Source organism: Saccharopolyspora gregorii, from assembly GCF_024734405.1.
GTDB classification, from domain to species: Bacteria; Actinomycetota; Actinomycetes; order Mycobacteriales; family Pseudonocardiaceae; genus Saccharopolyspora_C; species Saccharopolyspora_C gregorii.
Genome location: NZ_CP059556.1, coordinates 1950797 through 2179749 on the forward strand (window position 1 = coordinate 1950797; position 228953 = coordinate 2179749).

The following is a 228953-nucleotide window of genomic DNA, read 5'->3' on the forward strand; positions in this document are numbered from 1 at the left end:
GAGCACACCCGCGGCACGCTGCTGATCCGGCTCAACCAGCTCGTCGCGGGCCGCGCGGGCGTCAGCCCCGACCTGATCACCGCGCTCGCCCAGGCGGTCCGCACCGGAGCGCTGCCGCTGGTGCACCGGCTCGGCGCCATCGGCACCGGCGACCTCGCACCGCTCGCCGAGATCGCGCTCGCCCTCGCCGGAGAACGCCCCTGGCTGTCCGGGCGGGTCGAGCCGGTGGAGATCGCGGCGGGCGACGCGCTCGCGTTCATGAGCAGCAACGCCGCCACCCTCGCCGAAGCGACCCTCGCCACCCTCGACCTGGAGCGGCTCACCCGCGCCAGCCACGTCGTCGCCGCCCTCACCTACGTCGCCCTCGACGGCAACCCGGAGGCGTACGCGACGCCGGTGCACGAAGCCCGCCCGCACGCCGGGCAGGTCGGTTGCGCCGCCCAGATGCGGCGGCTGCTCGGGCTGGACAGCACTCCGAAACCGGGCAGGCGCATCCAGGACCCGTTCGGGCTGCGCGCCTACCCGCAGGTGCAGGGCGCCGCCGTGGACGCGGTGCACTACCTGCGGGACGTGCTCGCCATCGAGATCAACGCGGGCACCGAGAACCCGATGATCTCGGTGGTGCACCGCGACGCCTACCACCACGCGCACTTCCACACCGCCTACGTCGCCTCCGCGCTCGACTGGGTGCGGGCGACGGTGCACCAGGTGGCGGAGCTCTCCGCCGCGCGCCTCGGCGACCTGGTCGAGCCGGAGTTCACCGGGCTGCGCCCGTTCCTCGCCGCCGGCCCCACCGGCAGCTCCGGGGTGATGATCCTCGAATACGTGGCGCACGACGCGCTCGCGGAGCTGCGCCACGCCGCGCTGCCCGCCACCCTCGGCACCGCCGTCGTCTCCCGCGGGCTCGAAGACCACGCCAGCTTCTCCACCCAGGCCGCGCGCGCCACCACCGCTGCCGCCGCCGCGTACCGGCGGCTGCTGGCCTGCGAGCTCGTCGCCGCGGTGCGGGCGCTGCGGATGCGCGAGGCCGACCTGGTGGACGTGCCGGTGCGGGACGCGTTCCGGCTCGCCGCCGACACCCTCGACCCGCGGGTGGAGGACCGGCCGCTCACCGAGGACATCAGCAAGGCCGGGGACCTCCTCGACGAGCTCGTCCGCATCTGACGGACCAGGCCGACGGGGATCCGGCCGCACCGCGCCGGAACCCGAGGCCACCGCGCCGCCCGCCCACCGGTGAACCGGCGGCCGAACGGGTGTGCGCACCGGGATGTGTAGCCGCGCGCTGAACGGGTACGCGCCGGTGGAAGGCAACGTCCACCGGAAGGAGATGACGTCGTGGGTGACGAGGACAAGGCCCAGCACAAGGCGGAAGAGCTCAAGGGCCAGGCCAAGGAGAAGGCCGGTGACGTCACCGGCAACGAGCAGTGGCAGGCCGAAGGCAAGGCCGACCAGGCCAAGGGCGGTTTCAAGCAGGCCGTGGAGAAGGTGAAGGACGCCGTGAAGGGGCGCTGAACCAGAACTCCGTCCCGCCAGGTGGCGGACCGCCACCGCCACCCGGCGGCCGACCCCCGCGAGGAGGTACCGCGACCAGTGGCTGATCCGAAGAACGTCGCCGAGCACATCGTCGAACGCCTCGGCGCCTGGGGAGCGCGCCGCTTCTACGGCTACCCGGGCGACGGGATCGGCGGGGTGATCGCCGCGCTGCGCACCGCTCCCGGCACCGAGTTCATCCAGGTCCGGCACGAGGAGACGGCGGGGTTCGCGGCCTGCGCGGACGTGAAGTACGGCGGCAGCGAGCTGGGCTGCTGCGCCGTGACGAGCGGCCCGGGCGCGGTGCACGCGCTCAACGGGCTCTACGACGCGAAGCTCGACCACCAGCCCGTGGTGGCGCTGCTCGGGCACACCGCGAGCACCGCGCTCGGCGGCGGCTACTACCAGGAGATCGACCTGACGAACCTGTTCAAGGACGTCGCGGGCGACTTCTGCGAGCAGCTGGTGGAACCCAGCCAGGTCCGCCACCTCGTCGACCGCGCGTGCCGCACCGCGCTGGCCCACCGGACGGTGACGGCGCTGGTGCTGCCGAGCGACCTGCTGGAGCGGGAAGCGGTGCCGGAGCCGCCCGCCGAGCACGGCTACTACCGGACCTCCGCGGTGCCGAGCACCCCGGTCGGGGCCGCCGGCCCCCGGGGCATCGCGCAGGCCGCAGACGTGCTCAACGCGGGGGAGAAGGTCGCGATCCTCGCGGGAGCGGGCGCGCACGGGGCCACCGACGCGCTCACCGCGGTCGCCGACCGGCTCGGCGCCGGGGCCGCGAAGGCGTTGCTGGGCAAGACCGTCCTGGACGACGCGCTGCCGTGGGTCACGGGACCCATCGGGCTGCTCGGTTCGACCGCGAGCTGGCACCTGATGCGCGAGTGCGACACCCTGCTGATCGTCGGCTCGAACATGCCCTACACCGAGTTCTACCCGGCGCCGAAGCAGGCGCGGGCCGTGCAGATCGACGTGGACGGCGCCCGCTGCGGCCTCCGCTACGAGACCGAGGTGAACCTCGTCGGCGACGCCCGCGCGACCCTGGAGGCGCTGCTGCCGCAGCTCGACGAGCGCGCCGACGGCACGTGGCGCGAGCACATCGGGAAGTGGACGCGGCGCTGGGAGTCCTACAGCGAGAAGCGCGCCGACGCGGACACCAGCGGGCTCAACCCGGAGCTGGTGGTGCGGGAGCTGTCCCGGCGGCTGCCCGGCGACGTGATGGTCGCCGCGGACTGCGGCACCGCCACCAGCTGGTACGCCCGCGACCTGGAGATGCGGCCCGGCATGCTCGGCAGCCTCTCCGGCACCCTGCTGTCGATGGGCGGCGGGCTGCCCTACGCGCTCGCGGCGAAGTTCGCCCACCCCGAGCGGCCGGTGGTCGCGCTCGTCGGGGACGGGGCGATGCAGATGAACGGGGTCAACGAGCTGATCACGGTGGCGAAGTACTGGCGGGAGTGGGCGGATCCGCGGTTCACCGTGCTGGTGCTCGCCAACGACGACCTGTCCTACGTGACCTGGGAGACCAGGGCCATGCTCGGCGACAAGCCCTACCCGGAGGCCCAGCACCTGCCGGAGGTGCCGTACGCGAGGTGGGCCGAGCTGCTCGGCCTGTCCGGGCACGAGCTGGCCGACGCCGACCAGGCCGGACCGGTGTGGGACGCGGCGCTGCACGCCGACCGGCCCGCCGTCGTGGACGCCCGGGTCGACCCGGCGGTGCCGCTCGTGCCGCCGCACGTGACGGTGTCGCAGGCGCTGAACACGGCCCGCTCGCAGGTGAAGGGCGACCCGGACGCGCTGCGGATCATCGCCGACGGGGTGCGCGAGACGATCGGCGCGAAGGCCAGGTCCGTGCTCAGCGCGCCCCTCGACTGACCCGGTCGTGCTCGCGCCGCGACGGCACGAGCACGGCGATCAGCCCGCCGCACGTCAGCAGCAGCGCCCCGGTCAGCCCGGCCAGCAGCAGCCGCCGGTCCTGGTCGGCGCGTTGCACCTCCCGCTGGTCGTCGTAGCTGTTGAGCGTGCTGCCCGCGCTGGAGACGAGCCGGCACACCTGGTCCGGGCCCATGATCTGCGCACCGCACCGGACCGGGCCGCCACCGGTGGTGGCCAGCACCGCGCCCCCGCTGACCAGCAGCACGACGAGCACCGCGATCCCCGCTCGCGCCAACGCCCCCATCGCGCTCTCCCTCCGCCGGATGTCCAGTGTGGTCCCGGCGACGGGGCGGTGGGCAGGCGGGCGCGGTGGGCGCGGTCGTTTCCGCTGGTCGACCGGGGATGTCGATTTTCCGGTCCGGATCCGGACCCCGGCTCGCGGGCGCGGACCGCGCGCGTTCGGCCGCGCGGCGGCGCCGGGGTCTCCGGGCCGAGATCTCCCGGGTCGGTGCGCCGCCCTCAGCCGTCCGGGATGAGGCGCTTGCCGAGGTCGACCACCTCGTACGGCGCGTAGCCGAGCCGTTCGTAGAAGTCCACGACGCCGGTGTTGTCCGGGCGGACCTGCAGCTGCACCTTCGGGCAGCCCAGCGCCGCCAGCGCGGCCTCCGCCCGCTCGACCAGCGCGCGCCCCAGCCCGGTGCCGCGCTGCTCATCGGCGACCGCCAGGTAGTGGATCCAGCCGCGGTGCCCGTCGTAGCCGGCCATCGCGGTGCCGACCACGCCGCCGGACCCGTCCTCGGCGACGAAGAACATCTCCGGTTGCACGGTCCGCTTGCGCCGCACGTCGGCCCACGGGTCGTTCCACGGGCGGGTCAGGCCCGCCGACTTCCACAACGCCACCACCGCTTCGGTGTCACCCTCGGCGAACGTCCTGATCCGCACGGTTCCCGCTCCTCCCACGACCTTCCGGACCCGCGCACGGTACGCGGTGGCCGGCGCTGCGGATTCTCCCGCGGGTCAGGAGGTGCGCGGCAGGGCGAGGTCGGCGGCGGCCGGGGCCGAGCAGGTGGCCTCCGGGGCGTAGCGGTGCAGCAGCTCCAGCCCGATCCGCGCGCGGCGCACCCGCTCGCGGCCCAGCGCGACGGCGGTCGGCGTCAGGTGCGTGCCGCTCGGGTAGATGTTCGGCGCGTTGCGCAGGCCGAACTTCAGGTGCACGGGTGCGGCGACCCGCACGATCTCGGCGATCTCGAAGTGCCGCACGAACCCGCCGAGGTCGTCGGGGGCCTCCACGTACACGTCCAGCGGCAGCGCGGTGGCGGCCCGGATGTCGGCGAGCTGCTGGAGGTCGAGGTCGGTGGGCACGTTGTAGCTGTCCGCGCCGAGCTGTTCGGCGATCCGCACCGAAGCCGGGTTCGACAGCCCCATCTGAACGCTGATCTTGAACCGCAGGTCCGCGGGCAGCGCGCCGGATTCGCGCATCCGGGACGCGGTGGCCAGCACGCCGAGGTCGGTGATCAGCACGCTGCGGACGCCGGCTTCGGCGGTGCGGCGGACGTCCTCCAGCGCGTGCACCAGCCCTTCGGTGCCGCGGGCCTGCGCGGCGACCGGGCCGCCGCCGCTCGCGGTGGCCAGGGCGCCGGTGCCCCAGGCGGCGACGGGGCGGGCGAACAGGCTCAGCTCCACCGACGCGGCGGCCGCGGTCCGGGACATCGTGCCGAGTTCGACCGCGGTGAGCAGCATGCCGCCGCTGCCCTGGGAGATCCGGTGCACCGGCACCTCGCGCGCCCGGGCTTCGTCCAGCACGGCGTCGAGCACCTCGGGACCTTCGGTGCTGGGGATCTCCACCCGGTACTGCGCGCCGTCGGGGAAGCGCTTCCCGCTGGCCGGTAGCTGCGGACCGCCGCCGGGAAGCCCTTGCGCCACCAGGAATTCGCGTGTCTCCCGCACCGGCCGCTCCGTTCGACATGTCGGACAACGTTCGGCAACGGTAGGTTCGGCGCGCGGAGCCGGTCAATCCGCCGCGGGTAGGATGGCCCGCCGCTGGGGCGGAACGCGGAGGAGCGAACCGATGGCACGAGCGGTACCGGCGGTGGGGCGAGCGTTCGACGTCCTGGAGCTGTTCCTGGCCGAGGCGGAACTGAGCGCGCCCGAGATCACCGCGGCGCTGGGCCTGCCGCGCACCACGGTGCACGAGCTGCTCGGCACCCTCGTCGAGCGCGGCTACCTGGTGGCGGCGGGGGAGGGCGGCACCCGGTTCCGGCTCGGGGTGCGGACGTTCCAGCTCGGCTCGGCCTACGCGGAACGCCTCGACCTGGCCCGCGAGGGCCGGCTCGCGGCGCAGGAGGCGGCGCTGCGCTGCGGGGAGACGGTGCACGTCGCGGTCCTCGACGGCACCGAGGTGCTGTACGTCGCGAAGGTGGACAGCACGCACCCGGTGCGGATGGTCTCGGCGGTGGGGCGGCGGCTGCCCGCGCACTGCACGGCGGTCGGCAAGGTGCTGCTGGCGGCGCTGCCGAAGCGGCGCTTCGCGGAGTTGTACGCGGGGCGGCGGCTGGTGGCGCTGACCGCGCGCAGCACGACCTCCCGGCGGGAACTGCGCCGCGAGCTGGACGTGGTCGCCGCGACCGGGATCGCGCGGGAGCACTGCGAGTCGAACGAGGCGGTGGCCTGCGTCGCCGCGCCGGTGCGGGACTCCTCGGGTGCGGTGGTCGCGGCGATGAGCGCCTCGGTGCCGACGCCGCGCTGGGACGACGCGGCGGACCGCGCGCTGACCGGGATCATCCGGGAGGGGGCGGCGGAGCTGTCCCGGCGCCTCGGCCACGCGGGCTGACGCACCCCGGGAACTAAGACAATCAACTGACTTAGTTGTAGGGTGGGTGGCGCCCGAACAGCCCCACCCGCAGGAGTTTGCGCATGACCACCGCGGAACCCACGTCCTTCCCGTTCAGCCGACCGGAACGGCTGGACCCGGAACCGCTGTTCCAGGAGCTGCGCGAGCGGCCGCTGCTGCGCGTCCGCCTGCCCTACGGCGAACCGGCCTGGCTCGCTAGCCGCTACGAGGACGTCAAGGTCGTCCTCGGCGACCCGCGGTTCAGCCGCGCGGCGAGCGTCGGGCGCGACGAGCCGCGGATGCGCCCGCACCAGGGCTCCAGCGGCAACATCCTCAGCATGGACCCGCCCGAGCACAGCAGGCTGCGCCGGCTGGTGATGAAGGCGTTCACCCAGCGGCGCGTCGAACAGCTGCGCCCCCGCGTCCAGGAGATCGCCGACGGGTTCGTCGACGCGATGCTCGCCGCCGGGCCGCCCGCCGACCTGGTGGCGGACTTCGCGCTGCCGCTGCCGATCACCGTGATCTGCGAACTGCTCGGCGTGCCCTACGCGGACCGCGGGGACTTCCGGCAGTGGTCCGACGCGTTCCTGTCCACCACCAAGTTCACCCCCGGCGAGGTCGCCGAGGCCATCGGCGCGATGCGGGAGTACGTGGCGGGCCTGATCGCGGAGCGCAGGCGGGACGAGCACGGCCGCGACGACCTGCTCAGCGCCCTCGTCGCCGCCCGCGACGAGCAGGACCGGCTGTCCGAGGACGAGATGCTCTCGCTGGCCGAGGCGATCCTCGTCGCCGGGCACGAGACCACCGCCTCGCAGATCCCGAACTTCGTGCACGTGCTGCTGGAGCACCCCGACGAGCTGGCGCGGCTGCGCGCCGAGCCGGACCTGGTGCCGCGCGCGGTGGAGGAGCTGCTGCGCTTCGTGCCGCTCGGCAACGGGGCGGGCATCGCGCGCTACGCGCTGGAGGACGTCGAGCTGGGCGGGGTGCTGGTGCGCGCCGGGGAACCGGTGCTGCCCGCGACGGCCTCGGCGAACCGGGACGCGGCGGTCTACCGGAACCCCGAGCAGCTCGACCTGGCGCGGGCGGAAGCCTCGCACGTGGGCTTCGGGCACGGCCCGCACCACTGCCTCGGCGCCCCGCTGGCCCGGATGGAGCTGCAGGTCGCGCTGGACGTGCTGCTGCGGCGGCTGCCCGGGCTGCGGGTGACCGACGAGGCGGCGATCGAGTGGAAGGACGGCCTGTCCACCCGCGGACCGTCGGCGATGCCGATCAGCTGGGACGCGGGCTGACCGCTAGCCGGCCAGGTGGTCCCGGAGCAGGGCGTGCCGGAACTGGTAGACCGGGCCGTGCCTGCGCAGCACGCCGCGTTCGTGGGCATCGGTCAGGAACGTGATCGTCCGCCACGGCAGCCGCCCGCGCAGCGGCAACCAGATGCGGCCGAACACGACCCACTCGCCCCAGGCGCTCAACGCGAGCACCGCCCCGAGGCCACCGCCGGCGCCGCCCAGCACGCCGAAGTTGATCGTGCTGAACGTGCTCCAGGTCAGCGGCAGGCCCCACAGCCCGCCGCCGAGCAGCTCCACCACCAGGAAACCGCTGCACCCGACGCACATCCCGAACGCCGGGCCGAACAGCAGCAGCTGCACCAGCGCGGTGCGGCGGTTGGCGGCCAGCAGCGCCTCGGGGCTGGCCGCCGCGCCGATGTCGAGGGGCGCGTCGAAGATCGCCGCGAGGAACAGCACGAGCCCGGCGCCGATGCCGAACATCGCCGCGAACAGCAGCCCGTCCACCAGGGCGCTGAGCAGCACCGGGGCCTCGGGGGTGGACCAGGCGCGCAGCAGCCCGGGCACGAACCCGCAGCAGAACCCGAACACCGTGCCCAGCAGCAGCGCCACCGCGGCCCTGGTGGCGATCGTGCGGAACGAGCGGGAATCCGGCCTGCGCGGTCCGCGCCGGAACCGGAAGCGCACGTGGGAGGGCTCGATCGCGGCCCGCCGGAAGACGAACCGGGCGCCGTGCGCGAGACCGAACCCGGGTCCGGCCATCGTCCCGTTGAGGAACCCGTTCGCGGCGCCCGCCACCAGGCTCGCCGGCACGCCGTTGCCCCCGGCCACGAACAGCGCCGAGTGCCCGAGGAACACCACCACTCCCACCACCGCGCCGGTGACCAGCGCGACCACCAGCATCCGGGTGCGCCGGGGCAGGTCGTCGGCGATCTTCCACCAGGCGAGGTCCTGGGCGGGACCGGGCGATCTCGGCCGGGAGCGGGGGCGCAGGTCGCGCCGCACGAGGTGCGTGGCGAGGTGCCGGAACCAGGGCTGCACCTGCTCCTGCGTCCACGGCCACCGCATCTCGATCGGCCGGGTGTCGGCGAGCTCGTCGTCGTAGACGGTGGGGACGTACTTCTGCAGCAGGTGGTGCTTCAACCGCTCCTGCGTCGGGAACCGGTCCCGGTCGAGCAGTTCCGCCGGGCGGGCGTCGTCCTCCCGGTACGCGGTGCGGGCCAGCGAGGCCATCAGCGGGTTCCGCAGCACCTGCAGCAGGTCGCGGGACGCCGCGCCGTCCGGATCAGCCGGTGAGCCCCGCAGCACCGAACGCCAGCGGCGTCCCGCCTCGACCCCGCCGCGCGCCAGGTGCTCGATCAGGTCGGCCTCGTCGAGTTCGACGAGCCGGATCGCGGCGGACCGCTTCACCGGGCCGGTCTCGTCCACCAGGGCGGCGTACTCCGCTTCGCGGCTGGTCATCAGCAACGGCCCCTCGTGCCTGCTGATCGCGCGCAGCCCGGTGCCGCGCCGGGGTTCGGCGATCTCGTCGAAACCGTCGAGCACGGGCAGGACCAGCTCGGAATCGACCAGGTCGGCGGCCGTCCGCCTGCCACCCGGCTGCGGGTAGTCGTGCGCGAGCCGCTCGATCAGCCAGTTCCGGAGGCCGATCGCGCTCGGGTCCCAGGCCCCGAGGTCGAAGCGGACCGGCACCGGGCCGCCGGCCCACCGGCCGCCCCGCTGCCGCTGCGCCAGCACCCGCAGCACGAAGTCGACGGTGAGCACCGTCTTCCCGGACCCGGCGGGCCCCAGCACCACGAGCCGTCCCCACGGCAGCGCGCCGTAGGTCAGCAGGATCCCGTTCGCCTCCTCGTCGAACACGCCGGAGAGGTCGATCGGGGCGTCCGCCCGGTCGCCGCGCCAGTGGCCGCTCAGCCGGTCCGGTGCCGCCTCCCACCGCACCGGCAGCGCCTCGTGCTCGCGCAGCACCCGCGCCTCCTCCCGCTTCCAGCGGGTGCGCACCTCCCGCGCGAGCACGCGCAGCGGCTCGTCGAGCGCGGTGCGCCCGGCGTTCCCGATCAGGTCGCCGTGCAGGACCCCGCCCTGGACCACGGAGTGCACCTGGGCACCCGGTGCGATGTTGACGGCGTTGCGCACTTCAGGTGGGCAGGAGCGCTCGTCAGAACCCGACATCCCCACGACCTCCCCGGAGGGCGGCCCCGCCCGCCCCGGAAGGACAAGGTCCCACAACTCGGGGCCGCTGAACACGGCCGCGCTGCGACCGGATCACCCGAAAACTCCTTGGCATATGCCGAAAAAGGCGGAAGTTCGCGCACTGGTGCGGAATGTTGCCGCCGCGATCACCCGACTGGCCGCTGGAACCCGGTGCCCGGCCTTGGTTCGCTCAGCACGGCACCCGTCAGGGGAGGCGGGTCGACCTCATCCGGGGGAACCTGATGCGAACCGAACACCGGACCGGGCCGCGCCGCTGGGCCGCCGCGCTGATCGCCCTCACCGCCACCGCCGGGCTGACCGGACCGGCGGCGATCGCCGAACCCGCACCGCCGCACTTCGCCGACGGGCACGGGATCACCGTCGTCGGGCAGCCGGAATGGCACAGCGCGCGGACGTTCACCATCACCGTGCGCACCGACCAGGTGCCGGAGCACCCGGTGCTGCCGGGCCAGGTCTCCGGCGAGCACGTCGTCATGGTGACGCTGCCCGACGGCTACGACGGCACCACCCGCTACCCGGTGCACTACACGCTGCACGGCTCGCCGGAGTACCCGAACGCCGTGCAGAACATGGAGATCACCGAGGAGGCCACCGCGGGCGTCCCGCTGATCACCGTGGAGCCCAACGGCGGCGGACGGGGCTGGTACACCAACTGGGTGGCGCCGGGGAACTCCGGCGTGCAGAACTGGGAGACCTTCCACCTCGACCAGCTGATCCCGCTGATCGACGACAACCTCGCCACCATCGCCACCCGCGAGGGGCGCGCGATCTCCGGGCATTCGATGGGCGGCTTCGGCGCGTTCCACTACGCCGAGCACCGGCCGGACCTGTTCCGCTACGTCGGCAGCTTCTCCGGAGACCTCGACCTGGTGAACCCGGAGATGCGCGCCGCCGTCACCGCCTCGGCGTTGTGGGACGGCGCGGGCACGCCGCTCGACCCGCCGGACGCGATCTTCGGGTCGCCGGTGTGGCCGAACGACGGCATCTGGAACGCGCAGAGCCCCGCGCAGCACGTCGAAGCCCTGCGCGGCATGGGCGTCGCGATCTACGCGGGCAACGGCGGGAACCTGCTGGACGATCCGGTCCTGGCCATCGCCGAGAACCGGGTGCGGGAGACCGCCGTCGTCACCGCGGCGAACCTCGCGGCGGCCGGCATCCCGCACGACTTCCTCGACTACGGCGACGGCAGCGGCTGGGGCGAGGGCTGCAACGGCAAGCACGCCCAGCGCGCCTGCCTCCAGGCCGACCACGAGCACTACGTGGGCTTGATCATGAACGTCCTGCGGCACCCCTAGCCCCAGGTGAGTGGCCCGTTCGCCCACGGAGGACGGGCGGGTGGGCCACTCACCCCGGCGAACTCACACCAGGAAGTGGAACAGCGGGCTGTCCGGCGGGACCTGCTGGATGCGGTGCGGGATCGCTTCCATCCGCTTGAGGATCGGGTCCAGGTTCTCGGGGGCGCCGAGTTCGAGCCCGACCAGGGCGGGGCCGGTCTCCCGGTTGTTGCGCTTGACGTACTCGAACAGCGCGATGTCGTCGTCCGGGCCGAGCACGTCGTCGAGGAACCGGCGCAGCGCACCGGGTTCCTGCGGGAACTCGACGAGGAAGTAGTGCTTGCGCCCCTCGAACACCAGCGCCCGCTCCACGATCTCCGCGTACCGGCTCACGTCGTTGTTGCCGCCGGAGATCAGCGACACCACCGTCGAGCCCGGCGCCAGCCCGAGGTCCTGGGCGAGCGCGGCGGGGGACAGCGCGCCCGCGGGCTCGCTGATGATGCCGTCCGACTGGTACAGGTCGAGGATCTCGACGCAGATCTGCCCTTCCGGCACCGCCACCAGGTCCGGCGGGTCCAGCGCGGCGATGGCGTGCGGGTTGCGGCCGACGACGCGCACCGCGGCGCCGTCCACGAACGGATCCAGATCGTCCACGGGGGACGGTTCGCCGCGGTCGAGCGCGAGCGCCATGCTCGCCGCGCCCTGCGGTTCCGCGCCGATCACCCGAACCTGCGGGTGGTTCTCCCGCAGCCAGGTGAGGGTTCCGGCGAGCAGCCCGCCGCCGCCGACGGGCACCACCACCGCGTCCGGGGCCTTGCCGAGCTGCTGGACGACCTCGCGGATCACGGTGCCTTGCCCGGCGATGGTGCGCGGGTCGTCGAACGCGGGGATGAGCGTCATGCCGCTGTCGGCGGCGTCGGCGCGGGCCGCGGCGTCGGCGTCGTCGTAGGTGTCGCCGAGCACGATGACCTCGACGTGGCTGCCGCCGAAGCGCGCCACCCGCTGCCGCTTCTGCCGCGGCGTGGTGCGCGGCAGGTACACGCGGGCGGCGACGCCGAGCGACTCGCAGGCGAACGCCACGCCCTGCGCGTGGTTGCCCGCGCTGGCGCACACGACGCCGCGCTCGCGCTGCTCCGCGGAGAGCTGGCTGATGAAGTTGTACGCCCCGCGCACCTTGTAGGACCGCACCGGCGTGAGGTCCTCCCGCTTGAGCCGCACGTCGAGCCCGTGCCGGGTGGAGAGCCGTTCGTTGTGCTGCAGCGGGGTCGGGGGGATCGTCGTGCTGAACCGCTGGGCCGCGGCGTCCACGTCCGCGGCGCGCACCGGGCTTGGCGACACGTCGTCGACCTCCTGTCGGGTGTTTCGGTGTTGGGGCACGGGAACGAGCATGGTCCTGCCGTTCGGGCGGCCCGGCGGCGGGGGTGGGCCCGTGCGACCGGTCCCCGCCGGTTCGGTGACGCTGCGCACAGGATCTGCCGCGCACCTCACCCGATGTGGACCTCGTCCGATGCGGACGGTCGTCATTGGTGACCCTGCGCGTCGATCTCCCACTGCATGGGAATGCTGAGCCGGACTCGCGTTTCACCAGGTGGACGCGGTAGGGCGTGGCGCGGCCGCCCGTCGTGCCCGCTTCGTCCGGTCTGGCCGGTTCCGGCGTCGCCGCGTCGAGCCAGGGCGGTCGAGCCGCGCCCGCAGCGGCGGACGGCACGCCCGGAACCCGTTGCGGTACCGCCGAACGCGCGGTCCACCGACGAGAAAACCGGGAAATTCAAAGGGGATCGGACCGCGTCGCGGCGCCCTACGATGATCCCGACGTCCCGGCCGCGTCCGCCGCGCGGGCGGGAACTGCGGCGACGCCAGGAGGAATCGATGATCAGGACGTTCCCGCGCCGGACGTGGTGGGCCGCGGTGACCGCGGCCGCGGCCCTGCTGCTCGTCCCCGCGACCGCCGGAGCCGACGACGCCGGCGGCAAGGGCGTCAGCGTCAACCCCGGCGACGGGGTGGACGCGGCGCTGCGCGACGTCGGCGCCGACTGGTTCTACGGCTGGGCCGCCGACCCGCAGGGCGTCACCGCACCCGACGGCGCCGAGTTCGTGCCGATGATCTGGGGCGCCGACTCGGTGAACCCGCAGGACCTGGACGCGGCGAAGGAGTCCGGGTCGACGCTGCTCACCTTCAACGAACCGGACTTCGACGAGCAGGCCGGAATGACCGTCGAGCAGGCCCTCGACCTGTGGCCGCAGCTGGAGGAGACCGGGATGCGGCTGAGCGCGCCCGCCGTCGCCACCGGTGCCGACCAGGACGACGGCTGGCTCGACCGGTTCCTGCGCGGCGCCGAGGAGCGCGGGCTGCGCGTCGACTTCATCCCGCTGCACTGGTACGGCGGCGACTTCTCGCCGCAGGCCACCGATCAGCTCCGCGACTACGTGCAGGCCGTCCACGACCGCTACGGGAAACCGGTGTGGGTCACCGAGTACGCGCTCATCGACTTCTCCGGGGACGCTCCGCGCTACCCGGACGAGCAGCAGCAGGCGGACTTCGTGCGCGACTCCGCCGCCATGCTGGACGGACTGCCGTTCGTGGAGCGCTACGCCTGGTTCACCCTCTCCACCGGGACCAGCCCCACCGGCCTCTACGACGGTGCCGAACCCAACGCCGCCGGCACCGCCTACCGCGACGCCCCCTGACCGCTCGCCCGGCCGGGCAGGACCAGGACGAGCGCCAGGCCGGTGACCAGGCCGAGGCTGCCCATGCTCAGCACCTGGTCGAGCAGGCCGTACATGTGCAGCATCGTGCTGTGGAAGCCGAAGTGCAGCGCGTTGAACACCAGCCACGCCGCACCGGCGGCCCGGGTGAGCACCACGTCGTCGACCCGCCGCAGCGCCGCACCGCTGAGCGTCGCCAGCGCCAGGAACATCGCGCCGGTGTCCCGCGCCAGGTGCTCGTTGTACGGGCCCAGCCGCGGCAGCCAGTCCAGGCCGAAACCCGGGAACGAGGCGTGCCAGGACTCCGGCGCGACGAAGGCCCAGAACCCGGTGCTCGCCCCCACCAGCAGCAGCACCACGAGGCATGCGCGGTCGACTCGGGTTTTCACGGGTGCGATACCTCCTGCGGGGGTGGCGGATGGGGCGGTCACCGGTCGGCGAGGGCGTCGAAAGCGCGGCGCACGTGCCGCACCAGGTCGAGCCGCAGCGTCTCCTCCAGGGTGAGCCAGCGGTGCTCGTCGTGCTCTTCCGGCGCGGTGACCACCTCCGCCTCGGGATCCGCTTCGGTGCCGAGGAAGGTGACGGTGTGGTAGCAGATCGGCCTGCCGCGCGTGTCGGCGTTGCTGAACCGGGCCAGCTCATCGGTGGCTCGGACGACCAGCCCGGCTTCCTCGGCGGCTTCGCGTTCGGCCGCGGCGCGCAGGTCCTCGCCCGGTTCGACGGTGCCACCGGGCAGGTCCCACCGGCCACCGAGGTAGCGGTCCGCGCCGCGCTTGAGCACCAGGTAGCGCCCCGCGCGTGCCACCAGCACGTGCGCGACCCAGCGGTGGTCGTCGAACCGGAGTCCGTCGTCGTCCAGCGTCATCCCTCGTCTCCCGGTGCTGCCTCGGGTGCGGATCGAGCTTCGCATGCCGGGCGCGGCAGGATGGGGGCATGGTCGAGCAGAGTCTCTGGATGCAGAAGGTCGCCGCGGACCCCGGGCACTCGGACTGGTACGTCGAGCGGATGCGCGGGCTCGCCCGGGCGGGTGATGACCTGGCGGGCGAAGCCAGGCTGGTGGACGCGATGGTGCCGCGCGGCGCGCGCGTCCTCGACGCGGGCTGCGGGCCGGGCCGGGTCGGTGCCGCGCTGGCGGCCGCCGGGCACCGGGTTGTCGGCGTCGACGTGGATCCGACGTTGATCGCGGCTGCCGAGCAGGACCACCCGGGGCCGCGCTGGCTCGTCGCGGACCTCGCCGAGCTGGACCTGCCCGCGCGGGGGATCGACGAGCCGTTCGACGCGATCGTGTGCGCCGGGAACGTGCTCGCGTTCCTCGCCCCCGCCACCCGCCGCGAGGTGCTGCGCCGCTTCCGCGCGCACCTGGCGCCGGAGGGCCGGGTGGCCGCCGGGTTCGGCGCGGGCCGCGGGTACGAGTTCGACGAGTTCTTCGCCGACGTGGCCGCCGCCGGCCTGGAGGTGGACCTGGCGCTGTCCACCTGGGACGTGCGACCGTTCACACCGGACTCGCAGTTCGTGGTGGCCCTGCTGCGCCGCTGAACCCCGATTCGGCCGAACGCCGGGGCCGGATGGGTAGAACTGCTCATGCGGCAGGGTCCGCCACGCCGGGATAGTGAAGATCGAAGCACTTGATCCACTTCTCTGGGAGGCTCACCCCATGCACGGCCCACGGCGCACCCCGGCCACCGCAGCCCTCCACCGGTACCTGTTCAACCCGGCGGGGCTGGGCTACTTGGCGCTGGTCGCGGTGGTGTGGGCGTGGATCGCGCTGGACGTGCTGCTGTTCGACCACACCGACAACAGCCTCGTCGGCATGTGGGGATTCCTGGTCACCGCACCGACATCGCTGGTGTTCGTGCAGCTGTCCGGGCCGGCGCTGTGGGGTGGTGTGCTGCTCGCCGCCGTGCTGCAGGCCCTGCTGCTCGGCGTCACCTACGCCGGAGTCCCGGTGAAGCGGACCCGCACCCGCAAGCGCCGCACCCGGACCACCGCGAAGACCAAGACCGCTGCGAAGGCGAAGACCACCCCGAAGCGCCGCCCCCAACCCACCAGGCGAACCCCTGCCCCCCGAGCCCGAGCCGTCACCGGAGCCCGCTAGTCCACTGTGGACTCGGTGCTGCCGTGGCCGGGTCGTGTTCGGCTTCGGTGACGGGGGGCGAGCGGCCGCACCGATGGTCATCCGCGCGTGGACCGCAGCATCGAGGGGCCGGTCCCGGGTGCGGATCGCCCGCGAAGCAGAGCGCCGGTCCTGCGTCGCTGCCGCCCCGATCGGTTCGGAACCGCGCGTTTCACCCCTCGTCCAGGTCGAGAGCCAGCTGCTCGGGGTTGTCCGGCAAGCCGTGCGGATTCTCCAGATCGCGGATGAACCCTTCGTCCCCCTCGAACTCGATCAGCGGCCGGAAGTGGTCGCGGACCTTCGCGGGGATGTCGTTGTCGACGATGATGAGCTGCACGTTTTCGAACCGTCCACCTGCATGCCTCCGGCGTTCCTCGAAGTAGTCGCTGATCCTCGTGTACATCCGCGTGACCAGGTCCTGATCGGGGTCGCTCGGCCCCATGTTCTTCTGCGGTGAGTCCAGGACCAGCAAAGTGGGGAGTTGGGACCGCATCGGATCTTCCAGGGCGTGCATCAGCAACGCCAGGCTGTAGGCGACGGACACAGCGGTGCGCGAGCCGCCGCCCCGTTGGCCGAAACCCTGCTCGTCGACCATCGGCAGCAGCGTCTCCGGGTGGAGCCGGGCGCGTCCGGTGGACCAGGGCAGGTCGAACGAGTCCACGATGCGGCGGAACAGGTCGTCGATGTGCTGGAGGACGTCCTCCGGCTTGGTCAGCTCCGCCTCGGCCCGGTCGAGTTCACCGCAGGTCAGCTCATGCTGGTGTTCGAGCTCCTCGATTTCGCGCTGCTGTCGCACGAGCCGTTCGTGCGGCTCCCGAACCCGTTCCAGCGCCGTGATCCGCGCGCGCAGGGATTCCAGTTCCGCGGTGGCGGCAGCGATCGCGTCGACGTGCGGGGCGATCGCGTCGGAGACGTCCCCGTCGAACGCGGTTCGGGCATCCGCGTGCTGCTGCCGGGCGTGGTCGACGGCAGCACGAGCCCGGTCCAACTCCTTCTGATGCCCGTCGAGCGGTCCGGCGGCCCGCTGCCGCCGCTGCCGCAGCCGCTGTGCTTCCGCTGCTCGCGCCGCATCCGGGAGCGGTTCGGTGCACAGGCTGCACCGTCCCGGGGGAACCACGCGTGAGCTGAGATCCCCGCCGCAGGCGGTGCACGTGTCGTAGCGCAGCAGTGGCAGCGCCCGGCCTCGCTCGTCCGGGACGGTGGGGTCCTTCGCCAGCTCTGCCAGGGAAGCGTCCAGGTGGGCGAGTTCGCGAAGCGTCGCATCGCGCTGCCGCAGTGCGCGGTCCAGGTCGTCCTCGCTGGACGACAGCCGCTTTCGCGCGTGCTCCAGCCGGTTCCGCAAGTGGTCGGCGAACCGGGTGGCTGCTTTGGCTTGCTTGCGCAGCTCGTGGAGCCGCCGTGCGGCCTGCGCTTCTCCCGCCCGGAGCCGGGTCAGATCGGCGTCGAGTGCCACGGACTCGGTCGCAGGTGACTCATCGAGGAAGGCCCGGATCCGCGCGACGTCCCGCCGACGGCTCTCGACCAGGTTGCGCAGCTCGCTCGTGCGAGTGCGCAGCCGTTCCGACTTCTCACTGGTCAAGCCCAGTAGCAGTGCGGCCACGACGCGCCGAGCCGCGTCCTCGGACCGCGGACGGATGACGAACCGTTCGCTGTCGTCCTGCCGGATGTGCAGGTACGGAAGCAGATCGTGGGCGAAGGAGAGCCGCCTGTCCCTGGCGAGTCGCACCGACGCGAAGGCGTCGTCGAGCCCCAGCCGGGCGAGCAACCAGTCCGACAACTCCTGCTGGTCGCCTTGCCGCCGGACCGGCAGGGACGCGATCCGTCCACCGGCCGGCGTCAGCACGTCGACAGCGTTCGGTTTGCGGCGTGATCGGTGGAGGACGACGTCCTCGTCCCCGATCCGTACCCGAGCCCGGACCGAGACCAGCCGTTTGTGAACCGCGCCCCGGAACTGCACCTCCCGGCCGAAGACGTAGTCGATGCAGTCGACCATAGAAGTCTTCCCGCGGTCGATCGGGCCGACGATCGCGACCAGCCGCCCCGACAGGTCGTAGGGTTCCTGCCAGCCCCGGCCGTCCTCGACCGCGAGCGACTCGATCCGCAACGTCGCGCCCATCCGGTTCCTCCTCGCCTCGTGCCGGCCTCGGCTTGCACCATGGCGTGGGCCCCATTGGGGAGGGGAGCGGAACGCTGGGGGTTCACCCCGTCGCGCCCGCAAGATCACCCAGGAAGATCATCGGTGCGCGCATCGTCGTCAGCCGTCCGGATTCCGGCGTTGCAGGAGCATGTGCTGGGCGAGGCGGGCGAGTTCGCGGGTGGCGGGGGAGAGGGTGGTGTCCTGCCTGCGCACCAGCGCCACCGTGTCGTGCAGCGGTTCGCGGAAGCCGGTGGTGTGCAGGGCGCGCGGGAACCCGGCCCCGCCTGCGACGGCGCCGGCGACGATGGTGTCCCCTATGCCGCGTTCGACCAGCGCCAGCGCGGATTCGACGTGCTCGACCTCGATCCGCGGTTCCAGCTTCACCCCGGCGAGCTGGGCGCGGTCGGCGAGCTGGCGGCGGGTCGGGTCGCTCCAGCCGTAGTGCGCGTCGTAGAGGATCAGGCTGGCGCGCGCGACGTCCTCGATGCCCACCGGTTCCGCGGCGCGCGCCGGATCGGCGGTGACGTAGCGGACCTCGTCGCGCAGCAGCGGCGTCACCTCCAGGCCCTCGTCGTCGATGGGCAGCACCACCAGCCCGGCCTCCACCGTTCCGGCGGCGACGGCGGCGGCGACCTCCACCGAGTTCAGGCCGATCAGCCGGATTCGCACGTCGGGGTGGTCGTCGTGGAAGCGCTGCGCCAGGTCGGACAGCAGGTAGTAGCCGGCGTTGCGCAGCAGGCCGAAGGTGGCGACGCCGCCGTGCAGCGAGCGCACCGAGCGCAGCGCCTGCGCGCCCTCGTCGGCGGCGACCGCGGCCCGCTCCGCGTGCGGTAGCAGCGCCTCGCCCGCCGCGGTGAGCACCAGGCGGCGCGCGCCGCGGGTGAACAACCGGGTGGCGTGCTCGTCCTCCAGCTTGCGGATCAGCTCCGACACCGAGGCCTGCGCGATGCCCATGGTGGCCGCGGCGGTGGTGAACGAGCCGGTCCGGGCGGCGAGCAGGAACGCCCGCAACTGCTTCAACGTCACAGGGAAACCCTATGCCAGGCGCAGGGAATTCTCACCTTGTCCTGTGCTTCGCGCGTTCGTAGGGTTCGCGCCATGCGCTTCGCACCTTCCCTGCTCACAGAGCTCGGCGGCTCCTGCCGCCGCCTCAAGACCCCCGCGCACGACGGCCCCGCGGCCCAACGCGAACCGGCGGTGGTGCAGCGGGTCTCCGAGATGCTCGCCGCGATCGAACGCGACGGGATGGACGCCGTGCTGCGCTACGCCCGCGAACTCGACGGCTGGACCGCCGCCGACGTGGAGCTCGACGCCGCCGCCATCGCGAGCAGCGGGGACCGGCTCACCCCGGCCCACCGGGAGGCGCTGGAGCTCGGCGCCGAGCGGACCGCCGCGTTCGCCCGCGCGCAGCGCGACCACCTGCGGGACTTCGAGACCGAACTCGCCCCCGGCCTGATCACCGGGCACCGGTACGTGCCGGTGCAGCGGGTCGGCGCCTACCTGCCGGCGGGGCGCTTCCCGCTCACGGCGGGCGCGTTCATGACCGTCGGCGTGCCCAAGGTCGCCGGTGTCGAGACCGTGCTGGCCTGCACGCCGCCCGGGCGCGACGGCACCTCGGACCCGGCGGTGCTCTACTCCGCGCACCTAGCGGGCGCCGACCGCGTGTACGTGCTCGGCGGGGTGCAGGCGCTGGCCGCGATGGCGTTCGGGCTGCTCGGCGAACGCCCGGTGGACGTGCTGGTCGGCGCGGGCAACGCGTTCGTCGCCGAGGCGAAGCGGCAGCTGTTCGGCACCGTCGGCATCGACCTGCTCGCCGGGCCCTCCGAGGTGGCGGTGCTCGCCGACGACACCGCCGACCCGGAACTGGTCGCCGCGGACCTGCTCGGCCAGGCCGAGCACGGGGTGAACTCGCCCGCCGCCCTGATCACCACCTCCGAACGGCTCGGCCGGGAGGTCATCGCCGAGGTGGAGCGGCAGCTCGCCACCCTGTCCACCGCCGAGATCGCCGGGCCCGCCTGGCGCGACCACGGCTCGGTGACCTGGGCCGCGGACGCCGAGACCGCCATCGCGCTGATGGACGACCTCGCGCCCGAACACCTCGAAGTGATCACCGCCGACGACGACCGCTACCACCGGGAACTGCGCAACTACGGTTCGATCTTCCTCGGGCCGTGGAGCACCGTCGCCTACTCGGACAAGGGCATGGCAGGCACCAACCACGTGCTGCCCACGGCGGGCGGGGCCAAGCACAGCGCGGGACTCTCGGTGTCGAGGTTCCTGAAGCCGCTGACCTACCAGCGCGTCGCCGAGGAGGCGACCCCGCTGCTGGCCGACGCCGTGGACGTGATCTCCGAGTACGAGCGGATGGCCGCGCACCGCGCCACCGCCACGATCCGCACCGATCGCTACGAGAAGGGACAGCGCTAGATGAGCGGCAAGTCCGACGAGCAGAACCCGAAGGCCGCCCCGCAGCGGGAGGACCGGCGCGGAGCTCCCGAGGGCACCATGCACCCGCCCGCGCGGACCATGCCGACCGACCACGCCATCCGCGTGGACTCCGGGCACGGCGCGGACGAACCGCTGCGCGTGCCGGGGGAGCGCAGGCAGCCGATGCGCGGGTTCGAGGACACCTACACCGACATCGTCGACTACATCGTGCGGATCACCCACCGCATCTGGGAGGACCAGGACGTCGGGTACATCTACGACACCTACAGCCCCGGTTGCCGGCTGCACGGCGACAACGGCTACTCCTACGGCGTGGAACAGCTCGTCGACGGCACCATGCAGTCGATCAACGCGTTCCCGGACTGCAGGCACTACGCCGACGACGTGATCTGGGCGGGCGACGAGGACCAGGGCTTCGTCACCTCGCACCGCGCCATCAACATCGGCCACCACACCGGGCCGTGGCGCTGGGGCCCGCCGACCGGGCGCAAGCTCGACACGTGGGTGATGGCGAACTGCGTGGTGCGGGAGAACGAGATCTACGAGGAGTGGGTCCTCTACAACACGGCCGCCAAGCTGCAGCAGCTCGGCGTGAACGTCGTCGAAGCGGCCCGCACCTACGGCAACGAGGGCGGCATCGCCCCGCTCACCGCGCGCCAGTTCAGCGAGCCGCAGCGGCTCGTCGGCGGCCGCAAGCCGGAGGCGCTGCCGCTGCCCACCGACGGGTTCGACGTGGAGCGGACGGTGCGGGCGCTGTTCCACAACGTCTACAACCGGCGCGACCTGAGCACGTTCGACCGGGTGTACGCGGACGCGGTGCGCTGGCACGGCACCACGAACCGCACCGGGAGCAACCGCTCCGACGTGCGCGGCATGGCGCGGGCGCTGCTGGCCACGTTCCCGGACCTCGGGGTCGCGGTGGACGAGGTGTACTGGATGGGCAACGAGGCCGACGGCTTCAGCGTCTCCGTCCGCTGGTCGGGCGTGGGCACGCACCGCGGCTACGGCCTCTACGGCGCCCCGACCGGTCGCCGGGCGCAGTTGTGGGGGATGTCCCAGCTGTACTTCTCGGGCGGGCGCATCGTGGAGGAGTGGTCGCTGTTCAACGAGTTCGACGTGCTCGCGCAGCTGCTGGCGGACGTGCCGCCCGCCGAGCTCGGATGAGCCGCCCGTGACCCGGGTGCACTGCGCCCAGCTGGCCCCGCGCGTGGCCGACCTGCCGCACAACCGCGAGTTGTCGGCGTCGGCCGTGCGCGGGGCCGCCGCGCGTGGCGCCGACGTGATCGTGCTGCCGGAACTGGTGACGTCCGGCTACCGGCTGAGCTCGGTGGCCGAAGCGGCGTCGGTGGCGGTCACCCCCGACGACCCGCTGTTCGCGGAATGGGGCCGCGCCGCCCCGGATTCGGTGGTGGTGGGCGGGTTCTGCGAACGCGGCGCGGGCGGGGAGCTGCACAACAGCGCGGCGGTGCTCGACCGCGGGGAGCTCGTCGCCGCGTACCGCAAGACCCACCTGTGGGACGAGGAGAAGCTGCTGTTCACCCCCGGTTCGGCAGCACCGCCGGTGCTGGACACCAGCCGGGGCCGCATCGGCGTGCTGATCTGCTACGACCTCGAATTCCCCGAGCTGACGCGGAAACTCGCGCTGGAGGGCGCGGACCTGCTGGCGGTGCCGACGAACTGGCCGCTGGTCCCGCGCCCGGCGGGGGAGCGGCCTCCGGAGGTCGTCATCGCGATGGCGGCGGCGCGGGTCAACGGCGTCGCCATCGCCTGCTGCGACCGCGCCGGGACCGAACGCGGCACCCGCTGGACCGAGGGCTCCGCCGTCATCGACCACGAGGGCTGGGTGCGCGCCGAAGCGGACGAGTCCGGCTGCGCCGAAGCCGACCTCGACCTGGCGGCGTCCCGCACCAAGCGGCGCACCGCCCACGCCGACCTGTTCGCCGACCGCAGACCCGAGCTGTACTGAGCGCGCATCGAACGGTCCGCCCGAGCCGCCCGCCCGGGTGGGCCGTTCAGCGCGCGCCGCGCGCAGGGGGAGCGGATCCGAGCCGGTCGAGCGAGCCGGTCGCCTGGTGCCGGCGAGTCGTTCACCTCGTGCTGCGCGCAGGCGAACGGCCCGACTGTCCGATGTGGCCAGTCGGGCTGTTCGGCCGGATCACAGCTCGCGGAAGGTGGTCAGCAGGATGTGCGCGAGGTTGTAGACGACGAAGTCGGCGTCCTCGACGGCACCGGCCCCCGCGCTGGAGACGATGCTCATCACCGCGGCACCGGCCGCCCGCGCCTGCCGGTGCACCTCGGCCTTCGCCCGCCCCACGGCGGCGTCCCCGGGCGGAACTCCGAGCGACACGGCCAGATCGGCCGGACCGACCCACACCGCGTCGACACCGTCCACCGCCGCGATCTCCGCGGCGCGCTCGACGCCCGGCCCGGTCTCCACCATCGCGATCACCAGCACGTCCTGCGCGGCCGCCAGGTGCTCCGCCGCCGAGACGGCGCCGAACCGGCCCGCCCGGCTGTAGGTCGCGAACCCGCGGTCCCCGCGCGGCGGGTAGTGCGCCGAGCGCACCACGTCCTCCGCCTCCCGCGCGGATTCCACGTGCGGCACCACGATCCCCTCGGCACCGAGGTCGAGGATCCGCAGCACCTGGTTCGGATCGGCCCGCCCCACCCGCACCAGCACCGGCAGGCCGTGCGCCTGCGCGAGCGCGAGGTGCTGCTGCAGCGCCACCAGATCGTCCGGCCCGTGCTCGCAGTCGACGAGCACGTAGTCCAGCTCGGCGACCCCGGACAGCTCCACGAGCATCTCGGCGGGCAGCCGCAGGATTCCGCCGCGCAGGCGCTCGCCCGCGCGCAACCTCGCCTTCAGCTTCACCGGCCCACCATCCCCGCCGAGAGGTCCACGTCCGCGGCGCACAGCCCCGGCATCCGCAGCATCGCCACCAACGCCGCGCCCACCTCGTCCTCGGTGACCATCCGGCCGAGCGCGGCGCGCGAGACGAACTCCGCCTCGGCCTGCTCGACGGTGGTCCCGGTCCGCTCGGCCTCCAGCCAGAAGTTGCGCGCCATCCGCGGCCCGTCCACCGGGCCGGGCGACAGCGAGTTCACCGCCACCCCGAGCGGCCCGACCTCGGCCGCGAGCGTGGTGGTCAACCCGAGCACCGCCATCTTCGAGGCGCAGTACGGAGTTCTGCGGGCCAGCGGCCGCTTCCCGGACACCGAGGCCACGTTGACGACGTCGCCCGCCCCGCGCGCGGTCATCGCGGGCAGGAACGCGCGGCACACCAGGTACGTGCCGCGCACGTTCGCGGCGAACACCTCGTCCCACTCGGGTGGCTCGATCTCGGTCAGCGGGGCGACCGGGCCGGCGATCCCGGCGTTGTTCACCAGGATCGAGACCTGCTCGTCGGCCAGCAGTTCCGCCAGCGCCGCCACCGAATCCGGGTCGGCGACGTCGCAGGTCTCCGCCCGGCCCGCGCCCGGCAGCCCGGCCACCGTCTCCGCCAGCGACTCGCGGGTGCGGCCGACCGCGATCACCCGGGCGCCCGCCGCGGACAGCGCCCGGCACATCGCCCGGCCCAGCCCGTTGCCGCCGCCGGTGACCAGCGCGGTGCGGCCCGCGAGCTCAGGCGCGGGCACGGTCGGCCCATTCCGGGGTCGCGTCGCCGAACTTCGCGGCCCGCACGTCGCCGGAGCGGGCGTGGCCCTCGAACAGCTCGACGCGAGCCGCGCGCCCGCACACCTCGCCGAGCCGCGCGCTCGACGCCGGATCGGTCACCTCCTGGTAGGTCACCGTCTTCAGGTACTTCCCGACCCACAGACCGCCGGTGTAGCGGGCGGCGCCCTTGGTGGGCAGCACGTGGTTGGTGCCGATCACCTTGTCGCCGTAGGACACGCAGGTGCCCTCGCCGAGGAACAGCGCGCCGTAGTCGCGCATCCGCTCCAGCGCCAGCCGCGGCCGCTCGGTCAGCACCTCGACGTGCTCGGCGGCGTAGGTGTCGGCCAGTGCGAAGGCCTCGTCGATCGAGCCGACCACCACGACCTCGCCGTGGTCGCGCCAGGCGGGACCGGCGAAGTCCGCCGTCGGCATCCCGGGCAGCAGTGCCTCCACGTGCCCGAGCACCTCGACGGCCAGCTCCCGCGAGGTGGTGATCAGCACCGCCGGGGAGTCCGGCCCGTGTTCGGCCTGCGAGAGCAGGTCCACCGCCACCACGAACGGATCGGCGTGCTCGTCGGCGATGACCAGGATCTCCGTCGGCCCGGCGAACAGGTCGATGCCAACCTCGCCGAACAGCTGCCGCTTCGCCTCCGCCACGTACGCGTTGCCCGGCCCGGCCAGCAGGTCCACCGAGCTCACCGATGCGGTGCCGGTGGCCATCGCTGCCACCGCCTGCACCCCGCCGAGCAGGTGGATCTCGTCCGCACCCGCCAGGTGCATCGCGGCGACCGTCGCGGCCGGGACCTCGCCGCGGATCGGCGGGGTGCAGGCGACGACCCGCGGCACGCCCGCCACCTTCGCGGTCACGATCGTCATGTGCGCGGAGGCGGTCAGCGGGTAGCGCCCGCCGGGCACGTACGCGCCGACCGCGCCGATCGGCACGTGCCGGTGGCCCAGCCGCACGCCGGGCAGCGTCTCCACCTCGATGTCGTGCAGCGATTCCCGCTGGTGCCGGGCGAAACCGCGCACCTGCTCCTGCACGAACCGGATGTCGTCGAGCACCTGGGCCGGCACGGACGCGACGATCCGCTCGACCTCCTCGGGGGCGAGGCGGAACGACTCCGGGCTCCAGCCGTCGAAGCGCTCCGAGTACTCGCGCACCGCGGCGTCACCGCGGGTGCGGACGTCCTCGATGATCGCGCGGACCCGCTCCCGCAAGGCGGAGTCGTCGGTGGCCGCCTGCTTCGGCGCCGGCTGCTTCAACACTTCGGGCAACGTCGTTCTCCTCGTTCATGGCTCGGCACCGCCGCAGCAGCCGGTTCAGCAGCTCGGCGGTGACCTCGGGGGCTTCGATCGGCAGCAGGTGCCCGGCTCCGGGCACCTCGTGCAGTTCGGCGTCGGGCAGCCGCGCGGCGATCGCGCGGTGGAACTCCGGCGGGCACAGCGCATCCGCCGTCCCGCACGCCACCAGTGCCGGAGCGGTGATGGCGGACAGCACCTCGTGCGCGTCGGTGCGGGTGGCCTGCGCGGCGAGCTGGGTGAGGAACCGGCGCGGGCCGATCCGCGCGGCCATCTCGCGGAACGCGCGGGCGAACTCAGGTGGTGGCTGCGGTTCCGCGAACATCGCGGGCAGGATCTCGTCGACCACCACGGGGAACCCGCCCGCCTGCGCGCGCTGCGCCTGCCGCCACCACGCCTGGTGCTGCTCCGGCCGGGGGGCCGCCGCGTTGGTGGCCAGCGCGGCGAACCCGGCGATCCGCTCCGGCGCCAGCCGCGCCACCTCGAACCCGATGATCGCGCCCAGGCTCAGGCCGGCCAGCACGAACGGGCCATCCACAATGGACAGCACCTGCTCGGCCATGCCGGTGATGCTCGGCGCATCCGGTTGCGCGTGCAGCACCGTCGAGTCCACCGCGGACTCGACCGCGGACCACAGCCCGGCGTCGCAGAGCATGCCGGGCAGCAGCACCACCTGCTCAGCCACGGGACCGCGGCACCAGCGCGTACGGGGCCACGTAACCGTTGTGGTCGATCGAGTACCCGGCGTCCGCGGCGGCCTTGACGACCTCCTCGTCCCAGTCCAGGCGCACCCGCCCGTCCCCGGAATTGATCACGACGAGCTTGCCGGTGTCCTCGCCGACGTTGCGGATGCTGCGCCACGCGCCCGGCGGGACCGACAGCATGTCCCACTCGCCGAGCTCCACCACGACCGGCTCGTGGTCGTTGACGGTGACCTCCCAGCGGCCTTCCTTGACCAGGAGCACCTGCGTCTCCTCGATGCGGTGCCCGGGCACGCCGGCGCCCGGTTCCGCGCGCAGCCACGCGATGTTGTGGCCGTGCGGGTTGTGGATCCGCGGCTCCTGGTCGAGGTCCTCGGTCATGCCGAAGCCGACCACCAGCGCCAGTTCCGCGCCGCCACCGGTCACGTGCGAGCCGAGGAACGGCGTGGAACACCACTCCAGGTCCTCCTGCGTCACCACGCGGCGCCGCATCTTCTCGACGGAGAAGGAGCGCAGCCGCGCGATGTCGGACTCCGCCATCGGGCGCACCAGCTCCACGTCCTCCGGCGGCTCGTCCCCGGCGACCGCGTCGATGAGCCTGCCGTCCTCGGTGAGGTGCAGGCCGTACCCGGCGGCGTCCCGCAGCACGGTCGGGCCCCAGATGATGCCGCCGGTGTCGTCGTGGCCCAGCGAGGTGAACAGCCAGCCGTCATCCGGGCCGATGTTGGTGAAGCCGCGGAAGATCCAGGTGGGGATGGAGGCGATGTCGCCCTCCCGCAGCACCAGCTCGCCCTCGTTCCCGTCGGCGCCCCAGCGCAGCAGGAACTCGCCGCGGAAGCACAGGAACACCTCGGCGGTGAAGTGCAGGTGCAGGTTGTTGGTGACGTCGTGCGGCATCGCGGCCGCGCCGATGTTGTAGCCGTGCGGTTCCCGGAGGTTGATGACCTGCTCGGAGTTCTGCGACACCCCCGGCCCGATCATCGCGTAGTTCTCCTTGCGCTCCGATCCGGGCGTGCGGCAGTCGATGAACGCCTGGTCGCACGACACGAAATCGGTGCGCCGGATGGTCCTGCGCGCGATCTCCGCTTCGTTCACCCGTACCTGCTGCATCCGTGCACCTCCGCGGTTGTGACTACGTATGCATTAGAGCACCGGGCCCCGTGGTGGTCAATGGTCCGCGGTGCGGTCCCGCGTGCTGGATCCATCCGGATCTCGCGGGGAGGGCCCGGCTAGAATCCGTATACCGGGAGGTCGAATGTCGATCACGAGTCATGACGTCGCGAGGTTCGCCGGGGTGTCCCAGGCGACCGTCTCGCGCGCGCTGCGCGGCGACCCGCGGGTGTCGGCGGCGACGCGGGAACGCGTCCGGCACGCGGCGGACGCGCTCAACTACGTGCCGAGCGCGGCCGGACGCAGCCTCTCCACGCACACCACCCGCCGGATCGGCGTGCTGGTCAGCGACCTGGCCAACCCGTTCTACCCGTACCTCGTCGGCCCGCTGCACGACGAGCTGGAGCAGCGCGGCTACCGGATGATGCTGCTGACCGAGCGCTCCGACGAAGCGCTCGCCGCCGAGCAGCTGCTCGACCACTCCATCGACGGCGCTGTGCTCACCACCGCCACCAGCGGCTCCGGGCTGCCGGACGCGTTGCGGCGCAAGCAGGTCCCGTTCGTGTTCCTCAACCGGGTGGACGGGCGCGACGGCGACTCGGCGGTCGTCGACAACGAGCTCGGCGGCAGGCTCGTCGCCGACGAACTGGCCGCGCTCGGGCACACCCGCGTCGCCCTGCTCGGCGGCGTCACCGCGACCAGCACCGGACGCGAGCGCGAGCAGGGCTTCGTCGCCGGGCTCGCCGACGCGGGCATCGCGCTGCCCGCGAGCAGGATCCGGCGCGGTCCCTACGACTTCGACACCGGCTATCACGGGCTCCCCGAACTGCTGGCCGCCGACCCGGATCTCACCGCCGTGTTCTGCGGCAACGACGTGGTGGCGATCGGTGCGTACAACGCGGCGCTGCGCGCGGGCCTGCGCATCCCCGAGGACCTCACGCTGATCGGCTTCGACGACCTGCCGATGGCGTCCTGGGAGGCGTTCACGCTCACCACCGTCCGCTACGACCTGCCGAAGATGGCGCGCGCCGCGGCCCGCCTGCTCGTCGAACGCCTCGCCGGGGACGTGCGCGAAACCGCCCGCCAGGTCGCCTTCCAGCCGGAACTGGTGCGCCGGGGCACTCACGCCCCGCCCCGGTGACCGAACGGCCCGCCGGACGTCGCCGGCGGGCCGCGCACCATCGGGTTCCGGTCAGGCGAACTTGTTCGCGCTGAGCTCCGAGCGGTAGGTCTCCTTCATGAACACCGTGATCACGACCAGCGCCAGCACGGCGGCCACCGCCAAGTACGCCCAGACCGCGTAGATCGTGCCGAACCGGTTCACCAGCAGCGCCGCGACGAACGGCGTCACGCCCATGAACACCGAGAACGAGCTGTTGTAGGCGATGGCGCTCGCGCTGAACCGGGTGCGGGTGGCGAACAGCTCCGCCGAACAGGTCGTCACGATCCCGGTCAGGAAGAACTCCGGGATGATGTAGACGAGCTGGCTGCCGACCGCCGCGCCGAAACCGCCCAGCTCGCCGATCGCGAAGGCCAGCGGCACCAGCGCGATGCAGCAGATCGCGCCGCTGATCAGCATGGGCTTGCGGCCGATCCGGTCGGACAGCTTCCCGGCCAGCGGCAGCAGCGGCATCAGCACCGCCACCGAGATCAGGTTCGACAGCAGCGCCTGTGAACGGCTCAGCCCGAGCTCGCTGACCAGGTACTCCGGGTAGTAGGTCACCCAGGTGTAGGACAGGATCGCCAGCATGATCGAGGCGCCGCAGAACACCAGGATCGCCTGCCACTGCTCGCGGAGCGCCTCGCGGACCGGGGACCGCACGATGTCGGTGCCGCCGTTGGTCTCGCGCAGGAACTCCGGGGTCTCCTCGATGCGGCTGCGCAGCCACAGGCCGACCAGCGACAGCGGCAGCACCGCGAGGAACGGGAGCCGCCAGCCCCACGACTCCAGCTGCGGCTGCTCGAACAGGGTGCTGACCAGCGCGGCGACGCCGGCGCCGCAGAGGATGCCGAGGAAGCAGCTGTTCGAGGCGTAGGAGGTGTAGTAGGCCCGCTGGTTCGGCTTCGCCCACTCCACGATGAACGCGACGGCGCCCACGTACTCGCCGCCGGAGATCATGCCCTGGAAGGTCCGGATCACCACGAGCAGCAGCGGGGCCAGGAAGCCCACCTGCTGGTAGGTCGGCAGCGCGCCGATCAGCGCGGTGGACACGCCCATCATGATGATCGTCCACAGCAGCGCCTTCTTGCGCCCGACCCGGTCGCCCCAGCGGCCGACGAGCGTGCCGCCGAGCGGGCGGAACACGCAGGCCACGGCGAGCACCGCGTAGGTGCTCAGCACCGCGCCCGCGCCGCCGCCACCGGGGAAGAACGACGAGGCCAGCATCGGGGCCATGTAGCCGTAGAGCCCGTAGTCGAACTGCTCGACGAAGTTCCCGACTCCGCCGGCGTACACCGCGCGGCGGATCTGCTGCTTCGTCGCCCGCTCCGGTTTCGCGGCGGTGGGAGCGGGTGCTCCCGGCGTTCCGATGGACATCGGCATCTCCCAGTGGTTCGCGCCCCGTTGCGCGGTCATGCATACGTATGAAGGTTGTCGGAGGCTAGCTCTCGCCCCACGGGGCGTCAAGAATCGCGCGGTGCGGCAGGAGGTTCCGCGCGGCCGGTGCACCGCGGCGGAGAGCAGCCTGAACCGGCCCACCGCCCGGCCGCAAGACCTCGGCCGACCCCGGCGCGGGGTGGTTCGCCGCACCGGCGGCCCGGTGGGCGACCCGGTCGCGCGGGCCGCCCACCCGCGGGTCAGCCCGCCAGGTCGAACACGCCGTAGCCGAACCCGGGCACCACGACCTCGTCACCGTCCACCCGGGCTCCGCCGTCCTCGACGATCCGCGCCCCGGCGAGCCGAGCGTCCGGCACGGCCGCCGCCGCGGGCTCCCGCCGCGGGTTCGTGGTGACCAGGAACCGGTCGCCGCGCAGGTAGGTCAGCGGATAGCCGTCCGCGAGCACCCGCACGTCCGCCCGCGTCCCCAGCTCCGGGTACCGCTTGCGCAGCGCCAGCAGCCGCCGCACCAGGTTCAGCAGCGAACCGGGATCGTCGCGCTGCCCCGCGACCGTCGGCCGCTGCGGATCCGGGTCGATCGGGAGGTACAGCTGCTCGGCGGGGGCGGTGGAGAACCCGGCGTTCGGGCCGCCGTCCCACTGCATCGGCGTCCGGTTGCGCTGCCGTCCGGCGCTGCCCTCGACCTCGGGGAGGCCGTCGACCATCCGCATGCCGATCTCCTCCCCGTAGTACAGCGCGGGGACGATCGGCCAGGTCAGCAGGAACGCGAACGCGGCGGGCAGCTCCTGCGGGGTCCGCACGCCGTCGTTGAGCCGGTTCGCGCTGTCGTGGTTGGCCGTCGGCAGCATGATCCGCCCGCGCCCGATCCGCTCGGTCGCTTCGGTCCACGCGTCGATGAACACCTTCGGGCTGCCCGTTCCCGCCGCGCCGAAGTACGGGTTCTCGTGCCACAGCGACTTCCACGGCGCGCCGTCGCCGGGGCCGTTGACCGGCAGGTAGAAGTCGGCGTCGAACCCGGCGGGCACCGAGGTCTCCGGATCGCCCCACTCGGAGATGAGCACCGCGTCCGGGTGCCGCCGCGCCACCCGCGCCCGCAGGTCGCCCCACAGCCGGCCGGTCTCGACCCACCCCGGGTCGTCCTTGACCAGCGTGGCCGCGAGGTCGCAGCGGAACCCGGCGATGCCCAGCCGAAGCCAGTGATCCATCACCTGGAAGATCTCATCGCGGTTGCGCCGCGGCCCGTCGGCGTCCACCGCCTGGCGCCACGGCTCGGCCGGGTCCATCCGCGCGTAGCCGTAGTTGATCGCGGGCTGCGTGTCGTAGTAGTTCTTGCGGAACGCGCCCGCCCGCGGGCCGGGGGAGGCCACGAAGTCCTCCGGCAGCGAGCCGTCCTCCGGCAGCTGTTCCGGCGACGCCCAGATGTAGCGGTGGTCGGTGTCGTCGCGCAGCGAGCCGAGGAACCAGGGGTGCTGGTCCGAGGTGTGCCCCGCGACGAGGTCGAACAGCACCCGCATGCCGCGCCGCCGCGCCTCCTCCACTAACAGCACCACGTCTTGCTCGTCGCCGTAGCGCGGGTGCACGCCGGTGTAGTCGGCGATGTCGTACCCGGCGTCGGTGAGCGGTGACGGGAACACCGGGTTCACCCAGATCGCGTCGACGCCGAGCCATTCCAGGTGGTCGAGGTGCGCCACGATCCCGCGGAGGTCGCCGACGCCCGATCCGTCGCCGTCCGCGAAGCTCTGCGGGTACAGCTGGTACAGCACGGACTCCGCCAGCCACGGCGGAGTCCCGGTGGTCCCACCCGCCGCCCGCGCCGCGGCGGGCGCGAACGCCGCTCCGGTCACCACGGCCCCGGCTCCGAGCACGAACGATCGCCTGCTGAACCTCATCAGGCACGCCCCTTTCCTTGACTACGTATGCAGGAACATCAACGTACGCACCGGTGCGCCGCGGGGGAACGCCTCCGGCGCATTCCCGCCGCGAGCCGGGGCTTCCGGGCGCCCGCGGCGCGCGCCGGGTTTCCGGGCAGACCTGCTGCCTCGGCGTCCTCCGTCGCGCGTTTTCGCGATCCCGCGCGGGAGCGCGCTGCTTGACTGGCGACACCAGACCGAACGGACGGCGACGTCCGGCGGTCGACCGGGGGAACGCAGGCTGACGAGGAGGGGCGTTGCGCCAGCGCTGGACACATCTCGACGACACCGCGGCGGAAGGCGGCAAGGTCCCCGCCCTCGGCAAGGAGTACTGGCCGCGGGAGGAGGTGCCCGCTCCGGGCGAGGTGTAGCACCGAACCGTCCGGGTCGAGTCGGACGGGCCGGTCGCGCCGTGCGCCGGCGCGAGCGGTTGCCGGTGGTGGCAGCGGTCCGGCGCGCCGTGGCCGCGCAGCACCGGAGCCGCGTGACCCGCAACAGACCGCGCGAGCCGGAGAGGGGGCGCGTTGAAGACCGTGAGCGATGAGGTGCGCACCGGCGGTCCCGGGGGCGGGGCGGCGGAACTGGGTGCAGCGGAATTCCTGGAGCTGCTGGCCGACCAGGCGACCGCGGTCGCACTGGTCCAGGCGAAGTGGGTGGAGGCGGTGCGCGCCGTTCCACCCCCGCCGGACCTCGGCCCGCTCGCCGCCGAGGCGCGGACGGCGTCGCTGGACCTCGTCCGGCGCGACCTGTGGTTCCGCGCCGAAACCGTCCGCGAGACCTGGTTCACCCAGTACGCGCAGTGGGTGAGCTGGTGGGTGGACACCGCCCAACTCGCCCTGCAGTCCGCGGCCGGTCGCCGACACGTGTTACCCGAGCGGGTGGTCGCACTACGACCGCCACCGGCCTACCTGGGCGGACTCGGTGCCGGCGCGCGCGCCCCGGAGCTCCGGCTGCGGTACTGGGGCGCCGACTGGTCCCGGAACTCGCTGCCCCGGTTGCTGGAGGCCGGGGAACTGGAAGAGCTGCTGGCGCTGGCGGACGTCGAGCGGTCGGAGGAGGTCCGGGCCGCCCACCTCGCGCTGCTGTCCGCCCGGAGCGCAGGCGACCTCGCCCTGCACCAGGAGGAGGCGAGGGTGCTCGACCCGGCCGCCATCGACCGGAACTGGGACCTCTACGGCCTCCGCCACCAGTTCGCGTGCGAGTTCGCCCAAAGCGTCCTCGACCACCTCCGAAACCCGGCCCCCGCCTGACCCCGCGGTCCGGCGGCCACGGGCCAGGAGCGGAACAGTCGGGCCGAGCCGGTGATCCCGCGCCGGTCGGCGCGGCGCCGCCGGACCTCGCCGCGGCCCGCCGATTCTGGGCGGCTCACTTGTCCGCGGGTGGAGAACACGCGGGCACGACCGAGTGCACGGCCGGCCGCCGGAGCGCCGAGCTGCGGGTGACCGCCCGTGCGGAACGACGCGATCACGGCGGACGCTATTCCGCGGCGAGCAGCCACAGCCAGGTCGACGGTGCGCCGAACGGCTCGCGGCGCTGAACCCGCAGTCCCGCCGCCGCGAAGGCGTCTTCGTAGGCGCGGCGGCTCGCGATCGGTGTGTCCATGAAGGCGTGCACCAGCTCGAACTCGACGGAGAAGATCGGCAGCGTGCTGGGCGAGGTACCCCAGTCCTGGCTGACGGTGTCGCCGACCAGGAACCACTTGGCGTCGGGGAACACCTTGCGCAGCATCCGCATCGTTCCTGCCGGGTCACCGCTGCTCTCGAACAGGTCGTGCATCATGAGGAAGCTCGTGACCAGCTCGACGCCGGGGAACGTCCGCTCGTCGAGGACGTCGAGGACGTCGGCGCACACGACTTCCACGCGGTGTCCCAGTCCCGCGTCGGCGACGCGTTTGACCGCCTTTTCGCAGGCTCCCCGGCTGGTGTCGATTCCGAGCCCGGTGCGGGCCTCGTTCGATCCGCACAGCCGGATCAACCGGGAGGCATCACCGCACCCGAGGTCCGCGACGGTGCCGAAATCGACGTCCGCGACGACCTCGTGCTCGGTGCGCAGCATGAGTTCTTCGCCGACCAGACCGGAGCCGACGGCGACCTTCCCGCCATCGCGGTCGACGTCCGTGCCGAAGGTGGCCCGGCCCGTGGCCAGGTCGGAGAGGTGGAGCAGCACGTCGCTGTACCCGCCGATTCCCCAGGTGAAGAAACCCCGGTGACGCGCCAGCACCCGTCCGGCGTCGGTCAGCGCGACCGTGCTCGCGGTCCCCGGATCCGACGGAGTGACAGCGGAACTCACCTCGACGTAGCCGAGCAGCGCGGCGGCGCGCAGGAGCGCGAGCAGCTTCGACGGCTCCGCTCCGGTCAGCGGGGGGAGAGCGTCGAACGGTCGCGCACCGTCCTGGAGGTGCTGCCAGACGTTCAGCTCGGTCAGGGCGAAGACCACGTTGGCGCCCACGTAGCCGTTGAACAGCGCCGCCGGTTCGATCACGGGTCCGGTGGCCACCTGGATGCGGCCCTTCGGAGCGCCGAGTCCGGTGTTCAACTCGTCGTGCACTTCGGAGTCTTCGAGGATGGTGGCCAGCGCAGCGCAGAACCGGTCCATCTGCTCCGTCGTACCGACGGTGACCCGCAGGTGGGCGGGCAGACCGAACATGCTCAGGTCCCGGACCAGGATGTCGTGGTCCTGCTTCAGCCGCGCGGCGATCTCAGCGCTGTTGCCGGACGGCTTGACGAGCACGAAGTTCGTGGCAGAAGGCTGGAACGCCACGCCCATCTCGGTCAGGCGCGCGCAGAAGTGCTCCCGCGCCGCGACCGTCTTCCGCCGTACCTCGTCGACGTAGTCGCGGGACTCCAGCGCCGCGGCCCCGGCCTGCTGGACGATTCGATTGACGCTGAACGGCAGCGGCTCCCGGGTCCGGCGGATGCGCTCGACCAGGTCCGCCGGACCGAGCGCACACCCGAGTCGCAGGGATGCCAGCCCCCACGCCTTGGAGAACGTGCGGAGCACCAGCAGACGACGACCGGCGCGGACCGCGCTGATCGCGTATTCGTGGTCCGGCCCCGCGAACTCCATGTACGCCTCGTCGAACACCGGGATCACGCCGGCGGCCTCGGCGGCCGTGAGGATCCGCTCGACGTCGGAGGGTTCGAGCACCGTTCCCGCCGGGTTGTGCGGGTTGCAGACGAACACCAGCGTGGGCGCTCCTGCCTCCGGCGCGGCCATCGCCTGCACCACGGCGTCGACCGGCACCCGGTAGTCGTCCAACGGCAGGCTGTGGACGCGGGCGCCGACCACGCGCGCGGAGGAGACGTATCCGGGGAACGTCGAATCGGTGACCAGAACCGCGTCGTCGGAGCCGAGGAAGGTCATCGAGGTCAGCAGCACGAGTTCGTCGGCTCCGTTGCCCACGACCACCATGTCGGACTTCAGGCCGTGGTACTCGGCGACCCGTTCGCGCAGTTCCGCGCAGTCGCTGTCCGGATAGGACGTGCAGGCGTTGTCGAGTTCCTCGGTCGCCGCGCCGAGCGCGGCGGGTGGTGGCGGATAGGCGCTCTCGTTGCAGTGCAGCCTGAGAACTCCGTCCTGTCGTGCCACTCGTGAGGACCCGGTCTCGGTCGGCATCCGGCCCATGTGTACCCCTTCACGTGCGGATGAGTAGTTCCGGTGATTTCGTCCTCACTGGACAGTCGCGAGGGCGGAGTCGACGGCGGCCGGTGTCAGAACTCGACACCGGGGGACTGGAACGCGGGTCCGAGCACGGTGTCGCCGTCCCCGGACGGCATGTCGTGGAGCTTCTTGGCCTGCACCTGGAGCTGGTACATCAGCCCGACGGAGTCGTCGAGTTCGTCGGGATGGCCGTTGAACACGCGGTGCAACGCGGTGAGCATGTTCGTGTAGGACTCGTCGCAGGCCACCGATTCGCGCCTGCCGGGGGAGTCGGCCGGGAGGCGGTAGGTGTCCGCGTCGTCCACGACCGGATGGACCCCGGCCGGGTCGAAGGGCACCTCGGCTCCCTCGAACACCCACGCACCGCGCTCGTTCCGGATGAGTCGGCGTCCCTCCACGATCTCCTGGAAGCGGTAGTAGTGGCCGAACTCGTCGGGGTCGAGGACGCCGTCACCGTCGAGGTCGTGCGGGCTCCCCTCGCCCTCCTCGATGATCTGGTAGATGGCCAGCAGCGCGGAGCGCTTGTCGGTGACCTTGTAGAGCGTGCCCGGCGCGTCCGGCCAACTCACCTGGCGGGCGGGATCACCGGTGAACAGCGACCCGCCGTCGTCGAGTTCGCAGATCGCCCGCGCGATCTGGTTGTAGAACCAACCGATCGTCTGCGGTGTGTACTCGGCTCGGTTGAACCAGTCCTCCAGAGCCCGCATGGCGCCGTCGTCGGCCTCCAGCACGGAGCCGGAACGGTCCAGCCGCACGCTGTCCGGTGCGATGACGGAACCGCGGAACAGTGCACCGTCCACAGTGGGGTGATCCGGCTGCTCGATCGCCATGAACACGTCCTTGACGTGCTCGCGGGACAGCTTGCGCAGCCGTACGGTCAGATCGGGCAGCACCGGACCGGGAAGCTTGCCAGGATAGGTCGGGACCAAGCCGGGCCTGCCGATCTGCGGTGCCCCGCCCACGGCGTTGAGCAGGTTGCAGACCTGGGCCATGTGCTGCATCTCCTCGATGACCACCCCACGGATCGTCTCGGCGATCCGCACGTTGTGGCCTGCCTTGATCGAGAGCAGCGCCGCGAGGTACGGCGGCACCGTGGCCTGCTCGACCAAGACGGCCTGCTGTAGCACGGCACGCAGTTCTTCGGGACTGCCGATCTCCATCACCGGGGGAGCGGGCTCGGTCCGCAGCCACTTCACGATCATGTCTCGCTTTCCTGGTGAGAGGTCTCGGGTGACGGGCATGTGGTTCGGCGATTCCAGCGGGGCCAGCATCGTGCGGCGGATGTAGGTCCCGTGCCGCGTGACGTGGTGGTAGTTGCCCAGGTCGAAGAGGTCGTGCATGACCGGGTAGAGGTTGGCGTACCGCTGGAAGATCGGCCGCACGTCGCGGTTCCAGGTGGGGCGCTCCGGGCCGGTGTAGCGGTCGAACACCCGCACGCTGAGATGGCCCGACGGCGCGTCCGGTCGTGCGGCGAACCGGTAGGGGATGCGCACGGTGAGCCCGTCGAGCATCGGGCGGGGATGGCCGGGGTCCCGGCCGGTGAGGGTGATGCGCGCACGCCCCTGCTCGTCGGTCGTCACGCTGCGCGGAAACTCCACGACGTCGGACTCTTCGCCGGTACCGAGCGCGATGTCGGTGTGGGCGGCAGGTTGCCCGAAGCGAAACGCGCGGAAGTCGACGGTCGCGGTGTCGTGCCCCTCCTCGGGGTGGAGCCGGAAGACGTACTTGTCGGCGTGGAGCGTCCCGCCGTCGTGGGGCTCGGCGAGCAGCACCTTCGGCGGTCGTGCGTCGTCCACCACTGCCAGCCGTCGACCGGCCACCGCCTCGTGCTGACCGGCGGCGGGCCGAGCGGTGACGATGGCGGCAGTGCGTTCGTAGAAGCCCTGGTCGATGCCGTCGAGCGGAGCGAGCACCTCCGGCGTGCCGTTCTCGTCGAGCGCGGCGAGGCTCAGCGCCGGGAGCTCGACGAGAGGCCCACCGCGTGTCGACGCCCTGATGCTGTTGCCCAGGTCCACGAAAACGATTCCCGAACCGTCCACTCTGCACGGCGCATGGTGGAACGGCGCGCCTTCGACGGGACTCAGGACACGGGCGCCTGCCCAGTGCTTCGGCTGCCCGCTCCGATAGGGCCCGATCGATCCCACCATGCGGCCGTAGGTGAGGTCGTCGCTCCACTCCTCGATCCCGTCCTCGACACCGTCCATGTTGAACTTGATCGAGAGCGTTCCGTCGTCGGTGGTGTCCCGGATCTCGCGCAGGATGGCCGATTCGAGCGGGTCCGCCCACTCCAGGTTGGTCAGCACCGAGTGGTACACCGCCGCCGGGTCGCCGCGGCCGGACGGCAGCGTCGCCCGCATCCACATCTCGTCCATAGCCGCTACGGCGTAGTCGGCTTTCAGGAGTTGGCCGCCCGCCGCGTCCAGGAGTCGCATCCGCAATCCGTAGATCTCGGAGACCAGCTGGTTCTCCGGGTCGAGATCGACGAACTTCCCGTTGGCGCGGAGGTCGTCGTCCCGCACCGTTCCTTCGAGAGCGGGGTCGTCGGCCTTCGACGTCAGGGTGCGGCCGTCGGCGTAGCAGGCGCTGGTGATGCGCAGGTCGTGCAACCGCAGCGCGTTGGATCCGCCAGGGTTCCACAACCCGTTGACGTCCGGGAGCTTCATCCGCCAGTGGAAGCGCGGTTCGAACAGGTCGTTGTCGAAGTACGGCTGGGCGTTGTTCACCGTGGCGGCGTCGGACTGGAACGTACCCGCGAAGTTCAGCCGCGGGTGTCCGAGGTAGGTCACGGTGATCCTCCCACTGTCCGGTCGAGCGTCTGGCTTTCGTCGTGCAGCGGCCCGGCCGGATGCGCTCTGGGCCGCGAGGGACGTCGAGATGTCCCTGCCAACGACACGATCGGGACCTTCCGGCACCGGTGCAAGGCCCTGAAGCCAGGAATCCGTCCCGAGACGGCGCTTTCACCCTGGACTTAACCGTCCATCGTGGACGATGCGTCGAAGCGTGGGCGTCATGTGCCGAACTCGACCGGCAGTTCCTTGGCGAACCGGAAGTTGATGCTGTCGAGCCAGTCCAGGTCGTCGGTCCGCAGCCTGAGTTCGGTCGTCCGCTCCAGCAGGACGCGCAGCGCGATCTCGATTTCGGCGAGCGCGAGCGAGGCCCCGAGGCAGTAGTGGATGCCGTGTCCGAACGACAGGTGGTCGGTCGCTTTGCGGGTGATGTCGAGACGATCCGGGTCGTCGTAGCGGCGTGGGTCGCGGTTGCCCGCCCCGAGGACCAGGGTGACGGACTGGCCCTGCTCGACGTGCTGGTCGCCGACCTCCATGCCTTCCAGCGCGACACGGGTGGTGAACTGCACCGAGCTGTCGTACCGCATCAACTCGTGGACCGCGACCTGGCAGAGGTCGGGATCGGCCCGGAGCCGGGCGAGCTGATCGGGGTGGCGCAGCAGCGCCAGGACCGCGTTGCCGATGAGGTGGGTCGTGGTGGCCTGTCCGGCGTCGATGAGCAGCAGGAAGTTGGCGAAGACCTCGTCGTCGGTGTAGGTCTCGCGTTCGAGCTGTCCGGCGATCACCTGGCTGAAGAGGTCGTCGGCGGTACCCGCACGTCGCTTCGCGGCCTGCTCGTCGAAGGCGGCCCGCAGGGAGTTCACCCGGGGGACTTCCGCGCAGGACTGGGTGAAGAACTCGTGCAGCAGACCTTGCCAGTTCTCCAGCAGCGGGGTGGCGTGGCCGGGCACTCCGGCCAGGTGTGCGATCACGTTCCGGGACAGCGGCTCGGAGAAGTCGCCGATGACGTCCATGTGCCCCTGGTCGAGCACCGCGTCCACGAGTTCCGCCGCGCGCTCGGTGATCAGCGGGCGCATCTCCCGGATGAACCTCGGGGTCAGACCCGGTTTGATGATGCGGCGCAGGCGGGTGTGCTCCGGCGGCTCGTTGAACAGCATCATGTCCGACAGCGCGCCGGCGAGCGGCTCCACATCGGAGCGGACCGATGCCGGGAGCTGGGCGTGGAAGTCTTCGATGCGCGCACCGGAGAGCCGGTCGTCCTTGGAAAGCTGCGCGATCTCGGCGTGACCGAGGACGATCCAGCTCCGCATCCAGTCGTCCCACTGGACCGGGCCGTCCTCGCGCATCGCGTGGTACAGCGCGTAGGGATCAGCTGCCCAGTCCGGCTGGTAGAGGCTGAGCAGGCTGAGCTTGCTCGAGGGAGCCATGCGCGTGAGGTCCTTCCCGCATCGGCAGCGAAGCGTCGTCGCGCGGATTCCCCGGAAAGGCGCGGGTGAGCGTGCTGCGCTGTGCGGCGAGTGTGTCAGCGGAGGTGCACCGGGACAACGGTTTCGGGTCGCTCAGGGGCATCCGTTAAGCGCCGGCGAAATCAGTCCTGTGTGGACTGCGGAGCGCACGCCGGCTGGGCGCTGTTCACCTGCCTCCGGACCCCGACGCGCAGGTTCCCTCCCGCTGGTACGGGAGGGAACCGGGCGGGGCGGGTCAGTCGGACCCGATCGCCTCCAGCATGTTGGTGCGTGCCGCCCGGTGGGCGGGCCATAGCGAGGCCAGCACACCGACGATGACGATCCCGACCAGGGCGAGCAGGATCAGCGTCCACGGGAGCGTCGCCCGGGACAGCGCCTGCCCGAGCATCGCGTGCTGCATCACCGTCCCGGTACCGACTCCGACACCGACCCCGAGGATGCCGCCGAACAGGGAGATCACGATGCTCTCCACCCTGATCGTACGGCGGACGAGGGCGCGGCCGGCTCCGACCGCGCGGGTCACGCCGATCTCGCGGGACCGCTCCATCACCGAGAGCGCGAGCGTGTTGACGACGCCGAAGACGGCGATCACGATCGCGACGCCGAACATCGCGTACATGACCAGCAGGCCGTACCGGAACTCCTCCACCCGGTCGGCGATCACCCCGTCCCGATCGGTGATCGAGATCTCGGGACGGTCCTGGAAGGCGGTCGCGATGGCCTCGCGCGCGGCCTGCGGGTCGGGGCCGCCGGCGTAGACCGTCGTGACGTGGTCGCGCAGGTGCGGCGGTGCCAGGGCCTGGTCGAAGAAGATGCTCGCCTGTGCTTCGGTGGCGTCGTAGACGCCGACCACCGCGGTCTTCACCGGCGTTCCCTCGACGACCAGCTCGAGCGGGTCGCCGACCTCGAGGCCGAGCATGTTCGCCTCGTTCTGCGCGATGATCGCACCGCGCGACACGTCGTCGGTCCCTTCGGTGATCTTCGGGGTGAGCACCTCGCCCAGCCCCTCGCGGTCGATCGCGGAGACGATGCGCTCGCTCGTGCCACCCTCGTGCCGGATTTCGGCGAAGGTGTCCCTGCTGGCGAGGACGGTGGAGACGGCGGGCAGCGACCTGAGTTCCCCGACCACGCCGGGGCCGAGGGTGGCGGCGCCACCGGCGGCCGGTTCCAGCACCGTCGAGGTCACCGGGATGTTCAGCCGGATCGAGGCCGTCACCATCGTGGCCAGACTGGAGCTGAGCGTCGCGAAGGCGCACACGAGCCCGAGCCCGACCATCAGGGTGGTCGCGGTGGCGGCCGTACGCCGGGGGTCGCGGGCCGCGTTGCGCATCCCGAGCCGTGTCGCCGGGCCTCCCCAGCCCTGCGACCAGGTGGCGAGAGGGCGCAGCGCGCCGGCCGCGACCGGAGTCAGCAGCAGTACCCCGCCCGTGCACAGCACGGCACCGCCGATCGCGATCATCCGTTCGAGGGTGCCGAGACCGGGAGACGCGGTGGCCACGATCGCGACCAGGCCCGCGACCACGCAGATCCCGCCGGCGATGGACTGGCGGGTGTGCGGGCCTTTCGACGTCACCGCGTCGTTGCGCAGGGCGGCCATCGGGGAGACCGCCGCCGCGCGCCGGGCGGCACCGTAAGCCGCCGCGACGGTCACCAGGACCGCCACCAGGTAGCCCGACCCGACGCCGAGCAGCGGAACTCCGTAGCGGACCACGTCGCCCTCGGGCTGCATGAACCGGAACACGATCAGGCCGAGCCCGATCCCGAGCACCGTGCCGATCGTCGCCCCGACGCACGCGAGCGCGGTCGCCTCGACCACCACGCTCGACCGGACCTGCCTGCGATGGGCACCTACCGCGCGGAGCAGCGCGAACTGCCTCGTTCGCTGGGTGACCAGGAGGCTGAAGGTGTTGGTGATGACGAACATGCCGACCAACAGCGCGATCGCCGCGAAGGGCAGCAGTTGCGCGAGTGTGTCCGACGCCGTCTTGTCCGCGGCCTGCTCGGCGTTCGTGACCAGCTCGGCACCGGTGGACACGCTGTACTCATCGGTGGCGTGCCCGGCTCCGATGGTCTGCTCGGCGGCCTGGCGCAGCGTGCTGGGTTCGGTTCCGGGGGTGCCCGTGAGTTCGATGCGGTCGAAGCGGTCTCCGACGAGCGACGCCGCGGTCGCCCCGTCGTAGGCGATGGACGGGACGTGCTCGGAGCGGCCCGCGGCATCGGGCCCCAGCGCGGAGTACTGGAAGAGCCCGACGACGACGGGTTCGTCGATGCGGCCGTCGCCGAGCACGATCCGGGCACGATCACCCAGGGCGAGCCGTGCCTCGCCGGCGCGCGACTCGGCGAGGGCCACCTCACCCGGACGCTGCGGCCCTCGCCCGTCAACGAGGGTGAACCGGCCGGTCTCGTCCCAGTTCGTGCCCGCCAGGTCCGTGCCCGTCGAGACCAGCTTGCCGTCGGTGCCCACCACACCCGCACGTCCGGCGATCACGCCGTGCGCCTCGGCGACGCCGTTCGGGGCCGCCAACGCGTCGCGGTCGGCGAGCGTCAGATCCGGGTCCTGGGACGCGGTCTGCACCGACACGTCGACCCCACCCCGGGCGGTCTGCCCGGCGAGCGTCTTGGCCAGGGAGTCGGAGACGACGAAGCTCGCGACGACGAACGCGACGCCGAGCGCGATCGCGACCAAGGTCATGGCCAGGCGGCCCCGGTGTGCGCGGAGATCGCGCAGCATTGCTCGCAGCATCAGAGACCGACCTTCTCCAGGGACTTCATCTTGTCCAGCACGCCTTCGGCGGTCGGTGCGTACATCTCGTCCACCAGGCGGCCGTCGGCGAGGAACAACACCCGGTCCGCGTAGGTAGCGGCCATCGGCTCGTGGGTCACCATGACCACGGTGCGGTCGAAGTCGTCCACGCTGCGGCGGAGGAACGACAGGATGTCCGACGACGACCTGGAGTCGAGCGCACCGGTCGGTTCGTCGGCGAACACCACGTCCGGCTGGGTGATGAGGGCACGGGCGCATGCCACTCGCTGTTGCTGGCCGCCGGAGAGTTCGCTCGGCCGGTGGCTGAGCCGGTCCCGCAAGCCGATCGCCTCGATGATCGATTCGGCCACCTGCGGGTCGGGCTTGCGCCCGGCGAGGTCCAGCGGGAGCGTGATGTTCTCCCAGGCGGTCAGCGTGGGGAGCAGGTTGAACGCCTGGAACACGAACCCGATCCGGTCCCGGCGCAGCTCGGTGAGGGCGACGTCGTCGAGGCCGGTCAGGGCGGTGCCGCCGACGAAGACCTCACCGTCGCTGGGGGCGTCGAGTCCCGCGACGCAGTGCATCAGCGTCGACTTGCCCGACCCGGACGGTCCCATGATGGCGGTGAACTGCTCGCTGCGGAACTCGACGTCGACGCTGTCGAGAGCCACGACGCGCGCCTCGGCATGGCCGTACACCTTGGTCAATCCGGCTGCACGGACGGCAGCGGTCGTTTGAGTCATCCGCACAGCGTCGTGCCCGGGAGAGTTCGCTGCCGTCGGCCGATCGGATAGACGATCTGCAACTAAAGTCGCGCCTCGAAAGGGGACGTCGAACGGCCGTTACGCTCGGCGCGTGGACCCCAAGGCGCGCTCGGAATCCCAGCAGCTCGATGCGAAGGACCGGTCGTGGTCGACGGCCGACCGCGTGCTCGCCGTGGCGGTGTGCCTTGCGGTGTTCGTCGCGACCTTCCTCCCCGCCGGAGCTCTGGTAGCCGAACCGGCCGCGTTCACCTCGATTCCGGGCCTCGCCCTGACCCTGCTGATCGCCACCCTCTCGGCGGTCGTGACCTGGCTGGCGCCTCGCTGGTCGTGGCCGTTGTACGCACTCGCGTTCGGTACTTGGTTGATCGCCTCGCTCTGGCCGTTGCTCTGCGTCGCGTCGTTCCGGGCGGCGTTGCGCCTGCGCTCGTTCGTCCTCGCGACCTACGCGGTCGCGGCGACGGCAGCGGTCATGGCGCCCACTCTCGTGCGCGTGGGGCGGCCGGACGTCGGGTGGGACTCGGTCCAGAGTTCCTTCGGCGGGGTGGCCCTGTTCGTCGTGCTGCCGTTGTTCATCGGACTGTGGGTGAAAGCGCGACGGCAGGTCGTCGAGGGGCTGCGGGAACGCACCCAGCAGCTTCTGCGGTCGCAGGAGGCCCGCGCGGAGCAAGCCCGCGCGCAGGAGCGCTCTCGCATCGCCCGCGAGATGCACGACGTGGTGGCGCACCGGGTGTCGCTGATGGTGCTCCACGCGGGCGCGATCGAGGCGAACTCGCCGAACGAACTGCTGGCGGACGAGGCCGCGCTGATCCGCCGCACCGGCCGGGAGGCGCTGGGGCAGCTCCGCGAGGTGCTCGGCGTGCTGCGACTCCACCCGTCGGAGGTCCAGCTGCAGCCGCAGGCCACCGTGGCGGACATCGAGGATCTGGTGGAACGGTCTCGCTCCGCCGGCCTCGACGTTCGCTATCGGTGTGAAGGCACGCCTGTGGCGTTGCCCGCGATGGTCGACCACACCGCCTACCGGCTCGCGCAAGAAGCGCTCACCAACGTGCACAAGCACGCCGGAACCGCCAGGACCGAGGTGACGGTGCGGTACCTGACGTCCGCGGTGGAGGTCGGTGTCAGCAACGCGGCTCCGGAACGGGTATCGGAGGGGCTGCCGGGCAGCGGTCTCGGACTGGTCGGCCTGCACGAGCGGGTGGGACTGCTGCACGGCACGCTCACCACCGGGCCGACCCCGGACGGCGGGTTCTCCGTCCAGGCGACGTTGCCGACCACTCCGGTGGAGTCCGGCGGGTCCACTCGGGGATCGGAGTGATGAGCCGCCGTACCGATCACCCACCCGCCCGGCCGGCGGGGTCACGCCGGTAGCGCCCCGGATCCCCGGCACCGTCGACCATGCGGCGATGCGAGCGGCACTGTCCGATGTGGTCGAACGCCACGAGTCGTTGAGAACGGTCTTCAGGGAAGACGAGGAGGGGCCGTTCCAGGTCGTGCTGGCACCAGAGTCGGTACGACTCGGTTGCACCACGGTCGAGGTGCCCGAGAGCGACTTGCGAGGCGAACTCGTCTCGGACGGGCAGGTCAGATTCGATCTCGCGATCGACATTCCCGTGCGCCCCACTCCTTTCGTCGTGCATTCCGACGACAAGCCGAATGACGTGACCGAGCATGTGTTGTTGTTGGTGCATCACGTGGTGTCGGATGGTTGGTCGCTCTCGCGCAGCGGATCGCGCAGCGCGGCGTAGGTGCTGCCGTTGATCCGGGTCTCGCCGGAAGTCGGCCGGTCCAAGCCGAGGATCATCCGCATGGTGGTCGACTTGCCGGCCCCGTTCGGGCCGAGGAACCCGGTGACCTGCCCTGGACTTACCTCGAAGGTCAGGTCTTGGACAGCGGTCGTGCTCCCGTAACGCTTCGTCACGTCGTGCACCGTGATCATGGAATCTCCGTGCTGTGTCGTCGGATCGGACAGGGCTGGGCGAGCGGATGGCGTCAGGTGGAGGGATCGGATTCGTGGCGTGGTACACGGCGGTCAGGGCGTGGATGGGATGATGACGAGGTGACCTCGCCGCGTACGTGACGGGATACCCTCGGTGTTCGGACGCGGGGCGAAGTGGCTGAGGGGGTTGCGTGATTCGGGTCCTGCTCGTCGACGACGAGACGCTGGTGCGTACCGGCCTGCGCTTGATCCTCAATCCGGCCGAGGACGTCGAGGTGGTCGGCGAGGCCGGTGACGGCAGGGAAGCCGTGGACGCCGTCGCCAGGCACCGGCCGGACGTCGTGCTCATGGACGTCCGCATGCCGACCATGGACGGACTCGCCGCGTCGGAGGAACTCCAGCGCCGCGCCGATCCGCCCAAGATCATCATGCTCACGACCTTCGCCCTGGACGACTACGTGCACCGGGCCCTGCGGGCGGGCGCGGTCGGATTCCTGCTCAAGGACACCGAGCCGCGGGACCTGCTCGGTGCGGTGCGCACCGTCGCGGCCGGGAGCGCGATGCTCTCGCCCACGGTGACCAAGAGGCTGCTGACGACCTTCGCCGAAACCGAGCAGTCGGAGGTCGAGAAGTTCCGCCGGCGGCTGGACGTGCTCACGGCCCGTGAACACGACGTGATCCGCGCTGTGGCACGAGGGCTGTCGAACGCCGAGATCGCCCGGGAGCTGTTCATGAGCGAGGCGACCGTGAAGGCGCACGTGAGCCGGTCGCTGTCCAAGCTCGGCTTCCGCAACCGGGTCCAAGCGGCGATCCTGGTGCACGACGCGGGTTTGGACTGATTTCACCGGGAGGACGTCACCGGGTCGGAGTTCTCGGGTTCCGCCTCGTCCGACTCGGGGCGGCGGCGCCGGTAGAGCCACCGTCCTGCCTCGACCAGGACCGTGACCGACAGGGCGAGTCCCAAGCCGAACAGCAGACCCAGGATCGGGTTGCGCTCGAAGGCGATGCCGCCCGAGTAGCCGATCAGTCCTGAGTAGACACCCCAGCTCACGCCCGCGAGCAGGTCGAAGCAGGTGAAGCGGTACAGCGGATAACCGACCATCCCGGCGGTCAGCGTGGTGACGGTGCGGCCGCCGGGGATGTACCGGGCGATGACGAGGATCAACCCGCCGCGCTCCGCGAGAGTGCTGCTGGCCCAGTCGAACGCGGCTCGGCGTCGAGGGGCGGTCCGGAGGTGCCTGAGCAGCTTGGCCCCGGCGAACCGCCCGACGAAGTACGAGACGTGGTCGCCGAGAACGGCACCCGCAGCCGACACGGCGATGACCAGGGCGAGGTTCGTCGTCCCGTTCGCGGCGAACACGCCGGCCGTGATGACGAGGCTTTCGCTGGGTACCACGGGGAAGAAGCCGTCGATCGCCGAGAAGGAGAACAAGGCGACGTACCACCACGGCGAGGCGAGGAGCGTGGTCAGGACGTCGAGTACCGCTTCCTTCATGCGGCGCTCGATGTCGTGGTGCCGACGTCACGACGGGCGCGACCGTTCATGATGGGAAACCTTCCGGTGGTCCAACGTGTTTCCCGAAGTCTGCGGAGGACGGGTCGCCGACGCATTAGCCGAAAGGATCCTGTTGACCCCTACTTTGGAAACGTCGCGGGACATCATCGTGTACGTCACCGGGTGATGTGCAGGCGCGAGCCGTCGTGTGCTCTCCGCCGCTCCGGTTCAGCACTCCCCACGTCGACGCGCGACTCGGATCCGCCACGTGCGGCGTGCAGCCGGACTCGGCGCGTTCGTGCTCGCCGTCGCGGGCGTGCTTCTCGATCTGCGGCGTGCCGTCGCCGCGGGTGCGGCCGCAGTTCGCTGTAGGAGCTCTCCAGCATCCGCGCACTGATCTTGTTGACCGCTGTCCCGCCGAGCGCGGGGAGGATGGTGCGCCGGAGGTAGCCCTCTGGTGCGTCGGAGGTAGCCCTCGTACGTGTGGCGCGTGCTCTCTTCCAGTTCGCTGGCGCGCAGCCACTCGCTCAGTGCGTAGGACAGCGCGGCGGTCGACGGCGCCGAGTTCTGCTCGTTGACCTGGTTGAGCAACTTCGTCAGGACCTTCTCGGCGCGCTCGCGCGCGGCGTCGTTCGTGCCCTTGATCGTCTCGCGCAGGTAGACCCGCTTGCCGGTGACCGGTTCGACGCCCGCGCGCGACCACCCGGAAGCCAGCAGCTCGCGCCTGGACCGCGCTCGCGGGACTTCGAGCGCGCAGCAATACGGCCTTGAGCATGCTCGCCCAAGGCCACACCCAGCGGACCAGACCATGATCCAGATCTTCGGTTGTTTCCGCTGGTGAGCGGTGGTGCCCCCGGTCAGAGTCGAACTGACACTGTACGGATTTTGAGTGGTTCCACTGAACCAGCTTTCACCAGCGGAAACACCCTGGCAAATGCCCGCGTGTCCGTAAATGGCACGTGGGGAGCCCATTTCGCCGGCCACTCGAAGGCCTGACCGGTCCCCGGCCACCGAGCCGGGGACCGCTTCGCCAGCTCCGGCTACCTACCGACGGCGCGGGCGAACGAACCCCACCATTCCCCCGGCGGAACGTCCATCGCAGCGGCGGCGAGTGCCTTGCCCGTCGCGGTGCTCACGGCTTCAGCACTGGAGCGCACCCACTCATCGAGCTCGGTGTAGCCCTCCCGCTGGTACTCCCGGGCTTGCAGCAGGCATTCGAGCTTGTCCGCGTCCCGGCTGCACCGGGATTCCGGCGTTGCCTCAGCGGTTTTGGCGGACTCGTGTTCGTCCACCGCGGACACGATCCGGTCTCGGAGGTCCGCGGGCAAGTCCGCTACCTGGTCGCTGACGATGTCGTGCGGGCTGGCCGTGCTCACGTACTTCTTCCCGACGCTCGGGACATCGCCGATGCGAGTCTCGGGCAGATCGTGGAAAAGACCGAGTGTCGCGGCGCGCTCCGGATTCGCCCCCTCACACGCCGCGATGACGTACGCGAGCACGGCCACCCGGTACGAGTGCTCTGCCACGCTTTCGCCATTGCGGACTCCCCCGAGCAGCCAGCCGGTGCGCGGGGTGTGCTTGAGGTGCCCAGCTTCGTGGGCGAACGCGATGATCTCGGCGAACCGCTGGTCAGGCATGGGTGCTCCTCAAGGCGTAGGAGAGCTGATCGAGTTTTCGTAGGGAATCACGGGCGAAGTCGTGCGCCGCCGTCGCCCGGTCGATCGCGTCGAGCACTCGTCGCCGATGATCAGGGCGATCCAGCCCGCGGCGGAACGGGATCAGGGCGTTCAGTGCGTGCGCGCACAGATCCCGGTACGGGGCGTTCTCCAGCCCGTCCAGGAGGGAATTGAGCAGCAGCTCGCCTGACCAGGGTTGGTCATCGGCGAGCATGTCGGCATCGCTGGTCCAGGGCTCGGGGATCTCGCCTACCCAGTAGGCCCAGTACGCCAGGTTGGCCTTCACCGCAGCCTCCGTGCCGAGCCCGTGCTCGATGAACCTTGACAGGGGTTCCAGGTCGCCCGCAGCGGCCGAGCTGATCGCCCGCGACCTGGTGACCGCCCACTCCGGCGACCATTCGCGAATGTCCCGAGCCGCCCGCACGTCTTCGGCCCGCATCTGCGCGACCCAGTCCGCCGACTTCGCGTGCTCGGCGACGAGGTATTGCGCTTGCCTGCGGAGCATCGCTCCTTCGACTCCTCGATCGGCCCGGCTCGCGACGGTGCGCAGGGCGGTGGCGAGCTGATCCCGTTCACCCTTCGCGACGTCCAAGCGGGCTTTCGTCCCAGCGAGCTGGCGGGGCGGAACACCCGTCATCGGCCACGTGAGCAGTTCGGTCTGCAGCCGAGTGGGCACTACGAGCGCGAGTGGGTGGGTAGCTGGGTCTTCGCTGCCGATCTCGGACAAGATCTCGTCCGCCTGCATGGCCTCGGAGAGAACCGTCAGGCGTGCCGACGTGACCGTCGATAGCTGGAGCACGCGGCGGAGCTTCCCAAAGCGCGCCATCGGCAGGTTGATCAGCGGCCGCCTACCGGACTCCCACCCCTGCACCGTCGCCAGCGACACCTGCATGGCCTCCGCAAGACCTTGCTGGGTCAACCTCACCTCGCCTCGAATGGCGGCCAGAACAGCCCCGGCGACCCTGCCTGCGACGGGGGACTCACTGGCAGTCAGACCTGTATCGCCACTCTGCCCGCGCAGCTCCTCCACCCCCTTCGAGACTCGTACTCGCAGTCAGTCCACATCGCGCTGACCTGCACATACCTTTTTCTCATGCGCACCACACCGGTTCAGCGATCTTCCAACCGACTGACCACCTCGGCGAGCGTGGCCTCAAGCGCGGACACCCGCTCTTCGAGGGTCGGCTCGACGCTCTCGGGGTTGCCCCGCGCAATCGCCGCGATCTTGCCTGACGGCCAGCCCAGCGCGTTGGAAATCGCCATGAGCGTCTTGGGGTTGCGCTCCCGCCGTTTGCCGTTCGCGAGTTCCTGGACGGTCGATAGACCGACATCCGCCTTGTCTGCGACGTCCCGCTGCCGCAGGCCGAGTTGCTTCATGCGCTCCGAGACTGCCTTGCCAACCGCGGTCCAGTCCAAGTCCTGATCCATACACCCCTCGCTTGAAATCGGGCCTGTTTCAGGAGTGTAGCCAAGCGCGAGGCACGAGGGAAACCTGACGACAGGTCTGTTTTGCGCTTGACATCAGTCTTGTTTCAAGTCCAGTATCAACTCACCCGGTGCTCAGGCACCCCGACAGAGGAGAGATTCATGCACGACATCGGTTCAACCGCAGCGAACAAGCCCGGAGCGAAGCAGCTGATGCAGCAGGTAGACCCCGAGTACTTCTCGCTGAAGGTGCGTCAGGCGTTCGGTGAGCACGACGTCGAGCCGGACCCGTATCCGGTGGACTTCCTGGAGGGTCTGTCCGGTCCGAGCCCGGAGGATCTGCTGCTGGCCGGGCACGGTGAGCTGTCGGAGCACCCGGACGTGGCGGAGGCCGACGAGCGGGTGTTGGCGGCTGAGATCGCGGTGCTGGACGCGGAGGACGCGGGACGGTCGGACGAGCTGGCGCAGCGGCGGCTCGACAAGGCCCGTTCGCAGCGCCGGTCGGTGCTGGTGCGGTTGCAGAAGAAGCGCACCGCCGTCCACACCCACCGTTCGCAGACGCGTCCGGCTCAGGTGCTGCCGCTGCGTCCGTTCCGGGTGGTCCGGGGTGGTGAGGCGGCATGAGCGCGGCGGTGGATGTGGCGCTGCTGCCGATCCGGATGGGGTGGCGGCTGGTGAAGTTGCTGCTGTTGCCGGTGCTGTTCGGTGCCGGGTCGCTCGGCCTGGTGGCGATGGGGCTGGGCTGGATGCTCGGAGTCACGGCGCTGTGCGCGTTGTGGGGGCTGGTCATGGGCCGGTTGTGGTGGTTGCAGGTCGTCGGTGAGTTGCGCTCGCTGGGCCGCGGCACGGTGCGCATCAGCACCGGGGGCACCGGCCGGGGCAAAGGGGCGCGGCGATGATCCGCAAATCGGGCCTGTTCCTGGTGATGCTCGGTGCGCTGGCGCTCTCGTTTGCCGGGCAGAAGGACGCGGTGGCCCCGCTGCTGGGTGAGCATCTGGCGGTGGTGTTCGCTTCGACGAACGACCTGGCGACCCTGCTGGCGCTCAACGAGGTCACGACTGCCAGGAGCGCGAAGATCCGCCGGTGGGCGTGGTCGGTGCTGCTGCTGGCAGGTGGTTCCGGGCTCGGGTTGAACACGTGGGACGCACTGCGGGGCGGGGAGCTGCCGGACCCTGCGGCGGTGGCGGTCGGCGCGGGACCGGTAGTGCTGGCGTGGCTGCTGTCGCACCTGATGGCCTTGGTGCTCACCGAGCGGCGGGAAGCGGACGCGGCCAGCACTGAGGATGCTTCCCAGCAGGTCTCCGAGCCTGTCCCGGCCGTTCCTGCTGAGCCCGTGGATCAAGCGACCAGCCCGGCACTCGGCCAGCCCGAGCAGGAAGCGCCGGTGAGCGACCAGACAGCCGCTTCCGTGGCTGCTCAGCCCGTCGAGCTGTCCTCGTCCACCGAGGCGGCGGGGATTGGTGCCGGGTCGGAGCGGGAAGCGGCTCCCGCGGAGGCGGGAAGCACCGCGGAAGCGGCTGCCGCGAGTGGGGGTGTGGCGCTGCCGATCGAGCTGATCGACCGGGCCGAGCGCCTGGATCGCAAGCGTCGCGCCGAGACCGGCGGGAAGCGCGGCTTGCCGTATCGGGAAGCGCCCCGGCGGCTCGGGGTCCGGTACGAGACCGCGCGTGCGGCGCTGATCGCCGCACGGGCCCGGATGGCCACCGAGTCCACCGAGATCGCCGCCTGAGCACCGGCTCGGCGGAGTGTCCGAAGTAGTCACGCAAGAGAAGGGTTTTCCCTGATGAGCAAGGAAATCTTGGGTTCGCCGGAGTTCGTGTCCTCGTCGTCGATCCGCCAGTACTGCGAGAACGCGCGGCGGTTGTTCCACCCGCTGTACCACGAGCTGCACGTCTCGGCCGAGGAGTTGGAAGCGGCGCTGCGGTACGTGAAGACGGCCGACCCGAAGTTCGGCGGGATGGACTCGCGGGTGCGGTCGAAGCTGGTGGCCCGTCAGCTCAAGCAGGCTGCGGCGGCGATCGAGGTCGCGTCGAAGTCGACGGTGGCGACCTACATGTCCTTCCTCAAGCACTACTCGCCGGAGGTGTCCGCGGCCCGGGAGAAGCAGCGGGCGCGGCGCTTCGAGTTCGACGAGTGACCGGGTGAGACGACGTTCGGCGACCGAGAAGGCCACCGGGAGAGGAGAAGACGATGGCTGGCAAGAGCAACCGCAACGGTGACCTTCAGGTCTCCGAGCAGATGCAGGGGCTCGGCTACTACACCCCGAAGAAGCATTGGCCGTCGCGGCTGGCGCCGTACGCGCCGGAGTGGGCCGGGTACGCGGCGGTGTGGCCGGTGACCTACGGCGTGCACGAGTGGCTGGCGACCGACCCGGCCGTGGCGCCGTGGGCGTCGGCGGGGCTGTCGCTGCTGGGCGTGGGGCTCACTGCGGTGACCTGGCAGTGCGCTCGTGCCCGTGCGGCATTGACGCGGAAGTTCGCCACCGCCACCAGCGGGATCACCGCCGCCTGGATGACCGCGGGCACGATCGCCGGTCCGGGCGAAACGCCGCTGCTGGAGCTGTGGGCCGTCGGCGGTGCCGGTGTGGCGCTGTCGTGGTCGATCTACAAGGCCCTCAAGCGCGGCGGCGACGGCGAAGAGGGTGAGAACGGGCTGTTCGAGCAGGTCAAGTTGGCGGGGGTGAAGCCCGCGGCCACGCAGGTGGAGCCCAACCGGGTCACCACCCGCTTGCAGCTTCCCCGGGGAGAGATGGAGGTGAGCGAGGTGCAGAAGGCCACCGGCCGGATCGCCAGCTTGTTCGGGCTCGGCAAGGGTGCGGTGCGGGTGACCGAGAATCCTGACGACTCCTCGCAGGCGACGATGACGATCGTGCCGCGCGACGTGCTCAAGAACCCGTCGCCGTGGCCGGGTCCGTCCGCGCCGGGCGGCTCGATCATGGAGCCGATCCGGGTCGGCCTCTACGAGGACACCGAACCGCAGGTCATCCTGTTTCCCGGTGACAAGAGCGAGGGCCGCAACGCCACGCACTACGGCGTGCAGGGCATGAACGGCTCCGGGAAATCCCACGGTGCCAAGGAAGCCTGGACCGACATCCTCACCCGCCGCGACGCCGGGCTGATCGTGATGGACCCGTCCAAGGGGGAGCAGACGGTTGGCTTCCTCGGCGACGCCCCGTACCAGGTGGTGACCGGGGAGAAGGCCTGCAAGAAGGCGGTCAAGCGCTTGCCCGGCCTGATCACCGATCGTGCCTCGCAGCTCGGGCAGTGGGGCTACGACCAGTGGGTGCCCGCCGCGTTCGAGCAGCACGGGCTGCCCTACCTGGTGGTGTGGATCGAGGAGTCCCCGCGGGTGCTCGACGACGCCAAGACCGTGATCCGGATCGCGCAGGAAGCCCGCTCGGCCGGGATCAGCCTGGTGCTGTCGTTGCAGAAGGCGACCTTCCGCAACATGCCGACCGACGTGCGCTCCCAGCTCGGCGGGGTGTGGTGCTTCGGGGTCAACGACATCGAAGACGCCGGGTACCTGCTCTCCGAGGACACCATCGAGGGCGGAGCGCGCCCGGACCGGTGGAAGAACCGCCGGCCGGGGTGCAACTACCTCGAAGGACCCGGCATCGACGAAGCCCGCTACACCACCCCGGGCCGGACCCACGACCACACCGACGACCAGCTTCGCGCGGCGATCGACGCCCATGCCGGCATCCGGCCCGCGATGCACTCGATCGACGCCCGCCACCTCGACCTGACTGCCCCGGCCACCGACCAGCCCACGATGGTCGCCGGCGCTGACGGCGTGGAGCCGACTCCCGACTTCGAGTCCCTGGACAACCTGGACCCGTCCGACGCCGCCGACTTCGACGACGAACCGATCGCCCTCCCCGAACTCGCCGACCCCGAGCTAACCGTCGACGACGAGCACGAACTGCCCGCCGACACCACGACCCTGGACTTCCCCGGAGGCCGTCCGACGCGCAAGGAAGCCGTGGCGCTGCTGCGCAGCCACATCGAGCAGATGGCCGCCGCGGGCCGCACCCAGCTCACCGTCCGGGACTTCCCGGACCCCGAGGCCACCTACGGCCGCGGCCGTTCGTGGGTCTCCGGAGAACTCGACAAGCTCACCGGCACCCTCCTGCACCGGGTCGGCAAGGACGGCCGCGCCGACATCTACCGGCTCGCCACCCCGCACGAGGACACCGACACGCCTCACGCAGCGTGACAGGCGGCTGTGTCTGACGTCAGACGTCAGGCACAGGCCCGCACTCCCGCCCAACGTGCGAGCGCGCGCGTGCGCGCGCGAAATCCCCTTAGTTGATCTTGATTGACGTCAGATCCGTGACCCCGCGCGCCCATTTGTCAATACAGAGAGTAATCGGAATCGAAGGGATGGAACCGATGAAGACCGAGTACATCGCCGCCACTGCCGACAGGACGAAGATCGCCGCCCGGGTCACCGACGCCAAGACGAGCGTCAGCGCAGAGCTGCAGCGCGGCGACGCTAAAGCCTCCTACCTGCTCGGGTTGTTCGGCGCGGTGCTGGCCGGCGTCGTCGCCCTGATGCGCAGCGAGGTCTCCACCGCCGCGATGGTGCTGCTGACGATGGCCGCGATCCCCACCGCCGCCGCGGTCGTGCTGCTGCTGTGGGTGCTGCGTCCGAACCTCAACGGCCAGGGCTGCCGATCCGGGTTCCTGCGCTGGGCCGCGTTCCTGCAAGACCCCGCGGCCCTGGCCAACGACTTCGACCGGCCCCGCCGCGCCAACGACGAAGCCCACCACCTCGCCGTGCTCTCCGTGCTGGCCATCACCAAGTACCAGCGCATCGCCATCGCCATCTACTGCCTGCTCACCGGCCTGACGCTCACCGCGCTCGCCCTCATCGCCGCCTGACCACGCCTGAGCTGAACGAGAGGGACACCCGCTATGGCCACGGTTACCGACGACGACATCGCCTTCGCCGTACTGGCCGCCGCTGTGCACGAAGCCGGGCACGCCGTGCTCCACACAGTCGCCGGAATGCAGGTCACAGCCCTGCACGTGTGGCACCACGGCGGCAACGTCACCAGCGGCCGAGTGGACATCGCCGAAGCCGAGATCGACGACGACCAGGTCGACGGCTACCTGACCGCCGTCGCCGCCGGCGGCGAAGCCGAAGCGCTGTGGCTCTCCGAGCAGAGCGGCCAGAGGCTCGGCCGCTCCCGCCGCCAGGTCTACGCCTCGTGCGGGAGCGACCGGCTCAACTACCGCCAGGTCCACCGCCATACGCCCGGCAGCCTCACCGAAACCGCCGCCCGAACCCGGGCGCACACCCTGCTCATCCGCCACTGGGACCGGGTCGAGCGCCTCGCCGTTCGGCTCGCCGACTCCCGCCACCTCACCCGCACCGCGCTCTGACCCCGTACGAGAGGACACCGCACATGGCCGCCTTGATCACCACCATGCACGACCTGATCACCGCCACGAAGGCGCTCAAGGCCGCTCGCCACGCGCCTGCCTCGCCGCAGGAGGCGAAGGAGGCGTTTCGCGACTCGATCGACGTCGGAATCAACCTCAACCGCTTCGCGGACACGCTGCACAAGCGCGTCGACCGGGTGCTCGACGACCCGGAGGTGGAGATGACCTCGCAGCAGCGTGACGCCTACCAGGACCTCCGCGAGCAGCTCCACCAGCTGGTGAGAGGTTGCATCTACCTGACCGGCGGGTTCTACCGCGTCGACAAGGCACTGCACCAGCTCAGCGCCACGACGCAGCGCAGCGGCCACCGCTTCTGAACGACCAGATCTGGCCGTCCTCCATCCGTCAATTTCTCCACCGTTGCAAGGAGAACCCGCGATGTCTCGTCACGAGCTCCCCGCCCGTAGCCCCGAGTACGACGTGATCGTCGGCTGGGACGCGCCCCTGTCGACCTTCTTCGGGCTCGTCCTCGACGCCGAAGGCACCCCGGTCGTGGACCGCGGCGACTTGACCGACCGCATCGCCACGCCCGGCGTGGTCCTCGACGCCGTCCGCGACTACGCGGTCATCCCGCCCGGCCTCGAACACGAGCTGCTGGCCACGGCCCGCGACGACGGCCACATCACCACCTGAGGCTTTGTCCCCCACGTAGCGGTGCGGCCCCGCCATCGCCCTGAGAAAGCGCCGGGGCCGCCCCTACCCCCTCACCAGGAGGTACCTGCCATGTTCGCAGAACTCGCCCTGATGGCTACCGCCACCGGTGGCACCGCCGCCGCGGCCTACGCCCACCGCCTGCACCACCAGCTGCACACCGACCCGCTCACGAAGCTCGGAAACCGCGCCGCGCTCAACCGCGTGTTCCGGCGGGTGCAGCGCCGCGCCGGACGCGGCGGGCTCGCCGGACTGCTGCTGCTCGACGTCGACCGGTTCAAGCTGATCAACGACACCCACGGCCACCGCACCGGCGACACCGTGCTCACCGCGATCGCCGCCGACCTCGCCGACGCGTGCAGGCCCGGTGAAGTGCCGATCCGGCTGCACGGCGACGAATTCGCCGTGCTGCTGACGAACCTGGACGAGGTCCGCGACGCCGAACTCCGCGCCCGCGAGCTGCGCCGCCACCTCACCGCCACCCACGTGATCGACGGGCTGCCGCTGGCGGTGTCGGTCTCCATCGGCGCAGCCGTCGACACCGCCCGCACCAGCAGCCTGCCCGCGCTGCTCGGGCACGCCGACACCCGCATGTACAGCGACAAGCGCCACGCACGCGTGACCACCCTGCCCACCATCCCCGTCGTGCCCGCGCGGCAGCGGGACCTGCCCAAGGAGGCCGCGTGAGCACCCAGACGACGCAGCTTCGCGCGTGGGCGTTGTGCCTGGCCGAACTCGGCTGGCACGTCTTCCCCCTCCAGCCGGGCCGGAAGGTCCCCGCCCTGCACGGGTTGAAGTCCTGTCCTCGCACCGGCCTCTGCGCTGAGCAGCACCAGGGGTGGGAACAGCGAGCCACGACCGACCCGGACCGCATTGCTCGCTGCTGGGCCGAGACCCCGTACAACGTCGGCCTCGCCACGGGACGATCCGGGCTCTTGGTCGTCGACTGCGACCAGCCCGGGCACGCACACCGGATGCCTGACGGCTGGAACACGCTGGGGATCACCACCGGCGCGGGCGTGCTCGCCAGCCTCATACGCCGCTCCGGCGAACCCTGGCCGGAGACCTACACCGTGGCCACCCCCTCCGGCGGGACACACCACTACTTCCGTGCTCCCGCCGGATTCCGCAACACCGCGGGCACGCTCGGGCCGCTCGTCGACACCCGCGCCGGTGGCGGCTACGTCGTCGCGCCCGGTTCGATCACCCCGGAAGGGTTCTACAACCTGCTCGACGACACCACACCGGCCGATCCGCCGGTGTGGTTGCGCCGGGCCGCCGCTCCGCGTCCGTCTCCGGCGCTCTCAGCGCCCCGTGAGATCGCCCCTGGCCGCCTGTCCGGGTACGTGGCAGCAGCGCTTCGGGCTGAGACCGCGCGAGTCGCAGCGGCGGAGTCAGGGCGTCAGAACCGCACCCTCTACGAAGCCGCGCTCGCGCTCGGCCGCCTGGTCGCCGGAGGCGCAGTCGACGACGCCACAGTGCGCACCGCCCTGCACCTCGCCATGTCCCGGCTGCCTCTGACGAGACCCCACGAGCCGTGGACCGCTGAGCAGATCGACGCCACCGTCGACTCCGCCTTCCGCGCCGCCGCCCACAACCCCCGCACGCTCACCCAGCGAGGCACCGCCGCATGAGCACACCACAGCCCCAAAGCCCCGGTATCGGACGCATCCAGCGCCCGGACCATCCCGCCCGCACCGGAGAGGAGGAACCCGTGACCACCCACCTGCACGCCGTCCCCGACACCGCAGGCCAGCACGCCGCGCGGTGGGAGGATGCGCCGATCCCGCTGGACAGCGTGCGTGATCTGCCCGCGTTCCCGGTCGACGCGCTGCCCGGCTGGCTGGCCGACATGGTCGGTGCGGTCGCCGAGTTCACCCAGACCCCGGCGGACCTGGCCGGAAGCGTCGCGCTCGCGGCGATGTCGACCGCGATCGGCGGCCGCGCCTCGATCCGTATCCGCCGCGGCTACAGCGAGCCCGCGAACCTGTTCCTGATCGCCGCCCTGCCACCCGGCGCCCGCAAGTCCGAGGTGTTCCGGGTCATGACCGCCCCGGTCTACGCCGTCGAGCAGCACCTCATCGAGCAGGCCATGCCCAAGATCGAAGCCGCCCAGCTCGCCAAGCGCATCGCCGAACGCGAAGCCCGCGACGCTGAAGAGAAAGCCGCCAGCGACGACCCGTCCTCGGTCGACGACGCCACCGACGCCGCACTCCGCGCACAGAGCCTGTCGGTGCCGCCGAAGCCGAAGTTGGCGGTCAACAACATCACCCCGGAAAAGGCCACCGCCCGCCTGATCGAGCAGGGCGGCAGACTCGCCGTTCTCGCCCCGGAAGGCGGCATCATCTCGATCGTCGGCGGGCGCTACTCCGGCACCCCGAACTTCGACGTGTTCCTGTCCGGGCACGCCGGAGAACCCCTCGACGTCGAGCGCCAAGGCCGCGACGAAATCCGCGTCGCCGCCGCGCACCTCACGCTCGGGCTGGTCGTGCAGCCGATCGTGCTCAAGAACCTCGCAGGCATCACCGACGCCCGCGACAAAGGGCTTCTCGGCCGGTTCCTGTACTCGCTGCCGAGATCCACGCTCGGGTTCCGCGAAACCCGCGCCGCCGCCCCGATCCCGGACGAGGTCGCCACCGCCTACGACACCCGCGTGCGCACCCTGGTCCACCACTACGCGGGCCTGTCCAAGCCGGTGCCGTTCGTGTTCAGCAGCGACGCGAACGAGGCCATGTACGAACTCCAAGCGGAGATCGAACCGCACCTGCGCCCCGGAGCGGCCTACGGGCACATGACCGACTGGGCCGGGAAATACCCCGGCGCCGTCGCCCGCCTGGCCGGGAACCTCCACGCCGCCCGCCACCTCGACACCGCGGGCGAGCACGAAATCACCGCCGCAACCTTCGCCGCGGCCCGGCGGCTCGGCGAGTACTTCCTCGCCCACGCCCTGGCCACCTACGACCACATGGGCACCGACGCCACCCTCGACGACGCCCGCACCATCCTCGCCTGGATCGAACGCACCCGGCCCACCTGCTTCACCCGCCGGGACATCCTCAACAACCACCGCCGCCACTTCGGCACCGCCGCCGCGATCGACCCCGCCCTGAGCGTCCTCGAAGACCGCGGCCACATCGCGCGCGTCGACCCACCCGCCCGCACCGGACCCGGCCGCAAACCGAGCCCGACCTACTGGCCCCACCCCACCTACCGCGCCCCCGACGACCGCCCCTGACCCCGTACGCAGAATCCGCACAATCCGCAAAAACCCGTTCCCGCAGGTCACAGAACTACAGGCGCGTACGCAAAATGTACGCAGAATGTACGCAGAAATCTTCCCAGCTCAGACACAGTCCACTGCGGACATAAGCCGCTGACCTGCACATATTTTTGCAGTCATTTTGCGTACATTCTGCGTACACCCACCAAGATCACTACACAGGGTCTTGACCAGCAGAAACGATCCCCGCGGCTTAATTCTGCGTATTTTGCGGATTCTGCGTACACCCCTCCACCCCTCACCCCCCGGGAGACACCCATGTCCGAACGCCGCTACCGCACCAGCCTCGACTGCTACGACCCGAACGCCGACCGCCACCCCCTCCCGACCTACCCCTGGGGCGAGGCGCCCGAGCACCTGTTCACCCGCCGCCAACTCCGCGAAGCCGGACTTTGCCCCGGCCGACAACCCGCCGTCGCCCAAATGCTCCGACCACGACAGCGCCGACCGACCGACCCACTCCGCGCCTGGCTCTACGACGGACACCACGCCACCGAGAAACGCACCCCCACCCTTGCCCAGCACCGCGCCATCCGAGCGATGAACCGCGCCCACCGCATCTGCGACACCTGCGACCGCGACGTCGGCTACCGCATCCCCAAAACCCCACCACTCCACGGCGAATGCCTCGACTGCCACGACACCCGTACCCAACCGGCCGCGGCCTGAACGGGAGGAACCATGCCCACTCGACGAAGCGGCACCTGGATGACCGTCCCCGAGTTCTGCACCGAGATGGCCATCTCCCGATCGACCTTCGACGACTGGCGCGCCAAAGGACGAAGCCCGAAATGCATCCGGCTTCCCAATGGCTCCCTGCGCATCAAGCGCACCGACTTCGACACCTGGCTCAACACCCTGGAGGCCGACGCCGCATGACCGAGACCAGCTACAGCGTCCACATCTGGCGAATCACCGCCCGCAAGAACGCTCAGGGCAAGATCACGAGCTACCGGGTCCGATGGCGTGTCGGCACACACGAACACCACGAATCGTTCAAAGGGAAGACGCTCGCGAGCAGCTTCCACGCCCAGCTCGTGACCGCGGCGAGCAGAGGAGAGGCGTTCCTCGTCGACGCACCGGGGCTTCCGGTGTCGATGGCCCGGAAGTCTGCGAACCAGATGAGCTGGTTCGAATTCTCGCAGCAGTATGTCGATCTCAAGTGGACCCGCGCGGCGGCGAAGTCGAGGGCGGGCATCGCGGACACCTTGGCGACGGTGACCCCGGTGCTACTGACGAGCGACCGCGGCAAGCCAGACGACCAGGTGTTGCGCCGGACGTTGACGCGATGGCTGTTCAACACCAAGCAACGCGACGACGCGAAGCCGGTGGAGATCGCTCGGGCATTGCGCTGGTTGGAGGCCAACACCGTCGCGATGTCGAAGTTGGACGACCCGGCGCTGATGCGGCGCGTGCTGGAGCAACTGGCCCGGCGCATGGACGGGAAACCCGCCGGTGCCAAGACGTTCGCGCGCAAGCGTGCGGTCTTCCACAACGCGCTTGAGTACGCCGTCGAGCTCGGGGTGTTGCAGAACAACGTGCTTCCGCGGATCAAGTGGACACCGCCGAAGGAGGTGAAAGCGATCGACAAGCGCGTCGTGATCAACCCGCGTCAGGCGCGGCAGCTGCTGGCGAAGGTAGGAGAACAGCGAGTCGACGGGCAGCCGCGCCGGTCGGCTGGACCGGGGTTGGTGGCGTTCTTCGGGGTCATGTACTACTCGGCGCTGCGCCCGGAAGAAGCCGCGATGCTGCGCAAGTCAGATCTGCGCCTCCCGGGCAGTGGTTGGGGCGAGCTGCTGGTATCGCAGACTGCGCCGACCGCGGGCGGGGCGTGGACGGACTCCGGGCAGCGGCGCGACCGGCGCCACCTCAAGCAGCGTGGGGCCGGAGAGGTGCGGCCGGTTCCGTGCCCGCCTGAACTGACCGAGCTGCTGCACGAACACCTGGCGCGGTTCGGCACGACCGCAGACGGACGGCTGTTCCGCAGCTTGACGGGCGGCGACCTCGCTGAGTCGACCGCGGCCAGGGTGTGGGACAAAGCACGGCAGAAGGTGTTCACCGCCGAGGAGTACGCCTCAGTGCTGGCTCGTCGCCCGTACGACTTGCGGCACGCGTGCGTGTCGACGTGGCTCGGCAGCGGGGTGCCGTCGACTCAGGTGGCCGAGTGGGCTGGGCATTCGGTCGCCGTACTACACCAGGTCTACGCGAAGGTGCTCGCCGGGCAGGAGGACAGTGCCCGGCGCCGCATCGAGGAAGCCCTGAGCTTCGGTATGCAGCAGGGGCGGCCGTGTCCGTGAATCGTCCGTAGCTAGACGCAGACAGCCGTAGCAGCCGGGGACAACCGCACATCAGGCCCGCATGGCCTCTCGCGCAAAACACCTGGTGAAAGGCCTTGCGGGCCTGGTCAGGCTTGGTGCCCCCGGTCAGAGTCGAACTGACACTGTACGGATTTTGAGTCCGCCGCCTCTGCCGATTGGGCTACGGGGGCCGAGCGGGCCGAAGTTTACCGGACCGGTGATCACTGCGCGGCGGCGGGGCGGTCCGGGCGGGCGTCTTCAACTGCCCTGTCCGCTGGTGCCGACGCCTCAGGGGTGCCGTTCGGTTCGCCTGGCCGGCAGCCCGCCCGCCATGTGGGCGTCGCGCCGATGTGACCTGCCGGAAACGGGTGTCGGGATGGTCACCCTCCCTGGTCATCTCAGCTGGAGGGCCCGGCCGGTAAGCTGGTTTTTCCCGGTGCGGCACCGCACTGGACCGTGTCAGAACTACCCCAGGAGGACCCGGTGACCACGCCGGCTGCCGAGGACCCAAGCGAGGCCAAGCCCGTCGAACGTCGCGTGCTCGTGGCAGAGGACGAGGCGCTGATCAGGCTCGACCTGGTGGAGATGCTCAAAGAAGAGGGGTACCAGGTCGTCGGTGAGGCCGGGGACGGGCAAGAGGCCGTGCGGCTGGCCGAGGAGCTGCGGCCCGATCTGGTGATCCTGGACATCAAGATGCCGAAGATGGACGGCATCGAAGCGGCGTCGAACATCGCGGGCGAGCGCATCGCGCCCGTGGTGATCTTGACCGCGTTCAGCCAGCGCGACCTGGTGGAGCGGGCGCGCGACGCGGGGGCGATGGCCTACCTGGTCAAGCCGTTCGCGAAGCGCGACCTGGTGCCCGCGGTCGAGCTGGCGGTGTCCCGCTTCACCGAGGTGCAGGCGCTGGAGGCCGAGGTCGCCGACCTCAGCGAGCGCCTCGAGGCGCGCAAAACGATCGAGCGCGCCAAGGGCCTGCTGATGAGCAAGCACAACCTCTCCGAACCCGAGTCGTTCCGCTGGTTGCAGCGGACCGCGATGGACCGCCGGACCACGATGAAGGCCGTGGCCCAGGCGGTGCTCGAGAACCTGGAGTGACTCAGCCCGCGGGCTGATCGCGGATGACGCAGGTCAGGCGTGCCGTGCAGGTGCGCCTGCCCTGCTCATCGGTGATGACGATCTCGTAGGTCGCCGTGCTGCGGCCCCGGTGCAACGGGGTGGCGACACCGGTGACGACGCCTTCCGTGGCCGAGCGGTGGTGCGTGCAGGACAGCTCCAGCCCCACCGCGATCCGGCCTTCTCCCGCGTGCAGCGCCGAGGCGATGGAACCGACCGATTCGGCCAGCACCGCGTTCGCGCCCCCGTGCAGCAGTCCGTAGGGCTGCTTGTTGCCCTCGACCGGCATCGTCGCGACTACACGTTCGGGTGAGTATTCGAGGTATTCGATGCCCATCCGGTGCTGCAACTGGCCCGGTTCCGGGTTCAGCACCAGCGCCATCGAGTCGTTCGCGGGCTGCTCGTTCTCGGTCGCCGTCACGGTCCACCCCTCCTCGTGCCTCGCCGCACGCGCTGTCGGTGGCTCAGCCTAGACTCCCGCGACGTGATGGCTTCCGAAGACCGACGTCTGCTGTTGATCGACGGCCATTCCATGGCCTACCGAGCGTTCTACGCCCTGCCGAAGGAGAACTTCCAGACCGGCACGGGCCAGCACACGAATGCGGTCTACGGCTTCACCTCGATGCTGATCAACCTGCTGCGCGACGAGCAGCCGACCCACTTCGCGGTCGCGTTCGACGTGTCCCGCAAGACCTTCCGCAGCGAGAAGTTCGCCGACTACAAGGCGAACCGCAGCGCCAGTCCCGACGAGTTCAAGGGCCAGGTCAGCCTGATCCAGGACGTGCTGGGCGCGCTGTCGGTGCCGGTGCTGAGCAAGGACAACTACGAGGCCGACGACGTCATCGCCACCCTCACCACCCAGGCCACCGGCGAAGGCTTCTCGGTGGCCATCTGCACCGGCGACCGCGACGCGCTCCAGCTGGTGACCGACCGGGTCACGGTGCTGTACCCGACGAAGGGCGTTTCCGAGCTCACCCGGTTCACGCCGCAGGCCGTCGAGGACAAGTACGGCCTCTCGCCCGAGCAGTACCCGGACTTCGCGGCGCTGCGCGGCGACCCGTCGGACAACCTGCCGAAGATCCCGGGCGTCGGCGAGAAGACCGTCACGAAGTGGATCCAGCAGTTCGGTTCGCTGGCGGGGCTCATCGACCGCGCCGACGAGGTGAAGGGCAAGGCGGGCGAGGCGCTGCGGACCAACCTCGCGTCCGTGCAGCTGAACCGGGAGCTGACCCAGCTGGAGCACGACGTGCCGCTCGGGGTCACCCCGGACGACCTGGTGCTGGCCCAGTGGGACCGGGACGCGGTGCACAAGCTGTTCGACGACCTGGAGTTCCGGGTGCTGCGGGAGCGGCTGTTCAGCACGCTGTCCGCCGCCGAACCCGAGGTGGAGGACGGTTTCGAGGTCTCCGGCGGCGCGCTGGACACCGGTGAGCTCGCCGGGTGGCTCGACCGGCACGCCCGGGACGGCCGCCGCGTCGGGCTCGCGTTCAGCGGCACCTGGACGACCGGCGCCGGTGACCTGGCCGGCATCGCGTTGGCCGACGCCGACGGCGCCGGGGCCTTCGTGGACGTGACCGAGCTCAACGCGGACGACGACAAGGCGCTGGGGGAGTGGCTGGCCGACCCGGCGCTGCCGAAGGCCGCGCACGACGTGAAGGGCCCGCTGCACGCGCTGCGCGGCCGCGGCTGGACGCTCGCCGGGCTGACCAGCGACACCGCGCTCGCCGCCTACCTGGTGCGCCCCGGCCAGCGGTCCTTCGACCTGCCGGACCTGGTGGTGCGCTACCTGCAGCGGGAGCTGCGCGCCGAGGACGAGGGCGGCGACGGCCAGCTGTCGCTGCTCGCCGACGAGGAGCAGGACAAGGCCGACGCCGCCAACGCCGAGCTCGTGAAGGCCCGCGCGGTCGGTGAGCTCGCGGACGCGCTGGACGCCGAGCTGGGGCGCATCGACAGCCGCGGCCTGCTCACCGACCTGGAGCTGCCGCTGCTGGCCGTCATCGACGAGCTGGAGGCCGCGGGCATCGCCGTGGACGCCGACCTGCTCGACGAGCTCGGCGCGCACTTCGCGGGCCGGGTCAAGCAGGCAGCGCAGGAGGCCTACGACGTCATCGGCAAGGAGATCAACCTCGGGTCGCCGAAGCAGTTGCAGGTGGTGCTGTTCGACGAGCTGGGCATGCCGAAGACGAAGCGCACCAAGACCGGCTACACCACCGACGCCGACGCGCTGCAGGGCCTGTTCGAGAAGACGCAGCACCCGTTCCTGCAGCACCTGCTGGAGCACCGCGACGCGACCCGGCTCAAGACCACGGTGGAGGGCCTGGTGAAGTCCGTCGCCGACGACGGGCGCATCCACACCACGCTGAACCAGACCATCGCCGCCACCGGCCGGTTGTCCTCGACGGACCCGAACCTGCAGAACATCCCGATCCGCACCGAGGAGGGGCGCCGGATCCGCGAGGTGTTCGTGGTCGGCTCCGGGTACTCGGAGCTGCTGACCGCCGACTACAGCCAGATCGAGATGCGCATCATGGCGCACCTGTCCGGCGACGAAGGGCTCATCGAGGCGTTCCGCTCCGGTGAGGACCTGCACAACTTCGTGGCCTCGCAGGCGTTCGGGGTGCCGATCGGCGAGGTGGACCAGGAGCTGCGGCGCCGGGTGAAGGCCATGTCCTACGGGCTGGCGTACGGGCTGTCCGCGTTCGGGCTGGCCCAGCAGCTGCGGATCTCCGCGGAAGAGGCGAAGGCGCAGATGGACGCCTACTTCGCCCGCTTCGGCCGGGTGCGGGACTACCTGCACGAGGTGGTGTCGCAGGCGCGGGAGGACGGCTACACCTCGACGATCCTCGGCCGCCGCCGCTACCTGCCGGACCTGCTCAGCGACAACCGGCAGCGCCGCGAGATGGCGGAGCGGATGGCGTTGAACGCGCCCATCCAGGGCAGCGCCGCCGACATCATCAAGGTGGCGATGCTGGGCGTGCACCGCTCCCTCGCCGAGGCGGGGCTGCGGTCGCGGATGCTGCTGCAGGTGCACGACGAACTGATCATCGAACTGGTCGACGGGGAACGCGCCGAGGTGGAGCGGATCGTGCGGGAGCAGATGGGCTCGGCCTACCCGCTGGAGGTACCGCTGGAAGTGTCGGTGGGCGCGGGCCGTTCCTGGGACTCGGCCGCACACTGAATGCACGGCGGGAGGCGTCGGCCGTCGCGCGGCGGGCGACGCCCTCACCGTTGGCATATGCCGGTGGCATGGTCTCCGAGCTGCGGAGATTGCGGCTCGGTCACGAAACGATCATTCTCCGGCGCCGCGGGCGTCTCAGTCACTGAGATGGCCGGAACGTGAACGAGGCGGGCCCCTGTTGGACCTTTCGGGTGACAGCCGGGATAGCCTGCCTACTTCGCGGAACAGCGGATGCCGACGAGCCGGCGCGCGGCGCGCACGGCGGACCCGGGGCGGAGTTCCCGGAGGAGGAAAATGATCAACATCGACAGAGTGGACCACTTGGTGCTCACCGTGGCCGATGTCGATCGGGCGGCAGAGTTCTACGAGCGCATCCTCGGGATGCGCACGGTGACCTTCCCCGGTGACCGGCGTGCGGTGAGCTTCGGTCAGCAGACCATCAAGCTGCACGCCGCCAGCGAGCTGGTCGAGCCCACCGCGACGCACCCGGTGCCCGGCTCGGCCAACCTCTGCTTCGTCACCGAGCAGCCCATCAGCGAAGTGCAGGAGCACCTGCGGGCCAACGACGTGCGCATCGAGGAGGGCCCGGTCGGGCGCACCGGAACATCCGGCCCGATCACCTCGCTGTACCTGCGCGACCCCGACGGCAACCTGATCGAGATCGCCCGGTACGACGAAGAAGCCGAGGCCGCTTCCGGCGCGGAGTGAGCACCCGGAACGAGGAGGGGCCGTCGAGCGCACTGCTCGACGGCCCCTCCGCTCACCCTCGGGTCACAACGACAGCTCCGGCTTCAGCCGGCCGGGCGTCCACACCCGCTGCCGCCAGGCGGCGATCGTGCTCAGCAGCAGCCCCGCCACCAGGTAGGCGATCAGCACCAGCGCGGACGTGCCCGCGGCCTCCAGGCCCGGCCCGCCGTAGAGCAGGTGCCGCAGCGCGGTGACCACGTAGCTCAGCGGCAGCACCTGGTGCAGCGGGTGCAGCGGCGCCGGGATCGTCTGCCACGGGAACGTGCCGCCCGCGGTGACCAGCTGCAGCACCAGCACGATCAGCGCGATGAACTTGCCCTTCGGCCCGAACGCCGCGTTCAGGGCGTGCACCACGGCGGTGAACGCGAACGAGGTCAGCACCAGGAACCCGAGCGTCAGCCACGGGTGCGCCGGGCTCACCCCGACGCCGAACACCACGACCAGGTACAGCAGCACGGCCTGCGCGATGCCCACGATCCCGGCGGGCAGCCACCCGCCGACCGCGATCTTCCACGGCGCCACCCCGGAGGCCAGCGCGCGCTGGGACAGCGGCCGCATGATCAGGAACAGCACGAACCCGCCGATCCACAGCGCGAGCCCCATGAAGAACGGGGCGAGCCCCGCGCCGTAGGTGGCGGCCTTGACCTGCGCGTCGTTGTTCACCGCCACCGGATCGCCGATGGTGCGCGCGGTGTCCTCCCTGGTGGCGTCGTCCAGGTCGGGGATGTCCTGCGCGCCCTTGCCGAGCTCGTCGGCCAGGGTGTGCGATCCGTCGACGAGCTGCCCGGAACCGTCGGCGAGCTGGTGCGAGCCGTCGGCGAGCCGGTCGGCGCCGTCGGTGAGCTGCTCGGTGCCGGTGACGGCCTGCTGCTCGCCCTGGTGCAGCTGCCGGGCGCCGGAGTCGAGTTCGCCGACGCCGCCGACGAGGGTGCCCGCGCCGTCGTTGAGCTGGCCGATGGCACCGGTCAGCGCGGGCGTGGAGTCGGCGAGCTTCCGGTTCCCGTCGGCGACCTGCCGCGATCCGTCGGCGAGCTGGTCGATCTGCCCGATCTGGGCCTGCACCTTGTCGTTGGCGTCGGTGATGGGCTGGTTCAGCTCGTCGAGGTGGGCGAGCACGCGCTGCACGGTCTGCTCGTCGGCGCCGGTGGCGCGCAGCTGCTCGGCGATGCGGCTCTTGGTCTGCTCCAGGTCGTCGACGAAGCCCTGCGAGACGTCGCCGAGCCTGCCCGCGGTGTCGGCGAGCTTCTCGTTGCCCTGGGCGACCTGCTCGGCGCCGTCGGCGAGCTTCGCGGACTGCTCGGGCAGCGGTGCGGTGCGCTCCTGCAGCTGCTGGAGTCCGCCGCGCAGCTGCTGGGCGCCGTCAGCGAGCCGCCCGGTCCCGTCGGCGAGCCTGCCGGAGCCGTCCAGCAGCTGCCGCTGCCCGTCGAGCAGCTGGTGCGCGCCGGAGGACAGCTGCCCGGTGCCTTCCTCCGCGGTGCCGAGCCCGTCCTGCAGCCGCCCGGCGCCGTCGGCGAGCTTCCCCGCGCCGTCGGCGGCCTCCAGCGTCTTGTCGTGCACCGTGCCGTAGCCGAGCAGCAGCTGGTCGGCGGCTTCGGTGCCCGCGTCGGCGGCGACGGCCTTGCGCACCTCGCCTGCGACCTTGTCGGCGATCGTGGAGATCAAGTAGTTGTTGGTGTCGTTGGTGACCAGCCGCAGCTGCGCCTGCCGGGGTTCGAAGTCGCCGGGCGACATCAGCGCCGCGGAGAAGTCGCGCGGCACGACGAGCGCGAACGTGTAGCGGCCCTGGGCGACGCCCTGCTCGGCGTCCTCGGCGCCGGTGCGCTGCCAGTCGAAGGAGCCGGAGTCCTCCAGCTCGTCGTAGACCTTGTCCCCGGCGTCGAGCCTGCTGCCGTCCTCCCGGGTGGCGCCCGCGTCGTCGATGACGACGGCCGCGGGCACGTCGCCGAGCCGGTTGTACGGGTCCCAGTTCGCGTACAGGTACATCGCCCCGTACAGCAGCGGAACCAGCGTGATGGCGACCAGCGCGAGCCGCGGCAGCTTGCCGGAGGTGAGCCTGCGCAGTTCGGTCAGGGCGAGGCGGAACGTGGTCATCGGGCACCTTCTTCGGCGCGGTTGTCCGCGCCCACTCGGGCATGGGGGACGGCGAGCCGGTCGGCGGTGTGCGGGGAGCAGAGCACGACGACCGCGCGCTGCCTGCGGGCCTCCCGCTTCGCCAGCTCGTACCAGGAGCGGGGGTCGCCGCCGTGCCGGTCGGGCGTGTCGAGGACCAGCGCGTCGGTGGTCTTCGCCGCGCACGCCAGGTCGACGAGCAGCCGGGTCCGCTCGGCGGCGGGCAGGTTCTCCACCCGGGTGCCCGCGTGCTCGGTGAGGTCGTGGGCGGCGAGCCAGGTCCGGACGGCGGACCGGCCGGAGCGGCGGCCCGCGATGCTGAGGCCTTCGGCGACGGCGGTGCTCACGGGCACGCTCGGTTCGGGCTCGGTGATCTCCGGTCCGTCGACGATCGCGACCCGGCGGCGCAGCGCCCTCGGGTCGTCGGCACCGTCGACGAGGACGCGGCCGCGGCTCGGCTTGAGCCGGCCGGACAGGGCGAGGGCCAGGGCGGTGTGGCCGGAGTGGGGTTCTCCGGTGACCACCAGCAGGTCTCCGCTGTTCACGTGCAGCGAGGTGGGGGCGAGCAGCGTGCTGTGCGCCCCGGTGACCTCGACTGCGTCAGCGACGATCTCCACGCGTCGTCTCGACTCCTTCACAGCGGTGGGGGTCAGCGCAGCGCCGTTGCCGGGCGCACCTCCCACATCGTCCACAGCGGCCGGTAGCCCTGGCGGGGCCAGAACACCGACGACAGCGGGTTGGGCGGGTTGTAGTGCAGGAAGCTGCCGACGACCCCGGCGCGGGCGAACTCCGCGTGCGCTTCGGCCATCAACTGCTGTCCCACGCCGCCGCCGCGGGCCCGTTCGTGCACCGACACGCAGTTCACGTAGGCCCACCGGCCGGATCTGAGCCGGTGGCCGCCGGAGTGGCGGTCGGGGTCGATCCAGCCGCATTCGGCGAGTGCGACCGGTGCGCCGTCCTGTTCGGCCAGCCACACCGGGTCGCCTCCGGGTCCGCTTCCGGCGGCGAGCCGCAGGCGCGCTGCGTTGCGCTTGAGCTCGGCCGTCCGGGGGCGGTGCACCGATGCGCCGACGAGGGCGGCGTAGGCGTGCTCGGCGAGAGCGAGCTCGACCACGGCGTCCAGGTCGGCCGGTTCGGCGCGGCGCACCTTTACGGTACCAGACAGTTTCGTATCTAGTGCGGCAGGCGGGGCGGGCGGTCGGATCGCCAGGCAGGACAGCGGGACGAAGCCGTGGTCCAGCAGCGCGCGCGACGCCTCCGCGTCCCGGCTCGGCCAGGTCACCACGCACGACGAGTCCTCGGCCGGGGCCCCGTGCGCGGCCAAGCGGCTCCGCCACTCCGCCAGGAGGGCGGCCATCCCCGCGCCCGGGTGCCCGCCGAGCAGCGGGAACAGCTCGAACGAATCGGTGGCCTGCCACAGGCTCTGCGCCGACCCCGGCGGGTTCCGGGTGTGCGCGACCAGCCCGGCGACCGCCGTCCCGTCCGGCAGCCGCGCCAGCAGCGGATCGCCCTTCGGCAGCAGGTACCGCCCCGGTAGCCGGTGGTCCAGCGCGGCGAACCGCGCGCACTGCCGGTCGAGCAGGTCCTGCGCGTCACCCATGTGCGCCGCCACCCCTTCGCCTAGCCGCCGGGCGACCAGGATTCTGGCAGCCCGCGACGATCACCGCGCCCGAACGGCGCGACGGGGGCGTGTCGCCCGCGGAGATCAGGCCAGTTCGCAGCAGAAGATCGACGTACCGGGGAAGAGCTTCCCGCGCAGGCTGCTCCACTGCCCCCAGGTGTGCGTGGCGCCGGCGGGCCACTCCGGCTCCACGACGTCGAGCAGCCGCAGGCCCGCCGCGTTCAGCTCCCGCACGTAGTCGCCGAGCGTCCGGTGGTGCTCCACGTACGTGGCGCGCCCGTCCCCGTCGATCTCCACGTAGGGCGTCCGGTCGAAGTAGGACTGCGCGACGGTGAGCCCGCCCGGCCCCGGATCGTCCGGGAAGATCCAGCGCATCGGGTGCGTCACCGCGAACACCCAGCGCCCGCCCGGGCGCACCACGCGCGCGACCTCGCGGAAGACCGCGCCGACGTCGGCGACGAACGGCACGCCGCCGAACGCCGAGCAGGCCAGGTCGAAGCTGTCCGCGGCGAAGGGCAGCGCGTCGGCGCTGGCCTGGACGAGGGGCACCTCGATGCCGCTGTCGGCGGCGCCGCGCCGCGCGTGCCGCAGCATCCCGGCGGAGATGTCCAGCGCCACCGGGTGCGCGCCCTGCGCGGCCAGCCAGCGCGAGCAGGGGGCGGAACCCGCCCCGACCTCCAGCACCCGCTCGCCCGCGACGTCGCCGAGCAGCCGGGCGTCGGCCTCCCGGACCCGCTCGGGGCACCACACGAAGTCGCTGGTGCCCAGGAACTCGCCGTGCTCGGCCTGGTAGTCGTCGGCGTCCGCGTCCCACCACAGCCGGCTCGCCCGCCGGGACTCGGCCGCGTCGGCAGTGCGCTTGCTCACACCCGCGGTGCCCAGCGCCAGCTCCGCGGAGGCGTGCGCGGAACCGCCGTCCGGCTGGTCTTCCGTCGCCGGATCGAGTGAAATTTCGGGGGTGGCCGAATCGTCGTGCGGCATGAGAAGTCCTGTGGTTCGGTGTTTCGCCGACAAGTGGTTTGCTCCGCGATCGCGCGAACGCGTACGATACCGCCCGCGCCGTGGGTCTTAACGCGTCCGTGCATTCAGGCTGGGGAAAGACGCCCGGGACCGGCTCCGCCGGTCGGCTCCGCCGACCGCCGCTGCCGGAGCCGAGCTTCCCGGCAGGTTGCGTGCCCCGATCGGGATTAACGACGGGGGGTCCGGCGTTCGACTGTGGAGCGGTTCCGCCGGGTCCGAGGACGTGGCGGGCCGCACCGGCCGGGGAAGCAGCGGGTGACCGCTCGAACCCGATCCGGGAGTCGAACACCGCCGGGCCGAGAGCGGACGGACCTGTTCCGCCGGTTCCGCCCGCAGAGGTGTCGGTCCCGGGGGCTAAGATCCAAGGTGCAACCCCCAGCGGGTCGTGCGCGGATGCGTGCTGGTAGGTCTGCCAGCCCGGTCCGCCACCGCCGAGGCGGGGGACAACCGCAGGCAACCGACAAACTATCCGTACCGGAGCAACCCACCTGATGTCCACCGACACCACCACCGTTCCGACCACCGCCGCCACCAAGCCGCAGGTCGCGGTCAACGACGTCGGGACGGAGGAGGACTTCCTCGCCGCCGTCGACCTAACCATCAAGTACTTCAACGACGGCGACATCGTTGAGGGCACCATCGTCAAGGTCGACCGCGACGAGGTGCTGCTTGACATCGGTTACAAGACCGAGGGCGTCATCCCGTCCCGGGAGCTGTCCATCAAGCACGATGTCGACCCGGCTGAGGTCGTCACCGTCGGCGACTTCGTCGAGGCCCTGGTCCTCCAGAAGGAGGACAAGGAAGGCCGGCTGATCCTGTCCAAGAAGCGCGCCCAGTACGAGCGCGCCTGGGGCACCATCGAGGAGCTCAAGGACAAGGACGAGCCCGTCAAGGGCACCGTCATCGAGGTCGTCAAGGGCGGCCTCATCCTCGACATCGGCCTGCGCGGCTTCCTGCCCGCGTCGCTGGTCGAGATGCGCCGCGTCCGCGACCTGCAGCCCTACGTCGGCCGCGAGCTCGAGGCGAAGATCATCGAGCTGGACAAGAACCGCAACAACGTGGTCCTGTCCCGCCGCGCCTGGCTGGAGCAGACCCAGTCCGAGGTCCGCAGCGAGTTCCTCAACCAGCTGCAGAACGGCCAGGTCCGCAAGGGCGTCGTCTCCTCGATCGTCAACTTCGGTGCGTTCGTGGACCTCGGTGGCGTCGACGGCCTGGTGCACGTCTCCGAGCTGTCCTGGAAGCACATCGACCACCCGAGCGAGGTCGTCGAGGTCGGCCAGGAGGTCACGGTCGAGGTCCTCAACGTCGAGATGGACCGCGAGCGCGTCTCGCTGTCGCTGAAGGCGACGCAGGAAGACCCGTGGCGCCAGTTCGCCCGCACCCACGCGATCGGCCAGATCGTGCCGGGCAAGGTCACCAAGCTGGTGCCGTTCGGTGCGTTCGTCCGGGTCGACGAGGGCATCGAGGGCCTGGTGCACATCTCCGAGCTGGCCGAGCGCCACGTGGAGATCCCGGAGCAGGTCGTCCAGGTCGGCGACGACGTGATGATCAAGGTCATCGACATCGACCTCGAGCGTCGCCGGATCTCGCTGTCGCTGAAGCAGGCCAACGAGGGCTTCACGCCGGACTCCGAGTTCGACCCCACCCAGTACGGGATGGCCGCCGAGTACGACAACAACGGCGACTACATCTACCCGGAGGGCTTCGACCCGGAGACCCAGGAGTGGCAGGAAGGCTACGAGACCCAGCGCGAGGAGTGGGAGCGCCAGTACGCCGACGCGCTGTCCCGCTACGAGCAGCACATGAAGCAGGTCGCGAAGGCCGCCGAGGCCGACGCCGAGGCCGCTGCCGCGGGTGCTTCCGGTGCGGGTTCCGAGCAGGGCGGCGGGAACTACTCGTCCTCCGGCTCGTCCGAGCAGCAGGACGACGCGGGCTCCCTGGCCAGCGACGCCCAGCTGGCCGCGCTGCGGGAGAAGCTCTCCGGCGGTGCGTGATCTGACGGTCTCCGTCTGATCCGGAACGGATGGGCACGACGGCCCCGCACCTGTTCGCAGGTGCGGGGCCGTCGCACGTCCGGGGGCTGGCAGGATGAAGCGCATGTTGCGCGTGGGCCTCAGCGGCGGGATCGGGTCGGGCAAGTCGACGGTGGCGGCGCGGCTCGTGGAGCTGGGCGCGGTGCTGATCGACGCGGACCGGCTGGCCCGCGAGGTCGTCGAACCGGGCAGCCCGGGGCTGGCGGAACTGGTCGAGCGGTTCGGGCCGCAGATCCGCACCGCGGACGGCGCGCTGGACCGCCCCGCGCTGGCCCGCGTCGCGTTCGCCGACGAGCAGGCCCGCGCCGACCTCAACGCCATCACCCACCCGAAGATCGGCGAGCTCACCGCGCAGCGCATGGCGCAGGCCCCGGCGGACGCGGTCGTGGTGCACGACGTCCCGCTGCTGGTGGAGAACGACTACGCGGCGAACTACCACCTGGTGATCATCGTGGACGCTCCGGAGGAGGAGCGGGTGCGGCGGCTGACCGGGCGCGGCCTCGACGCGGCGGACGCGCGAGCGCGGATCCGCGCGCAGGCCACCGACGAGCAGCGCCGGGAGGCCGCCGATGTGTGGCTGGACAACACGGGCCCGGTCGAGGACCTGATCGCCGAGGTGGACCGGCTGTGGTTCGACCGGTTGGTGCCCTACGAGCGCGGGGTGCGCGAACGGCAGCGGCCGCCGCGGAAGCCGCCGGTGCTCGCCGAACCCGACCCGGAGTGGCCGCGCACCGCGCGCCGGCTCGGCGCCCGGGTGCTGCGCGCGGCGGGTGCGGCCGGGCTGCGGATCGACCACGTCGGTTCGACCTCGGTGCCCGGGTTCCCGGCGAAGGACGTCATCGACCTGCAGCTGTCGGTGCGGTCGCTGGCCGAGGCCGATGCGATCGCGGAGGCGCTGGCCGACGCCGGTTTCCCGGCCGACGACGGGATCCAGCGGGACAACCCGCACCCCTTCGACCCGGAGCCGGAGCACTGGCTCAAGCGCTACCACAACTCGGCGGACCCGGGACGTCCGGTGAACTTGCACGTGCGGGTGCACGGCGGGCCGGGTTGGCGGGTGGCGCTGCTGCTGCGGGACTGGTTGCGGGCGGAGCCGGAGGCGCGCGCGGACTACCTGGCCGTGAAGCGCGAGCTCGCGGCCCGCCACGACACCCCCGAGGCCTACGCGGCGGCCAAGGAACCGTGGTTCCCCGCAGCACTTCCGAAAGCCCAGGAATGGGCGGACCGAACCAACTGGACCCCACCCCAGGACTGAAACCAGATCTTCCTCCTGTCAGCGGCGTAGCCGCTGAGCGGCGACCCAGCACGCAACGGAACCACCAGCGGGTTCTCAGCGGTTCCCTCGCGAGGACAGCGTTTTCTCCTGTGGCGGAGCCACCGGTGAAAACGATCCCGCAGCGAGGGAACCGCTGAGGTTCCGCCACCCACCCCGATAGCAAGAAGACCACGAAAAGCAACTCACCAGAGTTCGAAGATGCCTCGGTGGGCGAGCCACTGGTTGATGTCCCGGTGCCTGCTGATCTCCTCGAAGGTCCGGTGCACGGTGCGCAGCGCGTAGTCGGCTTCGCTGAGCCGAATCATGCCGGCGGAGATGGCGGTGGCGAACTCCTCGGCCTGCACGATGCGCGCGGAGCCGTGGTCCGGGACCTGCAGGCCGAGCAGCAGATCGGTCACCGTCCACGATCGGGTGTCGCGTTCGACGTGGACGACGGTGAGCATGCTCGGTTCCCGCCGGGAGTGCCTGCGCCGGGACCGGCGGCGGGTGAGCCGCAGGCCGAGGTCCGGCATCAGCCAGGTGACCTCGCCTTCGTGCGCGGGATCCTCGGGCGTCGCGCATTCGAGGGAGAGCCCCCAGTGCTCGACCTGGCATCGATCCAAGGGCACGACGGCGCCCGAAGAATGCGAACGCTGCGCAGCGAACAGATCGATGGTGTCCACCAGCTGAGGAGTGATTACGGCGCCCACGACTTCAGACAGTAGCGCCGTTTTCGAGGCCCGCGATCGTCAGCACCGTTCTTTAACATAACTTTCCCGTCCTCGTCGGATATCGATTCGGCCCGTGCGCGGGCCATCACCGATTCGGCGGTACGAGCGATGGCCGGGCCACGGGATCGTGGGTGGATTGCCCGGACCAGGACAGCTCGATGCCGAGTTCCCGCATCCAGTCGTCCAGCCGGTTCCCGTGCCTGGCGAGCCCTTCCAACGCGGTGCAGGCGGCGCGCATGGCTCGTTCCGCGGTCCGCTCGTCGAGCAGTTCCGACCGCACGGCCAGCAGGAACTCGTCGACGTCGATCAACTGCGCTTCGCGGCCGTCGGCGACGAGCAGGTCGAGGTAGTGGTCCTCGGAGCGCCACCACCGCGGTCCGGGTTCGATGCGGGCGACGTCCACGTAGTAGTCCCAGCCGTCCGCGCGGCCCGGGTGGTGTTCCCAGCGGGTGATGCGGAGGTCGTGCTCGGGCAGCAACCAGGATTGCAGCGCCCGCAGTTTCGGGTGGGCGGGCATTCCGCGGCGGAGGTAGAGGCCGAACGGTTCGAGCCGGTATTCGTCTACGTCCCGGACGATGCTCTTGGGATCGGTGTTGGTCCCCGCTTCGACGTCGAACAGTTCGACCTTCGGCGGGTGCACGGGCAGTCCGAGGCGCTCTGCGATCTCGCGTTGCGTGGTCACCCCGCCACTGTAGGTCGGGTCCGGGGTGTGGCGGCAGGGTTGAAATCCGGGGCGGGAGGTGGTGCGCGCCTCGGCCGGCGGCACGGTGTCGGTGGGGGCTCGTACCCTCGGGGACGTGGCTTTCGCGACTGAGTACCCGACCCCGGCCGACACCACCTTCCGGCCGGTCAGCGACATCCCGCGCACCGGTGGCCGCTTCCGCATGGTCAGCGACTACGACCCGTCCGGCGACCAGCCGGCGGCGATCGACGACCTGGAACGGCGGATCAAGGCCAGCGAGGCGAACGTGGTGCTGCTGGGCGCGACGGGTACCGGCAAGTCGGCGACCACGGCGTGGCTCATCGAGCGGTTGCAGCGGCCCACGCTGGTGCTGGAGCCGAACAAGACGCTCGCGGCGCAGATGGCGAACGAGATGCGGGAGTTCTTCCCGGACAACGCCGTCGAGTACTTCGTCAGCTACTACGACTACTACCAGCCGGAGGCGTACGTCCCGCAGACCGACACCTACATCGAGAAGGACTCGTCGATCAACGAGGACGTGGAGCGGCTGCGGCACTCGGCGACCTCGAACCTGCTGAGCAGGCGGGACTGCGTGGTCGTGTCCTCGGTGTCGTGCATCTACGGCCTGGGCACGCCGCAGTCGTACCTGGACCGGTCGATCCCGCTGGAGGTCGGCGGGGAGATCGACCGGGACATGCTGCTGCGCGCGCTGGTGGACGTGCAGTACACCCGCAACGACATCGCGTTCGCGCGCGGCACGTTCCGGGTGCGTGGCGACACGGTCGAGGTGATCCCGGCGTACGAGGAGCTGGCGGTGCGCGTCGAGCTGTTCGGCGACGAGATCGAACGGCTCTACTACCTGCACCCGCTGACCGGCGAGATCGTCCGCGAGGTCGACGAGGTGCGGATCTTCCCGGCGACCCACTACGTGGCGGGGCCGGAGCGGATGGAGAAGGCGATCCGCGGCATCGAGGGCGAGTTGGAGGAGCAGCTGGCGAAGCTGGAGAAGCAGAACAAGCTGCTCGAAGCCCAGCGGCTGCGGATGCGCACCCAGTACGACGTCGAGATGATGCGCCAGGTCGGCTTCTGCTCCGGCATCGAGAACTACTCGCGGCACATCGACGGCCGCGAGGCGGGCACGGCGCCCGCGACGCTGCTGGACTACTTCCCGGACGACTTCCTGCTGGTCATCGACGAGTCGCACCAGACGGTGCCGCAGGTCGGCGGCATGTACGAGGGCGACATGTCCCGCAAGCGCACCCTGGTCGAGCACGGCTTCCGGCTGCCCAGCGCGATGGACAACCGGCCGTTGACCTGGGAGGAGTTCGCCGACCGCATCGGGCAGACGGTGTACCTGTCGGCGACGCCCGGCCCGTACGAGATGGGGCGGGCCGGTGGCGAGTTCGTCGAGCAGGTGATCCGCCCGACCGGACTGGTCGACCCGGAGGTGGTGGTGAAGCCGACCGAGGGCCAGATCGACGACCTGGTCGGCGAGATCCGGGACCGCGCCGAGCGCGACGAGCGGGTGCTGGTCACGACGCTGACGAAGAAGATGGCCGAGGACCTCACCGACTACTTCCTGGAGCTCGGCGTGCGGGTGCGCTACCTGCACTCGGAGGTGGACACGCTGCGGCGGGTGGAGCTGCTGCGGCAGCTGCGGCTCGGCGAGTTCGACGTGCTGGTCGGCATCAACCTGCTGCGGGAGGGCCTGGACCTGCCGGAGGTGTCGCTGGTGGCGATCCTGGACGCCGACAAGGAGGGCTTCCTGCGCTCCGGGACGAGCCTGGTGCAGACGATCGGGCGCGCGGCGCGCAACGTCTCCGGCCAGGTGCACATGTACGCGGACAAGATCACCGATTCGATGCAGCACGCCATCGACGAGACGAACCGGCGCCGCGCCAAGCAGATCGCCTACAACACCGAGCGCGGCATCGATCCGCAGCCGCTGCGCAAGAAGATCGCCGACATCCTGGACCGCGTCTACACCGAGTCGGAGGACACCGAGGAGTCGGTGGCGGTCGGCGGTTCCGGCCGCAACTCCTCGCGCGGCAAGAAGCCCAGCGGTGAGGCGGTGGCCTCGTCCGGGGTGCTGGAGGGCCGCGACACGAGCTCGATGCCGCGGGCGGAGCTGGCGGACCTGGTGCAGCAGCTCAACGACCAGATGATGAACGCGGCGCGGGAGCTGCAGTTCGAGTTGGCCGCGCGGCTGCGGGACGAGATCCACGACCTGAAGAAGGAGCTGCGCGGCATGGACGCCGCGGGGATCAAGTAGGACCCGCCGCCCGCGCCGGAGCGGGCGGGGTCAGGGCAAGCGGCGATCCGTCGCCGAGCCCTTGGCCGTCGGTGGTGTCCGGCGGCGCGCGTTCGCAGCGGGCTCGTCGTGGAACAGGGCGGCTCCGACCGGGGATCGGCGCGGGCGCTCGGCATCGTGACGTGTCGTTCGAGGGGGAAGTGGCGCTCCGCGGCGGCGCGGAACGCCGGTTCGACGGGGCTGTCATATCGACTGGTTCGCCGGCCAGGGACACCGGGGATGAGAGCGTCGCTGCGCTCGCTTTCGGCGCTTTCGTCCGGCGGGTCGTTCTCGTCGTTCGTGTTCGTGGAATATGACCGTCGTGAATGTGCGCGCATTCGGCGGCGGCAATTTCCGATCTTGATGACGTTGTAGATCTTTCCCCTTCGGGGTGGTCGAATTGTGCGCGCGGGCGGGTTCTCGCTGCTCCGCCGGTGGTCCGGGTGACTGCGCATTGGCCCGATCGGGTTTCACCGCCCGGCGGTATCGTCTTTCCGATAAAAGAGCGTTGACCGCTCGGTCCGGATCTTTGTAATCTCCTTTTCTCGCTCTTCCGGGTGCGGTGGGGAATTGACCGGGGGAGTCGTGCAGCGCGGATCGGGGGATCTCATGGTGCGGCACGCGAGCGGATCGTTGTGCGGACGCGAGCGGGAACTGCGGTTGGTCCGGGAATTCCTGGTGCGCCCGGAACGCGGCGGCATCCCGGTGAGCCGGCCGGTTCCCGTCCTCGTCTTCTGCGGTACCAGCGGTACCGGGAAGACGGCGCTGCTCGACGAGCTCGCGGCCCGGATGGACGGCAACGTGCCGTGCGCCCGGCTGGACTGCGCGCGGATCGACGGTGCACCGGTGCCGCGGGTGCTGGCGGACCTCGCCGCTCAGCTGAGCAGGCCCTGCAAGGGCTACGGGATGCTGGAGTTCCCCCGATTCATCGCGGGGCACCTCGCGCTCGGGCCGCGCTTGGACCCCACCAGCCGGCCCGCGGCGCGCAGGCAGGTCGAGGAGTCGCTGGCCACCTACCCGAAGATCAGCGATCCGCCGGGATTCCTGGCCTCGCTCGCCGGCGGGACGGCCGCCGCGGTGGGCGGGAACCTGCCGGACCTGGTGCTGACCGGCATCAACGCGCTGCGGCGCGCCCGGTGGCAGTGGGGCGACGAACGGGCCTGGTACGGGCACCAGGACCGGGGCTTGGACCGCGATCCGGTGGACGTGCTGGTCGACCTCAACCGCAAGGCCCGCGCGGACGGGCCGGACGTCGCGCAGGAAGTGGGCGAAGTGCTGTGGGCCGCGTTCCTGGCGGACCTGCGGGACGGGTTCCGCAGCGGGTGGACGGCCGATCGCCGCATGCTGAACTGCGCCGTGCTGCTCGACGATGCGGACGCCGCACCGGAACTGCTGCGGGGACTGGAAGCCGCGCGCCGGCGGCGCGGGACGGCCGCGGCCGAGGACCCGGATCCGCTGACCGCGGTGGCCACCGCGCACGTCGACCCGCTCGCGCGCGGCGGGCCGGTACCGATCGACGGCGCGGGCTACGCCGACCACCTCGCGCGCTCGGCGCAGCACCGCAGGCACGGTTCGTACCCGGTGCTGCTCGGCGACCTCAGCGCGGACGCGGTCGCCGACATGGCGGCGCCGCTGAGCCCGGTGCTGGACAACTTCCGGCGCGCGGTCGCGATGCTGCACGGCTTCGCGCACGGGCACGCGCGCACCACCCGGATGCTGCTGGACGCCATCGCGGAGCAGGGCGCGGACCCGGCCGACCTGCACGGGTTGCTCGTGGGGCCGCTGCCTGCCGGGGCCGGTGCGGACCGGGTGGAGTCCCTCGCGCTGAAGGCGTTCCTGCGCGGCGTTCCGCTGACCGGCCTGGAAGATCTGATCACCTGCTCCGCGGCGCGGAACTTCGCGGAGGGGCAGCTGCTGGCGGAGTACCGGCCGATGCTGGCCTCGGCGGACCCGCGGCCGGTGGTGCTCGAAGCGGCGTGGTGGCCGTGCTCCGTCGACGCGGACCAGGTGATGGTCCCGGTGCTGCGCAGGCTGCTGCTGCGCAGGCTCGCCGCCCGCGGCCCGGGCGAGCGCGCCGATTGGGAGTCGGTGCACCGCTGGCTGCGCAGCCGCTGCGAGCAGGATCAGGACCTGGCCGGGGAGTTGCACTTCGCCTTGGCTCTCGGCGAGGTCGAGCAGGTGACGCGGCGGCTCGCGGACCAGCTGGACCAGCTGGACGCCGTGGCTTGGCTGGCCCTCCTGGGATCGGTGTGCTCGGCGCCCAGCCGGAGCACGAGCGCGCAAGCCCCCGGCGAGCGCGTCCGCGACCTGACCAGGTGGGTCACGCCGCGCGACCTGCCGGTGGCCCCGCTGGCCCGGCTCGTCGCCGCGAAGTGGGTGGCGGCCGACCCGCTCGGCGGCGCCCGCAAGCACGAGCTGAACAGCGAGATCGCAGTCGACCTCGACGACGTCGCGCCGTACGCGCGCGACGGCCTCCCGGTGCTGCGGGCCGAGGCGGACAGGTACCGGTGAACACCGGGGTGCAGGAGGAGCTGTGAACGCGGTGCTGGATACGAGCTTCACCCGGCCGCCGTCGCACCGGGAGTCCACCCGACGGCGGTGGTGGCGCCGGCTGGCCGCGCTCCTGGCGGCCGCGTTGGTGTGCGGCGTGGTGGTGGCGGTCTACCAGAACGGGTGGCGAGCGGTGTCGTACGCGCACTGCGGCTCGGGCGACTGGGTGGGCCCGGCCGAGCTGCGCGCGGCCGGCGTCCCCGAGGACGAGGCGGGCGCCGCGGAGTGCATGGGCGTGTCGGCGTCGTCGAACTTCGGCGTCGACGCGCTGAGCCTGGTGATGACCAGGATCGACCGGCAGAACCGGGAGGCCGCGGCCGACCCGAACCGCGCCACGGTGACGGTGGGGGTCCTGACGCCGGTGCCGAAGCAAGCCTTCGGGGCCGCGTCCGAAGACCAGGTGCGCGACCTGCTCGAAGGCGCGGCCCAAGCGCAGCAGGACGTCAACGACGACCCCAAGGGCCCTGCCCTGCAGGTCGTGGTCGCCAACGAGGGATCCGGCGAGCAGGGGTGGGCGCCGGTCGTCGATCAGCTGAAGCGGCGCACCGCGGCGGAGTCCCCGCTGGTCGCGGTCACCGGGCTCGGGGTGAGCACCAAGGAGACCCTGCTGGGGGCGCACTCGCTCGCGGACGCCGAGATCCCGATGGTGGGCGCGGTGCTCACCGCCAACGGGTTGAACGCGCGCGGGGTGGTGGAGGGGTTCGACGCCGGGGAGGACGTGCCGAGCGGTCGGATCGACGGGTTCTTCCTCGTCAGCCCGAACAACCGGCGGGAGGCGGAAGCGCTGGCGGACCAGCTCGCGGACGAGCGGGGGACGTCGTCCTACCAGCTGGTCAAGGATCTCAACCGGGACGACTTCTACACGGTCGGCCTGGCGAACGCCCTGCAGGACGCGTTCAGGGACGGGGTGGACCGGTTCCCGATCACGTTCGCCGGGGACGCCGGCGAGGGCGAGATCGCGTTCTCGTTGGAGGATGCGGCCAAGCGCGCGTGCTCGAACAAGGGTGACGCGGTGCTGTACGGGGGGCGGTCCTCGCAACTGCTGCCGTTCCTGAAGCAGCTGGCGGCGGACTGCCCGCGCCACACCACGGTGATCACCGGTTCGGACGCCGCGAGTCTGGACCCGGCGGACGTGCCCGCCGACGTCCGGGTGGTCTACGCGGCGCTGGCCGACCCGGATGCGCTCGGGTCACCTGGGTTCAACCCGCAGGCCGCGAAGCGGTTCGGCGAGTTCCGGGAGAGGTTCGCCGACCCGGCACGTCTCGCCAACGGCTGGGCGATCATGGAGTACGACGCGATGAAGGTCGCGGCCGCGGGCATCGCGGAGGCCGTCCAGGGCGATCAGCAGGCGGTCCCGACGCCGAACTCGGTGCGCGGGCGGATCGGCGGCCACATCAGCCCGAACTACCAGATCGACGGCGCGGGTGATTCCTTCTACTTCGACGAGGACACCGGTGAGCCGCGCGGCCGGGCGATCCAGATCGTGGAGATCGAGGACCAGAAACGAACACCCGTGCGCAACTACCCGGGCTGACCCGAGTCGCACGCGAACGCCCGGGGCCGCAGCCCCGGGCGCCGCGCCGCACCACCTCACGCGAAGGCGCTGAGCCCGGTGATGGACTTGCCGACGATGAGGGTGTTCATCTCCCGGCTGCCCTCGAAGGAGTAGACTGCTTCGGCGTCGGCGAAGAACTTCGCGACCTCGTAGTCGAGGACGATGCCGTTGCCGCCGAACAGCTCCCGCGCCCAGGCGACGACCTCGCGCATCCGGGTGGTGGTGAACGCCTTGGCCAGCGCGGCCTGCTCGGCGCCCGCCTGGCCCTGCTCGGTGAGCTGGTTGAGCCGGACCACCATGCCGAACATGGCGGTGATGTTGCCGAGCATCTTCACCAGCAGGTCCTGGATCATCTGGAACCCGCCGATGGGCTTGCCGAACTGCTCGCGGCTCACCGCGTACTCGCGGGCGAGCTCGTAGGCGCGCATCGCCAGCCCGAGCGCCTGCCAGGCGACGCCGCCGCGGGTGCGGGCGAGGACCTTCGCGGTGTCCCGGAAGCTGTTGATGTTCTGCAGCCGGTCGGCCTCCGGCACCCGCGCGTCCGCGAAGACGATGTCGGCGTTCTGCACGGTGCGCAGCGCGATCTTGCCTTCGATCTTGGTGGCGGTGACGCCGGGTGTGTCCTTGCCGACGACGAAGCCCTTCACCTGGCCGTCGGCCTCGTCGCGGGCCCACACCACGATGAGGTCGGCGAAGGTGCCGTTGCCGATCCAGCGCTTGGCGCCGTTGAGCACCCACTCGTCGCCTTCGCGCCGCGCGGTGGTGCGCATGCCGCCCGCGACGTCGGAGCCGCCCTCGGGTTCGGTGAGCGCGAACGCGCCGATCTTGCGCATGGCGACCATGTCCGGCATCCAGCGGTCCCGCTGCTCTTGGTCGCCGCCGCCCTGGATGCTGCCCATCGCGAGTCCGGTGTGGACACCGGAGAACACGGCCAGCGACGGGTCGATGCGGTTGAGCTCGATGCTGAGGAAACCGGGGAACAGGGAGCTGCGCTCCTTGCCGTCGCCGTGCTCGGGGTACTGGTAACCGGCGAGGCCGAGCTTGGCGAACTTCTCGATGGCCTCGAACGGGAATTCCGCCTTGTCCCAGGCCGGGTTGGCCAGCGGGGCGATCTCGCGCTGCAAGTAATCGCGGATCTCGGCGAGTTCGGCGCGCTCGGAGTCGCTGAGCAGCTCGGCGTAGCCGAAGAAGTCCGGGTCGGTGCTGATCTTCTTGGGCATCGTGGCCCTCTCTCTGCGAGTGGCGGGGCGGCGTGCGCCCCGGCCGGTCAGTTCTGTTCCGCGCCGTCCGCTTCCGCGGCCAGCGCGGCGTTGATGGCGTTGTGCTTGCGGTCGCGGGTTTCGGAGCGCTCCAGGTAGGCGTGCGGGCCGGATCCGTAGGCGGATTCGATCTGGCCGACGAGCTCCTCGACGGCGGCGGGCGTCAGCTCGGGGCGTCCCAGCCCCTTCCACTGCTCGGCCATCCGCAGCCCGAGGTGGCCCATCATGTGCCGGATCCCGCCGGGACCGCCGCCGAGGTGGAAGCTTTCGAACGGGCCGATCGTGGCGTAGCGGCCGCCGAGCGACGCCTTCATCACGGTGTCCAGTTCGGACGCCGAGACGACGCCGTCCAGCACCAGGCTGATGGCCTCCTGCATGATCGCGCCCTGCAACCGGTTCGCGGCGAAGCCGGGGACCTCCTTGTGCAACCGCACTGGGGTCTTGCCGAGCTCGCGGTAGAACTCGACCGTCGCCCGCACCACGTCCTCGCCGGTGCGCTCGCCCGGCACCACCTCGACCAGCGGCACCACGTGCGGCGGGTTGAACGGGTGCGCGATGAGCACCCGCGCCGCCACCTCGGCGGGCAGCTGCTCGGCGATGTCGGTGGCCACGATGCCGGAGCTCGACGAGGCCAGCACCGCGCAGGAGGGGGCGTGCTCGGCGATCTCGGCGAACAGCTCCTGCTTGAAGTCCAGCCGCTCCGGGCCGTTCTCCTGCACCAGGTCGACGTCCCGCACCGCCTCCGGCATCGAGGACGTCACCTCGATGCGGGTCAGCAGGTCGGCGGCCGCAGCGCCCGGGATGCCCGCGGCGATCGACGGCATGGCCTCGCCGAGCACCGCCGCCAGGTCCTCGCGCGGGTCGGTCAGCCGCACCCGCATGCCGCGGGCGGCGAACAGCGCGGCCCAGGACAGGCCGATGGTGCCCGCGCCGACCACCGCGACCGACTTCCCCCGGAGGTCGTTGCTCGTCATGGGATTTCGCTCCTTCACTCGGCGAGGTAATCGTGGACCGGGGTCGCGGCGCCGAGCGTCAGGTCGGTGACGACGTGGCTGGCGGAGACGACCTCGCGCACCGGCAGGTCCGCCAGCGGCGCCAGCACGTGCTCGAACAGCTGGAGCCGGGCCGGGCCGGTGTGGGCTTCCTTGACGGTGATGTCGGTGATCTGCGAGCGGATCAGCTCGCACACCCGGGGTTCCCGCCCGTAGCCGGGGACGATCTTGAGCATGAACGAGGGCACCGTGATCTCGGCCTTCGCCCGCTCCAGGTCCATCGGGTGGTGCTTGTAGCCCATGGTCGCGGTGGCGACCCGCTGCGTGCCGTAGTCCAGGGTGCCCACCAGCGCCCCCTGGTCGGGGAACAGCGCGGGCGAGCCCAGCACCTTCGGGTAGGCGCTGGCCTCGCGGCCGGCGGCGGTGGCGGCGAAGTTGTCCAGGTACATGGCGTGCAGGTACTCGCCGCGCTCGGCGCCGAGGCGCACCGGGATCGCCTGGCCGCACTCCACGTACGGGCCGAACGAGGTGACCTCGCCCATCTTCATGATCTCGAACCGCACCAGCGGCTCATCGATCTCCAGCGGCTCCGGCACCACGGCGCGCAGCGCCTCCGGGTCGGTCCGGTACACGACGTTGAGGTATTCGCGGTCGGTGAACCGGGGGACCGCCGCGGCGTAGGCGGGCGCGGTGAGCGGAGTGGTGGGGCTCTGCAGGATCTGCTCGCGGTTCAACGACCGGTCTCCTTCGTGCACGGGTGGTGGAGGTGGAATTCCCCGGTGGGTGCTGCGGCAAAGCTCACCGATGGTCGAGCTCGCGCAGCACCTCGTCGGTGTGCTGGCCGGGCAGCGGCGCGTGGCTGCGGATCGAGGCGGGGGTGGCCGAGAAGTTCACCGGCACCCCGATGGCCCGGTAGGCGCCTTCGCTGGGGTGCTCGGCCAGGTCGAGCAGGTGGCCGCCGCGGACGTAGTCGTCGGCTGCCGCGTCGTCGAGCTTGAGCACCGGCCCGACCGGGATGCTGTGCTTGGTGCACACGTCGATCCACTCGGCGGTGGTCAGGTTCGGGGTGACCGACTCGATCATCTCGGCGAGCGCCTCGCCGTCGCTGATGGCGTCCAGGATCTCGCCGTTGACCCGCGGGTCCTCCGCGAGGTCGGAGCGCCCGGCCGCGTGGAACAGGTCGCGGCAGTTCTGCGGGCTGTAGGGGATGATCATCGCGTGGCCGTCCTTGGTGGGACGGGCCCGGTGCCCCTTGTTCATCGAGGGGGCGAACCCGGTGGGGCCCATCGGCGGCTCGAACGCGGCGCCCTGCAGATGCTCGACCAGGTTGAACGCGAGCAGCGTGTCGGCCATCGGCACCTCGACCAGCTGACCCTCGCCGGTGGCGCGCTGGTGGTGCAGCGCGGCGAGCGCGGTGTAGACGATGGTCAGCGCCGCGACCTTGTCGGCGAAGATGCTGGGCAGCACGACGGGGGCACCGATGTCCCCGGACCGCGCGGCGAGGTCCAGCAGCCCGGACGCGGCCTGCACGGTCTCGTCGTAGGCGGCGAGGTCGGCGCGGTCGGAGTCGGGGCGGAAGCCCTGCGCGTGCGCGTAGATGAGGTGCGGGAACTCCTCGGCGAGGCTCTGGTGGTCCATGCCGAGCCTGCGCAGCGCACCGATCCGCATGTTGGTGATGAGGATGTCCGCGCCGCCGATGAGCTCCAGCGCCGTGGCGTGGTCGGCCTCGTCCTTCAGGTTCAGCGCCACGCTGCGCTTGTTGCGGTTGACGTTGAGGTTCAGCGGTGTCATGCCCGGGGTGCGGTGCAGGGTGCCGTTGCGGACGGTGTCCTTCGGCGACTCGATCTTGATGACGTCGGCGCCGAGGTCGCCGAGAATCTGGGCCGCGTACGGGCCCATCACCACGGTGGCCATGTCGATGACCCGGACACCTGCCAGCGGGCCGGTCCGGCCCGAGGTGGCGGGTGCGTCGGCGGGGGCTGTCATGGCTGCGGACTTCCTCTCGCGCGGTTTCATTAGCTTCACTAACGACGCTACGAGCGGGTTCCGGGAGGGGCAATCGATCGGTGCGCCCGATCGGAGAACAACGGCGTGACCGCGGCGGTCACGCCATTGCGGGGCGCTGACCAGCGGTTTCGCCGGAGCGGTCCGCCCGTGCGGTCCCGCCGGACGATCCGCTGTCGGTGGTGGCGACCACAATGATCGGCACACCGCTCGAACCGAGGAGGCGCAGTGCTGACCACGCCGGGATTCCCCGCCGGAACGCTGGACGACGAGGGCTGTCCGGTCTGGACGACCTCGCTGTACGGGCCCGACCACCTGATGTTCTACCTGGTGCGGGACCTCGAACCCGCCGCCGCGCTGGAAGTGCTCGGCGCCGACCCGGCACGTGCCGTGCCCTGCGCGCTCCCCGCCGAAGCCTCGGCCGGACTCGACGCCCGCTCGCTGCCCGCCACCGTGCTCGACTCCGAAGCGGAGACCGTGCTGCTGGCCGGGCGGGTGCGCGGCTGGACCTTCGTCATGGACGACGCGAACACCACCGAAGACCTCGGCGACGACCCCGCCGCGGCGCTCTCCGCCGCGGCGGGCGGACCGGCGGTGTCGCTGCACATCGACATCAACGCCCTCAACCGGCTCCGCTACGCCGAGGACGGGGTGCCGGTGTTCGAGACCGACTTCGACAACGTGGAGAGCGACGTGGCCGAACTGCCCGCCGGCGCGCCCGCGGTCGTGCGCGCCGCGATCGACGCCGCCGGGAACCTCGACGAGCTCATCGAGGACGACGAGGACGACCCGGACCGCCGCGACCACGCGTTCCTCGACCGCCTGGCCTGCGCCTTGGCCGGAGCGAACTGGACCTACGACGAACTGCGCGCAGCGGACTTGATCGCTGTTGAGCTGGACTGACCGTTGCTCGGGGGTGGGGTGGCGGAACCTCAGCCGTTCCCTCGCTGCGGGATCGTTCTCACCGGTGGCTCCACAGGAGAAAACGCTGTCCTCGCGGGAAACGGCTGAGAACCCGCGGGTGGTCCTGTTGCTCGGGTGGTCGCCGGCTCAGCGGCTTCGCCGCTGACAGGAAAGCGATGCGGGGCCGTCCCGCCGGGGTGGCTCCAGCTCCCCGGTCACGAGAGGGCTTCGACGGCTCCTGCTACCAGGTCTGCGAGTTCGCCGCCCGGTTCGGCGCGGTCCGCGCGCCAGATCAGCCCGGTCGCCAGCACCGGGTCGATGTCCGCGAACGGGAGCACCACCACCCGGTCGTGCTCCCACGGGCGGCCCATCTGGTTCTGCGGGTCGAGCATCGAGATCGCGAACGCGCCGCCGTTCGCCACGAACTCGCCGGTGCCCGAGTAGTCCCTGGTGCTCAGCGTGGTGCGGCGGTGGATGCCCGCCGCCGCCAGCTGCACCTCCAGCTGGTCGAAGTACGTCGGGGACAGGCCCGAACCGGGCCGGGCGTAGACGTGGCCGGTCAGCTCGGCGAGCGACACCGACTCGCGGCCCGCGAACTCGGCGGCGGGCAGCACCGCGCCCAGCGGCTCCCGCATCACCTCCCGCACCTCCACGCCCTCCGCGTGCGCGGGCAGGTGCACCAGGGCCAGCTCCAGCTCGCGGCGCCGCACCTGGTCCACCAGGTCCAGGCTGCCGCCCGGCCAGCGCCGCACCTCGCAGCCCGCCGTGCGGTCGAACTCGCGCAGCCGGTCCCGCAACCGCGGGTGCAGGCCCGGCGGCACGCCCACGTGCACGATGCGCTGCTGCGTCCCCAATTCCTGGCGCAGCCGCCCCGGGATGTCGTCGAACCGGGTCAGCACCTCGGTGGCCAGCGGCAGCAGCGCGCTGCCCGCGGGAGTCAGGTTCACGCTGTGCGAATCGCGGTCGAACAGCCGCACGCCCAGCTCGCGCTCCAGGTCCCGGACCCGCCTGCTCAGCGGCGACACCGCCATGTGCAGCTGGCGCGCCGCCTTCGAGAAGCTCAGGTTCTCGGCGACGGCCGCGAAGTAGCGCAGGTGGAACACCTCCATGCGTCGCAGCCTATTACCCCGTTCGGCCACGCCCCGCGCCGCCCGATCAGCTGGTGATGTCCTTGCGCCGGAAGCTCCAGTGCGCCAGCAGCACGAACACCGCCGCGTACACCAGCGACGAGCACGCCCCGTTGGCCATGCCCGTCCAATCGACCTCCTCGGCCAGCAGGTCCCCCCACGCGTACGCGTAGTGCGTTGGCAGGAACGAACGCAGCCCGCCCAGCGCCGAGATCTGGTCCAGGATCTGCGACAGGATCGAGGCCAGCACCGCGCCGCCCACCGCGCCCAACGGCGCATCGGTGTTCACGCTCAACCACAGCGCCACCCCCGCGACCCAGCTCAGCTGCACCGCCAGGTACAGCACCGCCAGCACCACGGTCAGCAGGCCCACCGGGAACGGCAGCACGCTCCCGCTCGGCGTCACCAGCTCCCCGGTGCCGTACCAGAACACGCCCGCCGCCAGCGCCACCGCGGGCAGCAGCGCGATCCCCAGCAGCGACAGCACCGCCGCCACCACCGCCTTCTGCCGCAGCAGCCGCCCGCGCGGCACCGGAGCGGCCAGCAGGTAGCGCAGGCTCGACCAGGAGGCCTCGCTGGCCACCGTGTCGCCGAAGAACAACGCCACCACCACGACCAGCAGGAACCCCGCCGAGGAGGACATCGCGAACGCGGTGAAGTTCAACCCGCTGGAGGTGGCCATCCCCGCTAGGTCCGCGGTCCGCGGCACCGAGCCGTCGTCGCCGATCTCGAACGCGGCGAGCAGCAGCAGCGGCAGCAGCACCAGGAAGCCCAGTGCGAGCCGCGTCCGCCGCCGGCCCGCCTGCCGGGCCAGTTCCACCCGCACCGGCAGCGTCCGGCGCACCTGGTAGCCCTGCACGCTGCCGTCCGGCTGGGTGGGGTCCTGCGCGCTGACCGGCAGCGCGGCCGCCGTCTCCCCGCTCGCCGCCGTCTCCCCGCTCGCCGCGGGCGCCTCGGGCACCGCGGCCGGGATGCTCTCGACGACACCGGCGCGCGGGTGCTTCCCGGTGACCCGGCCGGTGCCGCCACCCGTCGCGCTCGGTCCGGTGGTGCCGGTCAGGTCCGGTCCGGTCGCGCCCGGGCCGGTGTCCCTTCCCGGTGTGCCCGAGCCGGTCGCGCTCCCGGTCGTGCCCGGTCCGGTGGTGCCCCCCGCCGGGGCCGACCCGGCGGCGCTCGTCGCCGTGCCCGGACCGGACGCGTCCCGCGCGGCCGGGTCCGGCCCGGTCGTCTTCGGTTCGTCCGGTTCCCAGGTGGGGCTGGTCCAGTCCCGTTCCGGGAGGGGAGCGGCCGCGCCGTCGTCCGGCTCGGTACCGGGTTCGGCGGATCCGCCGCGGCCGATCTCCGGGAAGTCCAGGTCGTCGCGCTCCACCGGGCCGGACCGCTCGTCCGGCTCCGGGTCGTCCGGTAGCAGCGCGTCCGAACCCCACAGCTGCCCGCGCGGCTCCGCGGAGTCCCCGCCGAGCAGGCCGCCGGACTCCAGGGCGCGGGCGATCGCCGCCCGGTGCCGCTCGGACTCCGACGACAGCGGCTCGGTCTCCCGGCCGCCGCGCGCCGCGTCGGCCGCCCACGGCTCCTCCGCCGAGGAGTCCGGGGCCGCGGGCCCGGTACCGCCCGTGGACCGCTCCGCCATCAGCGCTGCTCCTCTCCGACCAGGTTCAGGAATGCGTCCTCCAGCCTGCGCCGCGGACCCACCTGGTCCACCGACACCCCCGAGACCACCAGCGCGTTCACCGCGGTGGACCGGTCGTGCCCGCGCAGGTCGGCGTGCACCAGGTCGCCGTCCACCTCCACCGCGCCGAGCCCTTCCAGCGCCCGCAGCGCCGCCGCGGCCCGCGCGGGGTCGTCGACGCGGAAGGTCGCCTGCCCGTCCACGGACACGATCTCGGCCACGCTGCCCGAGGTGATCACCTCGCCGCGGTGCATCACGATCACGTGCGTGCAGGTCTGCTCCACCTCGGACAGCAGGTGGCTGGACAGCAGCACGCAGCGGCCGGTCGCCGCGTAGCGGCGCAGGATCTCGCGCATCTGGTGGATCTGCGGCGGGTCCAGCCGGTTCGTCGGCTCGTCCAGCACCAGCAGGTCGGGCAGCCCCAGCATGGCCTGCGCGATCGCCAGCCGCTGCTGGGTGCCCTGGCTGAACGTGGCGGTGCGCCGGTGCGCGTGCTCGCCGAGGCCCGCGATGTGCACCACCTCGTCGAACCGCGCTTGCAGCATCGGCCTGCCGGTCGCCGCCCAGTAGTGCTTCAGGCTCTCCAGCCCGGTCAGGTGCGGCGGGAACCCGGGCGATTCGACCAGCGCACCGATCCGGGACAGCACGGGGGCGCCCGGCTCGACCCGGTGCCCGAAGACGCGGACCTCCCCGGACGTCGGGTGCAGCAGTCCCAGCAGCAGCCGCAGCGTCGTCGTCTTGCCCGCGCCGTTCGGGCCGAGCAACCCGACGATCTGCCCGCGCTCCACCCGCATCGACGCACCGCGCAGCGCGGTGACCTTGCGCGGGAAGGTCTTGGTGAGCTCGGTGATCTCCAGCGGCGGCCCGGTCACCTCGGCCTCCGTCGCCGGCGCGTAGCGGCGGCGCAGCCGGGTGATCAACCAGCCGAGGCCGCCCAGCAGGGCGATCCCGGCGATCCCGGCGACCGGGGCGGCGGGGAACGCGCCGTCGCTGGTGCTGGTGCCCTTCACCGAGGGCACCGACAGCGCGCGCGGCCCCGCCAGGTCCACCCGGTGCACCGCGGTCGCCGTCGGCACCGCGTAGGCCTGGTCGGTGGTGCTCACGGCGAGCTCCAGCCGGTGCCCGGTCTCGACCGAGTGCACCACCCCGGGCAGCGCCACGTTCACCTCCACCGGCGTGCCGTCCGGGCGCAGGCCGGTCACGTGCATCGGGGCGACCGCGTCGCCCAGCAGCTCGCGGCGGCCCTCGCGGTCCACGTCGTAGAGCTTCGCGAACAGCACCGCGTCCCGGGTGGTGGGCTGGCCGGGTTCGGCGGCGACCGACAGCCGGGTCTGCGGTACCCCGGAGATCAGCATCCGGGAGGACATCGGCTCGGTGCCGAACACCGCGACCTGCCGCGGCAGGTCGTAGGGCTCGGCCCGGCGGCCCTGCTTCCCGGGCAACGAGCTCAGCGCGCCCGGAGCACCGCCGGGCGGGTTCAGCACCGAGGTGGCCCGCCCGTGCAGGTCCAGCGAGAACCGCGGGGTGCGGTCCGCGCGCACCCCCGGGTAGTCGGGGGCGGACGCGGTGCGCACCGGCACCTCGCCGTCCGCGCGGGAGTTGCCCGCGATGTCGAAGCGGAACCGGTCACCGGGGTCGGCCGCCTCGCCGACGCCCAGGTGGAAGGCGAACCAGTCGGCGATCCGGGCCTCCACGCGCGGCCCGGGCGGGGCGCCGTCGTGCCCTCCGGCGAACCACAGCACGCTCACGTCACCGCCGGCGGCGGCGATCTGGCGGGCGTTCGCGTCGGCCTGGTCCAGGCCGAACAGGGTGTCCTGGGTGCCTTGGGCGAGCAGCGTCGGGATGCGGATGTCGCGGGTCACCGAGCTCGGCGAGACCGAGGCGAGCAGTTGCCGGGTGGCCGCGGAGGCGCGGCCGGTGCGGGCCAGCTCGCCGTACGCCGCGCACACGTCCGGGGCGAAGTTCCCGCAGGCCACCGAGGACCCGTCGGCGGGCGCCGGCCCACCGGGGGAGAACAGCTGCCCCGCCCAGGCGCGCCGGAACACGCCCTGCGGCCCGGCGGTGCCGTGCGCCGGGGTGTCCGCGGACGGGGGCGCGCCGCCCGCCGCGTTCGGCAGCAGCGCCTGGCCGAGGTCGTTGTAGGTCATCACCGGTGCGATGGCGTCCACCCGGGGGTCGCTGCCCGCCACCAGCAGGCTCAGCGCGCCGCCGTAGGAGACGCCGGTGAAGCCGACCCGCGGGTCGCTCTCGCCGTCGCGCTGCACCTCCGGCTGCCGGGCCAGCCAGTCCACGATCTGGTGGGCGTCGGAGACCTCGTACTCCGGTGCGTTGAGCCGGATCCGCCCGCTGCTGCCGCCGAAGCCCCGCGCCGAGTAGGTCAGCACCGCGAACCCGCGCCGCACCAGCTCCCGCGCCTGCGCGTCCGCGTCGGTCTTGTCGCCGCCGAGGCCGTGCGCGATCACCACCGCCGGGGCCGGGGTCGCGGCGGGTGCGTAGAGGGTCGAATCGATCTGGATGCGCTCCTGGCCGCCCGGGCCGTCCTGCACGTCGATCAGCGCCTGGCGCGGCTCCGGAGCGGCGGGAGTGGGGGGCTCGCCGGACCAGAGCGCCGCCAGCCCTGCGATCAGCAGCACGACGATCACGATGAGCAGCAGGAACGGCCTGCTGCGGCGGGGGAGCGGGGGCACGGGCCCGACAGTAGGGGAAAGAGGCGGCAACGGTTTCATCCTGAGGCGGGCCAGGGCGAAGACGCTATGAAGCAGCAACCGAACAGAAATCCGGCCGTCCGCCGCGGCGTCACCCTCGCGATCGTCGTGTCGTTCGGTGCGCTGCCGCATCCCCGAGTGCGGGCGCGGCGATCATAACCGCGCCGTGGGCCACGGCCATCGCCCGTTCGTTCGAGTCGAGCTGCTGCAGCCGATGGCCTTGCTCACACGCCGGCACCGGTACCCCGGTTCGGGTGATGCTGTGACCAGGGCATTGCTGTCCTAGGTAGCTCGCCGTAGCCTTCCGGCTGCATTCGGGGCGATCAACCCGGGCTGGTGTTCGAAGCAGTGCATAAGTGACAATCTTGGCAACGTTGTGGAGGGGAGTATTCCTTCGCGGCGGCATCGTCATCACGGCCCCACCGGTTGCCCCGAAAGCTCCCGTTGGGACCCGGTGCCGTCGACCGGCTCGTTTTCGCCGGTGGAAGAGACCTCCGGTCCCGGCGCACGCCCTGAACCGGAGGTAATCGATGGGTGCCGAGCTGACCTTGGTGGCGCAGCAGGCTCAAGAAGCGGCCGATTCCATGCACGTGCCCTGGTGGATCTGGGCGGCCACGCTGGGCGGTCTCGCCCTGCTGCTGCTGATCGACCTGGTGATCGTCGACCGCAAGCCGCACGAGGTGACCACCGGCGAGGCGGCTCGGTGGGTCACCTTCTACATCGCCTGCGCGATCGTCTTCGGCATCGGCGTGTGGATCTTCGGCGACCAGCACTTCGCGATCGAGTACTTCACCGGTTACATCACCGAGTACTCGCTCAGCGTCGACAACCTGTTCATCTTCATGGTGATCATGTCGAGCTTCGCGGTGCCGACGATCCACCAGCACCGGGTGCTGCTGATCGGCATCCTGCTGGCGCTGGTGATGCGCGGCGCGTTCATCGCCGTCGGCGCCGCGCTGATCGAGCGCTTCGTGTGGGTGTTCTTCGTCTTCGGCGCGTTCCTGATCTGGACCGCGATCGGCATGATCCGGAACAAGGACGAGGACGAGGAGTACAAGGAGAACATCGTCGTCCGCTGGGTCCGGAAGGTCTTCCCGGTCACCGACGACTACCACGAGACCAAGTCCGTGGTGAAGATCGACGGCAAGCGGTTCCTCACCCCGATGTTCGTGGTGATCGTCGCCATCGGCAGCGCCGACCTGCTGTTCGCGGTCGACTCCATCCCGGCGATCTTTGGCATCACCCAGGACCCGTTCCTGGTGTTCACCGCGAACGCGTTCGCGCTGATGGGCCTGCGGCAGCTGTACTTCCTGCTGGGCGGGCTGGTCGACAAGCTGGTCTACCTCAACGTCGGGCTGTCGATCATCCTCGGCTTCATCGGCATCAAGCTGGTGGTGCACGCGCTGCACGAGTACCACGCGGTGCCCGAGTGGCTGGACATCAACAACTGGATGTCGCTGGGCGTCATCATCGGCGTGCTGGTGATCACCACGGTGGCCAGCCTGGCGAAGGCCCGCAAGGACGAGGCGGCCGCGCAGCCGGCGGAGCCGGAGGCCAAGCCCTGATCCCGCCTCGGCGGCCGCGCCGCCGACGAGATCGAGACCGCGAACCGCGCGGCATCCGACGACCGGGTGCCGCGCGGTTCCGCGTCCGGGCCGGTTCGCCGATCAGTCCGCGGGCATCGCGTAGCCCTGCTGGCGCCACGCCTCGTACACCGCCACCGCCGCCGAGTTCGCCAGGTTCATCGATCGGATCCCCGGCAGCATCGGGATCCGCACCCGGTCGGTGATCCGGTCCGAACCGGACACCTCCGCGGGCAGGCCCGTCGACTCCGGGCCGAACAGCAGCACGTCGCCCGGCCGGTAGCGGACCTCCTCCAGCGAGGTCGTCGCGCCCGTGGTGAACGCGAATACCCGCTGCGGATCCAGCTCCGCCAGCAGCGACTCCCAGTCGTCGTGCACCCGCAGCACCGCCCGCTCCCGGTAGTCCAGGCCCGCCCGGCGCAGCCGCGCGTCCGCCACGTCGAACCCCAGCGGCCGCACCAGGTGCAACGCGCAGCCGGAACCGGCGGCCATCCTGATCGCGTTGCCCGTGTTGCCGGGGATCTCGGGGTGGTAGAAGACGACGTCGAACACGCGGGGTCCTTTCACGTTCGCTGCCCGCCGCATCGTAGTGACCCCCTCGGCGCCGCCCGGATCGCCGACCAGGTGCGCGGGCCCGTCGCCGCGCTCTGGTAGAGAAGTGCGCATGGCGGGGCGCGGGACCAACACGACGACGAAGGCCGAGCGCACGGCCGCACCCGCGCTGCCGGTGGCGAGCGTGCTGGTGGAGGTGTCGCTGCCCGCGCACCTGGACCGCACCTTCGACTACCTGGTCCCGGACCGGCTGCACGAGGCCGCCGTCGTCGGCTGCCGGGTGCGGGTGCGGTTCCGCGGCAAGCTCGTCGACGGGTACCTGCTGGAGCGCAAGGAGAACTCGGACTTCACCGGCACCCTGCAGTGGGTGGACCGGGTGATCTCCTCCGAGGTGGTGCTGCCGCCGCGGCTGCTGGAGCTGTGCCGCGCCGTCGCCGCCCGCTACGGCGGGATGCTCGCCGACGTGGTGCGGCTCGCCGTGCCGCCCCGGCACGCGCGCGCCGAGAAGCAGGTCGCCGAACCCGCGCCCGTCCCGGAACGGCCGGACACCGCGGCGTGGCAGCGCTACCAGCGCGGACCGGCGCTGCTGGACGCCGTGCACGCGGGCAAACCGGCCCGCGCGGTGTGGCAGGCGCTGCCCGGCGAGCAGTGGACCGACCGGCTCGCCGAAGCCGCCGCCACCGCCGCGTCGGCCGGGCGCGGCGCGCTGGTCGTGGTGCCCGACCACCGCGACGTCACCCGGCTGCACGCCGCCTGCGCCCGCGCGGTCGGCGAGGACGGGGTCGTCGCGCTCACCTCGGAGCTCGGCCCGGGGGAGCGGTACAAGCGGTGGCTGAAGGTGCTGCGCGGCGCGGTGCGGGTGGTCGTCGGCACCCGCGCGGCCATGTTCGCCCCGGTCCACGACCTCGGGCTGGCCGTGGTGTGGGACGACGGGGACGCGATGCACAGCTACCCGCAGATGCCGTACCCGCACGCGCGGGACGTGCTCACCCACCGGGCGCACGCCGCCGGGGCCGCGGTGCTCGTCGCCGGGTTCGCCCGCACCGCGGAGGCCGCGCTGCTGGTGGAGACCGGCTGGGCGCAGCAGGTCGTCGGCAGCCGCGACCAGGTGCGGGCCGCCGCGCCGCGGGTGGTGGCGATCGGCGCCGACGACACCCAGCTGGCCCGCGATCCGGCGGCCCGCGCGGCCCGGCTGCCGTCGGTGGCGTTCGACGCGGCCCGCGCGGCGCTGCGCGACGGCGCCCCGGTGCTGGTGCAGGTCCCGCGCCGCGGCTACGTGCCCGCGCTGGCCTGCGGGGACTGCCGGGAGCAGGCGCGCTGCCGCCGCTGCGCGGGACCGCTGGGGTTGCCCGGCGGCACCGAGGACGGAGCGCCGAAACCGGCCGCGTGCCGCTGGTGCGGGGCGGCCGAGGCCGCGTTCCGCTGCGGGTCCTGCGGTTCGCGGCGGCTGCGGGCGATCGCCATCGGCGCGGGTCGCACCGCCGAGGAGCTCGGGCGGGCGTTCAGCGGCGTGGCGGTCCGCACCTCCGGCGGCGGGGAGATCCTCTCCAGCGTGCCCGCGGGACCGGCGTTGATCGTGTGCACGCCCGGTGCGGAACCCGTCGCCGAGGGCGGCTACGGCGCGGCGCTGCTGCTGGACGGGCGCACCCTGCTGTCCCGCCCGGAGCTGCGCGCCACCGAGGAGGCGCTGCGCCTGTGGTTCGCGGCGGCGGCGATGGTGCGCCCCGCGCAGGACGGCGGCCGGGTGGTGGTGATGGCCGATTCCACGCTGCAACCGGTGCAGGCGCTGGTGCGCTGGGACCCGGCCTGGCACGCGTCGATCGAACTGGCCGGGCGCGCCGAGCTCGGCTTCCCGCCCGCGATGCGGGTCGCCGCGGTGGACGGCTCGCCGGAGGCGGTGAACGACCTGCTGGACCACCTGGAACTGCCCGGCACCGGCGAGGTCCTGGGGCCGGTGCCGCTGGGCGAGGTCGATGAGGAGGGCGGCTCCGAGCAGGAGCGCGCACTGGTGCGGGTCACCCGCCCGGCGGGGCGCGAGCTCGCCACCGCGCTGCACGCGGCGCAGGCGGTCCGCGCCTCCCGCAGACCGGCCGAGCGGGTCAAGGTCCGGGTCGACCCGCTCGAACTCCTCTGATCACCCGACCCGCCCGAGGTGAGTGGCCCGCTCGCCCGGTTCCGCCGCGCGGACGGGCCACTCATCCGGGTCAGTAGCGGTAGAGGCCGGGCAGGCCGGGGGCCGGGTCCGCGGACGCGGAGTTCGGCGCCGAGATCCGGTCCGGGTCGCCGTCGGAGGTGTAGCGCGACTCGGGGTCGCCCGCCAGCTCGTCCAGCCACTGGGTGGACCCGTACTCGGCCTCCTCGCCGGTGGCGGCCTGCGAGCGGATCCGCGGGATGTTCTGCCCGTCGAACTCCGCGTCGAACGGGGAGCGCGCCGGGTTGGAACCGACCAGGAACACCGCGTCGTGGTGGTAGGTCACGCCGTCGGCGCTCCCGTCCGCGGCGAGCGCCTCGTCGTCCGGGTGCACGCCCAGCGGCAGTGCCAGCGCGCGCACCGGCACGTCCGGCAGCGCTTCGCCGATCTTCCGCTGCATGGCGGCGATCTGGTGCTGCGCCTCCGCGGAGCCGACCTGGCCGAGGTTGGGGTGCTCCAGGGTGTGGTTGCCGACCTCGAAGCCGTGCTCGTGCAGCCACGGCAGCGTGGTCTTCCCGCCCGGGTCCTCGAACGGCGGGTCGAACACGAAGAAGGTGGCGGTGGGCCGGAACTCCAGGTGCTCGGCGGCGGTGTCGAGCAGGATGCGCACCGCGGTGTCCGGCGCGGGCCGCCCGGCGCCGTCCAAGGCGAACTGGCCGGTGGAGCCGTCGTCGAAGGTGAGCACCACCGGGTGCCTGCCCGCGGGGATGTCGATGCGGCCGCTCGCGTACTCGCTGGCGGTGATCGGCGTGTAGTCCTCCGCGGCGAGCCGTTCCAGCTCGGCGCGGAAGTCCTGCGGGGTGCGGTCGTAGACGCTGCTCGGTTCGGTGGTGATCCGGTGGTACATCAGCACCGGGACCTTGCCGAGTTCGTTGGCGCGCACCGATTCCGGCGCCGGAGGTGGTGGCGGCGCGGGCGGGGGAGCGGCGACGTCAGGGGTGTCGGGGGCGGGGTCCTGGGTGCTGCACGCGGCACCGGACAGGGCGAGCAGCGCCACCGCCGTCACGGCGCAGGTGCGCTCGATCACGCTCAGCATCGGTTCGCACGTTAGTGCAGTTTTCGGCCGATGTGGATACTCAAAGTCACTTGTTGATCTCCACGTTATTACCTGGAAGGGTGGCGCGCACATTCGACCGGCAACGTAACGTGTTCAGTTGTCCGGATTCGCCGACGTCGGGGAGGCGAAAGCTGTGACGGAACCTGCGCCCGAAGGGGCCCCAGGACCAACGAAACCCAGCCGTGACAACGGAATCGGCGGCATCCCGCAGTGGGCCGTCGTCGCCGTCGCCGTCATCGTGCTGCTGATCGCGGGGTACGTGCTGCTCCGCATGCTGTCCACAGAGGACGTGCGGGTCGACGGGCTGCCGTCGCACCCGGTCCGCGCCGAGGCGACGGCCGATGGATCCATTCAAATCCGTTCCGAGGGAGGCGGTTCCACCGTTCTGCTCGACGGGAAGCCCGTGCCCACCACGCCCCAGGACGGTGCGGTGGCCGTGCACGCCCCCGCCGTGCCCGACGGCTCCCACGTGCTGGAAGTCGTCACTCCCAGGGCGATCTCCTGGCTCGGCTCCGCCAGCACCACGCAGGAGTTCACAGTGGACAGCGCGCCACCGGAGCTCCAGGTCGAGGATTCGCTGCGGCCCGAGAAGCTCGGCGAACCCGTCACCGTCACCGGCAAGGCCGCGGGCGCCGACCAGGTGACCGTCGCGGGCGAACCGGTCCGGCCCGGTCCGGACGGCGCGTTCTCCGCCGTCGTCGACCGGCCGGAACGGGAGGTCCAGGTCGTGGCCACCGACCTCGCGGGCAACCGCGCGGAGCGCACCATGACCGTGCACATCAAGCACCCGGGCATGCGCGCCGTGCACATGACCGGGCTCGCCTGGACCAGCGACTCGCTGCGCGAACCCGTGCTCGAACTCGCCAGGCAGGGCCGCATCGACACCGTCGAGCTCGACATCAAGGACGAAAGCGGCGAGATCCCCTACGATTCCGCGCTGCCCGAGGCCAACCGCATCGGCGCCGTGAAGAACTACTACGACGCCCGCGAAGCCCTCGACCAGCTGCACGGCATGGGCGTGCGCGTCGTCGGCCGGCTCGTCGCCTTCAAGGACCCGGTGCTCGGCGAGGCGTCTTGGCGTGAAGGCCACCGGGAACGGGTCGTGCAGACCGCGGACGGCCAGCCGTGGAGCAGCGGGTACGGCGACTTCGCGTTCACCAACTTCGCCGACCCGGCGGTGCGGCAGTACAACATCGACCTCGCCGCCGAAGCCGCCTCGCTCGGCTTCGACGACGTCCTCTACGACTACGTGCGCAGGCCGGACGGCGGCATCGAGAAGATGCGCTTCGCCGGGCTGCGCACCACGCCGGAGCAGGGCATCGCGGACTTCCTCCGCGACACCCAGACGGCGGTCCGCTCGAAGGGGGCGCTGCTCGGGGCGTCGGTGTTCGGCATCGCCGTGGACCGGCCCACCCAGATCGCCCAGGACATCCCGCGGATGGCGAAGTACGTGGACTACATCGCACCGATGGTCTACCCGTCGCACTGGGGGCCGGGCGAGTTCGGCGTCGACGACCCGAACACCCAGCCCTACGAGATCGTGCAGCGCTCGCTCGCCGAGTTCGCCAAGGCGGTCGAGGGCACCGACGTGCAGATCATCCCGTGGCTGCAGGACTTCAGCCTCGGCGCCAGCTACGGGCCCGCCGAGGTGGGCGCGCAGATCAAGGCCGCGCAGGACGACGGCATGCCGTCGTACCTGCTGTGGGCGCCGAACTGCCGCTACCACGGCGAGGCCCTGGTGCCGCAGCAGCCGTAGCCGCACCCGCGGTCGTGGCGGAGTGAACGGTGTGGGGTGAACGGACTGTTCGTCCGATCTCGTTGGTCGAACGGTCCGTTCACTCGTGTCGGTGTGGGGTGAACGGACCGTTCGTCCCATCTGGTTGGTCGAACGGTCCGTTCACTCGTGTCGGTGTGGGGTGAACGGACTGTTCGTCCGATCTCGTTGGTCGAACGGTCCGTTCACTCCGATCGCGCCGGTGTTGATCTCGGTCCGCCAACGATGCCCCGTTCGTGTTGTCGAGGTGGCCGTCGCTCGGCACAGTGACGGGCACTCGGAGATCGGAGGCACACGATGGTGCGAGCACGACCCGTTCGGATCACCCTCGCGGCGGTCACCTCCTGCGCGCTGATCACTCCGATGGCGCACGCCGCCCCCGCCCCGCCGCCCAAGGCGCCGGAGGCGATCGGCTACGGCGGCGCCGTCTCCAGCGTCGACCCGGACGCCACCCGCGCCGGCATCGAGGTCCTCCGGGCGGGCGGCACCGCGGCCGACGCCGCCGTCGCGGTCGCCGCGGCGCTCGGCGTCACCGAGCCCTACTCGGCGGGCATCGGGGGCGGCGGCTACTTCGTGCACTACGACGCGGGCACCGGCGAGGTCTCCACCCTCGACGGCCGCGAGACCGCGCCCGCCTCCGCGCACCCCGAGATGTTCCTGGAGGACGGCGAGCCGATCCCCGCCGCGGAGGCCATCACCAGCGGCCTCGGCGTCGGCGTGCCCGGCACCCCCGCCACCTGGGAGCAGGCGCTGCGGCGGTGGGGGAACAAGGACCTGGGCGAGGTGCTGCGCCCCGCCGAACGCCTCGCCAGGAACGGCTTCGTCGTCGACGACACCTTCCGGGAGCAGACCGCCGCCAACCAGGAGCGCTTCAGCGCGTTCCCCGCGACTCGCGACCTGTTCCTGCCCGGCGGTGCGCCGCCCGCCACCGGCAGCACGTTCCGCAACCCGGACCTTGCCGCGACCTACCGCACCCTCGCCGCCGAAGGACTCGACCCGCTGTACCGCGGTGAGATCGGCGCCGACGTGGTCGAAGCCGTGCGCAACCCGCCGGTCGACCCGGCCGCCGGGCGCACCGTGCGGCCCGGCGGCATGACCGCCGAGGACCTGCGCGACTACCGGATCGAGGAGCGCGACCCGACGCACGTGTCCTACCGGGGGCTCGACGTGTACGGGATGCCGCCGTCGGCCTCCGGCGGCACCACCGTCGGCGAGGCGCTGAACATCCTCGAAGGCACCGACCTGGGCGCGCTGGACGAGGCGCAGTACCTGCACCGCTTCCTGGAGGCGAGCAAGCTCGGCTTCGCCGACCGGAACCGCTGGGTCGCCGATCCCGCGTTCGGCGACGTGCCCACCGCGGAGCTCACCGGCCAGGAGTTCGCCGACTCCCGCGCCTGCCTGATCACCCCGGACGCGGTCCTGCCCGCCCCGGTCGCCGCCGCCGACCCGCGCGACCCCGCGCCCTGCGCGCCGCGACCGCCCGCACGCGGCGGCACCCCCTACGAGGGCCCGAACACCACGCACCTCACCGTCGCCGACGCCCGCGGGGACGTGGTGTCCTACACGCTGACCATCGAGCAGACCGGCGGCAGCGGCATCACCGTGCCCGGGCGCGGGTTCCTGCTCAACAACGAGCTCACCGACTTCTCGTCCACCCCGGCCGTGCCCGGCGAACCCGACCCGAACCTGCCGGAACCCGGCAAGCGGCCGCGCAGCTCCATCAGCCCCACCGTGGTGCTGCGCGACGGGGAACCGGTGCTGGCGGTGGGCAGCCCCGGCGGCGCCACCATCATCACCACGGTGCTGCAGGTGCTGAGCGGGCGCATCGACCGCGGCCTGCCGCTGGTGGAGGCGATCGCCCGGCCGCGCGCCTCGCAGCGCAACGCGCCGAGCACCGAGGCCGAAGCGGCGTTTTTGGCGTTGCCCGAAGCGGAGAAGTTGCGCGCCCTCGGGCACGAGCTCGACCCGTCCGCGGAGATCGGGGCCGCGACCGGTGTGGAACGGCTGCCCGACGGGCGCTGGCTCGCCGCCGCCGAACCGGCGCGCCGCGGCGGGGGAGCGGCCGAGGTGGTGCTGCCCGCCCCCTGACCCGGCCGGGTCGAGCGGGAGAACCGCCGACGCCGCGGCGAACGGGCCGTCGGCGGGCTCCGAGTGCGGATGTCGCCGGTGCGGCGGTCGCCGCAGGAGGAATCGATCCCGCGGCGAGGAGGCCGCCGCGCGGGACGGCCGCGGAGGCGGGGCGGGCGAGGACGAGCGCCCGGTCGGGCGGCGCGAGGGCGACGACTAGACTCGCCGGGTCCCCCCGCCGAGCCCGAACCGGGAGCCCGCGTGACCGTCCAGCCCGTCCGACTCTTCGGCGACCCCGTCCTGCGGACCCGCGCCGACGAGGTCGTGGACTTCGACAAGGAACTGCACGGCCTCGTGCGCGACCTGTGGGACACCATGCACGAGCAGGGCGGGGCCGGGCTGGCCGCGCCGCAGCTCGGCGTCGGGCTGCGCGTGTTCACCTACCGCTGCGACGGCTTCGAGGGCCACCTGATCAACCCGGGCTGGGAGGTCGTCGGCGAGGAGATGCAGGACGGCCCCGAAGGCTGCCTGTCCATCCCCGGCATGCGCTGGGACTGCCTGCGGCACAAGCGCGTCGTCGCCCGCGGCTGGAACATGCACGGCGACCCGGTGGAGATCGAGGGCACCGACCTGCTGGCCCGCTGCATCCAGCACGAGACCGACCACCTGGACGGGGTCCTGTTCGTGGACCGGCTCGACGCCGAGACCCGCAAGCGCGCGCTGCGCGAGATCCGGCAGGCCGATTGGTTCGACGGGCAGGTGCCGGTCGTCAAGGAGAGCCCGCACCCGCTGTTCGGGAAGCGCTGAGCATGCGGATCGTCTTCGCCGGGACGCCCGAGCCCGCCGTGCCCGCGCTGCGCGCGCTCCTGGACTCCGAGCGGCACGAGGTCGCCGCCGTGATCACCCGGCCGGACGCCCGCGCGGGCCGCGGCCGCAAGGTGCTGCGCTCCCCGGTGGGCGCGCTCGCCGACGAGCACGGCGTCGAAGTGCTCACCCCCGCCCGCGCCACCGACCCGGACTTCCTGGCGCGGCTGGCCGAACTCGAACCGGACTGCTGCCCGGTCGTCGCCTACGGGGCGCTGCTGCGGCAGCAGGCCCTCGACATCCCGCGGCACGGCTGGGTGAACCTGCACTTCTCGCTGCTGCCCGCGTGGCGCGGCGCGGCGCCCGTGCAGTCCGCGATCCGGCACGGCGACGAGATCACCGGTGCCGCCACCTTCCACCTGGTCCCCGAGCTGGACGCCGGGCCGGTGTACGGCGTGGTCACCGAAGCGGTGCGCGACACCGACACGGCGGGCGCGCTGCTGGACCGGCTGTCGATCTCCGGCGCCGACCTGCTGGTCGCCACCCTCGACGGCATCGAGGACGGCACCCTGCAGGCCAGGCCGCAGCCCGCCGAAGGCGTCAGCTACGCGCCGAAGGTCACCCCGGAGGACGCCAAGGCCGACTTCGCCGCGCCCGCGCTCGCCGTGGACCGGCTGATCCGCTCCGTGACCCCCGACCCGGGGGCGTGGGCCTGGTTCCGCGACGAGCGGTTCAAGCTCGGGCCCGTCACCCGCACCGAGGAGACCGGGCTCGCACCCGGCGAGATCGACGTGCAGCGCCGCCGGGTGCTCGTCGGCACCGCCACCGAAGCGGTGCAGCTCGGCGAAGTGCAAGCCCAGGGCAAGAAGCGGATGGCGGCCACCGACTGGGCGCGCGGAACCCGCATCGAGCAAGGAGAACGCCTGCAGTGAACGACGACCGCCCCCGCCGTCCGTCCCGGCCGCGCGGCAGCCGCCCGCCGCAGCGCGGCAAGAGCCCGGCTCGGCCGCCGGCGCAGGACCCGGCGCGGATGGCCGCGCTGGACACGCTGCGCGCCGTGCGCGAACGCGACGCCTACGCGAACCTGACGCTGCCCGGCCTGCTGCGGCAGCGCAAGATCAGCGGGCGGGACGCGGGCCTGGCCACCGAGCTCGCCTACGGCGCCTGCCGGGCCAGGGGACTGCTCGACGCGGTGATCGCCGACTGCGCCGGACGCGAAGTGTCCGAAGTGGATCCGCTCGTGCTGGACGCGTTGCGGCTGGGCGTGTACCAGTTGCTGCGCACCAGGATTCCGGACCACGCCGCCGTCGCCTCCACAGTGGACATTGTGCGCGGTGAGGCGGGGTCCAAGCTCGCCGGGTTCGCCAACGCCGTGATGCGCCGCGCCAGCGAGCGCGACGAGCAGCAGTGGGTCGAACGGCTCGCGCCCGACCGCGCCACCGACCCCGTCGGCCACCTCGCGCTGCGCCACGCGCACCCGCGCTGGATCGCGCAGGCCTTCGCCGACGCGCTCGGCGACACCGGCGACGAACTCGCCGCCGCGCTCGCCGCCGACGACGCCCGGCCCGCCGTGCACCTCGCCGCCCGCCCCGGCGAGATCAGCGCCGAAGAGCTCGCCGCCATCACCGGTGGCGACGAGGCGCCCTACTCGCCCTACGGCGTGCACCTCGAAGCGGGCGCCGGCGACCCCGGCGACCTCGAACCCGTCCGCGAGGGCTTCGCCGCCGTGCAGGACGAAGGCAGCCAGCTCACCGCGCTCGCCGTCACCCGGCCCGAGGTCACCGGCGGCGACACCCGCTGGCTCGACCTGTGCGCCGGACCCGGCGGCAAGGCCGGGCTGCTCGGCGCCCTCATCACCCTCGACGGCGGCACCCTCGACGCCGTCGAGCAGTCCGAGCACCGCGCCGAACTCATCCGCAAGGTCACCCGCGACCTCGCCGTCACCGTGCACGTCACCGACGGCCGCGAACCCGGGCTCGAACCCGGCTACGACCGGGTGCTCGTCGACGCGCCCTGTACCGGGCTCGGCGCGCTGCGCCGCCGACCCGAAGCGCGCTGGCGGCGGCAGCCCTCCGACGTCGCCGAACTCGCCAAGCTGCAGCGCTCGCTGCTGCTGTCCGCCGTCGGCCTCGCCCGCTCCGGCGCCGTCGTGGCCTACGTCGTGTGCTCCCCGCACCTGTCCGAGACCGAGGGCGTCATCTCCGACGTGGTCCGGCGCAGCGGGGCGGAACTCCTCGACGCGCGCGAGGCGTTCCCCGGCGTGCCCGACCTCGGGGACGGGCCGACCGTGCAGCTGTGGCCCCACAAGCACGGCACCGACGCGATGTTCTGCGCGCTCTTGCGAGTGGCCTGACGCACTCCTGCTGCTCGGGGGTGGGTGGCGGAACCTCAGCGGTTCCCTCGCTGCGGGATCTTTTTCACAGGTGGCTCCGCCACATGCGAAAAAGCTGTCCTCGCGAGGAAACCGCTGAGAACCCGCTGGTGGTTCCGTTGGTCAGGTGGTCGGCAGGTCAGCGGCTTCGCCGCTGAGGGGATCAAATGATCAACTGATTCTTCGTTGCGGTCAGGCCGCTTCGCGGTGGGCGGTCGGGCGGAGGTGCGGTGGGCCTTGCGGGGCTCGGGGAGCGCTGGAGGTGTCGTCCGCCGCGTGCGGGCCGTCGGCTGCGGTGCGGTCCGCGTCCGCCGGGTCGCCGCCGCCGGTGCGGTGCACCGCGAACAGCAGGCCCAGGCCGACCAGCAGCAGCGCGTGCGAGGCCACCCGCTCCACCGTCGCCGCCCCGATCACCAGGTCGTGCACCGAGAAACCGGCCAGCGCCGCCACGAACGCGCTCAGCACCGGCAGCACCCCCGCCGCCGTGCGATCGCGCCACGCCGCCCACAGCAACCCCACGCCCAGCGCCAGGTTCCAGGCGGTGCTCTCGTTGAACAGGTGCGCCGCCATGCCCGGCCCGCCGTGCGCCGCGTGCCCGTGCATGCCGATCAGCCCCGACAGCTGACCGAGCGCGAGCAGGATCTGCGCCACCGCGGTCAGCGCCAACGCCCCGCGCAGCACCCCGCGCGTGCGGCGCGGACGTTCCGCCGCCGCCAGCACCGCCCCCGCCAAGTCCGGGGTGGGCGCCACCGCCCGCACCCGCAGGTTCCGGGTCAGCGCCCCCGCCTCGGCCTGGAAGGCCCGGCAGGCCGCGCACGTCTCCAGGTGGGCGTCGACCTCGGATTCCGGAGCCTCCGGGAGCTCCCCGTCCAGCAAGGCCGACACCGAGGTCCGGCATCGTTCGCAGTTCACGGTCAGATTGTCGGCCGAGCAGGGGGAGGAGTTCCCGGCGGGGCCTCGACTAGTCTCGACCACCGTGACGCACTCGGAGGCCGAAGACACCCGTGTGACCGAGCTCGCGCTGGCCGCCGGGAAAGGTGACCGCCGCGCCCTCGAAGAACTCGTCCGGGCCACCCAGCGCGACGTCTGGCGGTTCCTCGCGCACCTCGCGGGCGTGCCCGCGGCCGACGACCTCGCGCAAGAGACCTACCTGCGGGCGATGCGGGCCGTGCGCACCTTCCGCGGCTCCTCCTCCGCGCGCACCTGGCTGCTGGCCATCGCGCGCCGCGTCGTCGTCGACCAGATCCGCTCCGAACGCGCCCGGCCGCGCACCGTCACCTCCGATTGGGCGCAGGCGGCCGAGAGCGGTGGCCGCACCGGACGCGGCTTCGAAGAACTCGTCGAAGTCGGCGTGCTGCTCGACGGGCTCGACCCGGACCGGCGGGAAGCGCTCGTGCTCACCCAGGTCCTCGGGCTGACCTACCTGGAGGCCGCCGAGGTCAGCGGCTGCGAGCTCGGCACCGTCCGCTCGCGGGTCGCCCGCGCCCGCGAAGACCTCCTCACCCGCTCCCGCGGGCAGGACACCGGCACCGGCTGAGGGAACATCCCGGGACCGTCCCCGGTTGTGCGGGAAGATCCATCGACCAGCAGCGGAGGACGAGATGCCAGGCACACCGGTAGAGGTGCACCGCACCGCCGAGCACACCTTCACCGCCACCAACGGCCGCGGCGGGCAGGTCACCATCGGCCGCGACGGCGCCCCCGACGCGTTCACCCCCGGTGAGCTGCTGCTCGCCGCCATCGCCGGGTGCTCCGCCGTCACCAGCGAGAACCTGCTGGTGCGCCGCGCGGGTGCGGACGCCGACATCGCGGTGCACGCCGACCGGGACAAGACCGACGCCGACCCGAACAAGTTTTCCGAGGTGCGGGTCCGCTTCGACGTGGACCTGAGCTCCGTCGCCGGCGCCGACCGGGCGAAGCTGCTCGACGCGGTGGAACGCGCCATCGAGCGGTACTGCACGGTCTCCCGCTCGGTCCAGGAGAGCACTCCTATTTCGTTGGAGCTGCCTCGGTGACGGTGGTGGTCGGCTGGCGGAACCTCAGCGTCCTCCTCGCTGCGGGATCGTTTTCACCGGTGGCTCCGCCACAGGAGAAAACGCTGTCCTCGCGAGGAGAACGCTGAGAACCCGCGGGTGGTCCGGCTGCGTGCGTGGTCGCCGCTCAGCGGCTTCGCCGCTGACAGGATCAACGGCAACTGCCTCGTGGGGGCGGGGCGGCGGTGTGGGCCGTTCGGTCTGCTCGGGTGGGCGGGCAGGGCATTCGGGTCGGAGGAGCGCCGTGGTGGGGGGAGACTGTCGCGTGCTTCCGGGTTCGGCGTCGCTAGGGTGCTGTGCGCGCGAGTGCGCGCCAGTCGAGGAGGCGGCGAGTTGGAACCAGCGGGAACGGACCCGGAGCGGGCTGCGGACGGCGGCGGGCTGCGCCGCGACCTGAGCGGCCGGCAGGTCGGCATGATCGCCATCGGCGGCGCGATCGGCACCGGGCTGTTCCTCGGCTCCGGACTCGCCATCAACATCGCGGGCCCGGCCGTGATCATCGCCTACGCGGTGGCCGCCTTCGCCGCGCTCGCCCTGGCCTACGCGCTCGCCGAGATGGTCGTCGTGCACCCCGAGGCCGGCGGGTTCGGACCCATCGCGCAGCGCTACCTCGGCGGCCTCGCCGGATTCGTGCAGCGGTGGATCTACTGGGCCGCGCAGGTCGTCAACATCGGCAGCGAGGTCGTCGCCGCCGGGCTCTACGTGCAGTTCTGGTACCCGCAGCTGCCGCTGTGGCTGCCCGTCGTGGTGTTCTCGCTGGTCATGCTGGCGATCAACGCCTCGGCCGTGCGGTTCTTCGGCGAGTTCGAGTACTGGTTCGCGCTGATCAAGGTCGTCACGATCGTCGTGTTCGTGCTGCTCGGCATCACCTACATCGTGTTCGGCCTGCCCGGCCGCCCCGCCACCGGCGTCGGAGCGCTCACCGAGCACGACGGGTTCCTGCCGAACGGGATCGGTGCGGTGTGGCTGGCGCTGACCGTGGTCACCTTCTCCTACCTGGGCACCGAGGCCGTCGCCGTCACCGCCTCCGAGTCGCGGAACCCGGGCCGCGACGTGCCGCGGGCGGCGCGGAACATGGTGCTGCGGCTCGGGTTGTTCTACGTGCTGGGCATGCTGGTGGTCGTCTCGATCATGCCGTGGAACCAGGTGTCCACCGAGGAGGACGTGACGCAGAGCCCGTTCGTGGCGCTGTTCGCGACCGCCGGGATCCCCGCCGCCGCGGGCGTCATGAACTTCGTGGTGCTCACCGCGGCGCTGTCCGCGATGAACACGAACCTGTACGTGACGGCGCGGATGACCTACTCGCTCGCCCAGGACGGCTACGCGCCGAAGTGGTTCGCCGGGCTGAGCCGCCACGGCGCGCCGCAGCGGGCGCTGCTGCTGTCCGCGGGCGGGCTGGTGCTGGCGGCGGGCATCTCGGTGTTCGCCGAGTCCACCGCGTTCCCGCTGCTGCTGGGGCTGGCGCTGTTCGGCGCGCTGATCACCTGGCTGCTCATCTTCGCCAGCCACCTGGCGTTCCGGCGGCACCGGGTCGCCGCGGGGCTGCCGGATTCGCCGGTGCGGCTGGCGGGCGCACCGGTGACGACGGTGCTGGCGATGCTGTTCGTGGGGGCGGTGCTGCTGACGACGCCGTTCACCGAGCAGTTCGACACCGCGTGGAAGGCGGGGGTGCCGTTCCTCGCCCTGCTCTGCGTCGCCTACTACGTCCTGCGCCGCCGGGCCGCCGGGCGCTCCTGAGCCGCGGCCGGGGCACCGCCCGCCCGTTCACCTGGGCGCGCGGGCGGTTCACCTCGTCGGGTCGACGCGGGCGCGGGCGGTGGGCGGGTGAGATTTACACTCCCGCATGTGTCGAACCAGCCGATGATCGCGCCCTCCATCCTGTCCGCGGACTTCGCCCGCCTCGCCACCGAGCTCGACGCCGTCAAGGGCGCCGACTGGGTGCACGTCGACGTGATGGACGCGCACTTCGTGCCGAACCTGACCCTCGGGCTCCCGGTCGTCGAGTCGCTGCTCAAGGCCACCGACATCCCGCTGGACTGCCACCTGATGATCGAGGACCCGGACCGCTGGGCGATCGGCTACGCCGAAGCGGGCGCGCACAACGTCACCGTGCACGCCGAAGCCGCCCAGGACCCGGTGAAGATCGCCGCGGACCTGCGCGCGGCCGGCGCCAAGGCCGGGCTGTCGATCAAGCCGGGCACGCCGTTCGACCAGTACGTCGAGGTGCTCAAGCACTACGACACGCTGCTGGTGATGTCCGTCGAGCCCGGTTTCGGCGGCCAGAAGTTCATCACCGAGGTGCTGGAGAAGGCCCGCGCCGCCCGCAACCTCGTCGACACCGGGCACCTGAACCTCATCGTGGAGATCGACGGCGGCATCAACGCCGACACCATCGAGCAGGCCGCGGAAGCCGGGGTCGACTGCTTCGTCGCCGGTTCCGCCGTCTACGGCGCCGACGACCCGGCCCGCGCGGTGGAGGCGCTGCGCGCCCAGGCCGCCCCGAACTTCGCGCACGCCCGGAAGTGACCGCCGCGACCGCGGACCCGGTGCGCGCCGCGATGTTCGCGGCGCTCGCCGCGAGCGAACGCGTCCGCGGCAGCACCAGCCCGAACCCGCCGGTGGGCTGCGTGGTGCTCGACGCCGACGGCGCCGTCGCCGGGACCGGCGCGACCCAGCCGCCCGGCGGGCCGCACGCCGAGGTGATGGCGCTGCGCGCAGCCGGGGACCGCGCCCGCGGCGGCACCGCCGTGGTGACCCTGGAGCCGTGCGCGCACACCGGCCGCACCGCGCCGTGCACCACGGCGCTGCTCGCGGCGGGAGTGGCGCGGGTGGTGCACGCCGTGGCCGATCCGAACCCGAAGGCCGCCGGCGGCGCCGAAGTGCTGCGCGCCGCCGGGGTCCGCGTCGAATCCGGCCTGCTCGGCGAGCAGATCGCGCGCGGCCCGCTGCGGGCCTGGTTGCACTTCGCCCGCACCGGCCGCCCGCACGTCACCTGGAAGTACGCGGCGAGCCTGGACGGCCGGTCGGCCGCCGCCGACGGCACCAGCAAGTGGATCAGCTCGGCGACCTCGCGCGCCGAGGTGCACGAGCTGCGCGGCAAGGTCGACGCGATCCTCGCCGGCACCGGCACCGTCCTCGCCGACGACCCGCAGCTGACCGCCCGCGAAGCCGACGGCGGCCTGCGCCCGCACCAGCCGCTGCGCGTCGTCGTCGGCCACCGCGAGGTGCCCGCCGGGGCGCGCGTCTTCGACGACTCGGCCGCCACGATCCGGCTGCCCGGCGGCGACCCGGCGGCCGCGCTGGCGGAGCTCGGGCGGCGCGGCGTGGTGGACGTGCTGCTGGAGGGCGGGCCGACGCTGGCCGGGGCGTTCGTCGCCGCCGGGTGCGTCGACCGGGTGCTGGCCTACCTGGCCCCCGCGCTGCTCGGCGCCGGTCCCGCCGCGCTCGGCGACGCCGGGGTGGCGAGCGTCTCCCAAGCATGGTGGTGGGACATCGAAGAGACCACGATGAGCGGACCGGACGTGCGCGTCAGCGCCGTGCCCACCGGCCGCTGAGGAGGAAGAGCATGTTCACCGGCATCGTCGAGGAGCTCGGCACGGTCACGTCCGTCGAGGAGGACGGCGACGGGGTGCGGCTGACCGTCGAAGGACCGCTGGTGACCTCCGACGCGAAGCACGGCGACTCGATCGCCGTGAACGGCGTGTGCCTGACCGTGGTGGACTCCGGCGCCGGCCGGTTCACCGTGGACGTGGTGGCCGAGACCGTGCGCCGCTCCGCGATCCGGCACATCACCGCGGGCGACCGGGTGAACCTGGAGCGCGCGATGGCGCTCGGTGACCGGCTCGGCGGGCACATCGTGCAGGGCCACGTGGACGGCACGGCCGTGCTGCTGGAGTCCGACGGCGACCTCACCCGCTTCGAGCTGCCCGCCGGGTTGTCGCACTACCTGGTGGAGAAGGGCTCGATCACGGTGGACGGGGTATCGCTCACCGTGGTCGGAGCGGGACGCACCGAGTTCAGCGTCGCGCTGATTCCCACCACGCGGGAACTCACCACTCTGGGGGTGCGCCGACCGGGTGAAGAGGTCAACATCGAGGTGGACGTGCTGGCCAAGCACCTGGAACGGCTCGCCGCAGCGCAGCTCGACCGGCCCCGTACCGGAGCGGACGGGTCCTGACCGCCCGATCGGCGGCCGGAGCCCGGCAGGCGAGAGGACAATGACGGTGCCGGGAACGCACAGCCGCCCGGCAGCCCGAACCGAGGGCGGGCGCACCGGTGGTGCGCCGCAGCCCCAGAGCGAAAGAGCACGGGACACGGTGAGCAACAGGTTCGACGACATCGAGCGCGCCCTGGCCGACATCGCGGCGGGCCGCCCGGTGATCGTGGTCGATGACGAGGATCGCGAGAACGAAGGCGATCTGATCTTCGCCGCCGAGAAGGCGACGCCGGAACTCGTGGCGTTCATGGTGCGCTACACGTCCGGGTACCTGTGCGTCGGCATGACCGGCGAGGACTGCGACCGGCTGGACCTCCCGCCGATGTACCACTCCAACCAGGACCGCAAGGGCACCGCCTACACGGTCGCCGTCGACGCGGCCGAAGGCGTCAGCACCGGCATCTCCGCCAGCGACCGGGCCCGCACCCTGCAGGTCCTCGCGGACGCCGGTTCGCGGGCCGCCGACCTGCACCGGCCGGGGCACGTGGTGCCGCTGCGCGCCCGCGACGGCGGCGTGCTGCGCAGGCCCGGGCACACCGAGGCGAGCGTCGACCTGTCCCGGCTCGCCGGGCTGCGGCCGGTGGGCGCGCTGTGCGAGATCGTCAGCCAGAAGTCCGAGGGCGACATGGCCCGCCGCGACGAGCTGGAGGTCTTCGCCGACGAGCACGACCTGCGGCTGATCACCATCGCCGACCTCATCGCCTACCGCAGGCGGTTCGAGAAGCAGGTGGAGCGGGTCGCCGAGGCGCGCATCCCCACCGCGCACGGCACCTTCCGCACCTTCGGCTACGACAGCACCCTCGACGGCATCGAGCACTTGGCGCTGGTCTACGGCGAGATCGGCGACGGCGAGGACGTGCTGGTGCGGGTGCACTCGGAGTGCCTGACCGGGGACGTGCTCGGCTCGCTGCGCTGCGACTGCGGTCCGCAGCTGTCCGCGGCGATGGAGAAGGTCGCCGCCGAGGGCCGCGGTATCGTGCTCTACATGCGCGGCCACGAGGGCCGCGGCATCGGCCTGATCCACAAGTTGCAGGCCTACCAGCTGCAGGACGACGGCGCCGACACCGTCGACGCGAACGTGGCGCTGGGGATGCCGGTGGACAGCCGCGACTACGGCCAGGGCGCGCAGATCCTCTGCGACCTGGGCGTGAAGTCGATGCGGCTGCTGACGAACAACCCGGAGAAGCGGATCGGGCTGGAGGGCTACGGCCTGCGGGTGCTGGGCCGGGAGGCCCTGCCGATCCGCCCGAACCCGGAGAACCTGCGCTACCTGCGCACCAAGCGGGACCGGATGGGGCACGAGTTGAACCACCTCGACGACGGCGAGGACTCCTCGATCACCGGCGACGGCGACGAGACCGGCTTCGGCAGGCCGGGGGTCATCGCATGAGCGGAGAAGGCAGGCCCCGCGTCGAGGTCCCGCGGGCCGACGGGCTGAAGCTGGCGATCGCGAGCATCCGCTGGCACGAGAAGATCACCGGCCGGATGCTGGAGCGCGCGCTCGCCGCCGCCCACGAGGCGGGGATCCCGGAACCGACCGTGGTGCGGGTGCCGGGTTCGATCGAACTCCCGGTGGTCTGCCAGGAACTGGCGCGCGGGCACGACGCGGTGGTGGCGCTCGGCGTCGTCATCCGGGGCGGCACCCCGCACTTCGAGTACGTCTGCGACTCGGTGACCGCCGGGCTGACCCGGGTGGCGCTGGACGAGTCGACGGCGGTCGGCAACGGACTGCTCACCTGCGACACCGACCAGCAGGCCCGGGACCGGGCCGGGTTCCCGGAATCGGTCGAGGACAAGGGCTTCGAGGCGACCGCGGCCGCTCTGGAGACCGCGCTGGTGCTGCGCGACCTGCGCGCCCGCTGACCCGCGTCCGGAGGGCTGCCGCGGGGTGCGCCGCGCTACCGGGCAAACTGGACGCATGCAGTCAGCTGAGGCTCGGGACGAGGTGGCCGGTCCGGAACCGGCGGGAGGTGGGGACGCGGTGGAGTCCTCGGACGCGGTCCGGCCCGTGGTGGTGCGGCCGATCAAGATCCGCCGGGTGGTGATCCCGGTGGCCGTGGTGCTGGTGGTCGTGTTCGCCGTGGTGGCGGTGCTGCTGCGCAACACCCCGACCGGCGTGTACTTCCGGGTGTCGGACCAGATCGCGATGGCCGGGCTGGGCGTGCTGCTGGCCTGCGGGGCGCTGCTGCTGGCGCGGCCGCGGCTGCGCGCCGACCTGTCCGGGCTGGAGGTGCGCAACGTGATCGGCACCCAGCGCTACTCGTGGGACGAGGTGCAGGCCGTCAGCTTCCCGGACGGCGCCGCGTGGGCCCGGTTGGAGCTGCCGCAGGACGAGTACGCCTCGGTGATGGCGATCCAGTCCACCGACGGCGCGCACGCCGTGCAGGCCATGCGGGACCTGCGCGAACTCCGCCGCGAGGTGGAGGCCCGCCGCGGCGGGGAGTGACGTGGTGCGAAAACGGGTGCCCGGGAGCGATCGCTGCCGGGCACCCGTTCGTCGAGCCCCTGCGTCAGGAACGCGACCGGTTGAAGACCAACCGGTAGGCGATCAGCAGGATGAGCGAGCCGATCACGGCCCACACGAAGCTCATGACGCTGAAGCCGGTGACGCCCTGGCCGCCGAACTGGCTGCTGATCCAGCCGCCGAGCAGCCCGCCGACGACGCCGATCAAGATCGTCACGATGATGCCGCCCGGGTCCCTGCCGGGCAGGATGAACTTCGCGATCGCACCCGCGATCAGGCCGAAGATGATCCAGCTGAGGATGCCCACGGTGTCCTCCTTCCGATTCGCGCGCCGGTCTGCGGCGCGCTGCGCACACGCTCATCGACCGGGTTCCCCGCAGTGGCGTCGATCAATCGCGATCTCCACCACCGAGGCACCCGATCAAGCGTTCCGGAGGCTACGCCGTTACCCGCAGTGGCTGATCACGCCCGTCCGGGCGCCGCGGCCGTCGCGGGCTCGGGGCGCACCGCGCCCGCCGCGACCGCCACCAGCAGCGCCAGCGCGGCGGGCACCGCCAGCCCCACCGACAGCCCGAAGCCCTGCGCGAGCAGCCCGATGAACACCGGCCCGGCCAGCAGCCCGCCGTAGGACAGGGTGCTGACCTGCGCCAGGTCCCGCCCGCTGCGCGCCGGGTCCCGGTGGCCGGCGGCGCTGAAGATCTGCGGCACGATGCAGGACAGCCCGACGCCGAACAGCGCGAACCCGCCCAGCGCCGCCACCGGGTGGTGCAGCAGCAGCGCCACCCCGAGCCCGCTGCCCGCGACGACCCCGCACACCCGGACCAGCGGTACCGGCCCGAACCGCCGCACCAGCCCGTCGCCGAGGAACCGGAACAGCCCCATCGTGGCGGAGAACACGGCGTAGCCCAGCGCCGCGAACCCGGTCCCGGTGCCGAGCTCGTCGTGCAGGTACACCGAGGACCAGTCGGCCATCGACCCTTCGCCGACGGAGCAGAAGAACCCGAGCGCGCCGAGGAACACGATCGCCATCGGGAACCCGCGGACCCGCGGCCCGTCCGCGGCGGGCGGCGCGGGCTCCGGCGGCAGCAGCGCGGGCCGGGCCAGCAGGGACAGCGCCAGCAGCACCGCCCCGGTCAGCGCGAAGTGCGCGGCGGGACTCACCCCGAGGTGCGCGGCCAGCGCCCCGGAACCGGCGCCGAGCAGCCCGCCGAGGCTGAACGTGGCGTGGAAGGTGCTCATGATCGGCCGCCGGTAGCGCTGCTCCACCCGCACCGCGTGCGAGTTCATCGCCACGTCGATCGTCCCGTGCGCCGCCCCGAACACCACCAGCCCCGCGACCAGCGTCCCCAGCCCGTCCGCCAGGCCGGGTGCCAGCCCGGACAGCGCGACCAGCACCCCGGCGGGCGGCACCACCCGCGCGCTGCCGAACCGGTCGGTGAGGTGGCCGCAGACCTGCATGGCCAGCACCGATCCGGCGGCGACCGCGAACAGCGCCAGGGTCACCCCGCCGTCGTCGAGGCCCAGGTCCTGCTTGATCGTCGGGATCCGCGCCGTCCAGGTGGCCAGCGCGAATCCGCTCACCACGAAGTAGGCGGTCACCGCCCACCGCGCGCGCCGCGCGGCCGTGCCGGGCTCGGCCGGTGTCGTCTCGGGCACCGCTGTCCTCTCGCTCGGGGTCGGGTCCGGCCCGGTGGATTCCCGGTCCGCCGCCCATTCCACCCGGGCGGTGCCGAGACCGGCTCGCCCGGTCTGCGCGAGTTCAACCGATCATCGCGGCACCGCGCCTGTGAAGGGGGCGAACGGGTGAGGGACAATGGCGCAGGCGTCGAGCGCCGGGGATCCCGGCACGCGCGCCGGGACCCGGCTCCGGCGCGGCCGCCGAGCGGGCGGGGCACCGGTGCGGCCGGGCGGCGATGGAGGAGGAGACCGTGAGCGTGGCCCAGGAGCGAAATCTTCGGCTGGTGCGGGACGAGCCCCGCGCGCCCGCCGTCCGGATCGGTGACATCCACCTGCGCAACCGGCTGGTCACCGCGTCGAGCCTGCTGGGCTACGGCGTCGCGAACTCCAAGCTGGTGCCCTACGGCATGAGCCCGATCTCGATGTTCGTCCCGCTGGAGCGCTTCGGCGCCGTCACCACCCGCACCGTCACCGTGGAGCCGCGCGAGGGCCACTTCACCACCCAGGACGTGTGGCCGCTGCACGAGGTCCCGGCGCTGCTCAAGCGCTACGGGCAGGCGCTGCGCCAGGTCGACGGCGGCTGGATGAACGCGTTCGGCTGGTGCAACGTCGGCATCGACGCCTACCTGCGCGACTACTACCCGCGCACCCGCGGCCAGAACACGATCATCTCGGTCGGCGGGTTCTCCCCCGAGGAGTTCGTCACCCTGGTGGAGAAGGTCAACGCGGCGGTGCCCGCCGGCGACATCGCGGCGGTCGAGTTCAACGTCTCCTGCCACAACGTCAACTTCGACTTCAACGCGATCATCGAGCAGGTGCTGGCGCAGGCGGTGCCGCGCAGCGACCACCCGGTGATCCTCAAGCTGTCCGCGGACTACGACTACATCGCGCACGCGAAGCTGGCCGCCCGGCACGGGGTGTCCGCGCTGACCGCGATCAACACGGTGAAGGGCCTGCGGCTGGACCCGAACACCGGGCAGCCGCTGCTGAAGAACGGGTTCGGCGGGCTGTCCGGGCGGGCCATCAAGCCGATCGGGCTGCGCGTGGTGAAGGAGCTGCGCGACGCCGGGGTGAAGCTGCCGATCATCGGCACCGGTGGCATCCGCAGCTTCGACGACTGCCGCGAGTACTTCTGGGCCGGGGCGGACGCGGTGAGCATGGGCAGCGCCAGCTGGTTCGCCAGCTACCCGGGCTACGCGCTGTCGCCGGTGCACGGCGCCCGCATCCGCGGCGTGCTCCGCCGCATCGAGCACTACCGGCCGCCGAACCGCTGAGGTCGGCCGCCCCTCCCCGCGGTGCCCGGGCTCGCCGGAAACGGTGATCTTGGGAAATGCCGATCGGATGAATGATCTCGACACGAACGGGTCCCGGAACGTTGACTCTCCGGGGGCGGGATCACCGGTCCAGCACGCGAACTGGGAGGGGCGCATGTCCGGTTACGGGACGTTCGGGAGCAGCCTGCGGGACCTGCCGAGGCTGCGGCAGTCCAAGCGGGGGCGGGTCTCCAGCTGGGACCGGACCGGGGGCAACGACGACAACATCCGGCTCGAACCCGGCGAGAGCCGCGAGCTGGCGCGGCTCACCGGGCCCGGTGCGGTGACCCACATCTGGTGCACGGTCGCCGTCGAGGACGGGCCGCACCGGCCCGAAGTGGAGGGCGACTACCTGCGCAGGCTCGTCCTCAAGATCACCTGGGACGACGCCTCGCACCCGAGCGTGCTGGTACCGCTCGGCGACTTCTTCGGCATCGGCCACGGGCGCACCGAGAACTTCGTGTCCGCGCCGCTGCAGATGAGCCCGCAGGACGGCAAGGGCTTCAACTGCTGGTTCGCCATGCCCTTCGCCGAAGGCGCCCGGTTCGAGCTGATCAGCGAGCTCAGCCTCAAAACGGTGATCTTCTACTACTACGTCGACTACGAGCAGTACCAGCAGGCCGACCCCGATCTCGGCTACTTCCACGCGCAGTGGCGCCGCGAGGACCCCACCGACGGCGTCGAGCAGGGCGACCAGAGCAACGACGAGTTCCTGTTCGGCGGCACCAACCTCGACGGGGCGGGCAACTACGTGATCCTGCGGGCCGAGGGCCGCGGACACTACGTCGGGTCGGTGCTCAACGTGCACAACCTGCGTTCCACCACCGACTGGAACTGGTACGGCGAAGGCGACGACATGATCTTCATCGACGGTGAGCCGTGGCCGCCGCGGCTGCACGGCACCGGCACCGAGGACTACTTCAACACCGCCTGGTGTCCCAGCCAGCCGTACCACGCGCCCTACCACGGACTCACGCTGCCGGGCGGGCGGAACTGGAGCGGGCAGGTGTCCTACTACCGGTTCCACGTGGAGGACCCGATCACCTTCGACTCGTCGATCGAGGTGAGCATCGAGCACGGGCACGCCAACAAGCGCTCCGACGACATCTCCTCGGTCGCCTACTGGTACCAGACCCTGCCGTCGAAGCCCTTCGGCCTGCTGCCGGTGCACGACCGGTTGCCGCACCCGCTGTGAGCGCCCCGCCGGTCCCGCCGCGGGCGGGACCGGTCAGGGGGAGTCGGCCGGGCGGTTCGCGGTCAGCGCCCACAGCACCGCCACGTCGCCCGCGATGATCAGCAGCGACCACAGCGGCTGGTACGGGACGAACAGGAACCCCGCCACCGCGCTGAGCACCGCCAGGGCCGGGGCCGCCGGACGGGACCAGCGGCCGCCGGTCAGCAGCCCGGCCCCCGCGACCGCCACCAGCGCGCCCAGCACCAGGTGCAGCCAGCCCCACGTCGCCACGTCGTAGCCGAACACGTAGCTGCCCAGCACCACCAGGAACAGGTCAGCCGCGACCGTCGCCACCGCCACGGCCACGTGGAACGCGCCCACCAGCACCAGCATGATCCCGGCGAACCGCGCCGGCCCTCGCGCCCGAGCGCCGCCGGTGCGGCGCACGGCGTGCGCGCCGCCGTGCCCGACCTGCGCCATCGATGATCAACTCCTCGTCCTCGCGCGCTCCGCCGGGCCGCCCCGGCGGGCCTCCCAGGACACCGCGTGACGACGGCACGACCCAGGGGCGAAGGTCCCCGAGCGGGCCCCGATGCCGTGACGGGGAGTGTCGGCCGCGCACGTAGGGTGGAGCCGTGGCCGACCCGTCGACGTACCGCCCAGCGCCCGGAACCGTTCCGGACGCCCCCGGCGTGTACCGCTTCCACGACGCCGAGGGGCGGATCATCTACGTCGGGAAGGCGAAGAGCCTGCGCAGCAGGCTGGCGAACTACTTCGCGGACCTCTCCGGGCTGCACCCGCGCACCCGGCGGATGGTCACCACCGCCACCGGCGTGCGCTGGACCGTCGTCGGCACCGAGGTGGAGGCGCTGCAGCTGGAGTACTCCTGGATCAAGGAGTACGACCCGCGGTTCAACGTGCGCTACCGGGACGACAAGTCCTACCCGGTGCTGGCGGTGACCCTGCACGAGGAGTACCCGCGGCTGCACGTCTACCGCGGCCCGCGCCGCAAGGGCGTGCGCTACTTCGGCCCGTACGCGCACGCGTGGGCGATCCGGGAGACGCTGGACACGCTGCTGCGCGTGTTCCCGGCCCGCACCTGCTCCAGCGGGGTGTTCAAGCGGCACGGGCAGATCGGGCGGCCCTGCCTGCTCGGCTACATCGGCAAGTGCTCGGCGCCGTGCGTGGGCCGGGTCGACGCCGACGAGCACCGGGCCATCGTGGACGACTTCTGCGATTTCCTCAGCGGCCGCACCGACACCCTGATGCGCAAGCTGGACCGCGAGATGAAGGAGGCGTCCGCCGAGCTGGAGTTCGAGCGGGCCGCCCGGCTGCGCGACGACCTGGAAGCGCTGCGCCGCGCCATGGAGAAGCAGGCGGTGGTGCTCGGCGACGGCACCGACGCCGACGTGATCGCCTTCGCCAAGGACGAGCTCGCCGCCGCCGTGCAGGTCTTCCACATCCGCGGCGGCCGGGTGCGCGGCCAGCGCGGCTGGGTCATCGACCTGGAGGCCGAGACCGAGCTCGCCGAGCTCACCGGCCGGTTCCTCACCCAGTTCTACGGGGAGCAGGCGGCGCTGGCCGACCAGGCCGACGCGGGCGGCACCCCGGTCCCGCGCGAGGTGCTGGTGCCGGAGGTCCCCGAGGACGCCGAAGCGCTGGGGCAGTGGCTCGGCGAGCTGCGCGGCAGCCGCGTGGACCTGCGGGTACCGAAGCGCGGCGACAAGCGGACCTTGATGGAGACCGTGGAGCGCAACGCCAAGGAGGCGTTCACCCAGTACAAGCTGCGCCGCGCCGGTGACCTCACCGCCCGCTCGGCGGCGCTGCAGGAGCTGCAGGAGGCGCTGGAGCTGGACACCGCGCCGCTGCGCATCGAATGCGTGGACGTCAGCCACGTGCAGGGCAGCGACGTGGTGGCCTCGCTGGTGGTGTTCGAGGACGGGGTGCCGCGCAAGTCGGAGTACCGCCGGTTCTCGGTGCGCGAAGGCGCCGAGGGCGGCGACGTGGGCTCCATCGACGAGGTGGTGCGCCGCCGGTTCGCCCGCTACCTCAAGGAGACCGGTGCCGCGGAGACCGGCACCGGGCAGCTCGGTGCGGGGCAGGCCGACGCGGGAGCGTCCGGCACAGCAGAACCCGACGCGGCGGGTTCCGGCACACCGGGTTTCGCCGCCGGGCAGTCCGGCGCACCGGACCAGGACGCCGGGCGGCCCACCACCGAGTCCGAAGTGGACGTCCGCTCCGCCTCCGGCGAGGTCGCCGACCTCGACGGTCCGGCCCCCGGCATCGACCCGGAGACCGGCCGCCCCCGCAAGTTCGCCTACCCGCCGAACCTGCTCGTCATCGACGGCGGCGCGCCGCAGGCCAACGCCGCGGCCGACGCGCTCACCGAACTCGGCGTCACCGACGTCGCCGTGATCGGCCTCGCCAAGCGCCTCGAAGAGGTGTGGCTGCCCAACGAGCCCGACCCGGTCATCCTGCCCCGCACCAGCGAGGCGCTGTACCTGTTGCAACGGGTGCGCGACGAAGCGCACCGGTTCGCGATCACCTACCACCGGCAGAAGCGCTCCAAGCGGCTCAGCCGGTCCGTGCTCGATTCCGTCCCCGGGCTTGGGGAAGCCCGGAAGACCGCCCTGCTGAAGCACTTCGGTTCGGTGCGCAAGCTCAAGCAGGCGAGGATCGAGGACATCATGGCGGTACCCGGCTTCGGCAGGCGTACCGCCGAGACCGTGTGCGCGGCCCTGGCCGCCGAGGCGGCCGGGGCAGGCGGGGGAGACACCAGCACTGAAGGGGAGAATCAGTGAGCGAGGAGAAGTCGGGCATCGAGGTCGCCGTCGTCAGCGGCCTTTCCGGCGCCGGGCGCAGCACCGCCGCCAAATGCCTGGAGGACCTGGGCTGGTTCGTCGTGGACAACCTGCCCCCCGAACTGATCGCGACGATGGTGGAGCTGGGGGCGCGTTCCAGCGGCGCGATCACCCGCGTCGCGGTCGTAATGGACGTGCGCAGCCGCGCGTTCACCGAGGACCTCGGCTCGGTCATCAAGGACCTGGACGCCCGCGGCTACAAGCCGAAGGTGCTGTTCCTGGAAGCCACCGACGAGGTGCTGATCCGCCGCTTCGAGCAGGTGCGCCGCGGCCACCCGCTGCAGGGCGAGGGGCGGCTCGCCGACGGCATCGCCAACGAGCGCGCGCTGCTGTCCCGGCTGCGCTCCGAGGCCGACCTGGTCGTGGACACCACCGGGCTGTCCGTGCACCAGCTGCGCACCAAGATCGAGGACGCGTTCGGCACCGAAGCCGAGACCCGCACCCGGGTCACCGTGCTGTCGTTCGGCTACAAGTACGGGCTGCCGATGGACGCCGACCTGGTGATGGACTGCCGGTTCCTGCCGAACCCGTTCTGGATCCCGGAGCTGCGCGAGTTCAACGGCCTCGACGAGGAGGTCCGCAACTACGTGCTCGGGCAGGAAGGTGCTGAGGAGTTCCTGGAGAGCTACCAGGGCCTGCTGCGGCTGGTCGGCGCCGGCTACCACCGGGAGGGCAAGCGGTACCTGACGCTGGCGCTGGGTTGCACCGGCGGGAAGCACCGCAGCGTCGCCCTCGTCGAGGAGATGGCCCGCAGGCTCGCCGACGACGAAGGGATGATGGTCAAGACCGTCCACCGGGACCTGGGGCGCGAGTGAGCTCGGCCGCACCACCGCACGACCCCGCCGAGCGCCCGCTGCGCGCGGTCGCGCTCGGCGGCGGGCACGGCCTGCAGGTCACCCTCGCCGCGCTGACCCGGCTCACCCCGGACGTCACCGCCGTGGTCACCGTCGCCGACGACGGCGGTTCCTCCGGGCGGTTGCGCCGCGAACTCGGGATGCTGCCGCCCGGCGACCTGCGCAAGGCGTTGGCCGCGCTGGCCTCGCCGGATGAGAACGGGCAGCGCTGGGCGCAGGTGTTCCAGCACCGCTTCGGCGGCAACGGGGCGCTGGCCGGGCACGCCGTCGGGAACCTGCTGCTGGCCGGGCTGCTCGACGTGGTCGGCGACCCCGTCGCGGTGCTCGACGAGGCATGCCGGCTGGTCGGCGCCCGCGGGCGGGTGCTGCCGATGTCCGGCGAGCCGCTCGACATGGAGGCCGAGGTGGTGGGCCTGGACGCGGACCCGGACGCGGTGCGCACCATCCGCGGCCAGGTCGCGATCGCCAGCACGCCGGGCCGGGTGAAGAAGGTCCGGCTCACCGCGGCGAACGGCGAGCAGCGCACCCCGCAGGCCTGCCCGCACGCGGTGCGCGCGGTGCTGGACGCGGACGTGGTGCTGCTCGGCCCCGGATCCTGGTTCACCAGCGTGCTGCCGCACCTGCTGGTCCCGGAGCTGCACGAGGCGCTGGTGTCCACGAGCGCGCGGCGCGTGGTGGTGCTCAACCTCGTCCCACAACCGGGCGAAACGGCGGGTTTCTCCCCGGAGCAACATCTCGACGTACTCTCGCAGCACGCACCGCGGTTGTCCGTGGACGCCGTCCTCGCGGACGCCGGATCGGTGCCGACACCTGATCGGCTTCGTGCTGCGGCGACCGGGCTGGGTGCGCAAACTCTGCTCGACACTGTCGCCTCGCCCGCCGCGCCGGGCAGGCACGACCCGGAGGCGCTCGCGGCGAGCCTGGCGGCCGCGTTGGAGAGGAGGAGTGACCGGTGGCGATGACCGCGGCGGTCAAAGACGAACTGAGCCGGTTGCCGGTGACCAAGACCTGCTGCCGCAGATCCGAGGTCTCCTCACTGCTGCGGTTCGCGGGCGGGCTGCACATCGTCGGCGGCCGGGTCGTGGTGGAAGCCGAGCTGGACAGCGGTTCCTCGGCGCGCAGGCTGCGCAAGGAGGTGCACGAGCTGTTCGGGCACACCTCCGACGTGCACATGATCACGTCCGGTGGCCTGCGCAAGGGCACCCGCTACGTGGTGCGCGTCGTCAAGGACGGCGAGAGCCTCGCCCGCCAGACCGGGCTGCTGGACCCCCGCGGACGTCCGGTGCGCGGGCTGCCCGCGCACGTCGTCTCCGGCGGCTCCTGCGATTCCGAATCGGCCTGGCGCGGAGCTTTCCTCGCGCACGGCTCGCTCACCGAACCCGGCCGGTCCTCCGCACTGGAGGTCACCTGCCCGGGACCGGAGGCGGCGCTCGCCCTGGTCGGCGCGGCCCGGCGGCTCGGCGTGCAGGCCAAGTCCCGCGAGGTCCGCGGCGCCGACCGCGTCGTGGTCCGCGACGGCGACGCCATCGGCGCGCTGCTGACCAAGCTCGGCGCGCACTCCAGCGTGCTGTCCTGGGAGGAGCGCCGGATGCGCCGGGAGGTGCGGGCGACCGCGAACCGGCTGGCGAACTTCGACGACGCGAACCTGCGCCGCTCGGCCCGCGCCGCGGTCGCCGCGGCGGCCCGCGTGCAGCGCGCGCTGGACCTGCTCGGCCCCACCGCGCCGGACCACCTGCTGGTGGCCGGGCGGCTGCGGCTGGCGCACCGGCAGGCGTCGCTGGAGGAGCTCGGCCAGCTCGCCGACCCGCCGATGACCAAGGACGCGGTGGCCGGCCGGATCCGCCGCCTGCTGGCGATGGCCGACAAGCGGGCCAGGGAGCTGAACCTCCCCGACACCGAATCCGCGGTCACCTCGGAACTGCTCGAAGCCGAGGTGTGACGGCCGGGCGGCCCCTCCGGTGCGGAGGGGCCGCCCGCGCGCGGATCACCGGTTGTAGACGGCGATGTAGTCGACGAGCATCGGGTGTCCCGGCTCCGTCGCCTCGGTCGGCGTGGTGATCCCGGAGTTCTTGTCCGGGAACTGGCCGCCGACCGCGACGTTGAGCAGCACGAAGTACCCGTCGTGCGAGGTCATGTTCTGCCACGCCGCCGGGTCCACATCGGACTCGCGCACCGAGTGGTACTGCTGCCCGTCCACGTACCAGCGCAGCTCCTCGACCTCGCCGCTGCGGTCCCACTCGAACCGGTAGGTGTGGAACGCCTCCTGGCAGGTGCTGTCCGGGCACTCCCGGCTCGCGGCCAGGCCGTCGGTCTCGTCGCAGGAACCGCCGGGGGAGACGTCGCAGTGCAGCACGCCGTACACGCGGTTCTCGGCGTTGACGTTCTCCATGATGTCGAACTCGCCGATGGTGGGCCAGCTCCACAGGTCCTCGCGGTACGGCGAGCCCAGCGCCCAGAACGCGGGCCAGTAGCCCAGCGCCCCGTCCGCGGCCACGTCCGGCATCCGGATGCGGCCCTCGATCCGCAGCACGCCGCCCTCGGCGGCCTTGAAGTCGCCGCGCCGCGTCTCGATCCGCGACGAGGTCCAGGCCCCGGACTCGTCCCGGCGCGGAGTGATCACCAGGTTGCCGTCGCCGTCCTGCTGCAGGTTCTCCGGATCGGCGGTGTAGGTCTGCACCTCGCCGGTGCCCCAGCCGTCCGGTCCGCCCGGGTAGCCGCGGCCGGTGTCGACCTGCCAGTCGTCGCCGGGCGCGGCACCCGCCGCGCCGGTGAAGTCGTCGCCGAAGGTCAGCGTCCAGCCCTCGTCCGGCGGCGGGACGTCGGCCCCGGCCGGGGTGGTGACCAGACCGGTCAGGCCGATCCCCGCGGCGAGCGCGGCCGCGGCCAGCCGGCCGCGCCCGCGCGGAGCCGTCCCCGTCGTCGTCCGGTTCCGCGATCTTCCGGGCAGCGCCATCGCGCAGTCCTCCCTCGGGTCGGGCCCGGCCGGGCGCCGGGCCTCGCCGGCCGCCGCGCTCCGCCCGGCCCCGCCGCGGAGGCGGTACCGGTGCAGAGACGTCGATCACGACCGACCAGCACATTCTTGAGAGCGCTCTCACGGCGGTCAACCGGCGGATGCAGCACGTAGGGGCACCCGAAAGGCAGACATCGCGGCACGAGCGGGTGATCATCGGTCGCGCCGGGGCGAGCTGCGCCATGATTGTTCCGGAAGGCGCGCGCCCGGTCGTCTGCGCAGTTGGCGCGGACAGATAGGGTGCTGAGGAGTCCATCAACCGCTCACCCGTCGCGTCGAGGCGGCAGGGTCAGTCACGAGGAGATAGGCGTGACCGTTCGCGTAGGGATCAACGGCTTCGGCCGCATCGGGCGGAACTTCTGGCGGGCCGCGACCGCCAGCGACCACGACATCGAGATCGTGGCCGCCAACGACCTGGGCGATGTCGCGACGATGGCCCACCTGCTCAAGTACGACAGCGTCCTCGGGCGCCTCGAGCAGGACGTCAAGGTCACCGACGAGGGCATCGAGGTGGGCGGCAAGCAGATCAAGATCCTGGCCGAGCGCGACCCGGGCAAGCTGCCCTGGGGCGACCTGGGCGTGGACGTGGTCGTCGAGTCCACCGGCTTCTTCACCAACGCCGCGGACGCCCGCAAGCACGTCGACGAGGGCGGCGCCAAGAAGGTCGTCATCTCCGCGCCCGCCAAGGGCGAGGACCTGACCGTGGTGCTGGGCGTCAACGACGACAAGTACGACGGCTCGCAGACGATCATCTCGAACGCGTCCTGCACCACGAACTGCCTGGCCCCCATGGTCAAGGTGCTCGACGACACGTTCGGCATCCAGCGCGGTCTGATGACCACGGTGCACGCCTACACCGCGGACCAGAACCTGCAGGACGGCCCGCACAAGGACCTGCGCCGCGCCCGCGGTGCCGCGATCAACGTGGTGCCGACCAGCACCGGTGCGGCCAAGGCCATCGGCCTGGTGCTGCCGGAGCTCAACGGCAAGCTCGACGGCTACGCGATGCGCGTGCCGGTGCCGACCGGTTCGGTCACCGACCTCACCGCGACCGTGGGCAAGGAGACCTCCGTCGAAGAGGTCAACGCCGCGTTCCGCGCCGCCGCCGGCGAGGGCAAGCTCAAGGGCGTGCTGCGCTACAGCGAGGACCCGATCGTCTCCAGCGACATCGTGACCGACCCGGCCTCCACGGTCTTCGACGCGCCGCTGACCAAGGTCATCGGCGACCAGGTCAAGATCGTCGGGTGGTATGACAACGAGTGGGGATACTCCAACCGCCTCGCCGACCTCGCTGCTCTGATCGGGTCGAAGCTTTCCTGACGGGCTCGTTCTGCCTGCGGGTCGGGTAGCGGAACCTCAGTCGTCTTCTCGCTGCGGGATCTTTTTCCCAAGTGGCTCCGCCACGAGGGAAAAAGCCGTCCTCGCGAGAAGACGACTGAGAACCCGCCGGTGGTCGGCTTGCTCTGGTGGTCGTTGCTCAGCGGCTTCGCCGCTGACAGGACGATGATCGGCCTGGCCGGGCACGTTTCGCCTGCCGGCTGCACGAACCCGAATCGGGTGGCTGTCGGAAGCTTGTTGAAGGTCCCGCATGAGCTGTGCTCGTGCGGGCCTTCTCTTTCATGTGAGGAGCAGACGTGAAGAACCTCGACGATCTGCTGTCCGAAGGAGTTCGGGGGCGTCGCGTGCTGGTGCGCGCCGACCTCAACGTTCCGCTGGACGGCGACGAGATCACCGACGACGGCCGGGTGCGGGCCTCGCTGCCGACGATCGAGAAGCTGACCGGGGCCGGTGCGCGCGTCGTCGTCACCGCCCACCTCGGCCGCCCGAAGGGCGAGCCGGACCCGCGGTTCTCGCTGGTACCGGTGGCGCGCAGGCTCGGTGAGCTGCTGGGCGCCGAAGTGGCGGTGGCCGGTGACGTGACCGGGGACTCCGCCCGCTCCGTGGTGGAGGGGCTGACCGACGGTTCGGTGGCGCTGCTGGAGAACGTGCGGTTCGACCCGCGCGAGACCAGCAAGGACGACGCCGAGCGCGGCGCGTTCGCCCGCGAGCTGGCCGAGCTGGTCGGCGACGGCGCGGCGTTCGTCTCCGACGGCTTCGGCGTGGTGCACCGCAAGCAGGCCTCCGTCTACGACGTGGCGAAGCTGCTGCCGGGCTACGCGGGCGGACTGGTGCTGTCCGAAGTGGACGTGCTGCGCACCCTCGTCGGCGACCCGCGGCGGCCCTACGTGGTGGTGCTCGGCGGTTCCAAGGTCTCCGACAAGTTCGGCGTGATCGAAGCGCTGCTGCCGAAGGTCGACAAGCTGCTCATCGGCGGCGGCATGGCCTACACCTTCCTGGCCGCGCAGGGCCACCAGGTCGGTTCCTCGCTGCTGCAGAACGACCAGCTCGATGCCACCCGCGACCTGCTCGCGAAGCACGGCGACAAGCTGGTGCTGCCCGTCGACGTGGTCGTCGCCGACGCGTTCGCCGCCGACGCGAACACGCGGGTCGTCGAGGCCGACGCCATCCCCGAGGGGTGGATGGGCCTGGACATCGGGCCGCGCAGCGTCGAGCTGTTCGCCGACGCCCTGCGCACCGCGGGCACCGTGTTCTGGAACGGCCCCGCCGGCGTCTTCGAGTTCGAGGCGTTCGCCGCGGGCACCCGGGGCGTCGCGCAGGCCATCGTCGACTCCGACGCGTTCAGCGTCGTCGGTGGCGGCGACTCCGCGGCCGCGGTCCGCACCCTCGGCCTGCCCGAGGACGGGTTCTCGCACATCTCCACCGGTGGCGGCGCTTCGCTGGAATTCCTCGAAGGCAAGGACCTGCCGGGTGTCGCGGTCCTCGAAGGCGAAGCCTGACCGCCCGAACCGTCGAGCGTGGTGACTAGCGGCTCCGCCGCAGGAAAGGACTCCGCATGGCCAGGACTCCGCTGATCGCGGGCAACTGGAAGATGAACCTGAACCACCTGGAAGCGATCGCCCTGGTGCAGAAGGTCGCCTTCGCGCTGCCCGAGAAGTACTTCGCGAAGGTCGAGGTGGCGGTCATCCCGCCGTTCACCGACATCCGGAGCGTGCAGACCCTGATCGACGGCGACAAGCTGCTGCTCAAGCACGGCGCGCAGGACGTCTCCGAGCACGACTCCGGCGCCTACACCGGTGACGTGTCCGGCCCGATGCTCGCCAAGCTCGGGTGCAGCTACGTGGTCGTCGGGCACTCCGAGCGCCGCGAGTACCACGCGGAGACCGACGAGGTCGTCGGCCGCAAGGTGCGGGCCACGCTGAAGAACGGCATGTCGCCGATCCTCTGCGTCGGCGAGCAGCTCGACGTCCGCGAATCCGGCGGCCACGTCGAGCACTGCACCACCCAGCTGATCAACGCGCTGAAGGGCCTCAAGGCGGAGCAGGTCCGCTCCGTCGTGGTCGCCTACGAACCGGTGTGGGCCATCGGCACCGGCAAGGTCGCCACCGCCGACGACGCGCAGGAGGTGTGCGCGGCGCTGCGCGCGGCGCTGGCCGAGAAGTACGGCAAGGAGATCGCCGACGAGGTGCGGGTGCTCTACGGCGGCTCGGTCAAGTCCAGCAACATCGGCGAGCTGATCGCGCAGACCGACGTGGACGGCGCGCTCGTCGGCGGTGCGAGCCTCAACGGCGACGAGTTCACCAAGCTCAGCGCGATGGCGGCGGGCGGCCCGCTGCCCTGATGCTCCGGCCGGTCCGCACGGGCCGGCCCGGCGACCGCCCCGGCCGCGTGACCTCGTCGGCCGGGGCGGTGCACCCACCGACCGCGGTGGAACACCGGCGCTAAGGCGGACGGCGGTCCACCGGACGAACGCCAACCGGTACTCTCGGTGGCGAACCGCTGTGTGAACGAGGACGTGATGAATCTAATCCTGCAGATCGGCCTGATCCTGACGAGCGTGCTGCTGGTGCTGCTGGTCCTGCTGCACCGGGCCAAGGGCGGCGGGCTCTCCTCGCTCTTCGGCGGTGGCATGCAGTCGAGCCTGTCGGGTTCCAGCGTGGCGGAGAAGAACCTCGACCGGATCACGATCGTGGTCATCGCGGTCTGGGTGATCTGCATCATCGGTACCGGGCTGCTGATCAAGATCGGTTGACGGTCCGGCGAGCTGGCAGCGGTTGACCAACAGCGGCCGGCCGGTGCGGCCGGTCCTCCGTGCGGCTTGGTGGGTGAGAGTGCATGACTGGCGGTAACGCGATCCGAGGCACGCGCGTCGGCGCGGGCCCGATGGGCGAGTCGGAGCGGGGCGAGTCGGCACCGCGCAGGCGGGTCGACTACTGGTGCGCCAACGGCCACCACACGCGGCCGTTCTTCTCGATGGACGCCGAGGTGCCGGACCAGTGGGACTGCCCCCGCTGCGGGCTGCCCGCGGGCCAGGACGAGCAGAACCCGCCGGAGGCGCGGCGCAACGAGCCGTACAAGAGCCACTTGGCGTACGTCAAGGAGCGGCGCAGCGACTCCGACGGCATGGCCATCCTCGAAGAGGCGTTGACGAAGCTGAAGAAGCGCCAGGGGCGCTGACGGCGGGTCCACCGCGGGCGGGCCGGAGACCTCTCCGGCCCGCCTTCGCGTTGTTCGGCGTCCTCCGGACGAGGGGACATCGAGTTGTGGGCCGTCGCGGCGCGGTCGTAGCTTGGGGCGCACCGCAGCACGGCGTCGTCGCAGGAAGCAGGCCCGCATGGTGTCGTCCGAGAACAGCCGTCCCGCGCAGTCGTGGGTGCCGGTGCCGGGGGTGTCGGACCTCGCTCCGGGGGAGGTCGTGACCACCAAGATCGGTGGGGAATTCATCGCGGTGTGCAATGCGGGCGGCGTCGTGCGCGCGTTCCGCGACGAATGCCCGCAGTGCGCGCTGCCCATCGGCGGCGGCCGGTTGCTGGGGGATCTGCTGTGGTGCGCCGGGTGCGCGGAACCATTCGACGTGTCCGCCGGGGGAGTCGGCAGGAAACGTGCTCGGTTCCGGCTCGCCGCTAGGTCACTGACCGTTTCCGAAGGTTCCGCGCGCATTGCTCTATCCGCGTGATGTGCGTGCGGAGCGCGTTTCGCGGGCCATTCCGGTATGGAGAACCGAACCGTTCTCTGCGACGATGAGATGATCTTTGCCGCGTCTGGACGGATCAGCCGGAATCCGCCCGGACGCCGCAGCTGGAGGTGTGAGAGACCATGCGCGGTGGGTACGCAGCAGCGGGCCGCGCCGGGGTCCGGGTGTCGGGTCCGGACTTCCCCGAGCCGTGCGGCCACGAAGGACCGTCCGCTTCGGACGGTGCGGTCCCCCGGCAGCGGATCTCCGACGCGCTGGCGGAGCGGACGCGGAACTCGTTGGCACGGCGCAGGATTCTCGCGCTGAACCTGATGAGCTCGCCCGGCTCGGGGAAGACCACCCTCCTGGAGCGGACGCTGCGCGAGCTCGGCTCGACCGTGTCGATCTCGGCGATAGAGGGGGACCAGGAGACCCACCTGGACGCCGACCGGCTGCGGGCCGCGGGCTGCCGCGTGGTGCAGATCAACACCGGTTCCGGCGGGCACCTCGACGCCGACATGGTCGACGAAGGACTTCGGTCGCTGCAACCGGCCGGGCGGTCGCTGGTGTTCATCGAGAACATCGGGAATCTCGCCGCGCCCGCGTTGTTCGACCTCGGCGAGCACCACCGGGTGCTGATCGCCTCGGTCACCGAAGGCGAGGACAAACCGCTGAAATATCCGCACGTATTCCGCAGCACCGATCTGGTGCTGCTGAACAAGGTGGATCTGCTGCCGCACCTCGATTTCGACGTGGACCGATTCATCTCGCACGCGCAGCGCATCAATCCGCGGATCCGCGTGTTGCGGTTGTCCGCGAAACGCGGCGAGGGGATCGGCGAATGGTGCGGCTGGCTGCGCGCGCACCACGACGGGACCGCGCCCATCCCCGCGTGAGCGCTGTGGCGTTGCTCGCCCGGACCCGCTCCGCGCGCTGATCGGCGGATACGCTCGCCGGATCATGCTCCGGGCGCGGTCGCCCGCGTCGGCTCGGCGCCCGGGAAGGTCCGGCGCCGCGGGCGCCGGTGGCCCAGCCGAGGAGACTGTGATGGACCTGTCGACCGCCGACCTCGCGGACCGCGAAGGACCGGCCATCCGCAGCTGCGACGTGCAGTTCCGGCAGTACGGGGGGCGGGAGGTGTTCGCCGGGCGGATCCGCACGGTCACCTGCTTCCAGGACAACGCGCTGCTCAAGAAGGTGCTCTCCGAGCCGGGGGAGGGCCAGGTGCTGGTGATCGACGGAGCCGGGTCGGTGCACACCGCGCTCGTCGGTGACCTGATCGCGGAGCTCGGCCGCTCGAACGGCTGGACCGGCATCGTGGTGAACGGCGCCGTGCGCGACACCGCGGTGCTGGCCGGGATGGAGTTCGGCGTGAAGGCGCTCGGCTCGAACCCGCGCAAGAGCGGCAAGACCGGCGACGGCGTCGTCGACGAGCCGGTGGAGCTCGGCGGGGTGCGGTTCGTGCCCGGCGAATACCTGGTGAGCGACCACGACGGCGTCGTCGTCCTCGCCGAACCGTGATCCGGCCCAGGTGAACGGCCCGTTCGCCCGGCCGGACACGGGCCGTTCACCTCGGCGGACGACCGGATCGCGCGCGGACCACCCCGGATGTCCGGTTCGGTTACCTGCCGGACATCTGCGCCGTGGTAGTTGACCGGCCGGACACGCGCGCGTAGCAGAGCTGACGGTTCCCGCTCCTAACGTCCGAGGAGTGGGAAGCGTTGCCGGATGAGCGCCGGTCCAGACACGCGGGAGCCGCGGACCCGGCGTGCGGTGCACGCCCTGACCGGCCGCCACGACGTCGAGTACGAGCAGGCGGTGCCGCCGCGGCTGGACCGCACCAGGCAGGCCGCCGTGCACGACTGCCTGTTCCTCACCGGTGAGTGCGACGGCTGGTTCGCGACGGTGCTGCCCGAGGCCCTCGCCGAGCTCGTCGACACCGGGAGCGCCGCCGACTGCGCGGCCGTCGCGCACACCACCGGTGTCGCGCCCGCCGTCCGCGCCGTCGCCGCCGGGGCCGTCGGCTACGAGCGGCTGCCCGCCACCTTCCAGGCGCTGCAACCGCACCACCTGCGGGAACCCGAGGTGCTCGGCGCGGTCGTCGCGGCGAAGCGGGTGCTGCACCGCGGCCCGGCGATGCCCGTCGACCGGGACGTGTTCGAGGACGTCGAGCGGTGGTCGGAGGCCGCCGCGGCCACGGGCGTCCCGCTGCCGGTGGACTTCACCTGGATGCGGGAGCGGGTGCGCCTGATCGGCGCGGCGCTGCGGGCGGCCGGCCGGGACTCGCGGCCCTGCCACCGGGACGGCAGCCCGTCGAACGTGCTGGTCGGCCCCGGCCGGGAGGTGCGGCTGGTCGACTTCGACTTCGCGGGCAACGCGGACCCGCACCACGACCTCGCGGCGATGCTGGTGGAGACCTGCCAGCTCGACGACGAGTGGCGCCGGGCCGCGGAGGTCGTCGACGGCAGACCCGATCAGCAGCGCCTCGCCCGCTACCGGCTCAACGCCATCGCCGACGACCTGGCGGTGGGGACGTGGGCGCTGCTGGCCGGGGCGCGCGTGCACCGGCCCGCCGGGTTCCCCGGGTACGGCCAGTGGCGGTTGCTGCGCTGCCGCTACGCGTTGCGGCACCGGCACTTCGACACCTGGCTCCGGCGGGTTTGACGGCTCTTGCTGATCGGGGGTGGGGTGGCGGAACCTCAGCGTCCTCGCTGCGGGATCGTTTTCACCGGTGGCTCCGCCACAGGAGAAAACGCCGTCCTCGCGAGGAGTGAGCTGAGAACCCGCGGGTGGTCCTGTTGCGTGCGTGGTTGCTGCTCAGCGGCTTTGCCGCTGAGCGGCAAGTGCGCGCGGCGTGCTCTTGTCGCCAGTGGTAGGTGCTCAGTCGTGGGGGGTGCGGCGGTCCGCGATGTGGGGTGGGGTCGGGATACCGGGGGCGAGGTCCGGGGCCGGGATGGGGGTGCCCCACTCGGTGCGGAACGGGAGGACCCCTGCCCAGGCGCCCGTCGCGTGCTCCGCCGGGTCGTCGGTGGGCGGACCGGAGCGGATCTTCACCGAGGCCTCCGCCAGCGGCAGGGCCAGCACGGCCACCGCCGCGAGCTCCTTCGCGTCCGGTTCCCGCGCGTGGTCCCACGAGCCGGGCGCCAGGTGCTCGGACAGCACCCGCAGCCCGTGCAGCTTCTCCGCCGGGTCCAGCACCGCCCGCGGCCGGCCGTAGATCACCGCGCTGCGGTAGTTCATCGAGTGGTCGTTGAGGGTGCGGGAGTACACCACCGCGTCCAGCAGGGTGACCGTCACGCACACCTCCGGTTCGGCGCCCGCCGCGAGCACGCTGCGCGCCCCGGTGGAGCCGTGAAGGTAGAGCACCTCGCCGTCGCGCCCGTACCCGGTGGGCAGCACCTGCGGGTGGCCGTCGAGGACCAGGCCGAGGTGGCAGATCAGCGCCCCGTCGAGCACGTCGTGCAGGTCGGCGCGGTCGGTGGCGGCCCGGTCCTTCTTGCGGCCCAGCGAGGTGCGGGAGGTCGAGGACAACGGCGGTGCGGTGGTCGGTTCGGTCATGCGCTCATCCTGCGCGGCGAAGTGGACGTCCCCAAGGTCCAATTTCCGGGGAAAGCGAAAGGCCACTTCACGCGAACGGGCCGCCCGCCCCGAGGGGGAGCGGACGGCCCGGACTCGATCAGCCGTGCTCAGCCGCGCGGCGCGGCCGCCGGGTCCAGCAGCCACAGGGTGCGCTCCAGGCCGACGGCCCCCGCGGCCGGGATGTCCACCGGATCCGCACCGCCGAGCGCGGCCGCCACCGGCTCGGCCTTCGCCGCGCCCGTGGTCATCAGCCACACCTCGGCGGCGGACCGGATCGCGGGCAGCGTCAGCGAGATCCGCGTCGGCGGCGGCTTCGGGCAGTCGTGCACGCCCACCACCGCGCGTTCCCGCTCCCGCACGTACGGCGTGTCGGGGAACAACGACGCCGTGTGCCCCTCCTCGCCGACGCCGAGCAGCAGCACGTCGAAGCGCGGCACCGGGAACTCCACGGCCGGCTCGGCCAGCGTCGCCAGCAGCTCCGCGTAGTGCGCGGCGGCCGCGTCGGCGTCCGCGCCGAACTTGCCGTCGGACGGGGCCATCGGGTGCACCCGCTCCGGGTCCACCGCCACGTGGTCGAGCAGCGCCGCCCGCGCCTGGGTCTCGTTGCGCTCCGGGTCGCCGTCCGGCAGGAACCGCTCGTCGCCCCAGTACACGTCCACGTTCGCCCAGTCGACCGCGTCCCGGGCGGGGGAGTGCCGGACCTGTTCGAGCACGCCGATGCCGGTGCGCCCGCCGGTGAGCACCACCGACGCCGATCCACGCGCGGCCTGCGCGTCCACGATCCGGGTGATCAGCCTGGCGGCGGCGGCCGCCGCCAGGACCTCGCCGTCGCCGTGCACGACGACTTCTTGCCTGGTCATGCCTCGCCTTCCGCCTGCTCCGGTTCGGTCGCCGCCTGCTCGGGCTCGTCGGCGGCGGGGGGTTGGTCGACGCGCCGGATCCCGGCCAGCCCACCGAGGGTGATCTCGTAGATCTCGTCCGGGTCGAGCCTGCGCAGCTCCTCGGCCAGGCAGTCCCGCACCTCGCGGCGGTGCAGCGAGAGCCGCCGGTCCGGCTGGCCCGGCTGGGTCAGCGTACCGACCTTCCCGTCCGGCCGGACGATCTTGACCGAACCGGAGGGGCGCCGCAGCTCGGCCGAGACGATGCCCGGGCCGCGCGGGTGCTCCACCCGGTACACCGGCACCTCCAGGTAGGCGCCCAGCCACGCCGCCAGCAGGTCCGTGGACGGGGAGTCCGCGGCACCGGTGACGACGGCGCTGGTCACCGCCTCGTACGGCGGCAGGTCCAGCGCGGCGGTGAGCATCGCGCGCCACGAGGTGAGCCGGGTCCAGGACAGGTCCGTGTCGCCCTCCACGTAGGAGCCGACGCGGGTCTTGAGGAACTCGATCGGGTCGGGCTCCGCGGCCGCGTCGGTGATCCGGCGGTGCGAGAGCATCCCGATCGGGTCCTTCGCCGGGACCTCCGGGGCCTCGGTCGGCCACCACGCCACCACCGGCGCGTCCGGCAGCAGTAGCGGCACCACGGAACCGGCGCCCTCGTCGGCCAGCGCGCCGTACAGGCGCAGCACCACGACCTCCGAGGCACCCGCGTCCCCGCCGATGCGGATCTGCGCGTCCAGCCGCGGCGCGGCCTCCTTGGCGCCCCGAGCCACCACGATCACCCGCGCCGGGTGCTCCCGGCTGGCGTCGTTGGCGGCCTGGATGGCCTTCTCCGTCTCGGTGCCGTCCCCGGTGACGATCACCAGGGTCAGCACCCGGCCGAGCGCGACGGCCCCACCGGTCTCGCGCAGCTCGACCATCTTCTTGTTGACCTGCGAGGTGGTCGTCGACGGCAGGTCGATGATCACGGGCGCCTCCAGACACGTCCGGTGCGGGTCATCATGGAGTCCGCGGTCGGCGGCCCCCACGTCCCGGCCTTGTAGTTCTCCGGCGCTCCGTGCGCCGCCCAGTAGTCGAGGACCGGGTCGAGGATCCGCCAGGACTGCTCCACCTCGGCGTTGACCGGGAACAGCGACGGCTCGCCGAGCAGCACGTCCAGGATCAGCCGCTCGTACGCCTCCGGGGACGATTCGGTGAACGCGTGGCCGTAGCCGAAGTCCATCGTCACGTCCCGCACCTCCATCGAGGTGCCCGGGACCTTCGAGCCGAAGCGCATCGTGACGCCCTCGTCCGGCTGCACCCGGACGACCAGGGCGTTCTGGCCCAGCTCCTCCGTCATGGTGTCGTCGAACGGCAGGTGCGGGGCGCGCTTGAACACCACGGCGATCTCCGTGACGCGGCGGCCCAGCCGCTTGCCGGTGCGCAGGTAGAACGGCACCCCGGCCCAGCGGCGGCTCTCCACCTCCAGGGTGATCGCCGCGTAGGTCTCGGTGGTCGAGTCGCTGGCGAAGCCGCCCTCCTCGTGCAGGCCCGGTACCAGCGAACCGCCCTGCCAGCCACCGGTGTACTGCCCGCGGGCGGTGGTCTCGCTGAACGGGCCGACCGGCTTGGTCGCCGAGAGCACCTTCAGCTTCTCCGCGCGCAGGTCCTCGGGGGAGAAGCTGACCGGCTCCTCCATCGCGGTCAGCGCCATCAGCTGCAGCAGGTGGTTCTGGATGACGTCGCGCGCCGCGCCGATGCCGTCGTAGTACCCGGCGCGGCCGCCGAGCCCGATGTCCTCGGCCATCGTGATCTGCACGTGGTCGACGTAGTGGGCGTTCCACAGCGGCTCGAACAGCTGGTTCGCGAAGCGCAGCGCCAGGATGTTCTGCACCGTCTCCTTGCCGAGGTAGTGGTCGATGCGGAACACCGAGTCCTCGGGGAACACCTCGTTGACGATCTTGTTGAGGTGCTGGGCGCTCTCCAGGTCGTGCCCGAACGGCTTCTCGATGACCACCCGGCGCCACTGGTCCGGGGACTGGTCGGTCAGCCCGGAGCGGGACAGCTGGGTGAGCACCGTCGGGAACGCCGACGGCGGCACCGACAGGTAGAAGGCGTGGTTGCCGCCGGTCCCGCGCTCCTCGTCGAGCTGCTTGACGGTCTCGGCGAGGCGGTCGAACGCCTCGGGGTCGTCGAACGAGCCCGGCACGAAGCGGATGCCCTCGGCCAGCCGGTCCCACACGGACTGGTGGAACGGGGTGCGCGCGTGCTCCTTGACCGCCTCGTAGACGACCTGCATGAAGTCCTGGTCCTCCCAGTCCCGGCGGGCGAAGCCGGTCAGGGCGAACCCCGGCGGCAGCAGCCCCCGGTTGGCCAGGTCGTAGATGGCGGGCATCAGCTTCTTCCGGGACAGGTCCCCGGTCACGCCGAAGATCGTCAGGCCGGACGGCCCGGCGATCCGCGGCAGCCGCTTGTCGCGCGGGTCCCGCAGCGGGTTGCGCGGCAGGTTCCTGGAGCTCACGCCCCACCCCTCTCGTCGTGCAGTTCCTGAACGGCCTTGACCAGCTCGACCAGACCGGCGGCCCGGTCGGTCAGGTGCAGCCGCAGCACCGGGCGCTCGTGCTGGACGAGCACCTGGCCGTCGCCGAGCGCCTGGGCGCGCTGCAGGCCCGCCAGCGAGTAGGGCCGCTCCGGCACCTCCAGGTCGTTCTCGGCTTCGCCGGTGATCTGCAGGAACGCGCCGTTCTGGTGACCGCCCTTGTGGTACTGGCCGGTGGAGTGCAGGAAGCGCGGTCCCCAGCCGAAGGTGGTCTGCAGGCCGGTGCGGCGGGCCAGCTCCGGGCGCAGCAGCGCGGCGGAGGCGTCGTCGAGGCGGTCCAGGTAGGCCTGCACCGCCAGGTAGCCGTGCGCGGGCGCGGACTTGACGAACGCGCGCAGCGCCTCCGCCACGGTGCCCACCCCGGCGGTGAACCAGTCGCCGGAGGCGTAGACCTCGACGGAACCGAACACCAGCGCCGGCGTCACGACCGGACCGCCGTCGGGGCCGTCGAGCAGCGCGCGGGCGGCCTTCTTCGCGGCCTCCACGTCGGGCTGGTCGAACGGATCGATGCCCAGCAGCCGCCCGGCCAGCGCGGTGGCGAACTCCCACAGCAGGAACTGGGCGCCCAGCGGGCCGGTGGTCACCAGCTGCGCGCCGTCGACGGCGCCGCCGACGGCGACGGTGGTGGCGTCGCGGCCCGCGTCGGCGAAGCCGGGGGCCTGCGGGTTCTCCACGACCACGGGCAGCAGGCCGGTGCCCTGCTTGCCGGTGGACTCGGCGATGAGCTGCTCCGCCCAGTCGCCGAAGCCGGGGATGCCGGAGCCGCCGTCGGCGAGCACCAGCTTCTCGGCGCCGCGCTCGTGCGCCGCGCCCCACGCCGCGGCCAGCCGCACCGCCGGGTTGTCCGCGGAGTCCTGGCGGACCAGCTCGAACGCGCTCGCCGCCTCGTCGAGCAGCGCGGTGATGTCGGCACCGGCCAGCCCGGCCGGGACCAGCCCGAACGCGGTCAGCGCCGAGTAGCGGCCGCCGACGTTCGGGTCGGCGGTGAACACGCGGCGGTACCCGGCCTCGCGGGCGGCGGTCTCCATCGGTGACCCCGGGTCGGTGACCACGATGATGCGCGTAGCGGGATCGATTCCGTTCGCGGAGAACGCCGCCTCGAAGATGCGGCGGTGGCTGTCGGTCTCGACGGTGGTGCCGGACTTCGACGACACGACCAGCACGGTGCGGTCCAGGTCGCCGGACAGCGCGTCCCCGACCTGACCCGGGTCGGTGGTGTCCAGCACGGTCAGCGGCACGCCCGCGGTCGCGGTGATCACCTCGGGGGCGAGGGAGGACCCGCCCATGCCGGCGAGCACGACCCGGTCGACGCCGTCGGCGTGCAGCTCCGCGCGCAGCTCGGCGATCTCCGCCAGCAGCGGGCGGGAGGTCTCGTGCAGGGTGGTCCAGGAGAGCCGGATCGAGGCTTCGCTCTCGGCGTCCGGGCCCCACAGGGTGGCGTCGCCCGCGGCGAGACCGCTCGCCGCGCCGTCCGCGGCCAGCCGCTCGGCGAGCGCGCGAGCCTCCCCGGCCAGAGCCTCGTCTGCGATCTCGACTGAAGTTTCGGTTGCCATCTGATTCCTCGTGTCTAGGGGATGGGCGACGCCGGCCGGTGGGCGGACCGGACGCCTCCGCCGCGGGGGTACCCCGATGAGCCTGACCGGGCCCACCCGCCACAGCACCCGGGGCACGCGAATTCCGTGGAATGTCGCGTGCCCCGGGGCGGGCGCGGGGCACACCCGCGGTGGAACGGCCGTTCGCCTACTTGGCCTGGTCGAGCTGCTCGCGCACGGTGTCGAGCAGTTCCTCCCAGGACTTCTCGAACTTCTCGACGCCCTCGCGCTCCAGCACCGCGAACACGTCGTCGAGGTCGATGCCGATCTCGGTCAGCGCGTCGAACACCTGCTGCGAGGCGTCCTTGGTGCCGCGGACCTGGTCGCCTTCGACCTGGGCGTGGTCGGCGGTGGCGAACAGCGTCGCCTCCGGCATGGTGTTCACCGTGTTCGGCGCCACCAGCTGGTCGACGTAGCGGGTGTCGGAGTACGCCGGGTCCTTCACGCCGGTGGAGGCCCACAGCGGGCGCTGCGGCTTCGCACCGTCCGCGGCCAGCGCCTGGAAGCGGTCCGAGGAGAAGACCTCCTCGTAGGCGGCGTAGGCCAGCCGGGCGTTGGCGATGGCCGCCTTGCCCTGCAGGTCCTGGCCGCCTTCCACGCCCTCCAGCCGCTTGTCGATCTCGGTGTCCACGCGGGACACGAAGAACGAGGCGACCGAGGCGATGGTGTTCAGCGAGTGGCCGTTGGCCTTCGCCTGCTCCAGGCCCGCCAGGTAGGCGTCCATGACGTCCCGGTAGCGCTCCACGGAGAAGATCAGCGTCACGTTCACGCTGACGCCCTCGGCCAGCACCCGGGTGATCGCGGGCAGGCCCTCGACCGTCGCCGGGATCTTGACCATCAGGTTCGGCCGGTCGACGGCCTTCCACAGCTCCAGCGCCTCGGCGACGGTGCGGTCGGTGTCGTGGGCCAGCCGCGGGTCGACCTCCAGGGAGACCCGGCCGTCGTCGCCCGCCTCGTAGACGTTGCGGAAGACGTCGGCGGCGTCGCGCACGTCCTTCGTGGTCAGCTCGCGGACCGTGTCGTCCACGCCGGCGCCGCGGGCGGCGAGCTCGCGGACCTGGTCGTTGTAGTCGGCCGCGTTGGACAGCGCCTTCGCGAAGATCGTGGGGTTGCTGGTGACACCCACGACCGCGTAGTCGTTGATCAGCTCGGTCAGGTTGCCGGACGTGATCCGCTGGCGGGACAGGTCGTCCAGCCAGATCGCCACGCCCGCCTGGCTGAGCGCGGTGAGGTTCTGGTTGTTCGTCACTGCAATACCTCCACTCACGCGTTCGAGCGCGCGTTCTCCAGGCTCCGCCGGGCGGCGTCGACGACCGCCTCCGTGGTGAAGCCGAACTTCTCGAACAGGGTCTTGTAGTCCGCCGAGGCGCCGAAGTGCTCGATCGAGACGTTCTCGCCGAGGTCACCGGTGAACCGGTGCCAGGACTGGGCGATGCCGGCCTCGACGGAGACGCGGGCGCGCACCGACGGGGGCAGCACCTGCTCGCGGTAGGCCTTGTCCTGCCGGTCGAACCACTCGACGCACGGCATCGACACCACGCGGGTGGCAACGCCGTCGGCCTCCAGGATCTTCCTGGCCTCGACGGCCAGCTGGACCTCGGAGCCCGTGGCGATGATCACGAGCTCGGGGGTGCCGGAGGACGCCTCGGCCAGCACGTAACCGCCCTTGGCGACGCCCTCGGCGTCGGTCCCCTCCAGCGTCGGCACGCCCTGGCGGGTCAGCGCCAGCCCGGCGGGGCCGCTGGTGTCCTCCAAGATCGCCTTCCAGGAGAAGGCGGTCTCGTTGGCGTCCGCGGGGCGGACCACCGACAGGCCGGGGATGGCGCGCAGCGAGGAGAGCTGCTCGATCGGCTGGTGCGTCGGGCCGTCCTCGCCCAGGCCGATCGAGTCGTGCGTCCACACGTAGATCGTCGGGGCGTTCATCAGCGCCGCGAGCCGCACCGCGGGCCGCATGTAGTCGCTGAAGATCAGGAAGGTGCCGCCGTACGGGCGGGTGCCGCCGTGCAGCGCGATGCCGTTGAGGATCGAGCCCATCGCGTGCTCGCGGACGCCGAAGTGCAGCGTCCGGCCGTACGGCTGGGCGTTCCACATCCCGGTGGAGATGTGCTTCGGGCCGAACGAGTCGACGCCCTTCATCGTGGTGTTGTTGCTCTCCGCCAGGTCGGCGGAACCGCCCCACAGCTCCGGCAGCACGTCGGCGAGGGCGTTGAGCACCTCACCGGAGGCCTTGCGGGTGGCGACGCCCTTGCCGTCGGCCTCCCAGGTCGGCAGCTTCTCGGACCAGCCCGCGGGCAGCTCGCGGACCCGGATCCGCTCCAGCAGCGCCTTGCGGTCGGGGTGCTCGGCGGCCCACGCGTCGTAGGACTTCTGCCACTCGGCGTGCGCGGCCTTGCCCCGCTCCACGGCCTTGCGGGCGTGCGCGAGGACCTCGTCGGAGACCTCGAAGGTCTGCTCCGGGTCGAAGCCCAGCGCCTTCTTGATCTCGGTGATCTCCTCGCCGCCCAGCGCGGCGCCGTGCGCCTTGCCGGTGTTCATCTTCGTCGGCGCGGGGAAGCCGATCACGGTGCGCAGCACGACCAGCGTGGGCTGCTCCGGCTTGCCCTTGGCCGCGTCCAGCGCGTCCAGGATGCTGGAGACGTCCTCGCCGCCGTCGACGGTGACGACGTGCCAGCCGTAGGCCTCGTAGCGCTTCGCGGTGTCCTCGGACAGCGCGATGCGGGTGTCGTCCTCGATGGAGATCTCGTTCGCGTCGTAGATCACCGTGAGGTTGCCCAGCTGCTGGGTGCCCGCGAACGAGGAGGCCTCGGAGGTGACGCCCTCCTCGATGTCGCCGTCGGAGGCGATCACGTAGATCTGGTGGTCGAACGGGCTCTCGCCCGGGGCCGACTCCGGGTCCAGCAGACCGCGCTCGCGGCGGGCGGCGACCGCCATGCCGACGGCCGTGGCCAGGCCCTGGCCCAGCGGGCCGGTGGTGGTCTCCACGCCGGGGGTGTGCCAGTACTCCGGGTGACCGGGGGTCTTGGAGTCCCAGGTGCGCAGGGCCTTGATGTCGTCCAGCTCCAGCCCGTACCCGGACAGGAACAGCTGGAGGTACAGCGTCAGGCTGGAGTGACCGGCGGACAGCACGAAGCGGTCGCGGCCGATCCAGTCGGCGTCGGTGGGGTCGTGCCGCATGACGCGCTGGAACAGCGCGTAGGCGGCGGGGGCCAGGCTCATGGCGGTGCCTGGGTGCCCGCTGCCGCATTTCTCGACCGCGTCGGCGGCCAGCACCCGGACCGTGTCCACGGCGCGCTGGTCCAACTCGGTCCAGTCTGCGGGCAGTCGCTTGGTGGTCAAGCGGGCAAGATCGTCGGTGACGGACACGGACGCAGCTCCAGTTTCCCTCGAAGCGGTCCTTCGCGGCTCCGGCGCGTCGCCCGCTGACCCGGACCGATTCGGACCGCAATTATCCCTCGTCCAGCGGGCAGCCTAGTCGTGACCTCGTGGGCGCGCGGCGGCCCGCCTGAATTGATGCGGTCCCCCACCGGGGTGAGAGGATCGCGGGTCAACCGCCTGCATCGCCGGAGACCCCTCGTCGTGCGGCGCCGAACCGCGCCGGCCGGTGTTCGCGCAGCTCACCGGTGCCGCCACGGCCGTGCCCCCCCGGGGTGTCGACGGTGCGTGCCCGGGGCGCCACGGCCGGTGCCCGGCCCGGTTCGCGGTGCGTCGCCCGCCCGGCGGCGCCTCGACCGCCGCGGGGCCGATCCCGCGACGGTGCGGTGGACCCCACCACCGGCAACGCGGCGCGGCGGACGTGCCTTCCGCGCGGAGCGTGTCCGGTGGCTCACCCCACGGTACCGGCGCCGCCGGGTCCGGTCCCGGCCGCGAGGCCCCCGGGGCGCGCGCCCGGACCCTGCGGGCGGCGCTGGGGTGTAGCGCGCCTACCATTCAGGGCGGTCGGTCGCCGTCGTTCCGGTGGTCACCCCGAGCTGACTAGGAGTCCCATGCCTGCGATGCGGTGCGCTTCGGGCGGACACCACGGCGCGGCCCCGGCCGCGGCGCGGACCGCGCTCCCCGGCGGTGCGGAGCACGGCGTTCGGCTCGCGGCGCGCGCGGCAGGGGCGGTTTCGTGACCAGCACCGAAACCCCGGTCGGCGGTGCGCAGCGGCACGCGCGGCGGCCCGGCGACCTGCTCAAGGCCTACCTCGGCCTGCTCAAGCCGCGCGTCATCGAGCTGCTGCTGGTCACCACCATCCCGGCGATGCTGCTGGCCGAGCGCGGCATCCCGTCGCCGTGGCTGGTGCTGTCCACCCTGGTCGGCGGCACCATGGCCGCGGGCAGCGCCAACGCGCTCAACTGCGTCGCCGACGCCGACATCGACCAGGTCATGCAGCGCACCAGGGCCCGGCCGCTGGTGCGCCACACCGTCTCCAACCGGCACGCGCTGCTCTTCGGGATCGCGCTCGGGCTCGGCTCGTTCGCGTTCCTGTGGGCGACGACGAACCTCCTGGCCGCGGTGCTGGCGGTCGCCACGATCCTGTTCTACGTCCTCGTCTACACGCTGGTGCTCAAGCGCCGCACCGCGCAGAACATCGTCTGGGGCGGGGCCGCCGGCTGCATGCCGGTGGTCATCGGCTGGGCCGGGGTGACCGGGCGGGTGGACTGGCCCGCGCTGGTCATGTTCGGGATCATCTTCTTCTGGACGCCGCCGCACACCTGGGCGCTGGCGGTGAAGTACAAGGCGGACTACGAGCGCGCGGGCGTGCCGATGCTGCCCGTCGTCGCCGAACCGGCCTACGTGTCGCGGCAGATCGTCGCCTACAGCTGGCTGATGGTGCTGTGGACGCTGCTGCTGGCCCCCGCCACCGGGTGGCTCTACACCGCGTTCGCGGTGCTCTCCGGCGCCTGGTTCCTGTGGCTCGCGCACCGGCTGCACACCGCGACCAAGCGGGGCGAGCCGACGAAGCCGATGCGGCTGTTCCACATGTCCAACACGTACCTGATGATCGTGTGCGTGGCGCTGGCGGTGGACTCTGCGCTGGGACTGCCGGTGCTGGGCTGGCCGTTCGCGTGATCGCCACGAGCTGAGCGGTCCGGCGCCGTCCCACCTGGTCGTCGCGCGGGCCGTCGCACCCTCCACCGCGGGCCCGACCGCATGTGCGACAGTCGGCGCGGATCACCGGTGGAGGGAGATCGATGAGCGCGGAACTGCCGCCGCGGCACCGGCAGGCGCTGGAGCGCCTCGTCGAACGCGGCACGCTGACCTCCGAGCAGGCCGAGGCGGTGCGCGCCGAGCTCACCGCCGAACCCGCACCGCAGCGCGCGGGCGGGGTCTGGGAGGTCCTCGGGTACGCGGGCGGAGCCCTCGTGATCGGCGGTGCGTCGCTGCTGGTCGGCATGTCCTGGGAGGTGTTGTCGACCGCGGCCCGGATCGGCCTGCTGGTCGCCGCCACCGCGGTGCTCGTGGTCGTGGGCGGGCTCATCGCGGGCGGGCCGCGCGGTGCGCGGGAGCTCGCCGCCGATGCGCCCTCGCGGCGCAGCCGCATCGTGTCCGCGCTGCTCGCGCTGGCCTCCGGGTCCGCGGCGATGGCGGTGGTGGCCGGGCTGGACGGTTCGGCCTCCTCGCTGTCCGCGAGCGGGCTGGGGCTGGTCGTGGCCGCCGCCGGGTACGCGCTGCTGCCCGCGGTGCCGGGGCTGGTGGCGACCGGTGCCTTCGCGTTCTGGTTCGCGCTCGCGCTGGCCGATGAGCTGCCGGGCAGCGGGTCCGTGCCGCAGATGCTGGTGCTGATCGTGCTCGGCGGGCTGTGGGCGGTGCTCGCGGTGCGCGGTGTGCTCGACCGGCCGGCCCGGGGCCGCGCGGGCCGGGTGCGGCGCGACGTGGGCTTCGGGATCGCGGCGGCGACGGCGCTCACCGGCGCCCAGTGGACCGTGATCGCGCACCAGTCGTGGAGCTATGCGATCACGTTCGTGCTGGCCGTCGGCTGCTTCGCCGCGTTCGTGGCGCTGCGCTCGGCGGTGCTGCTGGTGTTCGGCGTGCTCGGGGTGACCGTCGCCGTGCCGGAGGCGCTGTACCACTGGACCGGCGGTGCGCTCGGCGGGCCGTTGATCGTGCTGCTGGTGGGAGTGGTGCTGCTGGCGGCGGGCGGTTTCGGGCTGCGGCTGCGGAACCGGGTCGGCTGACCCGGGGGCGGGCAGCGCCCGCGCGTCCCCGGTGCGCCGCACCAGCCGCGACCGGGCCAGGCCGCGAGCCCGTCGAGCAAGTCGGCCGCGGCACCCTGGAAGTTCCAGGTGAGTGGCCCACCCGACCGATCTCGCGGGGCGGATGGGCCACTCACCCGGTGCGATCAGGGCAGCAGCAGGAGCTTCCCGGTGCTGCGGCGGCCTTCGAGGTCCTCGTGTGCCCGGCCGGCCTGCTCCAGCGGGTAGCTGCCGCCGATGCGCACGTCGAGCTCGCCCGCGCGCACCGCCTGGAAGATCTCCCCGGCCCGCCGGTCCAGCTCCTCCCGATCCAGCATGTGGTGCGCCAGCGACGGCCGGGTGAGGAACAGCGAGCCCCCCGAGTTCAGCCGCTGCGGGTCCACCGGCGGCACCGGCCCGCTGGACGCGCCGAACAGCGCGAGCGTCCCGCGCGGGCGCAGCGACGCGAGGCTGCCGTCGAAGGTGTCCTCGCCGACGCCGTCGTAGACCACGTCCACCCCGCGTCCGTCGGTGAGGTCGCGGACCTCCTCGGCCACGTCGGCGTCGGTGTAGCGGATGATCTCGTCGGCGCCGGCCGCGCGCGCCAGCCGCTCCTTCTCGTCGGTGGACACGGTGCCGATCACGTTCCCGCCGCGCGCCTTGATCAGCTGGGTGAGCAGCAGTCCCACGCCGCCCGCCGCCGCGTGCACCAGCGCCGTCTCGCCGGGGCGGATCGGGTGGGTGGAGGTGACGAGGAAGTGCGCGGTCATGCCCTGCAGCATCGTGGCGGCCGCCGTCCGGTCGTCGACGCCGTCGGGGACGCGGACCGAGTTGCGCGCGGGCACCACGGCCTGCTCGGCGTAGCCGCCGGGCGTCATGGCCCACGCGATGCGGTCGCCGGGGGCGAATCCGGTGACGTCCGGGCCGACCTCGCGGACGGTGCCCGCGCCCTCCACGCCGGGGGTGAACGGCAGCGGCACGCTGTAGAGGCCGCTGCGCTGGTAGGTGTCGATGAAGTTTACCCCGGCCGCGGACACCTCCACCAGCAGCTCACCGGACTGCGGGGTCGGCCGGTCCAGTTCGGCGGGCTCCAGCACCTCCGGTCCGCCGTGGGCCGGTACCCGAATCGCGCGCATGCGTGCCTCCTAGATCGCCTCGTCCGCCCGGCGCCGGGACGGCCGCCGGGGATCATCCCCACTCTCGCAGGCGCGGAGGCGGCCGGGCGGTGGCCTGGGTAACTGTTCGCCCCGTGTCGTCGGGGTGGTTGTCTAGGATCACCCGCATGGCAGCCGAGAACGACACCGAGCAGAGCACCGCGCCCGAGCCGAAGGCGATCGCCCGGGTGAAGGCGTTCGCCGCGGGCCACGGCGGTTCCGCGCGAGCCGTGGTGGAGAACCTCGGCCAGGCGGGCGCCCGCATCGTGCTGATCGGCGAGGACGGCGCGCTCGGCGACGTGCTGGTCGCAGGCGTCGCGGCGGGGGAGGCCGTGGTCGAGGCCGTCGAGCAGGTCACCGCGGGGGAGTGGGACGGCGACACGACCGCCGCGCTGCAGATCGGCCCGGCGCACCGCCGGAAGATGGCCGGCCCCCGGGCCCGGTGAGACCGGCACCTCGGGTCCTGCTCGCCAGCTGCGCCGAGCTGCCCCGCTCGAACGCCGACGACACCGACCTGCCGGAGGTGCTGGCCGAGCTGGGCGTGCCCGCGGCTTGGGCGCCGTGGGACGACCCGGCCGCGCCGTTCGATTCGGCCGAGCTCGTGGTGCTGCGCAGCACCTGGGACTACCCGCTGCGGCGCAAGGACTTCCTGGCCTGGTGCGAGTCGGTGCCCGCGCTGGTGAACCCGGCGCGGGTGGCGCGCTGGAACACCGACAAGACCTACCTCGCCGATCTGGCCGCGCGGGGCGTCGCGGTGGTGCCGACGGAGCTGATCGCGCCGGGCGAGCCGTTGCGCCACCCGGACGGCGAGTTCGTGCTGAAGCCCTCGGTGGGGGCGAGCTCGCGGGGTGCGGCCCGGTTCGCGGTGGGGGAGCGGGACGCCGCGGCAGCGCACCTGGCCGCGCTGCACGCCGCGGATCACACGGTGCTGGTGCAGCCCTACCAGCGGGCGGTGGACCGGGAGGGCGAGACGGCGCTGGTGTTCGTCGGCGGGGGTTATTCGCACGCGTTCGTGAAGGGCGCGATGCTGCCGGATCCGGCGGCGCCGGGGCCGGGACCGGGCGATCGCTTCGGCGTGGAGCCGGATGCGGCGCTGCGCCGCGCGGCGGAGGACGCGGTGGACGCGGCGGCGGCGATTCACGGGTTGCGCCGGTCCGAGCTGCTGTACGCGCGGGTGGACCTGGTGCGCCGGGAGGACGGGTCGCCGCTGCTGCTGGAGCTGGAGCTGACCGAGCCGTCGTTGGGGTTCCGCCAGGCGGATCCGGGGGCGAAGCCGCGGTTCGCGTCGGCGGTGCGGGCGGCGCTGGCCGGGTGAGCCCGCTTCCGGGGCGTGTCGGGGTGGCTTCGCCGTTCTCCTGAGTCTATGGTTTCAGCATCGGTTGAAGTCGATCAGTCGGAGGCACCCGAGGTGACCGAGTACGCCCAGCGCACCGACCGTCCCGCCATGTCCGAGTGGATCGAGCAGATGGCCGCGCACTTCGAAGCGACCGAGGGCATGCCGCTCATCGCCGGACGGATCCTCGCGTTCCTGCTGATCTGCGACCCGCCGGAGCGCACCGCGGCCGAGCTCTCCCACGGGCTCAACGCCAGCAGCGGCTCCGTCAGCACCAACGTCCGGTTGCTGCTGCGCCTCGGGGTCATCTCCAAGACGACCCGGCAGGGCCGCGAGGCCGCGCTCTACCGGGTGGAGGAGCACCGCTGGCCGGAACTGGTCCGGCACCGCATGGAGCAGGTCACCGGGCTCGAACAGCTCACCGAGGACGGGCTGCGGATGTTCAGCGGCCAGGGGGAGCGGGCGCGGCGGCTGCGCACCGTGCACGAGTTCTACAAGTGGCTCTCCGGCGAGATGCCGCAGCTCTGGCAGCGGTGGGAGCGGGAGCGCCGCACACTGCGCTACTGAGCCGGGCCGGGCACCGGTCAAGCCGGGACGGGCTCCGCGGATTCGCCGGCCGGGACCCGCGGCACCGGCCCGCGGTAGCGGGACTCGCACCACAGCAGCGCGGTCGCCGTGATCACCAGGGTGGAACCGAGCACGTGTAGCACCACCAGCGCCCCGGGCACCCCGAGCACGTACTGCGCGGAGCCGAGCGCCCCCTGCGCCAGCACCAGCACGCACGCCGCGCCGTAGGCCTTCAGCAGCGCGCCGGTCGGCCGGGCGCCGCGCAGCCACACCCCGAACACCGCGAGCAGGCACACGTACGCCATCACCAGCAGGCCGTGCACCTGCACCAGCGTCGGCACCGGCACCACGAGCCGCGGCGTGTCGGCGTCCCCGGCGTGCGGCCCGGCCGCGGTCACCAGCGTGCCCGCGACCAGCATCGCCGCCGTCACCGCGGTGAGCGCCACCAGCAGCCGGCGCATCCGGGCCGGGAGCACCGGCGTCGCGGGCTCGTCGCCCTCGCCCGCGGCCTTGAACAGGTACGCGGCCAGCCAGATCAGCACGGCCGAGGCCATGAAGTGGATGGACACGCTCCACCAGCTCAGGTCCACCAGCACCGTGATGCCGCCGATGACGGCCTGCGCGAGCACGCCCAGCGGCATGATCAGCGCCAGCTTGACCAGGCGCGGCCGGTGCGGGCGCACCCGCCACGCGGCGATCAGGCAGGCCAGCGCGACGAACCCGACGAGGCCGGTCAGCGTGCGGTTGCCGAACTCGATCACCTGGTGCAGCGTCGCGACCTCGGGGTGGTCGACCGGGACCATGCTCCCCGGGAAGCACTGCGGCCACGTGGGGCAGCCGAGGCCGGAGCCCGTCACCCGCACCACCGAACCCGTCACCGAGATCAGCGATTGGGTGATGAGGACGGCGAGCGCGAGCCAGCGCACCAGGCGGTGGTCGGCGGCCGGGATCCGGGACAGCATCGACGACGGCACGCATCGATGGTATTCGCCGCCCCGCACCGCCCGGCCGCCAGGTGGTGCGCCGCAGGTCACTCCACGCGCTTCTCGCGGGCGAAGGTGCCCTTCGGGAACGCGCCGGCCTTGAGCACCTGGGTGCTGAGCTTCTTGCCGTACCCGGCGAGGCGCTGCGCGTTCTCCGCGCCGAGGTGGGCCCAGGGGGCGGCGGCGAGTGCGTCGGTGCGCTGCTCGACGTCCTCCCGGAAGGCGACACCCCGCTCGGTGAGCTCGCCGTCGGCGTCGAGCAGGCCGCGGTCGGCGAGTTCGCGCTGCGCCTGCGCCCACTCCTCGTCGGACCAGCCGCGGCTGGCCTGCGAGAACTGCCGGGCGAGTCCTTCGCCGCTCGCGGACTGCAGGACCAGCGCCTGCAGCCCGGTGAGGCCCGCCGCCTGCAGCACCATCAGGTGGCCGTCGCCGCGGTGCTCGCGCAGCAGCGACTGGGCGTGCCACAGCACCAGGTGCGGCTCGTCCGGCCACTCCAGGTCGGCGTGCCCGGCGTAGAGCGGGCGGGCTTCGGGACGGCAGGCCTCGGTGGCGCGGCGGGCGAGCGCGGCGGCCTCCGCGAGCTCCTCGGAGACGATCGTCTCGGGGCCGAGCAGCTTGCGCAGCGCGGTGTCGGCGGCGCGGAACCGGGCGGCGACGGCGGCTTCCGGGGTGGTGATCGTCCACGCGTGCGGGATGACCTCGGCGATCACCCGCGGGTTGAAGTTGTAGAAGGTGGCGGCGACGACTCCCGCGCCGACGGCGCCCATCGGGGCGGCGCGGCCGGCGAAGTAGCGCATCCGGGTGCCGTCGAGGCCGAGCGCGCCGAACTCCTCCTCGGCTTCGGGGCTGAAGTAGATCAGCGAGTGCAGCGGTTCCAGGCTGCGGTGGCAGGGGCGGGCCAGTTCGGTGCCGGGCGTCACGTCGGCGTGCTGCTCAGTCATGCCCTCACCCTACTTCCGGTAACCATCGGGTCCGGAAGTTCGGTCCGGTCAGGTGAGCCGAGTGGTGCGCACCGCCAGCGCCCCGGCCGCCGCGGCCCACGCCACCAGCACCAGCAGCGGCTGCCAGCCCGGCAGCGCCGCGTGCTCCAGCGCCGCCTCCAGCGAGGTGGCCAGCGCACCCGAGGGCAGCAGTCCGGCGATCGCGCCCACCGGGCCCGGCAGATCGCTCATCGGCAGCGCCAGCCCACCGGCCAGCAGCAGCACGAACCAGATCGCGTTCGCCACCGCCAGCACGATCTCCGCCCGGAACGCGCCGCCCACGAGCACCCCGGCCGCGCCGAAGGCGAGGGTGCCCAGCACCAGCAGCGGCAGCGCCGCCACGATCCCCAGCGGGCTCGGCGTCCAGCCCAGCAGCGCGGCCGTGATCCCCAGCAGCACCGCCTGCAGCGCCACCACCAGCAGCGTCGCCAGCACCCGGCCGCTGATCAGCGTCCAGCGCGGCAGCGCCGTCGCGGACAGCCGCTTGAGCACCCCGTAGCGGCGGTCGAAGCCGAGCGCGATGGCCTGCCCGGTGAACGCGGTGGACATCACGGCCAGCGCGAGGATGCGCGGCGCCACCGAGTCCACGCGCGGTTCCGGCACGGTGCCGATGTGCAGCGTGCTCAGTCCGATCAGCAGCGCCAGCGGGATGATCAGCGTGAGCAGCGCCTGCTCGCCGTGCCGGATGATCAGCAGCGCTTCGATCCGGGTGTGCGCGGCGAGCATCCGCAGCGCCCGTCCGCGTCCCGGGGCGGGCGCGAAGGTGCCCGCGGGGAACCGCTCGCCGGGGCGCGGGGCGTCCCGGTCGTCGCGGGCGAGTCCGGTCCCGGCGGTGCCGGTCCCCGTCTTGGCGGCGCCGTGGTTCACGAGCGCAACTCCCGTCCGGTGAGGTCGAGGAACACGTCCTCCAGGCTGCGCCTGCTCACCCGCAGCTCGTTGGCGAACACGCCGTGCCGCGCGCACCACGCGGTCACGGTGGAGACCACCTGCGGGTCGATGGTGCCGCGCACCACGTACCGGCCCGCGCGCTGCTCGACGGCCTCGTAGCCCTCGGGCAGCGCGGCCAGCAGCAGGCCGAGGTCGAGCGCGGGCTCGGAGTGGAACTTCAGCTCCTGCCTGCCCTGCGGGTCGGCGGTGAGCTCGGCGGTGGTGCCGTCGGCGACGGCGCGCCCGTGGTCGACGATGACGACCCGGTCGGCGAGCGCCTCGGCCTCGTCCATCAGGTGCGTGGTCAGCAGCACGCCGACGCCGTCCCGGCGCAGCGCGGCGACCAGGTCCCACACCAGGTGGCGGGCCTGCGGGTCGAGCCCGGCGGTCGGTTCGTCCAGGAACACCAGCTCGGGGCGGCCGACGAGCGCGCAGGCCAGCGACAACCGCTGCTGCTGTCCGCCGGAGAGCCGCTTGTACGGGGTGCGCCCGGCGGAGGTGAGCCCGAGGACGTCGAGCAGCCAGCGCGGGTCGATGGGGTCCGCGGAGCAGGTCGCGACCAGCTCCAGCATCTCGGCGGCCCGCACGCCCGGGTAGGCGCCGCCGCCCTGCGGCATGACGCCGATCCGGGGCCGCAGCCGTTCGCCCTGGGTGGCGGGATCGAGCCCGAGCACCCGCACCGTTCCGCCGTCGGGCCGCTGGAAGCCTTCGCAGATCTCGACGGTGGTGGTCTTGCCCGCGCCGTTGGGTCCGAGCAGGGCGAGCACGCTGCCGCGCGGCATCCGCAGGTCGAGCTCGTCGACGGCGGTGGTGTCGCCGAAGCGCTTGGTCAGCCCGCGCACGTCCAGCGCGTCACCGTCGGCGGCCGGTTCCTCGATCACCGGGCCGGGCGTGGGGGTGCTCGCGGCTTCGTTCACGACGTCCAAGCCTATGACGTGACGGGGCGCTCATCCGCCCGGGTCGGCAGCAGCGGCGGGACCTTGCCGCGCACGAGCCACAGCAGGATCCCGAAGGCGAGGATCGAGGCGATGACGGCGAACGGCACCTGGTAGGCCCGCAGGATGTAGGCGGCCCCGGTCGGCGGGACCACGAGCGCGACGATGGAGCAGATGGTGGCCGCGCCGATCCGGAACCGGTGGTCGTTGGTGGCCAGCGACAGCGGCACCACCATCCACAGCAGGTACCAGGGGTGCAGCACCGGCCCGAACACGGCGAGCGTGCCGAGGGTGATGCCGAGCGCGGCCAGCGGTTCGATCCGGCCCTTGAACGACAGCCACAGCAGCCGCACGCACACCAGCCCGGTGATGGCGTATCCGAAGATCTTGGTGATGACCAGCATCGAGTTGGTGTGGTTGCCGAGGCCGAGCAGCATGCCGACCCCGCCGCCGGTCATGCCGAACGCGGTCATCGGCGCCAGCCAGGTCTTGATCCGGTTCGGCACGTCGTAGGTCTCGATCCAGCCGAGGCCCCAGCCGCTGGCCACGGTGATGATCGTCATGGTGCCGAGCATCAGCACGGCGAGCACGGCGGCGACGCCGACGAGGTCGCGCATCCGCCCGCCGCGCCTGCGGGCCACGTAGATGCCGAAGAAGCCGAGGGCCACGAAGCCGGGCGGTTTGATGGCCCCGCCGATGCTGAGCAGCACCCCGGCGACGACCACGCCGAGCGGTCCGCGCCAGCGCAGCCCGAGCTCGATGGCGGCGAGCATGATCCCGACCAGCAGCGCCTCGTTGTGCGCGCCGCTGACCACGTGGAACAGCGTGATCGGGTTGGCGGCCGAGAGCCACAGCGCGGCCACCGGGTGCACCCCGCAGCGGGCGGCGAGCCGCGGGATCGCCCAGATCGCCAGCATCAGACCGATGATCATCACGACCCGCCAGAGCAGCACGCCGAACACGACGTCGTCGCCGATGACGCGGCCGAGGTGCTGGCCGAAAAGCAGGAACAGCGGACCGTAGGGCGAGGGCGTGTCGCGCCAGATGTTCGGCACGTTGGCGACCAGCGGGTGGTCCACGCCGAGCGCGGTGCCCGGTCCCAGCGTGTACGGGTTGATGCCCTGCGCGGCCACCGCGTTCTGCGCCAGGTACGTGTACATGTCGGTGCTGAACAGCGGCGGCGCGACGGCCAGCGGCAGCCCCCACATGACGATGGTGCGGTCCATCTGGGTGCGGCTGACCATCCGGTCCCGGCCGGGCCAGGACAGCTTGCCGAGCCAGAGCCACGCGGTGACGACCATGAGCATGCCGAGCCAGGCGCAGGCCATGGCGACGGTGGGGATGCGCGCGGGCAGCCCGAGCAGCCGGACTCCGATCAGCGGGTTGTCGACGGGAGCGGCGCCCGCGCCGATGGCGCCGAAGGCGAGCACCAGCGAGCCGGTGGTGCCGAAGCGGCGGACCAGGTCGAGCTGGCGGCGTTCGGGCGCGTCGAGCGGGGCGGGCTGCGCGGCGGGCGCGTCGCCCGCGTAGGCGGTGTCGCTGCTGGGTGGGGCGTCGGCGACCCGGGTGGTGCCGCATCCGTCCTGCTCAGCGCCGGTCGGTGCGGTCGCGGCGGCGTCCCGCGACCGGGTCGCGCCCCGGGGGGTGGTGCCGTCGGCCGGGGTGCCGGAGGTCGCTGACTCGCCCGGCCCGGCTTCGTCCTGCTGGTTCGTCTCGCCTGCGCCCACGGCACCGAAGCTTAGGGCAGCCGGTGGGCGGCCCGTCCCGCCGTCGCACAACCGCCGTTCGGGGTGATCCGGGTCACGTTGGCGGACCTGCGGTCTGGTGTGCCGGAGCTAAATAGGTAACATCGGTGTTGTGAAAAACGCCGGAACGCCACCTCCGGCTGCGGCCGCCGACTCGGGAGCCGCAGCCCCGGGTGCTGGTGCGCCGTCCGGGGACGGGCGGACCCGGCACTCGGTCGCCCGCCTCCTGCTGGAGCGCGGGCCGATCACCGCCGCGGCGGTGGCCGAAGCCCTCGGGCTCAGCTCGGTCGCGGTGCGCAGGCACCTCGACGCGCTGGTCACCGAAGGCGAGGCCTACACCAGGGAGTCCTCCGCCCGGCAGCGCCGGGGGAGGGGCAGGCCCGCGAAGCTGTTCCTGCTGACCGAGGTCGGCCGGGCCAGGTTCGGGCACGCCTACGACGACCTGGCCGTGGCGGCGCTGCGGTTCATCGCCGACACCGACGGTGAGCAGGCGGTGCGGGAGTTCGCGCGCAAGCGCATCGCCGCACTGGTCGCCCACCACCGGGAGGCGCTGGCCGCCGCGCGGACCAGGGCCGAACGGGCCGAGGTCCTCGCCGGTGCGCTGACTCGCGAGGGCTACGCTGCCTCGACGCGCAGCGTGGCCTCCGGTGAGCAGCTCTGCCAGCACCACTGCCCGGTGGCGCACGTCGCTGCGGACTTCCCGCAGCTGTGCGAAGCCGAGACGGAGGCCTTCGCCGAAGTCCTCGGCACCCACGTGCAGCGGTTGGCCACCATCGCCAACGGCGATGCGGCCTGCACGACGCACGTACCGCTCACGCGGTCCGAGCGAACCGCCGATCGCGGCCCGGAGACCCAGGTCATCCCGGCATCCGCGTCGGCCGAAACCGATCCGGCCGCCCACGACCGGTCCCAGACCGACGGGCGGCAGACCGCCCCGATTCCTGACGGAGGGGAGTCCGTATGACTGCCGCTGCCGAGCAGCGCACACCCACCACGGCGTCGAACAACTCTGGCCAGCTCAGCCAAGAGGAGACGCTGGCGACCCTGGGCAACTACGAGTACGGCTGGGCCGACAAGGACGTCGCGGGCGAAGGCGCGCGACGCGGGCTCAACGAGGACGTCGTCCGGGAGATCTCGGCCAAGAAGGACGAGCCGGAGTGGATGCTCCAAGCGCGGCTGAAGGCGCTGCGGCTGTTCGAGCGCAAGCCGATGCCGAACTGGGGCGCCGACCTGTCGGGCATCGACTTCGACAACATCAAGTACTTCGTGCGCTCGACCGAACAGCAGGCCCAGAGCTGGGAGGACCTGCCCGAGGACATCAAGAACACCTACGACCGGCTGGGCATCCCGGAAGCGGAGAAGCAGCGGCTCGTCGCCGGTGTCGCCGCCCAGTACGAGTCCGAGGTGGTCTACCACAAGATCCGCGAGGACCTCGAGGAGAAGGGCGTCCAGTTCCTGGACACCGACACCGCGCTGCGCGAGCACCCGGAGACCTTCAAGGAGTACTTCGGCTCGGTCATCCCGGCCGGGGACAACAAGTTCTCCGCGCTGAACACCGCGGTGTGGTCCGGCGGCTCGTTCATCTACGTGCCGAAGGGCGTGCACGTCGACATCCCGCTGCAGGCCTACTTCCGGATCAACACCGAGAACATGGGCCAGTTCGAGCGGACGCTGATCGTCGTCGACGAGGACGCCTACGTCCACTACGTCGAGGGCTGCACCGCCCCGATCTACTCCAGCGACTCGCTGCACTCGGCGGTCGTGGAGATCGTGGTCAAGAAGGGCGCTCGCTGCCGCTACACGACCATCCAGAACTGGTCGAACAACGTCTACAACCTGGTCACCAAGCGGGCCAAGGCCGAAGAGGGCGCGACCATGGAGTGGGTCGACGGCAACCTCGGCTCCAAGGTCACCATGAAGTACCCGTCGGTGTTCCTGATGGGCGAGCACGCCAAGGGCGAGGTGCTCTCGGTGGCGTTCGCCGGTGAGGGCCAGCACCAGGACGCGGGCGCGAAGATGGAGCACCTGGCGCCGCACACCTCCTCGACGATCGTCTCCAAGTCGATCGCCCGCGGTGGTGGCCGCACCTCCTACCGGGGTCTGGTCAAGGTCGCCAAGCGCGCCAACCACTCGGCCTCCACGGTCAAGTGCGACGCGCTGCTGGTGGACACCATCAGCCGCTCGGACACCTACCCGTACGTCGACGTGCGCGTCGACGACGTGTCCATGGGCCACGAGGCCACCGTCTCCAAGGTCAGCGACGACCAGCTGTTCTACCTGATGCAGCGCGGCCTGACCGAGGACGAGGCGATGGCGATGATCGTGCGCGGCTTCGTGGAGCCGATCGCGCGGGAGCTGCCCATGGAGTACGCGCTGGAACTGAACCGCCTGATCGAGCTGCAGATGGAAGGGGCCGTCGGCTGACATGACGAGCACCACTGACACCGCCGACGCCCAGCACGGCCTGACCGAACACTCCCACGGGGGTGCGGTCGTGCCGCAGTCCTCCCGCGGCGAGCGCTTCACCTCCTACGACGTCGAGGCCTTCGAGGTCCCCGGCGGCCGCGAGGAGGACTGGCGGTTCACCCCGATCAAGCGGCTCAAGGGGCTGCACGACGGCACCGCGAAGGCGACCGCCTCGCTGAACGTCGAGGTCGAGGCGAGCGCCGAGGTCGCGGTCGAGACCGTCGGCCGCGACGACGAGCGCCTCGGCAAAGGCGGCGTGCCCGCCGACCGGATCGCGGCGCAGGCCTGGAGCTCCTTCGAGCAGGCCACCGTCATCACCATCCCGAAGGACGTGCAGCCGGCCGAGCCGGTCAGCGTCGTCGTGCACGGCCCCGGCGAGGGCGAGACGGCGTTCGGGCACATCCAGATCCGCGCCGAGCGGTTCGCCGAAGCGGTCGTCGTCCTCGACTACCGCGGCTCCGGCGTGCTGGGCGAGAACGTCGAGTTCGTCACCGACGACTCCGCCCGGCTCTCGGTCGTGTCCGTGCACGACTGGGCCGACGACGCGACCCAGGTCAGCTCCGAGCACGCCTACCTGGGCCGGGACGCGGTGTTCCGGCACCTGGCGGTGACCCTCGGCGGCGACCTGGTCCGGGTCAACACCACGATCACCTACGGGGACAAGGGCGGGGACGCCGAGCTGCTCGGCCTGTACTTCGCCGACGCGGGCCAGCACCTGGAACACCGGATGCTGGTCGACCACGCGCAGCCGAACTGCCGCAGCAACGTGCTCTACAAGGGCGCGCTGCAGGGCGACGCGGCGCACTCGGTGTGGATCGGCGACGTGCTGATCCGGGCCGCGGCCGAAGGCACCGAGACCTTCGAGCTGAACCGGAACCTGGTGCTCACCGAAGGCGCCCGCGCCGACTCGGTGCCGAACCTGGAGATCGAGACCGGTGAGATCGAAGGCGCCGGTCACGCCAGCGCCACCGGCCGGTTCGACGACGAGCAGCTGTTCTACCTGCAGGCCCGCGGCATCCCGAAGGAGCAGGCCCGCCGACTGGTGGTCCGCGGCTTCTTCGGCGAGATCCTGCAGAAGATCACGGTGCCCGCGGTCCGGGAGCGGCTGGAGGCCGCGATCGAGGCCGAGCTGGCCGTCGTCGGCGCCTGACGCCGCCCCCTCACTCCCTTTCCCCACGTACCAGGAGAACACAGCACAATGGCCACCCTGGAGATCAAGGACCTGCACGGTTCCGTCCTCACCGAGGAAGGCGCCAAGCCGATCCTCAACGGCGTGAACCTCACGATCGACTCCGGCCAGATCCACGCGATCATGGGCCCGAACGGTTCCGGCAAGTCCACCCTGGCCTACGCCATCGCCGGGCACCCCAAGTACCAGATCGACTCCGGCTCCGTCCTGCTCGACGGCGAGGACGTGCTGGAGATGAGCGTGGACGAGCGCGCCCGCGCCGGCCTGTTCCTCGCCATGCAGTACCCGGTGGAGGTGCCGGGCGTGTCCATGTCGAACTTCCTGCGCACCGCCGCCGGTGCCGTCCGCGGTGAGGCCCCGCAGATCCGGCACTGGGTCAAGGAGGTCAAGCAGGCGATGACCGAGCTCGACATCGACCCGTCGTTCGCCGAGCGCAGCGTCAACGAGGGCTTCTCCGGCGGCGAGAAGAAGCGGCACGAGATCCTGCAGCTGGACCTGCTGGACCCGAAGTTCGCCATCCTCGACGAGACCGACTCCGGCCTGGACGTCGACGCGCTGCGCGTCGTGTCCGAGGGCGTCAACCGGTACACATCCAAGGGCGACAAGGGCGTGCTGCTGATCACGCACTACACCCGCATCCTGAACCACATCACGCCGGACCACGTGCACGTGTTCGCCGGCGGCAAGGTCGTCGAGTCGGGCGGGCCGGAGCTGGCCGACGAGCTCGAGAAGAACGGCTACGTGCGGTTCACCGGCAAGAAGGAGGCCGTCGCGCAGTCATGACCGCTCAGCCCCTCACCACTGCCGGTGCGGCCGCGGGCCCGCTGGACGTCGCGGCGATCCGCTCCGACTTCCCGATCCTGGGCCGCACGATCCGCGATGACCGGCGCCTGGTGTACCTGGACTCGGGGGCGACGTCGCAGCGCCCCCGCCAGGTGCTGGACGCGGAGCGCGCCTTCGTCGAGACCTCCAACGCGGCGGTGCACCGCGGTGCCCACCAGCTCGCGGAGGAGGCCACCGACGCCTACGAGGACGCCCGCGCCAAGATCGCCCGCTTCGTGGGTGCCGGGGTGGACGAGGTCGTGTTCACCAAGAACGCGACCGAGGGCGTCAACCTGGTCGCGTACGCGATGAGCAACGCCGCGACGTCCGGTCCCGAGGCGGAGCGCTTCCGCCTCGGCCCGGGCGACGAGGTCGTGGTCAGCGAGATGGAGCACCACGCGAACCTCGTGCCGTGGCAGGAGCTGTGCCGCCGCACCGGGGCGACGCTGCGCTGGTTCGGCGTCACCGAGGACGGCAGGCTCGACCTGTCCGACGTGTCCGCGGTGATCACCGAGCGGGCCAAGGTCGTCGCCGTCGCGCACCAGTCCAACGTGCTCGGCACGGTGAACCCGCTCGACGAGGTCGTGGCGCGGGCGCACCAGGTCGGCGCGCTGGTCGTGCTCGACGCGTGCCAGTCGGTGCCGCACGCGCCGGTGGACTTCGCCGAGCTCGACGTGGACTTCGCGGTGTTCTCCGGGCACAAGATGCTCGGGCCCTCCGGGGTCGGCGTGCTCTACGGGCGGCACGAGCTGCTGCGCGCGATGCCGCCGTTCATCACCGGCGGGTCGATGATCGAGATGGTGCACATCGACCGCGCCACGTTCGCCGAACCGCCGCAGCGGTTCGAGGCGGGCGTGCCGATGACCTCCCAGGTCGTCGGGCTCGGCGCGGCCGTGGACTACCTGTCGGTGGTCGGCATGGAACGCATCGCCGCGCACGAGAAGAAGCTGGCCGCGGCGGCGCTCGACGAGCTGTCGGCGATCGACGGGGTGCGCATCATCGGCCCCGCCACCACCGAGGCCCGCGGTGCCACGGTCGCGTTCGTGGTCGAAGGCGTGCACCCGCACGACGTCGGCCAGGTGCTCGACAGCCAAGGCGTCGAGGTGCGCGTCGGTCACCACTGCGCGTGGCCGCTGCACCGGGCGTTCGGCGTGCCCGCGACGGTCCGCGCCAGCTTCTACCTGTACAACGATCTGGACGAGGTCCGGGCGCTCGGGGAAGCTGTGCGGGAGGCCCAGCGTTTCTTCGGTGTCGGGTGAACGGCTGAAGGACGTGTGATGCAGCTCGAACAGATGTACCAGGAGATCATCCTGGACCACTACCGCAACCCGCACGGGCACGGCCTGCGGGACCCGTTCGACGCGGAGTCCTCGCAGGTCAACCCGGTGTGCGGGGACGAGGTGACGTTGCGGGTCCGGCTGGCGGGCAACGGCCTCGACGCCACCGTCGAAGACGTCTCCTACGAGGGGCAGGGCTGTTCGATCAGCCAGGCCTCGATCTCCGTGCTCACCGACCTCGTCGTCGGCAAGTCGGTGAAGGAGGCGATGGGCAGGCAGGCCGCGTTCAGCGAACTCATGCAGGGTCGCGGCCAGGTCGAACCCGACGAGGACGTCCTGGAGGACGGCATCGCCTTCGCGGGGGTGGCGAAGTACCCGGCGCGCGTGAAGTGCGCGTTGCTGGGCTGGATGGCTTTCAAGGACGCCGTTTCGCGCGTCGTCGACGAAGTGGGAGCGTCATGACAGACCGAACCCAGGTGCAGGACGAGCAAGCAGCCGCGGGCGAGGCCACCGACGTGGCGCGCGGCGCCGAGAACCTGCCGGAGCCCCCGGCTCCGGCCGCGGAACTCGCCGCGCTCGAAGACGTCGAAGAGGCGCTGCGCGACGTCGTGGACCCCGAACTGGGGATCAACGTCGTCGACCTCGGCCTCGTCTACGACGTGCGCGTGGAGCAGGACAACAGCGCCACGGTGGACATGACGCTGACCTCGGCGGCCTGCCCGCTGACCGACGTGATCGAGGAGCAGGCCCGCTCCGCGCTCACCGGCGGTCCGGGCGGCGGCCTGGTCAGCGACTTCCGCATCAACTGGGTGTGGATGCCGCCGTGGGGCCCGGAGAAGATCACCGAGGAGGGGCGCGAGCAGCTGCGCGCGCTCGGCTTCACCGTCTGACCCGGACCGAACCGGTTCGCAGCGCGGCCCCCGGCGGGACTCCGGTCCCGAGCCGGGGGCCGCCGCGCGTTCCGGGGTCGGCAGCCCGGGGGCCAGCCGCCGGAGTCGGCAGCCCGTGGATCGGCAGCCCGGGGTCAGCGCAGCCGGGACTGCGGCCGGCGCCGGTCCGGGTCGTGCGCCGGGAAGATGCCGCCCGCCGGGTCGTCCGGCACGGCGAACGGCTGCGGCGCCGGTTTCCCGCGCAGCACGTCCACGTGGTCCGAACCCGGGCGCGACATCACCCAGCTCGACCCGGTGAGGTCCTTCGCGCGGTGCTTCAGCGGCGCCAGCAGCCGGGACGCCTCGTCGTAGCCGGTCACGGTGCTCTGCGTGCACACCAGCGTCGCCAGCGACAGCGTCACCGGCACCCCGCCCGCCTCCCGCGGCGGGTCCAGCAGCAGCTCGGACAGCGGTACCAGGTCGTCCAGGTCGGCGACCAGCAGGAAGTCGTCGCCGCCGACGTGCCCGACGCGCACCGACGGCAGCGAGGTCGCCGCATCCGTCAGCACCCGCCCGATCGACCGGATCAGGTCGTCCCCGGCGGAGAACCCGGCGCCGTCGTTGACCGACTTGAACTCGTCGATGTCCAGCCAGCTCACCGCGAACACGTCCCCGGCGGCGATCCGCCTGCCCACGTCCCTGGCGATGGAGTCGCTGCCGGGCAGCCTGGTCAGCGGGTTCAGCGCCGCCGCCTCCTCCACCTTCAGGTCCGCCATGCCGCGGATGAGGTGCCCGGCCCGCACCGCGCCCAGGCAGCGGCCGGACTCGTCGACGACGATCGCGTCGTCGTACATCCGGTACTGATCGGACCGGGTGACCAGGCTCAACGCCTCGATGGCGGTGGTCGCGGTGGTGACCACGCGGGGTTCGTCGGCCAGCCGCGAAGCCGGGCGCTTCGCGTGCAGCGCGTGCCCGTACGGACCGGTGACGGCGAGCAGGAACCGGTTGCGGTCGATGGTGTACTGCGGCCGGTTGTGCTCGTCGACGAGCACGACACCGCTGATCTCGGGGTGGTCGGCGAGCACGCCGCGCACCTTGTCGGCGGTCGCGTCCACCGGCAGCAGCGTGGCGGGGGAGAGGAACTCGGTGACCCGCGGGCCGGCCGCGAGCGTGTTCACCGGCTGCCCGGCCGGGTCGGTGACCTCGGCGGCCACGCCCGGAACGGTGATCGTGGTCGGAGGCCGGCGCGCGGGCGGGGCCAGCAGGTTGCCCTGCACCAGCCGCACCCCGGTGCGCCGCAGCGCCGAGAGCTGCCGGTCGTTCTCCACTCCTTCGGCGACGAGGTCGGCGTCCGCGGCCTCGCACAGGTGCCGCACCGCCTCCAGCACCGCCCGGCGCGCCGCCGAATCCGGCAGGCCGCTCACCACGCCCCGGTCCAGCTTCACCATGCCCGGTTCCATGTCGGCGATGAGCGCCAGCGGCACGTCACCGTCGCCGACGCCGTCCACCGCGATCTGGAAGCCGTCGGCCTTGAGCGCCTGCACGCCCTCCACCAGCTGGCCCGGATCGAGGCGGGCGAACGGCGGGCCGATCTCCAAGGTCACCTCGTGCTCGCGGCGGCCCACCTCGTGCAACCGCTCCCGCAGCCGTTCGATGCGGGGCAGGTCGTGGGTGACGGTGCCGCCGAAGAGGTTGAGGTGCAGCGGTAACAGCGTCTCGTGGTCCGCGGCCGCGGTCACGGCGCTGCGCGCCAGCTCGACGTCGAGCTCGGTGAGCCTGCGGTGCCGGGCCGCTTCCCGGAACAGGCCGTGCACGTCCCCACCGGTGGGCCGGGCGAGGGCCTCCACCGCCACGATGGCACCGGTCTTGACGTTGATCAGGGGCTGGAACGCGAAGCGCACTTCGTTGACCAGCGCGAGCACGGGGTCGATGCTGCCTGCACTCATGGCTCTCCATCGAGCGGGTTCACGACCTGTTCACCGACATCTCAGCTGCTCCTCGTCTGGGGACGGGGGGTTGCCGGACGCCAACCTAGCGCGACGAACCGTCCTCGGGCACCCAGCTCGCCCACCCGCTGTGGGGACCCACACAGCGTTCTGACGTGCGGGTCGTGGCGTGCGGTACCGCTCAGAGACCGCCGAAGCCGTGCTGCGCCTCGCCGCCTCCGGGGCCGAATCCGCCGGTCACGAGCCTACGCCGGACGGACCAGGGGGAGCGGCGGAACAGCGCCGTCATCACCGCCGCCGTCCGGGCGGGGTCGTGGTCCGCCGCGAGGAACACGGCCTGGTCGGCGTCGGGCAGCGAGAAGAACACGTCGAAGAACTCGGGCACCAGTTCCGGCGGGAACGCCAGCAGCGCGCGCAGCGCCCGCCTGCGCAGCCCGTGCACCGCGACCGCGCGCGGCGGCCAGGAGATCGCCCAGGCCGCCTTCGACGCCTTCGCCGGACCCGCGCTCAGGCCCGCGCTGAGCGCTCCCGCCAGCCACGGCGCCTGCCGCAGCGCGGCGGCCACGCTGAACCCGCTGGCCGGGTGCACCAGGCCACCGGAGGCGCCGAACGCCACGACCCGGCCCGGCAACGGCACCGGATCGTCCACCGGGAACCGCACCCGCTCCTCGACGGCCCCGTCGGGCACCTCGATGCCCGCCGCCGCGAGCCTGCCGTGCAGCCGGCGGCGCAGCAGCGCCAGCGGCAGCGACGGCCGCCGCGCCAGCGAGGTCTCCTCCAGCAGCACCGCGCCGCCGCCGAGCCGCACGCAGTACAGGAAGGTCGGCCAGCCGCCTCGGGTGTCGGGCGCGGACCGCCAGTCCATGAACACCCCGGACCCCGGCGGGCACAGCGGTTCGGCCGCAGCCGAGTCCAGCACCACGCCCACCGCGGACTGCTGGGCCGCGGTCCGCGCCGGGCGGCCGCCGGAGAGCACCCGCGCCGCGCCGGAGGCGTCGACGACGAGGGCGGCGGCGAGCCGCCTGCCGTCCTTGAGGTGCACCGTCGATCCGGTCGGGCCGTGCTCGGCGCCCACCACGCGGCCCGTCACGTCCTGCACGTCGGGTCGCCACAGGTGCTTCCACAGCGCGGTGTTGTCCAGCACGGCGTAAGGCCGGTCCAGTTCGTGGCGCGCGGTGCCGTAGGCCAGCATCGAGCCGGTCACGGCGGCGAGCGCGTCGCGCGGGACCGACGCGGGCAGTTCGTCGACCCAGGAGCCGTAGGTCTGCCCCCAGCCGCGCCGCGGCGCCGGATCCACCACGGTCGTGTCCAGCCCGGTGTCGGCGCAGGCCGCGGCCACCGCCCGTCCGGCCGGCCCCGCCCCCACGATGAGCACGTCCACCACGGTGGCATCAGATCACGACCGGTGCGGGTGCCGCCGCTCGGCCGGGGCGGCTTCGACCACGCGCCGCGGGTTCCGGTGGTTCCGCGGTGGCGCCGTCCGAACGCTTCCCCGGCAGCGGGGAGGCACGCAGTAACGTGCGGGCATGCGAACCGATCCTCCGGTCGAGCGAACCTCCCGCCGCAGCGACGCAGTCCGCGCCGGACGCCCGGCCTCCGACCTGGCGGCCAGCCCGTTCCGGGCCGACCGGGACCGGGTGTCGAGCTCCGCGTTCTTCGCCCGCCTCGGCGGTGTCACGCAGGTCGTGACGCCCAGCGGGTCGGGGATGCTGCTGCACAACCGGCTCACGCACAGCTTGAAGGTGGCCCAGGTGGCGCGAGCCATCGGCGAGCGGTTGTGCGCCGATCCGGACGCGGCGGCGGTGATGGACGAGCTCGGCGGCTGCGACCTGGACGTGGTGGAGGCCGCCGGGCTGGGGCACGACCTGGGGCACCCGCCGTTCGGACACCTCGGGGAGACGGTGCTGGACCGGATCGCGCGCCAGGACTTCGGGCTCGTGGACGGTTTCGAGGGCAACGCGCAGTCGTTCCGGATCGTGAGTTCGATCGACGTGCGCGGCGACCCGGGTGGTGCCGGGGACGGCCTGGACCTCACGGCCGCGGTGCGCGCCGCACTGCTGAAGTACCCGTGGACCCGGCGGCACCGCCCGTCGCCGCACCCGCGCGACCTGCGGGTCCCGCCGCGGGGCGCGTCGGAGCCGGACGAGGCGCCGGGCACCGGCTCGGCGAAGTTCTCTTGCTACGTCACCGAGTTGGAGGACATGCGGGACTGCCGGTCGGTGTTCCGCGGCCGCATCGAGAGCTGGCAGCAGACCGTCGAAGCCTCGGTGATGGACACCGCCGACGACATCGCCTACGCGATCCACGACCTGGAGGACTTCCACCGGGTCGGCATCCTGCAGCACACCACCGTGTCCAACGAGCTCACCGAATGGCTGGCGCACCAGGTGGAGCTGGTGAAGCTGGGCGACGCGGACCTCGCGGGCACCGAGCACCTGCCGGGCCGGTCGCTGGAGCGCCTGCGGCGCAGGCTGCACGCGAAGGACTCCTGGATCGCCTCGGACGCGGCGTTCACGGATGCGGTGAAGCGGGTGCTCGACGAGCTGGTCGCGAAGCTGCTCCAGGTGCCGTTCGACCGCTCCAAGCAGGCCGAGCAGGCGGTCGCGGTGTTCTCCGGCGAGTGGACGCGGCGGCTGGTGGAGGGCGTGCGGGTGGAGCGGACGCCGACGGTGCGCTCCGGGCACGTGTCGCTGGCACCGGAGCAGTGGCACGAGGTGCAGGTGCTCAAGTTCGTGCACCGCCGCTTCGTGCTGCAACGCCCCGACCTGGCGCTGCACCAGCGCGGCCAGGACCGGTTGCTGACGAAGCTGGTGACCGCGCTCGACTCGTGGTTGATCGACCGCAGCGAGGCGGCGCGGCTGCCGCACCGGCTGCGGGACCTGTTCGAACGGGCCCGCGCGGAGTTCGCGGAGCTGCGCGGGAGCGATCCGATCGCGCTGTCGACCGGCGGCCACGAGCTCGGCGCGGCGGACCTGGAGCGGTGGGCCCGCGGTCGCGCGGTGATCGACTTCGTGGCCTCGCTGACCGACGACCAGGCCGCGTCCCTCCTCGAAGCGCTCTCCGGCAGGACGACCCGCCTGTTCTCGGAGATCTCGATCTGACTGATTCCTGTTCCCGCCTCGCAGGGGGCGGGTGGCGGAACCTCAGCGGGATCCTCGCTGCGGGATCGTTGTCACCGGTGGCTCCGCGACAGGCGGCAACGCCGTCCTCGCGAGCACGGGTGGTCCGGTTGCTCGGGTGGTCGGTGGCTCAGCGGCTTCGCCGCTGGCGGGAAAGCGATACCGGCCGCCGAGCAGGTCCCGGAGTGGGGTTCCGCCGCCCCGTCCGGCGCAGGGGAGTGGAGCTACCGGTGCTCAGCCGGTCGGCGGTGCCTCGGTGAGGGTGCGCCGGTAGGTCTCGGTGAGCAGGTAGCCGGAACCCAGCGAGATCAGGCACACCGCGATCACGTACCCGGCGATCGCCATCGACGAGCCGGTCCACCCGTACAGCGCGGTGCAGATCATCGGCGCCAGCCCGCCGCCGAAGATCCCCGCCAGCTGGTAGGCCAGCGACGCGCCGCTGTAGCGGAACCGGGTGCTGAACAGCTCCGCGAAGTACGCCGACTGCGGCCCGTACACCGCGGTCCGGCACAGCTGCACCACTACGCCGCCCAGCAGGAACAGGCCGATCGAGCCGCTGTCGACGAGCAGGAAGTACGGCACCGCGAACACCGCCAGCCCCGCCATGCCGGCCATCGACATCCCGCGCCGCCCGATGCGGTCGGAGAGCAGCCCGAACGCCAGCATCAGCGGGATGTCGGCGAAGCTCAGCAGCGCGTTGGCGCCGAGGACGGTGGTGCGCTCGTAGCCCAGCGAACCCGTCGCGTACGCCACGATCCAGGTGGTGCCCACGTAGAAGGTGGCGTTGGTGGCGAGGAACGAGCCCGCGGCCAGCGCCACGGTCCGCGGGTGCTCGCGCAGCACGTCGAGCACCGGTGTCCGGGTTCGCGGCTGCTCGCGGGCGGCCTGCTGGAACACGGGGCTCTCGCTGATCCGCAGCCGGATGAGCAGGCCGACGCCGATCAGCACCCCGCCGCACAGGAACGGAACCCGCCAGCCCCAGGTCAGGAACGCGGCCTCGTCGAGCCCGGCGGACAGCGCGGCGAACACGAGGTTGCCCAGCAGCAGCCCGGCGGGCACCCCGATCTGCGGCCAGCTGCCGTAGAAGCCGCGCCGGTGCGGCGGCGCGTGCTCCACCGCCATCAGCGCGGCCCCGCCCCACTCGCCGCCGACGCCGATGCCCTGCGCGAACTGCAGCACCGCCAGCAGCAGCGGAGCGGCGACGCCGATGGTCCCGTAGGTCGGCAGCACCCCGATCAGCACCGTCGCCACGCCCATCAGCAGCAGCGACGCGACCAGCACCGGTTTCCGCCCGTGCCGGTCCCCGTGGTGCGCGAACAGCACCCCGCCCAGCGGCCGCGCGACGAACCCGACGGCGAAGGTCGCGAACGAGGCGAGGGTGCCGAGCAGCGGTTCGAACTCGGGGAAGAACAACCGGTTGAACACCAGCGCGGCGGCGGTGCCGTAGATGAAGAAGTCGAACCATTCGATGGTGGTGCCGATCAGCCCGGCGAACGCGACCCGCCGCGCGCTGGAAGGGGGAGCGGTCATCCCGGCGCACCTCCCGATCGATGTGATCCAGATCATCCGCACTCGGGTCGGTGCACGTCAACGGGCTGCCGATCGCCGCAGCGGTGGCTCGGGCGAGCGGAGCCCCCGGCTGCGCCGAACGTCCTCGCGCCGGGAAGCCCGCGCGTGCTGGGATGGGGGCATGCGCAGCAGGGAACTCGCCGGGGGCGGCCGGGCGGTGGCGGTGCCGCCGGAACGGCTGGCCGGCTGGTTCGAGCGCTTCGCCACCCGCCACGGCGGGGCGGAGCGCACCGAGCTCGCCCCGCGCGAGGTCGTGGTCACCGCCGCCGACGGCGCCACCGCGCGGGTCGCGGTCGCGTTCGCGGACCTGCCGGGGCCGCACGGCGAACGCCCCGGCCTCGCGGTGCGACCGCTGGTGGAGCACGCGCGCACGCCGCGGCGGATCGGGTTGGTGCTGGTGCGCCTCGGCGCGCACAGCGTCGGCATCGCCCGCGGCGGCACCGTCGAGGTCTCCCACACCGACCGGCACCTGGTGCACGGCCGGAACAAGGCGGGCGGCCAGTCCCAGCAGCGCTTCGCCCGCCGCCGCGAGGGCCAGGCCCGGCGCTCGCTGGAGTCGGCCGCGGCCGACGTGGCGCGGGTGCTGCTGCCGGAGCGCGACCGGCTGGACGCGCTGGTGCTCGGCGGTGACCGGCGGGCGCTGGAGGCGCTGCGCGCCGAACCGCGGCTGCGGGAGTTCCTGGCCACCGCGGAACCGCGGGTGCTCGACGTCCCGGAACCACGACGTTCCATCCTCGACGACGCCGCCGAACGCGCCACCGCCGTCGAGGTCCACGTCCGCGAACCGTGACCGGCCGGTCGCGTCCCGTCGCCGGGGTGCGGAGTGCGCGCCGGAGCCGCGGGACCGGCCGCTACACTGGGCACGTGGTGAGCAAGCGCGCGACGAACAGGTGCGCGGCGGAGCTCCGCCTGCGGGGGCCGCGCACGACGGTCTCCGCCGATTAGCCGCGGTGCCCTCGGCCCGTCGAACCCGGTGACCGGACCGGCCTGCGGCGGGCGTCCCCGTGATCTCGCTCGACCACTACGTCTTCGGAGCCTTCCTTGATCTCTGCCTCGGGCCTAGAACTGCGCGCGGGTTCGCGCATCCTGCTCTCCGGCGCCACGTTGCGCGTCCAGCCGGGCGACCGGATCGGCCTGGTCGGCCGCAACGGCGCGGGCAAGACGACGACGCTGCGGGTGCTCGCCGGTGAGGGCGAGCCCTACGCCGGGGAGCTCGTCCGACGCGGCGAACTCGGCTACCTCCCGCAGGACCCCCGCGAGGGCGACCTGTCGGTGACCGCGAAGGACCGGGTGCTCTCCGCCCGCGGCCTCGACCAGCTGCTGCGCGACATGGAGAAGGCGCAGACCGAGATGGCCGAGTTCGCCGACGACCGGAAGCGGGACAAGGCGATCAACCGCTACGGCAAGCTGGAGGAGCGCTTCGGCGCCCGCGGGGGTTACGCGGCCGAGAGCGAGGCCGGGCGGATCTGCTCGAACCTCGGGCTGGCGGACCGCATCCTGTCCCAGCCGCTGCGCACCCTCTCCGGTGGTCAGCGCAGGCGCGTCGAGCTCGCCCGCATCCTGTTCGCCGCCTCCGAGGCGGGGCCCGGCGGCCGTTCGGCGACGACCCTGCTGCTGGACGAGCCGACGAACCACCTCGACGCGGACTCGATCAACTGGCTGCGCGAATTCCTCCGCTCGCACGACGGCGGGCTCGTGGTGATCAGCCACGACGTGGACCTGCTGGCCGACGTGGTGAACAAGGTGTGGTTCCTCGACGCGGTCCGCGGCGAGGCCGACGTCTACAACATGGATTGGAAGCGCTACCAGGAGGCGCGGGCCGCCGATGAGAAGCGCCGCCGCCGCGAACGCGCCAACGCCGAGAAGAAGGCCTCCACGCTGATGGCGCAGGCCGACAAGATGCGCGCCAAGGCGACCAAGGCCGTCGCCGCGCAGAACATGGCCCGCCGCGCGGAGAAGCTCGTCAACGACCTGGAAGAGGAGAAGGTCGACGACAAGGTCGCCAAGATCCGCTTCCCCGACCCGGCGCCCTGCGGGCGCGTCCCGCTCACCGCGAGCGGGTTGTCGAAGTCCTACGGCTCGCTGGAGATCTTCAGCGGCGTGGACCTGGCGGTGGACCGCGGGGCGAAGGTCGTGGTCCTCGGTCTCAACGGCGCGGGCAAGACCACCCTGCTGCGGCTGCTCGGCGGCATGGAGGAACCGGACGCGGGTGCCATGGAACCCGGGCACGGCCTGCGCGTCGGCTACTACGCGCAGGAGCACGAGACCCTCGACCACGACGCGAGCGTGTGGGCGAACATCCGCAGCGCCGCCCCGGACACCCCGGAACAGCAGCTGCGCACCCTGCTCGGCGCGTTCCTGTTCCGCGGCGAACAGCTGGAGCAGCCCGCGGGCACCCTCTCCGGTGGCGAGAAGACGCGATTGGCGTTGGCGGGCCTCGTCTCCAGCGCCGCGAACGTGCTGCTGCTGGACGAGCCGACGAACAACCTGGACCCCGCGAGCCGCGAGCAGGTCCTCGACGCGCTGCGCAGTTTCACCGGAGCGGTGGTCCTGGTCACGCACGATCCAGGAGCCGTGGAAGCACTCGAGCCGGAACGGGTGATCCTGTTGCCCGACGGGACCGAGGACCACTGGTCGGCTGATTACTTGGAGCTAGTGCAACTCGCCTGACGAGTGGTTTTTCCCACCACGATCTTTCCGCAACGCGTCACGGTCCGCCGCGACGACCGGTCGCCGCTCGCGACGAGCGGCGACCGACCCCGCACAGTCGTCACGCTCTGACCAGCCAAAACGTCGTGGGATGGCGATCCTCACCGCCGGATGTCCCGAGTTGGCTAGACCGAACGGTCGAGCGCATTCCGGTGATCGCAGCCTATCGATCTCAACCGTTGGGCGATCTTTTTGCATGATCGCCTGGCGTTTACGGCCGTCCTGTTCGATCATTGCGACGACAGGGGTCGCGAGCGGCCCGACCTGTTCGGAGGGAAGGCGGGGACACTGTGGCTGACCTGAAGAAGGGTGCGCGAATTACAGGGAGCGCCCGGGACAAGCTTGCCAGTGACCTGAAGAAGAAATACGAGAAGGGTGCGAGCATTCGCGCTCTCGCCGAGGCGACCGGCCGTTCCTACGGGTTCGTGCACCGAGTCCTCAGCGAGTCCGGGGTGCAGCTGCGCGGACGTGGGGGTGCGACGCGGACCAAGAAGAAGTGACCCGGCGGGCATGATCGGTTCCATGCGGTCCGTTTTCGACCGGCGGGTAACGTCTTGCGCGGTTCCTGTCCGGTCAACGCAGAACTGATGGAGGCCCGCTTGGAGCAGTCGAGGATGGACGCCGACCTTCTGGACCGTGGCGGTGTGGGGCTCACGGTCCAGGGGCGGCGCGCCACCATCACACTTGATCGCCCGGACAAGTTGAACGCGCAGACGCCGGCCACCTGGGCGGCGCTGCGCGACATCGGACAGTCCCTCGACCCGGAGGTCCGGGTCGTGGTGGTGCGAGGGCGGGGGCGCGCGTTCTCCGCAGGGCTGGACCGGCGGCTGTTCGGGGCCGACGAGGTGGACGGCGAACCCGGCCTGGTCTCGCTGGGGCAGCGCCCCACCGAAGAGGCCGACGCCGCGATCGCCACGTTCCAGCAGGGGTTCAGCTGGCTGCGGGAACCCGACCGGGTGACCATCGCGGCCGTGCACGGGCACGCCATCGGCGCGGGCTTCCAGCTCGCCCTGGCCTGCGACCTGCGAGTGCTGACCGAAGACGCTTCGCTGCGGATGGCCGAGACCGGGCTGGGGCTGGTCCCGGACCTCGGCGGCACCTTGCCGCTGGTGCGCGCGGTGGGTTACGCGCGTGCCGTGGAGATCTGCGTGAGCGGGCGGGACGTCCCGGCCGCGGAGGCGCTGCGGATCGGCCTGGCCAACTCGGTCGTCGCGGCCGACGAGCTCGACGCGGAGGTGGACCGGCTGGTGGAGGCGCTGAGCGCACCGCCGGAAGGGGCGGTCCGCGAAACGCTGGCGTTGCTGGCCCAGGCCGACGAGGCCGTGGACCCGGAGCAGCAGCTGGCGGCGGAGCGGGCGGCGCAGATCCGCCGGATCTCCGGCATGCTCGGCTCCGGCTGAGCGGTAGCGCGTTCTCGACCCCGGGGGCCTTCGGGCTCGGGGCGCGAGCGCCGAGATCTCCAGATCGGGAGCTCTTCCGAATCGGGGCCGGTTCCGCATCGCGCGGGACCGGCCCCGGTTCGTGTTCCTGCGGGTCAGACGAGTCCGGGGACCCGGGCTCCGTAGTGCTGCAGGTTCGCCTTGTTCGCCTCGTCGCCGCCGACGGTGTTGGCGCTGCGCCACACCGGCAGCGGCACCTCCGCCCGCTGCGCGGCGTCGTGCAGCTCCACCAGCAGCATGTTCCACAGGTAGGCGTTGGACAGCGAGGACAGCGGCGCGGTCACCGGTTCCGCCACCGGGTAGCTGGCGTCACCGCCCGGCACCAGCGTGTCCAGCACGATCCCCGCTTGGGCGGCGAGCGTGGTGCCCGCGCGCAGCGGGGCGTCGGCGGAGGCCAGCGGCGAGGTGATCGCGACGACCACCGAGCCGGCTTCGGCCGCGGCGATCGCCAGCTCCACCGGGTACGGGTTCACCCCGGAGTTGGAGAACACGACCAAGGCGTCCCGCCCGCCGCGGAACCCCGCTTCGGCGAGGACTTCGCGGGCGAGCCCGCTGGTGCGTTCGGTGTTCGTGGAGGCCACCGCGCCGTGCAGCGGAAGCAGGTCGGGGTGGTACAGCGGACGCACCGCGGCCAGCCCGCCCGCGCGGTAGAACGACTCCATCACCCCGGCGAGGGAGTGGCCGGCGCCCGCGGTGAACACGAGGCCGTCCGCGCGCACGCAGTCGAGCAGCGCTTCGGCCGCCCCGCGCAGCGCCGCCGCGTTGTGCTCGCCGATGGCGCGCAGGTGCGCGAGGGTCGGTTCGGCGTGGTGCGGGCCGGTCACGGCTCGTGTCGGTTCCGGTGGGGGCGTGGCGGTCGAGGTGGCCTCGGGGCGGCCGGTGCCGGGATTGTCGGGCATGCGCGGACTCCTGGGTGCGAACTGCGGAACCCTGCCGGTCTATACCAATGGCGCGGGTGCTGGCAACCGAGGAGCGGCCCGCGGGCGGCGCCGTGTTGATCGCGGTGCGGTGATCACTCCCGCGCTACAATGATTACTCTGCGGTGTCGGTCGCGGGACGGGCGCCGCTGCACGCACGAGCCGACGCAAGATCAACGAGCGCAAGATCAACAGGGGATGCATGCCGCAGCGTAGGAATCGTCGGGTCCAGCTCGCCGACGCCGCGATCGAGGTGCTGGCGAGGGACGGGGGTCGCGGCCTGACCCATCGGGCCGTGGACCGCGAGGCGGGCTTCCCCGAGGGCACCACCAAGAACTACCACCCGAACCGGGATTCCCTGTACGTGGCGATCGCCCGGCGGATGGCCGATCAGCAGACCGCGGCGATGCGGCGGCTGCGGGAGAACATGCCGGAGGGCGTGTCCGCGGACGACGTGCGGGCGCTGTACCTGGCGATGCTGCGGCGGATGGCGGGCGCGGCGCGCTCGCAGTTCCTGGCGCTGTTCGAGCTCCAGCTGGAAGGCGTGCGGAACCCGCAGGTGCGCTCGGCGCTCGGCGAGATGACCCTGGCGGGGGTCGATTCGGCGGTCACCCTGCACGCCGCGGTCGGCGAACCGATCTCCGCGCGCGGCGGCGGGCTGCTGGAGGCCGGGATGATGGGCGTGGCGATGTCCGTGCTGAGCCTGCCGGACGACGTGGTGGGGCGGATCGGGTTCGGCGATCCCGACGAGCTGGGGCGCTCGCTGCTGGGGATGGCGGTGGACGCGGAGCCGGCGGACGGCCTGCTGCGCGGGCAGGCGAGCTGACCGCTCCCGCCGCGAACCGGTCCCGCCGGAACCCGTCCCGCTCGCCGGGTGGCGAGTTCCGAGGTGCTGCGCGGGCCGTTCCTCCCCCTCGCGGGACGAGCGGTCCGCTTCGTCGTTCCGGTCCGGTGAGCTGGGGTTCCGCCCCAGGTGGCCGCGCTGCGCAGTGGCAAGATCACGACAGGTAGTCTTCGTTCTCCCGGTACCGCTGTCCGCGGGCGCCGAGCGGGTTGGCATCATTGCTCGCGGCGTGTCCATGCGAGACCAGCAGAATCGACTCCCGTGGGGTGCAACGAAGGCATGTCGAATCCGCCTCTGCAAGACGGCCCGGTCGAACCCTTGGCGGTCGTGTTCGCCCGCCTCTCCGACGTTCCGCTGGACCAGGTGGACAAGCTGATCGAGGCCACCGGCGCCGTCTACGGCGAGCTCAACAAGATCCACGGCCACCCGTACTGGGGCGAGCTGGTGCTGCACCAGGGCGCCGCGATCAAGGCCCTGCGGGAGGCGCGGGAGTGCCTGGACGCGCTGCGCTCGGAGGCGGTGGGTGCGCGCAACACCGAGCTGGGCGTCACCGTCGCCACCGCCGTCGTGGACGGCGAACGCCACTACGCCACGACCAGCGACGACAAGGCGTCCCTGGTGGAGAAGGTGCTGCGGCCGCCGACGGCGGGCCGGGCCGCGCACCTGTACGTGTGGGACCGGCCGTACGAGAGCGACGAGATCGCCGGGCCGTACCAGCAGCTGCGGATCGTGACCGACGCGGACGCCGAGGTCGGGGTGCTCAACTACACCGAGGAGTCCGAGGAGGGCGACCTCACCTCGTGGCACACCTGCAACCCGGCGCCGCTGGCGGACGCGCCGAAGCTCCGGTTCGACGCGGGCAGCGCGCTGCTGTTCCCGAAGGACTCGGTGCTGCCGTTCCGCGACCTGCGCGCGGGGCTGCTCGGCTACGTCGTCGACGGCTCCCGGCCGGACGCGGTGCAGTGGCAGCAGGCCCGCTGGGGCGACACCTGATCGTGCGGGTGGGCGCGGGCCGATCCGGTACCGCGTAACGGTTGGGTACACACTCCGTGACCTGGCCTGCGGCACGGCTCGTGGAGCATTGACTAACCGCACCCGGGGATGGTTCTTTCTCCTCACTTCTGGAGAAGGGTGGGGTGCATCGTGGGGCGGAGACTGCTCGTCGCGCTGCTCGTCCTGGGTGGCCTGCTCGTGCCGAACGCGGCCATCGCGGCGCCCGCCGAGCAGGGCGAGGCCCGGCTGCGGGTCGCGGTGCCGCAGCAGATCGACTCGCTCAACCCGTTCCTCGGGTACTCGCTGGCCGCCACCGACCTGTTCCGGCTGATCTACCCCACGCTGACGACCTACAGCCCCGAGGACTTCTCGGCCACCCCCGAGCTCGCGGAGAGCTGGGAGACCTCCCTGGACCGGCTGACCTGGACCTTCCGCATCCGGGACGGCGTGCGGTGGACCGACGGGCAGCCGGTCACCGCCCGCGACGCCGCCTACACCTACGACCGGATGATGCGGGATCCGGCGGCGGCCACCGCGAACGGCAACTTCGTGGAGAACTTCGCCTCGGTCGCCGCGCCCGACGAGCGGACCCTGGTGATCCGCACCAAGACGCCGCAGGCCACGATGCTGGCCATCGACGCGCCGATCGTGCCCGAGCACGTGTGGTCCGGGATCCCCGACGTCGCCGGGTTCGCCAACGACCGGATGCCGGTGGTCGGGTCCGGCCCGTTCGTGCTCACCGAGTACGAACCGGAGCAGTACGCGACGCTGCGCGCGAACCGGCGGTTCTGGCGCGGGCCCCCGAAGATCTCCGAGCTGCAGTTCGTGCAGTTCAAGAACACCGACGCCTCGGTGCAAGCGCTGCGCAAGGGCGACGTGGACGTCGCCCAGCGGCTCACCCCCGCCCAGTTCGACGCGCTCGCCGGGGAACGCGACATCGCGCAGGTGCGCGGTCAGGGCCGCCGGTTCTTCGAGATGCTGATCAACCCGGGCGCGGCGGACAGCGCGGGCGACCCCATCGGCAGCGGGCACCCGGCGCTGCGCGACGTCCGGGTGCGCCGGGCCATCGACCACGCCGTGGACAAGGAAGCACTGGTCGAGCGGGTGCTCAACGGCTACGGGCAGGTCGGCGGCGGCTACCTCCCGCCGATCTTCGACGACTACCACTGGAACCCGCCGCGGCCCCGCGAGTTCGACCTGGCCGAGGCGAACCGGCAGCTCGACGCGGCCGGCTACCGGCGCGGCCCCGACGGCGTCCGCCGCACCCCGCAGGGGCAGCCGCTGGACCTGCGGTTCATGCTGCACGCCAGCGCCTCCGCCGACGCGCAGGTCGGGGAGTTCGTGAAGCGCTGGCTCGCCGACGTCGGCATCCGCGTGCGGCTCGAACCCGTCTCGGACAACCAGGTCAACGACCGCACCACCGCCGGGGACTTCGACCTGGCCGTCTCCGGCTGGTCGGCGAACCCGGACCCGGACTACGTGCTGCGGCTGCAGACCTGCGCCTCCCGGCCCACCCCGGAAGGCGGCGGCACGCCCGACTCGTTCCTGTGCGACCCGGCCTACGACGACAGCTACGCGAAGCAGCTCGGGGAGTTCGACCCGGCGAAGCGGATCGAGCTAGTGCAGCAGGCCCAGGCGCGGTTCTACGAGCAGGCGTCCGCATCGGTGCTGTACTACCAGAACTCGCTGGAGGCCTACCGCTCCGACCGGTTCAGCGGGTTCACCGCGCAACCCGCCGACGGCGGCGTGATCACCGGGCAGCAGGGCTACTGGGGCTACTACGGGGCGCGGCCCACCGCGGCCGCCACGACCTCGCGGGCCGCCGACGACCGCACCACCCTGCTGGTGCTGGCCGGCGTGGTGCTCGTCGCGGGCGCGGTGGGCCTGCTGGTGGCGCGGCACCGGCGGGCCACCGTCGACGAACGGGAGTGAGGCATGGCCGACTTGACGGTCGAAGCCGGGGACCAGGCGGCCCGGGGCCGCGCCGGCGGGGGCTGGCCCGGGTACCTGGCGCGCAAGCTCGGCGGCGGGCTGGTGAGCGTGTTCCTGGTGGCGGTGCTCGGGTTCTTCCTGTTCCGGGTGCTGCCCGGCGACCCGGTGCGCACCATGACGCGCGGTGCGCCCGTGTCCGCCGAACAGCTGGAGCAGCTGCGGCAGCGGCTCGGGCTCGACCAGCCGCTGTGGAAGCAGTTCGTCGACTACCTCGGCGCGCTGGTGCGCGGTGACCTCGGCACCTCCTACACCTACAGCAGGCCGGTGGCGGAGCTGATCGGCGAGCGGTTCGGCCCGACGGTGCTGCTGGTGGGCACCGCGACCGTGCTGGCCGTCGCGCTCGGGCTGTGGATGGGCACCCGGGCGGCGTGGCGGCACGGCAGCGCGTTCGACAAGGCATCCACGTCCGTCGCGCTCACCCTGTGGTCGGTGCCGACGTTCTGGCTCGGGCTGATCGTGCTCATGGTGTTCGGCGTCGGGGTGGGGCCGATCCCGGGGCTGTTCCCCGTCGGCGGGATGGTCTCGCCGGACACGCCGCCGGTGCTGATCTCGCAGGTGCTGGACGTGGCGCGGCACCTGGTGCTGCCCGCGCTGACCATGGTCGCGGTGATCTACGCGCAGTACCTGATGGTGATGCGCTCCTCGCTGCTGGAGGAGATGGGCGCCGACTACCTCACCACCGCGCGCGCGAAGGGCCTGCGCGAAGACCTGGTGCGGCGCAGACACGCGGTGCCGAACGCGCTGCTGCCCACCGTGACGTTGATCTTCCTGCACCTCGGGCTGGTCGTCGGCGGCGCGATCACGGTGGAGACGGTGTACTCGTGGCCCGGCTTGGGCCTGCTGACCTTCGAAGCGCTGCGCGTGCCCGACCTGCCGCTGCTGCAGGGCACGTTCATCGTGCTGGCCGGGAGCGTGATCGTGATGAACGTGGTGGCGGACCTGCTCTACCGGGTCCTGGACCCGCGGGTGCGTGCGGCATGACGGCCACCGAACCGGTGACCCCGCCGGAACGGGACGCGGCCCGGCTGGTGCGAGCGCGGCGGCGGGCGGCGGCGGGCGAGTCGTGGCGGGTGTTCCGCGCCGACCGCGGCGGGCTCGTCGGGCTGGTGCTGCTGGTGCTCATCGCGGCGCTGGCTCTGCTGGCACCGCTGCTCACCGACCAGACCGGGCTCGACGTCACCAAGGTGACCGGGGAGGCGCTGCAGCCGCCGAGCGGTTCGGCCTGGCTCGGCACCGACGAGTCCGGTCGCTCGGTGCTGCTGCTGACCTGGTGGGGCGCTCGGGTCTCGCTGCTGGTGGGGCTCGCCGCGGCGGTGCTGTCGGTGGTGATCGGGACCGTGGTGGGCGTGCTCGCCGCGCACTTCGGCGGCTGGACCGACGCGCTGCTGATGCGGTTCACCGACTTCTTCCTGGTGCTGCCCGCGCTGGTGCTGGCGATCGCGCTGTCCACCGTGCTGTCCCGGGGGCTCGGCACGATCGTGCTGGCCATCGGCGTGACCTCGTGGCCGACCACCGCGCGGCTGGTGCGGGCGCAGACGCTGACCGTGGAGGCCCGGCCCTACATCGAGCGCGCCCAGGTGCTCGGCGGCGGGAACCGGCACGTCATCGGCAGGCACGTGCTGCCCGCGGTGCTGCCGCTGGTGTTCGCGAACACCACGCTGTCGGTGGCCAGCGCGATCATCATGGAGTCCACCCTGTCGTTCCTCGGCCTCGGCGACCCGAGCCGGGTGTCCTGGGGCTCGATGCTCAAGTCCGCGATGGACACCGGGGCCGTCACCGGCGGCGCCTGGTGGTACCTGCTGCCGCCCGGCGTGGGGATCGTCCTGGTGGTGCTGAGCTTCACGCTGTGCGGCCGGGCGATGGAAGCGGTGTTCAACCCGAGGTTGCGGGGGAATCGATGAGCCCGATCCTGACGCTGCGCGGCACGTCGATCTCCTACCGGGGCGCCGACGGCCTGGTGCCCGCGGTGCACGACGTGGACCTGAGCCTGGAACCCGGCGACACCCTCGGACTGGCCGGGGAATCCGGGTGCGGCAAGACGACGCTCGCGATGTCGGTGCTGCGGCTGCTGCCGCGCTCGGCGGTGCTCGACGGGGAGGTGCTGCTGGACGGGGAGGACGTGCGCGGCCTGTCCTTCGGCCGGATGCGCGCCGCCCGCTGGTCCACCGCCTCCGTGGTGTTCCAGGGCGCGATGCACGCGCTGAACCCGGTGCGCACCGTCGGCGCGCAGATCGCCGAACCGATGCGGCTGCACGGCACCGCCACCGGCGACCTGCGCGGGCGGGTGGCGGAGCTGCTGGAATCGGTGGAACTGCCCGCCGACCGCGCCGACGCCTACCCGCACGAGCTCTCCGGCGGGCAGAAGCAGCGCGTGATGATCGCGATGGCGCTCGCCTGCGACCCCCGCCTGATCATCGCCGACGAGCCGACGACCGCGCTGGACGTGGTGGTGCAGGCGCAGGTGCTGGCGCTGCTGGGCAGGCTCGTCGCCGAACGCGGCATCGCGCTGCTCATGATCAGCCACGACCTGTCGGTGCTGGCGGCGAGCTGCGCGCGGATCGCGGTCATGCACGACGGCCGCATCGTCGAGCACGGGCCGTCGAAGCAGGTGATGGGCGCGCCGCGGCACGAGCACAGCCGGGCGCTGGCCGACGCGTTCCCCACCGTCGGCGACCCGAAGTTCCGGCTCGTCGAAGCGGCCCGCCCCGCCGGCCCGGCGCTGCTGGCCGCCGAAGGCGTGGCGGTGGAGTTCCCGGCGCGCACCGGGGCGGCGGTGCGGGCGGTGCGCGGCGTCGACCTGGAGGTCGGCGCGGACGAGATCATCGCGCTCGTCGGGCAGTCCGGATCGGGGAAGACGACGCTGGCCCGCACCCTGCTCGGCCTCCAGCGGCCCACCACCGGGCGAGTGCTGTTCGACGGGGAACCGCTGCCCACCGGCAGCGCCGGGCTGCGCGCGTACCGGCGCCGCGTGCAGCTGGTCCTGCAGGACCCGACGGGGGCGTTGAACCCGCGCCACACCGTCTACGAAGCGGTCGCCGAAGGCCTGCGCATCCACGGCGACGTCGCCGACGAGGCCGCGAAGGTCGCCGACGCGCTGGAGGCCGCCGAGCTGCGGCCCGCGTCGAAGTTCCTGTCCCGCTTCCCGCACGAGCTCTCCGGCGGGCAGCGGCAGCGGGTGGTGATCGCCGGGGCGCTGGTGCTGGCACCGCAGGTGCTGGTCGCGGACGAGCCGGTCGCCTCGCTGGACGCGACGGTCCGCGGGGAGATCTTGGCGCTGCTGCTGCGGTTGCGCGTCGAACGCGGACTGTCCACTTTGGTCATCACGCACGATCTGGGGCTGGCGTGGAACATCGCCGACCGGGTCGCGGTGATGTACCGGGGCGAGATCGTGGAGCTCGGCACCGTCGAGCAGGTGCTGCTCGACCCGCGGCACGACTACACCAAGACCCTGCTGGCAGCAGTCCCCACCCTGGACCGCCGACCTGCTTGATCGTTCGTTCCCCTTCTTCCGAGGGGGTGGGGTGGCGGAACCTCAGCCGCCTCGTCGCTGCGGGATCTTTTTCCCGAGTGGCTCCGCCACGAGGGAAAAAGCTGTCCTCGCGACGAGGCGGCTGAGAACCCGCGGGTGGTGCTGTTGAGTGCTGGGTCGCTGCTCAGCGGCTTCGCCGCTGACAGGAAAGGGAAGGACTGGTGGGCTCGGTCTGCTCGCCTGGTCAGGTCCAGGCGTCGACGACGGCGGGGTGGCCGGGGCGGTCGACGCGGATCACGTGGTCGGCGAGGCGTTCCGGGGCCACCTCGGCGTGGTAGCGGTCGAAGGCGGGCAGCGTCCAGCGCTCGGGCTCGGGCGTGTGGCGCGCCAGCGAGGCGCCCGGCAGCCACAGGTGCACCGTGCGGTCGAACGGCAGCCCGGCGCCCAGCAGCAGCGGACCGTCCACCAGCACCACCCCGCGCTCCGGCAGCCGCACCCGGTCGAGCCGGGGGGAGCGGTCGGTCGCGGCGTCCCACAGCGCGGGCAGCACCTGCCCGGTGCCGTCGTCGGCGAGCGGATCGAGGACTTCGCGGCGCAATCCGGCGAGGTCGAACCAGCTCTCGTAGAACGAATCCGGATCGTCGCGGCCGTGCTCGAACCGCAGCGAAGCGGGCCGCACGTACCCGTCCATCCGCACCCGCACCACCTCGCGCCCGCGCACCCGCAGCGGTTCCACCAGCCCGTCGGCGAAGCCCGCGGTACCCGCCGCGGCGGCCCCGTCGACCGCGACCCGCAGCCACCGGCGGCGCATGCCGTCCACGGCGTCGGCGAGCTCGCCCGCCAGCTTCTCCGGAGTGATCGCCCGAACCCGCATGCCGCCGTTCTACCCGACGTCCGGTGCGGGCCGTCGCTCAGCGCAGCGCGGGTTGCAGCACGCTCAGCCGCTGCGCCGCGGTGTCGAGTTCGGCGGCCACGCCCAGCGGGACGGTGCGCTGCGCCGCGCAGTGGCCGAAGCCCAGCTCCCACAGCACCGGGATCCCGAGGTCCCCGAGCAGGTCCCGCAGCACCGCCCGCACCTCGTCCACCGGCCCGCACCCGCTCCACGAACCGAGCGCGATCCCGCTGGCCCGGTCGAACCACCCGGCGCGCAGCAGCTGCGTCAGCGCCCGGTCCAGCCGGTACGGGTCCTCGTCGACGTCTTCGAGCAGCGCGATGCCGCGCACCGGCGGCGGGGCCGCGTCGGGGGCGCCGAGCCCGGCCGCCAGCAGCGACAGGTTGCCGCCGTAGGTGATGCCGCGCGCCCGGCCCGGCACCAGCGCCTCCGCGCCGCCGCGGGTCAGGATCGTCACCGACTCCGGGGTGAACAGGGTGCGGCGCAGGTGCTCGCGGGCGGGCGCGTCGTCGATGAAGGCTCCGGTGCCGATCATCGGTCCGAACACGGTGGCGACGCCGAGCCGCACGCCGAACGCGTCGTGCAGGGCGGTCACGTCGCTGGACCCGGCGAACACCTTGTGCTCGGCGGCGGCCATCGCCGTCCAGTCGAGGTGGTCGAGGACCCGCATGCAGCCGTAGCCGCCGCGGGCGCACAGCACGCCGTCGATCTCCGGATCGCACCAGGCCCGCTGCAGGTCCGCGGCGCGGTCCGCGTCGGCGCCCGCGAGGTAGCGCAGCCGGGGGTGGCGTTCGCGCACGTGCTTGCCGGGCACGACCCGCAGGTCCCAGTCGCGCAGCAGCTGCAACCCGGCGTCGAGCTGGTCGGCGGGCACCGGGCCTGCGGGGGCGACCACGGCGACCGAGTCGCCCGCTCGCAGCCGTCGCGGCCGGTGTCGTTCACGGGTGCTCATGGCATGACTCCGTCCGGAGGTCCGGATCGTGGGGTGGCCAGAGCCTAGCGGGCCGCGAGTGATCGGGACCGCAGCCCGCGGCGGTGTGTTCGCGTTCGGCGAACAGCCCGGCCGGGTGGCGGGGAGCCCGGCGCACGCGGGTCGCAGGTGAACGCGCGGTGCCGACGGTGCTGCTGAGGGGCCGTCTCCGGCCGAACAGGGGACGGCTTCGCGAGCCGCGGGCCGGGTGGCTTACTGTCGAAGGTGCCATGGCTCGTGTCATCCACGTCTTCCGCCAGCCCGACCGGTTCGTCGCAGGGACCGTCGGGGAACCCGGCGAGCGCACCTTCTACCTCCAGGCGTCCGAGGACGTCCGGACGGTCAGCGTGCAGCTCGAGAAGCAGCAGGTCTCCGTGCTGGCCGAACGGATCGGCGCGCTGCTGGAGGAGGTGCAGCGCCGCTTCGACGCGGAACTGCCCGCCGCGCCGCCGGACGACTCGCTCGACACCGACCCGCTCGCGGTGCCGGTGGAGGAGGAGTTCCGCGTCGGCACCATGGGGCTCGGGTGGGACGCCGAGACCGAGGCCGTCGTCGTCGAGCTGCTCGCGGTCACCGAGGAGGAGATCGACGAGTCGGTGGTGCTCGACGACACCGAGGAGGGCCCGGACGCGGTCCGCGTGTTCCTCAGCCCTGCGGACGCCCGCGCGTTCGCCGAGCGCGCCGAGCGGGTCCTCAACGCGGGCCGCAAGCCGTGCCCGCTGTGCGGGGAGCCGCTGGACCCGGACGGGCACATCTGCCCGCGGCAGAACGGTTACCGCCGCTCCGAGGAGGACTAGCCGACCGTGCACCCCGATGATCCGGCCGTTCGCGAGGTCCTGGCACACGGCCGCATCGAGGTCGAGGGCCGGCTCGTGGAAGCCTCGAACGCCACGCTGTTCTGCTCCGTCGAGCACGAGGGCGTGACCGCCGAGTGCGTGTACAAGCCGGTGCGCGGGGAACGGCCGCTGTGGGACTTCCCGGACGGCACGCTCGCCGGGCGCGAGGTCGGATCGTTCCTGGTGGCGGAGGCGCTGGGCTGGCACCTGATCCCGCCGACGCTGCTGCGGGAGGGGCCGTTCGGCCCGGGCATGGTGCAGCTGTGGGTGGACACCGAGGAGGGCTCCGACCTGGTGGACCTGGTGCCGCCCTCGGAGGTGCCGGAGGGCTGGCGCGCCGTGCTGCGCGCCCAGGACCACCGCGGTGACCCGGTGCTGCTGGCGCACTCGCCGCACGAGGAGCTGCGCAGGCTCGCCGTGCTCGACATCGTGATCAACAACGCCGACCGCAAGGGCGGGCACGTGCTGCACTCGCCGCGCGGCGAGGTGTTCGGCGTGGACCACGGGGTGAGCCTGAACGCGGAGAGCAAGCTGCGCACGGTGCTGTGGGGCTGGATCGGGGAGCGCTTGCCCGCGGACGCGGTGGAGGCGCTGAGCCGGTTCCGCGCGCTGCTGGAGGGCGATCTCGCGTCCCGGCTGGCCGAGCACGTCACCCCGAAGGAGGTGCAGGCGCTCGTCGACCGCGTCGACGCCCTGCTCACCACCGGCGAGTTCCCGGCCCCGTCCGGCGACTGGCCCGCCATCCCCTGGCCCGCGTTCTGACCGGGATATCGGCTCGTTCTGCGCTGGGGTGAGGTGGCGGAACCTCAGCCGCTTCCTCGCTGCGGGATCGTTTTCACCGGTGGCTCCGCCACAGGAGAAAACGCTGTCCTCGCGAGGAAGCGGCTGAGAACCCGCGGGTGGTCCGGTTGTGTGCGTGGTCGCCGCTCATCGGCTTCGCCGCTGACAGGAGAACCGCGAAGAAGCTCTGGAACGAGCCGAACCTCTACTCAGTCCACCAGTGCCTGGTAGACGAGCTGGTGGAGCTGGGAGCGGATGGGGTGGGTGCCGGACGGGATGAGCTGGGTGAAGAACTGCACCGTGAGCTCCTCCGCCGGGTCCACCCAGAACGCGGTGCTCGCCATCCCGCCCCAGGACAGCTCGCCCGGCGTGGAGATGACGTGCGAGGCGACCGGGTCCTCGACGACGGCGAAGCCGAGCCCGAAGCCCTTGCCCGCGTTGGCGACCTCGGAGAACGACCCGTTCGCGATCTGGTCCAGGTGCGCCCCGCCGGGCAGGTGGTTGCGGCCCATGTACCGCACCGTGCGGTCGCTGAGCAGCCGCACCCCGTCCAGCGCCCCGCCGCCGAGCAGCATGCCGGTGAACCGGTGGTAGTCGTGGGCGGTGGACACCAGCCCGCCACCGCCGGACAGCGCGCGCGGCGCGGCGGTCGGCGGCGAGTTCTTCGGCACGGTGGCCTTGCCCGCGGAGTCGGCGAGGTACAGCGCGGCGAGCCGGTCCTTGTCCTCCGGCGGCACCTCGAACCCGGTGTCGGTCATGCCGAGCGGTTCGAAGATGCGGGTGCGGAAGAACTCGTCGAGCCCCATGCCGGAGGCCACCTCGACGACGCGGCCGAGCACGTCGGTGGACACCCCGTAGTTCCAGGAGCTGCCGGGTTCGAACAGCAGCGGCATCGCCGCGTAGTCGTCGCACACGCCCGCCAGGTCCTGGTCGGGGGTGCCGAACTCGTAGCCGGTGCGCCGGTAGATCTCGTCGACCGGGTTGAGCCGGTTGAAGCCGTAGGTGAGCCCGGAGGTGTGGGTGAGCAGGTGCCAGATCCGCACTGGTTCGGTCGCGGGCCGGGTCTGCGGGGCGCGGGCGGGGCCGCCGGTGTAGACGCGCTGCTCGGCGAAGGAGGGGATGAGGCTGCTGACCGGGTCGGTGAGCTCGAAGGCGCCCTCTTCGTGGAGCATCATCGCCGCGACCGAGGTGATCGGCTTCGTCATCGAGTAGATCCGGAAGATCGTGTCGTCCTCGATGGGGGCGCCCGTGGTGATGTCCCGCTTCCCGTGCGAGCTGAAGTGCGCGACGACGCCGCGCCGGGCGATGAGCAGCTGCCAGCCGGGGAGCCTGCCGTCGTCGACGTACGCCGCGAAGTGGCGGTCGATGCGCTGGAGGCGTTCGGGGTCGAAGCCCGCCTGGACGGGGTCGGTCTGCAGCTGCACGTGATCATTCTCCTCTGCCGGGGCCGTCACCTTTCTACTCGCCGGTACCGCAGCGGTGCCAGCGTGTTCCCCCGCACGTCGTCGCGCTGCGCGACCGCGGCGTCACCACCGGCGAGCGGCGCGGGCGCGCCACGCGCGGGGTGCCGGGCGGTTTCCGCGCGGCTTCCCGGCGGACGGCGGGCCGCTGATCACCGGAATCGTCCGCACCGGCGGGAAACCCGTTGGCACGACGGTGTTTCCCGTGCTGAGACGTGTTCGCGGCGACCGGGCGGAGCGAGTAGCGTCGAACGGGTGACGAACTCTCGGACCCCACCTCCTGGGCTGCCCGGCACGGCGGGGGAGCTGCGTGCCAGCGGACACCTGCCGTACAGCGTGAAGGCCGAGGTGCGCCGCAACCTGCTGACCGCGCTGCGCTCGGGGAATCCGCTGTGGCGGGGCATCGTCGGCTTCGAGGGCACCGTGCTGCCGCAGCTGGAGCGCGCGCTGATCGCGGGCCACGACGTGGTGCTGCTCGGCGAGCGCGGGCAGGGCAAGACGCGGCTGCTGCGCGGGCTGACGGCGCTGCTGGACGAGTGGACGCCGGTGATCCCCGGCTCCGAACTGGACGAGCACCCGCTGGAGCCGATCACCCCGACCTCGATCCGCCGCGCCGCCGAGGAGGGCGACGCGCTGCCCGTCGCGTGGCGGCACCGCGAGGACCGCTACGTCGAGAAGCTGGCCACCCCGGACACGGCGGTCGGTGACCTCATCGGCGACGTGGACCCGGTGAAGGTCGCGGAAGGACGGTCCCTGGGGGACCCGGAGACCATCCACTTCGGACTGGTGCCGCGGGCGCACCGCGGCATCGTGACCATCAACGAGCTGCCCGACCTGGCCGAGCGGATCCAGGTGGCGCTGCTGAACGTGATGGAGGAGCGGGACGTGCAGGTCCGCGGCTACAGCCTGCGGCTGCCGCTGGACGTGCTGCTGGTGGCCACGGCGAACCCGGAGGACTACACCAACCGCGGCCGGATCATCACCCCGCTCAAGGACCGCTTCGGCGCGGAGATCCGCACCCACTACCCGGCGGAGCTGGATGACGAGATCTCGCTGATCCGGCAGGAGGCGCTGCTGGAGGCGGAGGTCGGCGACCACCTGCTGGAGGTGCTGGCCCGCTTCGTGGGGCACCTGCGGGAGTCCTCGGCGGTCGACCAGCGCTCCGGCGTGTCGGCGCGGTTCGCGATCGCGGCGGCCGAGACGGTGTCCGCGGCGGCGCTGCACCGGGCGGCGCTGACCGGGGAGGAACCCGCGGTGGCGCGGCCGGTGGACCTGGACGCGGTGCCGGGCGTGCTGCGCGGCAAGCTGGAGTTCGAAGCGGGCGAGGAGGGGCGCGAGGACGAGGTCCTCGGCTACCTGCTGCGCCGTTCGGTCGCCGACACGGCCCGCGGCCTGTTCGCCGGGCTGGACCTGAGCTCGCTGATCTCGGCCGTCACCGGCGGGCACCAGGTCGCCACCGGTGAGCGGGTGGCGGGCGCCGACGTGCTGCGGGCCCTGCCGGAACTGCCGGTGCTGCACCAGGTCGCCGAACGGCTGGACGTGCGCGCCGGGGATCCGGTCGGGCGCATCGCGAGCGCGGTGGAGCTGGCGCTGGAAGCGCTGTACCTGGCGAAGAAGCTGGCCAAGGACACCGACGAGCAGCGGTCGGTGTACGGCTGATGCCGCGGTTCCGGTACGGCGCCTGGCACGGCGGTTCCGATCCGCTGGAGCCGCCGGTGGACCTGCGTTCCGCGCTGGACCAGATCGGCCGGGACGTGATGGAGGGCGCGTCACCGCGCTCGGCGCTGGAGGAACTGCTGCGCACCGGGACCCGCGGCACCGCGGGCCTCGACGAGCTGACCCGCCGGCTGTGGCAGCGCCGCAGCGAGTTGCAGCGCAGGCACAACCTGGACGGCACGGTGCAGGAGGTGCGCAGGCTGCTGGACCGCGCCCTGGAGCAGGAGCGCACCGCGCTGGCCGCCGAGGACGGCGAGGACGCCCGGTTCCGGGAGCTGCGGCTGGGCGCGCTGCCGCCGGACGCGGGCGGTTCGGTGCGGGAGCTCGCCGAGTACGACTGGCGCTCGTCCGACGCGCGCGAGACGTTCGAGGAGATCCGGCGGATGCTGGGCGGCGAACTCCTCGAACAGCGCTTCCGGGGCATGAAGCAGGCGCTGCAGGACACCTCGCCGGAGGACGTGGCGCGGGTCCGCGCGATGCTCGACGACCTCTCCGAGCTGCTGGCCGCGCACGCTCGCGGCGACGCCGACGTGCCGGAGCGGTTCGAGCGCTTCATGGCCGAGCACGGCGAGTTCTTCCCGGAGAACCCGCGCGACGTGGACGAACTGGTCGACGCGCTGGCGGCCCGGTCCGCGGCGGCGCAGCGGATGCTGAACTCGATGAGCGAGCAGCAGCGCGCCGAACTGGCCGAGCTGTCCCGGCAGGCGTTCGGCGACCCGCGCATCGGCGAGGCGCTGAACCGGATGGACCGGCAGCTGCGCTCGCTGCGCCCCGACGCGGACTGGTCCGGTCGCGGCCGGTTCCGCGGTGATCAGCCGATGGGGCTGGCGGAGGCCACCGAGGCGATGGCCGAGCTGGGCGAGCTGGAGCAGCTGGCCGAGCAGCTCGGCCAGTCCTACCCGGGCGCGAGCCTGCAGGACATCGACCTGGAGGCGCTGGAACGGCAGCTCGGCGAGCGGGCCGTGGTGGACGCGCGGCGGCTCGCCGACATCGAGCAGCAGCTGCGCGGGCAGGGCCTGCTGCAGCGCGGACCGGACGGGAACCTGCGGCTGAGCCCGCGCGCGATGCGCAGGCTCGGCGAGACGGCCCTGCGCTCGGTGGTCTCGCAGTTGCGCTCCCGCAAGGGCGACCGGGACACGGACCGGGCGGGCGCGGCGGGGGAGCTCACCGGCACCACCCGGCCGTGGGCGTACGGCGACACCGAACCGTGGGACGCGGTCCGCACCGTGCGCAACTCGGTGCTGCGGCGCGCGGCGGCGGGCCCGGCGGCGCCGCGGCTGCACCTGGACGACCTGGAGATCGCCGAGACCGAGCAGCGGTCCCGGGCGGCGGTGGCGCTGTGCGTGGACACCTCGTGGTCGATGGTGCAGGACGGCCGGTGGGTGCCGATGAAGCGCACCGCGCTGGCGCTGAACCACCTGGTCGCCACCCGCTTCCGCTCGGACGCGCTGCAACTGGTCACCTTCGGCCGCTACGCGTCCACTGTGGACGTGGGTGAGCTGGCGGCGCTGGAGGGCACCTGGGAGCAGGGCACCAACCTGCACCACGCGCTGCTGCTGGCGGGCAGGCACGTGCGGCGGCATCCGGACGCGCAGCCGGTGGTGCTGGTCGTGACCGACGGCGAACCGACCGCTCACCTGGAACCCGACGGCGAGGCGGTGTTCCAGTACCCGCCGACCCCGCGCACCCTCGGCGTCACGCTGTCCGAAGTGGACTCGCTGCACCGGTTGGGTGTGACGTTGAGCGTGTTCATGCTCGGCGACGACCCCCGGCTGGAGGCGTTCGTCGACGTCGTCGCCCGCCGCGGCGGTGGCCGCGTCGTCGCCCCCACCGCCGACGGGCTCGGCGCGGCGGTCGTCGGCGACTACCTCCGCACCAAGCGCCGGCGCTGACGGACCCTCACAGGTACGGGCTGGTGAGCAGTTCGAGGTAGTGGCCCGATGGGTCCAGCAGGTAGACGCCGCGGCCCCCGTGGCCGGTGTTGATCTCGCCGGGCCGGGTCCGCTGCGGGTCCGCCCAGTGCTCCCGGTCGGCGATCCGCGCGCGGGCGCGGTCGAAGTGCGCGTCGTCCAGCAGGAACGCGTAGTGCTGCGGCGGGAAGTCCACCGGCGGGGCGGCGAACTGGAGCAGGACGCCGTCGGTGAGCCGGACGTTGACGAACGGGCCCCACGACGGGGCCTCGTCGGCCTCGAGCAGGTCCCGGTAGAACGCGGCCATCTCGGCCGGGTCCGTCGAAGCGATGATCGTGTGGTCGAAGCGCGCTGACATGGTCCTCCTCGGTCGGTGCGGGTGGGTCGAGTCCACTCGCCCGCGAGGAGGTGCGCGGATCAGCCGACGACCAGGTGGCCGTCCCGGGAGCGGCCGGCATCGGCCTGACTGGTCATCACGCGGTGATCGTAGCGCTGGTCCGCCGCGCCCGTCCGCGGTTTCGGCCGGATCGGCGAAGCCGACCGGTCACGCGTCGAGGAGTTCTGGGCCGCGGCCACCGCGTCGGAGCGGGTGCCGACGAGCGGGGCCGGCCCGCCCACCCCGAAGGCCGCGGGCCGCTCTTCCTGCCGGTCAGCTCTGGTCGGCGCCGACGAGCTGGGCCTTCTCGTGGGCCTCTTCCTGGGCCATGGACTTGCGGGCGGCGTTGATCTGGCGACGGCCCCAGCTCTCCGACAGGCCGTAGCGCTTGGCCAGCTCGGCGGGCTTCACCGGCTGCTCGGCCGCCACGGACATGCGGTAGTCGGCGCGGGCCGCGGAACGCTTGTCCTGGTCGCTCATCGGCCGGTCCGGGACCGGCGGCAGGGTGAGCGTCTGCTCGGCGTCGCTGACGTCCGCGGGCTTCTTCGCGGCGCCGGAGGTGGTTCCGGCGGGCTTCTGCTTGGCGGTGGAGGGCTTGGCGGTGGTCTTCGCGGTCGTGCTCTCGGCGGTCGCGGCGTCCTCCGCGGCGACCTTCGGCAGTTCGAGCGTGACCGTGGGGGCCTCCGCGGGCTCGGGCCGCGCGTCCTCGGCGGTCGGCCGCTCGTCCGCCGCGGCGGGGGCCGTCACCTCGGCGCTGGAGCCGGTCGCGGCGGGCGCCCCGGAGCTCGTCGTCGCAGCGGTGCTGGAGCCGTCCGTGGCCTCGGGGGTGTGCGCGGAATCGCCGGTTTCCCCGGCGTCAGCGCCGGTTTTCCCAGCGTTGGCGCCGGAACCTCCAGCCTTGGCGTCGGATTTCCCAGCGGTGGCGCCGGATCGTCCAGCGGTGGCGCCGGACTCCCCTGCGGTGGTCCCGGCGTCCTCCGCGGTGGAACCGGCGGCTTCCTCGGCCGAGCCGGATTCCGCGGCAGCGGTCCGCGCGTCGGTGATCTCCGCGGCGGTAGCGGCATCCGCGGCGGCGGCTCGCGACCGCGCGGACCCGCTCGACGTGGCCCGGGGTGCGGTCGCGTCCCGCGGACCGCCCGTCCGCTCGTCGTCCGCGGTGGACGATCCGGCCGGGGCGGGTGCGGTGGCCGCCGCGCTCGCCCGGACGGCGGGGTCGGAATCGACGCGCGGCCGGGCCTCGGCGCGGGGTGCCGGTTCGGTGCGCTCGGTGCTCGGTTCGGTGCTCGGTTCGGTGCTCGGTTCGGTGCTCGGTTCGGCGGTCGTCGCGGCTTCGGGCCGCTCCGCGTCCGCCGGCTCGGTGACCGGTGGTGCCTGCTCGGATGCGGCGGCCGCCTTGAGCGCGTTCGCGCGGCGGGTTCCGGGCGGGGCCAGGGTGCCGAGCCCGGCGATCTCCTCGACCGGGATGTCGATGACCTGCTTGCGGAACGCCTCGCCCGTGCTGCGGCGGTCCACCATCCAGCGCAGCACCAGCAGGCCCGGCCGCAGCCGGAACCCGCGCATGCCGTGCTTGGCCTCGTAGTCGGCGCGCAGCTCCAGCAGCACCACGTCGAACACCGCGACCGCCGCGATCGGCAATCCGGCGGCGACGATCTGCGCCTCCTGGCTCGGCTGGTGGATCCAGTTGATCCACGAACTGACGCCGGTGAACGCCCACATCAGGATGCGCCCGCGCACCGCGGAACGGCCGTTGATGGAGGAGCGGTAGGTCATCAGGGTGCAGGCGAACGCGGCGCCGTCGAACGTGGCGGGCACCAGCCACGCCGACCAGTAGGTGAACCCGGCCATCGACTGCATGCCGTACTCGTGGAGGCCGACGAAGCTCGCGCCCCAGCCCATCACGGCGGCCATCGCCACGAAGATCAGCGCGGCGATGGACAGCGAGCGGCTTCCGCGGTCGCCCGGCGCGCTGGGAAGCGACTCCGCACTCGGATCCGGGCTGCCGGTCGGGCGGCTCTTGGCGGCGTCATGCACGGGGTGTCCTCCAGATTCGCGTGACAGCACGCTCGGCAGTGCCGGATAGTAACTAACCCATCACCTGGACGGATGACCGGATGGCGTTCTTGTGCTAGGGGGTGGCCCGATTTGCTTGCTACGAGTGATTCGTCGGGCCGTGTTCCCGCGTGCCGCGGTGGACGCCCGCGCCGATCGGCGTGCGCCGCGGCCCCGGCCCGCCCCGGTCGACCCGCCCTAGTTCTCACGATGTGTAACGGGGCGGCGTGCGGTCGGCCGGGACGTTTAAGGTCGGATGCATGCAACCCTGGTCGTCGGTCCCCGTGCCCCAGGTGCCGGGCACACCCCGCCCCCTCCGGCTCTTCGACACCGCCACCGGCGAGGTCCGGCCCACCCAGCCCGGCCCCGTCGCGCGGATGTACGTCTGCGGCATCACCCCGTACGACGCCACCCACCTCGGTCACGCCGCCACCTACCTGGCGTTCGACCTGGTCCACCGCGTGTGGCTGGACAACGGCCACGAAGTGCACTACGTGCAGAACGTCACCGACATCGACGATCCGCTGCTGGAGCGGGCCGACCGCGACGGTGAGGACTGGGTCGTGCTCGGCATGCGCGAAACGGCGCTGTTCCGGGAGGACATGGCCGCGCTGCGGGTGCTGCCGCCGCAGGACTTCATCGGCGCGGTCGAGGCCATGCCGGAGATCGTGGAAGCGGTCGGCAAGCTGCTGTCCTCCGGCGCCGCCTACCGGGTCGACGACGAGTACCCGGACGTCTACTACCGGCACGACGCGACCGGCCGGTTCGGCTACGAGTCGAACTACGGCCCGGAGGACATGCTCACGTTCTTCGCCGAGCGCGGCGGCGACCCGGACCGCGCAGGCAAGGAACACCCGCTGGACGCGCTGCTGTGGCGGGCCGCCCGGCCCGGCGAGCCGTCCTGGGAATCCGAGCTCGGGCCCGGCAGGCCCGGCTGGCACCTGGAGTGCTCGGTGATCGCGCTGAACCGGCTGCGGATGACCTTCGACGTGCAGGGCGGCGGCTCCGACCTCGCCTTCCCGCACCACGAGTACAGCGCCGCGCACGCCGAGGCGCTGACCGGCGAATCCCCGTTCGCGCGGCACTACTGCCACGCGGGCATGGTCGGCCTCGACGGCGAGAAGATGTCCAAGTCGAAGGGCAACCTGGTGTTCGTCTCGCGGCTGCGCGGCGACCGGGTGGACCCGATGGCGGTGCGGCTGGCGCTGCTGGACGCGCACTACCGCACGGACCGCTCCTGGACGGCGGACGCGCTCACCGCGGGCACCGCCCGGCTGGCGCGCTGGCGGGAGGCGGCGGCGCTGACCGCGGCACCGGCCGCCGCCACGGCGATCGCCGGGCTGCGGGACCGGCTCGCCGACGACCTGGACACGGAGGGCGCGCTGCGCGCGGTCGACGCGTGGGCCGACGAAGCGCTCGCGGGCGGCGGCACCGACGCGGCCGCGCCCGGTGAGGTCCGCGCCGCGGTCGACGCGCTCCTCGGCGTGCAGCTCTGACCGGCTGATCCGAACAGCGGAACGCCCTCCGAGCCGGGCTCGGAGGGCGTTCTCGTGCGATCGGGGCGCGGCATCAGCCGGGACCGGGGCCCAGCGGCCCCTTGCCGCCCGGCCCGCGCCTGCGCAGGTAGCGCTCGAACTCGGCGGCGATCGCGTCGCCGCTGGTCTCGGTGAGCTTCACCTCGGCGTCGCCGCGTTCCTCCAGGGCGCGCACGTAGTTGCGGACGTCCTCGTCCTCCTCGGCCATCTCGCTGACCGTGGTCTCCCATTCCTCGGCCTGGTCCGGGAGGTTCCCCAGCGGGACCTCCAGGTCCAGCGCGTCCTCCACGCGGTGCAGCAGCGCCAGCGTCGCCTTCGGCGACGGCGGTTGCGACACGTAGTGCGGGACCGCCGCCCAGAACGAGATCGCCGGGATGCCCGACTGCACGCACGAGTCCTGGAAGATCCCCACGATGCCCGTCGGGCCCTCGTAGGTGGAGCGTTCCAACCCGTAGCGGGTCGCCGAATCCGCGTCGTAGGCCGTGCCGGTCACCGGCACCGGGCGGGTGTGCGGCGCGTCGGCCAGCAGCGCGCCCAGCGACACCACGGTGCGCACCCCCGCGTTGTCGAGGTGCTCCAGCAGTTCCGCGCAGAACGCGTTCCAACGCATGTTGGGCTCTATCCCGTGCACGAGCACCACGTCGTGCTCGGCGCCCGGCGGCCGGCACACCGACAGCCGCGTCGTCGGCCAGCTCACCTTCCGGGTCACGCCGTCCACCAGCTTCACCGTGGGGCGCGAGACCTGGAAGTCGTAGTACGGATCCGGGTCGATCTCGGCCAGCGGGGAGGCGTCCCAGGTGAGTTCGAGGTGCTCGATCGCGGAGCTTGCGGCATCGCCCGCATCGTTCCAACCCTCGAACCCGATCACGGCGATCGGGGCGGTCGGCCCAGCGGGTTTGCCTTCGGTCGATGTGCCTTCGGTCGAATTCCCCTCGGTCCGGTCCACCTGGTCTGCGGAGCGTGGTTCGCGATCGTTCACCGCGTCAGCCTACGACCTATCGCCGACGTGAGCGCCCGACATCCCGGAGACGATCCGAACCGGCGGGGAGGGATCGGCCACGTTCGCTGGGAGCGGCCCCCGCCGCCCTGCTGTACTGGCGGCGTGGCACTGATGAGCTTGTTGAGATCAGGGCGCGATGGCTGACGCCCGCCCCGCCGCCGTCCTGTTCGACATGGACGGCACCTTGGTCGATTCCGAGAAGCTGTGGTCGATCTCGCTGAGCGATTACGCCGTGCACCGCGGCGGCGAGCTCGGCGTCGCCACCCGCGAAGCGATGGTGGGCTCGAACATGTCCACCAGCATGCGGATGCTGCTGGCCGATCTGGGCCTGCCCGCCGATCCGGCGAACGTCGCGGACGCCGCCGAATGGGTGGAGAAGCGCAGCGCCGAGCTGTTCCGCCAGGGGCTGCCGTGGCGGCCCGGAGCCCGGGAGGCCCTGGCGCAGGTGCGCGCGCTGGGCGTCCCGTGCGCGCTGGTCACCTCCACGATCCGGTCGCTGGCGGAGATCGCGCTGGACACCCTGGGCCGGGACTCCTTCGACGTCACCGTCTGCGGCGACGAGGTCGACGGCCGCAACAAGCCCGACCCGGAGCCGTACCTGCGGGCGGCCCGGCTGCTGGACGTGGACCCGCGGCGCTGCGTGGCGGTGGAGGACTCGCCGACCGGGGTGTCGGCGGCCGTGGCCGCCGGGTGCACCGTGGTCGCCGTGCCCTGCGAGGTGCCGCTGGAGCCGGGTGAGCGGCGGGTGCTGCTGAGTTCGCTGGAGTCCTTCGACGTGCCCGCGCTGAGCGCGCTGCTGCCGGGCGCGGTCGCGTGAGCGGCGGCGGGACCGCTGTCGGGGCCCGCCGCGCCGGATGCGAGGATCGAACGTCGTGAAGACCTTCGACGAGCTGTTCAGCGAGCTCCAAGAACGCGCCCGCACCCGGCCGGAGGGGTCGGCGACCGTCGCCGCGCTCGACGCCGGGGTGCACGCGCAGGGCAAGAAGGTCATCGAGGAGGCGGGCGAGGTGTGGCTCGCCGCCGAGCACGAGTCCGACGAGGCGCTGGCCGAGGAGATCTCGCAGCTGCTCTACCGGCTCCAAGTGATCATGCTCGCCCGCGGGCTGTCGCCCGAGGACGTCTACCGGTACCTCTGACAGCGGAACGCCCCGGGCGAATCATCCTGTTTGTCCTCTTTGCACTGTTCCGCGCCGCCGCTCCGATGGAGGAATTCGCCTCGGCGCGACCTCGATCGTCGATCACTCGGTCATAATGGGTAGTGATCTTGAAGCGATGAGGTGGGGGTGAGGAACATGGCCGTAGTGCAGCCCGGGGAGGCAGCGCCCCAGTGGGAGATCGTGGCCGGGATGCCGTGCTGGATCGAACTGGTCACCACCGACGTGGAGCAGGCCCGCGAGTTCTACGCCGAACTGTTCGGCTGGCGGTACGAGACGCACCAGGACGACGAGGCCGGGGAGCACGTCGTCGCCTACCGCGACGGGTTCCCCGTCGCCAGCATCCGCCGCTCCGCCGGGGAGCACTCCGAATGGCGGCTGTTCCTCGCGGCGCAGGACGTCGACACCACCGCCGAGCAAGCGCTCGGCGAAGGCGCCCGGATCGTCGTGCCGCCCGCCGACGTGCCCGGCATCGGCCGCAAGACCGTGCTCGTGGGGCCCTCCGACGCCGAATTCGGGCTGCTGTCCCCCGACGACTCCTGGCAGTTCGACGTCGGCCTGCCCGGCACCCTCATGTGGGCCGAACTCGTCACCATCAAGGCCGCCGCCGCCGACGGCTTCTTCCAGCGGCTCTTCGGCTACGAAGCCGAGCAGTTCGGCGCCGAGAACCGCTCCAACTACGCCGTCTGGTACCTCGCCGGGGAATCGGTGCTCGCCCGGGTCAGCATGATCCGCGACTACATCACCCCCGACACCCGGCCGCACTGGCTGCTCTACCTCGGAGCCGACGCCGACGAGGGCATCGACGGGCTCGTGCACCGGGCCATCGGGCTCGGCGGGCGGGTCCGCGTCGACCCCTACGGCTCCAGCATCGGCCGCGTCGCCGTGCTGCGGGACCCCACCGGGGCGCGGTTCGCGGTCGTGGACGACAGCCAGGCCACCGACTGGTTCGACAGCGCGGCCAACTTCGATCCTTACGATGATTGACGGGTCTTCGGCCTGCGTCGGGGGCGGGTGGCGGAACCTCAGCGGGTGGTCCTGTTGCTCGGGTGGTCGTTGGCTCAGCGGCTTCGCCGCTGACAGGGAAGGGGAAAGCCGTTCGGCTGCCTGGTCAGCGGGGGGTGACCAGGAGGGTTTGGGCGGAGCGGCCGATCGGGCCGGTGTGGTCGTGGACGGTGCTGGTGGCGAGGCCGCCGCCGTCCGGGCCGAGGGTCGTCTCCGCGTCCAGGCCGACCCACTCGCCGGACGGCTCCCGGTGCAGGTGCACCGTCAGGTCGGTGTTCGCGAACGACCACTCCGACATCCGCGCCCGGCGGGACACGCCGCTGGACGAGTCCACCACCGCGAACAACCGCTGCAACGGGCTCGGCTCCTCGTCGGCCAGCAGCGGGATCCGCTGCCGCGCCCACACCCGGGCGCGGCCGAGCTCCGCGCCGGGGCCGACGCGCCACTCCATCGCCGCCGCGTAACCGCGGTCCCAGCCGTCGATGTCCGACGCCTCCGGCCAGGACAGCGGATCGTCCAGCGCCTCGCGGGGCCCGCCCGCGACCGGCGTGCTGTCGCCGCGGACCATCCGCCACGCGCGGGCCGTCGCGCACACCCGCCCGCCCGCGGACAGCTCCGCCGACAGCAGCTGCACCGACCGGCCCGGGCGCAGCACCTCGGCGCGCACCGCCAGCTCGGCCACCGGCACCGGGCCCAGCACGTCCACGGTCACCCGGCGGATCGCCGTGCCCGGCGCGGGCTCGCAGCGCTCCAGCTCGCGCACCAGCAGCGCCGACACCGGCCCGAAGTGCTGGGCCGCGTCCGACCACGGGCCTGCGGTGTGCCCGGTGGCGCGGAAACCTCCTCCGCCCAGCCGCTCGTAGAACACGGCCCGCTCGTCCACTGCGTCCTCCTCGGCAGCCGTCCGCCCGCGGCGGAAAGCGATCAGTCCGTGCGGTCCAGCACGGATTCCTGCCCCGGATCCGGTTCCGGCCAGCCCGGGTAGGGCGGGGGAGTGCCGCCGAACTCCGGGCAGCGGGACTTGTGGTCGCAGTAGTCGCACAGCTTGCTCGGGTTCGGGCGGAAGTCACCGGTCTTCCCGGCGCGCAGGATCGCCTGCCAGATCGCCTCCAGCGTCCGCTCGAAGCGGCGCAGCTCCGCCTCGTCCGGCGCGTAAGCCAGCGACTGCCCGTCCGACAGGTACATCAGCAGCAGCTGCTTCGGCACCTCGCCGCGGGTGCGCCACAGCACCAGCGCGTAGAACTTCATCTGGAACAGGGCCTTCGCCTCGCCGATCTGGCGAGGTGCCGCGCCGGTCTTGTAGTCGACCAGCCGGATCTCCCCGGTCGGCGCCACGTCCACCCGGTCGATGAACCCGCGCAGCAGCAGCCCCGACTCCAGCTCCGTCTCCACCCGCAGCTCGCACGCCTCCGGTTCCAGGCGGCGCGGGTCCTCCAGCTCGAAGTACGAGTCCAGCAGGCGCGTCGCCGAACCCAGCCAGGTGCGCAGCTGCGGATCGTCCGGCCCGTCGAACAGCTCCGCCAGCTCCGGCTGCCCCGCCAGCAGGTCCTGCCAGGCCGGTTCCAGCAGGTCGCGGGCGTGCTCGGCGTCGCGCTGCTCGGTGGGCAGCGCGAACATCCGCTCCAGCACCGAATGCACCACCGTGCCGCGCACCTGCGCCCGCGTCGGCGTCTCCGGCAACCGGTCCACCGCGCGGAAGCGGTACAGCAGCGGGCACTGCTTGAAGTCACCCGCGCGGGACGGCGACAGCGCGGGCCTGCGCCGGCCGGCGGGCAGGCGTGCCCCGTCCGACCCGCCCGCCCCGGCGAGCTCCGATCGCGTGCTGTCGCTGGTCCGGGCCGGTTCCACCATGCCCGCACCCTAGAACAGGGGTCCGACGGGATCGCGCACCCGTGGCGGATCACCGGCTCCTCACGCCGCCCGCTCTACCCTGTGGGCCATGCCCGCCAACACGGCCCGCGGCCGAGCCGCTCCACCGGACGACGGCCTGCTGCTGTGCCGGGTGGTCGGGGTGCCGGTGCTGCTGTCGCCGTCCTGGTGGGTGGGGGCCGCGTTCATCGTGCTGCTCTACACCCCGCTGGTCGGCCGCATCCTGCCCGCCGCGAGCGTGTGGACCAGCGCGTTCCTCGCCGCCGGGTTCACCGTGCTGCTGGCGGCCTCGGTGCTGCTGCACGAGCTCGGGCACTGCGTGGCGGCGATGCGGCTGGGCCTGCCGGTGCGCCGGGTGCGGCTGTTCCTGCTCGGCGGCATCTCCGAGATCAGCCGCGCGCCCGCGACCCCCGCGCAGGAAGGTCTGGTGGCCGCCGCCGGGCCGGCCGTGTCGGTGGTGCTCGCCGCCGTCACGGGACTCGGCTGGTACGCGGTGGAGCCCGGCGGCGCGGTCTGGCTGCTCATCGCGCAGACCTGCGTGGCCAACCTCGCGGTCGCCGCGTTCAACCTGCTGCCCGGGCTGCCGCTGGACGGCGGGCGGATGCTGCGCTCCGCGCTGTGGGCGGTCACCGGGCGCAGGCAGCCGGGCACCACCGCGGGCGTCGTCGGCGCCGGGCTCGTCGCCGCCGGACTGCTGGTGTGGGCGCTGCTCGGGTTGCTGCAGGACGTGGACGACCAGTGGCTGCGGCTGCTGGCCTGCGTGTTCATGGTGTGGTTCGTCATCGCGGGCGCCACCGCCGAGCACGCCGCCGAGCAGCGCAAGAGCCGTCCGGTGCGGTTCTCGCTGGCCGAGCTGATGCGCCCGGTGCTGCAGCTGCCCGCCGAGAGCCCCGTCGGCGACGCGCTGGTCGCCGCCGCCGGCCGCGGCGTGGTGCTGGTGCGGGCCGACGGCGTCGCGGTCGGCCTGCTCGACCAGTCCGCCGCCGAACGGCTCGCGACCCGCGCGCCCCGGGACCCCGCCGAGCACGCCGCCGAACCCGTCGGCCCGGACACCATCCTGCTGGAGGGAGAGCCGGGCGAGGCCGTGCTCGAACGGGTGCGTACCGTACTGGCCTGGCAGTTCCTCGTCATCGACACCGAAGGCAGGCCCTGCGGGGTGCTGCGCCGGGAGGACCTGCGCAGCGCGCTCCGCTCCCGCGCCCGCGAACGGTGAGCACCGGCGGGAACCGCCCGGGCCCTCTGCGACGATGGTCCGCCGTACCCGCCGAGCCGCGGCTCCACCGCTCACTCCCGTGACGTCCCGCGCCCGGCGGCCCCTTGCCGAACGCGCACATGGAGGCACGAAGCACGTGAGCACCGTCAGCGGTGAGTTCCAGCCCGGCGACCGGGTCCAGCTGACCGATCCGAAGGGCAGGCACTACACCGTCGTCCTGGAGACCGGCGGCGAGTACCACACCCACCGGGGCGCGCTGGCGCACGACGACCTCATCGGCAGCCCCGAGGGTTCGGTGGTCACCTCGGCGGGCGGCACCTCGTTCCTGGCGGTGCGGCCGCTGCTGGCCGACTACGTGCTGTCGATGCCGCGCGGCGCGCAGGTCATCTACCCGAAGGACGCCGCGCAGATCCTGATGTGGGGCGACATCCGGCCCGGCGCGCGGGTCCTGGAGGCGGGGGCCGGTTCCGGCGCGCTGAGCTGCTCGCTGCTGCGCGCGGTCGGCGAGCAGGGCAGCGTCGTGTCCTACGAGGTCCGGGAGGACCACGCCGAGCACGCCGAGCGCAACGTGCGGAAGTTCTTCGGCGAGGTCCCGGAGAACTGGACCCTGCGCGTCGCCGACCTCGCCGACTACGACGAGGGCCAGGTCGACCGGGTCGTGCTGGACATGCTCTCGCCGTGGGACGTGCTGGACACCGTGTTCCAGAACCTGGTTCCGGGCGGCGTGCTGGTGGTCTACGTGGCGACCACGACGCAGCTGTCCAAGGTCACCGAGGCCATCCGCGAGCAGCAGTGCTGGACCGAGCCGCAGGCGTGGGAGACGTTGATCCGGCCGTGGCACGTGGTGGGGCTGGCGGTGCGGCCGGAGCACCGGATGGTCGCGCACACCGCTTTCCTGCTGGTCACGCGGCGGCTCGCGGACGGGGTGACGCCGCCGCGCCCGCAGCGGCGTCCCAGCAAGGGCTGACCGGGGCGGTGGCACCGCGACCCCCGCGGTGCCACCGGCCGCCTCACTGCCCGAGCTTGCAGATCTTCCAGGCGTCGCCCTCGACGGTGAGCACGATGGTCTGGTCGACCGGCATCGTGGCGCCGCCGAGCGTGTAGTCGCCGCTGAGCTTCGCCCGCGCCCGGTCGCCCTGCGCGGTCACCTGCCCCAGCTCCACCTGGAACCGCCCGCTGGAGAGCTGCTGGAACTGCTGGTCGAGCTCGGCGCGGTTGGCCTCGCACAGCTGCGGCCCCAGGGACGCGAAGTCGCCCGCGTTGACCTTGTCGACGAGCTCCTGCGCGGCCGGCCGCGGCTCACCGGGGCCACCGCCGCCGCCGAACAGGAAGAACGCGCCGACGGCGGCCCCGGCGACGACGAGCACGCCGACCCCGCCGAGGATCCACACCAGCGGGGACCGGCCCCGCTCGGCCCCGTCGTCCTCGGGCTCGGCGGGCTGCTGGGTCCAGGAGCCCGCGCCGAACTCGCCGCCCCAGTTCGGGGCGGGCGGGATCGAGCCGAACTGGTCCTGGAACTGCCCGAACTGCGGGTCGAGCTGGGCTTGGCCGAACGGCGGCTGCAGGCCGGGCTGCGGCTGGCCGAACGGGTCCGGCCCGGGAGCGGCGGGGAAGGGCTGCTGGCCCGGTTGCGCGGGGACTCCGGTGATGGGGCCCTGCGGCCAGCCCGCGTGCTGGTTCGCGTAGAACGCGGGCTGCTGCTGCGGAGGTTGCGTGCCCTGGGTCGCCGCGCCGTCCGCCTGGTTCCCGCCCGGTCCGGGCTGTTGCGGCGGATAGGTCATGGGATGTTCCTCCCCCAAGGTCTGTGCCAGGCCGCACGGAAGTGCGGTCGCCGTCTTCTCGGCGCGCGTAAGTAGACCAGAGCGTTATCCGGCGCATGTCAGGAGTAGACCTTTCCCGTGTTGCGGTCCGGGGTGTCCCTCACCGGGTGAGATGCCCGACATGAGGATCTGGCCGGAGCACGTTTCGACCGCGGGAACCCGGGGTTGTTCCAAATGATGGGAGAAGTCGGACACGCCCGTCCGCAACGACACCCGGTTGTCAGCTCACCGACACCCGGATGCCGACGTTCGGCACCGAACGCGGTGGCGGAGCGGAAAACCCGTGGTCGTGCCCCCGGTCACGGCCACGACCGAAACCGGCCGGTGCCACCGAATGGACCATGATCGTGAACGCACCGTGTTCACCGTCCACTCCCACCACGCCCGGGCGGGGCCGCCGGGGGCGTTCGAATCATGGGTATTCGCCGATTTTTGTGGCACGCTGGCGGATCCGGCGGGCAATCACGACGCCGCCGTCGTCGGTGATCGCCGGTACCGTGGTGGTACGAGCACGGGAGGAGGGTGCCGATATGCAGCACGACCGTCCCGGCAGCCGGCCTGAGGAGGGCGGCGAGCAGCAGCCCGGCGGGCAAGCCGAGCTCAACAGCCAGATTCGTCTGCTCCAAGACGAAGTGGCGTTGCTGCGCCGAAAGCTCAACGAGTCCCCCCAACAGGCCCGGTTGCTGGAGAAGCGGCTGGCCGAGGCATCCGAGCGGGTGAGCCAGCTCACCGAACGGAACGCCAAACTCACCGAGACCCTGAAGGAAGCGCGCGGCCAGCTCACGGCCCTGCGCGAGGAGGTCGACCGCCTCGCCCAGCCCCCCAGCGGATACGGGACGTTCCTGTGCCGCTACGAGGACGGCACGGTCGACGTGTTCACCTCCGGCCGCAAGATGCGGGTCGCCGTCTCGCCCAACGTCGAGCTCGACGAGCTCGGGCTCGGGCAGTCCGTCCGGCTCAACGAGGCGCTGACCGTCGTGGAAGCGGGCGCCTTCGAGCAGATCGGCGAGGTGTGCACCTTCCGGGAGATCCTGCCCCCGAGCCTCACCGACACCGCGGGCACCCACCGGGCGCTGGTGCTCGGCCACACCGACGAGGAACGCGTCGTGTGGTTGACCGATCCGCTGGTGGAGGCCGGGCTCAAGTCCGGTGACTCCGTGCTCGTCGACAGCAAGGCGGGCTACGCCTACGACACGGTGCCGAAGGCCGAGGTTGAGGACCTCGTGCTCGAAGAGGTCCCGGACGTGGGGTACCTGGACATCGGCGGCCTGGGCAGCCAGATCGAGCAGATCCGGGACGCCGTGGAGCTGCCGTTCCTGCACTCCGACCTCTACGTGCAGTACCAGCTGCAACCGCCGAAGGGCGTGCTGCTCTACGGCCCGCCCGGCTGCGGGAAGACGCTCATCGCGAAGGCGGTGGCGAACTCGCTGGCCAAGAAGGTCGCCGCGGCGCGCGGGGACGACGACGGGCAGGCGAAGTCCTACTTCCTGAACATCAAGGGTCCCGAGCTGCTGAACAAGTTCGTGGGCGAGACCGAGCGGCACATCCGGCTCATCTTCCAGCGCGCCAGGGAGAAGGCCTCCGAAGGCACTCCGGTCATCGTGTTCTTCGACGAGATGGATTCGATCTTCCGCACCCGCGGCAGCGGCGTGTCCTCCGACGTGGAGACCACGATCGTGCCGCAGCTGCTCTCGGAGATCGACGGCGTCGAGGGCCTGGAGAATGTCATCGTCATCGGCGCCTCCAACCGCGAGGACATGATCGACCCGGCGATCCTGCGACCCGGCAGGCTCGACGTGAAGATCAAGATCGAGCGGCCGGACGCCGAGTCGGCCAAGGACATCTTCTCCAAGTACCTCACCGACGCGCTGCCGGTCCACGAGGAGGACCTGCGCGAGTTCGGCGGGGACAAGGCCGCCTGCATCGACGCGATGATCCAGACGACCGTCGAGCGGATGTACGCCGAGACCGACGAGAACCGGTTCCTGGAGGTCACCTACGCCAACGGGGACAAGGAAGTCCTGTACTTCAAGGACTTCAACTCCGGCGCGATGATCCAGAACATCGTGGACCGGTCCAAGAAGGCCGCGATCAAGTCGGTGCTCGACACCGGGCAACCGGGCCTGCGGGTGCAGCACCTGCAGGACGCGATCATCGACGAGTTCGCCGAGAACGAGGACCTGCCCAACACGACCAACCCGGACGACTGGGCGCGGATCTCGGGCAAGAAGGGCGAGCGGATCGTCTACATCCGGACCCTGGTCAGCGGCAAGAACCAGGAATCCGGCCGGGCGATCGACACGGCCACCAACACCGGCCAGTACCTGTGAGCTAGCACGGGATGCGGCCCCGCCGGAACCATCGGCGGGGCCGCTTTCCGTTGTGCCGCCGGTGCTTCCGTCCGGAGGGGTGGTGCCGAGTGTCGATCCGCGCGGGCAGCGATTAGGTTCTCAAGCATGATCTCCACGTCTGCGGACCGGTTCGGACTCGGTCTGGCCGCGCTCGGCCGCCCCGCCTACATCAACGTCGGTCGCAGCGACGCGCTGCCCGCGCACCGGACCGCCGAGGCGATGCGGGAGCACACCGCCCAGGTGCTCGACGCGGCCTTCGCGCGCGGCATCCGGTGGGTGGACGCGGCCCGCTCCTACGGCAGCGCGGAGGAGTTCCTCGCCGGCTGGCTCGCCGAGCGCGGGCACGGCGACGTCACCGTCTCCAGCAAGTGGGGTTACGCCTACGTCGCGGAGTGGCGGATCGAGACCGAGGTGCACGAGGTCAAGGAGCACTCGGTGGAACGCCTCCGGGAGCAGTGGGCGCAGACCCGCGAGCTGCTCGGCGACCGGGTCGACCTCTACCAGGTGCATTCGCTCACCCCGGAGAGCCCGCTGTTCGACGACCTGGCGCTGCAGCACGAGCTCGCCAGGTTGCGCGACTCCGGGGTGCGGCTCGGGTTCTCCACCAGCGGCGCCGCGCAGGCCGACGCCGTGGAGCGGGCCTGGGAGCTGGAGATCGGCGGCACCCAGCTGTTCAGCGCCGTGCAGTCCACGTGGAACTCGCTGGAGCCCTCGGTGGGGCGGGCGCTGGCGGAGGTGCACCACGGCGGCTGGCGGGTGCTGGTGAAGGAGTCCCTGGCCAACGGCAGGCTCGCCGTGAACCCGCCGGAACTGCTGGCCAGGGTCGCGCGGCGGCACGGGGCCACGCCGGACGCGGTGGCGCTGGCGCACGTGCTCGCCCAGCCGTGGGCGGACGTCGTGCTCGTGGGGCCCGCCGACGTGGCGCAGCTGGACTCGAACCTGGCGGCGGCCGAGGTGCGGCTCGACGGGACCGACCTGGGCGAGCTCGCCGCGCTGACCAGGGATCCCGCCACGTACTGGGGCGAGCGCGCATCGATGCCCTGGCATTGAGCGCGCGAGCGTCAGCCGGCGTCCTGGCGGTCGAACCACTCGTGGACGAACTGCCTGCTGTCGGCGGCGAACGGCCAGCCCGGATCCGCGAGGCGCGCGCGCAGCTCGTCCAGCGGCATCCACCAGCCGTCGGCGACCTCCTCCGGCTGGTGCACCACCGGTCCGTCCCAGCGCGCCTCGTAGACGAAGCCGTGGTGGCGCACCGAGCCCTGCTCGAACACCGAGCGGAACAGGAACCGCAGCGGCACGCCCCGGACGCCCAGCTCCTCGGCCAGCTCCCGCTCCGCGCCCGCCGCCGGGTCCTCGCCCGCGGCGACGACCCCGCCCGCGAAGCAGTCGTGCGCGCCGGGGTTGACGTCCTTGTGCTCGGTGCGCCGGTGCACGTAGACCGACCCGCCGTCGACCGAGCGCACCAGGATGGACGTGGCCGCGTGCCACAACCCGTCCCGCCGCATCCGCCAGCGCGGCGCGGACCCCGCGACCCGGCCCGACTCGTCGTACACCGCCACCTGTTCGTCCTGAGCTCCCACGCCCGCATCCTCGCAGAGATCATCGGCGGGAAACCGGGAACGCGGTTCCCGGGACCACCCGCCAGGTGTAACCGGGACCGCCGGAAACTCTGCTTCCCGGCCCGGAACCCGTAGGCTTCCAGGTATGCGGCGGATCATGGGAACCGAAGTGGAGTACGGCATCGTCGTGCCCGGCGATTCGACGGCGAACCCGGTGCTGACCTCCACGCACATCGTGCTCGCCTACGCGGCCGCGGCCGACATCCCGCGGGCCCGCCGTGCCCGGTGGGACTACGAGGTGGAATCACCGCTGCGGGACGCGCGCGGCTTCGACCTGGGCGCGGCGGCGCCGCAGAACAACGGCAACGACAGCGACGACCTCGGCGCGGCCAACGTCATCCTCACCAACGGCGCCCGGCTCTACGTCGACCACGCCCACCCCGAGTACTCGGCGCCCGAGGTCACCAACCCGCGCGACGCCGTCGTCTGGGACAAGGCGGGCGAACGGGTGATGGAGGAGGCCGCGATCAAGGCGGCCAGCGTGCCCGGCACCGCCCAGATGCAGCTGTACAAGAACAACGTCGACGGCAAGGGCGCCAGCTACGGCACCCACGAGAACTACCTGATGGCCAGGGACACCCCGTTCACCTCGGTGATCGCCGGGCTCACCCCGTTCTTCGCGTCCCGCCAGGTGATGTGCGGTTCCGGGCGGGTCGGCCTCGGGCAGGCGGGGGAGAAGCCGGGTTTCCAGCTCTCCCAGCGCTCGGACTACATCGAGGTCGAGGTCGGCCTGGAGACCACGCTCAAGCGCGGCATCATCAACACCCGCGACGAGCCGCACGCCGACGCCGACAAGTACCGCAGGCTGCACGTCATCATCGGCGACGCGAACCTCGCCGAGACCTCCACGTACCTGAAGGTCGGCACGACCGCGCTGGTGCTGGACATGATCGAGGCCGGGGAGCGATTCGACGACCTCAAACTGGCCGACTCGGTGCAGGCGGTGCACCTGATCAGCCACGACCCGACGCTGCGCCAGGTCGTGGAGCTCGCCGACGGGCGCCGGTTCACCGGCCTCGACCTGCAGCGCGAGTACCACGACCGGGCGGCGCGGCACGTCGCCGAGCACGGCGGCGACCAGACCGCCCAGGACGTGCTGGCGACCTGGGGCGAGGTGCTGGACCTGCTCGGCGGGGACCCGATGGACTGCGCGGACCGGCTCGACTGGCCCGCGAAGCTGCGGCTGCTGGAGCACTACCGGGAGCGCGGCAACCTCGGCTGGGCCTCGCCGAAGCTGCACATGATCGACCTGCAGTACTCCGACGTGCGGCTGGACAAGGGCCTGTACAACCGGCTGGTGGCCCGCGGCTCCATGCGCAGGCTCGTCACCGAGGACGAGGTGCGCGCCGCCGTCACCAGCCCGCCGGAGGACACCCGCGCCTACTTCCGGGGCCGCTGCCTGGAGCGCTACCCGGCCGCGGTCGCCGCCGCCTCCTGGGACTCGGTCATCTTCGACCTGGGCCGGGAATCGCTGGTGCGCATCCCCACCCTGGAACCGCTGCGCGGCACCCGCGCCCACGTGGGCGAACTGCTCGACGCCGCCTCCAGCGCCGAGGAGCTGGTGGACTCGCTCACCCGGGGCTGACCACGATCCGGAACGCCGCCTCCGCCGGGCGCGAAAGATCGCAAGAATGCCCGCTCGGATGTGGGCGAACAGGGGTTCCGCTAGGTACTGTTCCTCTCAGGATGCCCTTTGTTCGACGACCGTTCGACCAGCCCGGCATCCAACGGACAACCACCGGGAGGGCGAGATGTCCCAGGAAAAGGTCCAGCGGCCCGACGGCGGCGACGGGGACGAGGAATCGGGTCCGGAAGCCGCCGGCCAGGAACGTCGCGAGAAGCTCGGCGAAGACGTCGACGCCATCCTGGACGAGATCGACGACGTCCTCGAGGAGAACGCCGAGGACTTCGTCCGCGCCTACGTGCAGAAGGGCGGCCAGTAGGCACCGACACCGCGCGGCCGCCGGGACCTCGCCCGGCGGCCCTGCGCCACGCGGGCGGACGCGATCTTCGCCGCCGCGGGCGATCTTGATTAGAGTTGCGGTACGGCCCAGATCAACCGGCCTCGCCGTCTCGGCGGCGGGGCAGTCCTTCGAAGCAGGAGACGATGTCGCCGATGGAATCCAGCGCGGCTCGGAACTTTCCGGGTCAGGCCCTGCCCGCTGCCTACCTCACCTCCGGATCCTCATCGTTCACCGACTTCCTCCAGGTCACCGCGCCGGAGCTGCTGCCGGGCAACCGGGACGTCCCGCAGGGCGTCGTCGAGGCGCCGCACGGCACCACCATCGTCGCGCTGACCTTCCGCGGCGGGGTGCTGCTGGCCGGTGACCGCCGCGCCACCATGGGCAACCTCATCGCCCAGCGGGACATGGACAAGCTCTACGTCACCGACTCCTACTCGGCGGTGGGCATCGCGGGCACCGCGGGCATCGCGCTGGAGATGGTGCGGCTGTACGCGATCGAGCTGGAGCACTACGAGAAGCTCGAAGGCGTGCCGCTGTCCCTGGACGGCAAGGCGAACAAGCTCGCCACGATGCTGCGCGGCAACCTGCAGGGCGCGATGGCCGGGCTGGCGGTGCTGCCGCTGTTCGCCGGGTTCGACACCGCGGCCGAGGACCCGGACCGGGCGGGCCGGATCATCTCCTACGACATCACCGGCGGCCGCTACGCCGAATCCGGCGGCTACCACGCCGTCGGGTCCGGTTCGGTGTTCGCGAAGTCGGCGCTGAAGAAGCGGCACGACCCGGACGCCGACGTGGATTCCGCGGTGCGCAACGCGGTCGAATCGCTCTACGACGCGGCCGACGACGACACCGCCACCGGCGGCCCGGACGTGTCCCGGCGGATCTACCCGACCGTCGTGACGATCACGGCCGAGGAGGGCGCGGTCCGGCTGGACGACCAGCAGGCCGCCGCCATCGCCGAAGAAGTCGTCCAGGGCAGGCGCGAGAACCCCGGCGGCTGACGCCGCATTCCCCCGACGATGCCGTTCCCCGCCTGGCGGGGCTGCCGAACGATTCGATCCAGGAGTGCACAGCCGTGACGATGCCGTTCTACACCTCCCCCGAACAGCTGATGCGGGAGCGCTCCGAGCTGGCCCGCAAGGGCATCGCCCGGGGTCGCAGCGTGGTGGTGCTCAAGTACGCGGGAGGCGTGCTGTTCGTGGCGGAGAACCCCTCCACCACGTTGCACAAGGTCTCCGAGATCTACGACCGGCTCGGGTTCGCCGCCGTCGGCCGCTACAGCGAGTTCGAGAGCCTGCGGGTGGCGGGGGTGCGCATCGCGGACTTCCGCGGGTACTCCTACGACCGGCGGGATGTCACCGGCCGGTCGCTGGCCAACACCTACGCCCAGCACCTGGGCGCCATCTTCACCGAGCAGATCAAGCCGTTCGAGGTGGAGATCTGCGTCGCCGAGGTCGGGCAGACCGCCGAGACCGACCAGCTCTACCGGCTCACCTACGACGGTTCGATCGTGGACGAACCGCAGTTCGTGGTGATGGGCGGGCAGGCCGACACGATCAACTCGACGATGAAGGACTCGTTCGAGGACGGCATGGAGCTGGGTCCGGCGGTGGAGCTGTCGGTGAAGGCGCTCGCCGCGAGCGGGGAGAGCACCCGGGAGCTCGGCGCCAAGCAGCTGGAGGTCGCCGTGCTGGAGCGGTCCCGGCCGCACCGCACGTTCCGGCGCATCGCGGGCGCGGCGCTGGAGGCGCTGCTGCCGAAGCCCGCCGCCGAGTCGGAGAGCTCCGAGGAGTCCGCGGACGGCGGGAACGGCTCCGGGAACGGCGAGTAGGTCAGCCGATCAGCACGAGCTTGCCGACGTGGCGCCGCGAGGCGAGTTCCGCCTGCGCCCGGTGCACGTCGGCGAGCCCGTACGTGGCGGCGACGACCGGGCGGACCCGGCCGCTGCGGGCGATCTCGGCGAGCTTCCGGAAGTGCGCCGGGGTGTGCATGCTCGATCCGACGAGCGCGATGTTGTGCAGGTACAGCCGCCGCACGTCGAGTTCGACCAGCGGCCCGGCGAGCGCTCCGGCCACCACCCACCGCCCGCCGTCGCGCACCGCGGGCAGGCCGCGCGGGATGTTCTCGCCCGCGGCGACGTCGAGGACCACGTCGACCCGGCCCACCGCGACGCCGTCCCAGGGCTGCTCGGCGCGGTCCAGGACTTCGGTGGCGCCGGCCGCGCGCACCGCGTCGAGCTTCCCGGCGCTGCTGATCGCGAGCACCTCCGCGCCGCGCGCCGCGGCCAGTTGCACCAGCGCCAGCCCGACCCCGCCGGATGCGCCGGTGACGACGACGGTGTGCCCGTCGCGCACGTCGCCGCGTTCCAGCATGCCCAGCGCGGTGCCGTAGGCGGTGGGGAAGCAGGCGAGTTCCGCGTCGTCCAGCGGTGATCCGCTCAGGTCGTGCGCCCGGTCGGCGCGCGCGGTGACGTACCGCGCGTAGCCGCCGTCGCGTTCGCTGCCGAGCAGCCCGACCGGGTTCGCGTGCTCGCCGTCCCCGTCGTAGATCGCGGGGTCGAGCAGCACGCGGGTGCCGCGGAGGCCCGGGTCGACGGCCGCGCCGACGTCGACGACGGTGCCCGCGACGTCCGCGCCCTGGATCCGGGGGAAGTCGACGGGGCCGCGCCAGCCCGCGCGAGCGGTGGGGTCTCCGGGGCGGCCGTAGGCGCCCTCGCGGGTCCACAGGTCGGTGTTGTTCAGCGCGGCGGCGCCGACCTGGACCAGGACTTCACCTTCGGCGGGCACGGGGACCGGGACGTCGGCGAGTTCCAGGACCTCGGGGCCGCCGTGGCCGGTCAGGCGGGCTGCGGTCATGGTGCTGGGAACGGTCATCGGGGCCTCCGCACGCGGGTACACTGGTCGGTGAAGTCGACGCGAGCGTAAGGTGCACCGATCGGTGAACACAATGCCGTTGGACCCGCAGAGCCTCACCCCCGGCGCACGGCGCATCCTCGATGCGGCGGCGACGCTGTTCTACGAACTCGGCATCACCGCCGTCGGCGTGGACCTGATCGCCGCCCGCTCCGGGGTGACCAAGCGGACGCTCTACGACCGGTTCGGCTCCAAGGACGTCCTGGTCGCCACCTACCTCGCCGAACGCGACCAGCGGTGGCGCGCCGAGATCACCGCCTCCCTCGACCGCCCCGGGCTGTCCGCGCTGGACCGGGTGACCGCGCCGTTCGACGCGCTCGCCGAGTGGACCGCGCGGCACTCGCGGGGCTGCGCCTTCATCAACGCGCTCGCCGAACTCCCCGATGGCGCGCACCCGGCGCGGCGGATCGCCGCGGACGAGAAGCGCTGGCTGCTGGAGCTGTTCGAGCGGCTGGCCGCGGAGGCGGGAATCGCGGACTCCGGCCTGCTCGCGAGGGAACTGCTGTACCTGCACGAAGGCGCGCTGGTCGTGGGATCGGTCGTGCCCGGCGACGCCGCCGCCGACGCCGGACGAGCGGCCCGAGCGCTCGTCGCGGCCCGGTCCTAGGCGGGTCCGCCCGGGTCGAGCTCGGTGCCGTCGCGCTCGTGCCCTGGTCGGCCGGTGCGGAGGTCGATTCGGTGCCGTGGTCGGCCGGTGCCTGGTCGGTCGAGCGCTCCGCTCGAGCGGTTGCCCGGTCCAGCTCGTGCTCCGGTCGAGCCGGTGCCCGGTCGAGTCCGCGCCCGCGCTTAGCCGAGCTCGCGCCGGTACACGCTCAGCATCTGGCCGTGCGCGGCGAACGCGAACCGGTTGCCCGGCGCCCCGATCTCGCCATCGGTGGCCACCGCCACCGCGGGACCGTGCACCCGGACGTCCAGGAAGCGGTGCTCCCGCTCCACGTAGGTGCGGCTGCGGTGCAGCGCACCGGTCATCGCCGCCAGCACGAACCGCAACCGGGACCAGGGGACGTCGGCGCGCACGTAGCGGACGTCGAGCCTGCCGCCGTCCAGCCGCGGCCGCCACGAGGGCGCGAACCCGCGCGGCGCGTACGAACCGTTGCCCGCGAACAGGATCCAGACCTGCCGCCGCACCCCGTTGAGCTCCACGTCCAACGGGCTCGACTCGTACAGCACCCGCGCGAGCGCCGCCGCTCCCGCGGGCCACTTGCCCCAGCGCCCGGTCCACTGCTCCCGGAACCGGACCAGGTCCGGGTAGCCGCCGATGCTGGCGGTGTTGAGGAACCAGCGCGTCGGCCGGTCGTCCACGGTCACCCCGCCCAGGTCGACGCGTGCCGCCGTGCCCTGCTCCACCGCGTCGGCCACCGAATCGGAGTCGGACACGCCGGCGTCCCTGGCGAAGTGGTTCAACGTGCCCGCCGAGAGCACCGCGAGCGGGATTCCCCTGGTGGTGGCGAGCGCCGCGACCGCGGCCACGGTGCCGTCGCCACCCGCCACGCCCAACGCGCGGATCGTGGCGCCCTCCTGGTCCAGCCGGTCGGCGAGGTCCGCGACCACGTCGCGGCCCGGCTCCGCGAGGACCACCTTCGCCGCGGGCCAGCGGGTGCTCACCCAGTGCTCCGGGTCGAAGGTGCCGTCCCCGGAACCCGGGTTGACCAGCACCAGCACGCCTTCCCCGTCGCGCAGCGCTGGCACGTCGGCCGGGTGGCGCACCGCGGCCGCCTCGTCCGGGCGCAACGGCCACCAGCGCCGCGTCGCCCACGCCAGGCCTGCGCCGATCGCGGCGCCGCACACCACGTCGCTGGGCCAGTGCACGCCGGTGTGCACCCGCGAGTAGCCGACGGCGGCGGCGACCGGGGCCACCGCCAGCCCGAGCGCGGGCGACTCCATCCCCACCGCGGTGGCGAACGCGGCCGCGGAGGCGGCGTGCCCGGACGGGAAGGAGGAGGAGCGCGGCGGATCGCTGAGCCTGCGGTGTCGCGGGACCAGCCGCGCGGCCGGGCGCCGCCGCGGGAACAGCGGCTTGCCCAGCAGGTTCGTCGCAGCGCTGGCCGCCGCGATCGCCGCGACCCCGCGCAGCGCGGCACGCCGCGGCGCTCCCTTGCGGACCGCCAGTCCGGCGGCGACCGAGAGCCACAGCGCGCTGTGGTTCGCGGCGGTGCTCAGGGCCTTCAGCCCGGGGTCGGCGGCGGTGCGGGGGAGGGCGGCGCTGCGCCGGGCCAGGTCGCGGTCCACCGCGTCCACCTTGCGGGTGATCTTGGGAAGCCACGTCTGCACGTCCCGCACGCTACCGATGCCCGAACGGCGGACCGCCGATGGCCGCCGCAGCGCCTACTGTGGAGGCATGCAGCGGCGGATCTTCGGCATCGAAACCGAGTTCGGGGTCACCTGCACGTTCCACGGGCAGCGTCGGCTCTCCCCGGACGAGGTGGCCAGGTACCTGTTCCGGCGGGTCGTGTCGTGGGGACGTTCCTCGAACGTGTTCCTGCGCAACGGCGCCCGCCTCTACCTCGACGTCGGCTCGCACCCGGAGTACGCCACCGCCGAGTGCGACGACCTGACCCAGCTGGTCACCCACGACAAGGCGGGGGAGCGGATCCTGGAGGACCTGCTCGTCGACGCCGAACGCCGCCTGGCCGACGAGGGCATCGGCGGGGACATCTTCCTGTTCAAGAACAACACCGACTCGGCGGGCAACTCCTACGGCTGCCACGAGAACTACCTGGTCGGGCGGTCCGGCGAGTTCTCCCGGATCGCGGACGTGCTGCTGCCGTTCCTGGTGACCAGGCAGCTGATCTGCGGGGCGGGCAAGGTGCTGCAGACCCCGCGCGGCGCGGTGTACTGCCTGTCGCAGCGCGCCGAGCACATCTGGGAGGGCGTCTCCAGCGCCACCACCCGGTCCCGGCCGATCATCAACACCCGGGACGAGCCGCACGCGGACGCCGAGCGCTACCGCAGGCTGCACGTGATCGTCGGCGACTCGAACATGTCCGAGGTGACGACGCTGCTCAAGGTGGGCACCGCGCACCTGGTGCTGGAGATGATCGAGAGCGGCGTGCAGTTCCGCGACTTCAGCCTGGACAACCCGATCCGCGCGATCCGCGAGATCAGCCACGACCTCACCGGCAGGCGGACGGTCCGGCTGGCCGGCGGGCGGGAGGCCTCGGCGCTGGACATCCAGCGCGAGTACCACAGCCGGGCGGTGGACCACGTGGCCCGCCGCGGCTCCGACCCGATGTCCGAGCGGATCCTGGACCTGTGGGGCCGGGCGCTGGACGCGGTGGAGTCGCAGGACTACTCGTCGATCGACCGCGAGGTGGACTGGGCGATCAAGCTGCGGCTGCTGGAGCGCTACCGCAGCAAGCACGGGCTGGAGCTGTCCAGCCCCCGCATCGCGCAGCTCGACCTCGCCTACCACGACATCCGGCGCGGCCGGGGGCTGTTCGACATGCTGCAGCGCAAGGACCTGGTCGACCGCGCCACCGAGGACGGGGAGATCGAGGCCGCGAAGGACACCCCGCCGCAGAGCACCCGGGCGAAGCTGCGCGGGGACTTCATCGCCGCCGCGCAGGCGGCCGGGCGCGACTTCACCGTCGACTGGGTGCACCTGAAGCTGAACGACCAGGCGCAGCGCACCGTGCTGTGCAAGGACCCGTTCCGCGCGGTGGACGAGCGGGTGGAGCGGCTGATCGGGTCGTTGTAGCGGGTCGTCGCTGCGGGGCCCACACGATGCGGTGAAGCGCCACCCGAGATCGCCCGTTCGAACACGGGTTCGGATAGGCTTGATCTCGCAGCGCCGCTCGTGGGAAGGACCGCACCATGATCACTCAGCCGAAGTTCGCCGTGCTCCACGTCGTCGACCAGGGGCGCGCGGTGGAGTTCTTCGCCGGAACCCTCGGGTTCGAGGTGCTCACCGATGCGCCGTACGGCGACGGCGACCGGTGGATCGAGGTGCGACCACCGGGTGCGCGGACGTACCTGGTGCTCGCCGCCGGAGATCCGGAGCTCGCCGCCCGCATCCGGGAGCGGCGCGGGCCGATGAGCACGGTGTGGTTCGACTCGGACGATCTCGACGCGACCTTCGCCGAGCTCAGCGCGAAGGGCGTGTCGTTTCCGGTCGAGCCGCAGGCCGCGCCGTGGGACCCCGGCGGGACCACGCGGTGGGCGCAGTTCGCGGATCCGGAGGGGAACCTGTACGGGGTCAGCGCGCAGGACTAGTGCCCTCCACCGCCGGGCCGCCGGGCCCCGGGCCGCAGCGTCGTGGTGCCGCCGTGCCGCAGCGCCGCAGCGTCGTGGTGCGGGAGCGGCTCGCCGTCGTGGCGGTGGCCTCGCGTACCGGCGGTCTCAGGTGCGGCGCCGGGCTCAGCGCAGCGGGTGCTGGCCAGTGGGGCGGATGAGCAGTTCGTTGACGTCGACGGTGGCGGGCTGGGCCAGCGCGTAGAGCGCCGCTTCGGCGACGTCGGCCGCGCGCAGCTTCGGCCGGTCGGCCTGCTCGGGGGTGTTCATCCCGGTCTCGACCAGGCCCGGCTGCAGCAGGGTGACGCGGACACCGGTGCCGACGCACTCCGCGCGGATGTTCTGCGCCATGCCGGTCACCGCCCACTTCGTGGCGGAGTAGAGGTTTCCCGGCCGGATGCCGCGTCCCGCCGCGGATCCGGTCAGCAGCAGGTGGCCGCGGGTGCGCACCAGCGCGGGGAGCGTGGCCCGTGCGGTGAGGGCGGTGCCGTGGACGTTGGTGAGCACCATGTCCCGCCAGTCCGCGGGGTCCGCACCGTCGGTGCCGAGGAAGGAGGTCGCGACGCTGCGGCCCGCGTTGGCGAACGCGGCGTCGAGCCTGCCGAAGTGCTGCTCGACCCGCGCCACTGCGGTGCTGAGGTCGTCCCAGTCGGTGACGTCGCAGGGCACGGCGAGCGTGCGGGACTCCCCGGCCGGGGTCGCGGATGCGTCCAGTTCGCGGACCAGCTCGGCCAGCGCGTCCGCTGATCGGGAGAGCAGGGCGAGCCGGTGGCCGGCGCGGGCCGCGGCTCGCGCGGTGGCGGCGCCGATCCCGCGGGAGGCGCCGGTGATGAGCAGGACCGGACCGGGGGCGTCGGCGGGCGCTGGCATGACAGCAGTCTAGGAGCGGAGGGGGAGTGATGAACGACTTCACGGCCACGACATCTTCAGTGTCGAGTGAAATCAATGGGTTGGACGCCGGTCGCGCGCCGCGGGCGAAACGGCACGTCCACCGCGGCCGAGGACGCGGACCACCCGTGCCGGACGTGCCCGAAAGTCCTGATCAACTGCGATGGAGCTAGAGTTTCACAGTGGCCACTGCGCGTGCTGAACGCTTGGTGAACCTGGTGCTGTGCCTTCTTTCGACGCGCCAGTACCTGACGGCGGAGCGAATCAGGGGGATTGTTCCGGGTTACACCGACGCGCCCAATGACGAGGCGTTCTTCCGGACCTTCGAGCGCGACAAGTCCGAGTTGCGGGACCTGGGCGTGCCGTTGGAGACCGGCCGGAACTCGGCGTTCGACGCCGCCGACGGCTACCGGATCGCCCGGCGGGACTACGAACTCGGCGACATCGGGTTGGAACCGGACGAGGCGGCGGCGGTGGCGCTGGCGCTGCGGCTCTGGGACTCGCCGGAGCTCACCGGTGCGGCGCGGGGCGCGCTGCTGAAGCTGCGAGCCGCCGGGGTGGACGTCGACGACCGGGCCGCGGGCACCATCGAACCGAAGGTGCGCACCAGCGAGCCCGCGTTCCCCGCGCTGCTGGCCGCCGTGCAGGCCGGCCGGGTGGTCACCTTCGACTACCGGCGGCCGAACGAGGTCCGGGCGCAGCAGCGCACCGTCGAGCCGTGGGGAGTGGTGGCCTGGCGAGGGCGCTGGTACCTGGTCGGGCACGACCGGGATCGGCGGGCGCCGCGCTGCTTCCGGCTGTCCCGCGTGCAGGGCGAACCGAAGGCGCAGGGCCGGGCGGGTGCGGTCACCAGGCCGCCGGACGTGGACCTGCTGACGATGGTCGCCGGGGAGCAGCGCGAAGCGCCGCCGAGCACGCCGGTGCGGTTGTGGGCCGTGCCGGGGCGGGCCCAGGGCCTGCGCCGCCGGGCGTCGGTGGTGGACTCGATGCGGCTGGACGGGATCGAGGGGGACGTGCTGGAGCTGGAGCTGTCGTACCCGGACTCGGCGGCCTCCTGGATCGCGGGGTACGGGCCGGACGTGGTGGTGCTGGAGCCGGACGTGCTGCGCAAGTCGGTGCACGAAGCGCACTTGGGGGCCGCGGCAGCCGCCGGAGCCCGCGGCGACGAGGCGGGGGAGGTGCGGGGATGACGGCCGGGGCGACGCAGCGGCTGCCACGGCTGCTGGCACTGGTGCCGTACCTGCTGAGCAGGCCGGGCATCCCGGTGGCCGACGCGGCGGCGGACTTCGGCGTCGGGGAGCAGCAGCTGCGGCGGGACCTGGAACTGCTGTGGATGTGCGGCCTCCCCGGCTACGGGCCGGGCGACCTGATCGACCTGTCCTTCGAGAGCGAGACCATCACCGTCACCTACGACGCGGGGATGCGCCGCCCGCTGCGGATGACGGCCTCGGAGGCGACCTCGCTGCTGGTGGCGCTGCGCGCACTCGCCGACACGCCCGGCATCGCCGACACCGAGGCGGTGCAGCGCGCGTTGTCGAAGGTGGAGGAGGCCGTCGGCCAGGCAGGCCCGACCGGGGTCGTGGTCGGGCTCACCGGGCGGGAGGGCCCCATCGCGCCAGGTGTGCAGGAAGCCGTGCAGCACGCCGCGACCGAGCACCGCGCGCTGTGGATGCGGTACTACACGGCGTCCCGGGACGAGATCAGCGAACGCACCGTGGACCCGATGCGGCTGGTGATCGTCGACGGCCGCAGCTACCTGGAGGCGTGGTGCCGCTCGGCCGTGGCGGTCCGCCGATTCCGGCTGGACCGCATCGACGCGGCCGACGTGCTCGACGAACCGGCCCGGCCGCCGCGGGACGCCGAACCCACCGACTTCTCCGCCGGGCTGTTCCGGCCGATGCCGGACCAGCCGAGCGCGCTGCTGGAGCTGGACCGGGACGCCCGCTGGGTCAGCGAGTACTACCCGGTGGACGAGCTCACCGAGCTGCCGGAGGGGCGGATCCGGGTGCGGATGCGGTACTCGGACCGCTCGTGGATGGTGCGGCTCGTGCTCGGGCTGGGCGGCCAGGGCCGCGTGGTGGAGCCGAGCGACCTGGCCGAGGACGTGCGCGGGCGGGCGGAAGCGGCGCTGGCGCGGGTGCGGCACCTGCCCTCGGCCTGACCGGAGCGGGCCGGGCGTGCGCGGTCCCGCTGCCGACGACGAGCACCTGCTCGTCCTCGACGGCGCCCGGTGCGCCGGTGGGGCGACAGCCGCTCGTCGCGGGACTCGGACGGCTCGGTGCCGGGGTGAGCTGCGGCTCGTCGTCCGGCGGTGCCCGGGGCGTTCCCAGGTGGGTGCCGGGTCCGTCGGGGTGGCGGTTCCGGAAGTCGTCGGCGGCCGCCGACGGCCCGGCCACGCCGCTGCGGCGGCGGCCGCCGAGCGCGCTACGGTGATCCGGTGCCGTACGTGTGGAGTCTTGTGCTGTTCGTGGTGGGAGTGCTGCTCCTGCTCGCCCTGCTGATCAGGTTCTTCGTGCTGCTGCGCAGGGTGCGCGCGGTGCAACGCGAGGTCACCGCGGACGTGTCGAACCGCTCGGGTCTGCTGAAAGCACGAGTCGCGGGACTCCAGGTGGCGCTCGCAGAGCGGCGTAAAGGTGCCACGTGACGGCCTATGAGAGCGTCATCCGCCCGCGTACCATTGCGGTCGCAGGAAGCCCCGAGAAAGGTGTGCACTGATGGGTTTGCCAGGTGGGTGGGAACTCGTACTCATCGTCGCTGTGCTGGTGTTGCTGTTCGGTGCCACCAAGCTGCCGCAGATGGCGCGTTCGCTCGGCCAGTCCGCGCGCGTGTTCAAGGCCGAGGCGCGCGGCATGAAGGAAGACGAAGCCGCTGCCAAGCGGGAGAAGGAAACCGCCTCCGAGCCGCAGCAGCTCACCGCCGGTGAGCCGAGCGCGCCGGTGACCGCGACCAACGCGGAAGAGCCGCAGCGCAACCAGAACAAGAACTGATCGGAGACGGAACGCACGGTGAGTTCAAACCCGTTGCGCCGTTTGAACCCGTGGCGCAGTGACCGCCGCCGTTGGGGTCGCCGGCACAACCCCGACGGCACCATGACCCTCATCGATCACCTCTACGAACTGAGGTATCGGCTCGGTTGGGCGGCCTTCGGCATTCTGGTCGGCGCGATCCTCGGCTTCATCTGGTTCTCGCACGAGATCTTCGGACTGCCGAAGCTCAGCGACATCCTGATCCACCCGTACTGCCAGCTGCCGGCCAGCGTGCGCTTCAGCCCGAACGGCGAGTGCCAGCTGCTGCAGACGAAGGCGTTCGAAGTCTTCATGCTGCAGCTGAAGGTGGGCATCGCGGTGGGTTCGCTGCTGTTCAGCCCGCTGTGGCTGTACCAGCTGTGGGCGTTCATCACGCCGGGCCTGCACGCGAACGAGCGCAAGTTCGCCCGCACGTTCGTGAGCATCGCCAGCCTGCTGTTCGTCGCGGGCGGCGTGCTGGCCTACTTCGTGGTGCCCGAGGGCCTGGCCTTCATGACCGGCTTCGGCGGGGGCGCGTTCTTCACCGCGCTGACCGGTGGCGAGTACATCAACTTCGTGCTGCTGATGCTGCTGATGTTCGGCATCAGCTTCGAGATGCCGCTGGTGCTGGTGATGCTGAACCGGGCCGGTGTGGTCAGCTACGCGAAGCTGAAGAGCTGGTGGCGGGGCATCGTGTTCGGCCTGTTCGTGCTGGCGGCCGTCGCCACCCCGGGCCAGGACCCGTTCTCGATGCTGGCGCTGGCCGCGTGCCTGGTGGTGCTGTTCGTGATCGCGCTGGTGATCTGCCGGGCGCAGGACCGGTCGAAGGCGCGGAAGCTCGCCGGGCAGGGCATGGACGGTGTCGGCCTGGACGAGGCGTCGAAGATCGACCACCGCCCGTCGAAGCTGGACACCACGCCGTCGCAGGCGCCGGCCGGCGGCAACGACGACGCCACGTAGCGCCGCGCACGACCCTTCGGTGATCTTCATCGGCGCGCCTCCCGCAGCGGGAGGCGCGCCGATGTCGTCGTGCGCGGGGGTCATTTCCGGACGAAGAACTCGACCTCGGCCAGCGCGACGTGCTTGCCCGCGGTGAGCCCCCGGGCTTCCAGGACCTTCAGGCGGATCCGGACGACGTCGCTGCGGCGGATCTCGACGGGCGTCGCCTCCGTGGTGCTGGGGAGGGCTTGCTGCCGGGTCTCGGTCCGGCCGCGCGAGTCGGTGGTGGTGATCTCGACCAGGGACGGGTGGGCCTCGGTCGGGAACTTCTTGACGTCCGTGGACGGTCCGACGGTGATGACCGTCCCGAGCAGGCGCCTCGGCCGCTCGAACTCGAACTCGATCCATTCGCCCGGGCCGGGCGTGCCCCAGTACTGGTTCGTGATGCCGTCGGTGGCGAACCCGGCGGGGTGGCCGGGGAGTTCGATGCTGGCCGTGGTCTTGGACGGGGTGATCTGCTCCTTCTCCAGCGTCTTGTCCAGCACGTCCTGCACGAGCCACGTGCCGAACGGCCACAGCAGGTAGCCGCCGAGGACGACGGCGAGCACGGTGCCGAGGATCGCGAGCCTGCGCCAGAGCCAGCGGAGCCGTCCGCGGTCCGGCCGCTTCCGCCACCGGATCTTCGTGGGCCGTTCGTCGGGGTCGGGGTTGAGCGCGGTCGCGCAGCGGACGCAGAACCGCCGGGTGGTCGGGTTCGGGGTTCCGCAGGACGGGCAGGGCGGTCCGTCCTCGGTGACGGGCGTGGGCTGGACGGCCTGCTGTTCGGGGCGGGGTGCGATGGGTTTCGCCGGTTGCACGGCGGCGGGTTGGTCGTCGTCGTCCGGCTGCTCGGCCGGTTCCGCGGCCTGCGCGGGGGTGGCGGGTGGCGGGAGCGGCCGTTGCGGGGGAGGGCCGGGGTGCGGCCCCGGGTGTCCGGCGGGCGGTCCCGGTGGTCTCGGCGGTGGTGCGGATCCGCCCGGCTGTCCCGGTCCGGGCCGCGCGGGCGGCGCCTGTCCGGGGGCGTGCTGCGGGTAACCGCCGGGCCGTGCCGGTGGTGGCGCGGGCGTGGCCTGCGGGGGTGGTGGCGCTTGTCCGCTGCCGCCGGGTCGTGCGGTCGGTGGCGGTTGTCCGGGTGCCGCTCGCGGGGGAGGTGGCGCGTGCCCGCGAGCATTTGGCCGCGGTGCCGGTGCGGACGGTGTCGCTGATCCGGAACCGCTAGCCGATCCGGAACCGCTAGCCGATCCGGAGCCGCCTGCCGATCCGGAACCACCTGCCGGTTCTGAGCCGCCAGCCGACCCGGAACCGCTCCCCGCGGGCGGGTGCGACCGCTCCCAGCCGAGGTAGGTGCCGCAGTTGCCGCAGAAGTCGTCGGTCTCGGCGGTGCGGGCGCCGCAGTTCGGACACGGTCGCATCAGCGTTGCCCCTGTTCGCGCGGTGGTGGTCCGGGCAGGACCTCGACGGTGCAGGTGAGGTGGATCGGGCTGACGGAGTCGACGAGCGCGGTGACCTGGGCGTGGTCCACGGCGGCGCGGCCGGGCCACACCTGCACGCGCACGGTGCTGTTCGGTTCGCCGCCGAGGGTGTTGCCCGGCCGGGTGGACCAGGTGGCGCCGGGTCCGTCGAGGATGCGGGAGTGCACGCCGAGGCACAGCCAGAGCCGGTGGGCGAGCCCGCGCGCGGTGCCCTTCCAGCGGTGCAGTTCGACGGCGCGGGCGACGACGGCGCGGCGCAGCTCCAACGGCCAGTCCGGGTCGAGTTCGGTGGCGACCCAGGTGCCGAGCCAGGCCACGAAGTCCTCCGGTGCCAGCGCCGGGTCGAAGTAGTGCGCCAGGTTGTCCAAAGTGGACAGGATCGGGGCGAGCACGTCGTCGAGGCCGGCGGTGAACTGCTGCGCGAGGTGGTCGTCCGCGTACATCCCGGGCAGCTGTTCCCCCATCGGGTAGCGGCTGCGCAGTCCGGGGATCCCCGCCCGCCGCGTCACCTGGGCTCCGCGCCGTCGTGCGGGACGACCACGACCTGGTGCTGGTGGGAGAACACGAGGGCGTGCGCGGGCAGGTCGATGCGGTCGGCCGGGGTGCCGCGCCTGCCGGTGATCGGGTCGGCGGGGAACAACCGCACCTCCTCGACGAGCCCGACGCCGTCGACGCGTTGCAGGACGGCGAAGACCTCGCCGACCTGCACGGGCCGGCCGAACGGCCAGCCGGTGCCGTCGGCGCCGCCGCGCAACGGGTTCAGGTGCGCGTACAGCGCGTCGAGGGCGTCGCGGTCGATCCGGCCGGTGTCGGCGCCGGTGGAGCGGAGCCGGGCCACCACGGTGATGCCCTGGTAGAACGGCGGTTCCACCACGATCCGCGCCCCCAGCAGCCTGCGTTCGTCGAGCCGCGAGGCGATGGTCGCCAGCAGCTGCTCGGAGGGGATGAGCTGCTCGAAGCGGATGCGATCACCGGTGTCGGCGACGGCGCCTGGCACGACGAGCAGCCGGGCCGCGCCGGGGTCCTGCTCGGCCGCGGCGGGCAGGCAGCGGATGCGGGCGGCGGCGGGTGCGGCTTGGCGGGCGATCTGCTCGTGGTCGGCGGCGGTGACGGCCCGTTCCTGCAGTTGCAGCTGGTGCGGGGCGCGGATCTTCGCCTCGGCGATGGTCTCGCCGTCGACGCCGCCGATGGCGGCTTCCCGGTTCTCCACCTCGGAGATGTAGGGCTCGGAGCTGCGCAGCACGGAGATGGCGCCGCGCGCGACGTTGCCGGCCCGGCCGCCTCCGGTGCGGTAGCGGGGGATGCGCAGCTGGGCGCCCTTCGCCGGGACGGCGCCGTAGTACCGCAGCGAACCGTCGGGCAGCCGCACGGCCGGAGGGAAGCCGAACTCGCCGGTGGTGGGGTCGAGGGTGACGTGCCGGTCGGTGGGGCCGGAGCGGCCGAAGTGGTCGACGACGGTCCAGTCCTCCCAGCCGTCCTCGGTGGAGACCTGGACGACGACGGGGTCGCCGTCGGTGAGCACCGGCGCGACGTCCGCGGTGAACCGCTGCCCGGGGACCCCGGCGGATTCGCCGAGGGGCACGTCGGTGTGCGCCTCGGCGTGCTCGACGCCGGTGGTGCCGCCGACGGTGGAGACCTCGGCGACGCGGACGGTGGGTGATTCGGAGTAGAACGGCTGGTCCGGCACGGGCGCGGTGACGCGGCAGCGCAACCACCCGGCGCGCACCCCGGCGACGGTGGAGGGCGTGTGCCCGGGCCCGATCTGCAGCAGCACCTCACCGGGCTTGTTGAGCCCGCCGGTGGTGTCCTCGAAAGCCTCGCACTCGGCCCAGCGGGTGCCGTCCCACGCCTCCCACACCAGCGGCGGCTGGCGCGGGTCGACGCCGATGCCTTCGACCCGGCTGTCGAGCTCGACGGCGATGACGCAGCGCGGCACGGCGCCGCTGAGCCCGAACAGCATGGCGTCGCCGACGGCGGGTTCGGTCTGGAAGCAGGGCACGTCCTCGGCGGCGGCGAGGTCGGCGGTGCGGTCCTCGATGGTGCCGGTGGCGGAGATCGTGACGAGGGTGCGCAGTTCGCAGGGCACGATCGGCAGCTCGTGCTCGGTGGCGAACACGACTTCCCGGTCGGCTTCGGAGTGGGCGGTGGCGACCTCGGTGCCGCGCGGCAGCAGCACGGTGTCGGGTTGTGCGGTGGAGAGCCAGAAGGTCACGTCGCCGCGGGCGGCGGTGGGCGGGAACAGGCGCACGCCCATCAGGTCCAGGAACGCGAGGTAGTTCTTCTCCGGCACCCGGTTGAGCCGGTAGACGAGCTGGTCGACCATGTGCGCGAAGGTCTCGATGAGCGTGACGCCCGGGTCGGAGACGTTGTGGTCGGTCCACTCGGGGGCGCGCTGCTGCACGTAGCGCTTCGCCTCGTCGACGAGCTGCTGGAAGCGCCGGTCGTCGAGGTTGGGCGTGGGGATCGCCATCAGGCCGCTCCTCCCGCCTCGGAGCCGCCGCCGTCGGGGATGGTGTAGAAGGGGAACACGAGGTTGCGGCGGTCGTTGGTGGACCGCAGCACGTAGTGCACGTCGATGTAGAGCACGCCTTCCTCGTCGGGGTCCAGGGCGACGACGACGTCCTCGACCTCGATGCGCGGTTCCCAGCGCTGCAGCGCGGACCGCACCTCGTGGGCGATGCGCCCGGCGGTCGCGCCGTCGGTGGGGGAGAAGACGTAGTCGTGGACGCCGCAGCCGAACTCGGGCCGCATGGGGCGTTCGCCGGGTGCGGTGCCCAGGACGAGCCGGATGGCCTCCTCGATCTCCTGCTCGCGCCCGACGAGCCCGATGCCGCCGGTGGGGGTGACGCGAAGCGGGAACCCCCAGCCGCGGCCGATGAACCGCTCGCTCACATCGGGCCCCCGATCAGGACGTTGAACGCGCCGATCTGGACCTGGGAGCCGCAGCTGCTCTTGTCGTTCATCTTCGCGGCGGGCAACCCGCTGATCAGCACGACGCCGCCGCGCGGTGGGCTGGGCACCAGGACGTTCGCGGGCCCGAGCAGCGCGTCCGGTCCCTTGGGGCAGGCGACGATGCTGCCGGTGACCGCGGCCGGTTTCCCGCCGATGAGCACGGTCGCGACCCTGGCGGCGGCGGGTCCCGGCGGAGCACCGACCACGCCCCCGTGGTTGGTGGCGTCGCCGATCCGGGCGGCTGGTGGCATCGGGGTCTCCTCTCGCTGTGGGTGGGTCAGTTGATCCGGACGAGCATGGCGTGCAGGGCGGCGGTGCCGCCGCCGTCGATGTCGGCGGACAGGGAGCCCTTCAGCGAGGCGTTCTGCAGGGCGCTGATCCGGGCGTCGGCGGTGGCGTCGAGGTTGATGTTGCGGCCCTTGACCTTGACCTCGCCCGTGCCCGCGTCGAGGGTGATCCCCCCGTCGTCCAACGTGATCGAGCTGAGCGAGCCGCGGCCGCCGGGCCGCTTCACCGCGATCTCGATGGTCCTGGCCTTCTCGTCGAGCCGGACCTCCAGCCGGTCGTCGCCGCTGGCGATCCGCACTCCCGGCGGCCCCTTCTTGCTGTCGATCAGTTCGAGCCGGTGCCCGTCGCGGGAGACCAGCGAGCGCCGGGCGACCTTGCCGCGTTCGATCAGCGGGATGTCGTGCTCGGACGGCTTGTCCTTGCCGTTGTAGAGCCCGCCGAGCACGTACGGCTTGTCCAGGCAGCCCTGTTCGAAGGCGACGAGGACTTCGTCGTTCACGCTCGGGCTGATGACGCCGCCGCCCTGCCCGCCGAGCTGCACGCTGCGCGCCCAGTCGGAGACGTACTTGGCGTCGAGCCACGGGAAGGTGAGCTTCACCCAGCCGCGGCCGCCGCCGGCGGGTTCGCTGACGTCGGTGACGATCGCGTTGACCACGCCCGGGATGCGCGGCCCCCGGTCGGGCGCGTTGGCGCCGGTGGTGAGCCCGGCCAGCGACCGGTCCGGGCTGGTGCTGACCTGCACGGTGGTGCGGTAGCCGAGGCCCGGTTCGATGACGTGGTGCACCGCGGTGGCGGTGTACTTGCCGGAGAACTTGTCGCCCGCGTTGCCGAGCGCGACCGGCACGCCCGCGCGCAGCTTCGGATCGCCCTCGACGACCGCTTCGACCTCGCCGAGCCCGGCGCTGGTGGCGGCCGACAGCGACTCCGCCAGCGCGTCGGCTTCGGCTCGGGTGCCGTAGGCCGTGTCGGTGACGGTGGTGCTGCTCTTCTTCCCGAAGTCCTTGATCGCCTCGGCCGGGGTCATGCCGGGAACGGTGGTCCCGCTCCGGGTGACGGTCTGCTCGGCGACGACGGGTTTCTTCGCCTGCACGTCCCAGCCGCGGACTTCGACCTTGCCGACCTGGTCGGTGGAGGTGAGCACGGCGCGCAGCGCCATCAGGTTCCGCCCGTACTCCAGCACGAACGGGCTCTTCGCCGCGGAGGTGCTGGGCGCGGGCGCCGAGGCGGCGGGGGCGAGCGGGGCGAAGTCGAGCTTGCCGGTCTCGTCGACGCGGACCGTGACGCCGTGCTCCTGGGCGAGGTTCTGCAGGAAGTCCCAGTCGGAGATGTTGGGCTGGGCCAGCTGGGTGTAGGTGATCGGTTTGGCCCGCACCTCCCCGACCGTCAGCCCGGCTGCGGTGGCGACCTTCTTCACGATGGCGTCGGCCTTCATGTTCTTGTACGCCACCACCTTCCGGCCGCGCAACAGCCGGTGCGCCTTGTTCATCGCGCGCACCACGGTGAACGAGCCGGTGCCGTCGGAGTCCAGTTCCAGCGCGGTGACCTCGCCGGCGAACAGCTTCTCCGGCGTCCCGCCGCCCGCGGTGGACATGGACACGGTCAGCGCGGTGCCGATGGTGATGGGGGTGGCGGTGAGCAGTTCGTGGTCCGGGTCCCGGAAGGTGAGGGTCGCCGCGTCGGGCAGGCCGACGTTCTCATCGACGACGCAGGACACCAGCTGCTCCTGCCAGGGCGGGGGCAGCTTGCCGGGGCACTTGATGATCGGATCGGCGGCGAACGACCTGCCGTCCTGCTCTGCGGAACTTCCCATCACGCACCGTCCTGTTCGGACTCGTCGAGGGCGGGGACGAGCAGTTCGCTGCCCGGCACCAGGACCATCGGGTCGTCGATCCCGTTGGCTTCGGCCACGTAGCGCCACGCCGTCGCGTCGCCGTACTCGTTCCAGGCGATCTGCGGGAGGCTGTCCCCGGCGATGACCCGGTGGGTGCGGCGCGCGGAGTCCGAGCCGGAGGTGGAGTTCTGCCCGGGGGTGTCGACGCTGGCTTCCTCGATGCCCAGCGAGCAGGTGGCGCGCAGCGGTTTGCCGTCGACGTCGAACAGCGAGTAGTCCACCGAGAAGCTGTTGAGCACCCCGTCGAACGAGGTGGTGCGGGCGGTGCCCCACTCGAACCGGACCCACGGGCTGGCCGGGGTCTTGGCAGCGAGGCTCTTCGGGGTGGGCACGCAGGCCACCATGAGGTCTTCGACCTTCTTCTCCACCGAGTCGTCGTGCTTCTCGGTGGCGTCGAGGAACACCTCCAGCTGCAGCGAGCGGGGCCCGCTGCCGACGAACTCGGGCAGCGCCGATTCGGCGGCCATCCGGGCCGGTTTGCGCCGCCACTCGGTGCTCTTGGTCAGCGCGAGCTTGTTCGGGTTGAACTGGAGCTTGACGCGCTTGAGCGTCGCCCCGGGTTTCGCGCCGACCTTGGCGGGCGGTTCCATGATGAGGATTTCGGCGCGGGCGAGGTTCTTGGCGCTGGTGACGGCCATCGGGTTCCTCCTCTCAGGACGGTTGCAGGCCTTCGTGGGCGATCTCCAGGGTTTCGATCGCCGCCTGGGAGTTCGACGGGTCGAAGGACGGGCCCTGCCAGCTGACGGGCACGATGCCGATGACCTGCCAGCGGGCGATCGGCGTCAGGTTCGGCTTCAGCGCCACGATCTCGCCGTTCTTGCGCTCGGCCTTGCGCATCGTGTCCGACAGCCACTTCGCGATCTTGGTGGTGTCCCCGGTGACGGGGCGGGTGAGCGTGATGTTGGTCCAGGTGATGCGGGTGGGCAGCTGCCAGGAGAACGAGTTGTTGCCGCCTTCGGCGAACTGCTCCACCTCGACCTGCGCGCCGAGCCCGGAACAGGTGTGGAACCGGCCGAGGTCGTTGCCCGCGATGGCCAGCCGGAAGAACACGCTGCTGGCGAAGATGTCCGTCGACGACATCGGTGTGCTCCTCTTCAACGCCTGCGGTCGTAGGTGCGGCCGAACCGTTCGCGGCCGTGGCGCAGCTCGGTGCGCAGCAGCCGTCCGACGGGTTCGATGAGGCGGCGGGCGAGTTCCTCGATGTCCTGCTCGCCGCCGGTGCCGGTGGTGGGTTCGGGGTCGGCGCTCTCCTGGTGCTGCTTGGGCACGACGGTGACGGGGACACCGGGCGGGACGCCGGGGACCTGCGGGGCGGGCTCGTCCTGCGTCGGCGCCGACCGCGCGGCAGGCGGCGATTCCGGGGCGGTGCGGCGCTGCACCGGCCGGGCTGCGCGCATCGGCGGCCGTGCACCCGGGCCGTCCGCCGCGGAGCCGGGTGGGGCGGGCGCCGGTTCGGCCGCCGCGGAGTCCGGCGGGGGCGGTTCGGCCGCCACCGCGGGGAGGGCCGCCGGGGTGGCCGAACGCTGCACCGGTGCCGGGTCGGCCGGTCGGTCCCCGGGCTCGCGGCGCGTCCAGCGCAGCGGCGCCACGGCCCGGTGCTCGGCCGGTGGCGCCGTCGCGTTCGGCCGCGGCTGGTCCAGCCGGGTTCGCGTGGTCAGCGGCCGCGTGGTGAGCAGCGGGCGGGCGCGCTGCACCGGGGCGGAGAGGTGCGTCGGGTCGTGGTGCGGCCGGAGGGCCAGGTCGGGTTCGTCCGGCGAGTCCGGCCGCGCGCGCTGGACGGAACGCGTACCGGTGGAGACCTCGTGCGGGCCGGCGAGCGGCGTCTCCGGTGCGTCCGCGCCGCTCGGTGCGGTGAGCCGCTGCACCGGGGTGCCGTGCGGTGCCGCCGCTTCCGGGGCGGTGGTGCTCGACGAACGCCGCACCGGGGTGGCCGCTCGGTGCGGTGCGGTGGCGGGGCCGGACGACTGCTGCGAGGCAGGACCGGGCGAGTGCCGCGTGGCGGAGATCGGCGGTTGCCGTGCGCCGGAGCTGCTCGGGGTAGCCGGATTCCGCTGTGCGGTGGGCAGTTCGGCGCTGGGCGAGTGCCCCGGCGCCCCGGCGGGATGCGCGGGGGTGCCGCTCGCCGAGCGCTGGATCGTCGTGTCGCCGAGCAGGGGTGCGGTGCCGTGGTCCGCGCCGCCGTGCGGCGGTGCTCCGGCGGCGTCCTGGATCCGGCTGCGCTGGACCGGAGTCGCCGGGCCGGTGCCTGCGGGCTCGGAGCTCGAACCGGCGAGCGGCGTGGCGACCGGATCCGCCGGTGCGGGGTCGTCCGGCGTCGTCGCCCGCGGTTCGGTCCGCGTGCTCGGGGTGCGCTGGACCTGCGGGGCGGCGTCGCCGAGCAGCGGCGCGGCCTCCGCCGCACCGCCGGGGACGACCGGCCCGGGTGTGGGTGGGGTGCCGCCGGGACGCAGCGGGGTCGCCGACTCCGGCAGCCGACCGAGCGGTTCGCCGAGGCCACCGCGGGAGTTCGGCGTGCTGTGCCGCACTTCGGGGTTCGAGGTGGGCGGGCGCTTCCGGCCGCGCCCGGCCCGGGAAGGGCGGTCGGGCTGCTGCTCCGGCGCCGGTTCCGCGGCGCGCTGCACCAGTGGCGGTGGTTCGGGGGAGCCCGTCGACTCGTGGTGCAGCGGCACCGCTCCGGAGGGCATCCGCTGCACCGGGCCGCCCAGACCGGACTGCTCGGGAGATCGGTCCGCGCCCAACGTGGGGCGGCTGCCCGGCGGTCCGCCCGGTGCGGTCGATCCGGTCCCGGCCGTGCTGGGTGCGGTGCCGGAGTCCGCCGGTGTACCAGGGCTGCTCGGGGCGGTCGGCCGAGGCGCGTCGGACCGCTCCGGTGGCGCGTCGGCGTCCGCGCGGCGCTGCAGCACGAGATCCACGTCCGGCCCCGGCGGTGCGGCGTCCGCCTGCCCCGCGTCCGTGCCCGGCGCGGTGATCGCGGGCAGCCGGCGCGGGGTGGCGCGGGTGATCGGTCGTGCCCTGGTCAGCGGCGGGGCGAGCCTGCGCAGGGCGACCCGCTGCACCGCGGCCGAGCCGGGGGAACCGCTGTCGGTGTCTCCGCTCGAAGCGGTCGAACCCGCGCCGGACGACCGCTCACCGGACGAGCTCGTACCGCCCGAGGTCGTACTGCCCGAGGTCGTGCCGGGCGCGGCCGCGCTGGAGGATGCCGTGCCGGACGAGCTCGGCGTGCTCGACGTGGCTGCCGTGCGCTGCGAACCGGCGCGTCCGGACGGCCCGCTCCCGGACGAACCGGCCGCGCCCGCAGCCCTCGCCGAGCCCGAAGAACTCGCCGAGCCCGAAGAACCCGCCGCGCCCGAAGAACTCGCCGAGTCCGAAGAACCCGCCGCGCCGGACGCACCGGACACCACGCCCGCGCGGGACGACGAACCGGCCGGACGCGCCGAACCACCCGAGTGGCTGTCCGCTCCCGCCGTCCCGCCCCCGGACGCCGCTCCGCGCGCAGCACCCCGGCCACGCCCGAGGATCCGGCCCGCCGACCGCTGCACGGCCCGCCGCCCCGAATGCGGAACCGGCGCGTCCGAGTCCGAAGTGGACTCCGCTTCCGGCCGCACCCAGGTGAACTCCTCGCCGTCCGACCGCTGCACCGGTCGCCCTCCCGCGCGCGCCAGCCCGCGCATCACGCCGCTCGGCGCTGCACCGGAGAGCCGGTGCCCGAGCCCGCCGCTGGTGACCCCGTGGTCCCGGAACGACGCGACGGACGCGCGGAAGCGCTCGGGCCGGATCACCTCGCCCGAGTCGCGCTGCAGCACGCCGCGCATCGGCGCCGTGCGACGCCAGCCACCGTCCGGTTCCGATGCGGGGGCGGCCGGTGCGGGTGCGGTCTCCGGCTCCGGGGCGTCCCGGCCGAAGAAGCGGCGCAGCGGGTTCCAGCGGCTCATCCGGCTCACCTGCTCTCGTTCACCCGCGTGTTGATGCGGGCGATCTCCCGCACCCAGCGCCTGCGCTCCAGGTGGTCCAGGTCCAAGAGCTCCTCGCGGGTCCAGTGGAAGTGGTAGGCGATGTACGCGACCTCCTCGTGCAGCCGGTCGGCCGCGTACGTCACGATTCCCCCAGGCCGTCACCGGCCAGGTCGATCTCGAACCCCGAACCGCAGGACGGGCAGGTGACCCCGGCGCGGGTGTGCCCCTCGCTGTTGATGCGGCGGTAGAAGTCCTGCAGGAACGCGATGTCGGTGGCGTACATGTTCTCCACCAGGCCCGAGTGCACGTCCGTGATGTCGCCGAGCCGCGTGATCACCTGGCTCAGCAGCACCACGCTCAGGTACGCCGGGTTCTCCTTGACCCGCAGGTCGATCTGCGGGCGCAGCTCGTCGCGCGCCGTCGCCAGCCGCATCCGGCCGTGCCGGTGCAGCGTGCCGTCGGTGTGCCGGTAGCCGCGCGGCAGCTCGAACTCGAACTCGTCGTGCGCCGCCTGCGGTGCGGGGCGTTCCGCGGTGGCCGTGGCGGTGTCGGGCTTGCGGGCTCTGAACTGGTCCAGGTCGTCGAGCGAGTTGACCCGCCGCCTCATTCGACCTCGATCCGCTCGAAGGTGATGGTGGCCTTCTCGGTCGCCGCGTTGGACTCGCCCGCGTTGAGGCCGGGGCCTTCCCACTTGCTCACCCACGCGTCGTAGAGCTGGATCCGCCGCACGACGGTCCCGTTCGGTTCCATCACCTCGATGGTCAGGTTCTCCCGCGCGTCCTCGACCTCGCCGTCGGACACCGTCTTCTTGAGCCACTTGGTGAACTCGGGGCTCTCGGTCATGCCGCGGGTGATCGTCACCTCGCCGCCCTTGTGCCCACCGGGCTGCTTCTTGTTCATCATCTTGCCGGTGTCGGTGACCTGCTGGGTCTCGACCACGTCCTGCTCGACGGTCAGGCCGCTGACCTCTTTGATCGACTCGACGGTGACCCCGCCGAGCTGCACACCGAACCGGTGG

207 protein-coding genes, 1 tRNA gene and 2 pseudogenes (2 of these 210 running past the window's edge) are annotated in these 228953 nt (G+C 72.3%); 120 read left to right on the top strand and 90 right to left on the bottom strand.

Going from position 1 to position 228953, the window contains the following annotated elements; translation table 11 throughout:
* The 3 genes from H1226_RS08310 to H1226_RS08320 form a co-directional block, all read left to right on the top strand.
* Positions 1-1164: the 3' portion of an aromatic amino acid ammonia-lyase gene (locus H1226_RS08310; RefSeq protein ID WP_258348216.1), read on the top strand. The gene continues 279 nt to the left of window position 1, outside the view; the window shows 1164 of its 1443 coding nt (coding positions 280-1443); its start codon lies beyond the left edge, outside the window; its stop codon occupies positions 1162-1164.
* A gap of 171 nt (positions 1165-1335) precedes the next feature.
* A complete protein-coding gene (locus H1226_RS08315; protein ID WP_224955812.1) occupies positions 1336-1512 on the top strand; it encodes a CsbD family protein in 177 nt (58 codons plus the stop codon).
* A gap of 78 nt (positions 1513-1590) precedes the next feature.
* A complete protein-coding gene (locus tag H1226_RS08320) occupies positions 1591-3402 on the top strand; it encodes a thiamine pyrophosphate-requiring protein (protein ID WP_258348217.1) in 1812 nt (603 codons plus the stop codon).
* Here the strand turns inward: H1226_RS08320 and H1226_RS08325 are convergent.
* The 3 genes from H1226_RS08325 to H1226_RS08335 all read right to left on the bottom strand — a co-directional run bounded on the left by H1226_RS08325 (position 3383) and on the right by H1226_RS08335 (position 5349).
* A complete protein-coding gene (locus H1226_RS08325; RefSeq protein ID WP_258348218.1) occupies positions 3383-3706 on the bottom strand; it encodes a hypothetical protein in 324 nt (107 codons plus the stop codon). The genes H1226_RS08320 and H1226_RS08325 overlap by 20 nt on opposite strands.
* A 215-nt stretch (positions 3707-3921) precedes the next feature.
* Complete coding sequence (locus H1226_RS08330; protein WP_258348219.1) at positions 3922-4344, bottom strand: GNAT family acetyltransferase; 423 nt, start codon at positions 4342-4344, stop codon at positions 3922-3924.
* A gap of 75 nt (positions 4345-4419) precedes the next feature.
* A complete protein-coding gene (locus H1226_RS08335; RefSeq protein ID WP_258348222.1) occupies positions 4420-5349 on the bottom strand; it encodes a U32 family peptidase in 930 nt (309 codons plus the stop codon).
* 121 nt (positions 5350-5470) lie between these two features.
* Between H1226_RS08335 and H1226_RS08340 the strand changes: the two genes are divergently transcribed.
* Positions 5471-6232 carry an IclR family transcriptional regulator gene (locus H1226_RS08340; protein ID WP_258348223.1) on the top strand — a complete coding sequence of 254 codons (762 nt, stop codon included), beginning with the start codon at positions 5471-5473 and terminating at the stop codon, positions 6230-6232.
* Between the two features lie 83 nt (positions 6233-6315).
* On the top strand, positions 6316-7521 hold the full coding sequence (locus H1226_RS08345; protein WP_258348224.1) for a cytochrome P450: 1206 nt from the start codon (positions 6316-6318) through the stop codon (positions 7519-7521).
* Positions 7522-7524: 3 nt separating this feature from the next.
* On the opposite strand, the gene H1226_RS08350 is transcribed toward H1226_RS08345, so the two are convergent.
* Positions 7525-9687 carry an NACHT domain-containing protein gene (locus tag H1226_RS08350; RefSeq protein WP_258348225.1) on the bottom strand — a complete coding sequence of 721 codons (2163 nt, stop codon included), beginning with the start codon at positions 9685-9687 and terminating at the stop codon, positions 7525-7527.
* Positions 9688-9950: 263 nt separating this feature from the next.
* On the opposite strand from H1226_RS08350, the gene H1226_RS08355 reads away from it, so the two are divergent.
* Positions 9951-11024, top strand: coding sequence for an alpha/beta hydrolase (locus H1226_RS08355; protein ID WP_258348226.1), 1074 nt, complete (start codon positions 9951-9953; stop codon positions 11022-11024).
* A gap of 63 nt (positions 11025-11087) precedes the next feature.
* On the opposite strand, the gene ilvA is transcribed toward H1226_RS08355, so the two are convergent.
* Positions 11088-12326: a threonine ammonia-lyase IlvA gene (gene ilvA / locus H1226_RS08360; RefSeq protein WP_224965928.1), complete on the bottom strand. Its 1239-nt coding sequence runs from the start codon at positions 12324-12326 to the stop codon at positions 11088-11090.
* 546 nt (positions 12327-12872) lie between these two features.
* Between ilvA and H1226_RS08365 the strand changes: the two genes are divergently transcribed.
* Positions 12873-13691: a glycoside hydrolase family protein gene (locus H1226_RS08365; protein WP_224955821.1), complete on the top strand. Its 819-nt coding sequence runs from the start codon at positions 12873-12875 to the stop codon at positions 13689-13691.
* Here H1226_RS08365 and H1226_RS08370 read toward each other — a convergent pair.
* Both H1226_RS08370 and H1226_RS08375 read right to left on the bottom strand, forming a co-directional pair.
* Complete coding sequence (locus tag H1226_RS08370; RefSeq protein WP_258348227.1) at positions 13673-14098, bottom strand: hypothetical protein; 426 nt, start codon at positions 14096-14098, stop codon at positions 13673-13675. The genes H1226_RS08365 and H1226_RS08370 overlap by 19 nt on opposite strands.
* A 38-nt stretch (positions 14099-14136) precedes the next feature.
* On the bottom strand, positions 14137-14574 hold the full coding sequence (locus tag H1226_RS08375; protein ID WP_258348229.1) for an NUDIX hydrolase: 438 nt from the start codon (positions 14572-14574) through the stop codon (positions 14137-14139).
* Between the two features lie 68 nt (positions 14575-14642).
* Here H1226_RS08375 and H1226_RS08380 point away from each other — a divergent pair, with 68 nt between their 5' ends.
* Entirely contained in the window at positions 14643-15245 is a 603-nt protein-coding gene (locus H1226_RS08380; protein WP_258348230.1) for a class I SAM-dependent methyltransferase, read from the top strand.
* A gap of 118 nt (positions 15246-15363) precedes the next feature.
* The gene (locus H1226_RS08385; protein WP_258348231.1) at positions 15364-15804 is read left to right on the top strand and encodes an SCO4225 family membrane protein; all 441 of its coding nucleotides are present in this window, start codon (positions 15364-15366) and stop codon (positions 15802-15804) included.
* Positions 15805-15994: 190 nt separating this feature from the next.
* On the opposite strand, the gene H1226_RS08390 is transcribed toward H1226_RS08385, so the two are convergent.
* Together H1226_RS08390 and H1226_RS08395 are read right to left on the bottom strand one after the other, a co-directional pair.
* A complete protein-coding gene (locus H1226_RS08390) occupies positions 15995-18046 on the bottom strand; it encodes a hypothetical protein (protein WP_258348232.1) in 2052 nt (683 codons plus the stop codon).
* 30 nt (positions 18047-18076) lie between these two features.
* Positions 18077-18985 carry a LysR family transcriptional regulator gene (locus H1226_RS08395; RefSeq protein ID WP_258348233.1) on the bottom strand — a complete coding sequence of 303 codons (909 nt, stop codon included), beginning with the start codon at positions 18983-18985 and terminating at the stop codon, positions 18077-18079.
* Positions 18986-19057: 72 nt separating this feature from the next.
* Between H1226_RS08395 and hisD (H1226_RS08400) the strand changes: the two genes are divergently transcribed.
* The 3 genes from hisD (H1226_RS08400) to H1226_RS08410 are packed head-to-tail and all read left to right on the top strand — an operon-like array spanning position 19058 to position 22373.
* Positions 19058-20386, top strand: coding sequence for a histidinol dehydrogenase (hisD, locus tag H1226_RS08400; RefSeq protein ID WP_258348234.1), 1329 nt, complete (start codon positions 19058-19060; stop codon positions 20384-20386).
* On the top strand, positions 20387-21571 hold the full coding sequence (locus H1226_RS08405) for an ester cyclase (RefSeq protein ID WP_258348236.1): 1185 nt from the start codon (positions 20387-20389) through the stop codon (positions 21569-21571). It abuts the gene before it with no gap.
* Between the two features lie 7 nt (positions 21572-21578).
* The gene (locus H1226_RS08410; protein WP_258348237.1) at positions 21579-22373 is read left to right on the top strand and encodes a nitrilase-related carbon-nitrogen hydrolase; all 795 of its coding nucleotides are present in this window, start codon (positions 21579-21581) and stop codon (positions 22371-22373) included.
* A gap of 189 nt (positions 22374-22562) precedes the next feature.
* Here H1226_RS08410 and H1226_RS08415 read toward each other — a convergent pair whose 3' ends face one another.
* The 5 genes from H1226_RS08415 to H1226_RS08435 are packed head-to-tail and all read right to left on the bottom strand — an operon-like array spanning position 22563 to position 27172.
* The gene (locus H1226_RS08415; protein ID WP_258348238.1) at positions 22563-23279 is read right to left on the bottom strand and encodes an HpcH/HpaI aldolase family protein; all 717 of its coding nucleotides are present in this window, start codon (positions 23277-23279) and stop codon (positions 22563-22565) included.
* The gene (locus tag H1226_RS08420) at positions 23276-24043 is read right to left on the bottom strand and encodes an SDR family NAD(P)-dependent oxidoreductase (RefSeq protein ID WP_258348240.1); all 768 of its coding nucleotides are present in this window, start codon (positions 24041-24043) and stop codon (positions 23276-23278) included. Before H1226_RS08420 ends, H1226_RS08415 begins: the two co-directional genes overlap by 4 nt.
* Positions 24030-25328, bottom strand: coding sequence for a histidinol dehydrogenase (gene hisD, locus H1226_RS08425; protein ID WP_258349373.1), 1299 nt, complete (start codon positions 25326-25328; stop codon positions 24030-24032). The genes H1226_RS08420 and hisD (H1226_RS08425) overlap by 14 nt, the downstream gene beginning before the upstream one ends.
* The gene (locus tag H1226_RS08430; protein WP_258348241.1) at positions 25231-26046 is read right to left on the bottom strand and encodes an alpha/beta fold hydrolase; all 816 of its coding nucleotides are present in this window, start codon (positions 26044-26046) and stop codon (positions 25231-25233) included. Before H1226_RS08430 ends, hisD (H1226_RS08425) begins: the two co-directional genes overlap by 98 nt.
* A complete protein-coding gene (locus tag H1226_RS08435) occupies positions 26039-27172 on the bottom strand; it encodes a cupin domain-containing protein (RefSeq protein WP_258348243.1) in 1134 nt (377 codons plus the stop codon). Before H1226_RS08435 ends, H1226_RS08430 begins: the two co-directional genes overlap by 8 nt.
* 145 nt (positions 27173-27317) lie before the next feature.
* On the opposite strand from H1226_RS08435, the gene H1226_RS08440 reads away from it, so the two are divergent.
* Entirely contained in the window at positions 27318-28313 is a 996-nt protein-coding gene (locus H1226_RS08440) for a LacI family DNA-binding transcriptional regulator (protein ID WP_258348245.1), read from the top strand.
* A 51-nt stretch (positions 28314-28364) separates the two neighbouring features.
* Here the strand turns inward: H1226_RS08440 and H1226_RS08445 are convergent, their stop codons facing one another.
* Together H1226_RS08445 and H1226_RS08450 are read right to left on the bottom strand one after the other, a co-directional pair.
* A complete protein-coding gene (locus H1226_RS08445; protein WP_258348246.1) occupies positions 28365-29708 on the bottom strand; it encodes an MFS transporter in 1344 nt (447 codons plus the stop codon).
* Between the two features lie 260 nt (positions 29709-29968).
* Positions 29969-31618, bottom strand: coding sequence for an alpha-amylase family glycosyl hydrolase (locus H1226_RS08450; protein ID WP_258348247.1), 1650 nt, complete (start codon positions 31616-31618; stop codon positions 29969-29971).
* 545 nt (positions 31619-32163) lie between these two features.
* Between H1226_RS08450 and H1226_RS08455 the strand changes: the two genes are divergently transcribed.
* Positions 32164-32889, top strand: a complete 726-nt coding sequence (locus H1226_RS08455) for a hypothetical protein (protein WP_258348248.1) — start codon at positions 32164-32166, stop codon at positions 32887-32889.
* A gap of 226 nt (positions 32890-33115) precedes the next feature.
* On the opposite strand, the gene H1226_RS08460 is transcribed toward H1226_RS08455, so the two are convergent.
* From H1226_RS08460 to H1226_RS08480, 5 genes are all read right to left on the bottom strand, one after another.
* Positions 33116-35227, bottom strand: a complete 2112-nt coding sequence (locus H1226_RS08460; RefSeq protein WP_258348249.1) for an aminotransferase class I/II-fold pyridoxal phosphate-dependent enzyme — start codon at positions 35225-35227, stop codon at positions 33116-33118.
* 122 nt (positions 35228-35349) lie between these two features.
* Complete coding sequence (locus H1226_RS08465) at positions 35350-38085, bottom strand: ferritin-like domain-containing protein (protein ID WP_258348250.1); 2736 nt, start codon at positions 38083-38085, stop codon at positions 35350-35352.
* A 221-nt stretch (positions 38086-38306) separates the two neighbouring features.
* Positions 38307-39512 (bottom strand): cytochrome P450, encoded by a 1206-nt coding sequence (locus H1226_RS08470; protein ID WP_258348251.1) that lies wholly within the window; start codon positions 39510-39512, stop codon positions 38307-38309.
* 274 nt (positions 39513-39786) lie between these two features.
* A complete protein-coding gene (locus H1226_RS08475; RefSeq protein ID WP_258348252.1) occupies positions 39787-42294 on the bottom strand; it encodes an ABC transporter permease in 2508 nt (835 codons plus the stop codon).
* Entirely contained in the window at positions 42294-43037 is a 744-nt protein-coding gene (locus tag H1226_RS08480; RefSeq protein WP_224955849.1) for an ABC transporter ATP-binding protein, read from the bottom strand. Before H1226_RS08480 ends, H1226_RS08475 begins: the two co-directional genes overlap by 1 nt.
* 112 nt (positions 43038-43149) lie before the next feature.
* Between H1226_RS08480 and H1226_RS08485 the strand changes: the two genes are divergently transcribed.
* The gene (locus H1226_RS08485; protein ID WP_258348253.1) at positions 43150-44373 is read left to right on the top strand and encodes a sensor histidine kinase; all 1224 of its coding nucleotides are present in this window, start codon (positions 43150-43152) and stop codon (positions 44371-44373) included.
* 88 nt (positions 44374-44461) lie between these two features.
* Entirely contained in the window at positions 44462-44803 is a 342-nt protein-coding gene (locus H1226_RS08490) for a condensation domain-containing protein (RefSeq protein WP_258348255.1), read from the top strand.
* Here H1226_RS08490 and H1226_RS08495 read toward each other — a convergent pair.
* Positions 44776-44994, bottom strand: a pseudogene (locus H1226_RS08495) (ATP-binding cassette domain-containing protein); the annotation flags it as partial. The gene H1226_RS08490 and the pseudogene H1226_RS08495 overlap by 28 nt on opposite strands.
* 191 nt (positions 44995-45185) lie before the next feature.
* Between H1226_RS08495 and H1226_RS08500 the strand changes: the two are divergent.
* The gene (locus H1226_RS08500) at positions 45186-45833 is read left to right on the top strand and encodes a response regulator (RefSeq protein WP_224955878.1); all 648 of its coding nucleotides are present in this window, start codon (positions 45186-45188) and stop codon (positions 45831-45833) included.
* Positions 45834-45835: 2 nt separating this feature from the next.
* Here the strand turns inward: H1226_RS08500 and H1226_RS08505 are convergent, their stop codons facing one another.
* The 4 genes from H1226_RS08505 to H1226_RS08520 form a co-directional block, all read right to left on the bottom strand.
* Positions 45836-46489, bottom strand: coding sequence for a DedA family protein (locus tag H1226_RS08505; RefSeq protein WP_258348259.1), 654 nt, complete (start codon positions 46487-46489; stop codon positions 45836-45838).
* 1040 nt (positions 46490-47529) lie between these two features.
* Positions 47530-48126 (bottom strand): HD domain-containing protein, encoded by a 597-nt coding sequence (locus tag H1226_RS08510; RefSeq protein WP_258348261.1) that lies wholly within the window; start codon positions 48124-48126, stop codon positions 47530-47532.
* On the bottom strand, positions 48119-49084 hold the full coding sequence (locus tag H1226_RS08515) for a helix-turn-helix domain-containing protein (RefSeq protein ID WP_258348263.1): 966 nt from the start codon (positions 49082-49084) through the stop codon (positions 48119-48121). Before H1226_RS08515 ends, H1226_RS08510 begins: the two co-directional genes overlap by 8 nt.
* A 191-nt stretch (positions 49085-49275) precedes the next feature.
* The gene (locus H1226_RS08520; RefSeq protein WP_258348264.1) at positions 49276-49581 is read right to left on the bottom strand and encodes a helix-turn-helix domain-containing protein; all 306 of its coding nucleotides are present in this window, start codon (positions 49579-49581) and stop codon (positions 49276-49278) included.
* A gap of 171 nt (positions 49582-49752) precedes the next feature.
* Here H1226_RS08520 and H1226_RS08525 point away from each other — a divergent pair, with 171 nt between their 5' ends.
* The 15 genes and pseudogenes from H1226_RS08525 (at position 49753) to H1226_RS08595 (ending at position 61265) form a co-directional block, all read left to right on the top strand.
* Complete coding sequence (locus H1226_RS08525) at positions 49753-50214, top strand: hypothetical protein (protein WP_258348265.1); 462 nt, start codon at positions 49753-49755, stop codon at positions 50212-50214.
* Positions 50211-50489, top strand: a complete 279-nt coding sequence (locus H1226_RS08530; protein WP_258348266.1) for a hypothetical protein — start codon at positions 50211-50213, stop codon at positions 50487-50489. The genes H1226_RS08525 and H1226_RS08530 overlap by 4 nt, the downstream gene beginning before the upstream one ends.
* Entirely contained in the window at positions 50486-51319 is an 834-nt protein-coding gene (locus H1226_RS08535; RefSeq protein ID WP_258348267.1) for a hypothetical protein, read from the top strand. Before H1226_RS08530 ends, H1226_RS08535 begins: the two co-directional genes overlap by 4 nt.
* A 48-nt stretch (positions 51320-51367) precedes the next feature.
* Positions 51368-51727, top strand: a pseudogene (traA, locus tag H1226_RS08540) (plasmid transfer protein TraA); the annotation flags it as partial.
* Between the two features lie 53 nt (positions 51728-51780).
* Positions 51781-53805 (top strand): plasmid transfer protein TraB, encoded by a 2025-nt coding sequence (gene traB, locus H1226_RS08545; protein WP_258348271.1) that lies wholly within the window; start codon positions 51781-51783, stop codon positions 53803-53805.
* Positions 53806-53981: 176 nt separating this feature from the next.
* Entirely contained in the window at positions 53982-54473 is a 492-nt protein-coding gene (locus tag H1226_RS08550) for a Pycsar system effector family protein (RefSeq protein ID WP_258348273.1), read from the top strand.
* 126 nt (positions 54474-54599) lie between these two features.
* Positions 54600-54977 (top strand): hypothetical protein, encoded by a 378-nt coding sequence (locus tag H1226_RS08555; protein ID WP_258348274.1) that lies wholly within the window; start codon positions 54600-54602, stop codon positions 54975-54977.
* 23 nt (positions 54978-55000) lie between these two features.
* A complete protein-coding gene (locus H1226_RS08560; protein WP_258348277.1) occupies positions 55001-55354 on the top strand; it encodes a hypothetical protein in 354 nt (117 codons plus the stop codon).
* Positions 55355-55415: 61 nt separating this feature from the next.
* On the top strand, positions 55416-55670 hold the full coding sequence (locus tag H1226_RS08565) for a hypothetical protein (RefSeq protein ID WP_258348279.1): 255 nt from the start codon (positions 55416-55418) through the stop codon (positions 55668-55670).
* 90 nt (positions 55671-55760) lie between these two features.
* Entirely contained in the window at positions 55761-56375 is a 615-nt protein-coding gene (locus H1226_RS08570) for a GGDEF domain-containing protein (protein WP_258348281.1), read from the top strand.
* On the top strand, positions 56372-57322 hold the full coding sequence (locus tag H1226_RS08575; protein ID WP_258348282.1) for a bifunctional DNA primase/polymerase: 951 nt from the start codon (positions 56372-56374) through the stop codon (positions 57320-57322). Before H1226_RS08570 ends, H1226_RS08575 begins: the two co-directional genes overlap by 4 nt.
* Before the next feature lie 80 nt (positions 57323-57402).
* Positions 57403-58923, top strand: coding sequence for a YfjI family protein (locus tag H1226_RS08580; protein WP_258348283.1), 1521 nt, complete (start codon positions 57403-57405; stop codon positions 58921-58923).
* Positions 58924-59226: 303 nt separating this feature from the next.
* Entirely contained in the window at positions 59227-59637 is a 411-nt protein-coding gene (locus H1226_RS08585) for an RRQRL motif-containing zinc-binding protein (RefSeq protein WP_258348284.1), read from the top strand.
* 12 nt (positions 59638-59649) lie between these two features.
* A complete protein-coding gene (locus H1226_RS08590; protein ID WP_258348285.1) occupies positions 59650-59847 on the top strand; it encodes a helix-turn-helix transcriptional regulator in 198 nt (65 codons plus the stop codon).
* Entirely contained in the window at positions 59844-61265 is a 1422-nt protein-coding gene (locus tag H1226_RS08595) for a tyrosine-type recombinase/integrase (protein ID WP_258348287.1), read from the top strand. Before H1226_RS08590 ends, H1226_RS08595 begins: the two co-directional genes overlap by 4 nt.
* A gap of 114 nt (positions 61266-61379) precedes the next feature.
* Here the strand turns inward: H1226_RS08595 and H1226_RS08600 are convergent.
* Positions 61380-61456, bottom strand: a tRNA-Leu gene (locus H1226_RS08600).
* A 292-nt stretch (positions 61457-61748) separates the two neighbouring features.
* On the opposite strand from H1226_RS08600, the gene H1226_RS08605 reads away from it, so the two are divergent.
* On the top strand, positions 61749-62360 hold the full coding sequence (locus tag H1226_RS08605) for an ANTAR domain-containing response regulator (protein ID WP_224962936.1): 612 nt from the start codon (positions 61749-61751) through the stop codon (positions 62358-62360).
* A 1-nt stretch (position 62361) separates the two neighbouring features.
* On the opposite strand, the gene H1226_RS08610 is transcribed toward H1226_RS08605, so the two are convergent.
* Entirely contained in the window at positions 62362-62760 is a 399-nt protein-coding gene (locus H1226_RS08610; protein ID WP_258349374.1) for a PaaI family thioesterase, read from the bottom strand.
* Positions 62761-62865: 105 nt separating this feature from the next.
* On the opposite strand from H1226_RS08610, the gene polA reads away from it, so the two are divergent.
* Positions 62866-65556, top strand: coding sequence for a DNA polymerase I (gene polA / locus H1226_RS08615; RefSeq protein WP_258348290.1), 2691 nt, complete (start codon positions 62866-62868; stop codon positions 65554-65556).
* A 294-nt stretch (positions 65557-65850) separates the two neighbouring features.
* Complete coding sequence (locus tag H1226_RS08620) at positions 65851-66264, top strand: VOC family protein (protein ID WP_224962931.1); 414 nt, start codon at positions 65851-65853, stop codon at positions 66262-66264.
* A gap of 63 nt (positions 66265-66327) precedes the next feature.
* On the opposite strand, the gene H1226_RS08625 is transcribed toward H1226_RS08620, so the two are convergent.
* The 4 genes from H1226_RS08625 to H1226_RS08640 all read right to left on the bottom strand — a co-directional run bounded on the left by H1226_RS08625 (position 66328) and on the right by H1226_RS08640 (position 71014).
* The gene (locus H1226_RS08625; RefSeq protein ID WP_258348294.1) at positions 66328-68394 is read right to left on the bottom strand and encodes a YhgE/Pip domain-containing protein; all 2067 of its coding nucleotides are present in this window, start codon (positions 68392-68394) and stop codon (positions 66328-66330) included.
* Positions 68391-69029 carry an ATP-binding cassette domain-containing protein gene (locus H1226_RS08630; RefSeq protein WP_258348296.1) on the bottom strand — a complete coding sequence of 213 codons (639 nt, stop codon included), beginning with the start codon at positions 69027-69029 and terminating at the stop codon, positions 68391-68393. Before H1226_RS08630 ends, H1226_RS08625 begins: the two co-directional genes overlap by 4 nt.
* Positions 69030-69061: 32 nt before the next feature.
* On the bottom strand, positions 69062-70012 hold the full coding sequence (locus H1226_RS08635; protein ID WP_258348298.1) for a GNAT family N-acetyltransferase: 951 nt from the start codon (positions 70010-70012) through the stop codon (positions 69062-69064).
* Positions 70013-70117: 105 nt separating this feature from the next.
* Positions 70118-71014, bottom strand: coding sequence for a class I SAM-dependent methyltransferase (locus H1226_RS08640; protein WP_258348301.1), 897 nt, complete (start codon positions 71012-71014; stop codon positions 70118-70120).
* A gap of 530 nt (positions 71015-71544) precedes the next feature.
* Here H1226_RS08640 and rpsA point away from each other — a divergent pair.
* The gene (gene rpsA / locus H1226_RS08645) at positions 71545-73047 is read left to right on the top strand and encodes a 30S ribosomal protein S1 (protein WP_258348304.1); all 1503 of its coding nucleotides are present in this window, start codon (positions 71545-71547) and stop codon (positions 73045-73047) included.
* Positions 73048-73150: 103 nt separating this feature from the next.
* Positions 73151-74341, top strand: a complete 1191-nt coding sequence (gene coaE / locus H1226_RS08650; RefSeq protein WP_258348306.1) for a dephospho-CoA kinase — start codon at positions 73151-73153, stop codon at positions 74339-74341.
* 203 nt (positions 74342-74544) lie between these two features.
* Here coaE and H1226_RS08655 read toward each other — a convergent pair whose 3' ends face one another.
* Both H1226_RS08655 and H1226_RS08660 read right to left on the bottom strand, forming a co-directional pair.
* Entirely contained in the window at positions 74545-74970 is a 426-nt protein-coding gene (locus H1226_RS08655; RefSeq protein WP_258348308.1) for a hypothetical protein, read from the bottom strand.
* Positions 74971-75157: 187 nt separating this feature from the next.
* Positions 75158-75754: a DUF402 domain-containing protein gene (locus tag H1226_RS08660; protein WP_258348309.1), complete on the bottom strand. Its 597-nt coding sequence runs from the start codon at positions 75752-75754 to the stop codon at positions 75158-75160.
* Positions 75755-75869: 115 nt separating this feature from the next.
* Here H1226_RS08660 and uvrB point away from each other — a divergent pair, with 115 nt between their 5' ends.
* The 3 genes from uvrB (at position 75870) to H1226_RS08675 (ending at position 82128) form a co-directional block, all read left to right on the top strand.
* The gene (gene uvrB / locus H1226_RS08665; RefSeq protein WP_258348310.1) at positions 75870-78026 is read left to right on the top strand and encodes an excinuclease ABC subunit UvrB; all 2157 of its coding nucleotides are present in this window, start codon (positions 75870-75872) and stop codon (positions 78024-78026) included.
* 588 nt (positions 78027-78614) lie between these two features.
* Positions 78615-80555: a hypothetical protein gene (locus tag H1226_RS08670; protein ID WP_258348311.1), complete on the top strand. Its 1941-nt coding sequence runs from the start codon at positions 78615-78617 to the stop codon at positions 80553-80555.
* A 31-nt stretch (positions 80556-80586) separates the two neighbouring features.
* Positions 80587-82128: a type 1 periplasmic-binding domain-containing protein gene (locus tag H1226_RS08675; protein WP_258348312.1), complete on the top strand. Its 1542-nt coding sequence runs from the start codon at positions 80587-80589 to the stop codon at positions 82126-82128.
* 56 nt (positions 82129-82184) lie between these two features.
* On the opposite strand, the gene H1226_RS08680 is transcribed toward H1226_RS08675, so the two are convergent.
* The 4 genes from H1226_RS08680 to H1226_RS08695 form a co-directional block, all read right to left on the bottom strand.
* Complete coding sequence (locus H1226_RS08680) at positions 82185-83369, bottom strand: acyl-CoA dehydrogenase family protein (RefSeq protein WP_258348315.1); 1185 nt, start codon at positions 83367-83369, stop codon at positions 82185-82187.
* A 47-nt stretch (positions 83370-83416) separates the two neighbouring features.
* Positions 83417-84382 carry a 3-hydroxyacyl-CoA dehydrogenase NAD-binding domain-containing protein gene (locus H1226_RS08685; protein WP_258348316.1) on the bottom strand — a complete coding sequence of 322 codons (966 nt, stop codon included), beginning with the start codon at positions 84380-84382 and terminating at the stop codon, positions 83417-83419.
* Positions 84383-84396: 14 nt separating this feature from the next.
* Positions 84397-85134, bottom strand: coding sequence for an acetoacetate decarboxylase (locus H1226_RS08690; protein ID WP_224960863.1), 738 nt, complete (start codon positions 85132-85134; stop codon positions 84397-84399).
* A gap of 64 nt (positions 85135-85198) precedes the next feature.
* Positions 85199-86386 (bottom strand): CaiB/BaiF CoA transferase family protein, encoded by a 1188-nt coding sequence (locus H1226_RS08695; RefSeq protein ID WP_258348317.1) that lies wholly within the window; start codon positions 86384-86386, stop codon positions 85199-85201.
* Positions 86387-86632: 246 nt separating this feature from the next.
* Between H1226_RS08695 and H1226_RS08700 the strand changes: the two genes are divergently transcribed.
* A complete protein-coding gene (locus tag H1226_RS08700; protein WP_258348318.1) occupies positions 86633-87307 on the top strand; it encodes a DUF6461 domain-containing protein in 675 nt (224 codons plus the stop codon).
* Between the two features lie 215 nt (positions 87308-87522).
* Here the strand turns inward: H1226_RS08700 and H1226_RS08705 are convergent, their stop codons facing one another.
* From H1226_RS08705 to H1226_RS08715, 3 genes are all read right to left on the bottom strand, one after another.
* Complete coding sequence (locus H1226_RS08705) at positions 87523-88416, bottom strand: LysR family transcriptional regulator (protein ID WP_258348319.1); 894 nt, start codon at positions 88414-88416, stop codon at positions 87523-87525.
* Between the two features lie 46 nt (positions 88417-88462).
* On the bottom strand, positions 88463-89335 hold the full coding sequence (locus H1226_RS28275) for an ABC transporter permease (RefSeq protein ID WP_258349375.1): 873 nt from the start codon (positions 89333-89335) through the stop codon (positions 88463-88465).
* A gap of 728 nt (positions 89336-90063) precedes the next feature.
* Entirely contained in the window at positions 90064-92829 is a 2766-nt protein-coding gene (locus H1226_RS08715; RefSeq protein WP_373690033.1) for an alpha/beta fold hydrolase, read from the bottom strand.
* A 563-nt stretch (positions 92830-93392) separates the two neighbouring features.
* Here H1226_RS08715 and H1226_RS08720 point away from each other — a divergent pair.
* On the top strand, positions 93393-94373 hold the full coding sequence (locus tag H1226_RS08720) for a TerC family protein (RefSeq protein ID WP_258349376.1): 981 nt from the start codon (positions 93393-93395) through the stop codon (positions 94371-94373).
* 102 nt (positions 94374-94475) lie between these two features.
* Here the strand turns inward: H1226_RS08720 and H1226_RS08725 are convergent, their stop codons facing one another.
* Entirely contained in the window at positions 94476-94943 is a 468-nt protein-coding gene (locus tag H1226_RS08725; RefSeq protein ID WP_224960876.1) for a tRNA (cytidine(34)-2'-O)-methyltransferase, read from the bottom strand.
* Between the two features lie 112 nt (positions 94944-95055).
* Between H1226_RS08725 and H1226_RS08730 the strand changes: the two genes are divergently transcribed.
* Positions 95056-97077: a primosomal protein N' gene (locus H1226_RS08730; RefSeq protein ID WP_258348321.1), complete on the top strand. Its 2022-nt coding sequence runs from the start codon at positions 95056-95058 to the stop codon at positions 97075-97077.
* Positions 97078-97147: 70 nt separating this feature from the next.
* Here the strand turns inward: H1226_RS08730 and H1226_RS08735 are convergent, their stop codons facing one another.
* A complete protein-coding gene (locus H1226_RS08735) occupies positions 97148-98170 on the bottom strand; it encodes a polysaccharide deacetylase family protein (RefSeq protein ID WP_258348324.1) in 1023 nt (340 codons plus the stop codon).
* Positions 98171-98462: 292 nt separating this feature from the next.
* Here H1226_RS08735 and H1226_RS08740 point away from each other — a divergent pair, with 292 nt between their 5' ends.
* The 5 genes from H1226_RS08740 to H1226_RS08760 all read left to right on the top strand — a co-directional run bounded on the left by H1226_RS08740 (position 98463) and on the right by H1226_RS08760 (position 105189).
* Entirely contained in the window at positions 98463-99947 is a 1485-nt protein-coding gene (locus H1226_RS08740; RefSeq protein ID WP_373690069.1) for a putative glycoside hydrolase, read from the top strand.
* Positions 99948-100262: 315 nt separating this feature from the next.
* The gene (gene ggt, locus H1226_RS08745) at positions 100263-102053 is read left to right on the top strand and encodes a gamma-glutamyltransferase (protein ID WP_258348328.1); all 1791 of its coding nucleotides are present in this window, start codon (positions 100263-100265) and stop codon (positions 102051-102053) included.
* Positions 102054-102293: 240 nt separating this feature from the next.
* Positions 102294-102839, top strand: coding sequence for a peptide deformylase (def, locus tag H1226_RS08750; protein ID WP_224962695.1), 546 nt, complete (start codon positions 102294-102296; stop codon positions 102837-102839).
* 2 nt (positions 102840-102841) lie between these two features.
* Positions 102842-103768 carry a methionyl-tRNA formyltransferase gene (gene fmt / locus H1226_RS08755; RefSeq protein ID WP_224968956.1) on the top strand — a complete coding sequence of 309 codons (927 nt, stop codon included), beginning with the start codon at positions 102842-102844 and terminating at the stop codon, positions 103766-103768.
* A complete protein-coding gene (locus H1226_RS08760; protein ID WP_258348329.1) occupies positions 103765-105189 on the top strand; it encodes an RsmB/NOP family class I SAM-dependent RNA methyltransferase in 1425 nt (474 codons plus the stop codon). Before fmt ends, H1226_RS08760 begins: the two co-directional genes overlap by 4 nt.
* 210 nt (positions 105190-105399) lie before the next feature.
* Here H1226_RS08760 and H1226_RS28110 read toward each other — a convergent pair whose 3' ends face one another.
* On the bottom strand, positions 105400-106119 hold the full coding sequence (locus H1226_RS28110) for a zf-HC2 domain-containing protein (protein ID WP_309148795.1): 720 nt from the start codon (positions 106117-106119) through the stop codon (positions 105400-105402).
* Positions 106120-106183: 64 nt separating this feature from the next.
* Between H1226_RS28110 and H1226_RS08770 the strand changes: the two genes are divergently transcribed.
* The 9 genes from H1226_RS08770 (at position 106184) to H1226_RS08810 (ending at position 113902) form a co-directional block, all read left to right on the top strand.
* Complete coding sequence (locus H1226_RS08770) at positions 106184-106744, top strand: sigma-70 family RNA polymerase sigma factor (protein WP_224969078.1); 561 nt, start codon at positions 106184-106186, stop codon at positions 106742-106744.
* A gap of 64 nt (positions 106745-106808) precedes the next feature.
* Positions 106809-107222, top strand: a complete 414-nt coding sequence (locus H1226_RS08775; RefSeq protein ID WP_258348330.1) for an OsmC family protein — start codon at positions 106809-106811, stop codon at positions 107220-107222.
* A gap of 351 nt (positions 107223-107573) precedes the next feature.
* Complete coding sequence (locus H1226_RS08780) at positions 107574-108977, top strand: amino acid permease (protein WP_258348331.1); 1404 nt, start codon at positions 107574-107576, stop codon at positions 108975-108977.
* A gap of 123 nt (positions 108978-109100) precedes the next feature.
* On the top strand, positions 109101-109766 hold the full coding sequence (gene rpe / locus H1226_RS08785) for a ribulose-phosphate 3-epimerase (protein ID WP_224957729.1): 666 nt from the start codon (positions 109101-109103) through the stop codon (positions 109764-109766).
* 32 nt (positions 109767-109798) lie between these two features.
* A complete protein-coding gene (gene ribD, locus H1226_RS08790; RefSeq protein WP_258349377.1) occupies positions 109799-110794 on the top strand; it encodes a bifunctional diaminohydroxyphosphoribosylaminopyrimidine deaminase/5-amino-6-(5-phosphoribosylamino)uracil reductase RibD in 996 nt (331 codons plus the stop codon).
* Positions 110795-110805: 11 nt separating this feature from the next.
* Positions 110806-111417 carry a riboflavin synthase gene (locus H1226_RS08795; RefSeq protein ID WP_224957722.1) on the top strand — a complete coding sequence of 204 codons (612 nt, stop codon included), beginning with the start codon at positions 110806-110808 and terminating at the stop codon, positions 111415-111417.
* 139 nt (positions 111418-111556) lie between these two features.
* Entirely contained in the window at positions 111557-112846 is a 1290-nt protein-coding gene (locus tag H1226_RS08800) for a bifunctional 3,4-dihydroxy-2-butanone-4-phosphate synthase/GTP cyclohydrolase II (RefSeq protein ID WP_224957721.1), read from the top strand.
* A complete protein-coding gene (ribH, locus tag H1226_RS08805; protein ID WP_258348334.1) occupies positions 112843-113319 on the top strand; it encodes a 6,7-dimethyl-8-ribityllumazine synthase in 477 nt (158 codons plus the stop codon). The genes H1226_RS08800 and ribH overlap by 4 nt, the downstream gene beginning before the upstream one ends.
* A gap of 55 nt (positions 113320-113374) precedes the next feature.
* The gene (locus H1226_RS08810; RefSeq protein WP_224957718.1) at positions 113375-113902 is read left to right on the top strand and encodes a PH domain-containing protein; all 528 of its coding nucleotides are present in this window, start codon (positions 113375-113377) and stop codon (positions 113900-113902) included.
* Between the two features lie 64 nt (positions 113903-113966).
* On the opposite strand, the gene H1226_RS08815 is transcribed toward H1226_RS08810, so the two are convergent.
* On the bottom strand, positions 113967-114227 hold the full coding sequence (locus H1226_RS08815; protein ID WP_224957717.1) for a GlsB/YeaQ/YmgE family stress response membrane protein: 261 nt from the start codon (positions 114225-114227) through the stop codon (positions 113967-113969).
* 155 nt (positions 114228-114382) lie between these two features.
* Positions 114383-115576: an MFS transporter gene (locus H1226_RS08820; protein WP_258348335.1), complete on the bottom strand. Its 1194-nt coding sequence runs from the start codon at positions 115574-115576 to the stop codon at positions 114383-114385.
* A 272-nt stretch (positions 115577-115848) separates the two neighbouring features.
* Here H1226_RS08820 and H1226_RS08825 point away from each other — a divergent pair, with 272 nt between their 5' ends.
* Positions 115849-116871, top strand: a complete 1023-nt coding sequence (locus tag H1226_RS08825) for a beta/alpha barrel domain-containing protein (RefSeq protein WP_258348336.1) — start codon at positions 115849-115851, stop codon at positions 116869-116871.
* A 154-nt stretch (positions 116872-117025) separates the two neighbouring features.
* The gene (locus H1226_RS08830; RefSeq protein WP_258348337.1) at positions 117026-118105 is read left to right on the top strand and encodes a glycoside hydrolase family 172 protein; all 1080 of its coding nucleotides are present in this window, start codon (positions 117026-117028) and stop codon (positions 118103-118105) included.
* Between the two features lie 33 nt (positions 118106-118138).
* On the opposite strand, the gene H1226_RS08835 is transcribed toward H1226_RS08830, so the two are convergent.
* A complete protein-coding gene (locus H1226_RS08835; RefSeq protein WP_258348338.1) occupies positions 118139-118564 on the bottom strand; it encodes a DUF7144 family membrane protein in 426 nt (141 codons plus the stop codon).
* Positions 118565-118719: 155 nt separating this feature from the next.
* On the opposite strand from H1226_RS08835, the gene uvrC reads away from it, so the two are divergent.
* From uvrC to whiA, 4 genes are read left to right on the top strand one after another with little or no spacing between them, the layout of a single operon-like run.
* Positions 118720-120885: an excinuclease ABC subunit UvrC gene (uvrC, locus tag H1226_RS08840; protein ID WP_258348339.1), complete on the top strand. Its 2166-nt coding sequence runs from the start codon at positions 118720-118722 to the stop codon at positions 120883-120885.
* Complete coding sequence (gene rapZ, locus H1226_RS08845; RefSeq protein ID WP_184478207.1) at positions 120882-121760, top strand: RNase adapter RapZ; 879 nt, start codon at positions 120882-120884, stop codon at positions 121758-121760. Before uvrC ends, rapZ begins: the two co-directional genes overlap by 4 nt.
* A gap of 38 nt (positions 121761-121798) precedes the next feature.
* Positions 121799-122761 carry a gluconeogenesis factor YvcK family protein gene (locus H1226_RS08850; protein WP_224957727.1) on the top strand — a complete coding sequence of 321 codons (963 nt, stop codon included), beginning with the start codon at positions 121799-121801 and terminating at the stop codon, positions 122759-122761.
* Complete coding sequence (gene whiA, locus H1226_RS08855) at positions 122752-123738, top strand: DNA-binding protein WhiA (RefSeq protein ID WP_224957711.1); 987 nt, start codon at positions 122752-122754, stop codon at positions 123736-123738. The genes H1226_RS08850 and whiA overlap by 10 nt, the downstream gene beginning before the upstream one ends.
* Before the next feature lie 45 nt (positions 123739-123783).
* Here whiA and H1226_RS08860 read toward each other — a convergent pair whose 3' ends face one another.
* Positions 123784-124752 carry a glycoside hydrolase family 16 protein gene (locus H1226_RS08860; RefSeq protein WP_258348343.1) on the bottom strand — a complete coding sequence of 323 codons (969 nt, stop codon included), beginning with the start codon at positions 124750-124752 and terminating at the stop codon, positions 123784-123786.
* A gap of 366 nt (positions 124753-125118) precedes the next feature.
* Between H1226_RS08860 and gap the strand changes: the two genes are divergently transcribed.
* The 9 genes from gap to H1226_RS08905 all read left to right on the top strand — a co-directional run bounded on the left by gap (position 125119) and on the right by H1226_RS08905 (position 132484).
* Positions 125119-126129 (top strand): type I glyceraldehyde-3-phosphate dehydrogenase, encoded by a 1011-nt coding sequence (gene gap, locus H1226_RS08865; protein WP_258348346.1) that lies wholly within the window; start codon positions 125119-125121, stop codon positions 126127-126129.
* Positions 126130-126443: 314 nt separating this feature from the next.
* A complete protein-coding gene (locus H1226_RS08870) occupies positions 126444-127646 on the top strand; it encodes a phosphoglycerate kinase (protein ID WP_258348349.1) in 1203 nt (400 codons plus the stop codon).
* Between the two features lie 56 nt (positions 127647-127702).
* A complete protein-coding gene (gene tpiA, locus H1226_RS08875) occupies positions 127703-128488 on the top strand; it encodes a triose-phosphate isomerase (protein WP_224957706.1) in 786 nt (261 codons plus the stop codon).
* Between the two features lie 177 nt (positions 128489-128665).
* Positions 128666-128899 carry a preprotein translocase subunit SecG gene (gene secG / locus H1226_RS08880; RefSeq protein ID WP_224957705.1) on the top strand — a complete coding sequence of 78 codons (234 nt, stop codon included), beginning with the start codon at positions 128666-128668 and terminating at the stop codon, positions 128897-128899.
* 83 nt (positions 128900-128982) lie between these two features.
* Positions 128983-129324: an RNA polymerase-binding protein RbpA gene (locus H1226_RS08885; RefSeq protein ID WP_224957704.1), complete on the top strand. Its 342-nt coding sequence runs from the start codon at positions 128983-128985 to the stop codon at positions 129322-129324.
* 157 nt (positions 129325-129481) lie between these two features.
* On the top strand, positions 129482-129823 hold the full coding sequence (locus H1226_RS08890; protein WP_258348353.1) for a Rieske (2Fe-2S) protein: 342 nt from the start codon (positions 129482-129484) through the stop codon (positions 129821-129823).
* A gap of 140 nt (positions 129824-129963) precedes the next feature.
* On the top strand, positions 129964-130716 hold the full coding sequence (gene hypB, locus H1226_RS08895) for a hydrogenase nickel incorporation protein HypB (protein WP_258348354.1): 753 nt from the start codon (positions 129964-129966) through the stop codon (positions 130714-130716).
* A 151-nt stretch (positions 130717-130867) separates the two neighbouring features.
* Complete coding sequence (gene rraA, locus H1226_RS08900) at positions 130868-131341, top strand: ribonuclease E activity regulator RraA (RefSeq protein WP_224957701.1); 474 nt, start codon at positions 130868-130870, stop codon at positions 131339-131341.
* Positions 131342-131548: 207 nt separating this feature from the next.
* Positions 131549-132484: a phosphotransferase family protein gene (locus H1226_RS08905; RefSeq protein ID WP_258348355.1), complete on the top strand. Its 936-nt coding sequence runs from the start codon at positions 131549-131551 to the stop codon at positions 132482-132484.
* 216 nt (positions 132485-132700) lie between these two features.
* On the opposite strand, the gene H1226_RS08910 is transcribed toward H1226_RS08905, so the two are convergent.
* The 7 genes from H1226_RS08910 to tkt form a co-directional block, all read right to left on the bottom strand.
* Positions 132701-133378, bottom strand: a complete 678-nt coding sequence (locus H1226_RS08910) for a pyridoxamine 5'-phosphate oxidase family protein (protein WP_258348356.1) — start codon at positions 133376-133378, stop codon at positions 132701-132703.
* 128 nt (positions 133379-133506) lie between these two features.
* A complete protein-coding gene (gene pgl, locus H1226_RS08915) occupies positions 133507-134259 on the bottom strand; it encodes a 6-phosphogluconolactonase (protein WP_224957697.1) in 753 nt (250 codons plus the stop codon).
* Positions 134256-135245 carry a glucose-6-phosphate dehydrogenase assembly protein OpcA gene (gene opcA, locus H1226_RS08920; RefSeq protein WP_224957696.1) on the bottom strand — a complete coding sequence of 330 codons (990 nt, stop codon included), beginning with the start codon at positions 135243-135245 and terminating at the stop codon, positions 134256-134258. The genes pgl and opcA overlap by 4 nt, the downstream gene beginning before the upstream one ends.
* Complete coding sequence (zwf, locus tag H1226_RS08925) at positions 135242-136777, bottom strand: glucose-6-phosphate dehydrogenase (RefSeq protein ID WP_258348357.1); 1536 nt, start codon at positions 136775-136777, stop codon at positions 135242-135244. Before zwf ends, opcA begins: the two co-directional genes overlap by 4 nt.
* Entirely contained in the window at positions 136774-138408 is a 1635-nt protein-coding gene (locus H1226_RS08930) for a glucose-6-phosphate isomerase (RefSeq protein WP_258348360.1), read from the bottom strand. The genes zwf and H1226_RS08930 overlap by 4 nt, the downstream gene beginning before the upstream one ends.
* 187 nt (positions 138409-138595) lie before the next feature.
* A complete protein-coding gene (gene tal / locus H1226_RS08935; protein ID WP_224957693.1) occupies positions 138596-139696 on the bottom strand; it encodes a transaldolase in 1101 nt (366 codons plus the stop codon).
* A gap of 14 nt (positions 139697-139710) precedes the next feature.
* Positions 139711-141810, bottom strand: a complete 2100-nt coding sequence (tkt, locus tag H1226_RS08940) for a transketolase (RefSeq protein ID WP_224957692.1) — start codon at positions 141808-141810, stop codon at positions 139711-139713.
* Between the two features lie 745 nt (positions 141811-142555).
* On the opposite strand from tkt, the gene H1226_RS08945 reads away from it, so the two are divergent.
* Together H1226_RS08945 and H1226_RS08950 are read left to right on the top strand one after the other, a co-directional pair.
* The gene (locus tag H1226_RS08945) at positions 142556-143500 is read left to right on the top strand and encodes a heme o synthase (protein WP_224957691.1); all 945 of its coding nucleotides are present in this window, start codon (positions 142556-142558) and stop codon (positions 143498-143500) included.
* A 122-nt stretch (positions 143501-143622) separates the two neighbouring features.
* Positions 143623-144606 carry a DUF2157 domain-containing protein gene (locus tag H1226_RS08950; RefSeq protein ID WP_258348364.1) on the top strand — a complete coding sequence of 328 codons (984 nt, stop codon included), beginning with the start codon at positions 143623-143625 and terminating at the stop codon, positions 144604-144606.
* Positions 144607-144770: 164 nt separating this feature from the next.
* Here H1226_RS08950 and H1226_RS08955 read toward each other — a convergent pair whose 3' ends face one another.
* Entirely contained in the window at positions 144771-145739 is a 969-nt protein-coding gene (locus H1226_RS08955) for a quinone oxidoreductase family protein (RefSeq protein ID WP_258348365.1), read from the bottom strand.
* A 146-nt stretch (positions 145740-145885) separates the two neighbouring features.
* Between H1226_RS08955 and H1226_RS08960 the strand changes: the two genes are divergently transcribed.
* From H1226_RS08960 to H1226_RS08970, 3 genes are all read left to right on the top strand, one after another.
* A complete protein-coding gene (locus tag H1226_RS08960; RefSeq protein ID WP_224957682.1) occupies positions 145886-146203 on the top strand; it encodes a hypothetical protein in 318 nt (105 codons plus the stop codon).
* Positions 146200-147072 carry an ATP-grasp domain-containing protein gene (locus H1226_RS08965; RefSeq protein WP_258348366.1) on the top strand — a complete coding sequence of 291 codons (873 nt, stop codon included), beginning with the start codon at positions 146200-146202 and terminating at the stop codon, positions 147070-147072. The genes H1226_RS08960 and H1226_RS08965 overlap by 4 nt, the downstream gene beginning before the upstream one ends.
* A 93-nt stretch (positions 147073-147165) precedes the next feature.
* Positions 147166-147657 (top strand): GbsR/MarR family transcriptional regulator, encoded by a 492-nt coding sequence (locus H1226_RS08970; protein ID WP_258348367.1) that lies wholly within the window; start codon positions 147166-147168, stop codon positions 147655-147657.
* Positions 147658-147674: 17 nt separating this feature from the next.
* Here the strand turns inward: H1226_RS08970 and H1226_RS08975 are convergent, their stop codons facing one another.
* The 5 genes from H1226_RS08975 to mptB all read right to left on the bottom strand — a co-directional run bounded on the left by H1226_RS08975 (position 147675) and on the right by mptB (position 153209).
* Complete coding sequence (locus tag H1226_RS08975) at positions 147675-148619, bottom strand: COX15/CtaA family protein (protein ID WP_373690070.1); 945 nt, start codon at positions 148617-148619, stop codon at positions 147675-147677.
* Between the two features lie 68 nt (positions 148620-148687).
* A complete protein-coding gene (locus tag H1226_RS08980) occupies positions 148688-149581 on the bottom strand; it encodes an SCO6745 family protein (RefSeq protein ID WP_258348369.1) in 894 nt (297 codons plus the stop codon).
* 48 nt (positions 149582-149629) lie between these two features.
* Complete coding sequence (locus tag H1226_RS08985; protein WP_224957726.1) at positions 149630-150352, bottom strand: ABC transporter permease; 723 nt, start codon at positions 150350-150352, stop codon at positions 149630-149632.
* A 131-nt stretch (positions 150353-150483) separates the two neighbouring features.
* Positions 150484-151425: an ABC transporter ATP-binding protein gene (locus tag H1226_RS08990; protein WP_373690071.1), complete on the bottom strand. Its 942-nt coding sequence runs from the start codon at positions 151423-151425 to the stop codon at positions 150484-150486.
* Positions 151426-151475: 50 nt separating this feature from the next.
* A complete protein-coding gene (gene mptB / locus H1226_RS08995) occupies positions 151476-153209 on the bottom strand; it encodes a polyprenol phosphomannose-dependent alpha 1,6 mannosyltransferase MptB (protein ID WP_309148796.1) in 1734 nt (577 codons plus the stop codon).
* Between the two features lie 130 nt (positions 153210-153339).
* On the opposite strand from mptB, the gene H1226_RS09000 reads away from it, so the two are divergent.
* From H1226_RS09000 to H1226_RS09030, 7 genes are read left to right on the top strand one after another with little or no spacing between them, the layout of a single operon-like run.
* A complete protein-coding gene (locus H1226_RS09000) occupies positions 153340-154191 on the top strand; it encodes a helix-turn-helix transcriptional regulator (RefSeq protein WP_224967061.1) in 852 nt (283 codons plus the stop codon).
* A complete protein-coding gene (gene sufB, locus H1226_RS09005; RefSeq protein ID WP_258348370.1) occupies positions 154188-155651 on the top strand; it encodes a Fe-S cluster assembly protein SufB in 1464 nt (487 codons plus the stop codon). The genes H1226_RS09000 and sufB overlap by 4 nt, the downstream gene beginning before the upstream one ends.
* Position 155652: 1 nt before the next feature.
* Positions 155653-156843 carry a Fe-S cluster assembly protein SufD gene (gene sufD, locus H1226_RS09010; RefSeq protein WP_258348371.1) on the top strand — a complete coding sequence of 397 codons (1191 nt, stop codon included), beginning with the start codon at positions 155653-155655 and terminating at the stop codon, positions 156841-156843.
* A 48-nt stretch (positions 156844-156891) separates the two neighbouring features.
* The gene (gene sufC, locus H1226_RS09015; RefSeq protein WP_224957672.1) at positions 156892-157665 is read left to right on the top strand and encodes a Fe-S cluster assembly ATPase SufC; all 774 of its coding nucleotides are present in this window, start codon (positions 156892-156894) and stop codon (positions 157663-157665) included.
* Complete coding sequence (locus H1226_RS09020) at positions 157662-158963, top strand: cysteine desulfurase (RefSeq protein ID WP_224957671.1); 1302 nt, start codon at positions 157662-157664, stop codon at positions 158961-158963. The genes sufC and H1226_RS09020 overlap by 4 nt, the downstream gene beginning before the upstream one ends.
* A gap of 18 nt (positions 158964-158981) precedes the next feature.
* Positions 158982-159443, top strand: coding sequence for a Fe-S cluster assembly sulfur transfer protein SufU (sufU, locus tag H1226_RS09025; protein WP_224957670.1), 462 nt, complete (start codon positions 158982-158984; stop codon positions 159441-159443).
* On the top strand, positions 159440-159871 hold the full coding sequence (locus H1226_RS09030) for a metal-sulfur cluster assembly factor (RefSeq protein WP_224957669.1): 432 nt from the start codon (positions 159440-159442) through the stop codon (positions 159869-159871). Before sufU ends, H1226_RS09030 begins: the two co-directional genes overlap by 4 nt.
* Positions 159872-160005: 134 nt before the next feature.
* Here H1226_RS09030 and H1226_RS09035 read toward each other — a convergent pair whose 3' ends face one another.
* Together H1226_RS09035 and H1226_RS09040 are read right to left on the bottom strand one after the other, a co-directional pair.
* Complete coding sequence (locus H1226_RS09035) at positions 160006-161796, bottom strand: GGDEF domain-containing protein (protein WP_258348372.1); 1791 nt, start codon at positions 161794-161796, stop codon at positions 160006-160008.
* Positions 161797-161977: 181 nt separating this feature from the next.
* Positions 161978-163180 carry a lycopene cyclase family protein gene (locus tag H1226_RS09040; RefSeq protein WP_258348374.1) on the bottom strand — a complete coding sequence of 401 codons (1203 nt, stop codon included), beginning with the start codon at positions 163178-163180 and terminating at the stop codon, positions 161978-161980.
* Between the two features lie 142 nt (positions 163181-163322).
* On the opposite strand from H1226_RS09040, the gene H1226_RS09045 reads away from it, so the two are divergent.
* Positions 163323-164897: a deoxyguanosinetriphosphate triphosphohydrolase family protein gene (locus H1226_RS09045; protein WP_258348376.1), complete on the top strand. Its 1575-nt coding sequence runs from the start codon at positions 163323-163325 to the stop codon at positions 164895-164897.
* A gap of 252 nt (positions 164898-165149) precedes the next feature.
* On the opposite strand, the gene H1226_RS09050 is transcribed toward H1226_RS09045, so the two are convergent.
* A complete protein-coding gene (locus tag H1226_RS09050; protein ID WP_258348379.1) occupies positions 165150-166445 on the bottom strand; it encodes an MFS transporter in 1296 nt (431 codons plus the stop codon).
* A 160-nt stretch (positions 166446-166605) separates the two neighbouring features.
* Here H1226_RS09050 and H1226_RS09055 point away from each other — a divergent pair, with 160 nt between their 5' ends.
* The 4 genes from H1226_RS09055 to H1226_RS09070 all read left to right on the top strand — a co-directional run bounded on the left by H1226_RS09055 (position 166606) and on the right by H1226_RS09070 (position 170593).
* Positions 166606-167274: an acVLRF1 family peptidyl-tRNA hydrolase gene (locus H1226_RS09055; RefSeq protein WP_258348380.1), complete on the top strand. Its 669-nt coding sequence runs from the start codon at positions 166606-166608 to the stop codon at positions 167272-167274.
* 251 nt (positions 167275-167525) lie between these two features.
* On the top strand, positions 167526-169154 hold the full coding sequence (locus tag H1226_RS09060) for an ABC-F family ATP-binding cassette domain-containing protein (RefSeq protein ID WP_224957660.1): 1629 nt from the start codon (positions 167526-167528) through the stop codon (positions 169152-169154).
* A gap of 329 nt (positions 169155-169483) precedes the next feature.
* The gene (locus tag H1226_RS09065; RefSeq protein ID WP_009942935.1) at positions 169484-169693 is read left to right on the top strand and encodes a helix-turn-helix domain-containing protein; all 210 of its coding nucleotides are present in this window, start codon (positions 169484-169486) and stop codon (positions 169691-169693) included.
* Positions 169694-169837: 144 nt separating this feature from the next.
* Positions 169838-170593 (top strand): enoyl-CoA hydratase/isomerase family protein, encoded by a 756-nt coding sequence (locus H1226_RS09070; protein ID WP_309148797.1) that lies wholly within the window; start codon positions 169838-169840, stop codon positions 170591-170593.
* Between the two features lie 134 nt (positions 170594-170727).
* On the opposite strand, the gene H1226_RS09075 is transcribed toward H1226_RS09070, so the two are convergent.
* The gene (locus H1226_RS09075) at positions 170728-171531 is read right to left on the bottom strand and encodes a sugar isomerase domain-containing protein (RefSeq protein WP_258348382.1); all 804 of its coding nucleotides are present in this window, start codon (positions 171529-171531) and stop codon (positions 170728-170730) included.
* A 220-nt stretch (positions 171532-171751) separates the two neighbouring features.
* On the opposite strand from H1226_RS09075, the gene H1226_RS09080 reads away from it, so the two are divergent.
* From H1226_RS09080 to H1226_RS09105, 6 genes are all read left to right on the top strand, one after another.
* On the top strand, positions 171752-172375 hold the full coding sequence (locus H1226_RS09080) for a TetR/AcrR family transcriptional regulator (RefSeq protein WP_258348384.1): 624 nt from the start codon (positions 171752-171754) through the stop codon (positions 172373-172375).
* 297 nt (positions 172376-172672) lie between these two features.
* The gene (locus H1226_RS09085; RefSeq protein ID WP_224957652.1) at positions 172673-173386 is read left to right on the top strand and encodes an Imm1 family immunity protein; all 714 of its coding nucleotides are present in this window, start codon (positions 172673-172675) and stop codon (positions 173384-173386) included.
* A gap of 150 nt (positions 173387-173536) precedes the next feature.
* Positions 173537-175318, top strand: a complete 1782-nt coding sequence (locus H1226_RS09090; RefSeq protein WP_258348385.1) for an ABC transporter substrate-binding protein — start codon at positions 173537-173539, stop codon at positions 175316-175318.
* Positions 175319-175321: 3 nt separating this feature from the next.
* On the top strand, positions 175322-176359 hold the full coding sequence (locus tag H1226_RS09095) for an ABC transporter permease (protein ID WP_258348386.1): 1038 nt from the start codon (positions 175322-175324) through the stop codon (positions 176357-176359).
* Positions 176356-177279, top strand: a complete 924-nt coding sequence (locus H1226_RS09100) for an ABC transporter permease (RefSeq protein WP_224957647.1) — start codon at positions 176356-176358, stop codon at positions 177277-177279. Before H1226_RS09095 ends, H1226_RS09100 begins: the two co-directional genes overlap by 4 nt.
* Positions 177276-178868: a dipeptide ABC transporter ATP-binding protein gene (locus H1226_RS09105; protein ID WP_258348387.1), complete on the top strand. Its 1593-nt coding sequence runs from the start codon at positions 177276-177278 to the stop codon at positions 178866-178868. The genes H1226_RS09100 and H1226_RS09105 overlap by 4 nt, the downstream gene beginning before the upstream one ends.
* A 223-nt stretch (positions 178869-179091) precedes the next feature.
* Here the strand turns inward: H1226_RS09105 and H1226_RS09110 are convergent, their stop codons facing one another.
* The gene (locus H1226_RS09110; protein ID WP_258348388.1) at positions 179092-179721 is read right to left on the bottom strand and encodes a nucleoside/nucleotide kinase family protein; all 630 of its coding nucleotides are present in this window, start codon (positions 179719-179721) and stop codon (positions 179092-179094) included.
* A gap of 37 nt (positions 179722-179758) precedes the next feature.
* Complete coding sequence (locus tag H1226_RS09115; protein ID WP_224957644.1) at positions 179759-180691, bottom strand: S66 peptidase family protein; 933 nt, start codon at positions 180689-180691, stop codon at positions 179759-179761.
* A 248-nt stretch (positions 180692-180939) separates the two neighbouring features.
* Here H1226_RS09115 and H1226_RS09120 point away from each other — a divergent pair, with 248 nt between their 5' ends.
* Complete coding sequence (locus tag H1226_RS09120) at positions 180940-181506, top strand: DUF3090 domain-containing protein (protein ID WP_224957643.1); 567 nt, start codon at positions 180940-180942, stop codon at positions 181504-181506.
* 6 nt (positions 181507-181512) lie between these two features.
* Complete coding sequence (locus H1226_RS09125) at positions 181513-182307, top strand: SCO1664 family protein (RefSeq protein WP_258348389.1); 795 nt, start codon at positions 181513-181515, stop codon at positions 182305-182307.
* A 227-nt stretch (positions 182308-182534) separates the two neighbouring features.
* On the opposite strand, the gene H1226_RS09130 is transcribed toward H1226_RS09125, so the two are convergent.
* A complete protein-coding gene (locus H1226_RS09130; protein WP_224958661.1) occupies positions 182535-183749 on the bottom strand; it encodes a serine hydrolase domain-containing protein in 1215 nt (404 codons plus the stop codon).
* Between the two features lie 291 nt (positions 183750-184040).
* On the opposite strand from H1226_RS09130, the gene H1226_RS09135 reads away from it, so the two are divergent.
* Together H1226_RS09135 and H1226_RS09140 are read left to right on the top strand one after the other, a co-directional pair.
* A complete protein-coding gene (locus H1226_RS09135; protein WP_258348390.1) occupies positions 184041-185444 on the top strand; it encodes an ATP-binding protein in 1404 nt (467 codons plus the stop codon).
* Positions 185444-187393, top strand: coding sequence for a vWA domain-containing protein (locus tag H1226_RS09140; protein ID WP_258348392.1), 1950 nt, complete (start codon positions 185444-185446; stop codon positions 187391-187393). Before H1226_RS09135 ends, H1226_RS09140 begins: the two co-directional genes overlap by 1 nt.
* Before the next feature lie 7 nt (positions 187394-187400).
* Here the strand turns inward: H1226_RS09140 and H1226_RS09145 are convergent, their stop codons facing one another.
* The gene (locus tag H1226_RS09145; protein ID WP_258348395.1) at positions 187401-187769 is read right to left on the bottom strand and encodes a VOC family protein; all 369 of its coding nucleotides are present in this window, start codon (positions 187767-187769) and stop codon (positions 187401-187403) included.
* 291 nt (positions 187770-188060) lie between these two features.
* Positions 188061-189818, bottom strand: coding sequence for a DUF2637 domain-containing protein (locus H1226_RS09150; RefSeq protein ID WP_258348398.1), 1758 nt, complete (start codon positions 189816-189818; stop codon positions 188061-188063).
* 278 nt (positions 189819-190096) lie between these two features.
* On the opposite strand from H1226_RS09150, the gene mshC reads away from it, so the two are divergent.
* Positions 190097-191332, top strand: coding sequence for a cysteine--1-D-myo-inosityl 2-amino-2-deoxy-alpha-D-glucopyranoside ligase (gene mshC / locus H1226_RS09155; protein ID WP_258348400.1), 1236 nt, complete (start codon positions 190097-190099; stop codon positions 191330-191332).
* Between the two features lie 73 nt (positions 191333-191405).
* Here mshC and H1226_RS09160 read toward each other — a convergent pair whose 3' ends face one another.
* Entirely contained in the window at positions 191406-192245 is an 840-nt protein-coding gene (locus tag H1226_RS09160) for a PAC2 family protein (RefSeq protein WP_224960103.1), read from the bottom strand.
* A 262-nt stretch (positions 192246-192507) separates the two neighbouring features.
* Here H1226_RS09160 and H1226_RS09165 point away from each other — a divergent pair, with 262 nt between their 5' ends.
* The 3 genes from H1226_RS09165 (at position 192508) to H1226_RS09175 (ending at position 194512) form a co-directional block, all read left to right on the top strand.
* Positions 192508-193188 carry an HAD family hydrolase gene (locus H1226_RS09165; RefSeq protein WP_258348402.1) on the top strand — a complete coding sequence of 227 codons (681 nt, stop codon included), beginning with the start codon at positions 192508-192510 and terminating at the stop codon, positions 193186-193188.
* 55 nt (positions 193189-193243) lie between these two features.
* On the top strand, positions 193244-193507 hold the full coding sequence (locus tag H1226_RS09170; RefSeq protein ID WP_258348404.1) for a phosphoribosyl-ATP diphosphatase: 264 nt from the start codon (positions 193244-193246) through the stop codon (positions 193505-193507).
* Between the two features lie 156 nt (positions 193508-193663).
* Positions 193664-194512: a VOC family protein gene (locus H1226_RS09175; RefSeq protein WP_258348406.1), complete on the top strand. Its 849-nt coding sequence runs from the start codon at positions 193664-193666 to the stop codon at positions 194510-194512.
* A 124-nt stretch (positions 194513-194636) separates the two neighbouring features.
* On the opposite strand, the gene H1226_RS09180 is transcribed toward H1226_RS09175, so the two are convergent.
* Both H1226_RS09180 and H1226_RS09185 read right to left on the bottom strand, forming a co-directional pair.
* On the bottom strand, positions 194637-195413 hold the full coding sequence (locus H1226_RS09180; protein ID WP_258348407.1) for a thioesterase family protein: 777 nt from the start codon (positions 195411-195413) through the stop codon (positions 194637-194639).
* 41 nt (positions 195414-195454) lie between these two features.
* Positions 195455-196381 (bottom strand): RecB family exonuclease, encoded by a 927-nt coding sequence (locus H1226_RS09185; protein WP_258348408.1) that lies wholly within the window; start codon positions 196379-196381, stop codon positions 195455-195457.
* Between the two features lie 88 nt (positions 196382-196469).
* Here H1226_RS09185 and H1226_RS09190 point away from each other — a divergent pair, with 88 nt between their 5' ends.
* Entirely contained in the window at positions 196470-197612 is a 1143-nt protein-coding gene (locus H1226_RS09190; RefSeq protein ID WP_258348409.1) for a site-2 protease family protein, read from the top strand.
* A 136-nt stretch (positions 197613-197748) separates the two neighbouring features.
* The gene (locus H1226_RS09195) at positions 197749-198579 is read left to right on the top strand and encodes a tRNA (adenine-N1)-methyltransferase (RefSeq protein ID WP_224960100.1); all 831 of its coding nucleotides are present in this window, start codon (positions 197749-197751) and stop codon (positions 198577-198579) included.
* A 43-nt stretch (positions 198580-198622) separates the two neighbouring features.
* Here the strand turns inward: H1226_RS09195 and H1226_RS09200 are convergent, their stop codons facing one another.
* Complete coding sequence (locus H1226_RS09200; RefSeq protein WP_258348410.1) at positions 198623-199393, bottom strand: Rv0361 family membrane protein; 771 nt, start codon at positions 199391-199393, stop codon at positions 198623-198625.
* 569 nt (positions 199394-199962) lie between these two features.
* On the opposite strand from H1226_RS09200, the gene arc reads away from it, so the two are divergent.
* Positions 199963-201762 carry a proteasome ATPase gene (gene arc / locus H1226_RS09205; RefSeq protein ID WP_224960102.1) on the top strand — a complete coding sequence of 600 codons (1800 nt, stop codon included), beginning with the start codon at positions 199963-199965 and terminating at the stop codon, positions 201760-201762.
* Between the two features lie 126 nt (positions 201763-201888).
* Entirely contained in the window at positions 201889-202833 is a 945-nt protein-coding gene (locus tag H1226_RS09210; RefSeq protein ID WP_258348413.1) for an aldo/keto reductase, read from the top strand.
* An 11-nt stretch (positions 202834-202844) separates the two neighbouring features.
* Here the strand turns inward: H1226_RS09210 and H1226_RS09215 are convergent, their stop codons facing one another.
* On the bottom strand, positions 202845-203363 hold the full coding sequence (locus tag H1226_RS09215; RefSeq protein ID WP_258348415.1) for an NUDIX hydrolase: 519 nt from the start codon (positions 203361-203363) through the stop codon (positions 202845-202847).
* Between the two features lie 124 nt (positions 203364-203487).
* Here H1226_RS09215 and dop point away from each other — a divergent pair, with 124 nt between their 5' ends.
* From dop to prcA, 4 genes are all read left to right on the top strand, one after another.
* Positions 203488-204987 (top strand): depupylase/deamidase Dop, encoded by a 1500-nt coding sequence (dop, locus tag H1226_RS09220; RefSeq protein WP_258348416.1) that lies wholly within the window; start codon positions 203488-203490, stop codon positions 204985-204987.
* 166 nt (positions 204988-205153) lie between these two features.
* Complete coding sequence (locus H1226_RS09225) at positions 205154-205345, top strand: ubiquitin-like protein Pup (RefSeq protein ID WP_184478281.1); 192 nt, start codon at positions 205154-205156, stop codon at positions 205343-205345.
* Positions 205346-205518: 173 nt separating this feature from the next.
* Positions 205519-206367, top strand: coding sequence for a proteasome subunit beta (gene prcB / locus H1226_RS09230; RefSeq protein WP_224960123.1), 849 nt, complete (start codon positions 205519-205521; stop codon positions 206365-206367).
* A gap of 74 nt (positions 206368-206441) precedes the next feature.
* A complete protein-coding gene (gene prcA / locus H1226_RS09235; protein WP_258348417.1) occupies positions 206442-207197 on the top strand; it encodes a proteasome subunit alpha in 756 nt (251 codons plus the stop codon).
* A gap of 1 nt (position 207198) precedes the next feature.
* Here prcA and H1226_RS09240 read toward each other — a convergent pair whose 3' ends face one another.
* Positions 207199-208239 carry a zinc-binding dehydrogenase gene (locus H1226_RS09240; RefSeq protein WP_258348418.1) on the bottom strand — a complete coding sequence of 347 codons (1041 nt, stop codon included), beginning with the start codon at positions 208237-208239 and terminating at the stop codon, positions 207199-207201.
* A gap of 73 nt (positions 208240-208312) precedes the next feature.
* Between H1226_RS09240 and H1226_RS09245 the strand changes: the two genes are divergently transcribed.
* Positions 208313-208885 carry a TetR/AcrR family transcriptional regulator gene (locus tag H1226_RS09245; RefSeq protein ID WP_258349379.1) on the top strand — a complete coding sequence of 191 codons (573 nt, stop codon included), beginning with the start codon at positions 208313-208315 and terminating at the stop codon, positions 208883-208885.
* A gap of 179 nt (positions 208886-209064) precedes the next feature.
* On the opposite strand, the gene H1226_RS09250 is transcribed toward H1226_RS09245, so the two are convergent.
* Entirely contained in the window at positions 209065-210549 is a 1485-nt protein-coding gene (locus tag H1226_RS09250) for a bifunctional phosphatase PAP2/diacylglycerol kinase family protein (protein ID WP_258348419.1), read from the bottom strand.
* A 67-nt stretch (positions 210550-210616) separates the two neighbouring features.
* Between H1226_RS09250 and pafA the strand changes: the two genes are divergently transcribed.
* Positions 210617-211975 carry a Pup--protein ligase gene (gene pafA / locus H1226_RS09255; RefSeq protein ID WP_224960113.1) on the top strand — a complete coding sequence of 453 codons (1359 nt, stop codon included), beginning with the start codon at positions 210617-210619 and terminating at the stop codon, positions 211973-211975.
* Positions 211976-212091: 116 nt separating this feature from the next.
* Positions 212092-212490 (top strand): VOC family protein, encoded by a 399-nt coding sequence (locus H1226_RS09260; RefSeq protein WP_258348420.1) that lies wholly within the window; start codon positions 212092-212094, stop codon positions 212488-212490.
* Between the two features lie 144 nt (positions 212491-212634).
* On the opposite strand, the gene H1226_RS09265 is transcribed toward H1226_RS09260, so the two are convergent.
* The gene (locus H1226_RS09265) at positions 212635-213378 is read right to left on the bottom strand and encodes an SDR family oxidoreductase (protein ID WP_258348421.1); all 744 of its coding nucleotides are present in this window, start codon (positions 213376-213378) and stop codon (positions 212635-212637) included.
* A gap of 200 nt (positions 213379-213578) precedes the next feature.
* On the opposite strand from H1226_RS09265, the gene H1226_RS09270 reads away from it, so the two are divergent.
* The 5 genes from H1226_RS09270 to tatC all read left to right on the top strand — a co-directional run bounded on the left by H1226_RS09270 (position 213579) and on the right by tatC (position 217361).
* The gene (locus H1226_RS09270; protein ID WP_258348422.1) at positions 213579-214586 is read left to right on the top strand and encodes a helix-turn-helix transcriptional regulator; all 1008 of its coding nucleotides are present in this window, start codon (positions 213579-213581) and stop codon (positions 214584-214586) included.
* The gene (locus H1226_RS09275) at positions 214583-215557 is read left to right on the top strand and encodes a helix-turn-helix transcriptional regulator (RefSeq protein ID WP_225045083.1); all 975 of its coding nucleotides are present in this window, start codon (positions 214583-214585) and stop codon (positions 215555-215557) included. Before H1226_RS09270 ends, H1226_RS09275 begins: the two co-directional genes overlap by 4 nt.
* 276 nt (positions 215558-215833) lie before the next feature.
* Positions 215834-216040 (top strand): bacteriophage holin, encoded by a 207-nt coding sequence (locus H1226_RS09280; RefSeq protein ID WP_224960118.1) that lies wholly within the window; start codon positions 215834-215836, stop codon positions 216038-216040.
* A gap of 70 nt (positions 216041-216110) precedes the next feature.
* A complete protein-coding gene (gene tatA / locus H1226_RS09285) occupies positions 216111-216383 on the top strand; it encodes a Sec-independent protein translocase subunit TatA (protein WP_224968467.1) in 273 nt (90 codons plus the stop codon).
* A 102-nt stretch (positions 216384-216485) separates the two neighbouring features.
* Positions 216486-217361: a twin-arginine translocase subunit TatC gene (tatC, locus tag H1226_RS09290; RefSeq protein WP_224960121.1), complete on the top strand. Its 876-nt coding sequence runs from the start codon at positions 216486-216488 to the stop codon at positions 217359-217361.
* A gap of 80 nt (positions 217362-217441) precedes the next feature.
* On the opposite strand, the gene H1226_RS09295 is transcribed toward tatC, so the two are convergent.
* The 9 genes from H1226_RS09295 to H1226_RS09335 form a co-directional block, all read right to left on the bottom strand.
* Positions 217442-218197: a discoidin domain-containing protein gene (locus tag H1226_RS09295; RefSeq protein WP_258349537.1), complete on the bottom strand. Its 756-nt coding sequence runs from the start codon at positions 218195-218197 to the stop codon at positions 217442-217444.
* 593 nt (positions 218198-218790) lie between these two features.
* Entirely contained in the window at positions 218791-219360 is a 570-nt protein-coding gene (locus H1226_RS09300; protein WP_224962907.1) for a phage tail protein, read from the bottom strand.
* On the bottom strand, positions 219357-221321 hold the full coding sequence (locus H1226_RS09305; protein WP_258348423.1) for a putative baseplate assembly protein: 1965 nt from the start codon (positions 221319-221321) through the stop codon (positions 219357-219359). Before H1226_RS09305 ends, H1226_RS09300 begins: the two co-directional genes overlap by 4 nt.
* A complete protein-coding gene (locus tag H1226_RS09310) occupies positions 221321-221743 on the bottom strand; it encodes a GPW/gp25 family protein (RefSeq protein WP_224962911.1) in 423 nt (140 codons plus the stop codon). Before H1226_RS09310 ends, H1226_RS09305 begins: the two co-directional genes overlap by 1 nt.
* Positions 221740-222054, bottom strand: coding sequence for a PAAR domain-containing protein (locus H1226_RS09315; RefSeq protein ID WP_224962913.1), 315 nt, complete (start codon positions 222052-222054; stop codon positions 221740-221742). Before H1226_RS09315 ends, H1226_RS09310 begins: the two co-directional genes overlap by 4 nt.
* A 26-nt stretch (positions 222055-222080) precedes the next feature.
* Complete coding sequence (locus H1226_RS09320) at positions 222081-223901, bottom strand: VgrG-related protein (RefSeq protein WP_258348424.1); 1821 nt, start codon at positions 223899-223901, stop codon at positions 222081-222083.
* Complete coding sequence (locus tag H1226_RS09325) at positions 223901-224620, bottom strand: LysM peptidoglycan-binding domain-containing protein (protein WP_258348430.1); 720 nt, start codon at positions 224618-224620, stop codon at positions 223901-223903. The genes H1226_RS09320 and H1226_RS09325 overlap by 1 nt, the downstream gene beginning before the upstream one ends.
* A gap of 13 nt (positions 224621-224633) precedes the next feature.
* Positions 224634-225062 (bottom strand): phage tail protein, encoded by a 429-nt coding sequence (locus H1226_RS09330; protein WP_224962919.1) that lies wholly within the window; start codon positions 225060-225062, stop codon positions 224634-224636.
* 14 nt (positions 225063-225076) lie between these two features.
* A complete protein-coding gene (locus tag H1226_RS09335; protein WP_258348437.1) occupies positions 225077-227038 on the bottom strand; it encodes a hypothetical protein in 1962 nt (653 codons plus the stop codon).
* On the opposite strand from H1226_RS09335, the gene H1226_RS09340 reads away from it, so the two are divergent.
* Complete coding sequence (locus H1226_RS09340; RefSeq protein ID WP_258348438.1) at positions 226980-227948, top strand: hypothetical protein; 969 nt, start codon at positions 226980-226982, stop codon at positions 227946-227948. The two genes, H1226_RS09335 and H1226_RS09340, sit on opposite strands and share 59 nt — an antisense overlap.
* Here H1226_RS09340 and H1226_RS09345 read toward each other — a convergent pair.
* The 3 genes in view from H1226_RS09345 to H1226_RS09355 are tightly spaced (each overlapping or abutting the next) and all read right to left on the bottom strand, a layout consistent with a single transcriptional unit that may run on beyond the window.
* Positions 227920-228078 carry a DUF6760 family protein gene (locus tag H1226_RS09345; protein WP_258348439.1) on the bottom strand — a complete coding sequence of 53 codons (159 nt, stop codon included), beginning with the start codon at positions 228076-228078 and terminating at the stop codon, positions 227920-227922. The two genes, H1226_RS09340 and H1226_RS09345, sit on opposite strands and share 29 nt — an antisense overlap.
* Complete coding sequence (locus H1226_RS09350) at positions 228075-228542, bottom strand: hypothetical protein (RefSeq protein WP_224959753.1); 468 nt, start codon at positions 228540-228542, stop codon at positions 228075-228077. The genes H1226_RS09345 and H1226_RS09350 overlap by 4 nt, the downstream gene beginning before the upstream one ends.
* Positions 228539-228953, bottom strand: the 3' portion of a protein-coding gene (locus tag H1226_RS09355) for a phage tail protein (RefSeq protein WP_224959754.1). The gene runs 26 nt beyond the window's last position; 415 of the gene's 441 nt are visible here — the last part of the coding sequence; its start codon lies off the right edge, out of view — the gene reads right to left on this strand; its stop codon occupies positions 228539-228541. Before H1226_RS09355 ends, H1226_RS09350 begins: the two co-directional genes overlap by 4 nt.

What these genes read in the sequence shown, in the direction of transcription:
- H1226_RS08325 (WP_258348218.1), bottom strand. Translation starts at nt 3,706, where the DNA reads ATGGGGGCGTTGGCGCGAGCGGGGATCGCGGTGCTCGTCGTGCTGCTG.
- H1226_RS08340 (WP_258348223.1), top strand. Translation starts at nt 5,471, where the DNA reads ATGGCACGAGCGGTACCGGCGGTGGGGCGAGCGTTCGACGTCCTGGAG.
- H1226_RS08345 (WP_258348224.1), top strand. Translation starts at nt 6,316, where the DNA reads ATGACCACCGCGGAACCCACGTCCTTCCCGTTCAGCCGACCGGAACGG.
- H1226_RS08350 (WP_258348225.1), bottom strand. Translation starts at nt 9,687, where the DNA reads ATGTCGGGTTCTGACGAGCGCTCCTGCCCACCTGAAGTGCGCAACGCC.
- H1226_RS08355 (WP_258348226.1), top strand. Translation starts at nt 9,951, where the DNA reads ATGCGAACCGAACACCGGACCGGGCCGCGCCGCTGGGCCGCCGCGCTG.
- H1226_RS08365 (WP_224955821.1), top strand. Translation starts at nt 12,873, where the DNA reads ATGATCAGGACGTTCCCGCGCCGGACGTGGTGGGCCGCGGTGACCGCG.
- H1226_RS08375 (WP_258348229.1), bottom strand. Translation starts at nt 14,574, where the DNA reads ATGACGCTGGACGACGACGGACTCCGGTTCGACGACCACCGCTGGGTC.
- H1226_RS08380 (WP_258348230.1), top strand. Translation starts at nt 14,643, where the DNA reads ATGGTCGAGCAGAGTCTCTGGATGCAGAAGGTCGCCGCGGACCCCGGG.
- H1226_RS08385 (WP_258348231.1), top strand. Translation starts at nt 15,364, where the DNA reads ATGCACGGCCCACGGCGCACCCCGGCCACCGCAGCCCTCCACCGGTAC.
- hisD (WP_258348234.1), top strand. Translation starts at nt 19,058, where the DNA reads ATGCGCTTCGCACCTTCCCTGCTCACAGAGCTCGGCGGCTCCTGCCGC.
- H1226_RS08405 (WP_258348236.1), top strand. Translation starts at nt 20,387, where the DNA reads ATGAGCGGCAAGTCCGACGAGCAGAACCCGAAGGCCGCCCCGCAGCGG.
- H1226_RS08435 (WP_258348243.1), bottom strand. Translation starts at nt 27,172, where the DNA reads ATGCAGCAGGTACGGGTGAACGAAGCGGAGATCGCGCGCAGGACCATC.
- H1226_RS08440 (WP_258348245.1), top strand. Translation starts at nt 27,318, where the DNA reads ATGTCGATCACGAGTCATGACGTCGCGAGGTTCGCCGGGGTGTCCCAG.
- H1226_RS08445 (WP_258348246.1), bottom strand. Translation starts at nt 29,708, where the DNA reads ATGTCCATCGGAACGCCGGGAGCACCCGCTCCCACCGCCGCGAAACCG.
- H1226_RS08450 (WP_258348247.1), bottom strand. Translation starts at nt 31,618, where the DNA reads ATGAGGTTCAGCAGGCGATCGTTCGTGCTCGGAGCCGGGGCCGTGGTG.
- H1226_RS08470 (WP_258348251.1), bottom strand. Translation starts at nt 39,512, where the DNA reads ATGGCTCCCTCGAGCAAGCTCAGCCTGCTCAGCCTCTACCAGCCGGAC.
- H1226_RS08475 (WP_258348252.1), bottom strand. Translation starts at nt 42,294, where the DNA reads ATGCTGCGAGCAATGCTGCGCGATCTCCGCGCACACCGGGGCCGCCTG.
- H1226_RS08480 (WP_224955849.1), bottom strand. Translation starts at nt 43,037, where the DNA reads ATGACTCAAACGACCGCTGCCGTCCGTGCAGCCGGATTGACCAAGGTG.
- H1226_RS08490 (WP_258348255.1), top strand. Translation starts at nt 44,462, where the DNA reads ATGCGAGCGGCACTGTCCGATGTGGTCGAACGCCACGAGTCGTTGAGA.
- H1226_RS08505 (WP_258348259.1), bottom strand. Translation starts at nt 46,489, where the DNA reads ATGAAGGAAGCGGTACTCGACGTCCTGACCACGCTCCTCGCCTCGCCG.
- H1226_RS08510 (WP_258348261.1), bottom strand. Translation starts at nt 48,126, where the DNA reads ATGCCTGACCAGCGGTTCGCCGAGATCATCGCGTTCGCCCACGAAGCT.
- H1226_RS08525 (WP_258348265.1), top strand. Translation starts at nt 49,753, where the DNA reads ATGCACGACATCGGTTCAACCGCAGCGAACAAGCCCGGAGCGAAGCAG.
- H1226_RS08530 (WP_258348266.1), top strand. Translation starts at nt 50,211, where the DNA reads ATGAGCGCGGCGGTGGATGTGGCGCTGCTGCCGATCCGGATGGGGTGG.
- H1226_RS08535 (WP_258348267.1), top strand. Translation starts at nt 50,486, where the DNA reads ATGATCCGCAAATCGGGCCTGTTCCTGGTGATGCTCGGTGCGCTGGCG.
- traB (WP_258348271.1), top strand. Translation starts at nt 51,781, where the DNA reads ATGGCTGGCAAGAGCAACCGCAACGGTGACCTTCAGGTCTCCGAGCAG.
- H1226_RS08550 (WP_258348273.1), top strand. Translation starts at nt 53,982, where the DNA reads ATGAAGACCGAGTACATCGCCGCCACTGCCGACAGGACGAAGATCGCC.
- H1226_RS08555 (WP_258348274.1), top strand. Translation starts at nt 54,600, where the DNA reads ATGCAGGTCACAGCCCTGCACGTGTGGCACCACGGCGGCAACGTCACC.
- H1226_RS08560 (WP_258348277.1), top strand. Translation starts at nt 55,001, where the DNA reads ATGGCCGCCTTGATCACCACCATGCACGACCTGATCACCGCCACGAAG.
- H1226_RS08565 (WP_258348279.1), top strand. Translation starts at nt 55,416, where the DNA reads ATGTCTCGTCACGAGCTCCCCGCCCGTAGCCCCGAGTACGACGTGATC.
- H1226_RS08570 (WP_258348281.1), top strand. Translation starts at nt 55,761, where the DNA reads ATGTTCGCAGAACTCGCCCTGATGGCTACCGCCACCGGTGGCACCGCC.
- H1226_RS08585 (WP_258348284.1), top strand. Translation starts at nt 59,227, where the DNA reads ATGTCCGAACGCCGCTACCGCACCAGCCTCGACTGCTACGACCCGAAC.
- H1226_RS08590 (WP_258348285.1), top strand. Translation starts at nt 59,650, where the DNA reads ATGCCCACTCGACGAAGCGGCACCTGGATGACCGTCCCCGAGTTCTGC.
- H1226_RS08595 (WP_258348287.1), top strand. Translation starts at nt 59,844, where the DNA reads ATGACCGAGACCAGCTACAGCGTCCACATCTGGCGAATCACCGCCCGC.
- H1226_RS08610 (WP_258349374.1), bottom strand. Translation starts at nt 62,760, where the DNA reads ATGGCGCTGGTGCTGAACCCGGAACCGGGCCAGTTGCAGCACCGGATG.
- polA (WP_258348290.1), top strand. Translation starts at nt 62,866, where the DNA reads ATGGCTTCCGAAGACCGACGTCTGCTGTTGATCGACGGCCATTCCATG.
- H1226_RS08620 (WP_224962931.1), top strand. Translation starts at nt 65,851, where the DNA reads ATGATCAACATCGACAGAGTGGACCACTTGGTGCTCACCGTGGCCGAT.
- H1226_RS08625 (WP_258348294.1), bottom strand. Translation starts at nt 68,394, where the DNA reads ATGACCACGTTCCGCCTCGCCCTGACCGAACTGCGCAGGCTCACCTCC.
- H1226_RS08635 (WP_258348298.1), bottom strand. Translation starts at nt 70,012, where the DNA reads ATGGGTGACGCGCAGGACCTGCTCGACCGGCAGTGCGCGCGGTTCGCC.
- H1226_RS08640 (WP_258348301.1), bottom strand. Translation starts at nt 71,014, where the DNA reads ATGCCGCACGACGATTCGGCCACCCCCGAAATTTCACTCGATCCGGCG.
- rpsA (WP_258348304.1), top strand. Translation starts at nt 71,545, where the DNA reads ATGTCCACCGACACCACCACCGTTCCGACCACCGCCGCCACCAAGCCG.
- coaE (WP_258348306.1), top strand. Translation starts at nt 73,151, where the DNA reads ATGTTGCGCGTGGGCCTCAGCGGCGGGATCGGGTCGGGCAAGTCGACG.
- H1226_RS08680 (WP_258348315.1), bottom strand. Translation starts at nt 83,369, where the DNA reads ATGCCCAAGAAGATCAGCACCGACCCGGACTTCTTCGGCTACGCCGAG.
- H1226_RS08685 (WP_258348316.1), bottom strand. Translation starts at nt 84,382, where the DNA reads ATGACGAGCAACGACCTCCGGGGGAAGTCGGTCGCGGTGGTCGGCGCG.
- H1226_RS08695 (WP_258348317.1), bottom strand. Translation starts at nt 86,386, where the DNA reads ATGACAGCCCCCGCCGACGCACCCGCCACCTCGGGCCGGACCGGCCCG.
- H1226_RS08705 (WP_258348319.1), bottom strand. Translation starts at nt 88,416, where the DNA reads ATGGAGGTGTTCCACCTGCGCTACTTCGCGGCCGTCGCCGAGAACCTG.
- H1226_RS08715 (WP_373690033.1), bottom strand. Translation starts at nt 92,829, where the DNA reads ATGAAACCGTTGCCGCCTCTTTCCCCTACTGTCGGGCCCGTGCCCCCG.
- H1226_RS08720 (WP_258349376.1), top strand. Translation starts at nt 93,393, where the DNA reads ATGCACGTGCCCTGGTGGATCTGGGCGGCCACGCTGGGCGGTCTCGCC.
- H1226_RS08730 (WP_258348321.1), top strand. Translation starts at nt 95,056, where the DNA reads ATGGCGGGGCGCGGGACCAACACGACGACGAAGGCCGAGCGCACGGCC.
- H1226_RS08735 (WP_258348324.1), bottom strand. Translation starts at nt 98,170, where the DNA reads ATGCTGAGCGTGATCGAGCGCACCTGCGCCGTGACGGCGGTGGCGCTG.
- H1226_RS08740 (WP_373690069.1), top strand. Translation starts at nt 98,463, where the DNA reads ATGCTGTCCACAGAGGACGTGCGGGTCGACGGGCTGCCGTCGCACCCG.
- ggt (WP_258348328.1), top strand. Translation starts at nt 100,263, where the DNA reads ATGGTGCGAGCACGACCCGTTCGGATCACCCTCGCGGCGGTCACCTCC.
- fmt (WP_224968956.1), top strand. Translation starts at nt 102,842, where the DNA reads ATGCGGATCGTCTTCGCCGGGACGCCCGAGCCCGCCGTGCCCGCGCTG.
- H1226_RS08775 (WP_258348330.1), top strand. Translation starts at nt 106,809, where the DNA reads ATGCCAGGCACACCGGTAGAGGTGCACCGCACCGCCGAGCACACCTTC.
- rpe (WP_224957729.1), top strand. Translation starts at nt 109,101, where the DNA reads ATGATCGCGCCCTCCATCCTGTCCGCGGACTTCGCCCGCCTCGCCACC.
- ribD (WP_258349377.1), top strand. Translation starts at nt 109,799, where the DNA reads ATGTTCGCGGCGCTCGCCGCGAGCGAACGCGTCCGCGGCAGCACCAGC.
- H1226_RS08795 (WP_224957722.1), top strand. Translation starts at nt 110,806, where the DNA reads ATGTTCACCGGCATCGTCGAGGAGCTCGGCACGGTCACGTCCGTCGAG.
- ribH (WP_258348334.1), top strand. Translation starts at nt 112,843, where the DNA reads ATGAGCGGAGAAGGCAGGCCCCGCGTCGAGGTCCCGCGGGCCGACGGG.
- H1226_RS08810 (WP_224957718.1), top strand. Translation starts at nt 113,375, where the DNA reads ATGCAGTCAGCTGAGGCTCGGGACGAGGTGGCCGGTCCGGAACCGGCG.
- H1226_RS08830 (WP_258348337.1), top strand. Translation starts at nt 117,026, where the DNA reads ATGTCCGGTTACGGGACGTTCGGGAGCAGCCTGCGGGACCTGCCGAGG.
- H1226_RS08835 (WP_258348338.1), bottom strand. Translation starts at nt 118,564, where the DNA reads ATGGCGCAGGTCGGGCACGGCGGCGCGCACGCCGTGCGCCGCACCGGC.
- H1226_RS08860 (WP_258348343.1), bottom strand. Translation starts at nt 124,752, where the DNA reads ATGGCGCTGCCCGGAAGATCGCGGAACCGGACGACGACGGGGACGGCT.
- tpiA (WP_224957706.1), top strand. Translation starts at nt 127,703, where the DNA reads ATGGCCAGGACTCCGCTGATCGCGGGCAACTGGAAGATGAACCTGAAC.
- secG (WP_224957705.1), top strand. Translation starts at nt 128,666, where the DNA reads ATGAATCTAATCCTGCAGATCGGCCTGATCCTGACGAGCGTGCTGCTG.
- H1226_RS08885 (WP_224957704.1), top strand. Translation starts at nt 128,983, where the DNA reads ATGACTGGCGGTAACGCGATCCGAGGCACGCGCGTCGGCGCGGGCCCG.
- H1226_RS08890 (WP_258348353.1), top strand. Translation starts at nt 129,482, where the DNA reads ATGGTGTCGTCCGAGAACAGCCGTCCCGCGCAGTCGTGGGTGCCGGTG.
- hypB (WP_258348354.1), top strand. Translation starts at nt 129,964, where the DNA reads ATGCGCGGTGGGTACGCAGCAGCGGGCCGCGCCGGGGTCCGGGTGTCG.
- rraA (WP_224957701.1), top strand. Translation starts at nt 130,868, where the DNA reads ATGGACCTGTCGACCGCCGACCTCGCGGACCGCGAAGGACCGGCCATC.
- H1226_RS08905 (WP_258348355.1), top strand. Translation starts at nt 131,549, where the DNA reads ATGAGCGCCGGTCCAGACACGCGGGAGCCGCGGACCCGGCGTGCGGTG.
- H1226_RS08910 (WP_258348356.1), bottom strand. Translation starts at nt 133,378, where the DNA reads ATGACCGAACCGACCACCGCACCGCCGTTGTCCTCGACCTCCCGCACC.
- pgl (WP_224957697.1), bottom strand. Translation starts at nt 134,259, where the DNA reads ATGACCAGGCAAGAAGTCGTCGTGCACGGCGACGGCGAGGTCCTGGCG.
- H1226_RS08930 (WP_258348360.1), bottom strand. Translation starts at nt 138,408, where the DNA reads ATGGCAACCGAAACTTCAGTCGAGATCGCAGACGAGGCTCTGGCCGGG.
- H1226_RS08950 (WP_258348364.1), top strand. Translation starts at nt 143,623, where the DNA reads ATGAGCGCGGAACTGCCGCCGCGGCACCGGCAGGCGCTGGAGCGCCTC.
- H1226_RS08955 (WP_258348365.1), bottom strand. Translation starts at nt 145,739, where the DNA reads ATGCGCGCGATTCGGGTACCGGCCCACGGCGGACCGGAGGTGCTGGAG.
- H1226_RS08960 (WP_224957682.1), top strand. Translation starts at nt 145,886, where the DNA reads ATGGCAGCCGAGAACGACACCGAGCAGAGCACCGCGCCCGAGCCGAAG.
- H1226_RS08975 (WP_373690070.1), bottom strand. Translation starts at nt 148,619, where the DNA reads ATGCTGTCCCGGATCCCGGCCGCCGACCACCGCCTGGTGCGCTGGCTC.
- H1226_RS08980 (WP_258348369.1), bottom strand. Translation starts at nt 149,581, where the DNA reads ATGACTGAGCAGCACGCCGACGTGACGCCCGGCACCGAACTGGCCCGC.
- sufB (WP_258348370.1), top strand. Translation starts at nt 154,188, where the DNA reads ATGACTGCCGCTGCCGAGCAGCGCACACCCACCACGGCGTCGAACAAC.
- sufD (WP_258348371.1), top strand. Translation starts at nt 155,653, where the DNA reads ATGACGAGCACCACTGACACCGCCGACGCCCAGCACGGCCTGACCGAA.
- sufC (WP_224957672.1), top strand. Translation starts at nt 156,892, where the DNA reads ATGGCCACCCTGGAGATCAAGGACCTGCACGGTTCCGTCCTCACCGAG.
- H1226_RS09020 (WP_224957671.1), top strand. Translation starts at nt 157,662, where the DNA reads ATGACCGCTCAGCCCCTCACCACTGCCGGTGCGGCCGCGGGCCCGCTG.
- sufU (WP_224957670.1), top strand. Translation starts at nt 158,982, where the DNA reads ATGCAGCTCGAACAGATGTACCAGGAGATCATCCTGGACCACTACCGC.
- H1226_RS09030 (WP_224957669.1), top strand. Translation starts at nt 159,440, where the DNA reads ATGACAGACCGAACCCAGGTGCAGGACGAGCAAGCAGCCGCGGGCGAG.
- H1226_RS09035 (WP_258348372.1), bottom strand. Translation starts at nt 161,796, where the DNA reads ATGAGTGCAGGCAGCATCGACCCCGTGCTCGCGCTGGTCAACGAAGTG.
- H1226_RS09045 (WP_258348376.1), top strand. Translation starts at nt 163,323, where the DNA reads ATGCGAACCGATCCTCCGGTCGAGCGAACCTCCCGCCGCAGCGACGCA.
- H1226_RS09050 (WP_258348379.1), bottom strand. Translation starts at nt 166,445, where the DNA reads ATGACCGCTCCCCCTTCCAGCGCGCGGCGGGTCGCGTTCGCCGGGCTG.
- H1226_RS09055 (WP_258348380.1), top strand. Translation starts at nt 166,606, where the DNA reads ATGCGCAGCAGGGAACTCGCCGGGGGCGGCCGGGCGGTGGCGGTGCCG.
- H1226_RS09075 (WP_258348382.1), bottom strand. Translation starts at nt 171,531, where the DNA reads ATGCCCGACAATCCCGGCACCGGCCGCCCCGAGGCCACCTCGACCGCC.
- H1226_RS09080 (WP_258348384.1), top strand. Translation starts at nt 171,752, where the DNA reads ATGCCGCAGCGTAGGAATCGTCGGGTCCAGCTCGCCGACGCCGCGATC.
- H1226_RS09085 (WP_224957652.1), top strand. Translation starts at nt 172,673, where the DNA reads ATGTCGAATCCGCCTCTGCAAGACGGCCCGGTCGAACCCTTGGCGGTC.
- H1226_RS09095 (WP_258348386.1), top strand. Translation starts at nt 175,322, where the DNA reads ATGGCCGACTTGACGGTCGAAGCCGGGGACCAGGCGGCCCGGGGCCGC.
- H1226_RS09100 (WP_224957647.1), top strand. Translation starts at nt 176,356, where the DNA reads ATGACGGCCACCGAACCGGTGACCCCGCCGGAACGGGACGCGGCCCGG.
- H1226_RS09105 (WP_258348387.1), top strand. Translation starts at nt 177,276, where the DNA reads ATGAGCCCGATCCTGACGCTGCGCGGCACGTCGATCTCCTACCGGGGC.
- H1226_RS09110 (WP_258348388.1), bottom strand. Translation starts at nt 179,721, where the DNA reads ATGCGGGTTCGGGCGATCACTCCGGAGAAGCTGGCGGGCGAGCTCGCC.
- H1226_RS09115 (WP_224957644.1), bottom strand. Translation starts at nt 180,691, where the DNA reads ATGAGCACCCGTGAACGACACCGGCCGCGACGGCTGCGAGCGGGCGAC.
- H1226_RS09120 (WP_224957643.1), top strand. Translation starts at nt 180,940, where the DNA reads ATGGCTCGTGTCATCCACGTCTTCCGCCAGCCCGACCGGTTCGTCGCA.
- H1226_RS09140 (WP_258348392.1), top strand. Translation starts at nt 185,444, where the DNA reads ATGCCGCGGTTCCGGTACGGCGCCTGGCACGGCGGTTCCGATCCGCTG.
- H1226_RS09145 (WP_258348395.1), bottom strand. Translation starts at nt 187,769, where the DNA reads ATGTCAGCGCGCTTCGACCACACGATCATCGCTTCGACGGACCCGGCC.
- mshC (WP_258348400.1), top strand. Translation starts at nt 190,097, where the DNA reads ATGCAACCCTGGTCGTCGGTCCCCGTGCCCCAGGTGCCGGGCACACCC.
- H1226_RS09165 (WP_258348402.1), top strand. Translation starts at nt 192,508, where the DNA reads ATGGCTGACGCCCGCCCCGCCGCCGTCCTGTTCGACATGGACGGCACC.
- H1226_RS09175 (WP_258348406.1), top strand. Translation starts at nt 193,664, where the DNA reads ATGGCCGTAGTGCAGCCCGGGGAGGCAGCGCCCCAGTGGGAGATCGTG.
- H1226_RS09185 (WP_258348408.1), bottom strand. Translation starts at nt 196,381, where the DNA reads ATGGTGGAACCGGCCCGGACCAGCGACAGCACGCGATCGGAGCTCGCC.
- H1226_RS09190 (WP_258348409.1), top strand. Translation starts at nt 196,470, where the DNA reads ATGCCCGCCAACACGGCCCGCGGCCGAGCCGCTCCACCGGACGACGGC.
- H1226_RS09200 (WP_258348410.1), bottom strand. Translation starts at nt 199,393, where the DNA reads ATGACCTATCCGCCGCAACAGCCCGGACCGGGCGGGAACCAGGCGGAC.
- arc (WP_224960102.1), top strand. Translation starts at nt 199,963, where the DNA reads ATGCAGCACGACCGTCCCGGCAGCCGGCCTGAGGAGGGCGGCGAGCAG.
- H1226_RS09210 (WP_258348413.1), top strand. Translation starts at nt 201,889, where the DNA reads ATGATCTCCACGTCTGCGGACCGGTTCGGACTCGGTCTGGCCGCGCTC.
- dop (WP_258348416.1), top strand. Translation starts at nt 203,488, where the DNA reads ATGCGGCGGATCATGGGAACCGAAGTGGAGTACGGCATCGTCGTGCCC.
- H1226_RS09225 (WP_184478281.1), top strand. Translation starts at nt 205,154, where the DNA reads ATGTCCCAGGAAAAGGTCCAGCGGCCCGACGGCGGCGACGGGGACGAG.
- prcB (WP_224960123.1), top strand. Translation starts at nt 205,519, where the DNA reads ATGGAATCCAGCGCGGCTCGGAACTTTCCGGGTCAGGCCCTGCCCGCT.
- H1226_RS09240 (WP_258348418.1), bottom strand. Translation starts at nt 208,239, where the DNA reads ATGACCGTTCCCAGCACCATGACCGCAGCCCGCCTGACCGGCCACGGC.
- H1226_RS09245 (WP_258349379.1), top strand. Translation starts at nt 208,313, where the DNA reads ATGCCGTTGGACCCGCAGAGCCTCACCCCCGGCGCACGGCGCATCCTC.
- pafA (WP_224960113.1), top strand. Translation starts at nt 210,617, where the DNA reads ATGCAGCGGCGGATCTTCGGCATCGAAACCGAGTTCGGGGTCACCTGC.
- H1226_RS09260 (WP_258348420.1), top strand. Translation starts at nt 212,092, where the DNA reads ATGATCACTCAGCCGAAGTTCGCCGTGCTCCACGTCGTCGACCAGGGG.
- H1226_RS09265 (WP_258348421.1), bottom strand. Translation starts at nt 213,378, where the DNA reads ATGCCAGCGCCCGCCGACGCCCCCGGTCCGGTCCTGCTCATCACCGGC.
- H1226_RS09275 (WP_225045083.1), top strand. Translation starts at nt 214,583, where the DNA reads ATGACGGCCGGGGCGACGCAGCGGCTGCCACGGCTGCTGGCACTGGTG.
- tatA (WP_224968467.1), top strand. Translation starts at nt 216,111, where the DNA reads ATGGGTTTGCCAGGTGGGTGGGAACTCGTACTCATCGTCGCTGTGCTG.
- tatC (WP_224960121.1), top strand. Translation starts at nt 216,486, where the DNA reads ATGACCCTCATCGATCACCTCTACGAACTGAGGTATCGGCTCGGTTGG.
- H1226_RS09305 (WP_258348423.1), bottom strand. Translation starts at nt 221,321, where the DNA reads ATGGCGATCCCCACGCCCAACCTCGACGACCGGCGCTTCCAGCAGCTC.
- H1226_RS09315 (WP_224962913.1), bottom strand. Translation starts at nt 222,054, where the DNA reads ATGCCACCAGCCGCCCGGATCGGCGACGCCACCAACCACGGGGGCGTG.
- H1226_RS09320 (WP_258348424.1), bottom strand. Translation starts at nt 223,901, where the DNA reads ATGGGAAGTTCCGCAGAGCAGGACGGCAGGTCGTTCGCCGCCGATCCG.
- H1226_RS09325 (WP_258348430.1), bottom strand. Translation starts at nt 224,620, where the DNA reads ATGGCCGTCACCAGCGCCAAGAACCTCGCCCGCGCCGAAATCCTCATC.
- H1226_RS09330 (WP_224962919.1), bottom strand. Translation starts at nt 225,062, where the DNA reads ATGTCGTCGACGGACATCTTCGCCAGCAGCGTGTTCTTCCGGCTGGCC.
- H1226_RS09350 (WP_224959753.1), bottom strand. Translation starts at nt 228,542, where the DNA reads ATGAGGCGGCGGGTCAACTCGCTCGACGACCTGGACCAGTTCAGAGCC.